This window comes from Variovorax boronicumulans (genome assembly GCF_009811375.1).
GTDB lineage: Bacteria > Pseudomonadota > Gammaproteobacteria > Burkholderiales > Burkholderiaceae_C > Variovorax > Variovorax boronicumulans.
In genome coordinates, this window is record NZ_BKDH01000002.1 from 448,640 (window position 1) to 619,551 (window position 170,912).

At 66.7% G+C, this 170,912-nt stretch carries 159 protein-coding genes, 2 tRNA genes, 1 pseudogene and 2 riboswitches (1 of these 164 cut by a window edge); of the genes and pseudogenes, 65 read left to right on the plus strand and 97 right to left on the minus strand.

The genetic code is table 11. The annotated features are described in order from the left end of the window. The 4 genes in view from VHAB30_RS21940 to VHAB30_RS21955 are tightly spaced (at most 37 nt apart) and all read left to right on the plus strand, a layout consistent with a single transcriptional unit that may run on beyond the window. Positions 1–556: the 3' portion of a Bug family tripartite tricarboxylate transporter substrate binding protein gene (locus VHAB30_RS21940; protein WP_095743556.1), read on the plus strand. Its footprint begins 443 nt before the window's first position; 556 of the gene's 999 nt are visible here — the last part of the coding sequence; its start codon lies off the left edge, out of view; its stop codon occupies positions 554–556. A gap of 37 nt (positions 557–593) precedes the next feature. Continuing rightward, on the plus strand, positions 594–1,343 hold the full coding sequence (locus tag VHAB30_RS21945) for an electron transfer flavoprotein subunit beta/FixA family protein (RefSeq protein ID WP_159278609.1): 750 nt from the start codon (positions 594–596) through the stop codon (positions 1,341–1,343). Positions 1,344–1,345: 2 nt separating this feature from the next. Continuing rightward, entirely contained in the window at positions 1,346–2,278 is a 933-nt protein-coding gene (locus VHAB30_RS21950) for an electron transfer flavoprotein subunit alpha/FixB family protein (RefSeq protein WP_159278610.1), read from the plus strand. A gap of 12 nt (positions 2,279–2,290) precedes the next feature. After that, positions 2,291–3,262 carry an NAD(P)H-dependent flavin oxidoreductase gene (locus VHAB30_RS21955; protein ID WP_159278611.1) on the plus strand — a complete coding sequence of 324 codons (972 nt, stop codon included), beginning with the start codon at positions 2,291–2,293 and terminating at the stop codon, positions 3,260–3,262. A gap of 726 nt (positions 3,263–3,988) precedes the next feature. Here VHAB30_RS21955 and VHAB30_RS21960 read toward each other — a convergent pair. Continuing rightward, positions 3,989–4,225 carry a hypothetical protein gene (locus VHAB30_RS21960; protein WP_159278612.1) on the minus strand — a complete coding sequence of 79 codons (237 nt, stop codon included), beginning with the start codon at positions 4,223–4,225 and terminating at the stop codon, positions 3,989–3,991. Positions 4,226–4,330: 105 nt separating this feature from the next. On the opposite strand from VHAB30_RS21960, the gene VHAB30_RS21965 reads away from it, so the two are divergent. The 3 genes from VHAB30_RS21965 to VHAB30_RS30980 all read left to right on the plus strand — a co-directional run bounded on the left by VHAB30_RS21965 (position 4,331) and on the right by VHAB30_RS30980 (position 5,990). Beyond that, positions 4,331–4,831 carry a hypothetical protein gene (locus tag VHAB30_RS21965; RefSeq protein WP_159278613.1) on the plus strand — a complete coding sequence of 167 codons (501 nt, stop codon included), beginning with the start codon at positions 4,331–4,333 and terminating at the stop codon, positions 4,829–4,831. Between the two features lie 421 nt (positions 4,832–5,252). Next, positions 5,253–5,762, plus strand: a complete 510-nt coding sequence (locus tag VHAB30_RS21970; RefSeq protein ID WP_062471023.1) for a DUF1993 domain-containing protein — start codon at positions 5,253–5,255, stop codon at positions 5,760–5,762. Between the two features lie 54 nt (positions 5,763–5,816). After that, on the plus strand, positions 5,817–5,990 hold the full coding sequence (locus VHAB30_RS30980) for a hypothetical protein (protein WP_235926886.1): 174 nt from the start codon (positions 5,817–5,819) through the stop codon (positions 5,988–5,990). Between the two features lie 57 nt (positions 5,991–6,047). Here the strand turns inward: VHAB30_RS30980 and VHAB30_RS21975 are convergent, their stop codons facing one another. Next, positions 6,048–6,611 (minus strand): hypothetical protein, encoded by a 564-nt coding sequence (locus VHAB30_RS21975; RefSeq protein WP_159278614.1) that lies wholly within the window; start codon positions 6,609–6,611, stop codon positions 6,048–6,050. A gap of 257 nt (positions 6,612–6,868) precedes the next feature. Between VHAB30_RS21975 and VHAB30_RS21980 the strand changes: the two genes are divergently transcribed. Then, positions 6,869–7,795: an alpha/beta hydrolase gene (locus VHAB30_RS21980; protein ID WP_159278615.1), complete on the plus strand. Its 927-nt coding sequence runs from the start codon at positions 6,869–6,871 to the stop codon at positions 7,793–7,795. A gap of 335 nt (positions 7,796–8,130) precedes the next feature. Here VHAB30_RS21980 and VHAB30_RS21985 read toward each other — a convergent pair whose 3' ends face one another. Beyond that, on the minus strand, positions 8,131–8,385 hold the full coding sequence (locus tag VHAB30_RS21985; RefSeq protein ID WP_159278616.1) for a hypothetical protein: 255 nt from the start codon (positions 8,383–8,385) through the stop codon (positions 8,131–8,133). A gap of 47 nt (positions 8,386–8,432) precedes the next feature. Beyond that, on the minus strand, positions 8,433–8,708 hold the full coding sequence (locus VHAB30_RS31195) for a glyoxalase superfamily protein (RefSeq protein WP_268894357.1): 276 nt from the start codon (positions 8,706–8,708) through the stop codon (positions 8,433–8,435). Between the two features lie 376 nt (positions 8,709–9,084). Here VHAB30_RS31195 and VHAB30_RS21990 point away from each other — a divergent pair, with 376 nt between their 5' ends. The 3 genes from VHAB30_RS21990 (at position 9,085) to VHAB30_RS22000 (ending at position 11,828) form a co-directional block, all read left to right on the plus strand. Then, a complete protein-coding gene (locus tag VHAB30_RS21990; protein ID WP_159278617.1) occupies positions 9,085–9,456 on the plus strand; it encodes a hypothetical protein in 372 nt (123 codons plus the stop codon). 108 nt (positions 9,457–9,564) lie between these two features. Further along, positions 9,565–9,912, plus strand: coding sequence for a hypothetical protein (locus VHAB30_RS21995; RefSeq protein ID WP_159278618.1), 348 nt, complete (start codon positions 9,565–9,567; stop codon positions 9,910–9,912). Positions 9,913–10,361: 449 nt separating this feature from the next. Next, the gene (locus tag VHAB30_RS22000) at positions 10,362–11,828 is read left to right on the plus strand and encodes an aminotransferase-like domain-containing protein (protein ID WP_159278619.1); all 1,467 of its coding nucleotides are present in this window, start codon (positions 10,362–10,364) and stop codon (positions 11,826–11,828) included. 79 nt (positions 11,829–11,907) lie between these two features. On the opposite strand, the gene VHAB30_RS22005 is transcribed toward VHAB30_RS22000, so the two are convergent. The 5 genes from VHAB30_RS22005 to VHAB30_RS22025 all read right to left on the minus strand — a co-directional run bounded on the left by VHAB30_RS22005 (position 11,908) and on the right by VHAB30_RS22025 (position 15,154). Next, positions 11,908–12,390: a GreA/GreB family elongation factor gene (locus VHAB30_RS22005; protein WP_159278620.1), complete on the minus strand. Its 483-nt coding sequence runs from the start codon at positions 12,388–12,390 to the stop codon at positions 11,908–11,910. 148 nt (positions 12,391–12,538) lie between these two features. Continuing rightward, a complete protein-coding gene (locus VHAB30_RS22010) occupies positions 12,539–12,862 on the minus strand; it encodes a hypothetical protein (protein ID WP_159278621.1) in 324 nt (107 codons plus the stop codon). Positions 12,863–12,905: 43 nt separating this feature from the next. Next, positions 12,906–13,349, minus strand: coding sequence for a hypothetical protein (locus VHAB30_RS22015; RefSeq protein WP_159278622.1), 444 nt, complete (start codon positions 13,347–13,349; stop codon positions 12,906–12,908). A 204-nt stretch (positions 13,350–13,553) separates the two neighbouring features. Next, on the minus strand, positions 13,554–14,129 hold the full coding sequence (locus VHAB30_RS22020; protein WP_159278623.1) for an imm11 family protein: 576 nt from the start codon (positions 14,127–14,129) through the stop codon (positions 13,554–13,556). An 878-nt stretch (positions 14,130–15,007) separates the two neighbouring features. Beyond that, on the minus strand, positions 15,008–15,154 hold the full coding sequence (locus VHAB30_RS22025; protein ID WP_159278624.1) for a hypothetical protein: 147 nt from the start codon (positions 15,152–15,154) through the stop codon (positions 15,008–15,010). A 505-nt stretch (positions 15,155–15,659) separates the two neighbouring features. On the opposite strand from VHAB30_RS22025, the gene VHAB30_RS22030 reads away from it, so the two are divergent. The 4 genes from VHAB30_RS22030 to VHAB30_RS22045 are packed head-to-tail and all read left to right on the plus strand — an operon-like array spanning position 15,660 to position 19,608. Next, positions 15,660–16,250 carry a TRAP transporter small permease gene (locus VHAB30_RS22030; protein ID WP_159278625.1) on the plus strand — a complete coding sequence of 197 codons (591 nt, stop codon included), beginning with the start codon at positions 15,660–15,662 and terminating at the stop codon, positions 16,248–16,250. Beyond that, the gene (locus VHAB30_RS22035; protein WP_062471043.1) at positions 16,247–17,545 is read left to right on the plus strand and encodes a TRAP transporter large permease; all 1,299 of its coding nucleotides are present in this window, start codon (positions 16,247–16,249) and stop codon (positions 17,543–17,545) included. The genes VHAB30_RS22030 and VHAB30_RS22035 overlap by 4 nt, the downstream gene beginning before the upstream one ends. Before the next feature lie 40 nt (positions 17,546–17,585). Further along, positions 17,586–18,623 carry a DctP family TRAP transporter solute-binding subunit gene (locus VHAB30_RS22040; RefSeq protein ID WP_062471046.1) on the plus strand — a complete coding sequence of 346 codons (1,038 nt, stop codon included), beginning with the start codon at positions 17,586–17,588 and terminating at the stop codon, positions 18,621–18,623. Between the two features lie 46 nt (positions 18,624–18,669). Then, positions 18,670–19,608 (plus strand): nucleoside hydrolase, encoded by a 939-nt coding sequence (locus VHAB30_RS22045; protein WP_159278626.1) that lies wholly within the window; start codon positions 18,670–18,672, stop codon positions 19,606–19,608. Positions 19,609–19,688: 80 nt separating this feature from the next. Here VHAB30_RS22045 and VHAB30_RS22050 read toward each other — a convergent pair whose 3' ends face one another. The 5 genes from VHAB30_RS22050 to VHAB30_RS22070 all read right to left on the minus strand — a co-directional run bounded on the left by VHAB30_RS22050 (position 19,689) and on the right by VHAB30_RS22070 (position 24,260). Then, positions 19,689–20,426 (minus strand): amino acid ABC transporter ATP-binding protein, encoded by a 738-nt coding sequence (locus VHAB30_RS22050; protein ID WP_056576214.1) that lies wholly within the window; start codon positions 20,424–20,426, stop codon positions 19,689–19,691. Positions 20,427–20,470: 44 nt separating this feature from the next. Further along, entirely contained in the window at positions 20,471–21,160 is a 690-nt protein-coding gene (locus VHAB30_RS22055) for an amino acid ABC transporter permease (RefSeq protein WP_070060204.1), read from the minus strand. Position 21,161: 1 nt separating this feature from the next. Beyond that, the gene (locus tag VHAB30_RS22060; RefSeq protein ID WP_139701450.1) at positions 21,162–21,893 is read right to left on the minus strand and encodes an amino acid ABC transporter permease; all 732 of its coding nucleotides are present in this window, start codon (positions 21,891–21,893) and stop codon (positions 21,162–21,164) included. Between the two features lie 96 nt (positions 21,894–21,989). Then, positions 21,990–22,889, minus strand: coding sequence for an amino acid ABC transporter substrate-binding protein (locus VHAB30_RS22065; RefSeq protein ID WP_062471058.1), 900 nt, complete (start codon positions 22,887–22,889; stop codon positions 21,990–21,992). A gap of 381 nt (positions 22,890–23,270) precedes the next feature. Further along, positions 23,271–24,260 (minus strand): LysR substrate-binding domain-containing protein, encoded by a 990-nt coding sequence (locus tag VHAB30_RS22070; RefSeq protein WP_159278627.1) that lies wholly within the window; start codon positions 24,258–24,260, stop codon positions 23,271–23,273. A 61-nt stretch (positions 24,261–24,321) separates the two neighbouring features. Between VHAB30_RS22070 and VHAB30_RS22075 the strand changes: the two genes are divergently transcribed. Beyond that, positions 24,322–25,764 carry an amidase gene (locus VHAB30_RS22075; RefSeq protein ID WP_159278628.1) on the plus strand — a complete coding sequence of 481 codons (1,443 nt, stop codon included), beginning with the start codon at positions 24,322–24,324 and terminating at the stop codon, positions 25,762–25,764. Positions 25,765–25,774: 10 nt separating this feature from the next. Here VHAB30_RS22075 and VHAB30_RS22080 read toward each other — a convergent pair whose 3' ends face one another. Further along, positions 25,775–26,713, minus strand: coding sequence for a 2-hydroxyacid dehydrogenase (locus VHAB30_RS22080; RefSeq protein ID WP_159278629.1), 939 nt, complete (start codon positions 26,711–26,713; stop codon positions 25,775–25,777). A 49-nt stretch (positions 26,714–26,762) separates the two neighbouring features. Continuing rightward, positions 26,763–28,598 carry an ABCB family ABC transporter ATP-binding protein/permease gene (locus VHAB30_RS22085; protein WP_159278630.1) on the minus strand — a complete coding sequence of 612 codons (1,836 nt, stop codon included), beginning with the start codon at positions 28,596–28,598 and terminating at the stop codon, positions 26,763–26,765. A gap of 42 nt (positions 28,599–28,640) precedes the next feature. On the opposite strand from VHAB30_RS22085, the gene VHAB30_RS22090 reads away from it, so the two are divergent. Further along, positions 28,641–29,075: an acyl-CoA thioesterase gene (locus tag VHAB30_RS22090; protein ID WP_159278631.1), complete on the plus strand. Its 435-nt coding sequence runs from the start codon at positions 28,641–28,643 to the stop codon at positions 29,073–29,075. A gap of 117 nt (positions 29,076–29,192) precedes the next feature. Here the strand turns inward: VHAB30_RS22090 and VHAB30_RS22095 are convergent, their stop codons facing one another. From VHAB30_RS22095 to VHAB30_RS22150, 12 genes are all read right to left on the minus strand, one after another. Continuing rightward, a complete protein-coding gene (locus VHAB30_RS22095) occupies positions 29,193–30,302 on the minus strand; it encodes an ABC transporter substrate-binding protein (RefSeq protein WP_159278688.1) in 1,110 nt (369 codons plus the stop codon). 284 nt (positions 30,303–30,586) lie between these two features. Continuing rightward, positions 30,587–31,351, minus strand: a complete 765-nt coding sequence (locus tag VHAB30_RS22100; protein ID WP_159278632.1) for an enoyl-CoA hydratase — start codon at positions 31,349–31,351, stop codon at positions 30,587–30,589. A 201-nt stretch (positions 31,352–31,552) separates the two neighbouring features. Further along, positions 31,553–32,146 (minus strand): 2-hydroxychromene-2-carboxylate isomerase, encoded by a 594-nt coding sequence (locus VHAB30_RS22105; protein WP_159278633.1) that lies wholly within the window; start codon positions 32,144–32,146, stop codon positions 31,553–31,555. 55 nt (positions 32,147–32,201) lie between these two features. Further along, a complete protein-coding gene (locus VHAB30_RS22110; RefSeq protein ID WP_095949525.1) occupies positions 32,202–32,948 on the minus strand; it encodes an SDR family oxidoreductase in 747 nt (248 codons plus the stop codon). Between the two features lie 5 nt (positions 32,949–32,953). Next, positions 32,954–33,793, minus strand: a complete 840-nt coding sequence (locus VHAB30_RS22115) for an acyl-CoA thioesterase (protein ID WP_159278634.1) — start codon at positions 33,791–33,793, stop codon at positions 32,954–32,956. Positions 33,794–33,825: 32 nt separating this feature from the next. After that, positions 33,826–34,731, minus strand: coding sequence for an alpha/beta hydrolase family protein (locus VHAB30_RS22120; RefSeq protein WP_159278635.1), 906 nt, complete (start codon positions 34,729–34,731; stop codon positions 33,826–33,828). 130 nt (positions 34,732–34,861) lie between these two features. After that, the gene (locus VHAB30_RS22125; protein WP_062471086.1) at positions 34,862–36,061 is read right to left on the minus strand and encodes an acetyl-CoA C-acyltransferase; all 1,200 of its coding nucleotides are present in this window, start codon (positions 36,059–36,061) and stop codon (positions 34,862–34,864) included. Between the two features lie 11 nt (positions 36,062–36,072). Next, positions 36,073–38,472, minus strand: coding sequence for a 3-hydroxyacyl-CoA dehydrogenase/enoyl-CoA hydratase family protein (locus tag VHAB30_RS22130; protein WP_159278636.1), 2,400 nt, complete (start codon positions 38,470–38,472; stop codon positions 36,073–36,075). A gap of 458 nt (positions 38,473–38,930) precedes the next feature. Continuing rightward, the gene (locus tag VHAB30_RS22135; protein WP_062471092.1) at positions 38,931–39,365 is read right to left on the minus strand and encodes a DUF2147 domain-containing protein; all 435 of its coding nucleotides are present in this window, start codon (positions 39,363–39,365) and stop codon (positions 38,931–38,933) included. Positions 39,366–39,408: 43 nt separating this feature from the next. Beyond that, on the minus strand, positions 39,409–41,205 hold the full coding sequence (locus VHAB30_RS22140; protein WP_070060218.1) for an acyl-CoA dehydrogenase C-terminal domain-containing protein: 1,797 nt from the start codon (positions 41,203–41,205) through the stop codon (positions 39,409–39,411). A 75-nt stretch (positions 41,206–41,280) separates the two neighbouring features. Then, positions 41,281–41,985 carry a TetR/AcrR family transcriptional regulator gene (locus VHAB30_RS22145; protein ID WP_070060219.1) on the minus strand — a complete coding sequence of 235 codons (705 nt, stop codon included), beginning with the start codon at positions 41,983–41,985 and terminating at the stop codon, positions 41,281–41,283. A 149-nt stretch (positions 41,986–42,134) separates the two neighbouring features. Next, entirely contained in the window at positions 42,135–42,893 is a 759-nt protein-coding gene (locus VHAB30_RS22150; RefSeq protein WP_159278637.1) for an SDR family oxidoreductase, read from the minus strand. 108 nt (positions 42,894–43,001) lie between these two features. On the opposite strand from VHAB30_RS22150, the gene VHAB30_RS22155 reads away from it, so the two are divergent. Further along, a complete protein-coding gene (locus tag VHAB30_RS22155) occupies positions 43,002–43,889 on the plus strand; it encodes a LysR family transcriptional regulator (RefSeq protein ID WP_159278638.1) in 888 nt (295 codons plus the stop codon). Here the strand turns inward: VHAB30_RS22155 and VHAB30_RS22160 are convergent. From VHAB30_RS22160 to VHAB30_RS22170, 3 genes are read right to left on the minus strand one after another with little or no spacing between them, the layout of a single operon-like run. After that, positions 43,879–44,727 (minus strand): fumarylacetoacetate hydrolase family protein, encoded by an 849-nt coding sequence (locus VHAB30_RS22160; RefSeq protein ID WP_159278639.1) that lies wholly within the window; start codon positions 44,725–44,727, stop codon positions 43,879–43,881. The two genes, VHAB30_RS22155 and VHAB30_RS22160, sit on opposite strands and share 11 nt — an antisense overlap. A 35-nt stretch (positions 44,728–44,762) precedes the next feature. Beyond that, positions 44,763–45,518 carry an SDR family NAD(P)-dependent oxidoreductase gene (locus VHAB30_RS22165; RefSeq protein ID WP_159278640.1) on the minus strand — a complete coding sequence of 252 codons (756 nt, stop codon included), beginning with the start codon at positions 45,516–45,518 and terminating at the stop codon, positions 44,763–44,765. After that, positions 45,515–46,249 (minus strand): SDR family oxidoreductase, encoded by a 735-nt coding sequence (locus VHAB30_RS22170; RefSeq protein WP_062471114.1) that lies wholly within the window; start codon positions 46,247–46,249, stop codon positions 45,515–45,517. The genes VHAB30_RS22165 and VHAB30_RS22170 overlap by 4 nt, the downstream gene beginning before the upstream one ends. A 165-nt stretch (positions 46,250–46,414) precedes the next feature. Between VHAB30_RS22170 and VHAB30_RS22175 the strand changes: the two genes are divergently transcribed. The 6 genes from VHAB30_RS22175 (at position 46,415) to VHAB30_RS22200 (ending at position 52,883) form a co-directional block, all read left to right on the plus strand. Continuing rightward, a complete protein-coding gene (locus VHAB30_RS22175) occupies positions 46,415–47,122 on the plus strand; it encodes a FadR/GntR family transcriptional regulator (RefSeq protein WP_159278641.1) in 708 nt (235 codons plus the stop codon). A gap of 47 nt (positions 47,123–47,169) precedes the next feature. After that, the gene (locus VHAB30_RS22180; RefSeq protein WP_070060224.1) at positions 47,170–48,180 is read left to right on the plus strand and encodes a sialic acid TRAP transporter substrate-binding protein SiaP; all 1,011 of its coding nucleotides are present in this window, start codon (positions 47,170–47,172) and stop codon (positions 48,178–48,180) included. 9 nt (positions 48,181–48,189) lie between these two features. Then, positions 48,190–48,747 (plus strand): TRAP transporter small permease, encoded by a 558-nt coding sequence (locus VHAB30_RS22185; RefSeq protein ID WP_070060225.1) that lies wholly within the window; start codon positions 48,190–48,192, stop codon positions 48,745–48,747. Between the two features lie 31 nt (positions 48,748–48,778). Beyond that, complete coding sequence (locus tag VHAB30_RS22190; RefSeq protein ID WP_159278642.1) at positions 48,779–50,173, plus strand: TRAP transporter large permease; 1,395 nt, start codon at positions 48,779–48,781, stop codon at positions 50,171–50,173. 47 nt (positions 50,174–50,220) lie between these two features. Continuing rightward, positions 50,221–51,747 (plus strand): UxaA family hydrolase, encoded by a 1,527-nt coding sequence (locus tag VHAB30_RS22195; protein ID WP_159278643.1) that lies wholly within the window; start codon positions 50,221–50,223, stop codon positions 51,745–51,747. 77 nt (positions 51,748–51,824) lie between these two features. Then, positions 51,825–52,883 (plus strand): malate/lactate/ureidoglycolate dehydrogenase, encoded by a 1,059-nt coding sequence (locus tag VHAB30_RS22200; protein ID WP_159278644.1) that lies wholly within the window; start codon positions 51,825–51,827, stop codon positions 52,881–52,883. Here the strand turns inward: VHAB30_RS22200 and VHAB30_RS22205 are convergent. The 4 genes from VHAB30_RS22205 to VHAB30_RS22220 all read right to left on the minus strand — a co-directional run bounded on the left by VHAB30_RS22205 (position 52,880) and on the right by VHAB30_RS22220 (position 56,740). Next, positions 52,880–53,764: a DMT family transporter gene (locus VHAB30_RS22205; protein ID WP_159278645.1), complete on the minus strand. Its 885-nt coding sequence runs from the start codon at positions 53,762–53,764 to the stop codon at positions 52,880–52,882. The two genes, VHAB30_RS22200 and VHAB30_RS22205, sit on opposite strands and share 4 nt — an antisense overlap. Positions 53,765–53,951: 187 nt before the next feature. Beyond that, positions 53,952–54,602 carry a nucleoid occlusion factor SlmA gene (gene slmA, locus VHAB30_RS22210; protein ID WP_062471138.1) on the minus strand — a complete coding sequence of 217 codons (651 nt, stop codon included), beginning with the start codon at positions 54,600–54,602 and terminating at the stop codon, positions 53,952–53,954. 88 nt (positions 54,603–54,690) lie between these two features. Further along, positions 54,691–55,584 (minus strand): acetylglutamate kinase, encoded by an 894-nt coding sequence (argB, locus tag VHAB30_RS22215; RefSeq protein WP_062471140.1) that lies wholly within the window; start codon positions 55,582–55,584, stop codon positions 54,691–54,693. Positions 55,585–55,648: 64 nt separating this feature from the next. Next, positions 55,649–56,740, minus strand: coding sequence for a glycosyltransferase family 4 protein (locus tag VHAB30_RS22220; RefSeq protein ID WP_062471143.1), 1,092 nt, complete (start codon positions 56,738–56,740; stop codon positions 55,649–55,651). Positions 56,741–56,785: 45 nt separating this feature from the next. Here VHAB30_RS22220 and VHAB30_RS22225 point away from each other — a divergent pair, with 45 nt between their 5' ends. Together VHAB30_RS22225 and VHAB30_RS22230 are read left to right on the plus strand one after the other, a co-directional pair. Continuing rightward, a complete protein-coding gene (locus VHAB30_RS22225) occupies positions 56,786–57,544 on the plus strand; it encodes a galactosyltransferase-related protein (RefSeq protein WP_159273768.1) in 759 nt (252 codons plus the stop codon). A gap of 84 nt (positions 57,545–57,628) precedes the next feature. Continuing rightward, a complete protein-coding gene (locus tag VHAB30_RS22230; RefSeq protein ID WP_159273767.1) occupies positions 57,629–59,647 on the plus strand; it encodes an acyltransferase family protein in 2,019 nt (672 codons plus the stop codon). Between the two features lie 40 nt (positions 59,648–59,687). Here the strand turns inward: VHAB30_RS22230 and VHAB30_RS22235 are convergent, their stop codons facing one another. Together VHAB30_RS22235 and VHAB30_RS22240 are read right to left on the minus strand one after the other, a co-directional pair. Then, positions 59,688–60,752 carry a glycosyltransferase family 2 protein gene (locus VHAB30_RS22235; protein ID WP_159273766.1) on the minus strand — a complete coding sequence of 355 codons (1,065 nt, stop codon included), beginning with the start codon at positions 60,750–60,752 and terminating at the stop codon, positions 59,688–59,690. Between the two features lie 10 nt (positions 60,753–60,762). Then, positions 60,763–61,767, minus strand: coding sequence for a glycosyltransferase family 2 protein (locus tag VHAB30_RS22240; RefSeq protein WP_159273765.1), 1,005 nt, complete (start codon positions 61,765–61,767; stop codon positions 60,763–60,765). A gap of 319 nt (positions 61,768–62,086) precedes the next feature. Here VHAB30_RS22240 and VHAB30_RS22245 point away from each other — a divergent pair, with 319 nt between their 5' ends. Both VHAB30_RS22245 and VHAB30_RS22250 read left to right on the plus strand, forming a co-directional pair. Then, entirely contained in the window at positions 62,087–62,890 is an 804-nt protein-coding gene (locus VHAB30_RS22245; protein WP_159273764.1) for an ABC transporter permease, read from the plus strand. Positions 62,891–62,893: 3 nt separating this feature from the next. Continuing rightward, positions 62,894–63,595 (plus strand): ABC transporter ATP-binding protein, encoded by a 702-nt coding sequence (locus VHAB30_RS22250; RefSeq protein ID WP_159273763.1) that lies wholly within the window; start codon positions 62,894–62,896, stop codon positions 63,593–63,595. A gap of 30 nt (positions 63,596–63,625) precedes the next feature. Here the strand turns inward: VHAB30_RS22250 and VHAB30_RS22255 are convergent, their stop codons facing one another. The 12 genes from VHAB30_RS22255 to rfbB form a co-directional block, all read right to left on the minus strand. After that, positions 63,626–64,798: a glycosyltransferase gene (locus tag VHAB30_RS22255; RefSeq protein WP_159273762.1), complete on the minus strand. Its 1,173-nt coding sequence runs from the start codon at positions 64,796–64,798 to the stop codon at positions 63,626–63,628. Next, the gene (locus tag VHAB30_RS22260) at positions 64,798–66,180 is read right to left on the minus strand and encodes a rhamnosyltransferase WsaF family glycosyltransferase (protein ID WP_235926889.1); all 1,383 of its coding nucleotides are present in this window, start codon (positions 66,178–66,180) and stop codon (positions 64,798–64,800) included. The genes VHAB30_RS22255 and VHAB30_RS22260 overlap by 1 nt, the downstream gene beginning before the upstream one ends. Before the next feature lie 148 nt (positions 66,181–66,328). Beyond that, positions 66,329–66,727: a GtrA family protein gene (locus VHAB30_RS22265; protein WP_159273761.1), complete on the minus strand. Its 399-nt coding sequence runs from the start codon at positions 66,725–66,727 to the stop codon at positions 66,329–66,331. 49 nt (positions 66,728–66,776) lie between these two features. Continuing rightward, positions 66,777–67,733 carry an NAD-dependent epimerase/dehydratase family protein gene (locus VHAB30_RS22270; RefSeq protein WP_159273760.1) on the minus strand — a complete coding sequence of 319 codons (957 nt, stop codon included), beginning with the start codon at positions 67,731–67,733 and terminating at the stop codon, positions 66,777–66,779. Further along, positions 67,730–68,701, minus strand: a complete 972-nt coding sequence (locus tag VHAB30_RS22275; RefSeq protein ID WP_159273759.1) for a glycosyltransferase — start codon at positions 68,699–68,701, stop codon at positions 67,730–67,732. The genes VHAB30_RS22270 and VHAB30_RS22275 overlap by 4 nt, the downstream gene beginning before the upstream one ends. Before the next feature lie 74 nt (positions 68,702–68,775). Next, a complete protein-coding gene (locus VHAB30_RS22280; protein WP_159278646.1) occupies positions 68,776–70,314 on the minus strand; it encodes a glucosyltransferase domain-containing protein in 1,539 nt (512 codons plus the stop codon). A gap of 43 nt (positions 70,315–70,357) precedes the next feature. Further along, complete coding sequence (locus VHAB30_RS22285; RefSeq protein ID WP_159273757.1) at positions 70,358–71,125, minus strand: glycosyltransferase family 2 protein; 768 nt, start codon at positions 71,123–71,125, stop codon at positions 70,358–70,360. Next, positions 71,118–73,082 carry a glycosyltransferase family 4 protein gene (locus tag VHAB30_RS22290; protein ID WP_159273756.1) on the minus strand — a complete coding sequence of 655 codons (1,965 nt, stop codon included), beginning with the start codon at positions 73,080–73,082 and terminating at the stop codon, positions 71,118–71,120. Before VHAB30_RS22290 ends, VHAB30_RS22285 begins: the two co-directional genes overlap by 8 nt. A 254-nt stretch (positions 73,083–73,336) precedes the next feature. Next, positions 73,337–73,885, minus strand: a complete 549-nt coding sequence (rfbC, locus tag VHAB30_RS22295; RefSeq protein WP_159278647.1) for a dTDP-4-dehydrorhamnose 3,5-epimerase — start codon at positions 73,883–73,885, stop codon at positions 73,337–73,339. After that, entirely contained in the window at positions 73,882–74,769 is an 888-nt protein-coding gene (rfbA, locus tag VHAB30_RS22300) for a glucose-1-phosphate thymidylyltransferase RfbA (RefSeq protein ID WP_159273754.1), read from the minus strand. The genes rfbC and rfbA overlap by 4 nt, the downstream gene beginning before the upstream one ends. A 39-nt stretch (positions 74,770–74,808) precedes the next feature. Next, positions 74,809–75,699, minus strand: coding sequence for a dTDP-4-dehydrorhamnose reductase (gene rfbD, locus VHAB30_RS22305; RefSeq protein ID WP_235926890.1), 891 nt, complete (start codon positions 75,697–75,699; stop codon positions 74,809–74,811). Continuing rightward, positions 75,696–76,775: a dTDP-glucose 4,6-dehydratase gene (gene rfbB, locus VHAB30_RS22310; protein WP_095743503.1), complete on the minus strand. Its 1,080-nt coding sequence runs from the start codon at positions 76,773–76,775 to the stop codon at positions 75,696–75,698. The genes rfbD and rfbB overlap by 4 nt, the downstream gene beginning before the upstream one ends. Before the next feature lie 118 nt (positions 76,776–76,893). Next, positions 76,894–76,984: riboswitch (glycine riboswitch) on the plus strand. Positions 76,985–77,028: 44 nt separating this feature from the next. Next, positions 77,029–77,135: riboswitch (glycine riboswitch) on the plus strand. Between the two features lie 91 nt (positions 77,136–77,226). On the opposite strand from rfbB, the gene VHAB30_RS22315 reads away from it, so the two are divergent. Beyond that, on the plus strand, positions 77,227–78,534 hold the full coding sequence (locus VHAB30_RS22315; protein ID WP_062471173.1) for a D-amino acid dehydrogenase: 1,308 nt from the start codon (positions 77,227–77,229) through the stop codon (positions 78,532–78,534). Between the two features lie 19 nt (positions 78,535–78,553). Here VHAB30_RS22315 and VHAB30_RS22320 read toward each other — a convergent pair whose 3' ends face one another. The 4 genes from VHAB30_RS22320 to VHAB30_RS22335 form a co-directional block, all read right to left on the minus strand. Beyond that, complete coding sequence (locus tag VHAB30_RS22320; protein ID WP_159278648.1) at positions 78,554–79,969, minus strand: RtcB family protein; 1,416 nt, start codon at positions 79,967–79,969, stop codon at positions 78,554–78,556. 214 nt (positions 79,970–80,183) lie between these two features. After that, the gene (locus tag VHAB30_RS22325) at positions 80,184–81,464 is read right to left on the minus strand and encodes an FIST signal transduction protein (RefSeq protein ID WP_070060267.1); all 1,281 of its coding nucleotides are present in this window, start codon (positions 81,462–81,464) and stop codon (positions 80,184–80,186) included. 49 nt (positions 81,465–81,513) lie between these two features. Then, the gene (locus VHAB30_RS22330) at positions 81,514–82,305 is read right to left on the minus strand and encodes a PhaM family polyhydroxyalkanoate granule multifunctional regulatory protein (RefSeq protein WP_159273751.1); all 792 of its coding nucleotides are present in this window, start codon (positions 82,303–82,305) and stop codon (positions 81,514–81,516) included. Positions 82,306–82,369: 64 nt separating this feature from the next. Continuing rightward, positions 82,370–83,791: an aminotransferase-like domain-containing protein gene (locus tag VHAB30_RS22335; protein ID WP_159273750.1), complete on the minus strand. Its 1,422-nt coding sequence runs from the start codon at positions 83,789–83,791 to the stop codon at positions 82,370–82,372. A gap of 130 nt (positions 83,792–83,921) precedes the next feature. On the opposite strand from VHAB30_RS22335, the gene VHAB30_RS22340 reads away from it, so the two are divergent. The 10 genes from VHAB30_RS22340 (at position 83,922) to VHAB30_RS22385 (ending at position 91,822) form a co-directional block, all read left to right on the plus strand. Next, positions 83,922–84,521, plus strand: a complete 600-nt coding sequence (locus tag VHAB30_RS22340) for a LysE family translocator (protein ID WP_070060269.1) — start codon at positions 83,922–83,924, stop codon at positions 84,519–84,521. Continuing rightward, positions 84,518–85,468 (plus strand): DMT family transporter, encoded by a 951-nt coding sequence (locus tag VHAB30_RS22345; RefSeq protein WP_159273749.1) that lies wholly within the window; start codon positions 84,518–84,520, stop codon positions 85,466–85,468. Before VHAB30_RS22340 ends, VHAB30_RS22345 begins: the two co-directional genes overlap by 4 nt. Positions 85,469–85,479: 11 nt before the next feature. Further along, entirely contained in the window at positions 85,480–85,887 is a 408-nt protein-coding gene (locus VHAB30_RS22350; protein ID WP_062471216.1) for a VOC family protein, read from the plus strand. 49 nt (positions 85,888–85,936) lie between these two features. Then, positions 85,937–87,124: an aminotransferase-like domain-containing protein gene (locus tag VHAB30_RS22355; protein WP_062471189.1), complete on the plus strand. Its 1,188-nt coding sequence runs from the start codon at positions 85,937–85,939 to the stop codon at positions 87,122–87,124. Between the two features lie 14 nt (positions 87,125–87,138). Next, positions 87,139–87,786: a DJ-1/PfpI family protein gene (locus VHAB30_RS22360; protein ID WP_159273748.1), complete on the plus strand. Its 648-nt coding sequence runs from the start codon at positions 87,139–87,141 to the stop codon at positions 87,784–87,786. Positions 87,787–87,791: 5 nt separating this feature from the next. Next, positions 87,792–88,433 (plus strand): glutathione S-transferase family protein, encoded by a 642-nt coding sequence (locus VHAB30_RS22365; RefSeq protein ID WP_159273747.1) that lies wholly within the window; start codon positions 87,792–87,794, stop codon positions 88,431–88,433. A 132-nt stretch (positions 88,434–88,565) separates the two neighbouring features. After that, positions 88,566–89,489, plus strand: a complete 924-nt coding sequence (locus VHAB30_RS22370) for a PhzF family phenazine biosynthesis protein (RefSeq protein ID WP_172438398.1) — start codon at positions 88,566–88,568, stop codon at positions 89,487–89,489. 13 nt (positions 89,490–89,502) lie between these two features. Continuing rightward, the gene (locus VHAB30_RS22375) at positions 89,503–90,198 is read left to right on the plus strand and encodes a VOC family protein (protein WP_159273745.1); all 696 of its coding nucleotides are present in this window, start codon (positions 89,503–89,505) and stop codon (positions 90,196–90,198) included. Between the two features lie 4 nt (positions 90,199–90,202). After that, positions 90,203–90,835 (plus strand): LysE family translocator, encoded by a 633-nt coding sequence (locus VHAB30_RS22380; RefSeq protein WP_062480600.1) that lies wholly within the window; start codon positions 90,203–90,205, stop codon positions 90,833–90,835. A gap of 18 nt (positions 90,836–90,853) precedes the next feature. Next, positions 90,854–91,822, plus strand: a complete 969-nt coding sequence (locus VHAB30_RS22385) for a threonine dehydratase (protein ID WP_159273744.1) — start codon at positions 90,854–90,856, stop codon at positions 91,820–91,822. A gap of 7 nt (positions 91,823–91,829) precedes the next feature. On the opposite strand, the gene VHAB30_RS22390 is transcribed toward VHAB30_RS22385, so the two are convergent. After that, positions 91,830–92,666, minus strand: a complete 837-nt coding sequence (locus VHAB30_RS22390) for a creatininase family protein (protein ID WP_095743493.1) — start codon at positions 92,664–92,666, stop codon at positions 91,830–91,832. A gap of 337 nt (positions 92,667–93,003) precedes the next feature. On the opposite strand from VHAB30_RS22390, the gene pgaA reads away from it, so the two are divergent. From pgaA to VHAB30_RS22415, 5 genes are all read left to right on the plus strand, one after another. Beyond that, on the plus strand, positions 93,004–95,520 hold the full coding sequence (gene pgaA / locus VHAB30_RS22395) for a poly-beta-1,6 N-acetyl-D-glucosamine export porin PgaA (protein WP_159273743.1): 2,517 nt from the start codon (positions 93,004–93,006) through the stop codon (positions 95,518–95,520). 8 nt (positions 95,521–95,528) lie between these two features. Beyond that, positions 95,529–97,595, plus strand: a complete 2,067-nt coding sequence (gene pgaB / locus VHAB30_RS22400) for a poly-beta-1,6-N-acetyl-D-glucosamine N-deacetylase PgaB (RefSeq protein WP_159273742.1) — start codon at positions 95,529–95,531, stop codon at positions 97,593–97,595. Further along, positions 97,592–98,872: a poly-beta-1,6-N-acetyl-D-glucosamine synthase gene (gene pgaC / locus VHAB30_RS22405; protein ID WP_159273741.1), complete on the plus strand. Its 1,281-nt coding sequence runs from the start codon at positions 97,592–97,594 to the stop codon at positions 98,870–98,872. Before pgaB ends, pgaC begins: the two co-directional genes overlap by 4 nt. Continuing rightward, the gene (locus VHAB30_RS22410) at positions 98,862–99,428 is read left to right on the plus strand and encodes a PgaD family protein (protein ID WP_159273740.1); all 567 of its coding nucleotides are present in this window, start codon (positions 98,862–98,864) and stop codon (positions 99,426–99,428) included. The genes pgaC and VHAB30_RS22410 overlap by 11 nt, the downstream gene beginning before the upstream one ends. A gap of 118 nt (positions 99,429–99,546) precedes the next feature. Beyond that, the gene (locus VHAB30_RS22415) at positions 99,547–100,344 is read left to right on the plus strand and encodes an SDR family oxidoreductase (RefSeq protein ID WP_159273739.1); all 798 of its coding nucleotides are present in this window, start codon (positions 99,547–99,549) and stop codon (positions 100,342–100,344) included. A 307-nt stretch (positions 100,345–100,651) separates the two neighbouring features. On the opposite strand, the gene VHAB30_RS22420 is transcribed toward VHAB30_RS22415, so the two are convergent. Beyond that, on the minus strand, positions 100,652–101,560 hold the full coding sequence (locus tag VHAB30_RS22420; RefSeq protein WP_159273738.1) for a LysR family transcriptional regulator: 909 nt from the start codon (positions 101,558–101,560) through the stop codon (positions 100,652–100,654). A gap of 89 nt (positions 101,561–101,649) precedes the next feature. Between VHAB30_RS22420 and VHAB30_RS22425 the strand changes: the two genes are divergently transcribed. Both VHAB30_RS22425 and VHAB30_RS22430 read left to right on the plus strand, forming a co-directional pair. Then, complete coding sequence (locus VHAB30_RS22425; protein ID WP_159273737.1) at positions 101,650–102,660, plus strand: zinc-binding alcohol dehydrogenase family protein; 1,011 nt, start codon at positions 101,650–101,652, stop codon at positions 102,658–102,660. Positions 102,661–102,679: 19 nt separating this feature from the next. Next, the gene (locus VHAB30_RS22430; protein WP_159273736.1) at positions 102,680–103,279 is read left to right on the plus strand and encodes a GNAT family N-acetyltransferase; all 600 of its coding nucleotides are present in this window, start codon (positions 102,680–102,682) and stop codon (positions 103,277–103,279) included. Here VHAB30_RS22430 and VHAB30_RS22435 read toward each other — a convergent pair. From VHAB30_RS22435 to VHAB30_RS22445, 3 genes are read right to left on the minus strand one after another with little or no spacing between them, the layout of a single operon-like run. Next, a complete protein-coding gene (locus VHAB30_RS22435) occupies positions 103,271–103,984 on the minus strand; it encodes a sulfite exporter TauE/SafE family protein (RefSeq protein WP_159273735.1) in 714 nt (237 codons plus the stop codon). The two genes, VHAB30_RS22430 and VHAB30_RS22435, sit on opposite strands and share 9 nt — an antisense overlap. Then, complete coding sequence (locus VHAB30_RS22440; protein ID WP_159273734.1) at positions 103,981–105,393, minus strand: amidohydrolase family protein; 1,413 nt, start codon at positions 105,391–105,393, stop codon at positions 103,981–103,983. Before VHAB30_RS22440 ends, VHAB30_RS22435 begins: the two co-directional genes overlap by 4 nt. A 38-nt stretch (positions 105,394–105,431) precedes the next feature. Next, a complete protein-coding gene (locus VHAB30_RS22445) occupies positions 105,432–106,808 on the minus strand; it encodes a uracil-xanthine permease family protein (RefSeq protein WP_159273733.1) in 1,377 nt (458 codons plus the stop codon). 147 nt (positions 106,809–106,955) lie between these two features. Between VHAB30_RS22445 and VHAB30_RS22450 the strand changes: the two genes are divergently transcribed. Next, entirely contained in the window at positions 106,956–107,996 is a 1,041-nt protein-coding gene (locus VHAB30_RS22450; protein WP_159273732.1) for a LacI family DNA-binding transcriptional regulator, read from the plus strand. Between the two features lie 7 nt (positions 107,997–108,003). Here the strand turns inward: VHAB30_RS22450 and VHAB30_RS22455 are convergent, their stop codons facing one another. Then, entirely contained in the window at positions 108,004–109,362 is a 1,359-nt protein-coding gene (locus tag VHAB30_RS22455; protein WP_159278650.1) for a PQQ-dependent sugar dehydrogenase, read from the minus strand. Positions 109,363–109,492: 130 nt separating this feature from the next. Between VHAB30_RS22455 and VHAB30_RS22460 the strand changes: the two genes are divergently transcribed. The 5 genes from VHAB30_RS22460 (at position 109,493) to VHAB30_RS22480 (ending at position 115,942) form a co-directional block, all read left to right on the plus strand. Next, positions 109,493–110,266: an alanyl-tRNA editing protein gene (locus VHAB30_RS22460; protein ID WP_159273730.1), complete on the plus strand. Its 774-nt coding sequence runs from the start codon at positions 109,493–109,495 to the stop codon at positions 110,264–110,266. A 61-nt stretch (positions 110,267–110,327) separates the two neighbouring features. Further along, on the plus strand, positions 110,328–112,556 hold the full coding sequence (locus tag VHAB30_RS22465; protein ID WP_174250268.1) for a protein-disulfide reductase DsbD family protein: 2,229 nt from the start codon (positions 110,328–110,330) through the stop codon (positions 112,554–112,556). A gap of 126 nt (positions 112,557–112,682) precedes the next feature. Beyond that, positions 112,683–113,375 (plus strand): redoxin domain-containing protein, encoded by a 693-nt coding sequence (locus VHAB30_RS22470; protein WP_174250269.1) that lies wholly within the window; start codon positions 112,683–112,685, stop codon positions 113,373–113,375. A gap of 126 nt (positions 113,376–113,501) precedes the next feature. Then, positions 113,502–114,809: an MFS transporter gene (tcuC, locus tag VHAB30_RS22475; protein ID WP_159278651.1), complete on the plus strand. Its 1,308-nt coding sequence runs from the start codon at positions 113,502–113,504 to the stop codon at positions 114,807–114,809. Between the two features lie 152 nt (positions 114,810–114,961). Further along, positions 114,962–115,942 carry an AraC-like ligand-binding domain-containing protein gene (locus tag VHAB30_RS22480; RefSeq protein ID WP_095949470.1) on the plus strand — a complete coding sequence of 327 codons (981 nt, stop codon included), beginning with the start codon at positions 114,962–114,964 and terminating at the stop codon, positions 115,940–115,942. A 10-nt stretch (positions 115,943–115,952) separates the two neighbouring features. Here VHAB30_RS22480 and VHAB30_RS22485 read toward each other — a convergent pair whose 3' ends face one another. Further along, positions 115,953–117,251, minus strand: a complete 1,299-nt coding sequence (locus tag VHAB30_RS22485) for a hypothetical protein (protein WP_159278652.1) — start codon at positions 117,249–117,251, stop codon at positions 115,953–115,955. A 5-nt stretch (positions 117,252–117,256) separates the two neighbouring features. Further along, entirely contained in the window at positions 117,257–118,246 is a 990-nt protein-coding gene (locus tag VHAB30_RS22490) for a tripartite tricarboxylate transporter substrate binding protein (RefSeq protein ID WP_159278653.1), read from the minus strand. 155 nt (positions 118,247–118,401) lie between these two features. Here VHAB30_RS22490 and VHAB30_RS22495 point away from each other — a divergent pair, with 155 nt between their 5' ends. After that, positions 118,402–119,334, plus strand: coding sequence for a LysR substrate-binding domain-containing protein (locus tag VHAB30_RS22495; protein ID WP_159278654.1), 933 nt, complete (start codon positions 118,402–118,404; stop codon positions 119,332–119,334). Here the strand turns inward: VHAB30_RS22495 and VHAB30_RS22500 are convergent. From VHAB30_RS22500 to VHAB30_RS22545, 10 genes and pseudogenes are all read right to left on the minus strand, one after another. Beyond that, on the minus strand, positions 119,331–120,038 hold the full coding sequence (locus VHAB30_RS22500) for an ABC transporter ATP-binding protein (protein WP_159273724.1): 708 nt from the start codon (positions 120,036–120,038) through the stop codon (positions 119,331–119,333). The two genes, VHAB30_RS22495 and VHAB30_RS22500, sit on opposite strands and share 4 nt — an antisense overlap. 7 nt (positions 120,039–120,045) lie before the next feature. Beyond that, the gene (locus VHAB30_RS22505; protein ID WP_159273723.1) at positions 120,046–120,753 is read right to left on the minus strand and encodes an ABC transporter ATP-binding protein; all 708 of its coding nucleotides are present in this window, start codon (positions 120,751–120,753) and stop codon (positions 120,046–120,048) included. Further along, the gene (locus VHAB30_RS22510; RefSeq protein WP_308789338.1) at positions 120,750–121,820 is read right to left on the minus strand and encodes a branched-chain amino acid ABC transporter permease; all 1,071 of its coding nucleotides are present in this window, start codon (positions 121,818–121,820) and stop codon (positions 120,750–120,752) included. Before VHAB30_RS22510 ends, VHAB30_RS22505 begins: the two co-directional genes overlap by 4 nt. Beyond that, positions 121,817–122,686: a branched-chain amino acid ABC transporter permease gene (locus VHAB30_RS22515; protein WP_159273722.1), complete on the minus strand. Its 870-nt coding sequence runs from the start codon at positions 122,684–122,686 to the stop codon at positions 121,817–121,819. Before VHAB30_RS22515 ends, VHAB30_RS22510 begins: the two co-directional genes overlap by 4 nt. A gap of 12 nt (positions 122,687–122,698) precedes the next feature. Beyond that, on the minus strand, positions 122,699–123,964 hold the full coding sequence (locus VHAB30_RS22520) for an ABC transporter substrate-binding protein (RefSeq protein WP_159273721.1): 1,266 nt from the start codon (positions 123,962–123,964) through the stop codon (positions 122,699–122,701). Positions 123,965–124,006: 42 nt separating this feature from the next. Continuing rightward, entirely contained in the window at positions 124,007–125,509 is a 1,503-nt protein-coding gene (locus VHAB30_RS22525; protein WP_159273720.1) for an aldehyde dehydrogenase family protein, read from the minus strand. A 37-nt stretch (positions 125,510–125,546) separates the two neighbouring features. Next, positions 125,547–125,939 (minus strand): nuclear transport factor 2 family protein, encoded by a 393-nt coding sequence (locus tag VHAB30_RS22530; protein ID WP_095949463.1) that lies wholly within the window; start codon positions 125,937–125,939, stop codon positions 125,547–125,549. A 26-nt stretch (positions 125,940–125,965) separates the two neighbouring features. Next, the gene (locus VHAB30_RS22535; RefSeq protein ID WP_159278655.1) at positions 125,966–126,766 is read right to left on the minus strand and encodes a MoaF C-terminal domain-containing protein; all 801 of its coding nucleotides are present in this window, start codon (positions 126,764–126,766) and stop codon (positions 125,966–125,968) included. Between the two features lie 15 nt (positions 126,767–126,781). Beyond that, complete coding sequence (locus tag VHAB30_RS22540) at positions 126,782–127,588, minus strand: SDR family NAD(P)-dependent oxidoreductase (protein WP_235926891.1); 807 nt, start codon at positions 127,586–127,588, stop codon at positions 126,782–126,784. 79 nt (positions 127,589–127,667) lie between these two features. Continuing rightward, positions 127,668–129,260: pseudogene (locus VHAB30_RS22545) on the minus strand (GMC family oxidoreductase); the annotation flags it as partial. A gap of 143 nt (positions 129,261–129,403) precedes the next feature. Between VHAB30_RS22545 and hemE the strand changes: the two are divergent. Beyond that, complete coding sequence (hemE, locus tag VHAB30_RS22550; protein WP_159273717.1) at positions 129,404–130,513, plus strand: uroporphyrinogen decarboxylase; 1,110 nt, start codon at positions 129,404–129,406, stop codon at positions 130,511–130,513. A 455-nt stretch (positions 130,514–130,968) separates the two neighbouring features. Further along, entirely contained in the window at positions 130,969–133,074 is a 2,106-nt protein-coding gene (gene priA / locus VHAB30_RS22555; protein ID WP_455342412.1) for a replication restart helicase PriA, read from the plus strand. Positions 133,075–133,112: 38 nt separating this feature from the next. Here the strand turns inward: priA and VHAB30_RS22560 are convergent, their stop codons facing one another. Together VHAB30_RS22560 and VHAB30_RS22565 are read right to left on the minus strand one after the other, a co-directional pair. Then, positions 133,113–134,756, minus strand: a complete 1,644-nt coding sequence (locus tag VHAB30_RS22560) for a S41 family peptidase (protein ID WP_159278656.1) — start codon at positions 134,754–134,756, stop codon at positions 133,113–133,115. A 106-nt stretch (positions 134,757–134,862) separates the two neighbouring features. After that, positions 134,863–135,072 (minus strand): hypothetical protein, encoded by a 210-nt coding sequence (locus VHAB30_RS22565; RefSeq protein ID WP_062476199.1) that lies wholly within the window; start codon positions 135,070–135,072, stop codon positions 134,863–134,865. 288 nt (positions 135,073–135,360) lie between these two features. Here VHAB30_RS22565 and VHAB30_RS22570 point away from each other — a divergent pair, with 288 nt between their 5' ends. Next, positions 135,361–135,999, plus strand: coding sequence for a hypothetical protein (locus tag VHAB30_RS22570; protein WP_159273715.1), 639 nt, complete (start codon positions 135,361–135,363; stop codon positions 135,997–135,999). A 9-nt stretch (positions 136,000–136,008) separates the two neighbouring features. Here the strand turns inward: VHAB30_RS22570 and VHAB30_RS22575 are convergent, their stop codons facing one another. Beyond that, complete coding sequence (locus VHAB30_RS22575; protein ID WP_159273714.1) at positions 136,009–137,028, minus strand: AEC family transporter; 1,020 nt, start codon at positions 137,026–137,028, stop codon at positions 136,009–136,011. Between the two features lie 149 nt (positions 137,029–137,177). On the opposite strand from VHAB30_RS22575, the gene VHAB30_RS22580 reads away from it, so the two are divergent. The 4 genes from VHAB30_RS22580 to nadE are packed head-to-tail and all read left to right on the plus strand — an operon-like array spanning position 137,178 to position 141,791. Next, complete coding sequence (locus VHAB30_RS22580; protein WP_159273713.1) at positions 137,178–139,274, plus strand: ATP-dependent helicase; 2,097 nt, start codon at positions 137,178–137,180, stop codon at positions 139,272–139,274. Then, positions 139,271–139,729 (plus strand): hypothetical protein, encoded by a 459-nt coding sequence (locus VHAB30_RS22585; RefSeq protein WP_159273712.1) that lies wholly within the window; start codon positions 139,271–139,273, stop codon positions 139,727–139,729. Before VHAB30_RS22580 ends, VHAB30_RS22585 begins: the two co-directional genes overlap by 4 nt. Further along, entirely contained in the window at positions 139,726–140,907 is a 1,182-nt protein-coding gene (locus VHAB30_RS22590; protein ID WP_159273711.1) for a phospholipase A, read from the plus strand. Before VHAB30_RS22585 ends, VHAB30_RS22590 begins: the two co-directional genes overlap by 4 nt. Before the next feature lie 26 nt (positions 140,908–140,933). After that, on the plus strand, positions 140,934–141,791 hold the full coding sequence (nadE, locus tag VHAB30_RS22595; RefSeq protein WP_159273710.1) for an ammonia-dependent NAD(+) synthetase: 858 nt from the start codon (positions 140,934–140,936) through the stop codon (positions 141,789–141,791). 312 nt (positions 141,792–142,103) lie between these two features. Here nadE and VHAB30_RS22600 read toward each other — a convergent pair whose 3' ends face one another. Further along, positions 142,104–142,352 (minus strand): hypothetical protein, encoded by a 249-nt coding sequence (locus VHAB30_RS22600; protein WP_159278657.1) that lies wholly within the window; start codon positions 142,350–142,352, stop codon positions 142,104–142,106. A 261-nt stretch (positions 142,353–142,613) separates the two neighbouring features. On the opposite strand from VHAB30_RS22600, the gene VHAB30_RS22605 reads away from it, so the two are divergent. Further along, complete coding sequence (locus tag VHAB30_RS22605) at positions 142,614–144,872, plus strand: hypothetical protein (RefSeq protein WP_159273708.1); 2,259 nt, start codon at positions 142,614–142,616, stop codon at positions 144,870–144,872. After that, positions 144,869–145,306, plus strand: a complete 438-nt coding sequence (locus tag VHAB30_RS22610; RefSeq protein WP_159273707.1) for a DUF1810 domain-containing protein — start codon at positions 144,869–144,871, stop codon at positions 145,304–145,306. The genes VHAB30_RS22605 and VHAB30_RS22610 overlap by 4 nt, the downstream gene beginning before the upstream one ends. A 356-nt stretch (positions 145,307–145,662) precedes the next feature. Here VHAB30_RS22610 and VHAB30_RS22620 read toward each other — a convergent pair whose 3' ends face one another. Next, positions 145,663–146,229: a ferritin-like domain-containing protein gene (locus tag VHAB30_RS22620; RefSeq protein WP_235926892.1), complete on the minus strand. Its 567-nt coding sequence runs from the start codon at positions 146,227–146,229 to the stop codon at positions 145,663–145,665. Positions 146,230–146,420: 191 nt separating this feature from the next. Between VHAB30_RS22620 and VHAB30_RS22625 the strand changes: the two genes are divergently transcribed. Both VHAB30_RS22625 and VHAB30_RS22630 read left to right on the plus strand, forming a co-directional pair. Then, on the plus strand, positions 146,421–146,849 hold the full coding sequence (locus tag VHAB30_RS22625; RefSeq protein ID WP_159273705.1) for a low affinity iron permease family protein: 429 nt from the start codon (positions 146,421–146,423) through the stop codon (positions 146,847–146,849). Positions 146,850–147,144: 295 nt separating this feature from the next. Further along, a complete protein-coding gene (locus VHAB30_RS22630; protein WP_159273704.1) occupies positions 147,145–147,639 on the plus strand; it encodes a hypothetical protein in 495 nt (164 codons plus the stop codon). 156 nt (positions 147,640–147,795) lie between these two features. Here the strand turns inward: VHAB30_RS22630 and VHAB30_RS22635 are convergent, their stop codons facing one another. Then, complete coding sequence (locus VHAB30_RS22635) at positions 147,796–149,328, minus strand: glucosyltransferase domain-containing protein (RefSeq protein WP_159273703.1); 1,533 nt, start codon at positions 149,326–149,328, stop codon at positions 147,796–147,798. A gap of 308 nt (positions 149,329–149,636) precedes the next feature. On the opposite strand from VHAB30_RS22635, the gene VHAB30_RS22640 reads away from it, so the two are divergent. Next, entirely contained in the window at positions 149,637–150,311 is a 675-nt protein-coding gene (locus tag VHAB30_RS22640; protein WP_159273702.1) for a class I SAM-dependent methyltransferase, read from the plus strand. Between the two features lie 146 nt (positions 150,312–150,457). On the opposite strand, the gene VHAB30_RS22645 is transcribed toward VHAB30_RS22640, so the two are convergent. The 20 genes from VHAB30_RS22645 to VHAB30_RS22740 all read right to left on the minus strand — a co-directional run. Next, positions 150,458–150,877 (minus strand): hypothetical protein, encoded by a 420-nt coding sequence (locus tag VHAB30_RS22645; RefSeq protein WP_159278658.1) that lies wholly within the window; start codon positions 150,875–150,877, stop codon positions 150,458–150,460. Next, complete coding sequence (locus VHAB30_RS22650; protein WP_159273700.1) at positions 150,874–151,176, minus strand: hypothetical protein; 303 nt, start codon at positions 151,174–151,176, stop codon at positions 150,874–150,876. The genes VHAB30_RS22645 and VHAB30_RS22650 overlap by 4 nt, the downstream gene beginning before the upstream one ends. 337 nt (positions 151,177–151,513) lie before the next feature. Continuing rightward, the gene (locus tag VHAB30_RS22655; RefSeq protein ID WP_159278659.1) at positions 151,514–151,864 is read right to left on the minus strand and encodes an aspartyl protease family protein; all 351 of its coding nucleotides are present in this window, start codon (positions 151,862–151,864) and stop codon (positions 151,514–151,516) included. A gap of 69 nt (positions 151,865–151,933) precedes the next feature. Continuing rightward, entirely contained in the window at positions 151,934–152,176 is a 243-nt protein-coding gene (locus VHAB30_RS22660; protein ID WP_159273698.1) for a hypothetical protein, read from the minus strand. 244 nt (positions 152,177–152,420) lie between these two features. Further along, positions 152,421–152,496, minus strand: a tRNA-Phe gene (locus tag VHAB30_RS22665). A gap of 18 nt (positions 152,497–152,514) precedes the next feature. Then, positions 152,515–153,216 (minus strand): response regulator, encoded by a 702-nt coding sequence (locus VHAB30_RS22670; RefSeq protein WP_062480363.1) that lies wholly within the window; start codon positions 153,214–153,216, stop codon positions 152,515–152,517. A gap of 77 nt (positions 153,217–153,293) precedes the next feature. Further along, positions 153,294–155,624, minus strand: a complete 2,331-nt coding sequence (locus tag VHAB30_RS22675) for a sensor histidine kinase (protein WP_159273697.1) — start codon at positions 155,622–155,624, stop codon at positions 153,294–153,296. Next, positions 155,621–156,265, minus strand: coding sequence for a DUF4390 domain-containing protein (locus VHAB30_RS22680; protein WP_159273696.1), 645 nt, complete (start codon positions 156,263–156,265; stop codon positions 155,621–155,623). Before VHAB30_RS22680 ends, VHAB30_RS22675 begins: the two co-directional genes overlap by 4 nt. Beyond that, positions 156,243–157,631, minus strand: coding sequence for a 16S rRNA (cytosine(967)-C(5))-methyltransferase RsmB (gene rsmB, locus VHAB30_RS22685; RefSeq protein WP_159273695.1), 1,389 nt, complete (start codon positions 157,629–157,631; stop codon positions 156,243–156,245). Before rsmB ends, VHAB30_RS22680 begins: the two co-directional genes overlap by 23 nt. A 94-nt stretch (positions 157,632–157,725) precedes the next feature. Further along, on the minus strand, positions 157,726–158,325 hold the full coding sequence (locus VHAB30_RS22690) for a LemA family protein (protein ID WP_159278660.1): 600 nt from the start codon (positions 158,323–158,325) through the stop codon (positions 157,726–157,728). A gap of 115 nt (positions 158,326–158,440) precedes the next feature. Next, entirely contained in the window at positions 158,441–162,676 is a 4,236-nt protein-coding gene (gene rpoC / locus VHAB30_RS22695; protein ID WP_062479330.1) for a DNA-directed RNA polymerase subunit beta', read from the minus strand. A 21-nt stretch (positions 162,677–162,697) separates the two neighbouring features. Beyond that, positions 162,698–166,822: a DNA-directed RNA polymerase subunit beta gene (gene rpoB / locus VHAB30_RS22700; protein ID WP_095743426.1), complete on the minus strand. Its 4,125-nt coding sequence runs from the start codon at positions 166,820–166,822 to the stop codon at positions 162,698–162,700. 301 nt (positions 166,823–167,123) lie between these two features. Continuing rightward, positions 167,124–167,498, minus strand: coding sequence for a 50S ribosomal protein L7/L12 (gene rplL, locus VHAB30_RS22705; RefSeq protein WP_070063901.1), 375 nt, complete (start codon positions 167,496–167,498; stop codon positions 167,124–167,126). Positions 167,499–167,541: 43 nt separating this feature from the next. After that, a complete protein-coding gene (gene rplJ, locus VHAB30_RS22710) occupies positions 167,542–168,078 on the minus strand; it encodes a 50S ribosomal protein L10 (RefSeq protein ID WP_119557819.1) in 537 nt (178 codons plus the stop codon). A gap of 246 nt (positions 168,079–168,324) precedes the next feature. After that, the gene (rplA, locus tag VHAB30_RS22715; RefSeq protein ID WP_062479319.1) at positions 168,325–169,023 is read right to left on the minus strand and encodes a 50S ribosomal protein L1; all 699 of its coding nucleotides are present in this window, start codon (positions 169,021–169,023) and stop codon (positions 168,325–168,327) included. Further along, positions 169,024–169,455, minus strand: coding sequence for a 50S ribosomal protein L11 (rplK, locus tag VHAB30_RS22720; RefSeq protein WP_056584627.1), 432 nt, complete (start codon positions 169,453–169,455; stop codon positions 169,024–169,026). Positions 169,456–169,596: 141 nt separating this feature from the next. Further along, complete coding sequence (nusG, locus tag VHAB30_RS22725; RefSeq protein WP_062479316.1) at positions 169,597–170,208, minus strand: transcription termination/antitermination protein NusG; 612 nt, start codon at positions 170,206–170,208, stop codon at positions 169,597–169,599. Continuing rightward, positions 170,208–170,591 (minus strand): preprotein translocase subunit SecE, encoded by a 384-nt coding sequence (secE, locus tag VHAB30_RS22730; protein WP_062479313.1) that lies wholly within the window; start codon positions 170,589–170,591, stop codon positions 170,208–170,210. Before secE ends, nusG begins: the two co-directional genes overlap by 1 nt. Positions 170,592–170,692: 101 nt before the next feature. Then, a tRNA-Trp gene (locus VHAB30_RS22735) sits at positions 170,693–170,768 on the minus strand. Positions 170,769–170,789: 21 nt separating this feature from the next. After that, the coding region (locus VHAB30_RS22740; RefSeq protein WP_455342413.1) for an EF-Tu C-terminal domain-related protein at positions 170,790–170,912 on the minus strand (123 nt) is incomplete at its 5' end.

Consider the following 170,912-nt stretch of genomic DNA (forward strand, 5'->3'; position numbering starts at 1 on the left):
ACTGCTGAAGTACGTGGCCGCGAACAAGGGCAAGGTGGCCTACGGCTCGTACGGCGTGGGCGCCTACCCGCACCTGGCCGGCGCGCACATGAGCCTCACGCAGCAGGCCGACATGAACCACGTCGCCTACAAGGGCGAGGCACCGATGGTGCAAGACCTGATCGGTGGCCAGATCCAGATGGCCTACGCCAGCGCGCTCGCGGCCAAGCCGCACATCGACGCCGGCAAGCTCAAGGCCGTCGGCGTGACCGGCGAGCGCCGCATGAGCACGCTGCCCAACGTGCCCACGCTGGCCGAGCAGGGCCTGAAGGACGAGGCCTACCGCGTGACCGGCTGGCTCGCCATTGCAGCGCCCGCCAAGACGCCCAAGGCCATCGTCGACCGCATCGCCGACGAAGTGCGCAAGGCCACGCAGCAGCCCGACGTGCGCGAGCGCGTGGCGGCCATGGGCTTCGAGATCAAGGACAGCTCGCCCGAGCTCTTTGCCGCAGCCTGGAAGCAGGAGCGCCCCGTGTGGGAGCGCCTGATCAAGCAGTCGGGCGCCAAGCTCGAGTAACCCCTTTTCCCATTTTTGTCATTCAAGAGGAACAGCCATGAAAGTTCTGGTGCCTGTCAAACGGGTCGTCGATTACAACGTGAAGGTGCGCGTCAAGAGCGACGGCACCGGGGTGGACATTGCCAACGTCAAGATGAGCATGAACCCCTTCGACGAGATCGCTGTCGAAGAAGCGGTGCGGCTGAAGGAAAAGGGCATCGTGACCGAAGTCATCGCCGTCTCGTGCGGTGACGCGAAGTGCCAGGAAACCCTGCGCACCGCGATGGCCATCGGTGCCGACCGCGGCATCCTGGTCGAGACGAGCGAAGAGCTGCAACCTCTCGCGGTTGCCAAGCTGCTCAAGGCGCTGGTCGACAAGGAACAGCCGTCTCTCATCATCCTCGGCAAGCAAGCCATCGACGACGACGCCAATCAAACGGGTCAGATGCTGGCTGCCTTGGCCGACCTGCCCCAAGCCACCTTCGCCTCGAAGGTCGACCTCGCTGCCGACAAGGTCACCGTCGCACGCGAAGTCGACGGCGGCATGGAAACGCTGACGCTCACGCTGCCCGCGGTCATCACGACCGACCTGCGCCTGAACGAGCCGCGCTACGTCACCTTGCCCAACATCATGAAGGCCAAGAAGAAGCAGCTGGACACCTTCAAGCCCGAAGACCTAGGTGTGGACGTCAAGCCCCGCCTGAAGACCCTGAAGGTCAGCGAGCCGCCGAAGCGCGGCGCCGGCATCAAGGTGCCTGACGTTGCAACGCTGGTGGACAAACTGAAGAACGAAGCGAAGGTGATCTGAACATGACCGCACTTGTTATTGCCGAACACGACCACGCCAGCATCAAGCCGGCCACCCTCAACACCGTAACCGCCGCGCTGGCTTGCGGTGGCGACGTCCACATCCTCGTGGCCGGTGCCAACGCAGCAGAAGCCGCCAAGGCCGCCGCGCAGATCGCCGGCGTGTCCAAGGTGATCGCTGCCGACAGCGCATCGCTGGCAGAAAACCTCGCCGAGAACGTCGCAGCCCAAGTGCTGGCGATCGCCGGCAACTACAGCCACATCCTGTTCCCCTCGACCGCCAACGGCAAGAACGTCGCACCGCGCGTGGCCGCCAAGCTGGACGTGGCGCAGATCTCCGACATCACGCAGGTCGACAGCCCGGATACGTTCGAGCGCCCGATCTACGCCGGTAACGCCATCGCCACCGTGCAGAGCACCGACGCCACCAAGGTGATCACCGTGCGCACGACCGGCTTCGACGCCGCAGCCGCCACCGGTGGCAGCGCCACCGTTGAAACCGCTGAAGGCGTGGCCGACAGCGGCAAGAGCAGCTTCGTCGGCCGTGAAGTCACGAAGAGCGACCGCCCCGAACTGACCGCCGCCAAGATCATCGTCTCCGGTGGCCGCGCGCTGGGCAGCGCCGAGAAGTTCAACGAAGTGATGACGCCGCTGGCCGACAAGCTCAACGCCGGCCTGGGTGCCAGCCGCGCCGCCGTGGATGCAGGCTACGCCCCGAACGACTGGCAAGTGGGCCAGACGGGCAAGATCGTCGCGCCGCAGCTGTACATCGCCGCGGGCATCTCGGGTGCGATCCAGCATCTGGCCGGCATGAAGGACTCGAAGGTCATCGTCGCGATCAACAAGGACGAAGAAGCCCCGATCTTCTCGGTGGCCGACTACGGCCTCGTGGCCGACCTGTTCACGGCCGTGCCGGAACTCGTGACCACGCTGTAAGCGGCTGCGACGATGAAGACCCGCATCACCGAACTGCTCGGCATCCGCTACCCCATCATCCAGGGCGGCATGCAATGGGTGGGCCGCGCCGAGCTGGCCGCGGCCGTGTCGAACGCCGGCGGCCTGGGCATTCTCACGGCGCTCACGCAGCCCACGCCCGACGACCTGCGCCAAGAAATCGAGCGCACGCGCACGATGACCGACAAGCCCTTCGGCGTGAACCTCACGATCCTGCCGGCGGTGAAGCCGCCGCCGTACACCGAGTACGTGCAGGCCATCATCGACAGCGGCGTGAAGATCGTGGAGACCGCGGGCAACAGCCCGAAGGACTTCATCGAGGCCCTGAAGCGCCACGACGTGAAGATCGTCCACAAGTGCACCTCGGTGCGCCACGCGCTCTCGGCCGAGCGCAACGGCGTCGACGCGGTGTCGGTGGACGGCTTCGAATGCGCGGGCCACCCGGGCGAGGACGACGTACCCGGCCTCGTGCTGCTGCCGGTGGCGGCGCGCAAGCTGCGCATTCCGATCATCGCGTCGGGCGGCATCGCCGACGGCCGCGGCATGGCCGCCGCGCTGGCGCTGGGCGCCGAGGGCATCAACATGGGCACGCGCTTCTGCGTGACGCAGGAAGCGCCGATCCACGACAACATCAAGCAGGCACTGGTGGCCGCGACCGAGCGCGACACCAAGCTGATGTTCCGCACGCTGCACAACACGGCGCGCGTGTTCCGCAACGCCATCTCCGAAGAAGTGGTGGCCACCGAACGCCGTCCGGGCGGCTGCGAGTTCGAGGACATCCGCCCGCTGGTGGCGGGTGCGCGCGGCCGCGCGGCGCTGGAGTCGGGCGAGGTGCACAACGGCGTGGTCTCGGCCGGCCAATGCATCGGGCTGATCGACGACATCCCGACCTGCGCGGAACTGCTGGAACGCATGGTGCGCGAGTGCCGGGAGCATCTGGACCGCGCCCGCAGCTGGATGAACTGAAGCTCTGCCGCGCTCCCGCCGACGGGGCGCCTTGCTCCGCGAATGTCCCCCGCCCTTCGGGCTCCTCCTTGATTTCGCTGCGCAAGGCACCCCATCGACGTGAGCGTTCAGAGCCGCTTCGGACTGGCGCGGCAACGGGCCCGCGAGGTCCGTGCGCGGCGCATCGCAGAAGCTGCATTTGTTGGCGCTCGCCGAGACTTCGTGCCGCATGAACCGGCCACTTCGCCGGGTTCTTCTCTAGAGTGAATGCCCCTGTCACTCGACACCCCACCAAGGGAAGAAGAAAGGCGCCACACCCCCACCACGACCGAGATGTTTGAAGGCTGCTTGCCTCGCGGCAGGTCGTCGGTGCGAAAGCAGCGATGCAGATGCGAGGTATCAAAAGGCGACGGCCGAGGTGTTACTAGCACCCCAGCCGTCTAACCAAGTTCGTGCAACACCTACGAAGGACCGCACAAAAATGGCTACCAAGACTATAGCCCGGCCAACTACGCCGGTAGCTTCCGAAGACAACGCCCAAGACCCGGCGGATCTTCTCGAAAACACCCTCTCTCAACTCGAAGCTCTTCTGTGGGTCTGCCACGGGGAAGAGATCGACTGGTGCAGCGGTGACGGGCCTCGACGACTAGACAACCTGCTTTGGCTTGCGGCTGAACTGGCTCGCAAGGCTGGAGAGTTGTTTCAGCTGAGTGAGAAGGCGCGACGTGGAGCGCTTGAGACTGGCGGTTAGCGGCTGGTCTGCGGGCTGCGTGTTTCGCGGCCCGCCCTGGTGAACAGGTTCTTTGGGGTGCAACTGCTGAAGCCCTTGTGATGGAGGGAATTCGGTTCGATTGAGGTGCTTGCGGTGCAGGCCTCGGTGGCAGCCATGCGCTCCATGCTGATCGTCGGCAGACGATGCGAGCAGCTGCTTTGCAGCGGTTTCCGACATCCCTCGCCCTCGCGCGAATGGGTACTATCGGCCATGAGCGGCCACTCCTGAGCGAGACCAAATTCCCCTCAAAGCTGACGCTCGCATCGCCTCGCCGTCAGCTGGAGTACGCGCTCTTCTAGCGATTGATCAAGGGAACCATGAACGTCGAGATCCTGTATCCATTCCTTGGGCTGCCCATAACATCTTTGGACCTCCAGGCGGCGTTCACTGCACTTGGCTTTGACTTGAGCGACGAACTTGAACTTCCCGAAGACGACTATCGCGCCTACATCGAGCGCCCTAGCGGCGGAGTCTCTTTTGCATTCACCGATGAAGCTTGGTTTCTAGGAATAGACGATCAGCCAATGGGCGTTGGGCCACTATTCTTTAACACCATATTCTTCTACTCCGATGGCGCGGATCGTTATGCCCAATACAGACATGCCTTGCCATTTGGGTTGGCATTTTCCGATGACACAGGATCGGCAAGGAAGAAGCTCGGCGAACCTGAATGGGTACGGCATACCGATGATGGACGAGTAGCCGCAGAGAGGTGGGAAGTTGACGCAAATTGCCGCCTGCATGCCACCTATGCGTTGTCTGGCCGACTTCATATTCTTATCTATAGCTGGCCAGACGCCCACTTACGAAAATCGTGAAGATTGAGACGTCCGCTTCGGAGCAAATCTCCAAGGCCACTATGAGCCCACTGACGCCGGCGGCAGAATGCGGCCCAAAGCCGACGCTGACCAGATCTGCATATCAACATCAACGCACCCTAAAGAGGACTGCTTTAGCTCGGGCTGTACAGCCGCTTCGGGCCCGAAGCGGTCCTTCGATGCGAGAGGTCGACCGACTGCTATGCAGCGATCACGGTCTGTCGTGCGTCTGCAATTGACGTCCGCTTCTTGCCAGTGAACTGCCCTTCAACGCGGCTGCTCCGACTGCCAGCGGGAAGAAGAGCTGGCCACAAAAGCCGGGGCGATTCAGTTCACCCTGTGCTGTTAGCCTTGCATGGTAGGCAGGGCCTCTGCCACGCCAACTCCGGCCATCGCGCCTTTTTTTAGAAGTGAACTCACCATGACCAGCCCGCTGTACAACGCCTCCGTTCCCGTCATGCAGCAGATGCTGCGCGCCCTGTCCGACGTGCTCAAGAAGGCCGAAGACCAGGCGACGCAGAAAAATATCGATCCCAATGCGCTGCTGCAGGCGCGGCTGTTCCCTGACATGTTTCCGCTGGTACGTCAGGTACAGATCGCCGCAGACTTCTCCAAGGGCATTGCCTCCCGCTTGGCGGGTGCCGAGGTGCCGTCCTGGCCCGACACCGAGGTCAGCTTCGCCGACCTGCAAGCGTTGATCGCCAAAGCCTTGGCCCATATCGGCTCCTTCAAGCCTGAGCAATTCGATTCCAGCGAGAGCCGCGAGATCGTATTGCGCCCCGGCACCCCCAAGGAAAAGAAGCTGACCGCAAGCGCATACCTTCTGCACTATGGACTGCCGCAGTTTTTCTTCCACGTGACCACCACCTATGCCATCTTGCGCCACAACGGTATGGAGATCGGCAAGCGCGACTACATGGGTGCCTACTGACCCAAGACAGACAGGCGTTCGGCCACTGTGGCCACTGCCGCTCGAAGTGCAAGCGTGCACGGCAAGCCCGATGTGTTGACGCGCGACATCGGCACCTCATCGCTGGCGCAGGGTTGCGCGGGGCAACGCACTGCGGTGCAGGTCGCGCGCTGCGACGGCGTGCTGCCACCGATTCGCGCCTTTGAGCCACCAACGATGGTCCTTCGAGGGGCCTTCATCACCCGATGAAGGCCCCTTGAAGGCGCCGCACCAGAGCCTGGGCCTGCCTGCACTCGAACGCGGTGTTCAACGGCCAGCGTACGGCAGCGACGAGTGATGCACGACGATGCGAAGCTTGCCGGCACCGTCCTTCACGAAAGTCCAGGTCTTGTCGACCGTGGTGACCTTGCCGTCCGGGTCAGTGAACAGCACGTTACCCAGCGTGCTGGCCACGTCGCCGTGGATGAGCACGGCAGTGTTGGCAATCTCGCATTTGGTCCAGCCCTTCAGGGCGAAGCCGGTGTCGTTGGGAAAGGCAGGGTTGCCGCCCACGAAGTACGCCAGCGCGCCGTCGCGAGCGGTGCGAAAGGTCTGCGGCGATGTCGTGAGCGTCGGCTTGAACAGCACTGCGCCCAGCTGGTAGGCGTAGGCGCTGTCGATGACCTTCTCGGCCAGCGCCCTCGCGGCCGGCTGCCCTCCGCTGGAATTCGCAGCGCTGATGTCGACCAGCGCCTTGCACCAGGCCTGCTGGGCCCCCAGGACTTCCGCTTCCGTGATGCTCCGGGCGACGACTTTCTCCTTGGCGGCGGCCGGCAAGATTGCCCCGGCGATCAGGAGGCTGGCGATGGCGCTGGGAATGAATTTTTTCATTTGGGTCTCCAATTGAAGTAGTTGGATACCGGAGCGGCCGGGTGGGTCGAGCCGAGACCCAAAGTGCATCCATACGACATGCACAAGGCATGATGCACCGGCTGATTTGCTCTGAGCAAAAGATGCAAATGAAATGAATGGTTGTGCATTCGCGAGATAGCCAGGCGTGCAGGCCTGTCTCGTGGGACAGGTGTCGAACGAAAGCCATCCTCTCGGTCTGCACCAGAATTTCCTCCGATCTGCGAAGACCTCATCACATGCAACAACGTTTTCTGAATGCCTTGCTGGTTGCCCTCATCGCCAGCTTCGGCATCTCTGGCGATCCGGCACGCGCCCAGGCCCAAACGACGCCCAAGGTGCAGCCCGGCGAGGGGCGGCCTTACGAGGTTGTCGACAGCGAGGTATGGGACGTGCCCGATCCGGTTTCAGGCCGCGGCTACCAAGTCTTCATTGCTTTGCCGCCGTCCTATGCGAAGCAGCCGCGGCAGCGCTACCCCGTGCTGTATGTGACTGACGCCGACTACGCTTTCCCGATCGTCCGGCAGTTGGGGCGCCGCCTGAACGTTGAAGGGCCTCAGATCGAGGAATTCATCCTCGTCGGCCTGTCTTACGCAAAGGGCGAGGACGGCGCGGTCAGCCGCCAGCGCGACTACACACCGACACCGAACGGCCCCAGCACCGCGCCTGCCAATGCGGTCCACGGTCAGGCGCGCGCCTATCAAGAATATCTGCGCAACCAGGTAAAGCCGTTCATCGCCGCTCGCTACCGGGCCGACCCGGCCAGAGCAATCTTTCTCGGCCACTCCTACGGCGCCCTGCTTGGGATGCAGATCCTTTTCACCGAGCCCGGCTTGTTCAACGGCTATATCCTCGGCAGCCCATCTCTCTGGTACGACAAGCGACATGCCTTGAAGCTCGAAGCGAGCTACGCCAAACAGAACCGGGACCTGACGGCGAATGTCTATCTTTATGTCGGCGCCTATGAGGCGCTGCGCAAAGGTGTTCGGCGCTACAACCAGACGGTAGACATGGTTGCCGACAACCAGGCGCTGGAGACGGCGCTACAGAGCAGAAAGTACCCAAGCTTGAAGCTGAAGTCAGCGGTCCTGAACGACGAAGACCATCTCACCGTCGCGCCGCGTGGCTTTACGCAGGGCATGAAGTATCTGCTCTCGGCGCACTGACAAATCACAGCGAACAGACAACTCGTCAACTCTTTGTGAGTGCGTATGTAGGAAGGAGTGAAACTGCAGTCTCACACCATCTTTCTGTGAATCAGCGGAAGCCCGGCTTCGGACAGAAGCAGCCATTCGGCGTCGCCACGCAGTCGCTTGCGAGTTGACCAGGAGAACTACGCCGCACTGACAGCCGGCAACGGGCTCGTCACCACCTCGACCCTTCGAGGTCCGCGGGCCATCTTCAAGCCGGAATCTCGCGCTCCAGCCGGCATAGGAAAGATCGCGCCACTTTTACACCTCGGCAACGCGCACGCAGGTCGCCAAGCGCGTAGACGACGCATTCATCGCTCAGGGCCTCTTGCACTGATCAGATCGCGCACGGCAATGGCCATCACCAAAAGCGCCAAGCCGGCGGCGGTCAGGGTTGCCGCCGCGTAGAAGCTGATCAGGGCCCAGTAAAGGACAGGCTGCTCGACGGCAAGGATGTCAGGTCCTTTGCGGTTGTTGAGCACCCCGGTGCGCACGCTTTCCACCACTTCGATCGCTCCAATAAGGCACCCCCAGCCGATCAAGGTCGCGACGGCGAGGGCTGCCATCGACTGTAGCCACGGCCGTCGGCGGTTCGGGGCATTCGGACGGCCCGTCACGTGCTCACTGCGTTGGCAAACGTCAACCGATTCCCGAAGGAATGCCGAACTGTCACCTCACGCGTGCCCCACCCCGTGTCCTCGATGCCAGGACACGCGTGGCCGTACTGCTTGGCTGCCATCCCGGCATGAAAGCCATCGATTCCGTTGCATGCAATGCGCAGGACTGCACCGCGGCAGGTGCCGCTGTGTTCGGCCAAGTACTGCACACGGCCTTCGCGCGACACCTGGAGGTACGGTGGCAGCATAGGCCCAAAGCGATGTTGCTCCACAAGCGTTGTTTCCTTTTAGTTAATCTCACGTGCGCGAACTCATCAGACGCACGTTGTGCGTCTCCGGATTATCGAAGGGCCCATATTCACAATGAAATACATGAATCGACACTGGGCCCCAGCCGAAATCCGTAGAAATTTTTGATGGTGGGACGGGGATTCACACATCCTAAATGGGCCTTTTCCATTGCCTCGGGGGGTGTGTCAATCCATTCCAGCTCCAGCTTTCATGATCGCGCGAAATTGTCGAGAGCAGCGCCCTTTGCGATGAAGGCGACCGGCCACAGTCGGCCAAGAGCGGAAGTTCGTCGGCGCCTCTCAGCTTTCCAGACGGGGCGCGCCTGCTTCCCGCCGCCTTCAATACAGTGAACCGAAAATGACGCCTGAAGAAAGCCAAGCCAATCAGTCGATTCTCGACGGCGTGGAAGCCGTCGGTGGCGGCTACGTGTGGGACGCGGAGGTCTTTGCGGTCACTCTTATGGATGTATCTTTGGCGGACGATAAGGTCATTCCGCTTTGCGGTCTGCGAGGCATCCAGCAAATTGCGCTCGACGCCTCGCGGCTCTCCATAGCGACCATCGCGGCATTGGCAGGCATCACCGGGTTGCAGTCGCTTGTGCTCGCGCGACGCACCTTCACCGAGAGTCAGCGGAACGAGCTCAGTCGATTGGGGCCTCAGATTGTTGAGGTCGATGACCAGGGCTCGTTGCGGCCACTAGCAGCCACTCGGCGGGCTCATCGAATATGAAAATCGAAGATGGCCAGATCGAGTTCCGGCGCCGCCTCAAGGCTGCTGGCAAGAAGGTAACTGGCCTGATGCCCGGCACTGACGCAGGTTGGCGCAGGAGCAGAGACGATGCAGCCGGGCGATCACTTGACATCAAGTCTGGGCGAGAACTTTGCCATCGGCGAGCTCGCCTCGCACGTCGGCATGCCAGCCAAATACCACGCCATCGTGTCGATGTCCGTCTCTGAAAAGGTCGTGCCGTTGGTCGCAACGTATCCTGGCTATCGACCGAAAAACTTCCAATCACTGCATGGTCAGGTCCAGACCCATCCAATTGCAAAATTCAAAGGTAAGGAAGAGCACGAGGAACGCAGAAGCGACGAACGCCCCGCCCACCTTGATGGATGTCAGTACCACTGCAGCGGTCTTCTGATTCTTGTCCTTCTGTCCCCGTTCGTAATGCCACTTGACGGCTAAATACATGCCCACGCTGAGCACGAGAACCTTGAAAATAACAAAAGAGATAGGGATTGAATTCATGATTGAAGGGATATCAATGGTGAAAGACGGCGAAGTGCCCGAGTGCGGCGATTAGCTCAATAGACCGATGAAGAAACGGAAATTCAATCAATCAATCAATCAATCAATCTAACGAAACGGTTGCGGTGAGCTAAATGGGCGTCCGCAAGGCGCGTCGAAAGGCACGCAAGACATGGGTCGAAAGGCGGCGCAGTCTGCCTGCACCACAGAAGCACTCTCATCGTGCTGTCGAGTGTTCATCTTCCAGGCTGATACGTACAGAACCAGATCAGCTGAAAATTTTCGTATCAGATGCAAGGAGGCCGGTAGTCGCGCCGGGGCGGGTCGACGTCTGATATGACAATCTCGGGAGCGGTCCAGAACGACCGTATCAGAATGAGATGCCCATGAACCGCTACGAGAAGCTTGCCGACAACATCGCTCAGCGTATTCGCGCGGGTAGCCTGAAGGCGAACGATCGCCTTCCCTCCGTGCGCGAACTGAAGTCGCAAATGGGCATCAGTGCGTCCACCGTGTTCTCTGCTTACTACCTGCTGGAGGCGCAAGGGCTTGTCGAAGCTCGGCAGCGGTCGGGGTACTTCGTTCGAGCGGGTGCGGAAATGCCGGCCAACGAACTCGCCGCCAGCGAGCCTGTCCTGCGGTCCATGTCGGTCGACGTCTCGTCGCTTGTCTTTCAGGTCCTTGCGCAGGCTCGCGAGCGCGATATGGTCCCGCTCGGCTCGGCCTTTCCGTCGCCAGAGCTGTTTCCCTTCGAGCAACTTGCCGCCGGCCTGACGCGAGCGCTCAAGCGGATGGATCCTTGGCAGACCGTCGAAGATTTGTCACCAGGAAACGTCCAATTGCGCCATCAGATCTCCCTGCGTTACGGCAGCGTCGGGATGGATGTTCCTGCGTCTGAACTGGTCATCACCAGCGGGGCGATGGAAGCACTCAATCTTGCGCTCGAATCGGTGACGCAGCCAGGCGACCTCGTGGCGATCGAAACGCCAACCTTTTACGGTGCGTTGCAGGCACTGGAGCGGCGCGGTCTTCGCGCGGTCGAGGTTGAGACCCACCCGCGAACAGGCGTAGATCTCGACTCTCTTGCTCGCGTGATCGACCAGCATCCGGTGAAGGCCTGCTGGTTCATGCCGACCTTCCAGAATCCAATGGGCTGCACCATGAGCGACGCAGCCAAAGAGCAACTGGTCAGCATGCTCGCCACCCGCGCCATACCGCTGATCGAAGACGACGTGTACGGCGAGCTCGCGCATGGGGCTCGGAGACCGCCACCAGCCAAGGCCTGGGACCGGGATGGCTGGGTGCTGCACTGCAGTTCTTTCTCGAAATCCCTGGCACCCGGATATCGCATCGGTTGGGTAGCGGGCGGTCGCTTTGCAGCCACTTTGGGTCGCAACAAGTTGATGAGCTCGCTGGCGACGGCACTCCCCTCGCAACTGGCGTTGCAGGAGTACCTGCAACACAAGAGTTTCGATCGTCACCTGCGCGCCCTGCGGCATTCGCTCAGCCGCCAGCAGGCTGCATGCTTGCGATTTATCGATCGATACTTTCCAACTGGAACGCGGGTCACGCGCCCCGAGGGTGGCTATTTCCTGTGGCTCGCGCTGCCAGAAGGTATCGACTCGCTCGCACTGCACCAGGACGCTCTTCGGCTCGGCATAGGCGTAGCGCCGGGCCATCTGTTTTCAGCCGACCGCCGATACACCCGGCACCTGCGCATCAACTACGGGTATCTCGGCGACCCGCGCTTGGAAGGGGCTATCAGGAGTCTTGGAGATCTCGCCAACGCGCAGCTGAAATCTACAACTGGAAATTCGGGGCCCATCTTCGAGGAACGTTCGTCGAGACCCTAGTTAGCGTCCATGCAGGTCGAGGTCCGCCGCCTTCGACTGACTCTCAACGTCACGCGTGCCGCTTCTGTCCAGTCGCGGCTTAAAGAACCCGCAGCACCTCAAACTGCTGTCGGATTGGAGCGACCTGTATCGACACCTCATCACCCTCGCATTTGCCCAGCATTGCCCTACCCAAAGGGGCTTCGCTGCTGATGACCTGAACCAGCTGAGTGCCGCTGACCAACGTCATGCTGCCCCCATCCGGGCCGAGAAAGAGCTGTTGCTGCTTGTCGTCGGAATCGACCAGGCAGACCAACGCGCCGAGCCGTATGCCTATGCTGGCGTCGTAGGGACGCGGGCGGAATTGGCGCCAATTGGCCATCGCCTGGCGTATGGCTTCGGCGCGCCGAGCTTGGCCGGTGGCCAGGTAGGCGGCTTCGAGTCCCAATGTGTCGTATTTGTTTTCGGCGATGTTCTCTTCGTGAGTCGCCGTTTCATGGGCTGCCCGCACTGCCTGTTCGACTTGCAGCAGGTCTTCGGCGAGCCGTTCCAGCACCTGCTGTTGCAGCAAGAATTTATCCATGACGAAAGGTCGGTATCTCGAATAAGCGGGGGGCAGGTTTTGATTATGAGGGGCTCCAGAAGCCTTCGACGCTTCTGTTGGCTGCAGGTTAACTTCAGCAATGGGCCCTAAGCCGAAGTTCACTCTTCTCCGAAGCAGACCTTGTTTCTTATGCGGAGATTTTGGCCAGGAGGTCCGGGCGTACCTCCTCCGGCGTGAAGGCTCTCAGAATTACTTCCTTGGGCTCGACCGCACCTTCAGCCCGTGCCAAATCCATCCTGGCAATCTGCTCTGGAGATAGAAAGTGGCTCTTCAGGGCGACGGCAACGCTCGTTATCTGAGTACGTCGAGCAAGGAAAGCATGCATCTGCGCGACGGTAAGTCCTATCGTATGACCTGCGGCGACTTCAGCTGCGACATGCACTGTGATGCCAGAACCTGCGTCCACATTAACCGCCGCATTGAACTCGGCAAAGTATTCTTCAAGGTTCATTAGGTGTCCGGTTCTGACCGATAGCGCCAGATGATTCCGGCGTTCAGATTGAGTACCAGATGTAGAGCGATTTCCCAGTGCTTTGCGCCGCTTGTGCCAAGCGTGTGAGGTCTTGCAGAATCGGCACCAGCTCATCAGCTTCATGAGGCACACCGTCGACATCTGCCCAGCCCGCGCTAAGACCGGGTATTGAACCCTGGGGAAGCTGCGCCAATCGACGTGTGAAGTCAGAAGGAAACGCCTCCAGAATGCCTTCACTTTCTTCGGTCATAGGACCTACTTGCAAACCGAACTCTGGATAGGAAAACTTCTTATCGGCTAGAAGAGCCCAAAGAGCCCCGAGTTCAATTCCGGTAAGACCTTTGTGCTCAACCCGCTCTAACGAGCGCAGGTCATCTTCAGAAGATTCATCGTCCGCAAGAAGGCGACTTTCATATGCGCCTGCATCCTCATCAGACGCGACAAAGAAGTCGGTGAGCATTCCCATGGTTGGTTCCTACCTTCGTGATGAAAGACCGTCATGGTGGTCTTTGGACATTGAATGGATAAGCGTTTTGGCCAAATTTAGCTGCCGCAGCGGCCGCCTGCTTCTGGCCGACTGTAGCCGGTCGCGCCGTGTTCCTGAACGGGCCCAAAGTGGCTGTGCGCTGCCCTCCAAAGCGGTCGTTGCAGCCGCCTCTTTGACTATGGGTTAGCTGGTGAATGCCTGCGGATCGACGAGCCGCACACCAGTAAGCTGAGCGAGATCCTTTGCTAAGTCGTCGCTTACCGCGATCTGAAGTATCTCCCGCAGATATGCCAACGGTGCGCCCGCCAAGGGGTCGTCCTTGAGCACCAGTTTCTCCACATCCTCCATCAACCCAAACTCAAAGTGCCGCTTATCGAACACCGAGCGATCGAGGTCCGCTGCGGACTTCTGGATCTTGAGGACGTTGAGGGCGAAGAACTCGCCAGGTAATTCCTTGCGCTTGTATGTGGCTTCTAGTGGCAGGTATTCGCATTTGCAGTCGTGCCGCTGCAGCACGTCAACGAACCGTCGAGACACCATGTAGAACGGAACGGTGCGCATGAAGTCTGTCAGCCCTGGCGGGCTTTCACGGTCATCAACCAGGGACACTCGGACGCGCCCCCAAAGTGATGCTTGCGATTGCCCTCGGCACAGGCCATATCCAGGATCGTCAAACAGCCGATTCAGATCTGCTTGATGTGGGCGCGCTTCAGGCCCTGGAACGGTGCTGCGCAGGTCGATGTCGAGTAGCTTGGTCATGCGTCGGTAGCGCCACGTTTGGCTCTGAATCTGCCGGTGTACGCGAACGTCAGGTTATGGCCGGCTCTAGCCGGTCGCGACTCCATCGCGGCGGGGCTCGAAGTCCTCCTTGGAAGCAGCCCCTCAATTCTTGATGAGAGGGATCATGACCCACTCATGTGCAAAGCACTTCTCCACCGCAAACCGGGCAAATGGCCACTTTTTCTGAACAATAAACGTCCACGCCGCATGTGGAGCACGAGCCACCTTGTTCAACCCAATCGTGACCTGTGTAGTGTTCTGATTCTGCCGGATAGGCGACCAAAGCCAGGAAGGCTGGTTCAGCGCGCTGTTCGCCAACGGCCCTGTAGACAAAGCACTCCGCAAGTCGAACGACTGAGCGCCCATCCGCTAAATCTCCGACCGTCCACTTTTCGGCCGCTTCCGCGACGAGCAAAGCCAATTCCGTCCGAGTGAGGGTCTTCAAGAAATTGAGGGCGGTTACACGATCCATTGCAATGTCCCACTGATTCCTGAGATTGGAGTCGCCGCAGCTTCGCTTCTGTAAGGCTTCTCGGAAAGTCAGCTTCTGGCCGACGGCGGCTGCTCAGCCGGGGCCTTCCAGCTTGGCCGGAAACCTTGGGCCGCTTCCTCGCGAATCCGTGCGAGGGACGATTCCGAACCCATCTCCGCCTCGATTTCACCGATGCAGCCCCAACAGTCCCCGCCGCAATCCAAGGACAGCGGGTCATCCTCTCGACCGAGCTCACGACCACAAATCCGGCAGTTCATTTGATGAATCGTGCCACAAGGTTGAGCGACTGGTTTTGGCCGACTGCACCGACTGCAGCCAGTCGCGCTGCCGTCGTGACCGAGTTCGCAGCGGAAAGCCGACGTGATCAGCTCCACTGTCGCTCATAGGCTGCGACGTGCTCGGAAAACAACGTCTCATAGGCCGGGTAGGAAATGCCCAAGACGTTCACCTCGATGCTATCGGGGCCATCGTCGCAGTCCATGATGCGCACGCCAGCACAGGCGAGGACCATTTGGTCTTCTGTTCGCACTGTTAGGGCAAGGTGGGCCTGATCAGCGTGATTCGAAATTGAACGCAGCCCTGTCCATGTCGACCGCATCCGGCACCAGCCCTTCGGGCTTCTGCTTCGCCAGTGCCTGTCGCTCACGAAAGCTCAGTGGTACGCCCCGCACATCCATCTGCAATCCACCGCAGCGGTCGAACCACCAACCCCACAACCGCACTCATCGTGCGCAGGGCATCGGGTGCTCCCCGCAGCGAAATCAAGGAGGAGGCCGCAGGCCGGGGGACATTCGCGGAGGGGAGTACCCGGTGACCTGTGCACGCGCCCCCGACAACAGCGCCCCGAACAAGGGCCGCAAGAGGCAGTCAACCAGCCGCCACAGCTAAGGAAACCCCCGATATATGAATGGTCATTGACCCCCTAGCATCGAGCGCTGCTCGCCTGTCAAGGTGTACGGATCGCGTCCCGGCGTCCGCCCGGTGACCTGGCGCCTGCCTCAGCTGCCCTTTCTGCGATGACAACTCCTCCCGAGTCCGGCCCCACGCTGGACGCCGCCAGTCCCCTCCCCCCCGACATCGAAGCCGCCGACGAACCCACCAAGGTTCCCCTCGCCATCGAAGACTGGCTCACGGTCCTCATCATGGGCGCGCTGGCGCTCATCACCTTCGCCAACGTCATCGTGCGCTACTTCACCGACTCGTCCTTCGCGTGGACGGAGGAGTTCTCGGTGTTCCTCATGATCATGCTGGCGCTGGTGGCCGGCTCGGCCGCCGTGGCGCGCGACCGGCACATCCGCATCGAGTACTTCTCGGAAAGCGGCTCCATGGCGCGGCGCAAGCGCCTGGCCCAGTTCGGCGCGCTGATGATCGCCATCCTGTTCGCGCTGATCGGCGCGCTCAGCATCCGCATGGTCTGGGACGACTACCGCTTCGAGGAAACCACGCCCGGCATCGGCCTGCCGGCCTGGTGGTATTCGATCTGGCTGCCCATCGTGTCGTTCGCGATCGCGGGGCGCGCCATCGGCCTGATGGTCCGCCGTGGGCGCAAGACCAACTACAAGTCTGACGACAACAGCAGCAGCAGCAAGAAGGGCGACGCCAAGTGATCGCCACCCTGCTCTTCGTCGCCTTCGTCGTGATGATGCTGGTGGGCGTGCCCATCGGCGCCGCGCTCGGCCTGGCGGGCGCGGCCTGCATCGCGCTGGCCAACGCCGACGCGCAGTGGTTCGGCCTGCTGGCCGTGCCGCAGAACTTCTATGCCGGCCTGGGCAAGTACCCGCTGCTGGCGATTCCGATGTTCGTGCTGGTCGGCTCCATCTTCGACCGCTCGGGCGTGGCGCTGCGCCTGGTCAACTTCGCCATCGCCATCGTGGGCCGCGGCCCCGGCATGCTGCCGCTGGTGGCGATTGCGGTGGCCATGTTCCTGGGCGGCATCTCGGGCTCGGGCCCGGCCAACGCCGCCGCCGTGGGCGCGGTCATGATCGCGGCCATGAGCCGCGCCGGCTATCCGGCCGCCTACTCGGCCAGCGTGGTGGGCGCCGCGGCGGCCACCGACATCCTGATTCCGCCCTCGGTCGCGTTCATCGTGTACTCGGTGCTGGTGCCCGGCGCCTCGGTGCCGGCGCTGTTCGCGGCCGGCATGATCCCCGGCGTGATGGCCGGCCTGGCGCTGATGATTCCGGCCGTGTGGCTGGCGCGCAAGCACAAGATGGGCGCGCTCGAATCGACGCTGCCGCGCCCGCCGTTCTGGAAGAGCTTTCGCGAAGCGATCTGGGGCCTGGCGGCGCCGGTGCTCATCCTGGGCGGCATGCGCGCGGGCTGGTTCACGCCGACCGAGGCGGCCGTGGTCGCCGTGTTCTACGGCCTGTTCGTGGGCATGTGCATCCACCGGACGATCAAGGTGCGCGACCTGTTCGTGATCCTGCGCGAGTCGGGCGAGCTGTCGGCGGTGATCCTGCTGGTGGTGTCGCTGGCAGGCATCTTCGCGTACTCGCTCTCGACGCTGGGCGTCATCGATCCGGTCACGCGCGCCATCGTGAATTCGGGCCTGGGCGAGTACGGCATCCTGGCATTGCTGATCCTGCTGCTGATCACCGTGGGCATGTTCCTGGACGGCGTGTCGATCTTCCTGATCTTCGTGCCGCTGCTGCTGCCCATCGTGCAGCACTACAAGTGGGACCCGGTGTGGTTCGGCGTGATCCTCACGCTGAAGGTGGCGCTGGGCCAGTTCACGCCGCCGCTGGCCGTCAACCTCATGGTCTCGTGCCGCATCGCCAAGGTGCGCATGGAAGAAACCGTGCAGTGGGTGGGCTGGATGCTGTTCTCGATGTTCGTGGTGATGGTGCTGGTGATCGCCTTCCCCGAACTCGCGCTCTGGCTGCCGCGCAAGCTGGGCTACTGATTTTTTCGATCCATCGACAGACAAAGAGGAGACCTCTCTCATGAAATTCCGCCGCACCCTGCTGGGCCTTGCCGCCGTCGCCGCCACGCTCGGCCTGTTCTCGACCGGCGCGATGGCGCAGGCCACCTACAAGCCCGAGTACAAGATGTCGCTGGTGCTGGGCCCGCCCACGCCGTGGGGCCAGGCCGGCAAGATCTGGGCCGACCTCGTGAAGGAGCGCACCCAGGGCCGCATCAACATCAAGCTGTACCCGGGCGTGTCGCTCATTCAAGGCGACCAGACGCGTGAGTTCAGCGCGCTGCGCCAGGGCGTGATCGACATGGCGGTGGGCTCGACCATCAACTGGTCGCCGCAAGTGAAGCAGCTCAACCTGTTCTCGATGCCCTTCCTGATGCCCGACTACGCGGCCATCGACGCGCTCACGCAGGGCGAGGTGGGCAAGGACATGTTCAAGACGCTCGACAAGGCCGGCGTGGTGCCGCTCGCCTGGGGCGAGAACGGCTTCCGCGAAATCACCAACTCGAAGAAGCCGATCAAGTCGCCGGCCGACATCAAGGGCATGAAGATCCGCGTGGTGGGCTCGCCCATCTACTCCGACATGCTCACCGCGCTGGGCGCCAACCCCACGCAGATGAGCTGGGCCGACGCGCAGCCCGCGCTCGCCAGCGGCGCGGTCGACGGCCAAGAGAACCCGCTGTTCCTGTTCACCGTGCTCAAGATGCACACGGTGGGCCAGAAGTTCGTCACCACCTGGGGTTACGTGGCCGACCCGCTGGTGTTCGTCGTGAACAAGGAAATCTGGGCCTCGTGGACGCCGGCCGACCAGGCCATCGTGCGCCAGGCCGCGCTCGACGCCGGCAAGCAGGAAATCGCCATCGCGCGCAAGGGCCTGGTCGAAGCCGACAAGCCCGTGCTGAAAGACATCGCGGCCATGGGCGTGACGGTGACCAACCTCACGCCGGCCGAGCGCGACGCCTTCGTGAAGGCCACGCGCCCGGTGTACGACAAGTGGAAGTCGACCGTCGGCGTCGACCTGGTGGCCAAGGCCGAGAAGGCCATCGCCGCGCGCGCGAAGTAAGCCGCGCGTTGCCGTCGGTGGATCGGGGTGGCATGACAATGTCGCCATGCACACCCTGATCATCGACACGGACCCCGGCGCGGACGACGTGATCGCGCTGCTGTTTGCCCTGGCGGCGCCCGAATCGCTGGCGATTCAGGCGCTGACCACGGTGGCGGGCAATGTTCCCCTGGCCAAGACCTCGCGCAACGCGCGCCTGGCCTGCGAATGGGCCGGACGGCCGCAGGTTCCGGTCTACGCCGGCGCCGAGCGGCCCCTGCAACGCACACCCATCTACGCCGCCAACATCCACGGCCGAGAAGGCCTCACCGGCGTGGCCGTGCACGAGCCCGCCGTGCCGCTGGCCGAGGGCAGCGCCGTCGACTACCTCGTGCGCACGCTGCGCGCCGCGCCCGAGCACAGCGTGACGCTCGCCATGCTCGGCCCGCAGACCAACCTCGCGCTGGCGCTCGAACAGGCGCCCGACATCGTGCGCGGCCTGCGCGAGCTGGTGCTCATGGCCGGCGCGCATTTCAACGGCGGCAACATCACGCCGGTGGCGGAGTTCAACGTGTTCGCCGACCCGCACGCGGCCGAGGCGGTGCTCAAAAGCGGCGTGCCGATCACGATGCTGCCGCTGGACGTGACGCACAAGATCCTCACGAGCGACGCGCGCATCGCGCGGCTGCGCCAGCTGGGCAACCGCGCCGGCGCGATCGTTGCCGACATCCTCGACGCCTACGCGCCGCAAGAGATGGCCCACTACGGCATGCCCGGCGGCCCGGTGCACGACGCCACCGTGACGGCCTACCTGCTGCGCCCCGACCTGTTCCAGGGCCGCCGCATCCACGTCGAGATCGACAGCCGCGAAGGCATGGGCTTCGGCCAGACCGTGGCCGACTGGCACAGCAGCCTGAAGCGGCCCGCGAACGTGCACTGGGTCGTCGACGGCGATGCGCAGGGCTTCTTCGACCTGCTGACGGAGCGCATCGCGCGGCTGCCCTGAGCCTCCAACCCTTCAACCAAGCCCCATGAAAAAAGCCACGCTGCGAACAGCGTGGCTTTTTGCTTGGAGCGCGCAGCGAATCAGTGCTGCAGGATCTTGTTCAGGAAGTCCTTGGTGCGCGGCTGGCGGTTTTCCGGGTGGTTGAAGAACTCGTCCTTCGGGCAGTCTTCGAGGATCTTGCCGCCCACGTCGATGAAGATCACGCGGCTCGCGACCTTGCGGGCGAAGGCCATTTCGTGCGTGACGACCATCATGGTCATGCCTTCCTTGGCCAGGCTCACCATCACGTCGAGCACTTCGCCGACCATCTCGGGGTCGAGCGCCGAGGTGGGTTCGTCGAACAGCATCACGATCGGGTCCATCGACAGCGCACGGGCGATCGCCACGCGCTGCTGCTGGCCGCCCGACAGCTGGCCCGGGAACTTGTCCTTGTGCGCCATCAGGCCCACGCGGTCGAGCATCTTCAGGCCGCGGGTCTTGGCTTCGTCGGGCGTGCGACCCAGCACCTTGATCTGCGCGATCGTGAGGTTCTCGGTCACCGACAGGTGCGGGAACAACTCGAAGTGCTGGAACACCATGCCGACCTTGGAGCGCAGCTTGGGCAGGTTGGTCTTGGGGTCGTGCAGCGGAATGCCGTTGACGGTGATCTCGCCCTTCTGGAAGGGCTCGAGCGCGTTCACGGTCTTGATGAGCGTGGACTTGCCGGAACCCGACGGGCCGCACACCACCACCACGTCGCCCTTGGAGATGTTCACCGAGCAGTCGTTAAGCACCTGCACCGGGCCGTACCACTTGGAGACGTTCTTGATTTCAATCATTTTTTCGGACATTTGTTTCTCTCCGGTTCAGTTCAGCCACTCAATCAGCGAATGATGGCGATTTTCTTGTGCAGGCGCTTCACCAGCCAGGAAAGGGCGTAGCACATGGCGAAGTACACGACCGCCGCCAGCAGGTAGGCCTCGATCGGGCGGCCGAAGTTCTTGCCGGCCGTCTCGAAGCCCTTGAGCATGTCGTAGGCACCGATGGCGTAGACCAGCGAGGTGTCCTGGAACAGGATGATGGTCTGCGTGAGCAGCACCGGCAGCATGTTGCGGAAGGCCTGCGGCAGCACCACCAGGCGCATGTTCTGGCCATAGGTCATGCCCACCGCCTGGCCCGCGTTCACCTGGCCGCGCGGGATCGACTGGATGCCCGCGCGCATGATCTCGCTGAAGTAGGCCGCTTCGAACGCCACGAAGGTGATCACCGCCGAGATTTCCGAGCGGTAGTTCGAGCCGAGCGAACCGAACAGCGAATAGAACGACGCCGGCACGAGCAGGAAGAACCACAGGATCACCATCACCAGCGGGATGCTTCGCATGCCGTTGACGTACAGGGCCGCGGGCGCATCGAGCCACTTCTTGCCCGACAGGCGCATGAGCGCCAGGATCGTGCCGAAGATCACGCCACCAATGGTGGCCACCACCGTCAGCATGATGCTGAAGTAGAAGCCCTTGATGACGAAGTTGCTGATGACGTCCCAGTTGTAGAAGGACAGGTCGAGATTCATCATGTCAGTGTCCTCCGCCGCCAGCGCTGGCCGAGACGATGAAGCCCGGCACGCGGGTCTTCTTCTCGATGAACGCCATGAGCCGGTTGATGGCCAGGGCCGACACCACGTAGCACGCCGTCACCGCCAGGTAGACCTCGATGCCGCGCGAGGTTTCTTCCTGCGCCTGCATGGCGAACATGGTGAGCTCGGTGACCGACACGGCGAACGCGACGGACGAGTTCTTGAAGATGTTCATCGTCTCGCTCGTGAGCGGCGGGATGATGATGCGATACGCCATCGGCAGGATCACGTAGCGGTAGTACTGCGGCGTGGTGAAGCCCACCGCCATGCCCGCGTAGCGCTGGCCCTTGGGCAGCGCCTGGATGCCGGAGCGCACCTGCTCGGCGATACGCGCCGAGGTGAAGAAGCCCAGTGCCAGCACCACGAGGATGAAGCTCGGCACGCCCTTCATCACGGGAACCAGCGCCGGAATCACGTGGTACCAGAGGAAGATCTGCACCAGCAGCGGGATGTTGCGAAAGAGCTCCACCCATGCATTGCCGAAGCGCACGAGCCACGGACTGTCGGGCAGCGTGCGAATGATGCCGATCAGCGAGCCCAGCACCAGCGCGACGATCAGCGCCAGCAGCGCGACCGACACGGTCCAGCCCCAGGCCGAGAGCATCCATTGCAGGTAGCTCGGATATTCCCCCCCGGGGTCTTGCAGGAAGACCTGCCAATCCCAGTTTCCCATGTGTGTTTACTCCTTCAGCTTCTTTTCGAAAAACCGTCCCTTGAAAAGAAACGCCCACCGCGAAAGGTGGGCGTCCATTCACGCAGCGACGCGCGCTTATTCCTTGGTGACGTACTCTTCGGCCGGCTTGTCGTTCGGGTTGGCCCACGCGTTCTTGGTGGCTTCGCCCAGCGGCAGGTTGATGGTCACGTTGGCCGGGGGAATCGGCTTGAGGAACCACTTGTCATACAGCTTGGCGAGTTCGCCCGACTTGGCCTGTGCCTTGATGCTGTCGTCCACGGCCTTCTTGAAGGCCGGGTCGTCCTTGCGGATCATGATGGCGATGGGTTCCACGGCCAGCACGTCGTTCAGGATCTTGTAGTCCTTGGGCGACTTCGACTTGGCAGCCAGGGCAGCCAGGATCGAGCCGTCCATCACGAAGGCGTCGGCACGGCCGGTTTCCAGCAGCAGGAAGCTGTCGGAGTGGTCCTTGCCATAGACCTCCTTGAAGGTCAGGTTCTCGGCGCGCTTTTGCTTGCGCACCGTCTGCAGCGGCGTGGTGCCGGTGGTGGTGGCGACCGTCTTGTCCTTCAGGTCGGCCAGCGAGTTGATGCCCGAGTTGGCCTTGACGACGATCTTGGTTTCTTCGACGTAGGTGGTCACGCCGAAAGCCACGTCCTTCTGGCGGGTGGCGTTGTTGGTGGTGGAGCCGCACTCGATGTCCACGGTGCCGTTCTGCACCAGGGGGATGCGGTTCTGCGAAGTCACGGGCTGGTACTTGACTTCGAGCTTCTTGCCGGCGGCCTTCTCCAGGTCCTTGATGATGTTGGCGCAGACGTCGTAGTGGAAGCCGGTGTACTGGCCATTGCCGAGCGTGTACGAAAGGCCGGAGGACTCACGCACGCCTTCGGTGATGGTGCCCGAGGCCTTGATCTTGGCCAGGGTGTCATTGGCCTGTGCAAAGGCGCCGCTGGTGGCGAGCGCTGCGACAGCCAATGCCAATACTTGTTTTTTCATACGAAAAGCTCCTGAGGGTGACTGAAACAAATAGAACGAAATTCTAGACACTCGCATTTTGCGGGATACCCGGACCAACCCGGTGCATTCCACGGGCATCGCCGCCCGCCTCGCACCGGCCGCGCCCATCGGGGCGCCAGCCTGGTGCAATCCAGACATTTCGCATTGTCCGACTTTCACTAAGCAGCCTTTGTGCCCGGCATTCGGGCGGCTGTGCGTGGCGCAAGCAGCGACCGGCGATCCCCGGCGTGCAACGGCCGAAAAAAACTGCCGCGACTGTAGTGGCGGCGCGGCCCGGCCGCCAATGCTGATTGCGGGGGGCCGTATGCGTGGTGCTTATAGATTGTGCAGTGCACAAATCTACCCGCCGTTCACGCTCGTTCAGTGCGGCGGCTGGGTCCCGACCAGGTAGGACCACAGGGCGTCGGCCGTGCGCTTGGGCTGCAGGCTTTCGGACAGCCCGGCCCGGGCCGCCGAGCGGCCGGCGCCGCCCTTCACCGGGACCGGCGCGGTGGGCCGCTCGCGGTAGGCGCGGATTTCCATCTTGGCCTCGAGGCTGTCGATCTCGGGCGGCAGCGCGCTCACCAGCTTGCGCGCCTTGATCTCCTTGCGCACCGCGCTTTGCGGCAGGAAGGCGATGCCGTGGCCTTCGAGCGCCATCACCTTCAGGCCTTCGGCCATGTCGGTCTCGTAGACGCGGTCCAGGTGGATGGCGGTGCCCGACTCTTTCAGCAACTGGTCGACCACGCGCCCGAGGTAGGCGCCCGGCGCATAGCCCAGGTAGGGCAGCGGCTGGCCCGGACGGCCCGGCAGCCGGTAGCGCGGCGCGCCCTCCGCATCGGCCTTGACCCAGGGGGCGACGGTTTCCTCGCCCAGGCTGACCATCTCGTACTTGTTGGCATCGAGCTGCAGCGGCTGTGAGGGGTGGTGGTAGGCGATCAGCAGGTCGCAGCTGCCCTCGACCAGCCGCAGCACCGCGTCATGCACGTTGAGCGCGATGAGCCGGCTCTTGATCGGTCCGAAGTGCTCGCGCAGGCTGGTGACCCACGAGGGAAAGAAGGTGAAGGCCAGCGTGTGCGGCACGGCGATCTCGATCACGTCCTGGCCGGCGGCCGAGTGGCCGCGCAGCATGGCGCGCGTGCTCTGCAGCGACTGCAGCATCTCGATGGCCTGGCTGTACAGCGTCTGGCCCGCGGGCGTGAGGCGGGTGGGGTAGGAGCTGCGGTCGACCAGGTCGGTGCCGGCCCATCCCTCGAGCGCCTGGATGCGCCGCGAGAACGCCGGCTGCGTCACGTGCCTCAACTGGGCCGAGCGGCTGAAGCTGCGGGTTTCCGCCAAGCTGATGAAGTCTTCGAGCCACTTTGTTTCCATACGCGGCGATTATGCGAGCGCCGCGCCATACTGGGCGCCCCCTCCTTTTCCCGCATGCGCCATGCCTTTCGACGACCTGCCTGAGCTCAGCGCCACCGAACTTTCGCGCAAGATCGCGGCCCGCGACGTGTCCTGCCGCGAGGTGATGCAGGCGTCGCTCGCCCGCATCGACGCGCTCAACCCGCGCTTCAACGCCATCGTCTCCCTGCGCGATGCGGCCCAACTGCTGGCCGAGGCCGACGAACGCGACGCCGAGCTGGCGCGCGGCGAACGGCGCGGCTGGATGCACGGCTTTCCGCTGGCCGTGAAGGACCTGAGCCACGCCGCCGGCCTGCCGACCTCGATGGGCTCGCCGCTGTCGCCGCGCTCGCCCGCGCGCACCGACAGCCTGCATGTGGCGCGCATGCGCGCGGCCGGCGCCATCGTCATCGGCAAGACCAACACGCCCGAGTTCGGGCTCGGCTCGCACACCTACAACACGGTGTTCGGCATCACGCGCAACGCCTACGCGCCCGATCGCAGCGCGGGCGGCAGCAGCGGCGGCGCGGCCGTGGCGCTGGCCCTGGGCATGCTGCCCGTGGCCGACGGCAGCGACATGATGGGATCGCTGCGCAACCCCGCCGCCTTCAACAACGTGATCGGCCTGCGCCCCTCGCGCGGCCGCGTGCCCGGCGACCCGGAGCAGGAACTCTTCTTCCAGCAGCTGGGCTGCGAGGGCCCGATGGGCCGCACCGTGGAAGACACGGCCCGGCTGCTGGCCGTGCAGGCGGGTTTCGACACGCGCGTGCCGCTGTCGTCGCCGCACGCCCTGCCCTCGCCCGACGACCTGCAGCTGGACGGCGACGGCCGCGGCCTGCGCATCGGCTGGCTCGGCAGCCTCTGGCCGGAGTTGCCGCTGGCGCCGGGCGTGCGCGAACTCGGCGAGCAGGCGCTCGACACCTTCCGCACCATCGGCTGCGAGGTCGAGCCCTGCACGCTCGACGTGCCGCGCGAGCACAACTGGAGCGCCTGGCTGCGATTGAGGCAACTGCTGGTGGGCGGCAAGCTCGGCGCCTACCTGAGCGACCCGAAGCTGTTCGCGCAGCTCAAGCCCGAGGCGCAATGGGAGATCGAGCAGAGCCGGCACCTGGACGCCGCCTCGCTGTACCAGGCCTCGCACTACCGATCGAATGTGTACCGCGCGTTCCTGAAGCTCTTCGAGCGCTTCGACTTCGTGGTCGCGCCGACGGCGCAGGTGTTCCCGTTCGACGCCGAGCTGCACTGGCCGGCCGAGGTGAACGGCGTGAAGAGCGACACCTACCACCGCTGGATGGAGATCGTCACGCCCTTCACGCTGGCGGGCCTGCCCACGCTGAACGTGCGCGCGGGCTTCGGCGACGGCGGGCTGCCGATGGGCCTGCAGCTGGCCGGGCCGATCCACGCCGACCTCGAGGTGCTGCGGCTGGGCCATGCCTACGACCAGGCCTGCGGCTGGGCGGCGCGGCGCCCGCCGGCCTTGTCCTGATCCGATCGGATCAGATCGGCGTGAGCACGCCGCGCCCCGCGAAGTGCCCTTGGGCGTTCGCGAGGAAGTGGTCCACCGACTTCTGCGTGGCCTCGGGCGACCAGCCCGCCATGTGCGGCGTGAGCAGCACGTTGTCCAGGCCGATGAGCGGCTCGGGGCGCTTGGGTTCGCTCTCGTACACGTCCAGGCCCGCGCCCGCGATGCGGCGCTCGCGCAGCGCCTTCGCCAGCGCCTCGGTGTCGACCACGCTGCCGCGGCCGATGCTCACGAGATAGCCCTGCGGCCCCAGCGCGTCGAGCACTTCGGCGTTGACCAGGTGCTTGGTCGCCGGCCCGCCCGGCGCGGCCAGGATCAGGAAGTCGGCCCAGGTGGCGAGCGACTTCAGGTCGTCGAAGTAGCGGTGCGTGGCGCCTTCGCGCGGCTTGCGGTTGTGATAGCCGATGGCCATGTCGAAGGCCGCCGCGCGCTTGGCGATCTTCTGGCCGATGGTGCCCAGCCCCAGGATGCCGAGCTTCTTGCCCGACACGTTCGGCGGCTGCGGAATCGCCTCGCGCCACACGCCTTCGCGGCACAGCCGGTCGAGCGTGCGGAACTCGCGCACGATGCTGATCAGCAGGCCGAAGGCATGGTCGGCCACGCAGTCGTCATTGGTGCCGGCGCCGTTGGCGGTGGCGATGCCGCGTGCGCGCGTGACCTCGAGCGGCACACCTTCGTAGCCCGCGCCCATGCAGCAGACCAGCTCGAGCGCCGGCATGGCGTCGATCTCGGCGGGCGTGAGGCCGATGACGCCGATGGTCAGCACCGCGCGGAACTTGGCGCCGTGCTCGGCGATGGCGGCGGCGCGCTGCGCGTCGCCGAAGGCGTAGGTCATGTCGTAGACCTCGGCAATCTGGGCCTGGTGGGCGCTCGAGAGGCTGTTGAGCACCAGCAGGGGAATCTTGGTCGACACGTCTGAACTCCTGGGGTCGGTGAAAAGAAAGAAGGGGTGAATGATCGGGCTAGAGCATCGGCACTGCTTCGCTCTTCTGCAAAGCCCACATCTGGGCGTAGCGCCCCTGCTGCGCGAGCAGATCGGCGTGCGTGCCGCGCTCGACGATCACGCCCGATTCGAGCACCAGGATCTCGTGCGCCTCGACCACGGTCGAGAGGCGGTGCGCGATGACCAGCGTGGTCTTGCCCTGCGCGGCGCTGCGCAGCTCGGACTGGATCGCGCGTTCGTTGGCCGAATCGAGCGCCGAGGTGGCCTCGTCGAAGATCACGATCGGCGGGTTCTTCAAGAGCGTGCGCGCGATGGCCACGCGCTGCTTCTCGCCGCCCGACAGCTTCAGGCCGCGCTCGCCCACCGTCGTCTCGTAGCCCTTGGGCGTGGCGGCGATGAAGTCGTGGATGCGCGCGGCGCGCGCCGCCCCTTCGACCTCGTCGCGCGTGGCGCCGGGGCGGCCGTAGGCAATGTTGTATTCGACCGTGTCGTTGAACAGCACCGTGTCCTGCGGCACGATACCGATGGCGCGGCGCACGCTGGCCTGCTGCACGGCGCGGATGTCTTCGCCGCCGATGGTGATGCGGCCTTGCTGCACGTCGTAGAAGCGGTACAGGAGGCGCGCCAGCGTCGACTTGCCCGAGCCCGAGGGGCCGACCACGGCCACGGTCTTGCCGGCCGGGATCTCGAAGCTCACGTGCTTGAGGATCGGGCGATCGGGCTCGTAGGCGAAGCTCACATCTTCGAAGCGGATGGTCGAGTCGGTGCCCGCCAGCGGCTGCGCGCCGGGCGCATCGCGCACCTCGCGCTCCTTCTCCATCAGCACGAACATCTTGTCCAGGTCGGTCAGGCTCTGCTTGATCTCGCGGTAGATCACGCCCAGGAAGTTGAGCGGAATGTAGAGCTGAATCATGAAGGCGTTGACCATCACCAGGTCGCCCAGCGTCATGCGCCCTTCGACCACGCCCGAGGTGGCGCGCCACAGCATCAGCACCAGGCTCACGGCAATCAGCAGCTGCTGGCCGGTGTTGAGCATGCTCAGCGTGCGCTGGCTCTTGATGGCGGCCTTGCGGTAGCGGTCGAGGCTGGCGTCGTAGCGCTTCGCCTCGAAGTCTTCGTTGTTGAAGTACTTGACGGTCTCGTAGTTCAGCAGCGAATCGACCGCGCGGCTCTGGGCCATGGAGTCGAGCTCGTTCATGGTGCGGCGGAACTGGGTGCGCCACTCGGTCACGGTGACCGTGAAGACGATGTACAGCACCAGCGCCGCGCCCGTGATCCACACGAACAGCGCGTCGAACTTCACGCCCAGGATGGTCAGCACCAGCGTCAGCTCGATGATGGTGGGCACGATGCTGTACAGCGACATCGAAATGAGCGAATGCACGCCGCGCGTGCCGCGCTCGATGTCACGCGTCATGCCGCCGGTCTGGCGCTCCAGGTGAAAGCGCAGGCTCAGCGCATGCAGGTGGCCGAACACCTGCAGCGCGATGCTGCGCGCCGCGCCCTCGGTGGCCTTGGCGAAGATCAACTCGCGCAGCTCGTTGAACAGCGAGGTCGAAAAGCGCAGCAGCCCGTAGGCCACCAGCAGCGCCATCGGCACGACGAGCAGCGCCTGCGCCATGTCGGGCTTGGGCGTCATCGTGTCGACCAGGTTCTTGAGCAGCACCGGCACGCCCACGTTCGCCACCTTGGCCGCGATCATGAAGCCGAGCGCGGCGATCACCCGCCACTTGTACTGCCAGAGGTAGGGAAACAAGCGACGCAGGGTCGCCCAGTCGGAACGGTCGGAGCGCGCGGGCGGGTGGCCGCCGGGCGCATGGGGAGAGGAGGAAAGGGCTTCGCCGCTTCGGCGCATGGGGGACAATCGTGGGTGTTGTTGTTGCTTCAGATTGTGCCCATGTCCTCCCCTTCCAGTGCCGCTTCCGCCGCAGCGGCGGCCGCCGCCACCCTCAAGAGCCTGCCCACCGACATGGAGCTGGTGCTCAAGGTCATCCCGATGCCGGCCGACTGCAACGCCAACGGCGACATCTTCGGCGGCTGGGTCATGGCGCAGTGCGACCTGGCCGGCTCGGTGATCCCGGCGCGCTACGCCAAGGGCCGCCAGGCCACCGTGGCGGTCAACGAGTTCATCTTCAAGCAGCCGGTGCGGCTGGGCGACATCCTCTCGTTCTATTCGAAGCTGGTGCGCGTGGGCCGCACCTCGATCACGGTGACGGTCGAGGTGTTCGCCGAGCGCTTCCGCGCCCAGGGCGAGTACATCAAGGTGACGCAGGCCACCTTCACCTACGTGGCCATCGACGACAACGGCCGCCCGCGCCCCATTGAAAAGTAATCCCCCAGGCTTCGCGCACTTCGTGTCGCTTCGCCAACCCCCTTGCCGGGGGCAACACCAGCGGCCCGGCAAAGCCGGTTCCGCGGTGTTTCCGGCGAAGACAGTCCCCTTCCCCCGTCAGACACCCGCGTCGCGCACGCGCTCGAAGCACTCGAACTCGCGGTTGATCCAGCGCGCGTCGCGCCGCTCCACGCGGCGGATGTAGACCGACTGCACCACGTCGCGCGTGTGGGCGTCGATCTCGACCGGCCCGCGCGGGCTGTCCAGCCGCAGGCCGCGGAACGCATCCACCAGCCGCTCGGTGCCCGCCTTGCCGCCGCGCGCGCCCGGCGCGCTCAGCGCGGCGTCGATGGCCGCGAGCCCGTCGTGCGCCGCCACGGCGAAGTAGCCCGGGCGCAGGTGGCTGCCGTACTCGGTCTCGAAGGCGCCCGCGAAACGCCGGTTGGCCGGCGACTCGTGGGCGAAGGAATAGTGGTGGCTGGTGACCAGCCCCTCGGCCAGTTCGCCGATGCCGTCCAGGTAGTGGTCGTCGGTGGCGTCGCCCGTCGCGAGCAGGCGGATGCCGGTGTCGGCCATGCCGCGGTCGCGCCAGAACTTCAGGAAGATGGCCGGCATCTGGCCCGAGGGCAGGAAGAAGAACACGGCCTGCGGCTTCAGCTCGCGCAGGCGCAGCATGTAGGCCGAGTAGTCGAGCGTGTTCAGCGGCACGCGCAGCATCGCGCCCACACGCCCGCCGCCCGCGGTGATGCCGGAGACGAAGGCGCTTTCGGCGTCCACGCCCGAGGCGTAGTCGGCCACCACGGTGCACACGTCGCGCAGCCCCTGCTGCAGCGCCCAGCGCGCCAGCGGCGCCGTGACCTGCGCGATGGTGAACGACACCCGCACCATGAACGGCGAGCGCCCGGGGATGCCCGAGGAGGCGGCGTTCATGATCACGGTCGGCACGCGCGCCTGCGTGGCGACGGTGCCGACGGCGTAGGCGTTGGAGCTGAAGTCCAGCCCCGTGAGCAGGTCGACGCGCTCGCTCTCGATGAGGTCCTGCGCCTGGCGCCGTGCCTGTTCGGGCGCGCTGCCGGGCACGTCGCGGCGCAGCAGCTCGACCGGCCGGCCCGCGATCTGCTGCTTGTGGTCGGCCAGCCAGACCGCCATGCCGGCGTCGAACTGGCGCCCGCCGCCCGCATAGGGCCCCGACCATGAGCCGATGACCCCGATGCGCAACGGCCGCACGCGCGCCAGCACCAGCGAGGGCGCCGCGAGCGTGCCCGCGAGTAAGCCCAAAGCATGCCGGCGCGTCGACCCGAATGCTACTTTTTCAGTAGCACGCATCGCCCGCGTGGCGGGCGCTGTGGGCGGGTTGACGTCTGGAGCAGGCACGAGGAACAGTGTACGCAGGCACCGTCCGCAGGCAAGTCCACGGAAGGCTTAGACCTTCGAGAAATCGGGCTTGCGCTTCTGGCGAAAGCTGCTTCGCGCCGCTTGCGCGGCTACGCCTCTGTTCGAGGCGTCGGATTTCAGCACTTGCTGAAATCCGGCTTGCGCTTTTCCATGAACGCACCGAACGCTTCCTTGGCAGCCGGCTCGCGCAGCATGCGGCCGAAGCTCGCGCCTTCTTCGCCCATGCGTTCGAGCACGGCGGGCATCTGCGCCTTCTTCAGCAGGCGCTTGGTCTCGATCAGCGCGCTCAGCGGCTTGGCCGCGAGCTTGCGCGCCTGCGTCTGCGCGATGCCGTTGGCTTCGGTCGGCGGCACCACGCGGTTGACCAGGCCCACTTCGAGCGCGGCCTCGGCCATGAAGGGCTCGCCCAGCAGCAGGGCTTCGGCGGCGCGGTGGTAGCCCAGCATCTGCGGCACCAGCAGGCTCGACGCGGCCTCGGGGCACAGGCCCAGGTTGACGAAAGGCATCGAGAAGGCCGCGTTGTCGCCCGCGTAGACGAGGTCGCAGTGGAACAGCATCGTGGTGCCGATGCCCACGGCCGGGCCGCACACGGCGGCGACGATGGGCTTGGGGAAGGTGGCGATGCCGCGCAGGAAGCGGAACACCGGCGATTCGGTGTTGGCGGGCGGCGCGTTGAGGAAGTCGCCGATGTCGTTGCCGGCGCTGAAGATCGTCGGGTCGCCCTGGATCAGCACGCAGCGCACGGCCGCTTCGCTCTCGGCCGTGGCGAGCGCGTCGGCCAGCGCGGCGTACATGCTGCTGGTGATCGAGTTCTTCTTGTCGACGCGGTTGAAGGTGATGGTCATCACGCCGGCTTCGGTGTGGACGAGGATGTCGCTCATGGAAAGATCCTTGGGTAGGTAAAACGGGGGGCGACGCGCTCAGAAGGTGTGAATGAATCCGGCGTGGCCGAGCAGCCCGCCCAGGCGCGGCCCCTCAAGGCGCAAAGCGCAGCCATAGCTCGGGCTATGGCGAGCATTTGCAACGCCGAGGGGGCGTGTCTGGGCGGGATGAGCGGACATGGCGGGTTCGTTCACACTTTCTCAAGCTTCGAGCGATTCGCGGACGAAATCGAGGCGGTCCTGGCCCCAGTACATCTGGTCGCCGACGAACATGGTGGGGGCGCCGAACACGCCGCGCTCCACCGCCTCCTGCGTGACCGCCTTGAGGCGGTCTTTCACTTCCTGCGCGCCGGCCAACGCGAGCAGGCCCGCGGCGTCGAAGCCTGCATTTTGCAAGACGGCGCCGACGGTCGCGGGGTCGTTCAGGTTCTTCGGCTCGACCCACATGGCATGGAACACCGCGTCGATGTAGGCACCGAAGCGTTCGGGCATCTTCATCTGCACGCCGGTGGCGCCGCGCATCAGCAGCAGCGTGTTGATCGGGAAGTGCGGGTTGTGCACGAAGGGCACGCCGTAGCGCTTCGCGAAGCGCTGCAGGTCGGTCGTGAGGTACGGGCCCTTGGCCTTGATCTCGGCGGGCGAATGGTTGCCCGTGGCCTGGAACACGCCGCCCAGCAGCATGGGCTTCCAGACCAGTTCGGCGCCGGTGTCGGCGCACACGTGCGGCAGCTGCGTGGCGGCCAGGTAGGCGGCGGGGCTGCCGACGTCGAAATAGAACGCGACGGATTTCGTCATGGGTGTCGTCTCCTTGGGGCTGTGCGCCGCGATGCGATGCGTAGCGCGGCGCCGGTCAGAACTTCTCGGACCAGGGGCGCAGGTCCAGCTCGTGCGTCCACGCATCGCGCGGCTGCGCATGCAGCATCCAGTAGCTGTCGGCGATGTGGTCCGGGTTCAGGATGCCGTCGCTGTCCTTCAGCGCATAGCGCTCGGGGAAGTTGCTGCGGATGAACTCGGTGTCGATGGCGCCGTCGACCACGACGTGCGCGACGTGGATGCCCTGCGGCCCCAGCTCGCGCGCCATCGATTGGGCCAACGCGCGCAGGGCCATCTTGGCGCCCGAGAAGGCGCCGAAGTTGGCCGCGCCGCGCAGCGAGGCCGTCGCACCTGTGAAGATGATCGTGCCGCGGTGGCCGCCGGCGGGCATCTCGCGCGCCACCATGCGCTTGGCCACTTCGCGGCCGTTGAGGAAGCCCGAGAAGCAGGCCATCTCCCACACCTTGAAGTACTTGCGCGCGGTTTCGGTGAGGATGCTCTCGGGCACGTTCGCGCCGATGTTGAACACCATCACCTCGATCGGCCCGACGGTCGATTCGATCTGCTCGATGAGCGCCACCACTTCTTCTTCCTTGCGTGCGTCGCAGGCGAAGGCGTGGGCCCGGCCGCCGTCGGCCTCGATCTGCGCCACCAGCGGCTGCAGCTTGTCGAGGCTGCGCCGCGTGACGCAGGTGGCGTAGCCCTCGCGCGCGAAGCGGCGGGCGATGGCGCCGCCGGTGGCGTCGCCCGCGCCGACGATCAATGCAGCCTTGGTGAGCGCCATGACGTTCATTCCTTGTAGTAGACGATCTGGTTCGACGTGGCCAGCAACGCCCCCTTCTCGCTCCACAGCTGCGCCTTCTGGTCGAAGAAGCCGTTGAAGAACTGCTGCCCCGCCGCGCAGCCCAGCAGGTAGCCCGTGCCGACCTCGGCCAACTCGGCGGCTCCGACATGGAAGTAGGTGGTGATCGACACCGTGCCCGCGGGCACGTGCGTGGCACGGCGCAGCCACACGCGCGGGTAGAACACGTCGCTCAACGCGGCGAGCGAGGCGAAGTCGAGCGGGCGGGCCTGCGCGTCGCGCACCCACAGGCGCGTTTCGCTGTGCTGCAGGCTGCCGTCCCACTTGGCGGGAATGCCGCCGCTGAAGGGGCGCATCTCGTACTGCTCGAGCCAGGCCACGCCCGACGGGCCGATGCGGATGCGATCGACGGCTTCGGGCTTCGGCGCCTCGGGCATCGTGAGGTCGGCCTGGCTCCAGGTGTCGCGGCGCGCGGCCGTGACCAAGGTGGCGGTGGTCGTCATGTTCGCCGTGCCATCGGCGCCGGGCTGCGTGATCGTCACCGTCCAGTGCTGCGTTGAGCGGTTGGTGCGCACGGCGGTGGCCTGGATGTCGAACGCGCCCTCGCCGAGCGCGGCCGCGTAGTTGACGGTCAGCGCGATGGGCGCGCCGAGCAGGTCGGGGTGCTTGAGCACCGCCTGCAGCGCGAGCGCCGCGGTGGTGCCGCCGAACGGGCCGACCATGTTCCAGTAGTCGGGACTCGTGGTGCCCGTGAAGTGCCCCACGCGGATGTCGCTGTGGTGCAGGGCCAGGGCTTTGTCGAGGGGGTGTGGGGTCGTGCTGCTCATGGTGATCGCCAGTGTGCCTGCGGAGGATGACGTCACGCAGTCGTGTGCGGGACGTTGGCGTGCTGCACTGCCGCAGGCGCGGTCAGCGCGGCAAGCCGATGCAGCTTGTCGAGCGTGCTCGGCCACAGGCTCTGGCTGAATTGCTCGCGGAAGAAACCGAAGTGGCCGATGCGCCGCGCCTGCACGTCGGCCGGCGCGATGCGCTCGACCGCGCTCGGCGCGCCCGCGTAGAAGCTCACGAGGCTGCGCGTGCCGGCGTGCGTCATCAGTTCGTCGTCGGTCATCGAGAGCGCGAGCACCGGGAAGCGCACGCGTGCATAGCTTTGCAGCGCGGGCTCGCCTTCGGCGCCCACGCTGTAGCGCGGGTTCAGGCACCAGCGGCGCCATTGCAGGATCACGCCGCGCGGCAGGTCGCCGACCTTCTTCAGCTTGCGGCCCGGGAAGTAGCCCCACAGGCGCGTGGCCAGCGGCACCAGCACGAACCAGAAATACAGGATGCTGCGCCGCAGCTTCGGCGCGTTCTCGCGCCAGTAGCCGCTGCCGGCCGCGATGCTCACGAGGCCATCGACCTGCCCGGGCCGCTGCAGGAAGCCCGGCAGCTGCGCGCCGAGGCTGTGGCCCAGCAGGTACAGCGGCTCGTCGGGCAGCGCGGCCTTCGCGGCGTCGATCACCGCCTCGTAGTCGCGCGCCCAGTCGAACAGGTCGGCCTGGAAACCACGCAGCGGCGCATCGCCGAGCGAGTCGCCGCTGCCGCGGTAGTCGAAGGTCCAGACCCGCAGGCCCTGCCCCGCGAGCCAGTGCGCGAAGGGCTCGTAGAACGACTGGCGCACGCCCATCGCACCGCCGATGACGATGCTGGCGCGCGGTGCGCCGGCGGGGTCGTAGCGGCGCACCGCCACGTGGGCGCCGGCGTCGACCGGCAGAACCTGCTGTTGCATGCCCTTCTCCTCAAAACAGACACGGTCCCTTCGCGAGACACCGCGGAACCGGCTTTGCCGGGCCGCTGGTGTCGCCCCCTGCAAGGGGGTTGGCGAAGCGACACGAAGTGCGCGAAGACTGGGGGTTAGCTCAAACCCTTTCAAAAATTCCTGCAGCGCCCTGGCCCATGCCCACGCACATCGTGACCATGCCGTACTTCAGCTTCTCGCGGCGCAGCGCGTGCACCACGGTGGCTGCGCGGATCGCGCCGGTCGCGCCCAGCGGGTGGCCCAGTGCAATCGCGCCGCCCATCGGGTTGACCTTCGACGGATCGAGCCCCAGCGTGTTCATCACCGCGAGCGATTGCGCGGCGAAGGCTTCGTTGAGTTCGAACCAGTCGATGTCCTCGTGCTTCAGGCCCGCATAGCGCAGCGCAGCCGGAATCGCCTCGATCGGGCCGATGCCCATGATGTGCGGCGGCACGCCCTTGCTGGCGAAGCTCACGAAGCGTGCGAGCGGCGTGAGGCCGTACTGCTTGATGGCCTTCTCGCTCGCCAGGATCAGCGCGCCCGCGCCGTCCGAGGTCTGCGAGCTGTTGCCGGCCGTCACCGTGCCGCGCGCGGCGAACACGGTGCGCAGCTTGGCCAGGCCTTCGATGCTGGTGTCGGGGCGCGCGCCTTCGTCCAGGCTCACGGTGCGGGTCTTGGCGATCGACTCGCCGGTTTCCAGGTTCGGCGTGCGGTCGGTCACTTCGATCGGTGTGATCTCGTCGGCGAACTTTCCGGCGGCCTGCGCGGCCAGTGCCTTCTGGTGCGAGGCGAGCGCGAACGCGTCCTGCGCCTCGCGGCTCACCTTCCACTGCTGCGCGACCTTCTCGGCCGTGAGGCCCATGCCGTAGGCGATGCCCACGTCGCCTTCGCGCTCGAAGATGGAGGGCGACAGCGAGGGCGAGTTGCCCATCATCGGCACCATGCTCATGCTCTCGACGCCGGCTGCGATCATCACGTCGGCCTCGCCGACGCGGATGCGGTCCGCCGCCATCTGCACGGCCGACAGGCCCGAGGCGCAGAAGCGGTTGACGGTGATGCCGCCGATGCTGGTCGGCAGGCCGGCCAGCACTGCCCCGATGCGCGCGACGTTCAGGCCCTGCTGCGATTCGGGAATCGCGCAGCCGCAGATGATGTCTTCGATGGCCTTGGGGTCGAGGCCGGGAACTGCCGCGAGTGCTGCCTTCAGCGTGGTCGCGAGCAGGTCATCGGGACGGTAGTTGCGGAAGTAGCCGCGGTGCGACTTGCCGATGGGCGTGCGGGTGGCGGAGACGATGTAGGCGTCTTGTACTTGCTTGCTCATGAAATCTGTCCTTAGTTGCGCACGGGCTTGCCGGTGCTGAGCATCCCCATGATTCGCTCTTGCGTCTTGGGGTGCACGATGAGCGAGCAGAACGCCTTGCGTTCCAGCGTCATCAGGTATTCCTCGGTCACGAGCGAGCCCGCGTCCACGTCGCCGCCGGTGACCACGTTCGCGATCAGGCTGGCAATGTGGAAGTCGTGCGCACTGATGAAGCCGCCGTCGCGCATGTTCACGAGCTGGCCCTTGATCGTCGCGGCGCCGCTGCGGCCCGCCACGCGGAAGGTGCGGCGAAGCGGCGGGCGGTAGCCGGCGTCGGCCATGGCCTTGGCCTGCTGCAGTGCCACGTAGAGCAGCTCGTCCTTGTTCGGCACGATCACGTCGCTGTCGAGCAGGTAGCCCAGCTTCTTCGAATCGAGCGCGCCGGTGCCGACCTTGGCCATCGCCGCGGCGGTGAAGCCTTCGGTGAGGAAGGGCAGCAGGTCGGTGCCCGTCGAAGCCGATGCGTTCTCGGCGGCACGGCGTGCGATGTAGGTCAGGCCGCCCGCGCCGGGGATCAGGCCCACGCCGACTTCGACCAGGCCGATGTAGCTTTCCATCGCGACGACGCGCTTGGCCGAGTGGATGGCCAGCTCGCAGCCGCCGCCCAGCGCCATGCCGCGCACGGCGGAGATCACCGGCACGTTGGCGTAGCGGATCTTGAGCATGACGTTCTGCAGCTCTTCTTCCGCGCCTTCGACCGCGCCGATGCCCGCGACCACGAAGGCCGGCAGCATCGCCTGCAGGTCGGCGCCGACCGAGAACACCTCGTCGGGCGACCAGATCACCAGGCCCTTGTATTCGGCTTCGGCCAGGTCGACCGCGGCGCCCAGGGCCTCGGCCACGTCGGGGCTGATGGCGTGCATCTTCGACTGGATGCTCGCGATGAGCACTTCACCGTCGAGCGTCCACACGCGCACATCGCCTTCGTCGCTGATCGTGGTGCCGGCGGTGTTGGCATCGGCCGCGTTCGCGCCGAGCACGCTCTCGGGGAACAGCTGGCGGTCGTGCACGGGCAGCTTGCGCTGCGGCACGAACTTGTTCTGCGACGCGCTCCACGAGCCTTCAGGCGTGTGCACGCCGCCGGCTTGCGCGACCGGGCCTTCGAACACCCACTTGGGCAGCGGCGCCGTGCTCAGCGCCTTGCCCGCGTCGATGTCTTCCTGCACCCACTTGGCGACCTGCGCCCAGCCGGCTTCCTGCCAGAGTTCGAACGGGCCCTGCTTCATGCCGAAGCCCCAGCGCATCGCGAAGTCGATGTCGCGCGCGCTCTCGGCGATGTCGGCCAGGTGCACGGCGGCGTAGTGGAAACCGTCGCGCAGGATGGCCCAGAGGAACTGGCCCTGCGGTCCTTCGCTCTCGCGAAGCAGCTTCAGGCGTTCGCCCGCGGGCTTCTTGAGCATGCGGCCGTACACCTCGTCGGCCTTCGCGCCGGCGGGCACGTACTCGCCGCTCTTCAGGTCGAAGCGCAGGATGTCGCGGCCGGCCTTCTTGAAGAAACCGGCCTTGGTCTTCTGGCCCAGGTTGCCCAGCTCCAGCAGCTTGGCGAGCACCGGCGGCGTCGCGAAGTTGGCGTAGAACGGATCGGTCTCGGCGTTCAGGTTGTCCTGCAGCGTCTTCACGACGTGGGCCATGGTGTCCAGGCCCACCACGTCGGCGGTGCGGAAGGTGCCCGAGCTCGCGCGGCCCAGCTTCTTGCCGGTGAGGTCGTCCACCACGTCGGGCGTGAGGCCGAACTTCTCGACTTCCTTCAGCGTGGCCAGCATGCCGGCGATGCCGACGCGGTTGGCGATGAAGTTGGGCGTGTCGTGCGCGCGCACCACGCCCTTGCCGAGCGTGCTGGTGACGAAGGCCTCGAGGTCGTCGAGCACCTGGGGTTGCGTGGTGGGCGTGTTGATCAGCTCCACCAGGAACATGTAGCGCGGCGGGTTGAAGAAGTGAATGCCGCAAAAGCGCGGCTTCAGAGCTTCAGGCAGCGCTTCGCTGAGCTTGGTGATCGACAGGCCCGAGGTGTTCGAGGCCAGGATCGAATGCTTGGCCACGTGCGGCGCGATCTTCTTGTAGAGATCGAGCTTCCAGTCCATGCGCTCTGCGATGGCCTCGATGATGAGGTCGCACTCGCCGAGCTTGGCGAGGTCGTCTTCGTAGTTGGCCTGCTCGATCAGGCCTGCGTCGGCCACGTCGCCCAGGGGCGCGGGCTTGAGCTTCTTGAGGTTGTCGATGGCGCGCGTGACGATGCCGTTCTTCGGGCCTTCTTTTGCGGCCAGGTCGAACAGCACGACGGGCACGCGCACGTTGACGAGGTGGGCGGCAATCTGCGCGCCCATCACGCCGGCGCCGAGCACGGCGACCTTCTTCACTTGAAATCGGGACATGGCTGAGTTTCGAAGTTATGAATCAGTTCGGGGAACACCGCGGAACCGGTTTGGCCGGACCGCTGGTGTTGCCCCTTGAGGGGAGGCTGCTACACGAAGTGAGCAGCACGGGAGTGGGTCAAGCTATCAAGAACAAAAGGGAATCTCCGCTGCATCGATGACGCGCTATGCCGAGTCCGATTCGGCACCTGATGTCGGTGGCGATTCGTCTGCTGCCAGTGAGTTCGCAAGGAGAACCAGTCCTCCCAAACCAAACAGACCGCAGATCGCCCAACCGAAACCGACCCACCACGGGAATGTCGCCGAGGCGCCTCTGTACCCGGTAGCAATGGGGACAGTTGCGAATATCCCAAGAAAGAAGATGACAGCGGCCGCACCAGCAGCAACCGCCACGAGGGCAAGGCCACCGATCAACTTTCCAGATGAGACGCTCATGTCACATGGCCTCCGTTGCGCACTTACTGCACACGGTTCCAGGTTTGGGTGCGCCAGAAGGGGCCGAGGTAGCCGCGCACTTCCAGCTTCTTGCCGCCGTCGATCGGCGTGAAGCTCGCGCGGTATTCCTTGCCGTTCTCGGGGTCGAGGATCTTCCCGCCTTCCCAGACGTCCTTGCCCTCGGCCTTCTTGCCGCCGCGGATGATCTCCAGGCCCGCGATGGGCTTGCCCTTGCGGTCGTCGGCGCATTCGTCGCAGGTGGCGTCGGGCTTGGTGTCCTTCTTCAACGACTTCTCGATGCGACCGAGCAGCGCGCCGTTGGCGTCGGCGATGCGGATCTCGGCCTTGGCCTCGCCGGTCTTGTCGTCGACGTTGCGCCACAGGCCCACCGGCGTGCTCTGGGCCATGGCCGAGACGGCGGTGACGGTGAACAAGACGGCTGCAAGCGTTGCTTTCATGAGCGGGCTCCCGGTGGGTCGATGAAGAAAGGCTGTGTGTCGCTTAAGCGAGTGCTGCGTCGGTGTCCATCAGCACCTTGCTGCCGGCGCGCGCGGTGCGCATCAGCATCACGGTCTCGGGGAACAGCTTGGCGAAGTAGAAGCGTGCGGTCTGCAGCTTGGCGACGTAGAACGGATCGTTGTTGCCGGCGGCGATTTCGCGCAGGGCCACTTGCGCCATGCGGGCGAACAGGTAGCCGAACACGAAGTGGCCGGCCACGCGCAGGTAGTCGACGGCGGCGGCGCCCACTTCGTCGGGGTTCTGGAAGCCCTTGAAGCCGATCTCGGTGGTGAACTTGGTGAGCTGGTCGCCCAGCATCGCGATCGGGTTGATGAACTCGGCCATCTTCTCGTTCACGCCTTCTTCTTCCACCAGCTTGGCGACGAGCTTGCCGAACTTCTTCAGCGAGGCGCCGTTGTTGCCCAGGATCTTGCGGCCCAGCAGGTCCAGCGACTGGATGGTGTTGGTGCCTTCATAGATCATGTTGATGCGGTTGTCGCGCACGAACTGCTCCATGCCCCATTCCTTGATGAAGCCGTGGCCGCCGAAGACCTGCATGCACGAGTTCGTCGCGATGTGGCCGTTGTCGGTGATGAAGGCCTTGACGATGGGCGTGAGCAGCGCGACCAGCTCGCCGCTGTCCTTGCGCACCTTCTCGTCGGGGTGGTTGTGTTCCTTGTCCAGCAGCAGCGTGCAGAAGATCTGCAGCGCGCGACCGCCTTCGGCATACGCCTTGGCCGTGAGCAGCATCTTGCGCACGTCGGGGTGCACGATGATGGGGTCGGCTTCCTTGTCCTTGGCCTTCACGCCCGACAGCGAGCGCATCTGGATGCGGTCCTTGGCGTAGGCCAGGGCGTTCTGGTAGGCCACTTCGGTCAGGCCGAGCGACTGGTTGCCCACGCCCAGGCGGGCGGCGTTCATCATCACGAACATCGCGGCCAGGCCCTTGTTGGGCTCGCCCACCAGCGTGCCGGTGGCGCCTTCGATCACGATCTGCGCGGTGGCGTTGCCGTGAATGCCCATCTTGTGCTCCAGGCCGGCGCAGAAGATCGGGTTGCGCTCGCCCAGCGAGCCGTCGGCCTTGACGTGGAACTTCGGCACCACGAACAGGCTGATGCCCTTGCTGCCCTTGGGCGCGTCCGGCAGGCGGGCCAACACCAGATGAATGATGTTGCTCGTCATGTCGTGCTCGCCGGCCGAGATGAAGATCTTGCTGCCGGTGATGCGGTAGGTGCCGTCCGCCTGCGGCTCGGCCTTGGTGCGCAGCAGGCCCAGGTCGGTGCCGCAATGGGGTTCGGTCAGGCACATGGTGCCGGTCCACTCGCCGCTCGTGAGCTTGGGCAGGTAGGTCTTCTTCTGGTCGTCGGTGCCGTGCGCGGCCAGTGCCTCGTAGGCGCCGTGCGACAGGCCCGGGTACATGGTCCAGGCCTGGTTGGCGCTGTTGAGCATTTCGAACAGGCACTGGTTCACCACGAAGGGCAGGCCCTGGCCGCCGAAGGCCGGGTCGCACGACAGCGCGGGCCAGCCGCCTTCGACGTACTTGGCGTAGGCGTCCTTGAAGCCGGTGGGCGTCTTCACTTCGTGCGTGGCCTTGTCGAGCACGCAGCCTTCTTCGTCGCCGCTGATGTTCAGCGGGAAGGTGACTTCGGCGGCGAACTTGCCGGCCTCTTCGATCACGGCGTTGATGGTGTCGGCATCGGTCTCGGCGTGGGCCGGCAGTGCCTTGAGTTCCTCGGCGACGTTGAGCACTTCGTGCAGCACGAACTGCATGTCACGCACGGGGGGGTTGTAGGTAGGCATCCGGGACTCTCCTGGTCGAAGCTAGATAGATTGGAAAAAACGAAAACGGAAAAACGAAGCGGGCCGCCGTGGCGCTCAGCGCACGGTCTTGAGGCGGCGCGTGCCGCGCGCAGCGGGCGCGGACTCGGCGGCATTGGAGGCAGGCGGCGCGTCCGGCGTGGCGGCGCGCGCAAGGATGTTGTCGAAGCCGACGTTGGCGCGGCCGATGGAGCCGGGCACCTGCAGGAAGCGGGCTTCGTAGTGCAGCGCGAGGATCAGGCCGTGGATCTCGAAGCCGACCTGGCGCTCGTCGGCGTCGGCGCGCAGGTGGCCTTCGGTCTTGGACTGCACGATGGCGCGCAGCACGGCGGCCTGCCAGATGCTGACCGACTCGACCAGCGCGTCGCGCACCGGGCCCGGGCGGTCGTCGAACTCGGAAGCGCCGCTGATGTAGATGCAGCCCGAGTCGATCTCGGTCGAGGTGCGCTTCATCCAGTTGGCGAACATGGCGCGCAGGCGCGGCAGGCCGCGGGGCGCCTGCAGGGCGGGGAAGAACACCTCCTGCTCGAAGCGGGCGTGGTATTCGCGCACCACCGAAATCTGCAGTTCCTCGCGCGAGCCGAAGTGGGCGAACACGCCCGACTTGCTCATCTTGGTGATCTCGGCCACGGCGCCGATCGACAGGCCCTCGAGCCCGATCTGTGCGGCCAGCGCCAGTGCGGCGTCGACGATGATGGCCTTGGTCTGCTGGCCCTTGGGGGCGGCGCGGGCCGGCTTGGCGGGAACGGCGGTGGCAGACATCGTGAAAGCTCCGAATAAAACGAACGGTCGTTCTATTTTGCAGGGGCTTTGCACTTTTGACCGCAAATGACCTTGGGCCGCGGTGGGTTAATAAAGGTTAGCCAAAGCAAGGGGCGGCCGCCAGGGGGCCGCACCCTTGCCCGGCGGGATCAGAACTCCTGCGACACGGGCCGCAGCACGACCTCGTTGATGTCCACGTTCGCCGGCTGCTCCACCGCGTAGACGATGGCGCGCGCCACCGAGTCGGCCGGAATCTGGTTGGCGTCGTAGAAGGCCTTCACGCCGGCGGCGCTCTCGACGTCGCTGCTGCCGAACTTCAGTTCCGAATCCACGGCGCCGGGCGACACGATGGTCACGCGCACGCCGCTGTTGCCCACCTCCACGCGCAGGCCTTCGGAGATGGCGCGCACCGCGTGCTTGGTCGCGCTGTAGACGGTGCCGATGGGCGTGAACACCTTCAGCCCGGCGATCGACGCGACGTTCACGATGTGGCCGCTGCCCTGCGCCTGCATGCGCGGCAGCACGGCGGCGATGCCGTAGAGCACGCCCTTGATGTTGACGTCGATGGTGCGGTCCCACTCGTCGACCTTGAGCTTGTCCAGCGGCGACAGCGGCATCACGCCCGCGTTGTTGACCAGCACGTCGATGCGACCGAAGGCCTCGACGGTGGCGGCAGCGAGCTTTTCCAGATCGGCACGCTTGGCTACGTCGGTGGCCACGGCGATGGCGTCGCCGCCGGCCTCGCGGATCTCGGCGACGACCTGGTCGAGCCGGTCGGTGCGGCGGGCCGCGAGCACCACCTTGGCGCCGCGCGCGGCCAGGTGGCGCGCCGTCGATTCGCCCAGGCCGCTGCTGGCGCCGGTGACGATGGCGACCTTGCCCTGGATGTTGTCTTGAATGGAGGTCATGGGAATTTCCTTGGGGTGTGTTGAAGAAGTGCATGCAGTGTGGAAAATCCACGCGTTCCAGTAAATGAAACTCTGGCGACTTCAGAATTCCCAAAAAAGGAACACTCCATGTCCAACCGCCTCGAAGCCCTGCGCGTGTTCTTCACCGCTGCCGATGCCGCCAACTTCCGCGAGGCGGCCGTGCGCCTGTCGGTGTCGCCGCAGGTGGTAACGCGCGCCGTGCGCGAGCTCGAGGAAGAACTGGGCGAGCCGCTCTTTCACCGCAGCACACGCGGCGTGCAGCTCACCGATTTCGGGCGCCAGCTGGCCGAGCGCGCCCGCGTGGCCGTGGGCGGCGTGGACGAACTTTTTCACCGCATCGACCGGCGCGCGCTGTCGCAGCACACGGGCACGGTGCGGGTCACGGCGCCGCATGTGTACGCCCGGCTGATTCCGCAGGCGCTGGCGCCGCTGCTGGCGCAGCATCCCGGGCTGGTGCTCGACCTGCGGCTGTCGGAGCAGCATGCCGACGTGGTCGACCAGCAGATCGACCTCGGCGTGCGCGTCGGCCCGATGCGCGACGCGCGCTTCGTGGCCCGGGGTGTGGGAAAGATGTCGCTGTGCGTGGTGGCATCACCTGCACTCATCGAGCGGGTCGGTGCGCCGCGCACCGTCGATGCGCTGTCCGGGCTGCCGGTGACGGCGCTGATCGACCACAGCTCGGGCCGGCCCTGGCCGTGGGCGTTCAGCAAGAAGCGGGTGTTCACCGTGTCGTCGCCCGCGTTCGTGACGGACAACATCGACGCCGAATGCGCCGCGGTGCTGGCGGGCATCGGCTTCGGCCAGCTCATCGGGCCGCTGGCGCAGCCGTGGCTGCAATCGGGCGCACTGGTGGAGGTGCTGGCGGCCGAGGCGCCGGAGCCCTGGCCGATCCACGTCTACCGCCCGCAGCGCGCGCCGGTGCCGGCGCGCGTGCGGCTGGTGTACGACGAGCTGGTGCGCGTGCTCAGAGCTTGAAGGGCACCACGTCCTGGCGCTGCTCGCCCAGGCCTTCGATGCCCAGCGTCATCACGTCGCCCTTCTTCAGGAACAGCGGCGGCTTCATGCCCATGCCGACGCCGGGCGGCGTGCCGGTGGTGATCACGTCGCCGGGCATCAGCGTCATGAACTGGCTCACGTAGCTCACGAGCTTGGCCACGCTGAAGATCATGGTCTTGGTGCTGCCGGTCTGCACGCGCTGGCCGTTGAGGTCGAGCCACATCGCGAGCTTCTGCGGGTTCTCGATCTCGTCGCGGGTGACGAGCCAGGGGCCGATGGGGCCGAAAGTGTCGCAGCCCTTGCCCTTGTCCCAGGTGCCGCCGCGCTCGATCTGGTATTCGCGCTCGCTCACGTCGTTGATGGTGCAGTAGCCGGCCACGTAGTCGAGTGCGCTCTTTTGCGACACATAACGCGCCTTCGTGCCGATGACCACGCCGAGCTCGACTTCCCAGTCGGACTTGACCGAGCCCTTGGGCAGCATCACCGGGTCGTTCGGGCCCTGGATGCAGCTGGTGGCCTTCATGAAGACGATGGGTTCCTTGGGCACCGGCAGGCCCGACTCGGCCGCGTGGTCGGCGTAGTTCAGGCCGATGGCGATGAACTTGCCGACGTTGGCCACGGGGCTGCCGAAGCGTGGCTTGCCCTTGACCAGCGGCAGCTTGTCGACCTTGGTCTTGCGCAGCTTGGCAAGGGCGGCATCGCCGAGCTGGTCGGGACCGATGTCCTTGACGACGGCGCTCAGGTCGCGCAGCTTGCCTTCGTTGTCGATGAGGCCGGGCTTCTCTTTGCCGGGGTTGCCGTAGCGGACGAGTTTCATGCGTTCCTTTCAGTGCATTGAAATAGGGAATGGGGTCAGTAGGTGGAGCGGCCACCGGAGAGGTCGAAGACCGCGCCGGTGGAAAACGAACAATCGTCGGTGCACAGCCAGCCGACCATCGCCGCCACCTCTTCCACGGTGCCGAAGCGGCCCATGGGAATCTTCGAGAGCATGAAGGCGATGTGGTCGGGGGTCATCTGGTCGAAGATGGCGGTCTTCACCGCCGCGGGCGTCACGCAGTTCACGCGGATGCCGGTGTCGGCCAGCTCCTTGCCGAGCGACTTGGTGAGCCCGATGACGGCGGCCTTGCTCGCACTGTACGCGCTGGCGTTGGGGTTGCCGTCCTTGCCCGCCACCGAGGCGATGTTGACGATGCGGCCCTCGCCCTTCGCGCCCTGCCTGCGCATCTGCGCCACCACCTCGCGACAGCACAGGAACACGCCGTTGACGTTGACCTCCATCACCTGGCGCCAGTCGTCCACCGGGTAGTCCCACAGCTTGACGTTGGGCCCGGTGATACCGGCGCTGTTGACCAATGCGTCGATGCGCGGCGCGTGCGCGAGCGTGGCGGCCACGGCCTTCGCGACCGAGGGCTGCTGCGTCACGTCGACCTTCAGTGCGAAGGCCTTGGCGCCCAGCGCTTCGGCCGCGCGCCCGGCGGCGGCCTCGTCGCGGTCCCACAGCGTGACGCTGCCGCCCGAGGCGACGAGCCGCTGCGCGATGCCGAAGCCCAGCCCCGTGGCACCGCCGGTGACCACGGCGTGGCGGCCTTCGAAATCGAGCCGGTTCATATCGTGATGCCGCCGTCGACCGTGAAGTACTGGCCGGTGGCGAAGATGGATTCGTCGCTGGCCAGGAACACCACCACCGGCGCGATCTCCTCGGCCTGCGCGAGCCGGCCCATGGGCTGGCGCGCCACGAAGGCCTTGCGCGCGGCCTCGGGGTCGGCGTTGGCGTTGATGCGATCGCCCAGCGAGGGCGTGTCGACCGTGCCCGGGCACACGGCATTGCAGCGGATGCCACGCGCCACGTAGTCGGCCGCCACGCTCTTGGTGAGGCCGAGCACCGCCGCCTTGGTGGTGCCGTAGACGAAGCGGTTGGGCAGGCCCTTCATGCTGGAGCACACGCTGGCCATGTTGATGATGCTGCCGCGCCCGGCCGCGAGCATGCCGGGCAGCACGGCCTGGATGGTCCACATCTGGGCGCGCACGTTGAGGCGGAAGGCAAAGTCGAGGTCGTCGTCACCGGCCTGCTCGATGGTGCCGTTGTGCACCACGCCCGCGCAGTTGAACAGCACGTCCAGCGTGGGCAGCTGCGCCACGACCGCGCCGATGGCGGCCTTGTCGAGCACGTCGAGCTTCAGGGCCGTGACGTTCGCCACGCCGGCATAGGCCGACAGCAGCTGCTCGTTGACGTCGGTGGCCCACACATGGGCGCCCTCGGCCGCGAGCGCCAGCACGCTGGCGCGGCCGATGCCCTGGCCGGCGGCGGTGACGAGCACGGTCTTTCCCTTCAATCTCATGGTCGGTGTCTCCTGGGGTGTTCTGCGGATGCGGGGTGGGTTCGGGTTAGGCCCGATGGGTGACATCTGTGAATCGCCGTATTCTGAATTGGCCTTACCACTTGTCCAATTCAGGACAACCCTTAAGCCGATCCACCGCCTCGCCCGCACCCACACCCTGCTCCCGTGCCGCTCCAGACCGTCGAACCCCAACGCCTCTATCGCCAGATTGCCGACCAGCTCCGGGGGCTGATCGCCAAGGGCGAGTTCGACGTGGGCGCGCGCCTGCCCGCCGAGCGCGACCTGGCCAAGCAGCTCGGCGTGAGCCGGCCCTCGGTGCGCGAGGCGCTCATCGCGCTGGAGGTCGAGGGCTGGGTCGAGGTGCGCACCGGCTCCGGCGTGTACGTGCTCGACCGCTCGCACCGCGCCAGCGCGCCGGTGGCGCCCACCGAGTGGGGGCCGCTGGAGCTGATCCGCGCGCGCCGCGTGATCGAGGGCGAGACCGCCGCCATCGCCGCCCTCTCGGGCAAGCGCAAGGACGTGGACGCGATGACGCGCGCCATCGCGTCCATGCGCGAGATGGCCGACCGAAACGTCATGCCGCTGGACGGCGACCGCGCCTTTCACCTGGCCATCGTCGGCGCCAGCGGCAACGTGGTGCTGGTCGAGACGGTGCAGGGCTTCTGGGATTCGCGCCGCGGCCCGATCTTCACGCGGCTGGGCGGCTACTTCGAGACCGTGACCTCGTGGCGCGCCGCCATCACCGAGCACGAGGCGATCCGCGACGCCATTGCCGCGCGCGACGCCGACGCCGCGCGCAGCGCGATGCACACGCACATGGACAACTCGCACCACCGTTTCAGCGCGAGCTGGCGCCGCGCCAAGCCCGCCTGATTTCTCGCCAGCCTTCCTGCCAGTTCACTACAACGGAGACACACCCCATGATCAGCAGCAGCAAGAACAGCAAACGCACCGCCCTCAAGGCCCTGGCCGCCTGCGCCCTCGCGGCCGGCGCGCTGGGCGTATCGGGCATCGCCTCGGCGCAGACCAAGCTCAAGTGGGCGCACGTCTACGAGACCTCGGAGCCCTTCCACAAGTACTCGGTGTGGGCGGCCGAAGAGATCAAGAAGCGCAGCAACGGCAAGTACGACATCCAGGTGTTCCCGGCCTCCAGCCTGGGCAAGGAAGCCGACATCAACCAGGGCCTGACGCTGGGCACGGTCGACATCGTGCTGACCGGCGCGAGCTTCGCGGGCAACAGCTACAAGCCGCTGGCCATCACCTACTTTCCGTTCATCTTCCGCGACGCGGAGCACCAGCTGAAGTACGCCAGGAGCGACGTGTTCAAGGAGCTCGCCAAGGGCTACGACGACAAGACCGGCAACCACATCACGGCGCTCAACTACTACGGCGCGCGCCACGTCACCTCGAGCGCGGCCAAGCCGGTGAGCAAGCCCGAGGACATGAAGGGCCTGAAGATCCGCGTGCCCGACGCGCCCGCCTACCTGGCCTTCCCCAAGTCGCTGGGCGCCAACGCCACGCCGATCGCCTTCGCCGAGGTCTACCTGGCTCTGCAAAGCGGCACCGTGGATGCGCAGGAGAACCCGCTGCCCACCATCGAGGCCAAGAAGTTCTACGAGGTGCAGAAGAACATCTCGCTGACCGGCCACATCGTCGACTCGCTGCTCACCGTGGTCTCGGGCCAGCTGTGGGCCAAGCTCAGCGCCGACGAGAAGAAGATGTTCAACGACGTGATGCAGGAAGCCGCCGAAAAAACCGGCCGCGAGATCATCGCCTCCGAGACCCGGCTGGTGGAGGAGTTCAAGAAGAAGGGCAACAACGTGATCACGGTCGACAAGGGCGCGTTCCGCGAGGCCGTGCTCAAGAACACCAAGCCCACCGACCACGGCTACCGCCAGCAGGACTACGACCGCATCATCGCGATCAAGTAAGGCCACACGATGAGCGACGACAAGCTGCTGGGCGACGACGGCGAGTTCCACGCCAAGGACGAGGCCGTCGACCTGTCCGGCACCACCGTGGAGGCCTGGGCCGCCCTGGGCATCTTCTGGGTGCTGGGCCTCACGGTGCTCTACCAGTTCGTGACGCGCTACGTGCTGAACGACTCGGCCTCCTGGACCGAGGAGATCGCGCGCTACCTGCTGGTGGGCACGGTGTTCGTGGGCGCGTCGATCGGCGTGGCGCGCAACAACCACATCCAGGTCGACTTCTTCTACCGCCACATGCCGCCGGCCATGGGCCGCGCGCTGGGCCTGCTGGTCGACGTGCTGCGCACGGCGTTCTTCGCGGCGGCCGTGGTCATGACGGTGCAGATGATGCTCAAGATCGGCAACAACGCGAGCATGACCATCGTCGACCTGCCGATGAACATCGTCTACGGCGTGTGCCTGCTGGGCTTCGTCGCCATGTGCGTGCGCTCGGTGCAGGTGAGCGTGGTGCACTGGCGCCGCGGCTACTGCGTGCTGGAGCGGCCCGAATCCACGATCGACGACCGCTGAGGTCGCAACCCCACTCCATCACGACAACAACATGCTGAAGATCGCCTTCCTGCTCTTCATGAGCGCCGGCATCCCGGTCGCCGTGGCCATGGCCGGTGCCTCGCTGGTCTACATCCTCTGGAGCGGCAACCTGCCGGGCTTCGTCGTCATTCACCGCATGGTGAGCGGCGTCGACAGCTTTCCGCTGCTGGCCGTTCCCTTCTTCATCCTCGCCGGCAACCTGATGAACAACGCCGGCATCACCAACCGCATCTACAACTTCGCGCTCGCATTGGTGGGCTGGCTCAAGGGCGGCCTGGGGCACGTGAACATCCTGGGCTCGGTGATCTTCTCGGGCATGAGCGGCACCGCCATCGCGGACGCGGCGGGCCTGGGCACGATCGAGATCAAGGCGATGAAGGAACACGGCTACTCGACCGAATTCGCGGTCGGCGTGACCGCGGCCTCGGCCACGCTGGGCCCGATCATTCCGCCGAGCCTGCCCTTCGTGATCTACGGGATGATGGCCAACGTGTCGGTGGGTGCGCTGTTCATCGCGGGACTGATGCCGGGGCTGATCATGACGCTGCTCATGATGCTCACGGTGGCCTACTACGCGCACAAGAACGGCTGGGGCGCGGACGTGAAGTTCCAGTGGCCGCGCCTCATGAAGGCGCTGGTCGAGCTGCTGGTGGTGTGCCTGTGGCCCACGCTGCTGTGGTTCGCGGTCGACAAGTTCGGCGCGCCGGCCCAACCGGCGGTGGCCATTGCGCTGGTGGTTCTTTTCGCGGCCGACAAGGTCTTCAAGTTCGAGGCGGTGCTGCCGATCATGACGCCGGTGCTGCTCATCGGCGGCATGGCGACGGGCCTGTTCACCGCCACCGAAGGCGCCATTGCCGCCTGCGTGTGGGCGATGGTGCTGGGCTTCTTCTGGTACCGCACGCTGCAGTGGAAGATGTTCGTCAAGGTCTGCCTGGAGACGGTGGAGTCGACCTCGACGGTGCTCTTCATCGTGGCGGCCGCCTCGATCTTCGGCTGGATGCTGACGGCCACCGGCGTCACGGCCGACATCGCGAGCTGGGTGCTCAACTTCACCAAGGAAGCCTGGGTGTTCCTGCTGCTCGCGAACCTGCTGATGCTGTTCGTGGGCTGCTTCCTGGAGACCACCGCGGCCATCACGATCCTGGTGCCGATCCTCTTGCCGATTTCGAACCAGCTGGGCATCGACCCGGTGCACTTCGGCGTGGTGATGGTGCTCAACCTCATGATCGGCGTGCTGCATCCGCCGATGGGCATGGTGCTGTTCGTGCTGGCACGCATCGCCAACCTCAGCATCGAGCGCACGACGATGGCGATCCTGCCCTGGCTGGTGCCGTTGCTGTTGAGCCTGGGCATCATCACCTACTGGCCTGCCACCGTGCTGTGGCTGCCGAAGATCATGCAGTAACGACCACCGCCGGCGCACCCGCGCCGGCTCCGAGAACGATACCCACGATGACCCCCTACATCCGACTCCATCCCGCCGACGACGTCGTCATCGCGCGCTCGCAACTGCTGGGCGGCACGCTCGTCGAGAACGTGGCCGTGCGCGGCCTGATCCCGCCGGGCCACAAGGTCGCCATGCGCGCCATCGCGCAGGGCGAACCGGTGCGCCGCTACAACCAGATCATCGGCTTCGCGAGCAAGCCCATCGCCGCCGGCGAGCACGTGCACACGCAGAACCTGGACATGGGCCCCGACAAGGGCGACTTCGAACGCGACTACGCCTTCGGCGCCGACGTGAAGCCCGCGCCCGCGAAGCGCGAGGCCACCTTCATGGGCATCCGCCGCGCCGACGGCCGCGTGGCCACGCGCAACTACATCGGCGTGCTGACCAGCGTGAACTGCTCGGCCACGGCCGCGCGCGCCATTGCCGACCACTTCTCGCGCAAGACCAATCCGCAGGCGCTCGCCGCGTTTCCGAATGTCGACGGCGTGGTCGCGCTCACGCACGGCACGGGCTGCGGCATGGACACGCAGGGCATGGGCATGCAGATCCTGGAACGCACGCTCACGGGCTACGCCACGCATCCGAACTTCGCGGGCGTGCTCGTCGTCGGGCTGGGCTGCGAGGCGAACCAGATCAACGCCTGGCTCGCGACCGGCCACCTGGCCGAGGGCGAGAACTTCCGCACCTTCAACATCCAGGACACGGGCGGCACGCGCAAGACGGTCGAGAAAGGCGTGGCGCTCATCAATGAAATGCTGCCGCGCGCCAACGCCGTGAAGCGCGAGCCGTGCAGCGCGGCGCACATCACCATCGGGCTGCAGTGCGGCGGCTCCGACGGCTACTCGGGCATCAGCGCGAACCCGGCGTTGGGCGCGGCGGTCGACCTGCTGGTGGCGCACGGCGGCACGGCCATCCTCAGCGAGACGCCCGAGGTGTACGGCGCCGAGCATCTGCTGACGCGCCGCGCGGTGAAGCGCGAGGTGGGCCAGAAGCTGGTGGACCGCATCAAGTGGTGGGAGCACTACACCGAGATCAACGAAGGCGAGATGAACAACAACCCCTCGCCGGGCAACAAGGCGGGCGGGCTCACGACCATCCTCGAGAAGTCGCTGGGCGCGGTCGCCAAGGGCGGCACCAGCAACCTCGAAGCGGTGTACGAATACGCGGAGCCCGTCACCGCGCACGGCTTCGTCTACATGGACACGCCGGGCTACGACCCGGTGAGCGCCACGGGCCAGGTGGCCGGCGGCGCGAACCTGATCTGCTTCACGACCGGTCGCGGCTCGGCCTATGGCTGCGCGCCCTCGCCTTCGCTCAAGCTGGCGACCAACTCGGCGCTGTGGCAGCGGCAGGAAGAAGACATGGACATCAACTGCGGCGAGATCGTCGACGGCACGGCCTCGATCCAGGAGATGGGCCAGCGCATCTTCGAGCTGGTGCTGGCCACGGCCTCGGGCGCGCACTCGAAGAGCGAACAGCACGGCTACGGGCAGAACGAGTTCGTGCCGTGGCAAGTCGGCGCGGTGATGTGAGGCCCACGCAGCCCCTGCCCGCCCGCCCCTTCGGCCACCGCCACGCCATCACCTTGAACGCAAGAGGAGCCTGATCCATGTCCAGAACCCTGCCGGCCGACGGCCTGCAAGCCAACGTCGCCCGCATCCTCGAAGCGGCGGGCAGCACGGCCGCCGAAGCACAGCAGGTGGCCGCCAACCTCGTGCTGGCCAACCTCAGCGGGCACGACTCGCACGGCGTGGGCATGCTGCCGCGCTACATCGATGCGGTGGCCGAGGGCGGGCTCGTGCCCAACGCCGCCGTGAAGGTCAACCTCGACATCGGCACGCTGATGGGCCTGGACGGCCAGCACGGCTACGGGCAGATCGTCGGCGTGCAGGCGATGGAGCTCGGCATCGCGCGCGCGAAGCAGCACGGCAGCTGCATCTTCACGCTCGCCAACGCGCACCACCTGGGGCGCATCGGGCATTTCGCCGAGATGGCGACGGCGCAGGGGCTGGTGGCGATGCACTTCGTCAACGTGCTCTCGCGGCCCGTGGTGGCGCCCTGGGGCGGCGGCGACGGGCGCTTCGGCACCAACCCGTGCTGCATCGGCATTCCGCTGGCGGGCGCCGAGCCCTTCGTGCTCGACTACGCGACCAGCCGCGTGGCGCAGGGCAAGATGCGCGTGGCCCACAACAAGGGCGAGCAGGTGCCCGACGGCTACCTCATCGACGAGCGCGGCGCGCCCACCAACGACCCGGGCGTGGTCGTGGTGCCGCAGGGCAACGGCCTGTTCGGCGCACTCATGACCTTCGGCGAGCACAAGGGCTACGGCATGGCCGTGGCCTGCGAGCTGCTGGGCGGCGCGCTCACGGGCGGCGGCACCTGGCACCGGCCCGCGGACACGGCGCGCACGGTGCTCAACGGCATGCTGACGGTGCTGATCGACCCCGTGAAGCTCGGCACGCAGAAGGCCTTCGACGAGGAGGCGCGCGAGTTCATCGGCTGGCTGCGGCAAAGCCCGCCGGGCCAGGGCTTCGAGGCCGTGCAGATCGCGGGCGAGCCGGAGCGCCGGGCGCGCGCGGCACGCCGGCGCGACGGGGTGTGGGTCGATGACGCGACCTGGGGCGAGATCGTCGCCGCCGGCGCCAAGGTGGGCGTGGCCGTCGCCTAGCGCCGCGCCGCCTGGCGCGACTTCTGGCTCAGCACCAGCGCGATGCCGCCAAGGATCGCCACCGAGGCGAGCGCCAGCCGCGGCGTGATCGCTTCCGACAGGAACAGCACGCCGCCGAACGCCGCCAGCAGCGGCACCGACAGTTGCACCGTGGCCGCCTGCAAGGCCGACAGCCGGCCCAGTGCCGCGTACCAGACCACGTACCCGAGCCCCGAGGTCAGCGCACCGGAGGCCACGGCCAACGCGACGCCGCGCACATCGGCATGCGCGCGCGTGGCGAACACCAGGCTCAAAGCCAGGGCCAGCGGCACGGCGCGCAGGAAGTTGCGAGCGGTCGCGGCCAGCGGGTCGGCCACGCCCCGTCCGCGCAGCGAATACACGCCCCACGCCACGCCCGCCACCGCCATCAGCACGGCGCCCAGCAGCGGCGGCGCGGCAACGCCCGGCGACACGAGGTAGACGAGGCCGGCCGCCGCAAGGACAAAGCCGCACCACGCCAGCACCCCGAAGCGCTCGCCGCCGCCCAGGCCCGCGCCCAGCATCGTGAGCTGCACCGCGCCGAAGAGGATCAGCGCGCCCGTGCCCGCCGGGAGGCTGAGGTACGCGAAGGAGAAGAACGCGACGTACGCGAACAGCATGACGGCCGGGAGCCAGCCGGTGCGCCCGAGCGCCGACGGCTGCGCCCGGAAGCGCACGACGAGCGCCAGCGTGATCGCCCCCGACGCGAGCCGGATGCTGCCGAAGCTGGCGGGGTCGATGCCGCCGTGCTGCAGCGCGAGCCGGCACAGCAGCGAGTTGGCCGCGAACGCGACCATGGCGACGGCGGTGAGCGCGGCAACGTGCAGGAAAAGGGCCGGGCGGGCAGCGGCGGCATCAGGCATGGCGCGCCCCGGAAAGCCAGCGGCGGCGGGAAGGACAAGCACTCATGCGAGCCTCCGATCCAGAGGTCATGCGAAACGGGCTTGTCACCGCGGCACCGCGTGGCGGCAAGGGAGGAAATTGATCGTACGCGCCGCCAGGGGCCGCGTCGAGTTCAGCGGTGCGGTGCCGGACCTGCCGGCCTCGCCTTCAGACGATCAGGGCGATCGTGGCTTCCAGGTGTTCCGACGGTGCCCGGCGGAAACCCGAGCGCGCAAAGCGCTGCAGCTGACCGACCACGAAGGCCGTGAGCGCCGCGGCGCGCACCTGGGCGTCGACGCTGGGCGTGGCCGAGCCGTCGGCGGCGGCCGCGCCGCGCAGCACCTGGCGCAGCGTGGCTTCGATCTTGTCGAAGAACTGGTTCATGCGCTGCTGCAGGCGTTCGTTCTCGAACACCAGCGCGTCACCGACCATCACGCGCGTCATGCCGGGGTTGCGCTCGGCGAACTGCACCAGCAGCACGAGGATGCGGGCCGCCTGCTGGCTGCCGGTGGCGCCTTCGCGCTCGAGGATCTGGTTGACCAGCGTGAAGACGCTCTGCTCGATGAAATCGATGAGGCCCTCGAACATCTGGGCCTTGCTCGCGAAGTGGCGGTACAGGGCCGCCTCGCTCACCTCGAGCCGCGCGGCCAGCGCGGCGGTGGTGACCCGCTCGGCACCGGGCTGCTCCAGCATGGCGGCCAGCGCCTGCAGGATCTGCACGCGCCGTTCGCCCGGCTTGGGGCGCTTGCGCGTCGGTGCGGCGGCGGGCGTGTCGGCCGGGGTCTCTACGCCGGGGGCAGCTGTCTCTTCGTTCTGCATGGGAGCGCGTGCAAAGATGTAATCAATTGATTCTCGCACAGCGCAGTGAGCGCGCGCCTTCCGCCGACGGAAGGCACGCGGAGGGCGCTCAACGCGCCCGGATCATCGTGCCGTAGGCCTGGTCGGTCAGTATCTCGAGCAGCATCGCATGCGGCACGCGGCCGTCGATGATGTGCACCGCGTTCACGCCGCTCTTGGCCGCGTCGAGCGCGCCTTCGATCTTGGGCAGCATGCCGCCCGAGATGGTGCCGTCGGCGAACAGGTCGTCGATTTCGCGCGCGCTCAGGTTGGTGAGCAGGTTGCCGTTCTTGTCGAGCACGCCGGGCGTGTTCGTCAGCAGCATGAGCTTCTCGGCCTTGAGCACCGTGGCCAGCTTGCCGGCGACGACGTCGGCGTTGATGTTGTAGCTCTCGTTCTCCTCGCCGAAACCGATGGGGCTCACGACGGGAATGAAGGCGTCGTCCTGCAGCGCCTTGACCACGCTGGGGTCGATGGAGACGATGTCGCCGACCTGGCCCACGTCGTGGTGCACGTTCGGGTCGGTGCGGTCGGCCAGCTTGAGCTTCTGCGCGCGAATGAGGCCGCCGTCGCGTCCCGTGAGGCCCACGGCCTTGCCGCCGGCCTGGTTGATCAGGCCCACGATGTCCTGCTGCACCTCGCCGGCCAGCACCCATTCGACGACTTCCATGGTCTCGGCGTCGGTCACGCGCATGCCCTGCACGAAGCTGCCCTTCTTGCCCAGCTTGTTCAGCGCGGCCTCGATCTGCGGGCCGCCGCCGTGCACCACCACCGGGTTCATGCCGACCAGCTTGAGCAGCACCACGTCTTCGGCGAAGTCGGCCTGCAGCGCGGGGTCGGTCATGGCGTTGCCGCCGTACTTGATGACGATGGTCTTGCCGTGGAACTTGCGGATGTACGGCAGCGCCTGGGCCAGGATCTCGGCCTTGTCGCGCGGAGGGATGTTGAGGACGGGGTCGGTCATGGGCGGTCAGGCTCCAAAGCGGTGGACGATGGGAAGAATTCTCGCAACAAGGCGGTGCCGGCGGTCAGGGCCGCAGCCAGCGCGGGACCTTGAAGCGCACGATCATCAGGTACGCCCCGACGTAGGTCGTGACGAACAGAAGGCAGAACAGCATCAGCACGAAGGTGTTGTTCCAGAACAGCACCGCAGGCACCACCGACAGCGCGGCGAACATCCACAGGTACGGCGAAGTGCGGTTGTTGCGCGCCAGCAGCTGGCGCGCCTCGTCGTCCGCGAAGGCCACGCGCACGATGCGCCGGAAGATCAGCTGGTGGAAGTGCAGCGCGTCGGCCGTGCCCGGCGACTGGCCCCGGGCCAGCTTGCGGTAGATGGAGAACAGCGTCTCCCACACCGGGTAGATCAAGAGCAGCATCGGGAACCACGGCGACACCACGCGGTGGCGCTGCACCAGCGTCACGCAGGCCACGGCGATCACCATGCCCCAGACGTAGGCGCCGCCGTCGCCGGCGAAGATCTTGCCGCGCGGGTAGTTCCAGACCAGGAAGCCGAAGGTGGCGCCGACCAGGCAGATCACCATCGCGGCCAGCTGCCGGTCGCCCAGCTGCAGCGCGACGTGCGAGATCGCCAGGCACACGAGCACGGCCACGGTGCCGGCCAGCCCGTTGTAGCCGTCGATGATGTTGAAGGCATGCGGCAGGCCGCCGATCGCCAGGGCCGCGAAGACCAGTGAGGCATAGGGCAGCAGCGCCAGCCAGCCGTCGAGCGTCTCGAAGCCGGTGCGCGCCACGCCCAGCCCCTGCACCCAGCACACCAGCAGCGCCGAGCCGATGGTCAGGCCCAGCCGGTAGCGCACCTTGACCTGCTGGGTCACGTCTTCGACGATGCCGCCGAGCACGGCGGGCAGGATGCACACCAGCGTGAGCATCGAGGACTTGAGCGGCCAGGCGATGTTCAGCGGCTCGATCAGGCCGGCGCCCAACCAGGCCGCGCTCATGCCGAGCATGATGCCGGCCCCGCCCAGGCGCGGCACGTGGCCCTTGTGGAAACGCTGGGGCATGTCGGCGCCATAGCGGCGCGCGTGTCTGCGCGCGCGGCGCATGAACAGCTGCACCGCGATGGCGGAGACGAAGAAACTGAGGATGATCAGGGCAATCATGTGTGGGGTTGGGGGAACCCTAGAATTCCCGAGCGAAATTAGACCATGCCCACGCCCCCTTCTTCACCCCACGCCCCGGTCACCCTGTCGATCGTGAGCCACGGCCAGCTCGCGCTGGTGCTGCCGCTGCTCGAGCAGCTCGACCGGCACAGCCGGGACGCGATCGCCAAGGTCGTGCTCACGCTGAACATTCCCGAGGCCGACCTGCTTGCAGGACGACAGTGGGGTTTCGCCATCGAGCGGATCGAGAACGTGGCGCCCCTGGGCTTCGGCGCCAACCACAACCAGGCCTTCGCGCGCTGCGACACGCCCTGGTTCCTGGTGCTCAACCCCGACATCCGCTTCGACGCCGACGTGCTCGCCCCGATGCTCGCCCAGGCCGCGCCCGACGCCGGCCTGATGACGCCGCGCATCCTGGAGTCGGGCCGGCCCGAGCCCGAGCCGCACCGCGCGCTGCTGACCCCCTTCGAGATCCTGGGCCGCAAGAAGCCCGGCTACCAGCCGCCGGCCGTGCCGGCCTGGATTCCGGGCCTGTTCATGCTGTTCCGCAGCGAGGCCTACCGCCGCATCGGCGGCTTCGACGAACGCTTCTTCATGTACGGGGAAGACTTCGACATCTGCGCCCGCACCCGGCTGGCCGGCTGGAAGCTCCAGGTGACCGAAGACCTGCGCGCGCGCCACGACGCCCAGCGCGCCAGCCACCGCAGCAAGAAGTACCTGTACTGGCACGTGACCAGCCTGCTCAAGGTGTGGCTATCGGGCGCTTTCTGGCGCTACTGGCGGCTGCAGCGCGCCGCCGCCTGAAAAAGGCACGCCGGCGTTTGCGAGGACAATCGGGGCCGAAAAGCCCGCACGAAAAGCCCGCTAGCGCCGCTTTCAGCACCGACGATGACGACCACGAGCAGCCCGACCTCCCTCCCCGAACACGCCCACCTGGTTCACCCGAAATACCGCCCGGACATCGACGGGCTGCGCGCCGTCGCGGTGCTCTCGGTGCTCGGCTACCACGCGTTCCCGCAGTGGATCAAGGGCGGCTTCATCGGCGTCGACATCTTCTTCGTCATCTCGGGCTTCCTGATCACCACCATCATCCTGGGCAGCTTCCAGGGCGACGGCTTCAGCTACCGCGAGTTCTATGCGCGCCGCGTGAAGCGCATCTTCCCGGCGCTGGCGCTGGTGCTGCTGGCCACCATGGCCTTCGGCTGGTTCGCCCTGCTGCCGCACGAATGGGAACAGCTGGGCAAGCACGTGGCCGCGGGCGCAGGCTTCGTCTCGAACTTCGCCTTCTGGAGCGAGGCCGGCTATTTCGACAACGCCGCCGAGACCAAACCGCTGCTGCACCTGTGGTCGCTGGCCATCGAAGAGCAGTTCTACATCTTCTGGCCCGTGCTGCTGGGCCTGGCCTGGAAGCGCAAGTGGCGCATGCTCGCGGTGCTCGGCACGGTGGCGGCAATGTCGTTCCTGCTCAACGTGACGACCATCCACAGCCACCGCACGGCCGCGTTCTATTCGCCGCTGTCGCGCTTCTGGGAACTGATGATCGGCGGCATGCTGGCCTATGCGCGGCTGCACCGCCCGCCGCCGAAGGCGGGCTGGAGCCGCCACGCGCAGTCGATTGCCGGCCTCGTACTGATCGTGCTGGGGCTGTGCTACATCCGCGGCGGCAAGGCCTTCCCGGGGTTCTGGGCCATCCTGCCGTCGGTGGGCGCCTTCTTCTGCATCGCCGCCGGGCCGACCGGCGTGCTCAACCGCTATGTGCTCGCGTCCAAGCCGATGGTGTGGGTCGGCCTGATCAGCTACCCGCTGTACCTGTGGCACTGGCCACTGCTGGCCTATGCGCGCATCCTCGAGGGCAAGCTGCCGTCGGACGGCATCCGCGCGCTGATGCTGGTGGCGTCGTTCGTGCTGGCGTGGCTGACCTACCGGTTCGTCGAGCGCTACACGCGCCGCAGCGAGAACCCGACGGTGACGGCGGGGCTGGTGGCCGTGATGATCGGCTTCGTCGTGCTCGGCCTGCTGGCGACCACGCGCTACTACGTGGGCCGCCACAGCGATCCGTACTTCAACAAGACCGCCGCGGCCGCCAAGGACTGGGCCTACCCGGATGGCCTGAGCCCGATCAAGGTCGACGGCGAGGTGCTGCAGCAGATCGGGCAGGGCAAGCGACGGGTGCTGTTCTTCGGGGACAGCCACGTCGAGCAGTACGGGCCGCGCGCCGTCGAGCTCTCCAAGACCTCGCCGGGCACCCTCGATTCGCTCTCTTTCGTGACGTGGGGCGCCTGCCCGCCGATTCCCAACGTGGTCGACGAGCAGAACAACCTCTGCGGCGAACGCCGCGACGGCGGCATGCGGCTGGCCATGAGCGACCGGTTCGACGCCGTCGTCTTCGGTGGCTGCTGGAACTGCTATTTCTCCGAGACCGGCAAGCCCAACGCCGAGAACGCAGCGGCCGACCGCTACTACTTCTTCGACGGCAAGGACAAGCGGCGCTTCATGGGCGGCGGCGGCGTGGACTTCTCGCTCAACATGCTCGAGACCGTGCTGACCACCTTGGCCAAGCACAAGCAGGTCTACCTGCTGCTGGACAACCCGGTCGGCGAGGGCTTCGGCCCCGAGGAGTTCATCAAGGGTGGCCGACTGGGCGACATGCAAGTGGGCAAGATGTCGCCCACCGCCCCCTGGGACCCGCGGCAGAAGGCGCTGCACGAGCGCATGCGGCAGATCGCGCAGCGCAGCGGCGCCATCGTGATCGACCCGATCCCGACCCTGTGCCAGAAGGACTGGTGCACCCGCGCCGATGCCGACGCCACGCCGATCTACAAGGACGCAGGCCACCTGCGCGCCGAGTACGTGCGCTCGCACGCCACCTACATGGACCCGGCGATGACGTCGGCGCCGGCCCGCTGAGGACCAGGCTGCGGCGGCCTGCGGGCCGCCGCGGCGCGCATCAGGACTTGTAGACCTTGCGCAGGCTGCGGATGCCCGGCAGCTTCGTCAGCGCGCCAATGAAGCGCACCATGCCCGGCGTGCTCCGGCGCAGCAGGAACAGCGTGATCCACAACCGCAGCTTCTTCTTGCGGCCCACATACGGGTTCGCGAAGACGATGGCCGCGTAGTCATCGAGCACCGCCGTCATCTCGCCGCGGTACTGGTCGTCCTTCTTGATGGCCTCGATCGCCTCGTTCACGAAGAACAGCTGGAAGCGCGGCATCAGGTATTCGCGCAGGTAGTAGCGACCGCGCTGGTGCTCGTCGGGGAACATCTGCAGCAGCTTCTTGAAGTACTTGAAGCGGCTGCGCACCATGCGGATACCGAACGAGGTGCTGGCCGTGTGGATGCACCAGACCGTCACCGCCTTGTCCACGAAGTGATTGCTGTAGCCCTTGCGGAAGATGCGCAGGAACAGGTCGTCGTCCTCGTAGCCCATAAACTGCGAGTCGAAGCCGCCCACCGCGTCGAAGGCCTTGCGGCTCACCAGCGCGGCCGAGGGCAGCACGAACATGTCGTAGCGCAGCAGGTCGAAGATGCTGCGCTTCGGGTGCTGCGCGTGGTCCTTGATGACGCCGGTGCGGATCACGTTGCCGTCGCCGTCCGCTTCGTACAGGTCGGCGTAGATGTAGCCGAACAGGCGGTCGTCCCACGGGATCGACGACACCAGCGTCTCGATGTGGTTCGGCAGGTAGAAGTCGTCCTGGTCCAGGAAGCAGATGTACTCGGAGGTCGACGCCGCCACGCCCGCATTGCGCGCCGAGCCCTGGCCGCCGTTCTCCTTGTCGAGGATGCGAAACGGATAGCGGGCCGCCAGCCCGTCGAGCGCGGCGCGCTCTTCCGGGCGCGAGCCGTCGTTGACCACGATCACCTCATGTGCCGGCACCGACTGCTCGAACACGCTCTTCACCGAGCGCTCGATGAAATCGGCGCCGTTGTAGAACGGGATGATGACCACGACGTTCGGCCAGGCCATCGGCTCGCCGGGCGGGGAAGGGTTCGCGGGGACGTTGGTTGGGTTCATTGTTGTTGTGTCAGACGGATTCGAAAAGATCGCGGACCACGCCGCGCACCCCGCGGCCGAACTTGTCGTAGCGACCGGTCATGGCCTCGCGCAGGATCGGCACGCACCGGGCCAAGCGCGAGGCCGGCAAGGCGGCGCGGAAGCGCTGGTGCACGATCTTGCTGCGCACCTTGTCGATGATCTCGGGGGGCACGCGATCGCCCAGTTGGAGCAAGCGCTCCAGCAACAACTCGGCCTTGATCGCGCGCTCGACGTGCGTGTTGCCCCGCGAGGCGAGCGCCTTGCGCACCTTTTCCTTGAAGGTGTCGCGGCGGGCACCGATCTGGTTGGATTCGTGCTGGCGGTATTCGATGAGGGACTCTTCCAGCAGGTCGACCCGCGACGTCGTCGACGCGATGATGGCCAGCCATTCGTCGTGCACCCACTCCACCGGCAACGGCAAGGCATCGGCGAGCAGCGAGCGACGGAAAACCGTGGTGGCGCCGGTCACGAGGTTGCGGCGCAGGAACACGTCGAAGGCCCGGCCGGTGTGAATTCGCTCGATCTCGGACGGCGTGACCTCCAGCGCGTGGAACAGCGTGTTGCCCAGGTCGCGGCCTTGGGAATCCACCAGGCGCGCATCGGTGTGCAGCAGCCAGAGGTTGTCGTCCTGCACGAAGGGCGCCACCATCCGCTCGAGCCGGTCGGGCACCCACACGTCGTCCTGGTCGCTCAGCGCGATCAGGTCGCCGGTGCAGGCCGAGATGGCCTGTTCGAAATTCTTCACGACCCTCAGGGCCACCGGGTTCTCGAAGACCCGCAGGGCGATGGGCGGCCCGGGGCGCTCCGCCGCGCACTCGGCCACCGTGGCGCGCACGACATCGACCGAGCCGTCGCGCGAGGCATCGTCGGACAGCACGATCTCGATCGGCGGCCGGGTCTGCAGGCAGATGCTGCGCACCTGCTCGCGCAGGAAGCGGGCGCCGTTGTAGGTGCACAGGGCGACGGAGACTTCGAGGGGACGGGAGTTACGCATGGGTGGATCGTTTTTTCTGTCGGGCATGCTGCCGATGGCAGCCGCAGCCCGTCCGATCGGGGGAGCGGGGGGCTCTTCCATGGTTACGAATTGCAGGGGAACCGGAGCCGGTAAAATTATCTCTCAGTTGATACTCTGAATAAAATGCGCGGGCTCGCACGAGCACCGTCCCGGCCCATCCGGCCATAGCCCTCCAAGAAATCCCGCTTGACCCCCTCGGCCACGAAGCGCTTTTGCTCATCGCCGTTTCACGCGGCGGTGGGAACCTGACCCTGCACATCAGCATCCGCATGGCAGACAAAGACACTGACGCACACGCATGAGCCAAGTTCATTCCAATCTCCACCGAAGCGCCCTGGCCGACTGGTGGGAAGGCACCCGCCGCACCGATATCTGGTGGACGCTGGCATGGTTCGACGTGGTGCTGCGTTATCGCCGCTCCATGCTGGGCCCCCTGTGGCTCACACTGAGCATGGGCGTCATGATCGGCGGCATGGGGCCACTGTATGCCTCGCTCTTCGGCACCCACCTGGACAAGTTCTTCCCGCACCTGGCACTCGGCGTGATCTTCTGGGGGTTCTTCTCCGCCGTAGTCACCGATGCCTGCAACGCCTTCGTCGGCGCCTCCAACTACCTGAAGCAGGGCTACTTTCCCATCAGCCTCTTCGTGTGGCGGGCCTTGGGGCGCAACCTGATCCAGTTCGCCCACCAGATCGTGCTGTACATCCCTGTCGCCATCTGGGCCGGCGTCTCGCTGTCGTGGTCGGCGCTCATGGTCATTCCGGCCTTCCTGATCCTCGTCGTCAACGCCCATGCGCTCGGCCTGCTGCTGGGCCTCATCTGCACCCGCTATCGCGACGTGACGCAGATCATCACCAGCATCATGCAGATGCTGATGTTCCTTACCCCTGTTTTCTGGCTTCCCGAGAACCTCCCGGGCCGCGCCAAATACGTGCTGTGGAATCCCTTTGCGCAGATGCTCGACCTGTTGCGCACCCCGCTGATGGGCGGCGAAGCCCACCTCCACAGCTGGATCGGTATCGGCGTGTGGACCGTGTTGTGCCTGACCGCCGCGAGCGTGATGTTCGTCAAATACCGTCGCCGCGTCGTTTACTGGCTCTGATCCATGGCATCCATTTCACTCAAGAACGTTTCGGTCAGCTTCCCCATCTACGGGGCAGGCTCGGTGTCACTCAAGAAGACGCTGGCGGCCTCCGTCACCGGCGGGCGCTTCGGCAAGGAAACCGGCGTCACCGTGGTGCAGGCGCTCAGCGGCCTCAACCTCGAACTCAAGAGCGGCGACCGGCTGGGGCTGATCGGCCACAACGGCGCGGGCAAGTCCACGCTGCTGCGCACGCTGGCGGGCGTCTATGAACCGTCGTCGGGCGAGTTCACGCGCCAGGGCTCCGTGGCCAGCCTGATCGACCCCGCACTGGGCATCGAGATGGACGCCACCGGCATCGAGAACATCATGCTGCGCGGCCTCGTAATGGGCATGAGCAAGAAAGAAGTCGACCGACTCACGCCGGACATCTGCGAATTCAGCGGCCTGGGCGAGTACGTCAACATGCCTGTTCGCACCTACTCGACCGGCATGATGATGCGACTGGCGTTCTCCATCTCGACCAGCGTCGAAGCCGACATCCTGCTGATGGACGAATGGCTGTCGGTGGGCGACGCCGCCTTCACCGAGAAGGCAGAGAAGCGGATGCGCGATGTGGTGTCGAAGTCGGGCATTCTGGTCCTGGCCTCCCACTCACCGGAGCTGATTGCCAAGGAGTGCAATCGCGTGATCCATATGGAACACGGGCGGATCGTCGAACGCTGAAGAAGCGCGCCCCGGGAAGCGCCCGGCCGGTCAGGCGATCTGCAATGCGTTGAGGATCGCTTCGGTCTGGTGCTGCCAGCCGAACTTCTGCAGCGCATCGCGCCGGGCCTCGGTCGCCATCACCTCATAGCTCTCGGCACTGCGGTCCACCGCCTGCAGGATCGCCGAGGCCCACTCATGGGCTTTCGCGATATAGCCGTTTTCGCCGTGACGAATGGCGCGGCGATAGGTGAAGCTCGGCGAAGCGATGCTCAAGGTGCCCACGCTCGCCGCCTCGAAGTACTTCAGTTCGGACTTGCAGTCGGTGAAAGCATTCGATTGCAGCGGCATGAGATTGAACTCGACCGTTCCGAGCAGCCGCTGCAGGTTCACGTAGTCATGGAACGGCTGCCGACTGACGCGATTCGAGAAGGCGCGCATCGCGGGCCCGTGGTCGATGTAGCCGACCACCATCACCTCGATATTCGGCCGCATCGCCAGCACCTCCGCCAGCGCCGGCTCCACGATGGCGTAGTCCAGGCGGTGCGAAGGCGAACCGCTGAAATAGCCCAGGGTGACCTTGCCGTCACCCGAGAAGCGCATGCGTTGCTTCTCGGCAAAGACCTTCTCCGCAAGCCCTAGCTGCTCCTTGTTCATGAAGTTCGGCACCACGGACACGGGAAGGCCCGAATAGTCCGCCAGTTTCCGAGCCAGGAAGTCATTGGTCGTGATGGCTCCGTCACACAGTCTCAACGTCTGCCCCATGCGGGAGATCATGGCGAACCAGTCGTCCCACAGCCCTTTCTGCGTGACATCGAGGCCCAGGGTTGCAACCACCAGGTGGGCATAGTCCGTGTCGAACACCAGGTCGTCGACGTCGAACAGCACACGCTTGCGGCGCGCGCGGAACTTGGTGATCAGGCCGTTGACCTGGTGGCAATAGCGCGAGCGGCAGATGACCAGCACATCCGCGGCATCGGCGATCTCGTCGAAACGCGCACTGTCGGACAAGAAGAAGTAGCTGGCTGAAACATGGCTGCCCGCATCGAGTTCGTTGAGCACCTGGGCCATGTTGTAGGCCCGGTAGCGGAACGTGCTGTTGTTGGGCTCCTCATAGAAGTACGCCACACGCACCGAACGCCTATGCAACATGGCCAGGCGTGCGGAAACCGGCAGAAGCCAAGGGTCCGCATAGGGAACGCCGGGTGTGTTCAGCGCAAACATCAGCGTGCCGCCGTGAGCGCTCGAAGGACCGCTTCGAACGCCTGCGCCCAATCCGTGCCCAACCCGTTCGCGGCGTAGTTGCGACTGCGCGTTTGCGCGTCTCCTGCCAGTGCGACCCCTTCCCGTAGAGCCTCGAGCAAGGCCTCCACGTCCAGATCCGCGCAAAGAATGTTCGGCGAATAGCTTGAAAGATCCTGCTTGTTGGCGAACCTGTTCGTCACCACCACCGCACCGCTGGCTGCGAGATCGAATGGCGGATAGCTCGGATGCGGCGTGTACATCAGGCTGAGCCCCAGATCGATGGTGCCCACGAGATCGGCATAGGCCTTCCAACCGAGCCCCTCGCATCGCTGAGGCCTGCTGCCATCGGCAAACGCCACGTTCGGAATGTCCTTCCCAACGAGGAACACATCCCACTGCTCGAGGTCGAGAATGCCTTCATTGACTGCGCGATCGAGGAGCGTCAGGCCGACATGGAAGAGGTTGCGCGGATTGTTGGGGCGGGCGTAGAAGAAGAAGCGCTTCTTGCCTCCCGGCTCACGATCACGCACATGGAACAGCGACTTCGGAAACGCCGGCTCGAACCAGCACCCCGTGCGGCTCAGGTGCGTGAGGCCGGAGGCAATCAGATGGTCGTAGAGCAACTGCGTATTGACGACGAAGCGGATGTCCTCGGTGCGCAAGACCTGCTCGCAATGCACTCGCTCCTCGCCAAACGGATAGAACATGCGCTCATCCTCCTGGAGGAGATAGATGATCGATGCATGCGGAACACTCGGCAACGCGGCGGCCGTCGTCCACCAGGAGGTCGTGATGAAAGTTTCGTCCGAGTGGATGTCCAAACCGGGCGAAGCCGTTTCGCCCTGTCGGCTTGCATCCGGATTCATGTCCGAGAGCGGTGCGAAAGCGAACTGGATTTCGTGCTGGAGTTCGACGCCGTACGCATTCAGGATCTGCCAGGCATTGCCGGGAATGGGGGCTTCGGTCCGGGTCACGACCCGCAACGTTGCGTTCATGCGATTGGCCAACTGGGCCGAGAACAGCAAGGCCGTACCCACGCCCCCGAACAGGCTGTCCGAGCCGATGCTGTCCGTCACCAGGCTGACGCGCGGCAGCGAAGGCTGCGGAATGACATAGGTTTGCAGGGGCTGCTGCGAAATAAAGCGCTGCCCGCAGATTTGCGGCACCGTCCCGCCGCGCTCGACGATGGCCGGCGCGACTTCCACCTTCGTGAACACCGCACGGCCGGCGATGACGTCCCCTAGCTTTTCGCGAATCAATCTTGCAGCCGCTCGGGTTCCGTGCTCTCTCCAGAACTCCACGAAGCGTCGACCTCGCATACTCATTTTTGTTTCCTGTTTTTCTTTATCAAACTCCGACACGAGAGATCGTCGGAATATGCAACATCGCGAGAGAGAAAATCAAATCGACCCTACCTTTTGGCGGAGTAGCCAGGGCTTATCGACCTAAACCGAACCTCTACAAATAAACACTCAGCTTTCCGTTTCACACACCACGAAGACATGGTGTTTATTCTATTTTCAAACGAAACACCAAGTACTTACTTATCAGGTATGCCACAACCGTATAGACCGGCATGCCAAGCGCCTGAGCCAGATAGGTATTTATACCAAACCCATCGATTGCCGTCATGACTGTCAACAGATTGGCTGCATATGCCACCGCTGTGGCTAAAAAGAACTTCACTGCCGCGGGGACCATGAGGCCGCTGTATGCAAATGTCCATCGGCTGTTCAAGATAAAACTCACGCAGATTCCAACCCCGTAGCCAATGGCATTGGCGGCGACATCGCCGGCTTTGAAAAAATACTTGGCAGAATAGATTATCGACAAGCCAACCAATGTATTGACAACACCAACCACGAGAAATCGAACGAATTGAAAGGAAAAAATTTCACCCCTCTTCATACCAATTTCTGCCTACAAATCCGAAAAGCACTCAAAAATTGAAAATCCGTCATCGGAGGAGTCTCTCCGGATTGGCATGTGCGGCCCGCTCGGCACTGAGGATCTGATGTATTCCAACTCCCAGGCTGCGTATCTGCGACAACCGCCTTCCATTTCCGACAACAGACCGGAATTGAATTTTTCTTTGATAGAGGCTGGAAACCTTGCTGGCACCCGTCGTGATCTTGGGCGGCTTTCTGGAAATTCTCTTGAAAATGGAAATGATCTCAGCGATCGTTGTCGGCCGTCCCGATGCGACGATCTTCAGCAGCACGCCCGGCCAGAAACCCGGTTCGCGCAGGGTGCCAATGATCTCGGATGCCGCATCGTCCACCGAGATGTAGTCGCGGATGGTGTCGATCGGAACATAGATACCGACCGGGCGATTGCGCACGATGCTGCGGGCCATGTGCGTCAGAAGCCCTTGCGCCTTGCCAATGGCCTGCCCCGCGCCGTAGAGAGTCGATATCCGGGCCAGCAACACGCAGATCTGCGGGTGTGCAACTCCGAAATCGCGCAGCAGGTCTTCCTGGCGCAGCTTTGCTCGCGCGTAGGCGCTATTGGGCGCCGGTACGGAGTTCTCGGTGATGACCTCGTCCTTGGACGACGCGTAGATGGCTCCGGCAGAGCTCGAAAGCACCAGCGCACCCGGCATCGCCAACAGCGCGTCGTTCGACTCGATCAGCCGAACGAGCAACGCGAGCGCCCGCACCTCAGGCTCAAGTGATTCCTCGGCACTGCCCATCGTTCCGATACCGGCGGCCCAGTAGATCTCCCACCTGGATGCTTGACGCGCGTGGGACGAAAAAGCGTCGACTGCGGCCTCGATCTGCAACGCGAGCCGTGCTTCATCCCCCCAGCTGAAATGCTCAGCAGGAACGAATGTCTCTGACCCATCGAGTCGCAGGGCACGACAAAAAGCGGAGCCCAGCAAACCGCGGCTACCGAGGACCCACGTCAAGGTCATGGGCGATTCGACCGGGTCGGCTTCGAGCTCACCACATAGAGCGGCTTGCCCATGGCAATGCCCATCGTCACCGCCAGGTACTCCGCGATCACACCAAGCGCCGTCAGGATGACGCCAGAGAAAAATGCCACCACGACAGCGAGCGATGTCCACCCTTCGACCGGGACCTGCCCTGTGTACTTTTCGTAGATGGCGTAGATCGCAAATCCCATCGCCAACAGAATCGAGAAGAATCCCATGATGGTGATGAGACGCAGCGGTCGGGTGCCGGTCGTGAGCACCAGGCTCCAGAAATGCCTGACCAGTGACAAGAAAGAATAACCCGAGGGGCGGCCCAGTTCTTCCCTGAGGCGCAATGGGCAGTGCCCCACACGGCCCGTGATCCAGAACAGCCCGACATCCAGATAAACACCATTGCCGCAATAGGCGGACAACGTCCTGGCAATTTCGCCATCGATGAACCGGAAGCTGTTGAAGCGGCCGATGGTCTTGTTGCCGAGAAGACGCGTGCTGATGCCTTTGGCCGTCCGGCTCATCAGGTTGCGCAACCAGCCATGCGGCGGCGGATTCGTGGGTTGTGCGTAGACGAGCTGGAGCGAAGCATTCAAGGCCAGGTCAAGCATCGCGCCGATGCTTGTGGGGTCCTGCTGGCCGTCTTCGTCCATGGTCACGACCCAGTCCCCCGTAGCGCTGGCCATGCCGGCCATGGTGGCGGCGTGCTGTCCATAGTTCCGGGACAGCCATACCGGTTGAACGAATGCATGGCTCTCCGCGAGCGCGGTCATGGTGAGGTCCGACCGATCCGGGCCGCAATCGTGGACCAGCACGACTTCGCTGACAACAAACGAGTTGCCGCCCGCTGTGACTTGCGGGTGTGTCAGTTTCTCGATTTCGGCCACGAGAATTGGCAACGTTTCTTCCCCCGAATAAACCGGGATCACTATGGAAATTCGTTCTAACCTGTTCATTTTAATAATTCTAACAGTTTAATTTTTTGCCATTGAAATAGAACGCAAGCCCGGAATTTCCTTCAAAACAAAATTCACTTCTTCAAGCAAACAATGGCCAGATTTTCAACAATAGAGATTGACCCTCTATCTGGCCACGGCTTGGATTTTTCGCAAAACTTTTCACCAATCATATTTTGATCAGCAGAGGATTTTTTGAAGGCATAGCCGGAAACCTCAACAAGCAATGGCACTCTTGAATATTCTGGAGAAAACGCTGAAATATTCATATCCCCCTGAATCGTATTCAACCGAGAAGAGCGATGCCAACTCCCGCTGCTTACAAAAACATACTCAACTCTCGAAAATTTCTCTTCTTGCTCAAGACGAGCAATCACTCGATTCGCCTCGGCCCTGTCCCACGAATTCACCCTCTTTTGGTCCGCAAATATTTGATTGCTTATGAGAACAAAAGACACCAATAAGAGAGTTAAAAATCCCGAAAAAATACTCCCCGGTATTTTTCCAAAAAAGCCTCGCACCACCGAATAGCCGACAAGCAACAGCAATCCGACAATCAATGCAACCTGGGGAAGCACCCTCGGCACGGGATGCCAGTCCTTGAATGGAGCGATCACGCCCACCGTCACTGGAATCAGCAAGAGCAAACTCAGTGCAATGCCCAGAGAATCAAAAAACTTCTTTGAATCTCTTTCCTGAGACCAGAAAATTCTTGCCGTCAAAATCACAGCGATAGAAATCATCGCGGCAACAAAAACCTTCAACCACCGAGGGGATACCGGCTCACCCAACCAGTAGATCTGAAGCAGAAGATCCTTGATCTGCCCAATTCTCTCCACAAGGAACCCGCGTTCAATGAGGTTCGCTCGTCCCGTCAACTCGATCCACCCCAGGCTCTTCGATGCGCTAAGAATGACCAGGAAGATAAACGCAGAGGCAAGGCAGACGAGCATCAATGCCGCCGCGCGTCGTTTGAGATCCTGTCCGTCGGCCACGTCAAAGCCGATTCGTTTCCAGGAAATCGCTCCGAACAGGTACGTAAAAATGATGGCTACGGAAAAATAGTTCAGAAACCCTTGGTAGATGAACAACATGCCGACCGTGGCACCCAGTGAAATCACGATGTTCGGCCACCTCAACGGCCCTCGCAAGATCATCTCCAACGACACGATGGAAAATGCCGCCGCTACACAATACCCGGGCAACACCATGCGAAAGGTCAGTATCTCCGCCAGATAGGGGTGGACCACCATGACCGCGCCCACCAACGCCGCCCCCCGCGCATTCGCGACACCTACGAATCGCAAGATGGAAACGACCAGCGCGGCCTGAAGGAGCAGCGCGCAGACGCCGAGCGATATGTACAAGTCATTGATGTTCACCCCGAGGGAGTCGATGAAGCTGTCAATGCCCCCAAGCAGGAACCGGCCCTGTGTCAGGAATACGCTCAGCTCGCCCTTTGTAAATCCCTGCCCGAACGCATAGTCATCGACGGCAAAGCCGCGCGCCAGAACCCCGCCTTTTGCAATCAGTGCTGCACCAAATACGATCAGCAGCAACTTGACATGAGTGTTCTCCCATCCGTCAAGAATTTTGAATTTTGTTTTTTCCATCACACATTGAAGCCAAATTAAGAAGCTTCTCGGGAAGCGCGAACTAAACTGCGATGCGAAGCTTCGAATCAGGCCTCCTTGCCTGGTTTTTCAGGACCTTCTTGAAAATATCACTGGGCGCTGCGATGCAACCTGCCGAACTCGTTTGACGAACCAAAGAAATTCTCTTCATCCGGATGGCATGCCCGGTTCCTGGAACGCATTTGTGCACGGCGCCCGCAGACATCACCTTGAGATTCCAAGCCCAATCTTCGTAACCTATTTGTGCTGCCAGATCTGTTTCCGGATAGGGATTTTCCACAAGGAATTCCCTGCGCACAAAACAAAGTGACGTCCAGTAGTTCACCAACGCAAGCGCGGCCGTGTCGAAATTCTTGCTTTCGGCATCGATATGCACAAAAACATGAGGGTCGTGCCCGAAATAGACATTCACCTCCGGGTGAAGCACGAGCTCCCGCTCGTCCGCACTCGCCATGGCATAGGCGTCCGAAAGCCAGGTAGGGCCCCAAAGATCGTCGCCGTCGAGAAACGCCACGTACTCGCCCTCGGCCATCAATGCCGCCTGGTTTCGAGCATGCCCGACATCACCATGGTTCATGGGAACCACGCGCACATGAGGAAACCTTGCGACGCTGTCGCTGACGATCTCGACAGAAAGTGCGTCCGCGCGGTCCATCGCAACGAGCAGCTCGGTGGTCAAACCCTGTTCTCGGGCCACCTCGAAGCAGGCCCAGACACTGTCCAATGCCGGCTTGAGCCACAAGCCTTCCTTGTGCCCATTGACGATCGCCGTGACGTGAAACTTAGACATGCTCGGCCTCGCTGGAGGATATGGATGAGAAAGGGAGTCCTGCCTTGAATGCGGACCAGGAACGCTCGATGCCCAGTTTTTTCCTCATGGCCTGCAGGCGACGCTGCACCTCTTCCGGGTTGTCGAGAATTTCCTGGATGGCCGCGCAGTAGGCGCGCTCGTCGTCCAGGGCATCGATCAGCCATCCGGTTTCGTTGGTCACCAGTTCGCAGACGCCTCCGACATTGCTCGCGATGATGGGGATGCCTGCGGCGGCGGCATTGATCAGGACCGTCGGCATGCCCTCGAAACGCGACGTGAAGAGGAAGGCGGCATACCGCTCCAGGGGAAGCTTGCTGAACGAGGCGAACATCCCCAGCAGACGCAGCTTGGGCTGCGTTTCTGCGAGCGCCGCCAGTTCGGCTTCGCGCTGAGGCTCACCGCCGCCGTAGACATCCAGTGCGACCTCCGGCAGAGACCGGATGATCCGCCCCAACAACTCCGTATTTTTCTGATGGCAGAACCGGCCCGCCCAGAAGATGGCCGGTCGCTGTTCGTCGGCTTGGGCTTTCTTCGCAATCTCTCGCAAATCGTCCAATGCAGGCTGAGGCAGGAACTGGAGCTTCTGCGTCAATGCAGGTGTAAATCCATACCTCGCCACCACTTCTTCAAGGAAGACGTTGGTATCGAAATAGATCTTGTCGACGTTATGGATCGCAGCCCGAAGGTGCGTATCCGCATACCCCGCCCCGCGGCCATCTTCCGTGAAGTCGCGGCAGAACAGCGTCGTGTAGACCTTGCATATCGACTGAAAAGCCTTGCCCTTTTCGACCAGGGCGGCCCAGCACGCCAAGCTGTTTACGTTCGTGATCGACTCGGGCTGAAGCGCGAATATGAGCGCCTCGACAATGCGTTGTCTGTTCTGCTGATTGAGATCGGCGTCGTAATCGGACAAAACCAGCACCTGTGACCCCGAGGGGAGCCAGTCGAAGGCGTCAACCTTGTCATGATCGGTCAAGACGAGCAGCGTGGCAGAAACGCCAACCGCCTCCTGGGCCGCGCGCAGGATGTTGACCCCAGCGAGATCCGCCCCGCCCTTGACAAGCCACGGCATGAAAACGACGTGCCGGATTCCAGCAGGCAAATCATGAAAAATTTCAGTCCACGCTGCACCGAGTTCATCGGTCGGGATGCTGAAATTCGGGCGCAGCCTCAAGTGCTTGCCGTGCAACGGGTGGCACGATTCGATTTCGGGGTCGAGCGTCATCAGGTCTGCAACGGTCCGTTTGACGACCGATGCGATCTTGGGCGGCATGCCCTTGAAGCGACCTTCCTTCATGCCGTGCTTCAGGTAGTGCAGCAGTGGGTGCACGCCGTGCAAGACGACATCCGGATAGATGTCGCAATACCACTCGCAATCGAAGTTCTCACTGGCCTTCAATCCTTCGAAGCCGCCATGCCGCAGGAAATGAAGGTAAGGGTCCTGATTCTTCAGATGCGGGTAATTTTCGAGGTACCACTCGGCATCGAAGAGGTCCGTTTCATGGAGCAATTCGAGATCGCGAATCTCCTGCTCTGTCACGAGCAACGTGCCATTTCTTGAATAGCGACTGAGATCAATGGCTGGCGCCGAACGTCGCTTCTCGGAGAGGGGCACGCGCATCGGTGGGCGGGCAACTGCAACCTTCCGACCCTCCTCTTTGCCCCACTTGAGGTAGTGCACCAAAGGATTGAGGCCCCTGTACGCCACGTCCTTGTTGGCCTTCAGATACCCTGCCGCATCGAATTTTTCGCTCGGTGCACGCCCTTCCCTGCCGCCGAACCGAAGAAAATGCCGAATCTCAGCGCCTTCCGGAACATCCGGATTGCGCTCCCGATACCATTCTTTATCGAACAGATCCGACTGCCGGAGCAGACCGGCATCGCGATACTCGTTCACAAGCTGAGCGCTGCGCTTCAATAGCTTTTTGAAATTCATTCCGGGTTTCATGAAAATTGATGCGCTTCCTCGCGTTCACACGCTCAGGCCTTTGTCCGTCGATCGAATGCGCATGAGGCCGGAGCCGTTCGGCTCACTCCATCAGAAGCAACTCACATTCACGGGCAGCGGGAATATTTCAAATACAGCAAGAAGACAAGAATCTCACTCTTGGCATTCGTTCATTGACGTGCGATCAAAAAACGGCGCCTCGAATTCGGCAGGCACTCAGGCGCCTCGTCCAAAAAATCTGATTACTCGAAGACGTCCGCCGCTTGAAGCGATTTGCCTTCGGCGTCCTTCTTGGACAACTGCGGCGCCATGCCGATGTCCGGCCACGCGATCTGCAGGCTCGAGTCGTTCCAGGCAATGCATCGCTCGTGCTCCGGCGCGTAGTAGTTCGTCGTCTTGTACAGAAAATCCGCAGAGTCGGTGAGAACGAAGAATCCGTGCGCGAAGCCCGCCGGAACCCACAACTGTCGGTGATTGCCTTCGCTCAACTCCGTGCCCACCCAACGCCCGAACGTGGGCGAAGAGCGCCGGATATCGACAGCCACATCAAAGACCGCCCCGCGCACCACACGCACCAGCTTTCCTTGCGCTTGCTGGACCTGATAGTGCAACCCCCGAAGCACGCCCTTGGACGACCTTGAATGGTTGTCTTGCACGAAGTCGACCTTCGACCCGACGGCATCTTCGAACGCGCGCTGATTGAAGCTCTCGTAGAAAAACCCTCTGGCATCGCCGAAGACCTTCGGCTCGATGATCAAAACGTCGGGGATCTCGGTTTGGATGACATTCACGAACGCACCTCTTCGGTCAGCAGGTGCTTCAGGTACTTTCCGTACCCGTTCTTCTGCAGCGGTGCGGCCAGCTTTTCGAGTTGGGCGCTGTCGATGAAGCCATTGCGCCACGCAATTTCTTCAGGGCAGGCGATCTTCAGCCCCTGCCGATGCTCCAGCGTCGCGATGAACTGGCCGGCTTCGAGCAGGCTCTCGTGCGTGCCCGTATCGAGCCACGCATAGCCGCGCTGCATGATCTGCACGTTGAGCTGGTCCAGGTCCAGGTACGCCTGGTTGACCGCCGTGATCTCCAGTTCGCCGCGCGCGCTCGGCTTCACGGCCTTGGCGATGTCGACGACCTGGTTGTCGTAGAAATACAGGCCAGTCACGGCGTAGCTGCTCTTGGGCTTGACAGGCTTTTCTTCGATGCTGCTGGCCTTGCCGTTGGCATCGAAGGCCACCACACCATAACGCTCCGGGTCGTGCACGTGGTACGCGAACACGGTCGCACCGCTTTGCTTCGCATCAGCGTCCGACAGCAGATGGGCAAAGTCATGCCCATAGAAAATGTTGTCCCCCAACACCAGCGCGCTCGGCGAGTTGCCCACGAACTTGTCGCCGATGATGAAAGCCTGCGCGAGGCCATCGGGACTCGGCTGCACCGCGTACTGCAGGTTGAGGCCCCACTGGCTGCCATCACCCAGCAGTTGCTGGAAGCGCGGCGTGTCCTGAGGCGTGCTGATGATCAGGATGTCGCGCATGCCGCCGAGCATCAGCGTGCTCAACGGGTAATAGATCATAGGCTTGTCGTACACCGGCAGCAGCTGCTTACTCATGGCGAGCGTGGCCGGGTGCAGGCGGGTGCCGGAGCCGCCGGCGAGGATGATGCCTTTGCGTTGCGTCATGGGGGTCTTCTTCTGTGAGGGGCAGGAAAAATCAGTCGGTCAGAGCGTCTCGCGCAGCATGCGTGCCACGCCTTCCTGCCAGGGCGGCAGGCGCAGGCCGAAGGTGGTCTGCAGCTTGGTGGTGTCGAGCCGCGAGTTGTGCGGGCGCTTCGCGGGCGTTGGAAAGGCGCTGGTGGGCACGGCCTCCACGGCCTGCGGGCCAGCCTTGAGTTCGACGCCGGCCTGCTGCGCCATCTCGAGCACGAAGCGCGCGTAGCCGTGCCACGTGGTCTCGCCGCCGGCGATGGCGTGGTACAGCCCGGCCTTGGCCGGGTCTTGCAAGGTGGCGCGAATCGCGTGCGCGGTGATGTCGGCCAGCAACTCGGCACCGGTGGGGGCGCCGAACTGGTCGTCGATGACCGTGAGCTTGTCGCGCTCCTTGGCCAGGCGCAGCATGGTCTTGGCGAAATTGCCGCCGCGTGCGGCGTACACCCAGCTGGTACGAAAGATCAGGTGCTTCGCGCAATGGCGCGCCACCAGTTGCTCGCCTTCGAGCTTGGTCTGGCCGTACACGCTGAGCGGGCCGGTCGCGTCGTCTTCCTTCCAGGGCTTGGTGCCGCTGCCGTCGAAGACGTAGTCGGTGGAGTAATGCACCATCAGCGCGCCGATCTGCTGCGCCGCCTCGGCCACCACGCCGGGCGAGGTGGCGTTGAGCTTGCGAGCGAAGTCGGGCTCACTCTCGGCCTTGTCGACGGCAGTGTGCGCGGCGGCATTGACGATGACGTCGGGGCGCACCGCCAGCACGGTTGCGGCCAACTGCTCGGGACGGCTGAAGTCGGCGTGGAACTCGGTGCTGTCGAAATCGAGTGCGACCACTTCGCCGAGCGGCGCGAGGCTGCGCTGCAGCTCCCAGCCGACCTGTCCACCTTTGCCGAGCAGCAGCAACTTCATGCGGAAGCCTTTGCAGGCGCAGCGTCGTACTGCTTCTCGACCCATTCGCGGTACGCGCCGCTTTGCACGTTGCGCACCCACTCGCCGTTGGCGAGGTACCACTGGACGGTCTTGCGGATGCCGGTATCGAAGGTCTCGGCGGGCTTCCAGCCAAGCTCGGCCTCGAGCTTGCGTGCATCGATGGCGTAGCGACGGTCGTGGCCCGGGCGGTCCGTGACGTAGGTGATCTGCTCCTTGTACGGCTTGCCGTCGGCGCGGGGGCTCAGCTCGTCGAGCAGCGCGCACACGGTGTTGACGATCTCGATGTTGGGCTTCTCGTTCCAGCCGCCGACGTTGTAGGTCTCGCCGAGCTTGCCGGCTTCGAGCACGCGGCGGATGGCGCTGCAGTGGTCCTTCACGTAGAGCCAGTCGCGCACCTGCATGCCGTCGCCGTACACGGGCAGGTTCTTGCCGGCCAGTGCGTTGACGATCATCAGCGGGATCAGCTTCTCGGGGAAGTGGAACGGGCCGTAGTTGTTCGAGCAGTTGGTGGTGACCACCGGCAGGCCGTAGGTGTGGTGCCAGGCGCGCACGAGGTGGTCGCTGGCGGCCTTGCTGGCCGAGTACGGGCTGTTGGGCTCGTACTTGTTTTCTTCGGTGAAGGCCGGGTCGGTCTTGGAGAGCGAGCCGTAGACCTCGTCGGTCGACACGTGCAGGAAGCGGAAGGCGGCCTTCTGGTCGGCCGGCAGGGCGTTCCAGTAGCCGCGCACCGATTCGAGCAGGCGGAAGGTGCCGAGCACATTGGTCTGCACGAAGTCTTCCGGGCCGTGGATCGAACGATCCACATGCGATTCCGCGGCAAAGTTCACGACGGCACGGGGTTTGTGCTCGGCCAGCAGGCGATCGAGCAGCGCGCTGTCGCCGATGTCGCCCTGCACGAAGACGTGGTTCGCGTTGCCCTTGAGCGACGCGAGGGTCTCGAGGTTGCCTGCGTAGGTCAGCTTGTCGAGGTTCACGACGGGCTCGTTGCCCTGCGCGATCCAGTCGAGCACGAAATTGGCGCCAATGAAGCCTGCGCCGCCGGTAACCAGGATCATGGAGTCCCCTGCATGTAGAAAAAAGTTTGCTTTACCAAAAATCAACATTCAATTATCCCATCGGTGTGAAGTGCCGATGTACAGGGCTTGGCCGGCTTGCGGGGCCCGCCTACAATCGCCAACAATTGCAGGAGAGCGGGCCTCCACGGAGGCCCTACCGAAGGCGCAAACTCCCATAAACGCTCAGGTCGGCCCGACGAAATTCCAGGCAACGCCACGGAACTTCGGCAAGGGGTCAGTACTGCACTCATCGATACAGCCGTCTGGAGAGCCGCCACGCCATGTGGCGCACCGAAGGAGCAAACCCGCTGCGGGTGCAGCAGGGTGAATCTCTCAGGTACCGAGGACAGGGGGAGCGGCAACTTGGACATCGGTCGTCTGGTTGCTTGCTATTTTTTCAATAGCACTCCACGCCCGCCGTTCAAGCGCTGCAAACTCAAAGGTACTTGCAATGCGTGTGATCGTTCTTGGCGCCGGCCTGCTCGGCGTGACTTCGGCCTACTACCTCCAGCAACTCGGCCACGAGGTGACCGTGATCGACCGGCAGGCCACCCCGGCCGCCGAAACCAGCTTCGCCAACGGCGGCCAAATCTCGGTCAGCCATGCCGAACCCTGGGCCAATCCGAGCGCACCGCTGAAGGTGCTGCAATGGCTCGGCAAGGAAGATGCGCCGCTGCTCTTTCGCATCCGCGCCGACATGCGCCAGTGGCTCTGGGGCCTGCAGTTCTTGCGCGAATGCACCCCCGCGCGCACCCGCCACAACATCGAACAGATCGTGCGTCTCGGTACATACAGCCGGGAAATGTTGCAGCAATTGCGTCGAGACACCGGCCTGAACTATGACCAGCGCACGCAAGGCATCCTGCACTTCTACACGACGCAAAAAGAATTCGATGGCGCCCTCGCGCCCGCCGAGCAGATGCGCGCCCTGGGCTGCGAGCGGCTGGTCATCTCGGCCGACGAGGCCATCAAGATCGAACCCGCCCTCGCCCACATTCGCCCCCAACTCGCCGGCGCCACCTACACCGCCGAAGACGAATCGGGCGACGCCAACCGCTTCGCGCGCGAGCTGGTGAAGCTGGCCGAGGCGGCCGGCGTGAAGTTCCTCATGAGCCACACCGTGACCGCGCTGCGCGAAGCCGGCGGCAGCATTGACCACGTCGAGGCGACCGACAACGAAGGCCGCTTCCAGCGCATCCGCGGCGATGCCTTCGTGCTTGCGATGGGTTCGCTGAGCCCCCTGTACGCCGCGCCGCTGGGCATCCGCCTGCCGATCTACCCGGCCAAGGGCTACTCGGTGACGCTGCCCGTGAAGGACGCGTCGAAGGCGCACCAGGTCTCGCTCACAGACGACGAATACAAGCTGGTGTTCTCGCGCTACACCTCCGAATCGGGCGACCGCCTGCGCATCGCCGGCACGGCCGAGCTCAACGGCTACGACCGCGACCTGAACCGCGTGCGTTGCGAAGCCATCGTGCGGCGCGTCGAAGAGCTCTTCCCTGGCGCCGGCGACACCGAGCGCGCGCAGTTCTGGACCGGCCTGCGCCCGGCCACGCCGAGCAACGTGCCGCTGATCGGCAAGACCAAACTGCCGAACCTGTTCCTCAACACCGGCCACGGCACGCTCGGCTGGACGCACGCCTGCGGCTCGGGCAAGTCGATCGCGCGCATCGTGAGCGGGCTGGCGCCCGAGGTCGACTTCGCGTTCGCCGGCATGCCGGCGCCCGCGCCACGCGCCGTGCAGCCCGCACTGGGCTGACACGACACGCGCCCTCGGGTCACGCCTTGAACGTGACCCAGGGCTTGAGCCGCACGGCGCAGCGGATGAGCCCCGCGCTTTCCTGCGCCTCGATCACCGCGCCGATCGGCTTGTAGGCCTGCGGCGCCTCTTCGATGCGGCGCTCTTCGCGCAGCGTCACGCATTGCCAGCTGGCATCGGCGTCGTCGGGTGCGGGCCGCATCGCGCGCACTTCCTGCCGACGCATGCGCCGGCCGGCACCATGGCTGCACGACCACAGCCAGTCCTCATGCCCCAGCCCGGTCGCGAGGTACGAGTGATCGCCCATCGACCCGGGAATCAGCGCCAGGTCGCCCGCGTGCGCCGGCGTCGCGCCCTTGCGATGGATGTTCATGCCGTGCTCGCGCAGCACGACGTTGTGCGGCACGTCGACCACCAGCGTCGACGCCGTGGCGCCCAGCAGCTCGGCGAAGTCCTTGCGCACCAGCTCGGCCAGCACGACGCGGTTGGCCCACGCATAGCGCGCGGCCACGCCCATGGCTTCGAGGTACTCCTGCGCCAGCGGCCCGGCCAGGCCGTACAACCCGCTCTTCGGATGGCGCAGGCCCTGCGGCCACTCGGCCCGCGCGCGGTCCATCCAGCGGCCGCCGACATGGAACCCGATGTCGCGCGAGCCGCTGTGGATCATCACGACGACCTCGCCCGCCTTGAGGCCCGCGCGGTACGCCGCGTGCCGGTCCATCACCTGGTCGACCACCTGCAACTCGACGAAGTGGTTGCCACTGCCCGGCGTGCCCAGGCACGGGTCGCGGAACACCTCGTGGCGCGCGCCGGTGTAGGCCAGCGGTGCGTGCCGCGACTGCCCGCCGAAGCTCGCCAGGCCGATGCACGCGCCGATCTCGGCCTGCAGCCGGTCGCGGTCGCAGGCCGCCCAGAGCCCGTCGTTGCGCACAGCATCCAGGAACGCGGCCGGCCCGTCGTCGAACAGCGCACGAAACGCCGCCGTGTGAACCGGCACGTCGCGCCCGTTGTCGAGCAAGCCGCGCGTGAGCCGCGCGAGCAGCTGCGTCTTGTGCGGCGCCACCTGGTCCAGCGTGAGGCCGGTGGTCAGCAGGCGCATGCCGCAGTTGATGTCCGTGCCGACCGCGGCGGGGATCACGAAGTCGCCATCGGTGGCGACGACGCTGCCCACCGGCGCGACCGAGCCCGGATGAAGGTCCGGCGTCGCGCAAGCCTTGCACACGCGGTGCGCGCCGTCGGGCGAGCGCACGCTGGCGAAGGCCAGCAGCTGGTTCACGGCTTTTTCTTCCAGCGGCAGGCTCTGCGGCAGAAGCACGGTCGCCTGCGCGGCTTCGTTGCGCAGGTGATAGATACCGTCGCGGTAATCGACGGCGATGTGGGCGCGCGAAAAGGCGCGCTGGAGTCTCGAAAAATGACTATTGGTGGGGCTGCCCATGGCTGCAATTCCATTCGGGGAAACCGTGTCGGTTTCCGGGCCCCGTCACATCGCGTGGCGGGGCGAAAGAGATCGACCGCGTGCCTCGGGGCGCGCGGATCACTCTTTCTTGCAGCAGCAGAGATTCAAGAAAGCGGGCGGATTCTAGCGACGCGAAGCGCCTGCGAACACAGTGCGCAGGCGCGCGCGTCGTTTTTCCCCGTCAGTCAGCCAGTCAGTCCGGCGCGGTGAACACCGTCAGCACGCCGGTGTAGCCGTACAGGTGATGGCGCGCGATCTCGCCGGCGGCGAAGAAGCCGACCAATGGCACATCGCCCAGCGCATGCCGCACGATCTGCAGCTCGGCACCCGGTGCGCCGAAGTGCGGGCCGCCGCGTCCCGAGCAGCTCACGTACACCGCGCCCGCGATGCGCCGCGCCGGATGCGGCGCGGCCTCAGCCTCGCCGGCTGCCACGGCGCGCGCCGTGGCCAGCGTCTGTTCTTCGGGCTCGAGTTCTTCGCGGATCTCGGCGCAGATGCGCATCAGGTCGGCACGCGCCGCCTGCGCGTTGCGGCGGCAGAAACTCAGCCGCATGCCGGCCTCGGCGTTGTCGGCAATGGCGATGCCGCGCCGCGTCGGGTCGAGGCCGATGATGTGGCGCACCAGCACGTCGGCGCCCAGGTCGCCGGTGCGGCGGATGCCGTCGCTGCCCGCGTCGGCCAGGCCGACCAGCGTGTTGCGCACGGCGTCGATGGCTTCCTGCGGCCGGTCCAGCGACACCTGCAGGTCGGCCAGCAGCACGTCGAGCGCCGGCTCGCCGTCGAGCGACAGCAGCAGGTTGCCGTCGGCCTCGGTGATCTCGCGCTCGCGCGCGCCGCCGGTGCGCAGCGGCTGGCAGCCTTGCGTGACGCGCGACACCAGTCGCACGCCCTCGCCGAACACCACGCCCGACAAGCCGCCCGAGAACACGCCGCCCGCCGCGCCGTGACCGCGGATGTTGCCGTTGCCGCCGACCGCGAACTGCAGCGCCCCGCCGCGGCCGGACGAGAGCCCGCCGAACAGGTAACCAGTGTCGGTGCGCCCCGCCATCTCGCCGATCAGCTCGCCCAGGTCGGGCGTGGCCGGGTCGGCGTGCACGAGCGCGGTGTGCGCCTCGAAGCCGCTCATTTCGGAACTGCCCAGCGGCGCCACGCCGGAGAACACGCGGTACTGGTCACTGGGCAGCGCGCACAGCATCAGGCTCAGGCCGGGCTCGTCGAAGTACTCGGCGTTGTTGGCCGACACGCCGATGCCGACCGTGCCCGACCAGTCGGTGACCTCGGGCAGTTCGGCACTCAGGTGATCGAGGATCTCCTGCGCCTCGGCCGCGTAGTGGTCGGTGATGTAGAGCAGCCCGAGCGTCGGGTTTGACGCGTAGTCGGGCAGCGCCATCTGCGCGCGCAACTGGGCCAGCACGAGGCCGGCGGCCATGCGCCATTGCGGGTGGGTGGCATGGCCGGTGGGAAACAGTTTCATGGTGCGTACCGACCCGTGCGTCGTCGTCTGGAAAGGTGTCTGTAAGACGTCAGCGCCGGCCGGAGGCTCGCTTGCGCGCGGCGGTGGACGTGGTTTTCTTGCGCGCGGCGGGTGCCGGCGCGGCTTTTTTGGCGGCAGCTTTCTTCGGGGCAGCCTTGGGGGCCGGCTTGCGCGCCGCCGTTGCCTTGCCGATGACCTGCCCCACGGCATCGGCCAGCGGCTGCGCCATGGCCGGCACCTTGAGCTGCGCCGCGTCCTGCAGCGCCGTGCTCGCGATCTGCTGGAACTGCTCGGTGAGCGAGCCCCACCATTGCATCGGGTCGACCACGCCGGCGGCGCCGTTGGACAAGGCGGGCTTGGCACGCGAGGTCTTCTTCGGCGCCGGGGCTTCCTCTTCTTCCGCTTCCTCCTCGGCCTCGTCGAACTCTTCTTCCTCTTCCTCTTCCTCGACGGGCTCCGGTTCGGGCCGGGGGGCGGGCGCCGGGGCGGGAGCCGGTGCAGGCGCCATCGCCGCGGCCTGCTTGGTGAACGCGCTGGCGATGTCTTCCATCCGCACGTTCATGCCGCGCAGGGTCGACAGCGTCATCTTCTGCACTTCGAGCGCCTGGATGGTCGCCTTGAGCGCGTGGCCGTTCTGTTCGAGCCAGTACTGGACGGTCTTGAGTTCCTGGATGCGCTTGTCGACCTCTTCGACGCTCATGGTGGGCGCGACCCAACTCGCCAGGCTGGGAATGCCGGGCACCGAGCCGGAGCCCGCGGCGGCACCGCCGGCGAGGTTCTTCAGGAAGTCGAATCCGGGGACGAACTGGCTGAAGTCGAAGGGTTTGCTGGCGTTGCTCATGCGGGAGGTCTCCTGGCTGGGTTTTCTTGTGCTGCCAGCTTACTCCAAGCCCTTTGCAAGCGAATCAGAGCTCGTCCCTGACCCGGCTGAAAACCTTCCAGAAATTCGCGTCCTGCGAGGTCGCGAAGTTGATCCGCATCATCGTGCTCGGCGGGCGGCGCGCATGGAACAGCGAGCCCGGCGCCAGCAGGTAGCCCTGGTCGAGCATGCGTTGCGTGAGCGCGTCGGTGTCCACGCCCGTGTCGACCCAGCCGAACAGCCCGGCCGGCTCCGAGGCGAAGGTGCAGCCGTGCGACATGGCCAGCTTCACCGCGCGGCCGCGCGCGCCGTCCAGGCGGATGCGCACGCGCTCCGAATGGCGGCGCAGCTGGCCCTGGTCGATGCACCACGACAGCGCCCGCTCGAACAGCGTGGGCGAGGTCAGCGTGGCCAGCAGCTTGGTCTCCAGAAGCCGCTCCTTCAGCGCGGGCGAGGCGGCCAGGAAGCCGATGCGCCAGTTGGGCGCCAGGATCTTCGCGAAGCCGCTGACGTAGATGGTGCGCTGCAGCCCGTCGAGCGCACTCAGGCGCGTGGCGTGCTCGGGCGCGAGGTGGCTGTAGGTGTCGTCCTCGACGATGTGGAAGTCGTGCTCGTTGGCCAGCTTGAGCACGCGGTGCGCGCTGCCCGGCGTGAGGCTGTAGCCGGTCGGGTTGTGCAGCACGCTCACGCTGACGAAGAGCTTGGGGCTGTGCAGCTTGCAGTACTGCGCCATCACGTCGAGGTCGGGCCCGTCGGCGCGGCGCGGCACGGGCAGGATGCGCATGCCCAGCGCCTCGAGCCGCGCGAACTCCAGCGCCCAGCCGGGCTCCTCGACCATCACCGGATCGCCCGCGCGCAGCAGCGTGCGGCTCACGATGTCCAACGCGTGCGTGGCGCCGATGGTAGTGACGATCTGGTCGGGCCCGGCCGGCACGTTGATGCGCACCAGCTTCTGCGACAGGCTGCGGCGCAGCGCGAGGTCGCCCGAAGGCTCGCCGTACTGCAGCGACAGCTCCTGCAGCGCCGACGTGGTCGTCACGCGGCGCACCGCGGTCGCCAGGAAGGTCGAGGCCATCCAGTCGGGCGGGAACACGCCCATGCCCGGCTGCGGCTTGTCGCTCGGGCGGTGGAACATGCTGCGGATCAGCGAACTGGCGTCGGCCGGCACGCGCGAGGCCATCATCGGCGGGACCACGGGCACGGCATGCGCCGGGTTGCGCGAGCTCTCGGACGCCGGCGCCGCGTCGCGCACATAGAAGCCGCGCTGGCGGCGCGCCTCGACCAGGCCCTGCGCGAGCAACTGGTCGTAGGCGGCGACCACGGTGTACGGGCTCACGCCCTGCTGGCGCGCGCACTCGCGCACCGAGGGCAGGCGTGCGCCAGGGGCCAGCAGCCGGTTGCGGATGCGCTCGGCGAGGCGGTCGGCCAGCTGCCCGGTCAGGGACTGGGTGGAGGTTCGGGTCAGCATCGGATCGGGCTGCATCGCACAGAGAGTAAGAAAAGGGCGGCGTGTGTCGAAGGAATGACCAATACAGATTTCAGATTTGTTCGGTCATCTGTACTGGAACTGTAATGGTCCAAAGTTTAGAGTCTGTGACATGAACTGGCAAGAATTCACCGCGCTGCTGGTGCTGGCCACGGCGATGAGCTTCTCGCCCGGCCCCAACACCACGCTCTCCACCGCCCTGGCGGCCAACGGCGGCCTGCCGCGCGCCATGCGCTTCGTGGTCGCGGTGCCGGTCGGCTGGACCTTGCTGCTCGCCATCTGCGCGGCCGGCCTCGGCGCGCTGGTGGTGGCCATGCCACCGCTGCGCCTGGCGATCAAGGGCCTGGGCATCGCCTACCTGCTGTGGCTGGCCTACAAGCTCAGCGGCAGCGCCCAGCTCGGCAAGGCCGACAGCGCCCGCCTCTCGGTCGGCTTCGGGCAGGGCGTGATGCTGCAGTTCGTGAACATCAAGGCCTGGCTGCTGGCGCTCACGCTGGTGGCGGGCTGGATCGCCGGCCAACCCGACGCGCTCGCGCGCTTCGCCATCGTCGCGCCGGTGATGCTCACCTACGCCTTCACCAGCAACTTCGCCTATGCGCTGGTCGGCGCACTGCTGCGCGAGTGGCTGGCCAAGGGCCGGCGCCTGCTCTGGTTCAACCGCGCGATGGGCCTCATTCTGGTCCTGACGGCCTGGTGGATGGTGGGCGTATGAAGCTCGCCATCAAGGACGAAACGCTGGGCATGTGGCTCGGGGTGGTCGGCGTGGCGCTGTTCGCCATCACGCTGCCGATGACGCGGCTGGCCACGGGCACGCAAGAGGCGCCGCAGCTGTCGCCGTGGTTCGTCACGCTCGGGCGCGCGGCGCTGGCGGGCGTGCTGTCGGCCGTCTTTTTGCTGGTCACGCGCTCGCCGCGCCCGGCGGCGCACCAGTGGAAGCCGCTGGGCATGGCGGTGCTGGGCAACTGCATCGGCTTTCCGCTGCTGCTGGCCTTTGCGCTGCGCGTGGTCACGGCCAGCCACGCGGCGGTGGTGACCGCGCTGCTGCCGCTGGTCACGGCCGCGGTCGCGGCCTGGGTGCTGCACCAGCGCGCGCGGTTGGGCTTCTGGCTCTGCGCCATCGCGGGCAGCCTGCTGGTGGTGGTGTTCTCGGTGCTGCGCGCGCAGCAGAGCGGCCACGGCTTCGGTTTCGAATGGGCCGACCTGCTGCTGGTCGGCGCGGTCGTCGCAGCCTCGGTCGGCTACATCTACGGCGCGCAGGTCACGCCGTCGCTGGGCGCCGAGCGCGTGATCTGCTGGGTCTGCGTGATGGCGCTGCCCGTGACGCTGCCCGCCACGATCGCCCTGTGGCCGCAGCAGCCCGTGGCCGCCTCGGCCTGGGTCGGCTTCACCTACGTGGGCATGTTCTCGATGTGGATCGGCTTCTTCGCCTGGTACCGCGGCCTGGCCCTGGGCGGCGCGCTGCGCGTGAGCCAGACGCAGCTGCTGCAGCCCTTCCTGTCGATCCTCGCGTCGATCCCGCTGCTGGGCGAGCCGCTCGACCTGGTGACGCTGGGCTTCGCCGCCGCCGTGGTCGCCACGGTGGTCGCGGGCAAGCGGCTGTCGCAACCGGCAGCGCCTGCCGCTGTTCCACGCGGCGCCGAGCCGCAGGCCAGGAGCTGACCACCATGACGCTGTTCAGCCATGTCACCGTCGGCTGCACCGACCTGCCGCGCGCCGCCGCCTTCTACGACGCGGTGCTGGCGCCGCTCGGCCTGATCCGCCGCCCCGTGACGCCCGACGGCGGCCCCGACGCCGCCTGCTGGATCGCGCCGGGCCAGACGCTGCCGCGTTTTTACGTGTACATCCCGCTGGACGGCGAACCCGCCAGCGCCGGCAACGGCAGCATGGTCGCGTTCTGCGCGCCCTCGCCGCAGGCCGTTCATGCCGCCCACGAGGCGGCCCTGCGCCACGGTGGCCGCGACGAAGGCGCGCCCGGGCCCCGCCCCCGTTACGGGCAGGGCTATTACGGCGCCTACCTGCGCGACCCGGACGGCAACAAAATCCATGTCGTGCACCGTGGCGACATCCCGCCATCCTGACGACACACTCAGACTCACCTCTCATTCGCCAGAAAGAAGAAAGCCTCCCATGAACTGGAAACTCGCCGCCCGCGCCGCCAAGATGAATCCTTCGGTGCTGCGTGAAATCCTCAAGGTCACCGAGCGCCCCGGCATCATCAGCCTGGCCGGCGGCCTGCCCTCGCCCAAGACCTTCCCGATCCAGGAATTCGCCGACGCCTGCGCCGAAGTGCTGCACAACGACGGCCAGGCCGCGCTGCAGTACGCCGCCAGCGAAGGCTATGCGCCGCTGCGCCAGGCCGTGGCCGACATGCTGCCCTGGGACGTCGACGCCTCGCAGGTGCTCATCACCACCGGCTCGCAGCAGGGCCTCGATCTCGTGGCCAAGGTGCTGATCGACCCGGGCAGCAAGGTGCTGGTCGAGACGCCCACCTACCTGGGCGCGCTGCAGGCCTTCGGCCCGATGGAGCCGCACCCCGTGGGCGTGGCCAGCGACGACGAGGGCGTGATCGTCGACGACCTCGTGAGCAAGGCGGCCGACGCGCGCTTCGTCTACCTGCTGCCCAACTTCCAGAACCCCACCGGCCGCACCATGACCGAGGCGCGCCGCGCCGCTGTCTCCGCTGCCGCAGCCGCCGCGAACCTGCCGATCGTCGAGGACAACCCCTACGGCGAGCTCTGGTTCGACGAAGCCCCGCCGCTGCCGCTGGCCGCGCGCAACCCCGAGGGCGTGATCTACCTGGGCTCGTTCTCCAAGGTGCTGGCCCCGGGCCTGCGCCTGGGTTTCCTGGTGGCGCCGAAGGCCATCTTCCCCAAGCTGCTGCAGGCCAAGCAGGCGGTCGACCTGCACACGCCGATCTTCACGCAGCGCATGGTCTCGGCCGTGATGAAGGACGGCTTCCTGGATCGCCACGTGCCCACCATCCGCGCGCTGTACAAGCGCCAGCGCGACGCGATGATCGCCGCGCTGCACCGCGAGATGGCCGGCCTGGACGTGAAGTTCAACGCCCCCAAGGGCGGCATGTTCCTGTGGGCGCGCCTGCCCGAGGGCATCGACACCGTGACCCTGCTGCCCAAGGCCGTGGAGCGCAACGTGGCCTTCGTGCCCGGCGCGCCGTTCTACGCCGGCGAAGGCGATCCGCGCACGCTGCGCCTGTCGTTCGTGACCGCCAGCGTCGAAGAGATCGACACCGCCATCGCCGCGCTCGCCGTCACGCTGCGCGAAGAGCTGGCGCTGCTGGCCCCCGCCCACGCCTGACGGGGCCGACGACGATGCACATCGCGATCCTCACCTTCGATGGCTTCAACGAGCTCGACTCGCTGGTCGCGCTCGGCGTGCTCAACCGCGTGAAGAAGCCCGGCTGGCGCGTGACGCTGGCCTCGCCCAGCGCCACCGTGACCTCGATGAACGGTGTCACGGTGCATGCCACCGCGACGCTCGAAGCGGCCTGCGAGGCGGGCGCGGTGATCGTCGGCAGCGGCATCCGCACGCGAGAGATCGCCGCCGACGCGGGCCTGATGGGCGTGCTGCGCGGGCTCGACCCATCGCGCCAGCTCATCGGCGCGCAGTGCTCGGGCACGCTGCTGCTGGCCAAGCTCGGCCTGCTGGGCACGGTGCCGGCCTGCACTGACCTCACGACCAAGCCCTGGGTGCAGGAGGCCGGCGTCGAGGTGCTCAACCAGCCTTTCTTCGCGCAGGGCAACGTGGCCACCGCGGGCGGCTGCTTCTCGGCGCCCTACCTCGCGGCCTGGCTCATCGCGCGCACCGAAGGCCTCGAGGCCGCGAAGAGCGCGCTGCACTACGTCGCGCCGGTCGGCGAGAAAGACGACTACGTGGCGCGCGCGATGCGCAACATCGAACCGTACCTGCAGACGCAGCCATCGGCCACGGCCGACGCCCTCTGCGCACAAGGACACTGAACACCATGCTCAACATCTGGGGCCGCATCAGTTCGATCAACGTGCGCAAGGTCGTGTGGTGCGCGCAGGAGCTCGGGCTCGACTTCCAGCGCACCGAGGCCGGCGGCAAGTTCGGCGTGGTGCAGACGCCCGAATACCGCGCGCTCAACCCGAACGCCATGGTGCCCACCATCGACGACGGCGAAGGCGCCGAGCGCGTCACGCTATGGGAGTCGAACGTCATCGTGCGCTACCTGTGCGCCCGCTACTCGCACGGCACGCTCTACCCGAGCGAGCTGCCCGCGCGCTTCGACGCCGAGCGCTGGATGGACTGGCAGCAGACCACGCTCAACCGCGCCAGCCGCGACGCCTTCGTGCAATGGGTGCGCACGCCGCCTTCGGAGCGCCAGCCCGCGCTGATCGCCGCGTCGGTGCGCGAGAGCGAGGCGCTGTTCGCCATGCTCGACGCGCACCTCGCGCAGCGCCCCTACATGGCCGGCGAGCGCTTCACCATGGCCGACATCCCGATCGGCTGCGAGGCGCACCGCTGGTTCGGCCTGCCCGGCGCCGAGTACCGCCGGCCCGTCTGGCCCAACGTCGAGCGCTGGTACGCCGACCTGCTTTCCCGCCCGGGCACGCGCGGCGTGCTCGACCTGGCTTTGGAATGACCCCCAGGCTACGCGCACTTCGTGTCGCTTCGCCAACCCCCTTCCAGGGGGCGACACCAGTGGCCCGGCAAAGCCGGTTCCACGGTGTCCCCTCGACTGACATTGCCCGCTGATCCGAACCGTTTGAATCCGATGAAATCCCGCCCCTTCAAGCAAGTCGACGTCTTCACCGCCACCGCCTACTACGGCAACCCGCTCGCGGTGGTGATCGACGGCCAGGACCTGGACGACGCCGCCATGCAGCGCTTCGCGCAGTGGACCAACCTGTCGGAGACCACCTTCCTGCTGCCGCCGACCGACCCGGGCGCCGACTACCGCGTGCGCATCTTCACGCCCGGCGGCGAGCTGCCCTTTGCCGGCCACCCGACCATCGGCAGCTGCCATGCCTGGCTGCAGGCCGGCGGCAAACCCAAGGTGGCGGGCCGCGTGGTGCAGCAGTGCGGTGCGGGCCTCGTGCCGCTGCGGCGCGACGGCGAGCGCCTGGCCTTTGCCGCGCCGCCGCTCAAGCGCAGCGCCCCGAGCCCCGCGCTGCTGGCCAAGGTGGCCGGCGCGCTGGGCCTGAAGGCGCAGCAGGTCATCGCGGCGCAGGTGCTCGACAACGGCCCGGTCTGGTTCGGCCTGTTGCTGAACGACGCCGACGCCGTGCTGGCGCTGCAGCCCGACCACCGCGCGCTGAAGGAACTGGGCGTGAAGGCCGGCGTGGCGGGCGTGCCCTCGGCGCACGACACCTCGCTGCTCATCGGCCGTTCGAACCGCGAGGCGCGCGCCTTCGGCAACCGCCCCGCCACGCCGAACGACGACGGCGCGAAGATCGACCTCGAGGTGCGCGCCTTCGCCGAGCCCATCGGCGTGCAGGAAGACCCGGTCACCGGCAGCCTCAACGCCAGTCTGGCCGAATGGCTGATCGCCGACGGCCACATGCCCGAGCGCTACCTGGCCGCGCAAGGCCAGTGCCTGGGCCGCGCGGGCCGCGTGCACATCGAGCGCGACAGCGACGGCACGATCTGGGTCGGCGGCGATGCCGTGACCTGCGTCGACGGCCACGTCACCCTCTGAACAAAGGCACGCCATGGCCCCCGCCGAAATCGACCACCTGGTGATCGCCGCCGCCTCGCTGGCCGAGGGCGTGGCATGGTGCGAGGCCACGCTCGGCGTCACGCCCGCGCCCGGCGGCGTGCACCCGCTGATGGGCACGCACAACCGGCTGCTGAACATCGCGAGCGCCGCGTTCCCGCGCGCCTATGCCGAGATCATCTCCATCGAGCCCGGCAAGGCGCCGTCGCGGCCGAAGACGCACCGCTGGTTCGACCTGGACGACGCCGCGCTGCAGGCCGCGCTCGCGCAGCGCGGCCCGCACCTGATCCACTTCGTGGCGCGCGTGCCCGACGCGCACGCCGCCACGCAGGCGCTCGCGCGAGAGGAGCATGCGCACATCGACCGCGGCCACCTGCTCGAAGCCTCGCGCGACACGCCGGCCGGCCGACTCGAGTGGCAGATCACCGTGCGCGACGACGGCCAACGCCTGTTCTACGGCGCGCTGCCCACACTGATCCAGTGGGGCGCGGTGCACCCCACCGACGCCATGCCCGCCTCGGGCCTGGCACTGCGTTCGCTGCGCGTGGCGCATCCGCGCGCGCCGGCACTGTCGGCCGCGCTCACGGCCATCGGCATGGGCGGACTGCCGGTCGATGCCGGCCCGCCCAACCTCGTCGCCGTGCTCGACACGCCGCGCGGCCCCGTCACCCTCGAATCGCAAGGACTCTGACCCCATGCTCACCCTGACCGAAATCGCCTGGTTCGCCCTCGCCTCGCTGCTGCTGGCGCTCACGCCGGGGCCGAACATGATCTATTGCGTGTCGCGCACGCTGATCCAGGGCCGCCGCGCGGGGCTCATCTCGCTGGGCGGCGTGCTGATGGCGTTCCTGGTGCACCTGTTCGCCGCGGCGCTGGGCCTCACGGCGCTGCTGCTGGCGGTGCCGGTCGCGTTCGACGCGATCCGTTTCGCCGGCGCGGCCTATCTGATGTGGCTCGCGTGGCAGGCGGTCAAGCCCGGCGGCAACGCGCCCTTCGAGGCCCGCGCGCTGCCGGCCGATCCGCCGGCCAAGCTGTTTCGCATGGGCTTTCTCACGAACCTGCTGAACCCGAAGGTGGCGATGTTCTACCTGTCGTTCTTCCCGCAGTTCATCCATCCCGAGCGCGGCTCGGTGCTGCTGCAGAGCCTGCAGCTGGGCATGGCGCAGATGGCGAGCAGCGCGCTGGTCAACACCGTGATGATCGTCGGCGCCGCGAGCATCACGGCCGTGCTGTCGCAAAGCGCCGGCTGGCTGCGCGCACAGCGCTACATCATGGGCAGCGTGCTGGCCGCGCTGGCCGTGCGCGTGGCGCTCACCGAACGCAAGTAAGCAACCCGAAGGACGTCGATGCGATTCACCCGCGAAGAGATCGAAGCCGCGCAGCGCACCGTGCATGCGGCCATGCCGCCCACGCCCCAGTACACCTGGCCACAGCTGTCGCAGCGCCTGGGCGCCACGGTCTGGGCCAAGCACGAGAACCACACGCCGGTCGGCGCCTTCAAGATCCGCGGCGGCCTGACCTACTTCGAGACCCTCGCGCGCGAGCAGCCCGCCGTGCGCCACGTGATCAGCGCCACGCGCGGCAACCACGGCCAGTCGGTCGGCTTCGCTTCGCAGCGGCACGGGCTGGCCGCGACCATCGTGGTGCCGCACGGCAATTCGCGCGAGAAGAACGCGGCGATGCGCGCGCTCGGCGTGACGCTGGTCGAGCATGGCGACGACTTTCAAGCGGCCGCCGAACATGCGTCGGTGCTGGCCGAGCGCGATGCGCTGCACCGCGTGCCCTCGTTCCATCGCGAACTAGTGCGCGGCGTGTCGACCGCGTATGTCGAGTTCTTCAGTGCATTGAAAGCTTCACCGCCCGACGTGCTGTTCGTGCCCATCGGCCTGGGCTCCGGCTTCGCCGGCGCGGCGGCGGCGCGCGCGCATTGCGGCGTGTCGACGAAGCTCATCGGCGTGGTGTCGGCGCATGCCACGGCCTACCGCGATTCGTTCCGCGCGCGCCATGCGGTCGAGTCGCCCGCCACCACGCGGCTGGCGGACGGCATGGCCTGCCGCACGCCGGTGCCGGAGTCGCTGGAGGTGATCCTGCGCGAAGCCGATGACGTGATCACCGTGACCGACGACGAGGTGGCCGAAGCCATGCGCGTGCTCTTCAGCGACACGCACAACGTGGCCGAAGGTGCGGGCGCGGCTGCGTTGGCGGGCGCGCTTCAGCAGAAGGAACGCTGGCGCGGGCAGACGGTGGGCGTTGCGCTGAGCGGCGGCAATGTCGACGCGGACATGTTCGCCGGGGTGCTGGGACGCAGCGCCTGATCCGCGCTCAGGGCAGCGGCCCGGTGTTCGCCGTGCTCAGCGGCAGCTGGGACACCTCGGCCAGCAGCAGCGCCAACTGCTGCGCGGCCGCATCGATCACCGCCTGACCCTTCGCTGCCGTGGCCGCTGCGGCGTTACCGGCAGCGCCCTGCGCGTTGTAGTCCTCCATCGCCCAGCCGAGCTTGGCGCTCTTGCCGTTGCCGAGGATCGCGCAGTCGGCCGCGCGCTGCTCCGAGGTGGAGCTGAAATCCTTCGCCTCGCCCATGCGCACCAGCGCGGGCGTCAGCGCCAGCATCATCGAGGTCTCGACCTCGCCCGCGTGCACGCCGAAGCGGTGCTCACGGGCGCTGAACTGCGCGTTCGCATCGCCCAGCGGCAGGTTGAACCAGCTCACGCTGTAGACGATCAGGCCGTGCGCGGCGCGCAGCTCGCGCGCCACGATGTCCATCGCGCCCACATGGCCGCCGTGGGCGTTGAACAGCACCAGCTTCTTCACGCCGGCGCGCGCCACGCCCGCGCCGATCTCGTTCCACATGCGGATCAGCGTCTCGGCCGAGAAGGTGAGCGTGCCCGCGAAGCGCGCGTGCTCGGGGCTCAGGCCGATCTGCTGGGTCGGCAGGAACAGCGCCGGCAGTTCCGGCGGCAGCAGCGGCAGCGCGGCGGCCACGATGCCGTCGGCCAGCACGGTGTCCACGCCCAGCGGCAGGTGCGGGCCGTGCTGCTCGGTCGCGCCCAGCGGCAGCACCGCCACCGTGGTCGCCGCGTCGAGCGCGGCGAAGTCGCGCGTCGTCAACTGGGACCAGAAACGGGGCCAACGGGGCGAAGAGACCGGAAGTGCGTTCATGCCGCGATCTTAGGACGGGGCCACGGGCGGCGCATGGGGCAACACTTGCATACAACTTGCCAACATCGGATGAATTGATCGCGAATCTGTTCACGATTAGTTCTCATCTTTCCCGATGTTCGGTCCTATTGTTTACAAATTGGCCTAGAGTCCCTTTTCACGAACTTTCCGCCACGGCTTGTCACGGCCCAGGAGAGTTCACGCAAAAGGGAGTAGCGTGTCCATCCATCCACAAAAAAATGGAGGCACCGTCGTTGCCGGGCGCAAAGTCGCGCCCTTCAAGGCATTGCCTCACCATCTCGCACGAGCCGTGCGGGGTTTGCCGCCGATCGTGTGCGTGCTGGTCTTCGGAAGCAGCACCGCGTACGCGGAATCCACTGTCGCGCCCTCGCCGGCCGCCCCCCTGGGCAGCGCGCTGGCGTATGACGCTTCGCAGCACGACGCCCTCATCGTCGCGCGCCGTGCCGGTCGCATCACGCCGGCCCAAGCCCTGCAACAGCTGCGCCAATGGCTGGAGGCGCCCCTGGCCGACGACCAACGCCGGCGCGTGGCGTCCGACGCCATCGCGATCGCGGTGGCCGACGGCCGCTTCGCCGACGCGGTGGCCGTGGGCCGCCAGGTGCCGCCCGGCGAGCTGGGCGACTACGCGCTCGGCCCGCTGGCCGGCGCCGCGCGGCGCACAGGCGACATCGCCCTGCAAGGCGACACCGTCAAGGTCTGGCGCGCGCGCCAGCCGGCCGCCCGCGAACCGCGCATCCACGAAGCCTTCTGGCGACTGGCCAGCGGCGACACGGCGGGCGCGCAAACCCTCTACCGCGCACTCGCACAGCCCGCGCCCACCGAGGTCACCGACCGCGTCGCGCTGCTCGACCTGCGCGCCGCGCTGGCGCGTGCCCAGGGCCAGCCCTTCCAGGCGCTCACGGCCTACGGCGAGATCTCCGCGCTGCAGCCCCAGCGCCGCGATGCACAGCGAGACGCCGACTTCCTGCTGGCCGAGTACGGCGGCGCCACGGCCGCGTTCGAGGACGCGCAGGCGGCCGAACGCAAGCAGCCCGGCAGCCTCGCGCCGCTGACGCTCGCACTGCTCGAACAGCAGGCGCTGGCGCAGCAACTGCGCTGGGCCGTGAAGGCGCGCGACCAGCGCCTGGGCGCAGCGCGCGTCACCGACCTCGACAAGGTGCTGGCCGCCCAGAGTGCCGCGCTGGCCCGCGTCGACGCCGCGCTCGCGCAGCCCGCCCCGCCAGACGCCGACACCTGGCGCACGCTGCGCATGCGGCTGCAGTCCGACCGCATGATGGCGCTGCTGGAGCGCGGCCGTCCCGCCGACACCATCGCGCTGTACGACAGCCTGCGTGCCGACGGCACCGCCTTGCCGCCCTACGCGCTGGGCACCGCCGCCCGCGCGCTGGCGCAGGAGCGCCGCTCGGCCGATGCCGTGCCGCTGTTCGAGAAAGCGGTCGTCGACCTGCCGATGCCCGACAGCCTGCACTTCGGCCTGGTCTACGCCTACCTGGACACCGGCCGCTTCGACGAGGCCGAGGCGCTGCTCCAGCGCATCGAAAGCGCCACGCCCGTGCTGATGCGGCTGGCGCCGGAAGCCGGCCGCCCCAACGACCAGTTCTCCGAGGTGAGCGGCCTGAGCGCGCTGCTGCAGCTCTACGGCGACCGCCCGAAGATCGCGCAGCCGCGCTTCAACACGCTCACGCAGGAAGCCCCGCTCAATGCGGGCTACGCCTACGGCGCCGCGCTCACCGAGCGGCTGCGCGAGCACCCCGAGGCGGCCGTGGCGCGCTTCGAGGCGCTGAGCGCCGACCACCCCGACGACCTGAGCGTGCGCACCGGCCATGTCGAGGCGCTGCTCGACGCCGACGAATTCCGCGCGGCCCGCATCCGTGCCGAGTCGCTCGAGGCCGATGCGCCCGACGCCGCCGAAGTGCGCGAGATGGCGCGCAAGCGCCGCTCGCTGGTCGGCCCGCAGCTCGAGATCGATGCCGAAGGTTCGCGCGGCGGCGGCACGCTGGCCAGCCGCGAATGGCGCGTCGACAGCCGGCTCAGCTCCGGCCTCATCGGCGACGCATGGCGCGTGTTCTACGCGCAGACGCTGGGCCGCGGCTACACCTCCGAGGGCACGGCCCAATGGGCGCGCGGCGGCCTCGGCGCGAGCTGGCAACAAGGCCGCTGGCTGGCCGAAGGCGTGCTGCAGCATGCGAACAGCGGCCGCTACCGCAACAGCGTGGCCGGCCGCGTCGACTACCGCGCCAGCGATGCCTGGCGCCTGTCGGCCACCTACGACGGCGACAGCAAGGAGCTGCCCTGGAAAGCCCGCGCCGTGCCCTTCGGCGCGCAGGCCATCGGCGCGCGCGAGTTCGGCGCCAGCGCGGCCTACGTCGTCAACGAATCGCGCCGCTTCGACCTGCAATGGCGCCGCCTCGACTTCAGCGACGGCAACCTGCGCGACGGCCTCGACTTCGGCTGGCGCGAGCGCTGGGTCAGCACGCCGCGCTTCCAGATCGAGACGCGGCTGGGCGTCGATGCCAGCCGCAGCCGCCTGCAGGACGTGCGCTACTTCAGCCCCTCGCGCGATGCCAGCGCGCAGCTGTCGGTGCGCGGCCAGTGGCTCACCTGGAAAAGCGACGACCGCCAGTTCTTCCAGGTGCTGGAGCTCGGCGGCGGCAGCTACCAGCAGGCCGGCTTCGGCAGCGGCCCGCTGTGGAACGTGCGCTACGAGCACCGCTGGGCCCTGGGCCAGAAGCTCACGCTGCGCTATGGCCTGACCTACGGCAGCCATCCCTACGACGGCGTGCGCGAAAAACAGCGCGGCGTGTTCCTGAACCTTTCGATGCCCCTGCAGTGATGTCCGTGATGCAAGCCCCCACCTTCTTCCTCCGGCTGCGCGCGGCCCTGCTCGGGCTGCTGCTGGCGACGGCGTTGCCTGCACTGGCCGCGCCAGTGCTGCCCGCCGACCCCGACAACGGCGTCGACTTCCGCGTGATCTCGTTCCACGACGTGCGCCCCAACGTGCGCGCCAGCTTCGAGACCTCGCCCGACGAAACCGCCATCGACGAGCGCACGCTCGCCGAAGTGTTCGCCTGGCTGCGCCACAGCGGCTACCACCCGGTCAGCCTGCAGCAGATCATCGATGCGCGCGGCGGCGGCAAGCCGCTGCCCTCGCAGCCCGTGCTGCTGACCTTCGACGACGGCTACCGCAGTGCCTACACGCACGTGTTCCCGCTGCTCCAGCGCTTCAACTACCCCGCGCTGTTCGCGCTCGTGACGAGCTGGCTCGAGGTGCCCGAAGGCCAGCCCGTGCACTGGGGCGACAAGCCCGCACCGCGCGAGAACTTCCTGCTGTGGCGCGAGGCCGCCGAGATGGCGCGCTCGCCGCTGGTCGAGTTCGCCAGCCACACCGACGCGATGCACACCGGCATCCAGGCCAACCCGCAAGGCAACATGCTGCCCGCCGCGGCCACGCACCGCTACGACCCGAAGACCGGCCGATACGAGGACGACGCCGCCTACCTGCGCCGCATCGAGACCGACCTGCGCCGCAGCCGCGAGCTGATCGAGAAGCGCACCGGCGCCAAGGTGCGCGCCACCGTGTGGCCCTACGGCGCCTACAACACGCCCGCGCTGGAAGCCTCGGCGCGCGTGGGCATGCCGATCACCTTCACGCTCGACGACGGCGCGAACACGAAGGAGATTCCGCTCAGCCGCATCCGCCGCGCGCTGGCCGCCTACGACAACGAGGCGCCCGACTACGTGCAGATGCTGCGCAGCCCGGTGGGCGGCGAGGTGCGCCCGATCAACCGCGTGATGCACGTCGACCTGGACTACGTGTACGACGCCGACCCGGCCCAGCAGGAGCGCAACCTCTCGGCGCTGATCGAGCGCGTGGCCGCCGTGCGCCCGCGCTCGGTGTTCCTGCAGGCCTATGCCGACCCCGACGGCGACGGCGTGGCCGACGCGCTGTACTTTCCCAACCGCCACCTGCCGATGCGCGCCGACCTGTTCGCCCGGGCCGCCTGGCAGCTGCGCAGCCGCACGGGCGTGAAGGTCTATGCGTGGATGCCCGTCACCGCCTACCGGCTGCCGGCGTCGAACCCGCTGGCCACGCACACGGTGCGCACGCTCAAGGGCGACGCGCCGGCCGACCGCTACCACCGGCTCTCGCCCTTCGACCCGGCCGTGCGCACGCTGGTCGGCGACCTGTACGAAGACCTGGGCCGCCACACCTTCTTCGAAGGCCTGCTGTTCCACGACGACGCCATGCTCTCGGACGACGAGGACGCCAGCCCCGCCGCGCTCGACACCTACCGCCGCTGGGGCCTGCCGGCCGACGTGGCCGCGCTGCGCGCCGACCCCGCGCTCATGGCCCGCTGGACCACCGCGAAGACCCGCTACCTGATCGACTTCACGCACGAACTCGCGGCGCGCGTGGGGACCTGGCGCCCCGCGCTGGAGACGGCGCGCAACCTCTACGCGCGGCCGGTGCTCGAACCCGCAGCCGAGCAATGGTTTGCCCAAAACTATGAAGCCTCGCTTGCCGCCTACGACTACGTCGGCCTGATGGCCATGCCGCGCATGGAGCAGGAGGCCCGCACCCCAGCCGACAGCGACGCCTGGCTGGGCCGCCTGGCGCAGCGCGCGGCCGCCACGCCGCACGGCCTGGACCGCACCGTGTTCGAGCTGCAGGCACGCGACTGGCGCACCGGGAAACCCGTGGCCGACGCCGAGCTCACGCGCCAGTGGACGCTGCTGCAGCGCGCCGGCGTGCGCCACCTGGGCTACTACCCCGACGACTTCCTGAACAACCAGCCCTCGCTGGAGACCGTGCGCCGCGCGATCTCGGTGCGCTCGCTGCTGTCGCGCGCACCCCGGCGCAACCACGACGCCGCCACGCTGCCGCCTGAAGGAGGGAAGCCCCGATGAACACGCTCCAGATGCTGGTGGACCTGATTCCGCCGGTGCTCTTCGGCTTCGTCTTCTACTACCCGTTCTTCATGGCGTGGGTGTGGATCGCGGGCGGCCTCTCGCACGCGTGGTCGTTCGAGCGCAAGCGCGACGTCGAGGTCGACCCGCTGCCGCTGCTGCCCTCGCAGCCGCTCGTGACCGTGGTGGTGCCCTGCTTCAACGAGGCGCCGCACCTGCGCGAAGTGATCGAGCAGCTCATGCGCACGCGCTACCCGAACTACGAGGTGATCGCCGTCAACGACGGCAGCACCGACGGCACCGGCGAGCTGCTCGACGAGATGACGCTCGAGTTCAGCCGCCTGCGCGTGATCCACAACGCCAGCAACCAGGGCAAGGCCGTGGGCCTGAACACCGCCTGCCAGCTGGCGCGCGGCGAGTACATCCTGGGCATCGACGGCGACGCGCTGGTCGACCCCAACGCCATCGCCTGGATGCTCAAGCGCATGCTGGCCTCGGATCGCATCGGCGCCGTCACCGGCAACCCGCGCATCCGCACGCGCACCACGCTGCTGGGGCGCATGCAGGTGGGCGAGTTCTCGTCGATCATCGGCCTCATCAAGCGCTCGCAGCAGCTCATCGGCACGCTGTTCACGGTGTCGGGCGTGCTGGCCATGTTCCGCCGCCGCGCCGTGCTCGAGGTGGGCTTCTGGAGCCCCGACGTGCTCACCGAGGACATCGACATGAGCTGGAAGCTCCAGCTCGCCGGCTGGCGCCTGCGCTTCGAGCCGCGCGCGCTGTGCTGGATCCTCATGCCCGAAACCCTGCGCGGCCTGTGGAAGCAGCGCCTGCGCTGGGCCGTCGGCGGCATCCAGACCATGCTGCGCATCACGCCGTCCATCCTGCGCCTGCGCAGCTGGCGCCTGTGGCTCATCTACAGCGAGTACATGGTGAGCGTGGTGTGGGCCTATGCGATGGCGCTGGTGCTGGTGATCAGCTTCATCCGTCCCTTTCTGCCGCACGAGTCGGCCTGGCATTCGGCGCTGCTGCCGCACTGGCAGGGCACGCTGCTGGCCATGACCTGCATCCTGCAGATGCTGCTGAGCCTGTGGATCGACCGTCGCTACGACCGCGACCTCATGCGCTATTTCGCCGGAACGATCTGGTACCCGATCGCGTTCTGGACGATCACGATGGCCACCACGGTGGTCGCCCTTCCCAACGCTCTGATGCGTCGTCGCGGCAAGCGCGCGGTGTGGACGAGCCCTGACCGAGGAGTTTCTTCCGATGCATCCTGAGAACCCGCTCTCTTCGCCGGCGCTGCACGAAGCCCCGCCGCCCCGCACCCGTTCGTGGGGCCAACCCGCGGTGGACGAACCCATCATCGACGCCGCGCGCATTCCATTGCACGCCTTCGGCAACGGCCGTTCGCCGGCGCGCACCCTGGCCATGTACCTGTGGCTGCGCGTGCTGCGTCCCGCGATCACCGTCGCGATCTGGTTCTGCGCCATCTGGTACGCCTGGCCCTACGTGATGGGCGCGCGCTCCCAGCCCGAGGTGCTTCAACTGCTGGGCCTGTACGCCATCGTCATCGGCGTGATCCTCGCCTCGATGCTGATCATGGGCCCGCTGCGCCGCCGCCAGCACCGCAGCGAGACGCCGCCGGAGAAGGAGCAGTCGTCGCTGTTCGCGCTGGCGTCGTACATCGAAGTCGCGCCCGCGCGCCTGTCGACCTGGCAACGCACGCGCCAGCTGCTGGCGCACCACGATCACCACGGCCAGCTGCGCGACGCCACCGACACCGCGCCGGCCGCGCTGGAAGAAGAAACGCCAGCGAAGCGCCGCAAGGCCTGACGCGCAGAGGCAACCGACGCGGCCTTTCGGCCGCGTCGCTGCAGGGGTTTCGGGGCGGTGATTCAATCGCGCGGCGGCAGCGCCGCAGACAGATTCACCTTCTTCCAAGGACCCCGACATGGACCTCCAGCTCCAGGACCAGCACGTTCTCATCACCGGCGGCAGCAAGGGCATCGGCCTGGCCTGCGCGCTGGGTTTCCTGCGCGAAGGCGCGCGCGTGAGCCTGGTCTCGCGCGACCTGCAGAACCTGCAGCAGGGCCAGCAGTCGCTGCTCGCCGCGTTCCCGCAAGCCGAAGGCCGCATCAGCCTGCACGCCGCCGACCTCAAGAACCCCGCCGGCGCTGTGGCCGCTCTCGACGCCGCCGAGCAGGCCTTCGGCCCTGTCGACGTGCTCGTCAATTCGGCAGGCGCCGCGCGCCGCACCCCGCCCGACGAGCTCACGCCCGCTGCGTGGCACGACGCGATGGACGCCAAGTACTTCACCTACATCCACATGATCGACCCGATCGTGAAGCGCATGGGCACGCGCGGCCGCGGCGCGATCGTCAACGTGATCGGCCAGGGCGGCAAGGTTGCGAGCCCCGTCCACATGGCCGGCGGTGCGGCCAATGCGGCGCTGATGCTGGTGAGTGCGGGCATGGCTGCGGCCTATGCAGCGAAGGGCGTGCGCGTGAACGCCGTGAATCCGGGGCTCACGCTGACTGCGCGGCTGCAGGAAGGGATGAAGGCGGATGCGAAGCTGCAGGGGATCGGCACCGATGAAGCGCTGGAGCGCGCGACTGCGCGCCTGCCGCTGGGGCGCATTGCGACGCCGGAGGAAGTCGCCAACACCGTGCTCTTCCTGGCGTCGTCGAAGGCAAGCTATGTGACCGGCGCGATCGTGGCGATGGATGGCGCCGTGACCCCGATGATCTGACGAGGGACAACAGGGGGAGCGAACGCAGTGATGCGATCCCCCCAAGGCCGAGCGCAGCGACGGCCCGACCATTCCCCCCCCTCTGGCCGCGCCGAGGAGCGCAGCGTTTCGCGGATCAGGGCTCGCCCTTGTTTGAGCGAAGCGAGTTTGGGCGAGACCCCGCGAAACGCGAGCACCGCAGGTTGCCCGCAGCGAAGCGGAGGGACGCGGACAGTGGGGTCGCCTTTTCTTTGCTTACTTTCTTTTGGCGAAGCAAAAGAAAGTGAGTCGCCCGCCGGGGCGAGACCCGCCCCCCGAAACCAAACCCTCAGCCCAAAGCCAACAACCCCTCGAACTTCAAAGCCAGGAAATCCACAACCCCCCGAACCCGAGCCGGCACAAACCGCCCACTAGGCAACAGCGCATGCAACGGATAAGGCTCCGTCTCCCAGTCAGGCAGCAGCCGCACAAGACGCCCTTCCCGAATGTCATTACGGACATCCAAAGCAGACTTCAGCGAAATCCCATACCCCGCCACAGTCCACTCCCGCGCCAGCGAAGCATCATCCACACTCCGATCCCCATTCACCCGCACCTCCGTCCACTGCCCCAACTGCGCAAACCGCCACACCCGGTGCCGTCGCCCACTCCGGTTGAACGTCAGGCAGTTGTGCTGCAGCAGATCCTGCGGAACCCGAGGCAAGGGATGCCGACGCAGATAGTCCGGTGAAGCCGTCAGCACCGGATTCGTCAGCGCAAACGCCCGCGCCACCAGCCGCGAATCGGCCAGCGCCCCGTAGCGCAGCGCCACGTCCACCTCGTCGCGCATCACGTCCAAGGGCCGGTCCCCGACGGAGAGCGACAACTGCACCCCCGGATGCAGCGCCAGGAACTCGTCGAACCAAGGCAGCAAGGTGCTGCGCGTCAGGTCCGACGGCGAGGCCACGCGCAAGGTGCCGACGAGTTCGCCGCGATCCGCAGTGACCAACGACTCCCCCTCGTCCAGCAGCTCAAAAGCACGCACCGCATAGTCGAGCAGCGTCTGCCCCTGCGGCGTCAGGCGCATCGCCCGCGTCGACCGCTCGAACAGCCGCGCCCCCAACTGCGCCTCCAGCCGCTTCAACGTCGCACTCGCCGCGGCAGGCGTGATCCCCAGCGCATGCCCCGCCGCCGTCAACGTGCCGCCACGCGCCGTCTGCACGAGCACCTGCAGGTCCGATATATTTTCAATCTTCATTTGAAAGTGTTGGTGATTCAGGCCACCTTATCAAACAGACGTTGTCATCCTACAGTCCAGCCATCGTTCCAGAAAGAAGGTCTCTTCCCATGAAAGCCGTCGGCTACCACCAGCCCCTCCCCATCGACAACCCCGAATCGCTGCAGGACATCGAGCTCCCCGCCCCGGTGCCCGGCGCGCGCGACCTGCTGGTGCGCGTGAAGGCCGTGTCGGTCAACCCGGTCGACACCAAGGTCCGCAAGAACGCCGCCCCCGAAGCCGGCCAGGCCAAGGTGCTGGGCTGGGACGCGGTCGGCACTGTCGAGGCCATCGGCAGCGACGTGACCGGCTTCAAGGTCGGCGACCGCGTGTACTACGCCGGCTCCATCATTCGCCCCGGCGCCAATTCGGAGCTGCACGCGGTCGACGAGCGCATCGCCGCCCTCGCCCCGAAGAGCCTCGACGACGCGCAAGCCGCCGCCTTGCCGCTGACCACCATCACCGCCTACGAACTGCTCTTCGACCGCCTCCAGGTGCCCAAGGACGGCGGCGAAGGCCAGACGCTGCTGATCACCGGCGGCGCGGGCGGCGTGGGCTCCATCCTCATCCAGCTCGCACGCCAGCTCACGAAGCTGCGCGTGGTCGCCACCGCCTCGCGCGCCGAAACGCGTGAGTGGTGCCTGGCGCTGGGCGCGCACGTCGTCATCGACCACTCGAAGCCGCTGGCCGCCGAACTGAAGGCCGCCGGCATCGATGAAGTCGACATGGTCGCCAGCCTCACGCAGACCGACCAGCACTACGCGCAGCTCATCGAGAGCCTCAAGCCCCAGGGCCAGCTCGCGGTGATCGACGACATGAAGGTGCTTGACGCGATGCCGCTGAAGACCAAGTGCATCTCGCTGCACTGGGAAATGATGTTCACGCGCTCGCGCTTCACCACGCCCGACATCGCCGAGCAAGGCAAGCTGCTGGCCGAAGTGGCCGCGCTGGTCGACGCGGGCCGCATCCGCACCACGGCGAATGCGAGCTTCGGCACCATCAACGCCGCGAACCTGCGCAAGGCGCATGCGCTCATCGAGAGCGGCAAGGCGCAGGGCAAGGTGGTGCTGGCCGGGTTCTGATCTGCGCACAATCGGTCGCATGACCGACGAAAGCACACCCACCCCGCCCCACCTCATCGAATTCGACACCCCGCGCCTGCGGGTGCGCCAATGGCGCGAGAGCGATCTCGCGCCATTTTTCGCGCTGGCCTGCGACCCGCAGGTGATGGAGTTCCTGCTCCCCTTGCCCACGCGCGCCGAGAGCGACGCAGCGGCCCACCGTGCCCGCGCGCTCATCGCGCAGAAGGGCTGGGGCTTCTGGGCCGTCGAGCGCAAGGACACGGGCGAGTTCATCGGCTTCACCGGCCTGAACGTGCCGATGGCCACGCTGCCTTTCTCGCCCTGCGTGGAGATCGGCTGGCGCCTGTCGCGCGCCAGCTGGGGCCAGGGCTTCGCGACCGAGGCCGCGCGCGGCGCGCTGCAGGTCGGCTTCGAACGGCTCGGGCTCGAAGAAATCGTGGCGTTCACGGCCAACGGCAACCTGCGCTCGGCCGCCGTGATGGCACGCCTGGGCATGCACGAGGACGTGGCCGGCGCCTTCGAGCATCCGGCGGTGCCCGAAGGCGATGCGCTGCGCGGCCACCGGCTGTTTCGCATCGACCGCGCGGCATGGCAGGCCGCGCAGCGCGCCTCAGAATGAATGCAGCAGCAGGGCGGCGCCCGACACGATCGCGAAGACCTGCACGAAGATGCGCAGCACGCGGCCGTTGATGCGGCGATGCACCACGCGGCTGAGCACCGCGCCCACGACCAGCGCGGGCAACAGCAAGGCCGCCGCGTAGAGCTGTGAGCCGTCGATGCGCCCCGCCGCCATCAGCGTGGCCAGCGACACCAGTTCGCCGACCAGGAAGCACAGCGCAATGGTCGAGCGCATGGTGGGCGCCGGCTGGTGCTGGTAGACCAGCGCCAGCGGCGGCCCGCCGATGCCGGTCGCGGTTTCGGTGACGCCGGTGACGAGCCCCGCCGCCACGAACGCGGTGCGGCCCGGCGAGAAGGCCGGCATCATCAGCGTGAACAGGGCCGCCGCGATGGTCGAGGCACCGACGAACAGCGACAGGTGGCTCGCGCTCAGCGCCGCCAGCACCCACAGGCCACCGACGGTGCCGAGCAGGCGCCCGCCGGTGATCCAGCTGGCGCCGGTGCGGTCGATGGCGCCGCGCTCGCGCCACATCACGTAGAAGTTCAGCGGCAGCATCAGCACCAGCACGCACACGGGCAGCAGGTCGGGGCGCACGATGCCGATCACCGGCGCGGCGATGAGCGCAAAGCCGACGCCGGTCGCGCCCTGCACGAAGGCGGCGAACAGCACGGCGAGCGAGACGAGGACGAGGTGTTGCGCGCTCACTGCGAGTGCCGCTCCGAGGCCAGGCGGCGGTGCGCGGCAGCCGGCGGATGCAGGCGCACGATGGGCGCGCGGTCCATGGCCGCGTGGGCGACGCGCGCCAGCTGGCGCTGCAGCGCGCGCGCATCCCAGTCGGGCGGCCAGCCTTCCCACAGGCGCAGGCGTCCGTCGACGAACACGGCGACGATCTGGTCGCGGTTGCCCAGGCGCACGAGGTCCCACGTGAGGTCGACCGACGTGCACATCTCGGGCGTGTCGACATCGACGATGAGGAAGTCGGCCGCCTTGCCCACGGCGATCTCGCCCGTGAGGTGGCCCAGGCCGACGGCGCGCGCGCCTTCGTGCGTCGCGTGGTCGAACCAGGTCCAGCCGCCGCCACTCGATGCATCGCCGATGGCCATGCCGAAGGCCAGCTTCTGCGCGGCTTCGGCGGCGTCCATCAGGCGGAAGGCGTCGCTGCGCGTGGCGTCGGTGCCCAGGCCGAAGCGGATGCCCAGCGCGGCCATCAGGTTCGCGGGCGCCACGGCGTTGCCCTTCCACTGGCTGGCAACGGGGTTGTAGCTCACGGCGGTGTCGGTGTCGCGCAGCACCATGAGTTCGGAGGGCGTAACCAGCGTGCCGTGCGCAATGAGCACCTGCGGGCCGAGCGCGCCCAGGTGCGCCAGCAGCTCCAGCGGCCGCCTGCCGCGCTGCACGACCGAGCGCTCGACCGAGGCGAGGTGTTCGTTGACGTGCGTCTGGAACACCGTGCGCGCCTCGGCGCACAGGGCCGACACGGCGACCAGCATCTCGTCGGACGCCGCTTCGGGCACCGAGATGGCAAGCGAGGGATGCACCAGCGGCGCACCCGACCACTGCTGCAGGAACTGCGCGGCGTGCGCCTGGATGGCCTGCCGGTCGGCGGCGCTGCTGTCGTTGCCACCGTCGTTGCAGATCAGGCCCAGCACGCAGCGCAGCCCGGCCTCCTGCACGGCGGCGGCCACGGCGCCGATGTCGCCCGGCGCGCGCGTGCCCGCGTCGCACACGGTGGTGAAGCCACCGCGCAGCGATTCGAGCGCCGCGAGCTTGGAGGCCATGTAGACGAACTCGTCGTCCAGGCTCGACTCGAGCGGCACCCACACGCGGCGGAAGATCTCGGACGGCTCGCCATAGGCCAGCGACTTGCCGAAGGACTGCGTGAGGTGGTGGTGCGCGTCGATCATGCCGGGCATCAGCAGCTTGCCGGGCAGGTGCAGCGGCGTGAGCTGCGGGTGGCGGGCGATGAGCGCGTCGGCGGGGCCGACCTCGCGGAAACGCCCACCTGCGATGCGCACGGCATGGCCGGTGGCAGGGCCGTCGCGCAGCATCAGGTGGTCGGGAACGAGCAGCAGCTCGTCGGCCGCGAAGTGCGCGGCATCGAGTTCAGGAGACATGGTGAAAGGAGAGAACGGGAAAGGAAATGGAGAGGCGCTCATTGCGGCGCCGGTGCGATGGCCGGGCTGTCGGCCTGCACGCGGTTGAACACCAGGTTGAGCACCACCGCCGTGAGCGAGCCCATGGCCAGGCCGTTGCCCAGCACCAGCTGCAGCGTGTCGGGAAAGCGGCTGTACAGGCCCGGCACGACGATGGGCAGCAGGCCCATGGTCAGCGCGCCGGCCAGCACGAACATGTTGCCGCGCTCGTGCAGGTCGACCTTGCGCAGCATGTCGATGCCCATGGTGCCGATGATCGCGAACACCACCATCGCGGTGCCGCCGACCACGGCCGACGGAATGGCGCTGGCCAGCCGGCCCAGCGGCGCCGACAGCGCGATGAGGATCAGGATCACGCCGGCGGCGGCCGTCACGTAGCGCGAGCGCACGTTGGTGGCGCGCACGATGCCGATGTTCTCGCCGCTGGTGATGATCATCGAGGTGCCGAAGAGGCCGCCCGCCAGCGACACCAGCGCGTCGCCGCGGATGGTGCGCGGCACCACGTCGCGCGGATCGATCTTGCGGCCCACCACCTCGGCCACCGCCACCGTCTGCCCCGTGGCCTCGACCATCGAGATGATGCTGAAGATCAGGAGCGGCACGGCCGCCACCAGGTCGAAGCGCGGCATGCCGAAGGGCAGCAGCGTCGGCGCGCTCCAGAAGGGCCCGGCCGCCACGCTGCTGAAGTCCATCAGCCCGCAGGCCGCGGCCAGCACCGTGCCGGCCAGCAGGCCCAGCAGCACCGCGAGCTGGCCGAGCGTGCCCTTGAACACGCGCGCGAACAGCACCGTGAAGCCGATGGTTGCCAGCGCCAGCCCGATGTTCACCGGGTCGGCAAAGGTGGACGTGCCGGCCTTGCCCGCGATGATGCCGCCGTACACCTTCACGAGGTTGATCGACACCAGCAGCAGCAAGGTGCCGATGACGATCTTCGGAAAGTAGCGCAGGCAGCGCGCGAACACCGGCAGCACCAGGAAGTAGAAGAGCGCCGTGAGGATCACCGCGCCCGAGGCCGTCTGCAGGTCGCGCTGCTGGGCGATGGTCACGAACATCACGATCGGCGCGCCGCCCGGCACCATCACGAAGGGCAGCCGCGCGCCGAACTTCCACGGCCCGAACGACTGCAGCAGGGTGCCCACGCCGCACAGCAGGAAGGTGGCGCTGATCAGGTTGACCGTGAGCGCGGACTCCAGCCCCAGCGCCTTGGCCACGAGGAACACCGACGTGATCGGCACGGCCGCCATCACCAGCACGTGCTGCAGGCCGAACAGCAGCAGTTGCGACAGGGGCAGCACCGCATCGACCGGGGCGATGGCGGAAGGCGCGCCGACAGGCACGACCGGGGGCACAGCAGAGGCATCGGGCACACGGGACATCATGGAATCCTTGAACCGGGACCGCGCCCAAATCGATTTGGGCGCACTGGCAAAAAAAGCCGCCGAAGCGGGTGAAGTACATTCCGTGGCATGGCGCCCCAAAACGATTTGGGAATTGAATCACCGCTTTTCGAAAAGGTCAACGGGATGAGCACCAACCCATCGCCGCGGGCAAACATCAAGGATGTGGCGCGCGAAGCGGGCGTGTCGCCGACCACCGTCTCGCACGCGCTCAACGCCCGGGGCCAGGTCGATGCGGAAACGCGCGCGCGCGTCGAGCAGGCGGCGCTGAAGCTGGGCTACCGGCCCAACCGCAATGCGCAGCGGCTGCGCACGGGCGAGGCGCACATGATCGTGCTGCTGTCGTCGATGCCCTTCGCGGTGGCCGGTGGCCCGTCGCGCCTGGGCTTCCTGATGGAGGTGGCGGCCGTGGCGGCCGCGGCGGCGCTGGACCGCCGCCTGGCGCTGGTGCTGGCGCCGCCGATGGAAACCGGGCGCGTGCCCATGGAGCTGCTCGACGTGGACGGCGCGCTGGTCATCGAGCCTTCGGCGGGCGACCTCAACCTGGCGTACCTGCTGCGGCGCGGCCTGCCGGTGGTGGCCATCGGCAAGCCGGCCGAGGAAACGGCCGACGGGCCGGCGATGCCGCCCTATGTCGACATCCATTCGGGCCAGACCACGTGCCTGCTGCTCGAGCACCTGCACGACCAGGGCGCGCGCAAGGTCGCGATGATCCTCGGCTCGGCCGCGCGCAACTCCTATGTGGAAGGCCAGGCGGCCTACCAGGCCTTCGCCGCCGCGCGCGGGCAGGCACCGCTGCTGTCGCTGGTCGACGAGGCCGAGGGCGAGAACGGCGGGCGGCAGGCCGCGCTGGCGCTGCTGGCGGCGCACCCCGACATCGACGCCTTCTGCGTGCCGGTCGACGCGTTCGCCTCCGGCACGGTGACGGCCGTGCGCGAATCGGGCCGGCGCATTCCCGAAGACGTGATGGTCGCCACGCGCTACGACGGCCTGCGCGCGCGCACCTGCGTGCCGCCGCTCACGGCCGTCGACCTGCACCTGGACGAGGTGGCACAGCAGGCGATTGCGCTGCTGTTCGACCACCTGCGCGGCGACACCAGCCGGCGCCGCGTCGACGGGCCGGCGGCGCAGCTGGTGCCGCGCCTGTCGTCGGCACGCCGGGGCTGATCGCGCGTCAGTTGGGTTTGCTGCGCGACACGCGCCACACCGCATTGCCCACGTCGTCCGCCACCAGCAACGCGCCGCCCTTGTCCAGCGCCACGCCGACCGGCCGGCCGTGGGCCTTTTCGGCGGCGCTCAGAAAGCCCGTGAGGACGTCGACCGGCGGTCCGCTCGGCTTGCCGCCGATGAAGGGCACGAACACCACCTTGTAGCCCGACTTGGGCTTGCGGTTCCACGAGCCGTGCTCGCCGATGAAAGCGCCGTTCGCGAACTCGGGCGGCATGCCGCGCGCGTGCGAGAACACCAGGCCCAGCGGCGCGACGTGCGCGCCCAGCGCATAGTCGGGCGCCAGCGCCTTGGCCACGCGCTCGGGCTGTTGCGGCGTGACGCGCGCATCGACCACGCCGCCCCAGTAGCTCCAGGGCCAGCCGTAGAAGGCGCCCTCTTTCACCGAGGTGAGGTAGTCGGGCACGAGGTCGCTGCCGATCTCGTCGCGCTCGTTCACCACGGTCCACAGCACGTTCGTCTCGGGCTCCCAGCCCAGGCCGTTGGGGTTGCGCAGGCCGCTGGCGAACAGGCGTTTCTCGCCGCTCTTTGCATCGACCTCCCAGATCGCGGCGCGGCCCTCTTCGGCTGCCATGCCGTTCTCGCCGATGTTGCTGTTGGAGCCGACCGTGACGTACAGCTTGCTGCCGTCGGCGCTGGCGATGACGTTCTTGGTCCAGTGGTGGTTCAGGCCGGCGGGCAGCGCCGTCACCACGGTGGGCGTGGCGCTGACCGAGGTCTGCCCCTCGGTGTAAGGCACCTTCACGAGCGCGTCGGCGTTGGCGATGAAGAGCTCGTTGCCGACCAGCGCCATGCCGTAGGGCGAGCTGAGGTTCGCCAGGAACACCTGCTTCACCTCGGCCAGGCCGTCGCCGTCGGCGTCGCGCAGCAGGGTGATGCGGTTGGCGCTGGGCACGCCCGCGCCCGCACGGCCCATGACCTTGCCCATGACCCAGTTGCGCACCTTGGCGACCGGGCCGCCGGCGCCGCTGCCCTCGGGCTTGGGCGGCTTGTTGCTCTCGGCCACCAGCACGTCGCCGTTGGGCAGCGTGTAGACCCAGCGCGGGTGGTCCAGCCCGCGCGCCAGCGCCGTCACGCGCAGGCCCTCGGCGGGGGTGGGCGCGGCGGTGTCGGTCCAGCCGACGGCGGGCGCCACGTTGACGGTGGGAATCAGCGTCTTGTTCGGATCGGCCAGCTGAGGCCGAGGGCCGGTCGTGAGCTCGGGCGCGAGCTTGGCGGTCTCGCCGCAGCCGGCGACGAGCAGCACGGCGGCCACGACCGCTGCGGACAGGGCGAGGCGGACGGGAAGGTGCGGCGATGCGTTCATGCGGATTCCTTGCGCGGCGGGCGGCCGCAGACCGCCGGATCATGCGCAATCGCACGGCGCGGGCGTGTCGGTCGTGGGCGCTTTCCGGCGTGCGCGCACCTCCTTCGCGCATCGTCGCTACCATCGCCGCATGACCGACGACCTGTTCCGCGCCGACGCTTACCTGCGCACCTGTGAAGCCCGCATCCTGCGCATCGACGACACCGGCATCGTGCTGGACCGCACCGTGTTCTATCCGCTGGGCGGCGGGCAGGCCGGCGATGCCGGCGTGCTGGTGCTCGCCGACGGCCGCGAAATCGCCATCGCCGACACCCGCAAGGCCAAGGACGCCGAGGGCCAGCCGACCGCCGAGTTCGTCCACGTGCCCGCGCCCGACCAGGCCGATCTGCTGGCCGCGCTGGCGCTCGGCGACACCGTCACCGCCCGCCTCGACTGGGAGCGCCGCCACCGGCTGATGCGCTTTCACACCGCCAGCCACCTGCTGTGCCACCTCGTGCCGGTGCCGGTGAACGGCTGCTCGATCACGCCCGAGTACGCGCGCATCGACTTCCACATCATCGACCCGCTCGACAAGGAAACGCTCACCGCGGGCCTCGCCAGGCTGGTCGAGGCCGCCCACCCGCTGACCGTGGGCGCCATCACCGACGCCGAGCTCGACGCCAACCCCGCGCTGGTCAAGAGCATGAGCGTGCAGCCGCCGCGCGGCACGGGCACGGTGCGCACCATCCGCATCGGCGGCACGGGCGAAGACGGCGGCGCGCCGTCGATCGACTTCCAGCCCTGCGGCGGCACGCACGTGGCCAACACGGCGGAAATCGGCGCCATGGTCGTCACCAAGATCGAGAAGAAGAGCGCGACCACCCGGCGCGTGGTCCTGGGCTGGCCCGCGGCCTCCGCAGCCTGAGCCTCGGGAAAGACCCGGCCCTCAGGAACTTCGCCCCGCCCTCTGGCTCCGACTGACCGGCATGACCTTTTCGCGCATCTCTTTCGCTACTTTTCTGATAGCTACCGCCGCAGCCTGCATGCCGGCTGCGGCCCAGCTGGCCCCGAAGACCGGGGCCGTGGTCACCACCCCCCACGTGCGCGCCGAACTGGTCGCCCATGCGCCCCAGGGCGTGGCGCCCGGCGCGCCGGTCTGGGTCGGGCTGCAGATCACCCACCAGCCCGAGTGGCACACCTACTGGAAGAACGCCGGCGATTCGGGCCTTCCGACGGAACTGAAGTGGACGCTGCCCGCCGGCGTCTCGACCGGCGAGATCGCCTGGCCGGTGCCCAAGAAGATCCCGGTCGGCACGCTGGCCAACTACGGCTACGAGAACACCGTGCTGCTGCCGGTGCCGCTCGAGGTCTCGACGCTCTACAAGCCCGACGTGGCGCTCACCGGCGGCTCGCCGGCCATGGACATCAAGCTGCAGGCCTCCTGGCTGGTCTGCCGCAAGGAATGCATTCCTGAAGAGGGCGAGTTCACGCTCTCGCTGCCCACGCGCGGCTCGACCGCGCTGAACAAGGCAGCCTTCGACACCGCGCAGGCCGCGCAGCCGCAGCCGCTGGGCGCGCCCGGCACCATCGCCGTCGAGGGCCAGCAGCTGAAGGTGCGCCTCGAAGGCCTGCCCGCCGCCGTGCGCGGCAAGACGCTCGAGTTCTTCCCCGAAACGCCCGAGGTGATCCGCACCGCCGCCGTCTCCGGCAAGGACTGGACGCAGGCCTGGGACGGTGCGACCTGGACCGCCACCGTGCCGCTGGCCGACCAGCGCAGCGAAAGCCCCACCGCCATGCCGGTGGTGGTGGCGCTGGCCGAAGCCGACCGCCAGGCCGGCCAACCCGTGGCGTGGCGCGCCGAGGCGCCGGTGTCGGGCACCTGGCCCGCCGCCACCGCCGCACCGCGCGCCGCCGAGGTGTCGCCCGCGCTGCAGGCGGCGCTGGCCGCCAACGCGGCCCAGGCGGCGGCCCCTGCTGCCGCTGCGCAGGCCCAGCCCGCCGGCACCTTCATCGTCGCCCTGCTCGGCGCGCTGCTCGGCGGCCTGCTGCTCAACCTCATGCCCTGCGTGTTCCCGATCCTCGCGATCAAGGTGCTGGGCTTCGCGCGCCAGGCGGGCAACGCTAGCGCGCACCGCAAGGCGGGCCTGGCCTACACGGGCGGCGTGATGCTGTCGTTCCTCGCGCTGGGCGGCGCCATGCTGGCGCTGCGCGCGGCCGGCGCGCAGCTCGGCTGGGGCTTCCAGCTGCAGTCGCCCGGCGTGGTGGCGGCGCTGGCGGCGCTCTTCACCCTGCTCGGGCTGAACCTGGCCGGCGTGTTCGAGTTCGGCCGCGCGGCGCCGCAGTCGGTGTGCAGCGCGCAGGCCAAGCATCCGCTGGCCAACGACTTCCTTTCCGGCGTGCTCGCCGTGGTGATCGCCTCGCCCTGCACCGCGCCGTTCATGGGCGCCTCGCTGGGCTTTGCCATCGGCCTGCCGGCGGCCCAGGCGCTGCTGCTGTTCGCCGCGCTGGGCCTGGGCCTGGCGCTGCCCTACCTGGTGGCGGGCTTCGTGCCGGCCGTGGCGCGCCTGCTGCCCAAGCCGGGCCCGTGGATGCACACGCTGCGCCGCCTGCTCGCCTTCCCGATGTTCGCGACCGTGGCCTGGCTGGTCTGGGTGCTGGGCCAGCAAAGCGGCATCGACGGCGCGGGCACGCTGCTCGCGCTGCTGGTGTGCCTGGCCGCCGTGGTCTGGGCGCTCACGCTGACCGGACGCACGCGCGTCGTCATCGCCACCGTGATGATCGCCTTCACCGCCGTGCTGGCCGGCACCATCGGCCGCAACATCGTGCAGGTGCCTGAACCGACTGCGAAGCTGGCCTCGGCAGCACCGAACGACGGCGAACGCTGGCAGCCGTGGTCGGCCCAGCGTGTGAGCGACATGGCGGCCGCGGGCCGGCCGGTGTTCATCGACTTCACCGCCGCCTGGTGCGTGACCTGCCAGTACAACAAGAAGAGCACGCTGGCCGACGCCGAAGTGCTCGCCGACTTCGACACGAAGCAGGTCGCCATGCTGCGCGCCGACTGGACCCGGCGCGACCCCGCCATCACCGCCGCGCTCACCGCGCTGGGCCGCAGCGGCGTGCCCGTGTACGTGCTGCAGGCACCGGGCAAGGCGCCCGTCGTGCTGACCGAAATCCTCAGCAAAGACGAGGTGCGCGCCGCGTTGGCAGCGCTTTGAGCGCCGATGCGGTGAATTGAAACGAGATGACAACGCCGCTGTCATGGGTTGTCACACGCACTTGAAGAAACCGTTCTAAGCTGCAGTTGTTGTTTGGAATTTTGTTTTTTGGAGTTCAAGCTGGCCATGACGCTCTCGCCCACTGTCGACTCACGCTCCCTTCGCGCCGCGCGCCAGGCACGCGCCGCCCTCAGCCGCGCTTCCCGCCGCGCCGTCGTGGCCGCAGCCGTCGCGCTGGGCGCTACCTTCCTCATGGGCACCAACGCCTTCGCCGCGCCCGCCGTGGGCCAGCAGGCGCCCGACTTCGTGGCCGTCGACACCACCGGCGCCAAGCACAAGCTGTCCGACTTCGCAGGCAAGTTCGTGGTGCTCGAATGGACCAACCCCGGCTGCCCCTTCGTGCGCAAGCACTACGGCAGCGGCAACATGCCGGCCACGCAGAAGGCGGCCACCGACAAGGGCGTGGTCTGGCTCGCCATCAACTCCACCGAACGCGCCGCCAGCGACTACCTGAAGGCCGACGCACTCGACGCCTGGATGAAGTCGCAAAAAGCCGCGCCCACCGCCGTGCTGATGGACGAAGACGGCGTGATCGGCCAGGTCTACGGCGCGCGCACCACGCCCCACATCTTCATCATCGATCCCAAGGGCACGCTGGTGTATGCCGGCGGCATCGACAGCATCGCCTCGGCCCGCGTGGACGACATCAAGACCGCCACCAACTACGTGAACCAGGCGCTGGGCGAAGTGACCGGCGGAAAACCGGTGTCGATGGCGAGCACGCGGCCGTACGGGTGTTCGATCAAGTACAAGAGTTGATGCGTGTACACGCGCCGCCCACTGTGCGGCGCGCCGCATTGACAGCTACCTGACTCCCCCCGTCAGGTCCCGGTCGGGAACCCCGACCTACCCTGGGGCCCACAACACCGCCCCAGGGGACACACCATGATTTCCGCGCCTGCCAACGCGCATTCCTCCTCGAAATTCGCCACCGTCCTGCGCGTGACCGGCGGCAACTTCATGGAGATGTTCGACTTCTTCCTGTTCGGCTTCTACGCCACGCAGATCTCGAAGGCCTTCTTCCCCGCGGGCAACGAGTTCGCGTCGCTGATGCTGACCTTCATGACCTTCGGCGCGGGCTTCCTGATGCGGCCGCTGGGCGCGATCTTTCTCGGTGCGTACGTCGACCGCGTGGGCCGCCGCCAGGGGCTGATCGTCACGCTCGCGCTGATGGCCGTCGGCACGCTGCTCATCGCCTGCGTGCCGAGCTACGCGACCATCGGCGTGATCGCGCCGCTGCTGGTGCTGGTCGGCCGGCTGCTGCAGGGCTTCTCGGCCGGCGTGGAGTTGGGCGGCGTGTCGGTGTACCTGTCGGAAATGGCCACGCCGGGGCGCAAGGGCTTCTACGTGAGCTGGCAGTCGGCCAGCCAGCAAGTCGCCATCGTTGTCGCCGCCGCGCTCGGCTACTGGCTCAACGTGACCTTCACGCCCCAGGAGATCGGCGACTTCTACTGGCGCATTCCCTTCTTCGTCGGCTGCCTGATCGTACCGGTGCTGTTCATCATCCGCCGCTCGCGGCAGGAGACCGAGGAGTTCATGGCGCGCAAGCACCGCCCCAACGCGCGCGAGATCTTCCGCTCGATGGTGGCCAACTGGGGCCTCGTGGTCGCCGGGATGATGCTGGTGTCGATGACCACCGTGTCGTTCTACCTGATCACAGTCTACACGCCCACCTTCGGCAAGGCCGTGCTGCACCTGAGCACGACCGACGCGCTGATCGTCACGCTGTGCGTGGCCATTTCCAACTTCTTCTGGCTGCCGGTCATGGGCTCGCTGTCGGACCGCGTGGGGCGCAAGCCGCTGCTCGTGCTGTTCACCGTGCTGACCATCCTCACGGCCTACCCGTCGCTCAAGTGGCTGGTCGGCGCGCCGAGCTTCGCGCGCATGCTCGAGGTGGAGCTGTGGCTGTCGTTCCTGTACGCCAGCTACAACGGCGCGATGGTGGTGGCGCTCACCGAGGTGATGCCGGTCAGCGTGCGCACCGCGGGCTTCTCGCTGGCCTACAGCCTCGCCACGGCGCTGTTCGGCGGCTTCACGCCGGCGATTGCCACGGGCCTGATCGAAATGACCGGCGACAAGGGCGCGCCCGGCCTGTGGATGACGGCCGCCGCGGCCTGCGGGCTGATCGCGACGCTCGTGCTGTACCGCCGCAACGTCGACCCGGCCGACGCGAGCCGCGTGCCCGCCGTCTGAGAAGGAGAGAACCGCGGGCATTGACCCAGCGCGCACCTGCCGTTGACCGGGAGCGCACCGCCCCTGCCGCCCCGGGTGGAAGTACCGATGATGGCGCGCGCCGACCTGCCTATCCTGCACCAGCGCTTCCGGCGCCCCCAGGGAACCACGGCATGAACGCACACCACTTCAGCACCCGGCTCGAACACCCGGCCGACCGGCAGGCCTGCTGGGGCCGCATCAACGAGTCGTACTTCGGCGCGCTGCGCGTGCAGTGCCTCGACCCCGGCCCGTTCGACGCGCGCATGGACGCCTACGAGCTCGGGCCGCTGGGCATGTTCATGATCGAGGCGCCTTCGCACCGCGTGGCGCGGCCCGACACGCACCGCGAGATCGCGCTCGACGAGCACTACAAGCTGGTGCTGCAGCTGGAAGGCCACGGCCACATCTCGCAGCGCGACCGCGAGTTCCACCTGCACCCGGGCGACTGGAGCCTGTACGACCCGCGCGTGCCCTACGCCATCACCAACCCCGAGCGCTCGCGCCTCTTGGCCATCACGATCCCGCGCCAGCAGTTCAAGGGCATGAAGATGCCCGACCTGCACACCTGCGAGGCCCACACGCCGGCCATGCAGGGGCTGTACGCGGTGCTCGGTTCGTTCCTCACCTCGCTGGCCGACCAGCTGCCGTCGCTGCCCAACGCCGTCGGCCGCTCGGTCAGCGACACCGTGCTGGGCCTGCTGGCCTCCACGCTCGCCACGCACGCCGACGAGCAGTTCGGCGCGCAGCCGCTGCCCGGCGTGCTGAAGGCGCGCGTGAAGCAGTTCGTGCACGCGCACCTGGCCGACCCGGCCCTGTCGCTCGACCTCATCGCGCAGCAGCTGCGCTGCTCCAAGCGCTACCTGCACCGCGTGTTCGAGGACGAAGACCAGACGCTCGACCGCTTCATCTGGCAGATGCGCCTGGAGCGCTGCAGCGAGGCGCTGCGCCAGGCCGCGGGCGGCCGCGCCTCGGTGTCCGAGATCGCCTTCGCCTGGGGCTTCAACAGCAGCGCGCATTTCTGCCGCGTGTTCAAGGCGCAGTACGGCGTGTCGCCGCGCGAGTTCCAGCGGCGCGAGGCGCAGCGGGCGGCGTCGCCGGCGCTGACGCACTAGGCGCCCCCCTTCAGGGGCTGCCCACGATCCCCGACACGTCGACGATGTACATCTGCCGCTGCGATTCGTGCACCGAGTCGATGCACACCTGCAGCCCGTCGCGGCGCCAGCGCGGGTGCAGGTCGCACCGGTTCTCCTTGCTCAGCGCCGGCGAGGCGTAGAAGCTGCCCAGGTCGTGGCGCCGGCCGGTGGCCATGTCGAACAGGAACAGCACGCGCTCGTGCGTGCGTGCGTCGGGGTAGGTGTCGCTCAGCAGCCAGCGCGTGTTGACCGGCGAGAAGGTCATGTGGCCGTTCTCCACCAGCACGCCGTCGCCGATCACGCGGACCTCGCCGCCCTCCCGGTCGTGGTACAGGTGATAGTGGATCTTCCCGGCGTGCGGGCCCCACACGATGATGTGCTCGTCGTCCTGCCACAGCGGGTGCGAGATCTGGTACTCCGACTTCTCGTAGTCGAAGGTGCCCACGGCCGTCGGGTCGAAGTCGTCCGCCAGCTGCGGCAGCGGGTGGTCGGAGCACTCCAGCAGGCGCAGGTCGGAGCCGTCCGGGTTCATCGTGAGCAGGCGGTGCAGGAAGCAGGTCTCGTCCTCGACGCGCTCGGTCCAGCGGTGCAGGAAGAGCACGCGCGACGACGACGGGTTGACCTCGATGTGGCTCACCCAGTGGATCGCCTTGTCCATCGACGCGCGCGGATGAAACCGACGCAGGTCCTGGTAGCTCAGCAGCAGGCGCGCCGTGCCGGTGGCCAGGTCGGTCGCGTGGATGCCGTCGTCGGCCGGTGCCAGCGGCAGCTCGAACGGCCCGCCGGCTTCGCTGTAGCCGATGGTGCGGTGCGTGATGTACAGGCGCCGGTAGTCCACGCTCAAGGCCCAGCGGCTGTCGGGCGCCACCACGTAGATCGGCAACGGCAGCAGGCGCTTGGCGCCGGTGTCGACGTCGAGCACCGTGGCGCCGAAGCCGGGGTAGAACGCATCGGCATCGCCGGTGCGGCTGTTGTAGACCAGCTGGCGGCCCGGCGCGCCGTCGAGCCACTGTAGCTGGCTGCCCATCTGCCAGTTCCATGCGGTGGTGTCGCCCACCGCATGGAAGCGGTCGTTGTCCTGCAGGTCGAAGTAGCCGATGCGGGCGGCGGCCGTCGGTGTGAGTTCGGCGTCCATCCAGGGCACCTGCTGCGCCAGCAGATAGCGCCCGCTGCGGTCCCAGGCGCTCTTGTTGTAGTAACCGAAGAAATGGTGCTGCGCGCCATCGCCCACGCGGCGGCAGGGCACGGGCGCGAGACGGGGTTGTTCAAGAAGTGGGTTCGACGACATGGGGCTCACTCCGCGGCAATGCGGCCTTGCTGGATCACCTTGTCCCAGCGCAGCTTCTCGGCGGCGATGAAGCGCGTCGCGGCGTCGCGCGTGTTGGCCACCGGAGTCATGCCCTGCTCCGACAGGCCCTGGCGGAACTCCGGCGCGGCGACGATCTTGCGGATGTCGGCATTGAGCTTGTCGGCAATGGCGTCGGGCACCTTGGCGCTCACCGCCACCGTGGTCCACGAGGTGGCCTCGAAGGCCGGGAAGCCCGACTCGATCGCGGTCGGCACCTCGGGCAGCGCCGGCAGGCGGGCCTTGCCGGTCACGGCCAGCGCCTTGAGCTTGCCGCCGCGGATGTGGGCCAGCGTGGTCGGCGGGTTCTCGAACATCAGCTGGATCTGCCCGGCCAGCAGGTCGTTCAGCGCGGCCGTGCTGCCCTTGTAGGGCACGTGCACGATCGGCGCGTTGGCCGTGAGCTTGAACAGCTCCCCGATCATGTGCACGGACGACCCCACGCCGGCCGAGCCGAAGTTGATCGTGTCCGGCTGCTTGCGCGCCAGCGCCACCAGCTGCTTCAGGTCGTTGGCGGGCAGCGCGGGGTGGGCCACCACGACGTGCGGCATCTCGGCCAGCACCGTGACCACCTTCAGGTCGGTCGCGGGGTCGTAGCTCAGCTTCTTGAACACGCCGTAGGTCGCGTGCAGCCCGATCGAGCCGAGCAGCAGCGTGTAGCCGTCGGCCGGTGCATCGGCCACGAACTTGCCGCCGATGTGCCCGCCCGCGCCGGGCTTGTTGTCGACCACCACCGACTGCTTGTACAGCTTGCCCAGCCGGTCGGCCAGCATGCGGGCCTGCACGTCGGAGCTGCCGCCGGCGGTGAAGGGCACGACGAGCCGGATCATCCGGTCGGGATAGGCCTGCGGCTGCGATGCCTGCGACGTCGAAGCGACGCCCAGGGCCAGTGCGAGAAGGCCGAGGCCGGCGGCCCTGCGGGGCCATTGCTGTGTCATGCGTCTTCCTTGCGGTGCGCCGCGACGGCGCGATGGAGAGAGGTGGATAGGGCGCAGTCTAGGAACGCAGCATCATTCTGAAAAATTCATTTTCATTCACAGGCTATGCAGAAAAGATATGCCATGCTTTCCGCCGTACAGCCCAGGAGCCCCGCATGTCGCGCCCGTTGAACTTCCGCCAGATCGAGGCCTTTCGCGCCGTGATGCAGACCGGCACCACCACCGCCGCGGCGGCGCTGCTGCACACCACGCAGCCGTCCGTGAGCCGCCTGCTCTCGCAGATCCAGCATGCCACCGGGCTCAAGCTGTTCGACATCCACAAGGGGCGGCTGCGCCCCACGCACGAGGCGCGCCAGCTGTTCGACACGGTGCAGCGCCACTTCCTGGGCCTGGACCGCATCGAGCAGAGCGTGGCGGTGCTGCGCAAGTCGGGCGCGGGCTCGCTGCGCGTGGGCTGCACGCCGGCGCTCGGGCTCGGCGTCATGCCGCAGGTGATCCATGCCTTCTCGCGGCTGCACCCCGAGGTGCACGTCAACCTGCAGACCGTCGGCACGCACGCCTTGCGCGAAGGCCTGCTCTACGGCCTGTACGACGTCGCGCTCAGCACCGCCGCCTTCCACGACCCGCAGCTCGACGCGGTCAGCCTGCACAAGGCCAGCGCGGTGTGCGTCGTGCATCCCGGGCATGCGCTGGCGCACCGCGACGCCATCCACGTGCGCGACCTGAAGCAGCAGGTGCTGCTCACGCTGAATGCCGACGACGAGATCCACCAGCAGTTCCAGCGCACGCTGCAGCAGTACCGCATCGAATGCGCTGCCACGGTCGAGACGACCTACTCGGTCACCATCTGCATGATGGCGGCGCAGGGCACCGGCGTCGGCATCGTCAACCCCTACGTGGCCTCCGTGTTCGCGCGCGACCTGAAGATCCTGCCGCTGTCGCCGCGCTGCCCGGTGGAGGTGTCGATGGCCTTCTCGCCGCAGTCGGCGCCGTCGGCCATCGCCGAGGAGTTCACCGCGCGGCTGCGCGACTACTTCCAGGCCTTCGTGATGCCCACCGCACGGAAGGCGCAGAAGGAGCGCGCCTAGGCCGCCGCGAGATAGCTGCTGTGCAGGATCTCCGGCCGGCTGCGCAGTTCTTCCGACGAGCCCGCAAAGGCCATGCGCCCGCGCTCCAGCACATAGGCGCGGCTCGACACGGCCAGCGCCACGGTCGTGAACTGCTCGATCAGCAGCACGCCCACGCCCTCGCGCGCGACCTGCTGCACCACCTCGACCAGCCGCTTGACCACCGCAGGGGCGAGCCCCAGCGAGAGTTCGTCGATGGCCAGGTAGCGCGGCTTGCCGATGAGCGCCTGCGCGATGCAGACCATCTGCTTCTGTCCGCCCGACAGCGAACGCGCGGGGAGCGCGAGCTTCACGCGCAGTTCGGGGAACACGCCGAGCACGCGCTCGACCGCATCGGCCACGCCGGCCGCAGGCAGTGCGGTGGCGGCGGCGCGCAGGTTGTCGAGCACCGACAGCTCGCCGAGCACGCGATGCCCTTCCGGCACCACCGCCACGCCCAGCGCGCGCACGCGCTCGGGCCGCTGGCCGTGCAGTGCATGGCCCTCGACCTCGATGCGCCCGCCCGCGAGCGGCAGCACGCCGCCGATGGCCATCACGGTGCTCGACTTGCCCGCGCCGTTGGCGCCCAGCAGCGCCGTCACCTCGCCCGGCGGCACCTGCAGTTCGATGCCGTGCAGCACGGCCTTGCCGCCGCGCTGCAGGCGCAGATCGGTCACGTTCAGCATGGGGTGGTCACTCCGTTCCCAGGTAGGCCTTGCGCACGGCCGGGTCGTCGAGCACCTCGCGCGTCGAGCCGAGCGCGAGGCGGCGGCCGAAGTCGAGCACCAGGGTCTGCGTGCAGGTTGCGGCGATCAGGTCGACGTCGTGGTCGATGAGCAGCACCTGCGCGCCGCAGAACGCATGCACCGCGCCGATCGTGCGGCGCAGCACGCCGGCCTCCTGCTCGGTGAGGCCGGCGCCAGGCTCGTCGAGCAACAGCAGCTTGGGCGCGCCGACCAGCGACTTCGCGAGCTCCAGCATGCGGCGCTGGAACAGGTTGAGGCGGTGCCCCATGACAGTCGCCACGTCGAGCAGGCCGGTGTGCGACAGCGCACGCGCCACCTGCGACGCGGCCTCGCCGCGCGCGTGCGGCACGTGGTCGAGCAGCGCGCGCACGTTGTCCCACACGCTGAGGTCTTCCACCACCTGTTCGGTCTGGAACGAGCGGCGCAGGCCGAAGCGCACGCGCACGATGGGCTTCAGGTCCAGCAGGTCGGCGCCGTCCACCGCCACGCGGCCGGCGCTGGGCGACACGAGGCCGCTGAGCACATTGACCAGCGTGGTCTTGCCCGCGCCGTTCGGCCCGATCAGGCCGCACACGGGCGCATCGAGCTGCGCCGTGAGCGCGTCGATGGCCTTGACGCCGCCGAAGGCGACGGTGAGATCGTCGATGCGGATCATGGCGCGGCGTCCTTGTCCTTCGGTGCGGCGAAGCGTTGGCGCACCGCATCGAACACGCCCATCAGCTGCCCCGCGATGCCGCTCGGCGCGGTGATGAGCGCATGCAGCAGTGCCACGCCGAAGAAGATCATCGCGAGGTAGCCGTTGACGCCGAAGTCGGTCAGCAGCGCCGGCACCGCGCGCAGCAGCAAGCCCGCGATGAGCGCGCCGGCCCAGTGGTACACGCCGCCCACCACCGTGAGCGCGAACAGCATCACCGATTCGCCGGCCGCGAAGGCGCGCCCGTCGAGCTGCCCCACGCCGCCCGCGAGCAGCGCACCGGCCACGCCGGCGCAGAAGCCCGCGAGCCCGAAGGCCCAGGTCTGGTAGCGCAGGATGTTCACGCCGGCCGCCACGGCCGCCGCCTCGCCGCGCCGGATCAGCGCCCACGAGCGGCCCGCGCGCGTGCGCCGGTGCAGCTCGATCAGCGCCAGCACCGCCGCCAGCCACACGGCGACGTAGCGGAAGTACGCGGCGTCCGACAGCGCCAGCGCGGGCCTGGGCATCATCAGCCGCTCGCTGCCGAACACGCGGCCCAGCCAGCCGGCACCGCCGTCGGGGAAGCCCGTCACGTTGACGACCACCTGGAAGCCGCCCGCCATCATCATCGTGACGAGCGCGAGGTACAGGCCCTTGAGCCGCAGCGCCGGCAGGCCCGCGAGCATGCCCACGACGCAGGACAGCAGCCCGCCCGCGAGCACCGACAGCTCGAAGGGCCAGCCCAGCCCGTGCCCCGCACGCAGTGCGACCCAGCCGCCCGCGCCGAGCAGCGCGTACTGGCACAGCGACACCAGCCCGAGCTGGCCATAGAGCAACGCCACGCCCGCCGCCGCGACCGACAGCGCGAGCGACGACGTGAGCGTCTTGATCCAGTACGCGTTCGCGAACCACGGCACGGCCCAGCCGATCAGCAGCACGCAGGCCACCATGAGCACGAGCGAGCGGCGGGCGCGGCGCGCGGCCTGCGCCAGCGCGGCGGGTGCGGCGTCGGACACGGGCATGGCGCCTTCGAGGATCGACGCGTTCATGCCGACCGCGTCCCCGCGCGGTAGAACACGATCATCGCCAGCGCGATGAGGAACGGCGTCGCCGTGCGAAAGGCCGCGAAGCCCGGCACCGTGATCGCCAGCGCCTCCAGCACGCCGATGGCGATGCCGCCCGCCACGGTCGCCGGCAGCGAATGCAGGCGGCCGATGATGGCGGCGGCGAACGCCGGAATCACGAGAAAGGTCAGCAGCGTGGCCTGCAGCCGCACGATGTTGGCCAGCAGCAGCCCGCACACGCCCGCGAAGGCGCCGCTCAATATCCACGCCACGGTGTCGACGCCGAACACGCGGATGCCGAGCAGCGCGCTCAGGTCGCGGTCGTTGGCCAGCGCACGCATCTTCAGGCCCACGCGCGTCTTCGACAGCAGCAGGCCGACGCCGCCCATCATCAGCACCGCCAGCGCCAGGCCGAGTGCGCGCGTGTGGGTGAGCCGCACCTCGACCTCGCCCAGCACGAATTCGAGCGCGCCGCCGTCGGTCGGCAGCACGAGACGGCGCGGCTGCTCGCCCCAGGTCCACTCGGTGAAGCCCACCACCACGAGCGCGAAGCCCAGCGTGGCGATGCTGCGGATGGTCGGGTCGCGGTGCGACAGGCGCGGTGCCAGCAGGCGTCCGTAGGCCAGCGACAGCGCCATGGCCGCGAGCACCGCCGCGCACCACGCCAGGCCTTGCGGCCAGTCGGCTTCGAGCAGCGTCCAGGCCACATACGCGCCGAGCGCGCCGATGGCCCCGAAGGCGAAGTTCAGCACGCCCGACGAGCGATAGAGCACCACCAGCCCCACGCCCGAGAGCGCGTACACCGCGCCCAGGCCCAGGCCCGAGATGACGAAAGGCAGGTAGTCCTCCATGGCCCGGCGCGCTTACTTCAGGCCCATCTTCTGCTCGTCGGCACGGATGTCGACCAGCTCCGGGTCGTCCGCCGTGAGGCAGCCGCCGGGCGCGAAGCGCCAGCCGTTGCCGTCGGGGCTGGCCATGGGCCCGCTGTTGTTGGCGTTGTGGCGGTTGCCGCTGCCCACGTAGAAGGGCTTGCACAGGATGTCGCTGCGGAAGTCGCTCACCTTGCGCAGCGCATCGGTCACGCCGGCGCGGTCGATCTTCTTCGGGTCCATCTTCAGCATCGCCTGCGTGGCCAGGCGCGCGGCCAGGTAGCCGGCCTGCGAGAAGGTGTCGCGCGGGTCGCCCTTGGCGCCGTGCTTGTCCATCACGGCCAGCCAGTTCTTGTTGTCGGGCCCGGCCGATTCGAGCGGGTTGAACTCGAGGTTGACGTCGAAGTTGCCCTTCCAGTACGGCCCGATGGCCTTGGGCACGTCGACGTTGTAGGCCGGCGCGGCCGACACGAAGTGGATCTTCTTGCCCAGGTTCTGCTGCTCGGCCGCGGCCAGCATCGGCACCAGGATGCCTTTGGGCACGTTCATGATGATGGTGTCGGGCTTCTTCGCGGCGGCCTGCAGCATGGTCGAGGTGGCGTCGGCCGAGCCGGGGTCGATGGTGAGGGTCTCGACCGTCACGCCGTTCTTCCTGCCCCATTCCTTCGGCCCCTCGCAGGCCCAGTTGCCCAGGCTCGGGATGTTCGGAATGATGCAGACCATCTTCTTCGCCTTGTACTTCTGCGCGGCGTACATCGCGGCGATGGTGGCCGACACGCGCGGCCCCGCGTTCACCGGCACGTAGTTGCGCGCGTTGAAGCATTCGCGCGGCACGCCGGTGCCGGCGATGACCATCACGCCCTCGTCGGCGTACATCTTGGCGTTGGCGCCGCACTCCACGAAGCTGGTGCTGCCCACGAGCGCGACCACCTTGCGGTCCTTCACGAGCTTGGAGGCGACCTGCGCGGCGGTCTCGGGGTTCCATTGGTCGTCGAGCACGAGGTAGTCGACCGGGCGGCCGTGGATGCCGCCGTTGGCGTTGACGCACTTGAAGTACGCGGCCGCCGCCTGGCCCGAGGCGCTGAAGTCGTCGGGGCCCGTCTTGCCGACCACGGCGCCGATGGGAATGGGCTCGCCCGTGGCGGGCTTGCCGGTGTTGAGGCCGCAGTCAGGGCCCGCCTGCGCCCAGGCGCCGCTGAAACCGGCCAGGCCCAGCGCGCCAGCAATGGCCGACAGCGCGATTCGTCTTTTGCTTTGCATGAGGTGTCTCCTTCTTTTGGGGTGATCGAAACCGGGGCGGGGCTACACCGCCATGCACACGCTCTTGAGTTCGGTGAAGCTCTCCACCGCCGCGCGCCCCAGGTCGCGCCCGCTGCCCGACTGCTTCACGCCGCCCAGCGGCAGCGCGTTGTCGAGCACGTTGTGCGCGTTGACCCAGACCACGCCTGCCTGCAGGCGCGGCACGATGCGGTGCACAGAGGAGAGATCGTTCGACCAGACGCTGGCCGCCAGGCCGTAGGCGCTGTCGTTGGCCAGGCGCACTGCCTCATCGACATCGTCGAAGGGCACCACGGTTGCGACCGGGCCGAACACTTCCTCGCGCGCGATGCGCATCGACGGCTGCGCATCGACGAACACGGTGGGCTGCACGAAGCAGCCGCCGTCGAAGGCCTGACGCCCGCCGGTGACCAGCGTGGCGCCCTCGGCCACGGCACCGTCGATGTGCGCCATCACGCGCGCCAGGTGGCGCTTGGACACCAGCGGCCCGAACTGCGCCTTCGGGTCGAAGCCCGAGCCGATGTGCAGGCCCTCGGCGGCATGCGCGAGCCGGCGCACCACCTCGTCGAACAGGTTGCGCTGCACGTACACGCGCGAACCCGCGGTGCACACCTGGCCCTGGTGAAAGAAGATGCCGTTGGCCGCACCCTGCGCCGCCGCCGCCGGGTCGGCGTCGCCGAGCACGATGAGCGGCGACTTGCCGCCCAGCTCCAGCGTGAAGCGCGCCATGCTGTCGACGGCCGCGTGGCCGATGTGCCGGCCCACCGCTGTCGAGCCCGTGAAGCTGATCTTGCGGATGTCCGGGTGCGCGGCCAGCGCTGCGCCGGCCGTGGCGCCGCGCCCGCACACCACGTTGAGCGCGCCCGGCGGAAAGCCCGCCTCCAGCGCCAGCTCGGCCAGCCGCAGCGCGGTGAGCGGTGTTTCTTCCGACGGCTTGAGCACCACGGTGCAGCCGGCCGCGAGCGCGGGCGCCACCTTCCACAGCGCGATGGCGAGCGGAAAGTTCCACGGCACGATGGCCGCGACCACGCCCACCGGCTCGCGCCGCGTGTACGTGACCCACTGCGCGCCGGGGATGCCGATGGAGTTGTCGAGCGTCTGGCCTTCGAGCTTGGTGGCCCAGCCCGCCATGTAGCGCACGAACTCCGCGCCCGCCCCCACGTCGACCATGCGCGCGATGCCGCGCAGCTTGCCGCTTTGCAGGGTTTCGAGCGCGCTGAGTTCGTCGGCGTGCGATTCGATGAGCGTCGAGAGCGTGTAGAGCATGCGCTCGCGGTCGGCCGGTCGCAGCGACTTCCAGGCGGCGCTCTCGAAGGTGCGGCGCGCGCCGGCGACAGCCGCGTGCACGTCGTCCGCGCCGCTGTCGGGCGCCTCGGCCACGGTCATCTCGGTGGCCGGATCGACGACCGGCAGGTACAGCCCGTTGCGGGGCACGACCTCGTGGCCGTCGATGTGGTTGCCGCGGCGGCGCTGCGCCTGCAGGCCCACCTGGCCGAGGTGTTCGATCGACAGGTCGCGCAGATTCATGGGCGGGCTCCGGGAAGGGATGCGAAAGAAAGAGGCGTCACGGCTGCATGGCGCGCGCGACGAGCAGCGTGTCGGTGAACTGCTCGAAGCGCCGCACCTTTCCGCCCTGCACCTGCCACACATGCGTGACGCGGGCCTGCATCGGCTTGCCGGTGGTGCGGTGGCGCGCGTGGTAGTCGCCGATGCCGACCACGGTGTCGCCGCCGTCGACCAGCCGCTCGAGCACGAAGCGGTAGCCCTCCCATTCGGCGCCGAGCACCTGGAAGACCTTCTCGACCACCTGCGCGGGGCCGACGTGCGTGCCGGCGCAGGGAAAGCCGGCCATCTCTGTCCACTGAACGTCGTTGGCCACGTCGGCGAACATCGCGGCGAGGTCGTGGCGGTCGGAGGCGGCGTAGTGGTCGGCCACGATCTGGTAAGGGGTGCGCATGAAAAAGCTCCTGGACAACGATGAGGTCAGACGGGCCCGAACTCGGGCGGGTAGAAGGTCTGCGAGGCCTTGCGCATGAAAGCGCCGGCGGGGTTGTTGGCGATCGCGCCGGTGCCGGTGAGCCCGAGGAACTTGCCGGTCGAGCGGCCGTTCGCGAAGTCGAAGAAGAACACCGACGCGACCGGAATCAGGAACTCGCGGAAGGTGAAGACGTACTGGTCGTCGTCGAACTTCCAGTAGCTCGCGAGGTCGACGTCGCCGTGGCCGCGCTGCACGCCCACGAGGCACTGCCACGCGTAGCGCTCGGCGCTCAGGTAGGTGTGCTCGTAGGTGTGGTTGGGGCTGTAGGTCTGCCAGGTGCGCAGGCCGATGAGGTCGCGCGTGGCGTGCGGTGCGCTCCCCGTTGCAGTGCCGCCTTCGAGCGTGCCGGGCCAGAAGTCCTGCGGCACGCGCGGCTGGCCCGCGGCCTCGTCGGCGCCGACGATGCGGCAGCGGATCGCGAGCACGCGGCGCGTGCGCGTGTTGACGACGACGGTCAGCGCCTCGCTGGGTCGGCTGGCCTGCGTGATGTCGAGGAAGAAGGTGTCGGGCGCGACCTCGATGGCCTCGTACCAGTCGCCCTGGCCTTGCCCGCCGCGTGCGCCGTCTTCGTGCCAGTCGAGCGTGTGCTGCGTGCCCGGCTGCAGCGTGAGCTGGAAGTCGGGCAGCGCGAGCCTCAGCGTCTGACCGGCGAGTGCGTCGGTGGCGGGCAGGCGGTTGGTTGCGATGCCGAGGGCGAACTGGTCGTAGGTCTTCCAGTCAGCGGGCTTGGTGGTGTCGGTGCTCATGGCGTCTTTCCTTCTTCAGGCGTCGTGCGCGAAGGCGATGGTGGGCAGGTCGACCGCGGACGCGCCGCCATCGACCATCAGCGAACTGCCGCTGACCATCGCGGCCAGCGGCGAGGCGAGGAACAGCACGGCGTTCGCCACGTCGTCGGGACTCGCGGCGCGGCCCATGGGCACGTCGCGCGTGACGAGGGCGTAGGCCGCGTCGGCATCGGGCAGGCGGTATTTGTCGACGAGCACCTGCATCTGCTCGTCGGCCATCTCGGTGCGCACCCAGCCGGGGCACACGGCGTTCACGCGCACGCCCTGCTGTCCATAGTCGCGCGCCAGCGAACGCACGAGGCCGATGAGCGCGTGCTTCATGGTCACGTAGCCGACCACGCCCGGCCCCGCGAAGTGGCCCGCGAGCGACGAGAGCACGACGATGTTGCCGCGCCGCGCGATGAGCTCGGGCAGCAGCTCGCGTGCGCAGACGAAAGCGGTGTCGAGGTTCAGGCGCGTGGACAGCGCCCACGAGGCGTCGTCGGTGGCAAGTGCGTCGCCCACGCCGTGGCCGCCCGCGTTGGCGACCAGCACGTCGACGCCGCCGAAGCGTTCGCGTGCGGCGGCCAGGGCGCGCTGCACATCGGCAGTGTTCGCTGCGTCGCCCGCCACCGCGAGCCCGCCGAGCTTCGACGCCACCGCTTCGAGTTGCGCGAGGCGGCGCCCCATCAGCACCACGCGGCCGCCCGCCGCGACGAACTGCGCGGCCACCGCCGCACCGATGCCGGTGCCGCCGCCGGTGATGAAGGCGACCTTGCCGGCCATGGAATCTGTAGCACTCATTCGCTCTGTCTCCTTGTGGGAATCGACTCTAGGTTTCAGTGCGCTTCGGCGATTGACCGACCGTGCAATCTCAGTTGCCTGACAGCGCGAAGTCCGCGCAGCGCTCGGCCAGCATCACGGTCGGCGCGTTGGTGTTGCCGCTGACGAGCGAAGGCATCACCGAGGCGTCGCACACGCGCAGCTTCGCCACGCCATGCACGCGCATGCGCGCATCGACCACGGCCATGGGGTCGCGGCCCATGCGGCAGGTGCCACTCGGGTGGTAGACGGTCTTGGCGCGCTCGCGCACGTAGGCCTCGAGGGCCTCGTCGGACATGTCGTCGGCGGCTGACGGCGCCAGCTCTTCGGACACCACCTCGCGCAGCGCCGGCGCGCGCAGGATGCGGCGCGCCAGCTTCACGCCGCGCACCAGCGTGTCGACGTCGGCCTGCGCCTGCAGGTAGCCGCCGTCGAACAGGATCGGCGCCATCGGATCAGCGCTGCGCAGCGCCACGCGCCCGCGCGACTGCGGGCGCAGGAAGCAGGGGTTGATCGACAGGCCGTGGCCGGCCAGCGGTTCGCGGTCGACATCGCCCACGAGCACGGGCAGCACGTGGAACTGCAGGTCGGGCCGGCCCTCGCCGGTGGTGTCGACGAAGCCGCCGCTCTCGACCACGTTCGAGGTGAGCAGGCCGGAGCCGAACAGCATCCATTGCAGGCCGTGCTTCAGCGCCGCCAGGCCGCGGTCGTTGCCCAGCAGGCTCACGGGCTCGCGCGTGCGGCCGTAGACCGACACCTCCAGGTGGTCCTGGAAGTTCTCGCCCACGCCGGGCAGGTCTTTCACCACCGGCAGGCCCAGCGCCTGCAACTGCGCGCCGGGACCGATGCCCGACAGCAGCAGCAGCTTGGGCGAGGCGAGCGCGCCGGCCGAGAGGATCACTTCGTCGCGCGCGGTCGCGATCACCTCTTCGCCGCCGCCGTTGCGGCCCGTGCGGTAGACCACGCCGGTGGCCGCGCCGTCCAGCGTGAGCACGCGCAGCACGTGCGCGCCGGTCACCACGGTGAGCTTCGGGTCGTCGCGCACGGCCGCGAGGTAGGTGGCGGCGGTGCTCGCGCGTCGGCCTTCGAAAGTCGTGGTCTGGTAGAAGCCCACGCCGGCCTGGGCGGCGCCGTTGAAGTCGTCGTTGTAGGCCAGGCCGCTTTGCTGCGCGGCGCGCAGGAAGGCCAGGCTCAGCGGATGGCGAAAGCGCGTGTCGCTCACCTTCAGCGGCCCGCTCGTGCCGTGCAGCTCGCAAGCGAAGCGCGCGTTGCCCTCGGCCTTGCGGAACCACGGCAGCACGTCGCGCCAGCCCCAGCCTTCGCAGCCCTGCGCCTCCCAGCCGTCGTAGTCGGCGGGCGTGCCGCGCACGTAGACCATGGCGTTGACCGAGCTGCCGCCGCCCAGCGTGCGGCCCTGCGGCACGAACATCTTGCGGCCGGCGGCGGCGGGCTGCGGCTCGCTCTCGTAGGCCCAGGTGCGCTCGGTGCCGATCACGCGCACGAAGGTGGCGGGCATGTGGATGAAGCGGTCGTCGTCGGGCGGGCCCGCCTCCAGCAGCAGCACGCGGCGCCCGGCGCGCACCAGCCGGTGCGCCAGCACGCAGCCGGCCGAGCCGGCGCCCACCACCACCACATCGAAAACCTGCTGCGCCATGTCTGTTCCAGACCGAAGTTGTTGTCGGGAACGGATGCTCGCGGCTGGCGCGCGCCCTGGCGCATCGGGGCGGGTTGATGCAACGCAAAGTGCGCTGTCGGTCAACTGACGGCGAACGCGGGGGGCCCTGCGACAATCGGGCCATGCCTTTCGCCCCTTTGCAAAACGACACCTTCCTGCGGGCCTGCTGGCGCCAGGCCACCGATCACACGCCCGTCTGGCTCATGCGCCAGGCCGGCCGCTACCTCCCTGAATACGTTGCCACGCGCGCCAAGGCCGGCAGCTTCATGGGGCTGGCCACCAACACCGACTACGCCACCGAGGTCACGCTGCAGCCGCTGGCGCGCTACCCGCTCGACGCGGCCATCCTCTTTTCGGACATCCTCACCGTGCCCGACGCGATGGGCCTGGGCCTGTCGTTCGAGGCCGGCGAAGGCCCGCGCTTTGCGCGCCCGGTGCGCGACGAAGCGGCCGTGGCCGCGCTCGAAGTGCCCGACATGGACAAGCTGCGCTACGTGTTCGACGCCGTGGGCTCGATCCGCAAGGCACTCGACGGCCGCGTGCCGCTCATCGGCTTCTCGGGCAGCCCGTGGACGCTGGCCTGCTACATGGTCGAGGGCGCGGGCTCGAGCGACTACCGCCTCGTGAAGAGCATGCTGTACGGCCGCCCCGACCTGATGCACCGCGTGCTCGCGGTCAATGCCGATTCGGTGGCCGCCTACCTCAATGCGCAGATCGACGCCGGCGCGCAGGCCGTGATGATCTTCGACAGCTGGGGCGGCGTGCTGGCCGACGGCGCGTTCCACGAATTCAGCCTGGCCTACACCGCGCGCGTGCTCGCCGGCCTGAAGCGCCACGGCCCCGACGGCCAGCCGGTGCCGCGCATCGTCTTCACCAAGGGCGGCGGCCTGTGGCTGGGCGCCATGCGCGCGCTCGACTGCGAAGTGCTCGGCGTCGACTGGACCGTGAACCTCGCCGCCGCGCGCCGCCTCGTGGCCGAAGGCACCGAGGACAAGGCCAAGGCGATCCAGGGCAACATCGACCCGAACGTGCTGTTCGCCCCGCCCGCGGCCATCGAGGCCGAAGTCGGCAAGGTGCTGCAGGCCTTCGGCAAGCCCCACACCGACCGCACCACGGCAGGCCCGACGCACATCTTCAACCTGGGCCACGGCATCAGCCAGTTCACGCCGCCCGACCACGTCGCGGCGCTGGTCCAGGCGGTGCACGATCAGTCGCGCGCGCTGCGCACTTGAGCTAACAAATGTGAACTGCCGACCGCCCGGTTGGCAGACTCAGCGCCCCCTGAAAGCCAGTCGCCCGGCGTTTGTCAAGCCCTAAAACGGCCCCGGACGCCCGACTTATGCACAAAACGCGTGTTGCACTGCGCAAGATTATCTGAGGGGGCATTGGTTCTGCTCCTAAACCAATAGCGACGCTAAGTGGTTGATTTATATAGGTTTTGATTTTTGCTTTTTTTACAGGCATTCCAGCGGAAGCCTTGAAAATCAAGGCTTCGGCGACTATCCAGCCGTCTTGTCAACAAAGTTATCCACAGAAACTCTGGATGACCGCCAAAGCGCAGTGAAATCAACAACTTAAGCGGTCTTGCTCCAAAACGCATTAACAAACCTTGCCAAAAAGGACGCCCAGCCTCTCCACCGAATCGCCGTCCGAAGCCGGCGCGCCGACGGTCACATCCGCCACAAACATCTCCTGCCCCTGGCGACTCGACGTCGCGGTGCAGACGCCCGCGCATGCCGCGCTGGGTGACCTGCTGAGCTACGCCGGCGCCGAGCCGCTGGTGCCGGGCACGCTGGTGCGGGTGCCGCTGGGCAAGCGCGAGGTGCTGGGCGTGGTCTGGAACGAGCCGACCTCGCTGGAGGGCGCCGAGCCCGACATGGCGCTCAAACCCGTGGGCGCGGCGCTCGACGCGCTGGCGCCGCTGGGCGAGGCATGGCGCGACCTGGTGGCGTTTGCCGGGCGCTACTACCAGCGCTCGATCGGCGAGATCGCGCTGGCCGCCCTGCCGCCGCAGCTGCGCGACCTGAGCACGACGCAGCTGGCGCGCCGCCTCAAGCGCAAGACCACCGCCGGGCCGGTGGCCGAGACGGCCGAATCCGCGAACCTGATCGCCCTCTCCGAAGAACAGTCGGCCGCGCTGGCCCGCATCGAGGCCGGCACCGGCACCTTCCTGCTGGTGGGCAGCACCGGCAGCGGCAAGACCGAGGTCTACCTGCGCTGCGTGGCCGACCTGCTGGCGCGCGACCCCGAAGCGCAGGCGCTGGTGATGGTGCCCGAGATCAACCTCACGCCGCAGCTCGAGGCCCGCTTCAAGGCGCGCTTCGGCGACGAGGCCGTGGTGTCGCTGCACAGCGGCATGACGAATCCGCAGCGGCTGGCGAGCTGGCTGGCGGCACACAGCGGCGCCGCGCGCATCGTGCTGGGCACGCGCATGGCGGTGTTCGCGTCGATCCCGGGGCTGAAGCTCATCGTGGTCGACGAGGAGCACGACCCCAGCTACAAGCAGCAGGAAGGCGCGCGCTACTCGGCGCGCGACCTCGCCGTGTGGCGCGGCCAGCGCGAAAAGGCCAAGGTGATCCTGGGCTCGGCCACGCCCTCGCTCGAGAGCTGGCACCAGAGCCGACCGCCCGAAGGCGACGACCCGGGCGGGCGCTACGTGCGGCTGGCCATGCCTTCACGCATCGGCGCGGGCGCGCTACCGGCCGTGCGGCTCGTGGACATGAACCTGCAGCCGCCGAAGACGGTGATCTCGGGCGCGCTGCTCGACGCCATCGGCCAGCGCATCGCGCGCGGCGAGCAGAGCATGATCTTCCTGAACCGGCGCGGCTATGCGCCGGTGCTGGCCTGCGGCGACTGCGGCTGGAAGAGCGAATGCCCGCACTGCAGCGCCTACCGCGTGTTCCACAAGATCGACCGCACGCTGCGCTGCCACCACTGCGGTTTCACCGAGCGCGTGCCGCGCGCCTGCCCGGCCTGCGGCAACCCCGACATCGCGCCCGTGGGCCGCGGCACCGAGCGGCTCGAAGAGCACCTGGCCGAGCTGTTCGCCGGCGTGAAGCATGCGGACGGCAGCGCGGTGCGCATCGCGCGCATCGACGCCGACAGCACCAAGAAACAGGGCGCGCTCGAATCGCAACTGGCCGCCGTGCACGCAGGCGAGGTCGACGTGCTCGTGGGCACGCAGATGATCGCCAAGGGCCACGACTTCCGCCGCATCACGCTGGTGGCCGCCGTGAACCCCGACGGCGCCCTGTTCTCCAGCGACTTCCGCGCGCCCGAGCGCTTGTTCAGCCTTTTGATGCAGTCGGCCGGCCGCGCGGGCCGCGACGCCGCCTACCTTGCGGCGCAAGGCGCCAAGGCCGAGATGTGGATCCAGACGCACCACGCGCCGCACCCGCTGTTTGCGGCGCTGCGCCGGCACGACTACGAGGCCTTCGCCAAGCAGCAGCTCGAAGAACGCCAGGCCGCGGCCATGCCGCCCTTCGCGTTCCAGGCGCTGGTGCGCGCCGACGCGCGCGAGCAGGCGGTGGCGCAGGGCTTCCTCAACCTCGCGGCCGACCAGGCCGAGGCGCTGCCCGGCGCCGACCTGGTCACGCGCTACCCGGCGGTGCCGCTGGCGATCCAGCGCGTGGCGAACGTGGAGCGCGCGCAGATGCTCATCGAAAGCCCCTCACGCGCCGCGCTGCAGCGCCTGCTGGCCGCCTGGCAGCCGCTGCTGCACGAACTGCGGCGCACGCCCGAGGGCAAGGGCGTGATCCGCTGGCTGGTGGACGTGGACCCGCACAGCATCTGAGCGCGGCGCGCGTACCTGCGCCTGCGCCTGCGCCTGCTTCAGCGCGGACGCAGGATGCGGTTGCGCAGGCCTTCGGGCTTGTGCAGCAAGGGCGCGGCGGGGCCGGCGACGGCACGCTTGGCGAGGCGCCCGGCCGGTGCGGCGGGGCAGGCCCCCGAGACCTGGTGCGCCAGTGCGGCGGCCAGGCGCGCCTCCTGCGGATCGCCGAGCGCACGGCTGAAATCGTCGGGCACGAAGCAGGTAGGCACGATGCCGTCCGGGTAGTCGCCGAAGCCCTTGGCGTTCACGCCCTGGAACTGCACGCTGAAGTAGGTGGTGCCGCAGTTGTCCTCGGGATAGAAGCCGTAGGGCTTGCCGCAGGTGGTGTCGCCGATCTGGACCACGTCGATGTCGATGCCGCGCAGGCCGTTGATGAACGCCTCGCTGGCAGAGCAGGTGTCGGGGCCCGTGAGCACATAGACGCGCCGCAGGTCGAGGCTCGGCAGCGGAAGGGGCGGGTCGATGGGAGAAAGAAAGCCCAGGGTGGTGGCCCAGAACGGCGTGGGCGCGAGCGTGTTGCCAGTCACCGGATCGCGCTCGGTGTGCTTGTTGTTGAACCGCACGGTCTCGAAGGTCTTGCCACGCGTCTGCGTCTCGCCGGCGACCATGAAGCCCAGTTGGCTGGCCAGGTCCAGATAGCCGCCGCCGTTGTAGCGCAGGTCGACGACCAGCTCGGTGGCCCGCTGCGCGCGCAGCCACTCCATGGCGGCCTTCAGTTGCAGTTCCGCCGTGCCGATGTGGTCGTTGAATTGCAGGTAGCCAACCGTGCGGCCCGCGTTCGGGAGCGTCTTGACGTTCTGGACGGGGGTCGAGATCACCGGCGCCGCCGTCAGCGTGATGTCGCGCGGGGTGTTGCTGCCCGCGTCGACGACGGTGAACCGCGTGGACGTCCCCGGTGCAGCGCCAAAGAGCGCCGCGTTGATGACATCGACGCCTTCCTGCGTGGGGTCGTTCACGAAATCGACGCCGTTGACCCCGAGCACCCGGGCGCCGCGCGGCAGGCCGGCGCCCGTCGTGGCCGCGGGAGAGCCGGGCTCCACGTACGCCACGCGCAGATCGCGCGGCGGGGAGAGGGCAAAGAAAGCCCACTGCGCGCCGTATCCGACGGACGAGCCGGCGCCCGAGAGCGCATTCCACTCCTCGGTGGTGTAGGTGAAATGGAACTGGTCCTTGTCCCTGCCCGACGGCGTCACGGCGTGGGTCTTGAGCAGGTCGAAATAGTCGGCCGTGGCGTACAGCGCCGGGTCCAGGTCCGGCACCTCGTCGTACCAGAGGTAGGTGTCGTTGGTCCACGACCGCAGCCAGTTGTTCTCGTCGAGCGTGCGGCCGGTCTTGTCGACGAAGGGCTTGCCGTCGGGGTCGGTGCCGGTGCGCGGTGCTACGCACCGGTCCTTGTAGAGGCTCGCGGTCCGGAACACGCCCTCGACCCAGGGCGCGTTGCGCAAGGCATCGCCGTCGTCGGGCACGTCGGGCGGCGTCGCGGGTGGGGTGGTGGCAGGCGGCGTGGTGCCCGTGCCGCTGTTCGGCAGGAAGCCGACGCCAGAGCCACCGTCCCCCCCGCCGCCGCAGGCGACGAGCACGGCCGTCGGAACAGCCAGCAGCAGAAGACGGGCGAAACGAAAACGCAGAGGGAAAAGAGACACGGCGAGATTCCTGGAGGGCGGTAAGGCGCCGCCATCCTAGGAAGCTCTGCGTCGTTGCGCATTGGACCAAAGTCCTAGGCGCGGCCCGAACGCGCCGCGTCGGTCGTCAGTGGTAGCCGGTGGGCTCCTTGCCCATGTCGACGTAGCGCAGCTCGTTGTGCCGTCGCCGCGCAATGCTGTTCGGCCAGGCGAACACGACGAGGCTCAGCGCGGCCAGCGCGAGCGCGGCGCCCGTGCCGATCGTGCCGGCATGCCAGAACCAGCCCACCGCAGCGAGCCAGGCCAACCACATCAGGATGCGAACCAGTATTGCCATCGCGCGCCCCACTTGGACCCTTCACACCTTGGACTCGGAACCACTGTAGCAGTGCAACTGCATACGCAAGCATTCATCTGAAGAGATAACGCACGGTATGCCTTTAGACATGCCCTGGGATTACCCCGAAATAATCTGCAAAAAGAGTTGACGGTACCCCCGCCCTTGCACAAGCTGTGCCTGTGCGGTTCCATCGCTGGGTCCGCGTTGTTTCGTGCCCGCTCGCTTGATGCAAAGGTCGCCGTGAAATCGTCGTCTCTTCTGGCTGGGGTTGCTGTGGCTGTCGCCGTGTCGCTTTCGTACCTTGCCGCTGCAGGGTCCGCGGGCGCGGCGGAGCTCGAACTGCAGGGTCGGCGGCTGGTGGTGTCGGGCACGCTCGACGGCAGCAAGGTCAAGGCCTTCACCGAACTCCTGAGCAATGGCACGGTGCGCACCGTGGTCTTCGAAGACTCGTTCGGCGGCACCGCCGAAGCGGCCGGCGCGTACGCCGACGCGATCCGCGAGAGCGGCGTGCAGACCGAGGTGCGCGGCCATTGCATGGCGGCCTGCGCCTACGCCTTCCTGGCCGGCAAGACGCACCGCTTCGGGCACGGCCTGCAGGTTAACGGCATCCTGGTGCCGGTGGCGACCCGCCCCACGGCGGCCGAGCTGGCGGTGCGCTGGCGCGGCGAGGAAGCCCGCAAGACGCTGGCCGATTTCACGCCCGCCCCCGGCACCACCGACGCGGCCCGCCCGATGGAAGCCACCGCGCCCGCGCCCAAGGACAACTGGCAGCCCGACCACGGCGTGCTCTTCACGGCCAGCCCGACGCTGTTCGGCCGCATCTACAACACCTACTACTGCGACGGCACGCAGGGCCGCGACTTCTCGAAGTGCGAGCGGCTCTCCGACGCCGATCCGTACAAGCTCGGCGTGCTGACCGAGTGACGCCTCCGGTCAGCGCAGCGCGCCGACCGCCACCGGGAAGGTGAAGAACGCCGCCACCGTCGTCCACAGGATGATGCGTGCGATGCGGCCGTTGTCGGCGCCGAAGCGCTCGGCCAGCATCGACACGTTGCTCGCACTCGGCAGCGCCGCGACCAGCACGATCACGGCCAGCGCCGAGGGTGCGAGCGGTAGCCCCAGCGCGATGGCACCACGCCCCAGCGCCCAGACCGCCAGCGGATGCAGCACCAGCTTCACCAGCACCACGGGCAGCACGTCGGCCAGCGGCGCTTTCGGCGCGGGCCCGGCGCCGGTGCCCATCGCCGCCGCCACCATGGCGCTAGCGCCGTGCTCGCGCGCCAGCAGCGCCGAGCGTGCCAGCACCGCGCCGATGGTGAAGAGCGCCACCGGCGAGGCCGCGTCGGCCAGCATGGCGATGGTGCGCTCGACCGGCCCGGGCAACTGCCAGCGCACCGCCGACAGCAGCACGCCCAGCAGGATCGACCACGGCATCGGGTTCACGAGGATGCCGCGCAATGCCTTGCGCGCGGCCAGCGTGGCGCCGTGCCGGCCCGCGCTGCCGGCACCGTCGAGCCTTGACAGCGCGATGCACAGCGACGAGGTCACGACCAGGTCGAACGCGATGGTGATGATGATCGGCCCGGCCGCCTGCGCGCCCAGCAGCGCCACCAGCAGCGGCACGCCCATGAAGCCGGTGTTCGGAAAGGCCGCTACCAGCGCGCCGAAGGCCGCGTCGTTCCAGCCGATGCGCGCATTGCGCGTGAACAGCACCACGCCCGCCACCACGGCCAGCGCGCAGATGCCCCAAATCAGTGCAACGCTGCCGTCCAGCAGCTGCGCGATGGGCGTACCGGCGCCGAAGCGCAACAGCATGCAGGGCAGCGCGAAATACAGCACGAAGGTGTTGAGCCCCGGGATCGCATCCAGCGGCAGGATGCGGGTGCGGGCGGCGGCGTAGCCGGCCGCGATCAGGGCGAAGAAAGGAAAAGTAACAAGGAAAACAGGCAGCACGCCGGCATTGTCGTCCTCCTTCGCGGCGCGATGCCCGCTGACACGGGCGGCCGCAGCCGGGCCCGTATCATTGCCCGCTTTGCGACGGCCGCGCCCTGCGGCCCCTCCTGCCTTTTTCGCGTTCCCGCTTTCCCGGTTCCCCCTCCCCCATGTCCCACGGTCTCAATCTCGCCCAGCAAGAAGCGGTCAACTACATGCACGGTCCCTGTCTGGTGCTCGCAGGTGCGGGCTCGGGCAAGACGCGCGTGATCACGCACAAGATCGGCCGGCTGATCCAGTCGGGCCTGAAGCCCGAGCGCATCGCGGCCATCACCTTCACGAACAAGGCCGCCGCCGAAATGCGCGAGCGCGCCAAGGACCTGATCGGGCGCGATGCGCGCAAGGTGGTGGTGTGCACCTTCCACGCGCTGGGCGTGCGCATGATGCGCGAGGACGGCCACGTGCTGGGCCTGAAGAAGGCCTTCAGCATCCTGGACGCCGACGACGTCACCAAGATATTGAAAGACTGCGGCGGCACCGTCGACGTCGCCACCGCCCGCATCTGGCAGTGGACGATCAGCAAGTGGAAGAACATGGGCCTGAACGCTGCGCAGGCCGCGGCCGCCGCGGTGGACGACAACGAGCGCATCACGGCCGAGATCATGGTCCAGTACGAAGAGCGGCTGCAGGCCTACCAGAGCGTGGACTTCGACGACCTCATCGGCATGCCGCTGAAGCTGCTGTACGAGTTCCCCGAGGTGCGCGCGAAGTGGCAGGCCATGCTGGGCCACATCCTGGTCGACGAATACCAGGACACCAACGCCACGCAGTACGAAGTGCTCAAGGCGCTGGCCGGCGAGCGCGGCCAGTTCACGGCGGTGGGCGACGACGACCAGTCGATCTACGGCTGGCGCGGCGCCACGCTGGACAACCTGAAGAAGCTGCCGGTCGACTACCCGACGCTCAAGGTCATCAAGCTGGAGCAGAACTACCGCTCCACCAGCGCCATTCTTCGCGCAGCCAACAACGTGATCGGCCCCAACCCCAAGCTGTTTCCGAAGACGCTGTTCTCGGAGCTCGGCGAAGGCGAGCCGGTGCGCATCGTCGATGCCGACACCGAGCTGCATGAGGCCGAGCGCACGGTGGCGCGCATCATCAGCCTGCGCGCGGGCGACACGGTGTCGCAGGGCAAGCAGTACAAGGAGTTCCGCGACTTCGCGATCCTGTACCGCGCCAACCACCAGGCCCGCATCTTCGAACAGGCGCTGCGCAAGGCCCAGATTCCCTACAAGGTGTCGGGCGGCCAGAGCTTCTTCGACCGCGCCGAGATCAAGGACCTGTGCGGCTGGTTCCGCCTGTGGGTCAACAACGACGACGACCCGGCGTTCCTGCGCGCCATCACCACGCCCAAGCGCGGCATCGGCCACACCACGCTGGCCAGCCTGGGCAGCTTCGCGAGCCAGTACAAGCTGAGCCTGTTCGCGGCGCTGTTCAGCCCGTCGCTGCCGAGCGTGATCCCCAAGCGCACGCTCGATGGCGTGCACGAGTTCGGCCGCTACATCAACGACCTGGAGTACCGCGCGCGCCGCACCATGGGCGCCGAAGCCTCGCGCGCCTTCATGCTCGAGTGGCTCAAGGAGATCGACTACGAGCGCCATCTGTACGAAGGCGAAGACAGCGAGGCCGCGGCCGCCACGCGCTGGACCAACGTGCTGGAGTTCGTCGACTGGATGTCGCAACGCGCCGGCGGTTCACTCGACGACGCCTCGGGCGCCGACGACACGAACCCGAACGAGCACAAGAGCCTGCTCGAAGTGGCGCAGACCATCTCGCTGCTGTCGACCATCAGCGAGCGCGAGCAGGACCAGAACGTGGTCACGCTCTCCACGCTGCATGCGTCCAAGGGCCTGGAGTGGCCGCACGTGATGCTCATCGGCGTGACCGAGGGCCTGCTGCCCTTCAAGCTCGACGACGACAACGGCCGCCAGAAGGTGGTGAGCGACGAGACCACGCAGCGCCTGCAGGAAGAGCGCCGCCTCATGTACGTGGGCATCACGCGCGCGCAGCGCAGCCTGGCCGTGAGCTGGACCAAGAAGCGCAAGCAGGGCCGCGACATGGTGCCCTGCATGCCGAGCCGATTCATCGCCGAGATGGGCCTGGACAAGGCCACGACCAAGGAAGACCCGCGCGAGAAACTGAAGGCGCTGCGCGCCGAGTTCGCACGCAAGGCGCTGGAGAGCGCGGCCAAGGCCGCCGCCACGCCATGAGGACGACGGCGACGGTCGCAGTCGCGCTGCTTGCCGCTGCACTCGCGGCCGGTTGCGCAACGCCCCACGACCCCAACTGCCCCGCCAACGCGCGCGAGCTGCCGCTGCAGGCGCTGTACGGCCAGTGGGACGCCCGCTTCGACGACCTGCCCGGCGCGGCCGTCGTGCAGCTGGGCAAGCACCCCGAGTACGCCGGCGTGCGCGGCACCATCACGCGCCGCGCCGATGCCTCAACGAAGACGACCGTCGCGCAGCTCGCGGGCGATGTCGACGACGAGGGCGCGCTGTCCATCGACGAATCGCTGGACGGCCGCGCCATCAGCGGCGTCTGGTCGGGCACCTTGCAGCCCGGCGCCTGCGGCCGCGAGTTCCGCGGCACGTGGCGCGATGCCGCGACCGAGCGCACGCACCCGTTCGTGCTGCGCAAGACCGTCGCACAGGAAGGAAAGCCATGAAGACGACACGACGACACCCTGCTTCTTTGTTCGATCTGCGCACCGTCGCCGCCGTGGCCGCATGCCTCGGCGCCGCATCTGTCGCACAAGCACAAGCCGTCGACAAGCCCGCCAGTCCGCTGGCCGATGCACAACTCACCTGGCAGCAATGCGCCGCGCTCGGCGCGAACAACGAGGCACGCCTGGCCTGCTACGACCGCTGGTCGCAACAACAGACGCTGCCCTCGGTGTCGGTGCCCGTGGCGCCGCCGGTGCTCGCGAGCACGCAGCCGCCGGTGGACGGCGCGATTCCGGCCACGCGCGTGGTCTCGGTCGCCACCACCGAAGGCTGCCGCGACCGCCAGTACTCGACGCTGTCGCGCTTCTGGGAACTCGAGAACGCCACCGACTGCGGCACCTTCGGCTTCCGCGGCTACCGCCCGCTCACGGTGTCGGCATCGGCCGCCACCGACAAGCCCCAGCCGCCGACCTCGCCGTCGGCCGGCCACACGGCCGAGCCCGTGGCCTACCAGGCGAACGAGATGCGCATCGGCCTGTCGGTGCGCACCAAGCTCGCGCAGGGCATGCTCACGCAGAACGACCCGATCAAGAAGGACTCGCTGTGGTTCGCCTACTCGCAGCAGTCGACCTGGCAGCTGTTCAACGGCTCGATCTCGCGGCCCTTCCGCACCACCGACCACGAACCCGAGCTGATGTATGTCTACCCGACCGACGTCCACCTGCCCGGCGGCTGGCGCTGGCGCTATGCGGGCGTGGGCATCGTGCACCAGTCGAACGGCCAGAGCCTGCCGCTGTCGCGCAGCTGGAACCGCGTGTACCTGATGGGCGGCGCCGAGCTCGACGACCGCTTCACCGTCACGGGTCGCGTCTGGCAGCGCATGTCCGAAAGCGCCGCGAAGGACGACAACCCCGACATCGCCGACTACATTGGCCGCGCCGAAGTCACGGGCCGCTGGAACCTCAACCGCGACAACCAGCTGGGCATCACGGTGCGCAACAACCTGCGCGACAGCGGCCGCGGCTCGGTGCGCCTCGAATGGCTGAAGGCCATCGGCGATCCGACCAAGAGCAACCTGCGTTTCCATACGCAGCTGTTCCATGGCTACGGCGACACGCTGGTGGACTACAACCGCAAGCGCACGGTGCTGAGCATCGGCCTCAGCCTCGTCGATTTCTGATCTTCCTCACTTCCCGAGCCCCACAGATGAGTGCAGACCTCACCCCCGTCGATGCCACGCAGCGCGAGATCATCGCGGCCCTGCACGTGGCGCCCGTCTTCGATGCCGCCGCCGAACTCGCGCGGCGCACCGACTTCCTCGCCGACTACCTGCGCAGCACCGGCCTGAAGACGCTGGTGCTGGGCATCAGCGGCGGCGTCGATTCGCTGACCGCCGGTTGCCTCGCGCAGCGTGCGGTCGAGAAGCTGCGCGCCGAAGGCCGCGACGCCACCTTCATCGCGATGCGCCTGCCCTACGGCGTGCAGCGCGACGAGGCCGAGGCGCAGGCCGGGCTGGCGGTGATCCGCCCCGACCGCCTGCTGACGGTGGACATCCGCCCCGCCGCCGATGCGATGCTGGCCGCGCTGCGCGCCGGCGGGCAGGCCTTTCGCGACGCGGCGCACGAGGACTTCGTGCTCGGCAACATCAAGGCGCGCCAGCGCATGATTGCGCAGTTCGCGGTGGCCGGCGCGCACGACGGCCTCGTGATCGGCACCGACCACGCGGCCGAAGCCCTCATGGGTTTCTTCACCAAGTTCGGCGACGGCGCGGCCGACATCACGCCGCTCACCGGCCTCAACAAGCGCCGCGTGCGCGCCGTGGCGCAGCTGCTGGGCGCGCCCGATGCGCTGGTCTACAAGGTGCCCACCGCCGACCTCGAGTCGCTGGTGCCGGGCAAGCCCGACGAAGACGCCTTCGGCGTGAGCTACGAGCAGATCGACGATTTCCTCGAAGGCAAGCCGGTGTCGGCTGCAGCGCGCGCGGTGATTCTTTCGACGCATCGCAAGAGCGCCCACAAGCGGGCGCTGCCCGTCGAACCGTTGGCGCCCACCGCATCACACTGACATGTCGCGCCAACGGCGAAAATGCACTGAACTAGTGTGCATGTGAACTAGCGACGGCAAAGATCTCTCCAGAAAAGCTGTCACTGCAGCGCGAAAACGGGTACGTGCTGCGCGCGGTCTACGGGCAGGACTACCAGCTGGTGCCTGTCTCCTCGCCGGCGCCGTCGTATCGCATGTGAGATCCGGGGTGCGACGGCACCCTCGCGCATCAAGAGAAAAAAAGCGATCGCTTCGGACGGTCGCTTTTCTTTTTTGGGGGTGTGGCTTCTTGCGGGTCCGAGGGCTGCGCAGAAGTTCGCAAGACCACCAAGCTCAGGGCCGCGGCGTCCGCCCCTCGCGCTGCCGCATGCGCCACTCCCCGACGAAGTAGTCGGCGCGAAACTTCAACCGTTCGATCACGGCCTCGCGGGTCGGCTGCTGTGCAATCACCAGCACGCATCGAGGCTCGTTGCCCTCGCGAAGTTCCGCCTTGCCCGAACAGGCGCCTTCGGCGGATTGCTGCAGTTCGAGCCAGCAACTCCACCCGTCGGGCAGATCGAGATCGATGCGTGTGGCGGCCATGGCGACCGGAGGATAAGTCGGTGCGGCGCAACCGCTCAATCCCCCAACATTGACCCTCCTCGCCGTGGGTGGGATGCCGCGGTCGCCGGGCGCAATGTCGGCGTCGACCGACATCGCCGCGCGCCGTCTGTCCTCATGACCGCCACGTCGCGCGATCTACGCTGATGCCCACGAATGGAAGGCGCCGCGCCGTGCACGACGCATGCAGCCCACGCCGTTTCCACTCCCGCCCCCCACAACCACCCCAAGGACATCAGCCCGTTGACGACCGCCACCGCCCCCGTTCCCGCCGGCCTTCCCGGCACCCACACGCCAGGCCCGACGCCGCACCGCTGGCAGTTCATCCGTGCGGGCGGCGTAGACCAGATGGTGTTCCGCAACGGCGAGGACATCGCACGCATCGCCGAGCTCGACCAGAAACTGTGGGTCGCACTCGCCTGCCCCACGCGCGGCATCGACTTCGATGCGCGCACGCTCGACCTCATCGATACCGACGGCGACGGCCGCGTGCGACCGCCCGAGGTCATCGCGGCCTGCCAGTGGGCCTGCGAGCGGCTGCGCAGCGCCGACGTGCTCCTCGCGGGCGGCGGCACGCTGTCGCTGGACGACCTCGACGACACGCGCGCACCGGGCGCCGACCTCGCGAAGGAAGGCCGACGCATCCTCGACCTGCTCGGCAAGCAGGACACGCACACGCTGACCCTCGCCGACATCGCCGATCGCGGCGAATGGCTGGCCGCGATGCGCTTCAACGGCGACGGCGTGGTCACGCCGGCCACGGCCGGCACCGACGACGCGCTGCGCGCCACCATCGAGGACGCGATGCGCACCCACGGCAGCACGCCCGACCGGCACGAACAGACGCCCGGCCTGGATCGCGCACGCGCCGAGGCCTTCATGGCCGAGGCACAGGCGGTCCGCGACTGGCATGCGCAGGGCAACGCAGAGGCCCTGCTGCCGCTGGGCGCGCGCACGCTGGCTGCGGCCGAGGCCTTGCGCGCGGTCACGGCGAAGGTCGACGACTTCTTCGCGCGCTGCCGCGTGGCCGCCTACGACGTGCAGGCGGTGGCGGCGCTCAACCCCTCGCCCGAGGCCTACGACGCGCTCACGGGGCACACCTTCGATGCGAGCGTGCAGCCGGTGGCCGAGTTGCCGCTGGCGCCAGTGACGCCCCATCGCTCGTTGCCGCTGGGCGGTGCGAGCCTCAATCCCGCCTGGGCCGAGGCCATGGCCGCGTTCGCGCGTGATGCGGTGGCGCCGTTGCTCGGCGAACGCGACACACTCGAAGAAGCCCAGTGGCAAGCGCTGCGTGAGCGGCTCGCACCTTGCGACGCGTGGATCGCCGCGCGCCCTGACAACGCGCTCGCGGGCCTGCCGCGCGAACGCCTCGACGCCTTGCTCGCGACACGCGATGCGTTGTTCGCGCTCATTGCCGAAGACGAGGCCGCCGAGCACCACAACCGGCTGCTGACCGATCTCGAGAAGCTGCTGCGGCTGCAGCGCGACCTGCGCGTGCTGCTGCACAACTTCGTGTCGTTCAAGGCGTTCTACCGGCGCGAGGGCGCGATCTTCCAGGCGGGCACGCTCTACCTCGACGGGCGCAGCTGCGAGCTCACGGTGCAGGTGCAGGACACCGCGCGCCACGCCGCGCTGGCCGGCCTAGCGAAGACCTGCCTCGCGTACTGCGACTGCACGCGCCAGGGAGAGAAGATGAGCATCGTCGCCGCCTTCACGGCCGGCGACGTCGACTTCCTTTTCGCCGGACGCAACGGCGTGTTCTACGACCGCCAGGGCCGCGACTGGGACGCCACCGTCACCAAGCTGATCGAGAACCCCACGAGCGTCGCGCAGGCCTTCTTCGCGCCCTACAAGAAGTTCGTGCGGCTGATCGAGGAGCAGGTCGCGAAGCACGCGGCGGCCAGCGAAGCCGGCTCGCAGAGCGCGTTGCAGACGCTGGCCGGACGCGTCGCCACCGCCGACCAACCGACCGACGCGGCGGCCTCGTCGACGAAGACGCCGGCCAAGCCGGGACCGATCCTGCCCACCGCCAGCCGCATCGACGTTGGCACCGTGGCCGCCATCGGCGTGGCGCTGGGCAGCATCAGTGCGGTGCTGGTCGGCATCTTCGGCAAGTTCGTCGACCTGGGGCAATGGATACCGGTGGCGCTCGTCGGCATCGTGATCGCGATCTCGGGACCGAGCATGCTGATCGCGTGGCTCAAGCTGCGCCAGCGCAGCCTGGGTCCGATCCTCGATGCGAGCGGATGGGCCATCAATGGCCGCATGAAGGTCAATGTGCGCCTGGGCGGCATGCTGTCTCAGACGGCACGCGTGCCACCGGGCGCCCAGCGCATCGCGCCCGATCCGTACCGCCAGCGGCACGGCCTCGCGGGCGCGCTGGCCGTCACCTGCGTGGTCGGCGCGGTGTTGCTGCTGGCGTGGCGCATGGACTGGCTCGATCCTCGGTTGCCGCCGCGGCTGCAGCATGATCGGGCGACCGCAACCACACCGGGCGCATGACACACATGACCATCGACTGGTACCTCGAACGCTTCGTGGCGGCGCAAGAGCCCGTCTACGCACAGGTCTGCGCGGAACTCGCGGCGGGACGCAAGCGCACGCACTGGATGTGGTTCGTGTTTCCGCAACTGAAGGCGCTGGGCCGCAGCGCGACCGCGCAGTTCTTCGGCCTCGACGGTATCGCTGAGGCGGCGGCGTACTGGCAGCACGCCGTGCTCGGTGAGCGACTGCGCCACTGCGCGGAGCTGGTCCGCGCCCTGCCCGGCAGCGATGCGCACCAGGTCTTCGGCTCGCCGGACGACCTCAAGCTGCGCTCCTGCATGACGCTGTTCGAGATCGTGGCGCCTGAAGCCCCCGTGTTCGGCGACGTGCTGGTGCAGTACTTCAATGGCACGCGGGACGACGCGACGATCGCACTCGTCCGAGCTGTGTGATCAGAGCCGGCCCTGGCCGTCGCCCGTGCGGTCATGCGCCCAGCGAATGGCTTGCTGCTCGGCGTGGCGCAGCGCCTCGGCCTCGCTGCCGTACGCGACGTTGTCCGTGTCAGGCGGCAAGCGCTGTCCGCGCCTTCGACGTCACCGCCCCCAGAGGCGCGGCAGAAGACCACGGGCCTGAAGGTCTGACCGTCCACTCGCTGCGCGGCTCACGAAAACCACTAGCCGAGGTAGCTGAAAGTGAGAAAGCGCTCGCCGACGCCGTCCGCAACTTCCGCCGCGGACGGCGCAGGGGGCATGGCGGGCGCGTGGCTGTCACCGGTCATGGAGGAAGGCATCCCGAAGGTGCCGGCCGGTCAGCCCTTGGCACTGCGAAATTGATCGCGCAGGCCCTTGATCTGATCGTGGTTGGCCTGCGCGCCGTCGGCCTGGCGCTGCACCAGCATGCGCACCTCGGCCGGCAGGTCGGCCTTGAGGGCCTTGCGGTAGCGCGCGAGTGCCGCGTCCTCGCCGCGCTCGCATTCCTCGAGCATCGACAGCGCGCTGTTCGCGCCGACCGCTCCCTTCACATGCACCCAGCCGCGATGCACCGCACCGCTGACCGTGCCGCCATCGTCGGGTTTGCCGCCGAGCTGGCGGATGAGCGCGACGAGTTCGGATGCCGCACTGGCGCATTGCGAAGCGCGGCTTTCGAACACCGGCTTCAGTTGCGCCGAGTCGACTTCCTTCGCGCAGGCGCGAAAGCCGTACTCGCCGTCGCGCGTGTTCTCCAGAAGGTCGTTCAGAACGTCGATCACCTGATCGTTGGACACCGCGTCCGCGGTGGTTGCCTGGATATCGTTGGCCATGGGTGGTTGCTCCTTGAAGGCCGGTCGCCGAAGCGAGGGCCGGGTTGAGAAAGAAAGACTGCAATGAGCCTTCATGGTCGACACGGTGCGGGAAGCGCCCTGTCGTCTCGACCCGACGACGCGTGTAAGCCGTGTCCGAGGCCACGGCCGCGTACCGTCATGCGCCGACAGCCTCAGGGGAATTGCGATGCCATGCGAGGCGGGCCTCGGCTGACGCGCTCGCGCGCACCGCCGCGGCAGCATCGCCCCAACTGGAGGACACGCGCATGGAGCGACTCTTTGATTCCTTCGCCAACACCGTCGCACGCTGGACGGGCAACCCGGCGGCCTTCCTGGTCTGCGTGGTCGTCGTCGTGGCCTGGGCGGTCGCGGGGCCGTTCTTCGGCTTCTCGGAAACGTGGCAGCTGGTGATCAACACCGGTACCACCATCGTCACCTTCCTCATGGTGTTCCTGATCCAGAACACGCAGAACCGCGACAGCGTCGCCCTGCAGACCAAGCTCGACGAACTGATCCGCACCTCCGACGCGGAGGACGACTTCATCGGCATCGAGCGGCTCACGGACAAGGAGCTGATCGCGCTGCACGCGCGCTGCGAGGCGGCGGCCAAGCAGAGCCAGGCGACGCTGGCGAAGACGCGGACCGAACGCAGGCGCCGCGGGCATGACGACATCAACGGGGATCGGGCCGGATAGCGGGAACGTGATTCCCCAAACACGGCGCCAGAATGCAAAAAGCCCAACCTAGGAAGGTCGGGCTTTTTGACTGAATTTGGTGGCCTGGGACGGAATCGAACCACCGACACGCGGATTTTCAATCCACACCGCAAGCCAGCAACCACGCGGCCTCCGGCCTTGTTCGCGGGAATATTCGACGTTTTTGGGCGGCCTGTTCATGCGGGCTCAGGCCCGGACGTTCCCGCCACTTTTGAGGCCTTGCCTCCCCCGATTACTGTATATTTATACAGTATAAAACCAGATACTGTACGAGGTGTTCCGCGCCCGATTCGAAGGCGAAAAACTGCCATCGGCAGAGGCGGCTAAGCACACGCGCGCGGTCGGGGATCTGGTCTACATGGAGCGCGTCCCCGGGCCGGCGCCAGGGCGCGGCATCTGGGCAGCCATGCTTCTGCGCGACGACGGCGAGACATACATCATCCCCGTGCTTGACCGTGCGCACCTCCGAAGGACTCGTGGCGGCATCTTGATCAGCGGCATGGAAGTCGTCCCGCGCGGCCGGGGCATGAAGAACATCAAGTCCGACGACTACCCGCAAACCTGGTGGTGCCGGCCGGTCGCCGTCACGAACAGCGGCTTCGAACACGATTTTCCGCAGGCCTCGCCCGCCGAGTCCCGCCGCCAGGCCAGAGAGTTCGAGCACTCGATGGAGGCGGAGCGCATCGCGGAGTCAATCAACCGGAGGCCGATGCGCAGGATGCCCTACGACCCGGCCACGGCTTCAGGCCACTACCTGGGGCATTTCTGAGCTGCGGTAGACGCGGCGCTCTCGACCAAATACCACCCACAGGCAGTAAACGCCCAATACCACCCTGAGGTGGTATTGGGCGACGAGTATCTGTTTACGTGGCGGCCGATGTGGGACTGTGGAAGTGCAACACGCGCCGCATTTGTCAGACTTCCTCTAGTTGCCCAAACAAACAATCGCAAGACTTCCAATCACCGTGACAGATTCAGCACTTGGCCAAGGGGCGACCTGCTTGCAAATCTGCTCCCCCTCAGTCTTTTGCTCGCCGGCTGCAGGCTTGAAGTTGTACCCCGAAACTTCGATAAAAAGCGGTAGTTTTGTGTAGCCTGGGTAGAGCGCCGAGATGTTTAAGTCACCTTGAATGGTACTAAGGCGTGCTGGATAGGCCCATTTACCGCCGCTGATGAATACGGTTTTTACTTGGTCAAATGCTGGATTCTTTTCAAGGCGATCGACGATGCGATTGACCTTCATTGCGTCCCAAGAGTTCAAACGCTGCTGGTCCGCGAAGATTTGATTATTCTTGAAAATAAAAGAGACGGTGAGGACAAGCACAGGGACCGTGAAAAATGCGGAAGGCATGCGAGGAAATCGCTCTCGCAAGAGAGACCAGCCTAGAAGAACGACGAAGCCGATGATCAACGAAGCTTGCACCAAAACCCTTGGCACAGGCCACCAGTCTCTGAACAGCAGGATGACTCCTGCTGTGAGTGGCATCAGCGCAACCAGCGCTCCCAGCAAGATCACCTTCCTACGAAGCGAGCTAGGCGCACGAATCCCTTCTATGAAAATGACAACGATGGATACCGCCATCATGCACGCGATGAGGAGCTTGGGCCACTGAGCGGCCACCGGCTCTGCACGCCAATAGACCTTAAAAAGTAATTCGCGAAACTGAAGAATGCGCTCGGGAATTTCATTGAACTGGACAAGTTTTGCGCGCCCTGTTAACTCAATCACGTCAAAGTGCTTAAGTCCTGTCATGATTGTCAGGAAACCAAAGGCAGAAGCAATACAGACCAGCAGCAATTCAACTGCGCGCTGCTGCCCAGCAGTTAGGGTGCGTGCGGTAGTCGCTGCAGCGTCCTTGGACAGACTGTCGTGCAGAAGAGCGAACACCAGCGCTACGGCCAGATAATTCAAGAACCCTTGATAAATAAATAGCATCGCCACTGTTGCGATGACGGAAATTATGAACCTTGCATATCTTCCCGCGCGCGGATTTTGCAGTACCTCCATCGCAATGATGGTAAGCAGCGCGGCAAGGCAATAGCCAGGAAGAACCATGCGAAAGGTCAGTATTTCCGCAAGATAGGGATGCGCCACCATAAGCGCCGCTGCCAACCCTACCCCAGTTCTATTGATAATCCCTGCAAAACGAAGAACAGACATAACCAAGGCTACTTGCAGGGCCAATGAAACGCCAGCGAGCGACCAATAGATGTCGTTAAGGTTTACGCCTAGAGAATCGATGGCAGAAGCGAGCGCCACCAATAGGAAGCGGCCTTGAGTTTGAATCAACTCCCGATCAAAATCTGAAAACCCCCGCCCGTATGAATAATCATCGACTGCAAAACCACGAAGAAACATTCCACCACGCGCAAGCAGTGCAACCCCAAACAAAACAAAAAACAGTCTTATCTGTTGGTCTTCGAAACAGTTCCGAATTCTCTGAGGCAGTGTTTTCATCTAAGGGAGTTTTATAAGCAGGCAATCGGGCTGCTAGGATGTTATTTGCTAGCGACAGGGCGAGGCGCATTCTACTTGTAGGGTTACTTTTTGTTGGCAGTTCGCTCTCGACCGACACCCCGCTAGCCTGGACGGCAACTGATCGACGGCAGGGTTCCTCTAGGGTCAGGGGCGTACTGCCCTGCACTCCGTGTCGCCTCTGCCCTCGCCCTCTGCTTGAAGCAGAGGGACCAGCACTTGATATGCCATGCTGGTTGGTGGGGCAGCTTTTCAACATGTACCATGCCCCACCCTGAAGGAGCGGATCAATGGAAAAAGTCAACTTCGACGCGCACGCGGATAACTACAACGAATTACTTCGTGAAAGCGTTGGATTCTTTTCCTCTGACGAAGCGTATTTCGCACGCTACAAAGTAGCGCTTGTGCGCGGCGCCACCAATCTCGAGCCGAAGCGAATTCTGGAATATGGATGCGGCATTGGCAGGAACCTTCCGTTTTTGAAGGAGGCTTTTCCCTCTTCCGTCATTGAAGGTTCAGATGTAGCGCCTAAGAGCTTGGAAATTGCTCGCAAGGAAAATCCAGACATCTCGTTTTTCCTTGAAGATGGTGCGTCCATGCAGAGCACCTTTGACATCATCTTCGTGGCGAGTGTTTATCACCACATCCCTCCTCCGCAGCGCGAGGCAGTTACAGCCACGCTCGCATCTCGACTTAATCCGGGCGGAGAGCTATATATTTTTGAGCACAACCCGTACAACCCTGTGACGCGCCGCATTGTCAACAACTGCCCATACGATGCTGATGCTGTACTCCTGAAGCCCAGTGAAACCAAAGCGCTCGTGAGCAGTGCTTCCATGAGCGTGACCGCGGCCTCCTACTGCTTGTTCATCCCTCCTAGGCTCTCGGCTTTGTCATGGATGGAACGTGGATTGGGTTGGCTGCCGCTTGGTGGTCAGTACTGGGTTCGGGGCACTCGCCACTAAATCAGCGCCCAAACGACAAAATCCCCGCTCCAGCCGGAGCCAGAGCGGGGGACGTGGTGGGCGCGGGAAGTCAGCGCGGCCAGCTGTCGATCAGGGCTTGGACGTCGGAGGCGTGGTCGTCAGCTGCTCGGACCAGCTCTTGAACTTCAGCCGTGCACTGGCCGAATACGTCTGCGAGGGGATCGGCCGGCTGAGCTTGGGCGGTGGCGACGGTGCTGGGCAAGCGATTGCGACGGGTGGCGACACAGACGGCGGAGCAGCCTGTCGCGATCAAGGCGCAGATCGTCAGCAACGCGAGCTGCCAGGGTTTCACGGGAGCGTGCGGCATTGATGGCCTCCAGTTGTCGAGCGTGGTTATCCGCCGCCTTGCGGTCGTTGGCCGCCTGCAGGATGCGGGAGGTCTCTGAGACCGAGAGCTTGTAGTTGGCGAGATCCTTCCGCGCCGTGGCGGCATCGGCGCGGGCGCCCGCCGCGCGCGTACGCTCGATGCCGGCCGTGGCCAGCGCGGCTACGAGCCCCAGGCCGAGCACCCAGAGCAGCGGGGTCTTGAGGTCGGGGAAGATCACGTCAGCCCCAGCGCCGCGCGCGCGGCCTTGTGAAGCGCAAGGCGGTCGGCCCACCCGTTCGAGTTCCCGTCGGCCTGAGTCTTGCGCCCTCGATTGATCAGGTCGCAGACCCCATCGAAGTCGCCTCGATCCGCCCAGGCGTTGAGCTCGCGCATGTCCCAGTAGTCGCACGCCGACAGGCAGGCCCACTGCGGCTCGGCCAGCAAATCCGGTTCGCGCTCGAAATCCGGCACGCCGGTGAAGCGCACGCGAAGTCGATCTCGCACAGCGGCGTGGTTCCAGCGGCCGGTGGTCTGCAACAGGCCGTGCCCACGAAACCGGAAGCCATCTCCGGGCTGGGTGTTCCCGAGGTCCGCGCGCCCTTCGTATTGGCGAAGCTGTATTGCGCGTACCTACCAGGCGCCAAGAGTCCACCGTCCGGCTCGATAGGCCAGCCCAGTGCCCTGAAGTCCCACTGCTCAATGACGTTGGCGATGTTCGGGTCATCCCCAGACGCTTCACCTTCCACGATCTGCGGGCCTACTACACCACCCAGCACAAGGCGCAGTTTGGAGGGCTGCCGGACCTGCACGCAGACAGCAAAACGACTGCTAGGGTTTACGACCGCTCTCGCGTGTCGGAGCGCAAAGGGCTAGGCTAGTAGTCGATTCGAAATCGGCCGCGCCCAATCGTGAGCTGCATTTGGTCGAGCACATCACGACCGATGAGGCCCTCAATGGAAACGTTGAAGAACGGACGCGCGAGCACTTCCAGCGCAGGGTAGATTCGCGGCGGGTCTCCATGCGTGCGAATTTCAAACTGTACGTCATATGCAGAGCACGTCGTCGGGTCGATGTGAGTTGTCGATCCGACAATCTGGCGCGCGCCGCGTTCGGGAATGCCGAGCAGCCGCATGGCTTGCTCGCTCACCATGGTGGTGTCGGCGCCTGTGTCGATGAGGAATGGAAGACGATGCGGCTGCGGCACCTGTAAACCGCGAGCCAGCATGACGCGCGCGCGGTGCGCTCACGCCGACCCACACGTCAAGGATTGGACCGCTGGAACTGTATGTACCGCTTAGATGCGGCACGGCCCAAGATCGCGGGTGAAATGCGCCACGTCTTGATCCTCCGCCACCTTTTTGACAAAGAAGTGGTCCAGCCCGAACGTGTTGTACGCCCAATTCAGAGCGTCTTCATACGTGGGCGAGAAGTGGACTGTCAACGTGTCCTTGATGACCACGTATTCGCCGTCGTGCCGGTTCAGCATCGACGGAAGGTGCTCGGTATAGGTTTGGAGTTCGGCGCGAAGGTCAACCATCGCAACGCACCCGAAGGGAAGATTGCATCGATGTCACCTCATATGTAATTGTTAACCGGCTGCCCACAGACTTATCCACAGCCGCTAGCCAATGAATTTACCCGCAGGTCACGCTCGAATCAATAAGAATATTTCTCATTGAGACGTGTTCTTGTTTAGCTGTGGCTAAATCGACGAATTCCCATGGTGGGAATAAAAAGCAAAAGGCGCTACAACCTTGATAGCTGTAGCGCCTTGCGAAATATGGTGGCCTGGGGCGGAATCGAACCACCGACACGCGGATTTTCAATCCGCTGCTCTACCAACTGAGCTACCGGGCCATTGTGTGCAGCCTTAAATTATACAGCGCTTCTGCGGCCTCGGGAAAGATCCACACCCAATTGTTTGAGTTTTCTGTACAGGTGGGTGCGCTCGAGGCCGGTTTTCTCGGCCACGCGGGTCATCGAACCGTTCTCCATCGCCAGATGGAACTCGAAGTAGGCCTTCTCGAAACCGTCGCGCGCATCGCGCAGCGGGCGATCGAGGTCGAAGCTCTGGGTCGACTGCGGACCCGCGTCGGCCACCGGCACGGCCGCCAGCGACGCCATCAGCAGGCTGTCGCCCGTGGTCGTGATGGCGGCGGCCTGGTGGGCGCCCGTGGGCGGCGGCACCACGCCGGCGGCGGTGCGGCGGGCGCTCTCGCGCGCCAGCCCCTGCTCCACCGCCTTGAGCAGCTTCTGCAGCGTGATGGGTTTTTCGAGGAACGCGAAGGCGCCGATGCGCGTGGCATCGACCGCGGTGTCGATGGTGGCGTGGCCGCTCATCATGATGACCGGCATGCTCAGCAGGCCCGCGGTGGACCACTCCTTGAGCAAGGTGACGCCGTCAGTGTCCGGCATCCAGATGTCGAGCAGCACGAGATCGGGCCGGGCGCGTTGTCGGGCCGCGCGGGCTTCGGCGGCGTTTTCCGCGAGCTCCACGTTGTGGCCTTCGTCATTGAGAATTTCGAAGAGCAGGTCCCTGATGCCCAGCTCGTCATCGACCACGAGAATGTTTGCCATGAGTGCTGCTTGTTGTATGCGCTGGTGTGTATTGATCCGCTCCCGATCCAGCCCCTATGCGCTGGATTCGCCGGTACTCAGGCGGACGAAGATTTCGAATCTTCGGTGTGAGCGACCGCTGCCCGCGGTTCGCCTGCCAGCGCGAATGATAGCGAGACTTGCGCCCCCGCCACAGCCCCGTCGACGACACGGTTGGAAAGCTCGATGCGCGCGCCGTGTTCGTCGGCGATCTTCTTGACGACGGCCAGGCCCAAACCGGTACCTTTTGTTTTCGTGGTGACGTAGGGCTCGAAGGCGCGCTTGAGGATGTTTTCGGCAAAGCCGGGCCCGCTGTCCTGCACGGTGAGGCGCACGCGCTGGCCCGAATCGCCCAGCCGGGTGCGGATGACGACCTCGCCCACCCGGCCCGTGCCGCTGGCGGCGGCCTCGGCGGCGTCCTGGGCGTTCTGCAACAGGTTGTGCACGACCTGGCGGATCTGCTGCTCATCGCCGCGCACGGGCGGGCAACGCTCGTCGAGCTCCGAGCGCAGCGTGATCGGCAGGTTCTCGGCGTGATACAGCTGCAGCACGTCGGCCAGCAGCGCATTGAGGTCGACCGGCTTGAGGTCGGCCGCGGGCAGTCGCGCGTAGTCGCGGAATTCGTTCACCAGCCGCTTCATTGCATCGACCTGGTCGACGATGGTCTTGACCGACTTCACCAGGATGGCCTGCTCGGGCGGCTCGACCTTGCCCGAGAGCTTCATCTCGAGCCGCTCGGCCGACAGCTGGATCGGCGTGAGCGGGTTCTTGATCTCGTGCGCGAGGCGGCGCGCCACCTCGCCCCAGGCCTGCGCGCGCTGGGCCGAGACGATTTCGGAAATGTCGTCGAACACCAGCAGCCGCGCATCGCCCGGCAGCTCGGCGCCGCGCGCGACGATGTTGATGGCGTCGTCCTGCTGCGGCAGGTCGTTGCCGGTGGCGTGCAGTTCGAAGGCGTGCTGCCAGTGATCGAGGCCGTGCTGCATGCGCTCGACCAGGAACTCGTCGAACTGCTGCTGCACCTTGGCACCGAAATCGGCCAGCCCCGGCACATCGACCAGCGCCTTGCCTTCATAGGCGGCGAGCGGCGCGCGCAGCACGCGGGTGGCGCCCGGGTTGGTGGACAGCACGGTGCCCTTGGCGTCGAGCACGATCACGCCCGAGGTCAGGTTGTCGAGGATGGTCTGCAGGTTGCCGCGGGCGGCGTCCAGCTGGTCCATCGTCTTCTCGACCGCGCCGCGGGCGTCGGCCAGCTGCTGGGTCATGACGGCGAACGAGCGCGTGAGGCCACCCAGCTCGTCCTTGCCCTGCAGCACGGCGGTGGGCCGCAGGTCGCCGGCGGCCACCTGGCGCACGCCGTCGGCCAGCACGAGCAGCGGCCGTGCGAGCTGGTTGCCGAACAGCACGGCCAGCAGCACCGCGCCGAACACGGCGAGGAACAGGCTCAGCGTGAGCGTGCCGATGTACATGCGCCGCAGGCCCTCGCGCGCGAGGGCCCGCTCCTGGTACTCGCGGTTGGCTTCCTGCACGGCCAGCGCGTTGGCGACCACGGCCGGCGGCAGCGGCCGCGTGACCTGCAGGTAGCGCGGCGCGGTGTCGAAATCGAAGCCCGGGCGCTGCACCATGGCCAGTGCGCGCACGCTGGCGTTCGACGGCGTGGCGCTGGGCAAGGCGGTTTCCTCCAGGCCCTCGACGTGCGCGACGGCGCGGTCGGGCCGCACCTGGCGGAACTGCTGCGCCGTCGGCCGCTCGGGGTTGAGCTGGAAGCGCGACGCGCCCGCGCTGGCCACCAGCTGGCCCGAACCGGTCCAGAGGATCACGTCACTGGCTTCGAGCTGGTCGCGGATGCGCTCCAGCAGCAGCCCCGCGCTCGCGTCGGGCACCTGCGACAGCTGGGCGCTGGCGGTGCGGGTCTTGGCGGCGAGGTCGTCGGACAGCGAATCGAGCGTGGCCCGGCCCAGGTTCAGGCCGGCATCGAGCGCGCCCTCGACCTTGACGTCGAACCAGCTCTCGATCGAGCGCGCGACGAACTGGTAGGACACCACGTAGACCAGCGCCCCGGGCACCACCCCCACGAGCGCGAAGATGGCCGCGAGCTTGATCAGCAGTCGGCTGCCGAACTTGCCCTGGCGCAGCCGCCGCAGCAGCCGGAACGCGACCCAGCCGATCACCAGCACCAGCAGCACGGCCACCACCACGTTGATGCCGAACAGGCGCACGTAGTAGCGCTCGTACAGCGCGCGGTTGTTGGTGGCCTGGGCCAGCAGGAACATCAGCACCAGGCCGATGGCCGTGACCATCGCGGCGCCGACGCCCACGGCCCAGCGCAGCGCGCGCGAGCGGCGGGCGGCAGGCGTGGCCGCGGCGCCGCTGCGCGGCTTAGCGCTCACCGCTGCTTCTCCAGCGGCAGCCGGGCGGTGCGCTCGGCGGCGATGTTCCACTCGGCCTGCCCGACCATGCCGATCTGGAAAGGACGCGGCAGCTGCGAGGTGTCGAGCCGGAAGCGGAAGGTGACCTGGTGCAGCGGCTCGTCGCCGATCTCGGCGGCGTCGCCCAGCCGCAGCCGGCCGATGCGCTTGATGGCCTCGAGCGCGTCGCCGAGGCTGTCGAAGTTCTGGTTCAGCGAGATGCCGAAGCCAGCGGCGCCGGTGATCGGCACCGGCGACACATTCAGCCGCCAGCGGCGCGTGAGAGGCTGGTAGGCCAGCCGCATGTGGCGCGCCACCTGGGCGACCTTGCGGTCGGTCCAGTACCAGCGCTCCTGGAAGACCTCGGCCTCGGCCACGAAATAGATGGCGATGCCCTTGTCGAGCACGTCTTCCACCAGCGTGGGCAGCTCGAACTGCACGGCGGCACTCAGGTAGACGCCGTCGTCGGCCTGCTCCAGGCGCATCTGGGTGATGGTGGCGCCGCCGGGCCTGCTCTGGGCGGTGGCGACGGCCGGGAACAGGGCCATCCACAGGGCCCAGGCCAGCCACAGGCCGGCCAGCAGGATCGACCGGCGGCCGTCAGTGCGGCGCGGGTTTTTCAAGCAGGGCGTAGAAGAAGCCGTCGTGGTCACCAGAGGGATTGTCCGGGACGCCACGGGCATTCGCCCCACTTTGGGGTAGCAAGTGTCCCGGGGACGGCAGCAAACGGGCGTCGGTGTTGCGTACAAGAAACGCATCAATTTGTTGCGAGCCTTCTTCGCGGAACACGGAACAGGTGCAATAAAGCAACCGGCCGCCGGGCCGTACGAGCGGCCACAGCGCGGCCAGCAGCATCGCCTGCTGGGTCGCCAGCTGGGCCGTGTCGCTCTCGCGGCGCAGCCAGCGCACATCGGGATGGCGCCGCACGATGCCCGAAGCGGTGCACGGGGCGTCCAACAGGATGGCGTCGAACAGGGCGCCGTCCCACCAGTCGGCGGGGCGGCCGGCGTCGGCCACCACGACCTTGGCCTTCAGGCCGAGGCGCGCGAGCGTCTCGTCGATGCGGCGGCTGCGCACGGCGTCGACCTCCAGCGCGGTCACCTCGACGGCGCCGGGGCCGGCCCGTTCGATCAGGTGCGCGGTCTTGCCGCCGGGGGCGGCGCAGGCGTCCAGCACGCGCAGCGGCGCGGCGCCGGGCTTGGCCGGCAGCAGGCCGTCGAGCAGCAAGGGGGCCGCGAGCTGCGCGGCGGCGTCCTGCACCGAGCAGGCGCCGTCGGCGAAACCGGGCAGCTGCTGCACCGGGCGGGCGCGCGCGAGCTGCAGGCCGTCAGCGCCGACGCGCGTGGCCGCGAGGCCCACCGCTTCCAGTTCCAGCAGGTAGGCGGCCGGCGTCGATTGCAGCGCGTTGACGCGCAAGGTCATCGGCGCCTGGGCGTTGTCGGCCGACAGCACGCGCTGCCAGTCGCGCGGGTGGTCGCGCTTGAGGCGTTCGATCCACCAGCGCGGGTGGTTCCACTGCGCGACCGGTTCGGTGTCGGTGGCGGCCACGAGCTCGTCGCGCTCGCGCAGGAAGCGGCGCAGGCAGGCGTTGATGAAGCTGGCCTGCGCCCGCGTCGCCGGGTTGCGCTTGGCGGCTTCCACGGCCTGATCGACCAGCGTGAAGGGTTCGTAGGGAGCGTGGTCGCTGTGCCAGGCCAGCGCGAGCGCCGTGCACAGCAAGGCGTCGGGCAGCGGCGGCGGCGTGCGCTTGGCCAGGTGGCGGCGCAGCGCCTCGGCGCGGCCGAGCCAGCGCAGCACCTGGAAGCCGAGCGCCTGCACGCCGGGGCGCAGCGCGGGCTCGATGGCCTCGAACGCGACGGTGCCCGAGGTGCCGGCGCGAATCGACGCCAGCGCCCCTGCGGTCAGTTGCAGTTGGCGCCAGAGCGGCGGTTGTTGCGGCGCCGAGGTGGCGCTGCCCGAAGAGGGGTCGGAGGAAAGATCTGCTGGCAAGTTGGGGCCGATGGTAACGGGCGAGAAAGACAGCACGCCGCGCGGTGGGAATGGAAACGAAGGCGTTACCCGCCTGTCGTCGGGTCGAGGCCGGTCAGAGCAAGGGCGCCGCCGGCCGCAGTCGCACGATCCAGGCCACCAGCAGCGCCGGGAACTGGGCGATGCCGGCGTTGTACTGCGCCACGGCCAGGTTGAACTGGCCGCGTGCGATTTCCGCCGCCGCCGACGGCTCGGGCCAGGCGATGGGCGCAGCCGGATCGGACGCGCCGCCCAGGCCGGGCATCAGCGGCGCGGGCCGCGAGAGCGTGCCGTCCGCATCGAACACCGTGACCGCGCCCGGGTACTGGCGCCGCCATGCGGCGATGAGCACCTGCAGCGCGGTGGCCAGCGCCGCCATGCTGCCCGGGTCGAGCGGGCGCACCCGCGTCGCGCCGAGCAGGGTCGCGAGCTGCGTCGTGGCGGCCTGCAGCGGCGCCACGGTGGGCGCGCCTTCGGGCGGCGACTCGGGCCGGGGCGCGGCGGTGATGCTGGCCTGGACGAAATCGAGCTGCTTGCGCAGCGCCACGTCGAGCACGGCGTAGGCCTGCAGCACGGCCGCGCGCAGACGCACCAGCCGGTTGTAGGCGCCCACGAACCAGAACAGCAGCAGCGCGACAACGAGCCAGCCGGCCAGCGAATCGGGCAGGACGCTCATCGGAAACAGAACCTCTTGGTCATCGGTCGGACCCCTGCGAACACAAAGAAAAACGCCCCCCGACCGGAGCGGTCGGAGGGCGTGGGCAACCGGTCATGCCGGTGATGCTAACCAGTTATTCGGTCGCGGCGCCTTCGTTGGCGTCGACCGTGCTGGTCGCTGCATCGCTGTCGCCGGAGCCGGCCAGTTCAGCGGCTTCCGACTCGGCGATGGCGCGGCGCTCGGCCTCGTCCATGGCGTCCTTGACCTTGCGGGCCTGGTGGTAGGCCATGCCGGTGCCTGCGGGAATCAGGCGACCGACGATGACGTTTTCCTTCAGACCGCGCAGCTCGTCGCGCTTGCCCATGATCGCGGCTTCGGTCAGCACGCGCGTCGTTTCCTGGAACGAAGCGGCCGAGATGAACGAGTCGGTCGACAGCGACGCCTTCGTGATACCCAGCAGCAAGTTGGTGAACGTCGCGGGGATCTTGCCTTCGGCGCGCAGGGCGTCGTTGGTGTTGAGCATTTCGCTGCGTTCGACCTGTTCGCCCGAGATGTAGCTCGTGTCGCCGATGTTGTCGACCACGACGCGGCGCAGCATCTGGCGAACGATCACCTCGATGTGCTTGTCGTTGATCTTCACACCCTGCAAACGGTACACGTCCTGCACTTCGTCCACGATGTAGCGCGCGAGTTCTTCCGAACCCAGCAGGCGCAGGATGTCCTGCGGGTCCGCCGGACCGTCGACCACGCTTTCGCCCTTGTTCACCACCTGGCCTTCGTGCACCAGGATGTTCTTTTCCTTCGGCACGAGGTCTTCGTAGACGCCGCCTTCGGGATCGGTGATCTGCAGGCGGATCTTGCCCTTGGTCTCTTTACCGAACGACACGGTACCGGTCATTTCGGCCAGCATGCCCTTGTCCTTCGGCGAACGGGCTTCGAACAGCTCGGCCACGCGCGGCAGACCGCCGGTGATGTCTCGGGTCTTCTGACCTTCGACCGGGATGCGTGCCAGCACTTCGCCGGGGCCCACGTCCTGGCCGTCGCGGATCTGCACCAGGGCGCCGATCGGGAAGCCGATCGTCACCGAGTGGTCGGTGCCGGGGATCTTCACTTCTAGGCCTTGGGCGTCGATCAGCTTGACCTGCGGACGCACGACCTTGGCAGCGCCGCGGCGCTTCGGGTCGATCACGACCAGGGTCGACAGACCGGTCACTTCGTCCACCTGCTTGGCGACCGTCAGGCCTTCCTCGACGTTCTCGAACTGCGCCTTGCCGGCGAACTCGGTAATGATCGGGCGGGTCAGCGGGTCCCAGTTGGCGAGCACGTGGCCGGCCTTGATCTGCTGGTCGGCCTTGACCGTCAGCGTGGCGCCGTACGGCACCTTGTGACGCTCGCGCTCACGGCCGTGCTCGTCATGGATGACGATCTCGCCCGAACGCGAAATCACGACCAGCTCGCCCTTGCTGTTGGTCACGTAGCGCATCGTGGCGTTGAAGCCGATCGAGCCGTTCGACTTGGCTTCCACGCTCGAGGCGATGGCAGCGCGCGAAGCGGCACCACCGATGTGGAAGGTACGCATCGTCAGCTGCGTGCCGGGTTCGCCGATGGACTGGGCAGCGATCACACCGACGGCTTCGCCGATGTTGATCAGGCCGCCACGGCCCAGGTCGCGGCCGTAGCAGGTCGCGCAGATGCCGAAACGCGTTTCGCAGGTCAGCGCGGTGCGGACCTTGACTTCGTCGACGCCCTGGGCTTCCAGTGCTTCGATGTTGTCTTCGTCGAACATCTCGCCGGCCTTGAGCAGCACCGAACGGTTTTCCGGGTGCAGCACGTCGTCCGCCGCCGAGCGGCCGAGGATTCGGTCGCGCAGCGACTCGATCACTTCACCGCCTTCGACGATGGCGCGCATCAGGTAACCGCCGTGCGTGCCGCAATCCTGCTCGGTGACCACCAAGTCTTGCGTCACGTCGACCAGACGACGGGTCAGGTAACCCGAGTTCGCCGTCTTCAGCGCCGTGTCGGCCAGACCCTTACGGGCACCGTGGGTGGAGATGAAGTACTCCAACACGTTCAGGCCTTCGCGGAAGTTCGCGGTAATGGGCGTCTCGATGATCGAGCCGTCCGGCTTGGCCATCAGGCCCCGCATACCGGCCACCTGGCGAATCTGCGCTGCGGAACCGCGGGCGCCGGAGTCGGCCATCATGTAGATGGAGTTGAACGACTCCTGCTCGACTTCCTTGCCGTGGCGGTCGATGACCTTCTGCTTCGAGAGCTTGGCCATCATGACCTTCGACACCTCGTCGCCGGCCTTGCCCCAGATGTCCACCACCTTGTTGTAGCGCTCGCCGGAGGTCACGAGACCGGAGACGTACTGCTGTTCGATCTCCTTCACTTCCTTGGCCGAGCGCTCGATGATGCCGTGCTTCTCAGCGGGCACCAGCATGTCGTCGATCGCGATCGAGATGCCGGCCTTGGTCGCCAGACGGAAGCCGTTTTGCAGCAGCTTGTCGGCGAACACGACGGTCTCTTTCAGACCGCACTTGCGGAACGAGACGTTGATGAGCTTGGAGATTTCCTTCTTCTTCAGCGCCTTGTTGATGTTCGAGAACGGCAGGCCCTTCGGCAGGATCTCGGACAGCAGGGCACGGCCCACGGTGGTGTCCACGAGCGAGGTCGACGGCGTGAACACGCCGGTTTCCTTGTCCTTGGTGTACTCCGTGATACGCACCGCGACCTTGGCGGTGAGCTCGACTTCGTTGGCGTCCAGCGCGCGCTGCACTTCACCGATGTCGGAGAAGATCAGGCCCTCGCCCTTGCCGTTGATGCGGTCGCGGGTCGTGTAGTACAGACCCAGCACCACGTCCTGCGAAGGAACGATCGACGGTTCGCCCGAAGCCGGGAACAGCACGTTGTTGGAGGCCAGCATCAGCGTGCGGGCTTCCATCTGCGCTTCCACCGACAGCGGCACGTGGACAGCCATCTGGTCGCCGTCGAAGTCGGCGTTGAAGGCCGCGCAAACGAGCGGGTGCAGCTGGATGGCCTTGCCTTCGATCAGGATCGGCTCGAACGCCTGGATGCCCAAACGGTGCAGCGTAGGCGCACGGTTCAGCATGACCGGGTGCTCTTTGATGACTTCTTCCAGGATGTCCCAGACCACCGGCGTGCCCGATTCGACTTCCTTCTTGGCAGCCTTGATCGTCGTCGCGATGCCCATGGCTTCGAGGCGCGAGAAGATGAAGGGCTTGAACAGCTCGAGCGCCATCAGCTTGGGCAGGCCGCACTGGTGCAGCTTGAGCGTCGGGCCCACCACGATGACCGAACGGCCCGAGTAGTCCACGCGCTTGCCCAGCAGGTTCTGGCGGAAACGACCGCTCTTGCCCTTGATCATGTCGGCCAGCGACTTGAGCGCGCGCTTGTTGGCGCCCGTCATGGCCTTGCCGCGACGGCCGTTGTCCAGCAGCGAGTCGACCGCTTCTTGCAGCATCCGCTTTTCGTTGCGCGCGATGATTTCCGGAGCCTTCAGCTCCAGCAGGCGGCGCAGACGCGAGTTGCGGTTGATGACGCGGCGGTACAGGTCGTTCAGGTCGGAGGTCGCGAAGCGGCCGCCGTCCAGCGGCACCAGCGGACGCAGGTCCGGCGGCAGCACGGGCAGCACTTCGAGCACCATCCACTGGGGCTTGATGCCCGACTTGCGGAAGGCCTCGAGCACCTTCAGGCGCTTGGAGTTCTTCTTGACCTTGACTTCGGAGCCGGTCAGGTCGCCACGCAGGCGTTCGATCTCGCTGTCGAGTTCGATGCCTTCGAGCAGGTCCTTGATGCCTTCGGCGCCCATCTTGGCGATGAACTCGTCACCGTATTCCTTGCGCTTGGCGTCGTAGTCGTCCTCGGACATGATGCCGAACTTCTTCAGCGGGGTCATGCCGGGGTCGGTGATCACGTACGCTTCGAAGTACAGCACGCGTTCGATGTCGCGCAGCGTCATGTCGAGCACGAGGCCCAGACGCGACGGCAGCGACTTCAGGAACCAGATGTGGGCGCAGGGCGCGGCCAGGTCGATGTGACCCATGCGTTCGCGACGCACCTTCGTCTGCGTGACTTCAACGCCGCACTTCTCGCAGATCACGCCGCGGTGCTTCAGGCGCTTGTACTTGCCGCACAGGCACTCGTAGTCCTTGATGGGGCCGAAGATCTTGGCGCAGAACAGACCGTCGCGCTCGGGCTTGAACGTGCGGTAGTTGATCGTCTCAGGCTTCTTCACCTCGCCGAAAGACCACGAACGGATCTTCTCGGGCGAAGCCATGCCGATCTTGATGGCATCGAAATGCTCATCGGGCGTGAATTGCTTGAACAGGTCGAGTAGCGATTTCATAAGACTCTTTCCCTTTTCAACTTAGGAACGCTCGAGCTCGATGTCGAGACCCAGCGAACGAATTTCCTTGACCAGCACGTTGAACGATTCCGGCATGCCGGCTTCGATCGAGTGCTCGCCCTTGACGATGCTTTCGTACACCTTGGTACGGCCTTGCACGTCGTCGGACTTCACGGTCAGCATTTCCTGCAGGACGTAGGCGGCGCCGTAAGCTTCCAGCGCCCACACTTCCATTTCACCGAAACGCTGGCCGCCGAACTGCGCCTTGCCGCCCAGCGGTTGCTGCGTGACGAGCGAGTACGGGCCGGTCGAACGGGCGTGCATCTTGTCGTCCACCAGGTGGTGCAGCTTCAAGAAGTGCATGTAGCCGACGGTGACGGGACGCTCGAACTGGTCGCCGGTGCGGCCGTCGTACAGGTAAGCCTGCGTGCGCGTCTCGGTCAGGCCCTTGAGCTTGGCGATGTCGTCCGGGTAGGCGAGCTTGAGCATGCCGCGGATTTCTTCTTCCGAGGCGCCGTCGAACACCGGCGTCGCGAAGGTCGCGCCGCTTTGCAGGTTGGCCGCCATGGCGAGCAGCTCGGTGTCGCTCAGCTGGTCGAGCTCTTCCTTACGGCCCGAACCGTTGTACAGCTGCTCCATGAACTTGCGCAGCTCGGCCACCTTGGCCTCTTGCTGCAGCAGGTCACCGATGCGCTGGCCGATGCCCTTGCCGGCCCAGCCCAGATGCACTTCGAGCACCTGGCCCACGTTCATCCGCGAAGGCACGCCCAGCGGGTTCAGGCAGATGTCGCACGGCGTGCCGTCGGCCATGTGGGGCATGTCTTCGACCGGAACGATCTTGGAAACCACACCCTTGTTGCCGTGACGGCCGGCCATCTTGTCGCCGGGTTGCAGGCGGCGCTTGACGGCCAGGTAGACCTTGACCATCTTGAGCACGCCCGCGGGCAGCTCGTCGCCCTGCGTGAGCTTCTTGCGCTTTTCTTCGAATGCGAGGTCGAAGCTGTGGCGCGTCTGCTCCAGCGAGTTCTTGATCGACTCGAGCTGCGAGGCCACGTCGTCTTCCGCCGGGCGGATGTCGAACCAGTGGAACTTCTCGACCGACGACAGGTAGGCCTTGTCGAGCTTGGTGCCCTTGGCCAGCTTGTTCGGACCGCCGTTGGCAACCTTGCCGGTCAAGAGCTTCTCGATACGGTCGAACGCGTCGGCTTCGACGATGCGCAGCTGGTCGTTCAGGTCGAGGCGGAAGCGCTTGAGTTCATCGTCGATGATCTGCTGGGCGCGCTTGTCGCGCTGGATGCCTTCGCGGGTGAACACCTGCACGTCGATCACGGTGCCTTGCGAGCCCTGGTCCACGCGCAGCGAGGTGTCCTTCACGTCGGAAGCCTTCTCGCCGAAGATGGCGCGAAGCAGCTTCTCTTCCGGCGTCAGCGTGGTCTCGCCCTTCGGCGTGACCTTGCCCACCAGCGTGTCGCCCGGCTGCACTTCGGCGCCGACATAAATGATGCCGGATTCGTCGAGGCGGTTGAGCTGCTGCTCGGCCAGGTTCGGGATGTCGCGCGTAATTTCCTCGGCGCCCAGCTTCGTGTCGCGAGCCATGACCACCAGTTCCTCGATGTGGATCGAGGTGTAGCGGTCTTCGGCGACGACGCGTTCCGAGATCAGGATCGAGTCTTCGAAGTTGTAGCCGTTCCAGGGCATGAACGCGATCAGCATGTTCTGGCCGAGGGCCAGTTCGCCGAGGTCGGTCGATGCGCCGTCGGCCACCACGTCGCCCTTGGCGATCTTGTCGCCGCGCTTGACGATGGGACGCTGGTGGATGTTGGTGTTCTGGTTCGAACGCTGATACTTGATCAGGTTGTAGATGTCCACACCGACTTCACCGGCAGCCGCTTCGGCGTCGTTCACGCGCACCACGACACGGGTCGCATCGACGTAGTCGACGATACCGCCGCGGGTGGCCGTGACCACGGTGCCCGAGTCGACCGCGGAAACGCGCTCGATGCCGGTACCGACCATCGGCTTTTCGGGACGCAGCACAGGCACGGCCTGACGCTGCATGTTGGCGCCCATCAACGCGCGGTTCGCATCGTCGTGCTCCAGGAACGGCACGAGCGAGGCGGCCACCGACACGATCTGCGCGGGCGACACGTCCATGTACTGGATGCGCTCGGCACCGACCAGGATCGATTCGCCGGCTTCACGCGCCGAGACCAGGTCGCCGGTCAGCTTGCCGTCCTTGTCCAGGACCGCGTTGGCCTGGGCGATGACGTACTTGCCTTCTTCGATGGCCGACAGGTAGTCGATGTCCATCGTGACCTTGCTGTCGACCACGCGGCGGTACGGCGTCTCGATGAAGCCGTATTCGTTCAGGCGGGCGTACAGGGCCAGCGAGTTGATCAGACCGATGTTCGGGCCTTCAGGCGTTTCGATCGGGCACACGCGGCCGTAGTGGGTCACGTGCACGTCGCGCACTTCGAAGCCTGCACGTTCACGCGTCAGACCACCCGGGCCAAGGGCCGACACGCGGCGCTTGTGGGTGATTTCGGACAGCGGGTTCGTCTGGTCCATGAACTGCGACAGCTGCGACGCACCGAAGAATTCCTTCAGCGCGGCCGAGATCGGCTTGCTGTTGATCAGGTCGTGCGGCATCAGCGGCTCTTGCTCGGCCTGACCCAGACGTTCCTTCACGGCCTTCTCGATACGTGCCAGACCGGTGCGGTACTGGTTTTCGGCCAGTTCGCCGACGCAACGCACGCGGCGGTTGCCCAGGTGGTCGATGTCGTCGACTTCGCCGTTGCCGTTGCGCAGGTCCACGAGGATCTTGACCACGGCCAGGATGTCTTCGTTGGTCAGCACCATCGGGCCGGTCGATTCGTCGCGGCCGACCTTGGCGTTGAACTTCATGCGGCCCACGCGCGACAGGTCGTACGTGTCCGGGTTGTAGAACAGGCGCTGGAACAGGGCCTGCACCGCGTCTTCCGTCGGCGGCTCGCCGGGGCGCATCATGCGGTAGATCGCCACGCGGGCAGCGAACTCGTCCACCGTTTCGTCGATGCGCAGCGTCTGCGAGATGTACGCGCCCTGGTCCAGTTCGTTCGTGTAGATGACCTGGATGTCCTGCACGCCGGCCGTGCGCAGCTTCTTGAGCAGCGCTTCGGTCAGTTCGTCGTTGGCCTTGGCCAGGATTTCGCCGGAGTCGGCGTCGACGATGTTGCGGGCGATGACGCGGCCGACCAGGAAGTCTTCCGGCACGCTGATGTGCGTGGTGCCGCCCTGCTCGAGTTCACGCGTGTGACGCGCCGTGACGCGCTTGTCCTTGGCGACCACGACCTTGCCCGACTTGTCTGTGATGTCGAAGCGCGCGACTTCGCCGCGCAGGCGCTCGGAGACGAACTCCATCTGCGCGCCGCTGTCCATCAGGCGGAAGTTGTCGTTCACGAAGAAGTTCGCGAGGATCGATTCCGGGTTCAGGCCGATGGCCTTCAGCAGGATCGTGACCGGCATCTTGCGGCGACGGTCCACGCGGAAGTACAGCATGTCCTTCGGGTCGAACTCGAAGTCGAGCCACGAACCGCGGTAGGGAATCACGCGGGCCGAGAACAGCAGCTTGCCCGAGCTGTGCGTCTTGCCCTTGTCGTGTTCGAAGAACACGCCGGGCGAACGGTGCAGCTGCGAGACGATCACGCGCTCGGTGCCGTTGATGATGAACGAACCCTTGTCGGTCATGAGCGGCACTTCGCCCATGTAGACCTCTTGTTCCTTCACTTCCTTGACCACCTTCGACTGCGAGGTCGACGACTCACGGTCATAGATGATGAGCTGCACCTTGGCGCGCACGGCCGAGGCGAAGGTCAGACCACGGGTCTGGCACTCACGCACATCGAACGCCGGCTTCGCCAGGTTGTACTCGAGGAACTTCATCTCGACAAAACCGTTGTGCGAGACGATCGGGAAGGCAGCGTCGAACGCGGCCTGCAGGCCTTCGACGGTGCGGTGCTTGGGGGCAATGCCGGCTTGCAGGAACGCGGTGTACGCGTCTTTCTGCATCTGCAGCAGGTAGGGGATTTCGACGACGCTGTCGCGGTTACCGAAACTTTTTCGGATGCGCTTGCGTTCGGTGTAACTGTACGCGGACGATTGGGCCATGAGAGCTCCGGTGCTTGAGATCTTCAGCGACTTGTCAGCAGTGCCGGGCGAACGGCACCACTGCTTGGCGGCTGGCCACTACCAGCCGTTGGCGGACGGCGATGCATTGCACATCGCCCGAACCAAGGGGTCTTCTGCAGTCGGGTTCAGAAGACACTCAAAAATCGTCTTGGCTTTTGCTTTTCCGGCGGCCTTCGGGCCTTCGAGAAAACCGGCGCCAAGCCGGCTTTTGGGTGCGCTCTGAAAGCGGCAAAGGCTGGAGGGCCTTTTCAGGCACCTCCAGCCCTCCAGGGGGTCTGAATTACTTCAGTTCCACCTTGGCGCCGGCATCTTCCAGCTTCTTCTTGGCGGCTTCAGCGTCAGCCTTCGACAGGCCTTCCTTGACAGCCTTGGGAGCAGCTTCCACCAGGTCCTTGGCTTCCTTGAGGCCCAGGCCGGTGATTTCGCGCACGGCCTTGATCGCCGACACCTTGTTCGCGCCAGCATCCATCAGCATGACGTTGAATTCGGTTTGCTCTTCAGCGACTGCAGCAGCAGCGCCACCGCCGGCAGCGGGTGCCGACATGGCTGCGGCGCTCACGCCGAACTTCTCTTCGATGGCCTTCACCAGGTCGTTGAGTTCCAAGACCGTCATTGCGTCGAGCGCGGTCAGAAATGCGTCTTTATCGAATGCCATTTTTGTTTCCTAACAATTGGGTTGAATATTTCAAACGCGAGGCTCAAGCGGCCTGCGCTTCTGCCGGTGCATCGGCGACGGGTGCAGCTTCGCCACCACCGCGCTTCTCGGCCAGCGCCGCGAGCACGCGGGCGGTACGAGAAATCGGGGATTGCATCAAGCCCAGCAGTTGCGCCAGCAGCACTTCCTTGGAAGGGATGTTGGCCAGTTGCTTCACGCCTTCGACGTCCAGGGCCTTGCCACCGAATGCGCCACCGCGAATCACCAACTTGTCGTTGGTCTTCGCGAAATTGGCCACCACCTTAGCGGCAGCCACAGCGTCTTCGGAGAAGCCATAGATCAGCGGACCGGTCATCTGGTCGCCGACGATCTCAAACGGGCTGCCAGCGACAGCACGGCGAGCCAGCGTGTTCTTCAGAACACTCAGGGTCACACCGTTGCTGCGCGCTTCGCTGCGCAGTTTGGTCATATCGGCCACCGTGATGCCACGGTATTCCGCCATCACGAGCGTTTGAGCTTTTGCGGCGAGGCTGGTCACATCACTGATGACCGCTTCTTTCTCACTGCGATTCAGACTCAAGGTCTACTCCTTTTAATGCGACCTTCGGCCGGGGCCTCGGATCGCGCTTCATGCAGCGACCAACTGTTTCGGAACAAAAATCAAATTCCTTGCAGTGGGGTCGCCATCTGCGCTGGATACCGGAAGGATCGATCCGGCCATTAAGTGCAGCGCCCTGCACACCAGCGGTCTTGGATGGCTCGCGGCAACCGAAGCTGCCGCGACCCACCACATCTGCCCTCTCCTTGCGGGATCGGGCAAATCTCTTTAGCTCGCCGAGATGGTTTGCGTGTCCACACGGACACCCAGACCCATCGTCGACGACACAGCCACCTTGCGCAGGTACACGCCCTTGCTGGTCGCCGGCTTGGCCTTGACCAGAGCGTCGATCAGCGCAGCGAGGTTGCCTTGCAGCTTGTCGTTGTCGAACGAGCGACGGCCGATCGTGCCGTGGATGATGCCGGCCTTGTCGACGCGGAACTGGACCTGGCCAGCCTTGGCGTTCTTGACAGCGGTGGCGACGTCAGGCGTCACGGTGCCAACCTTGGGGTTGGGCATCAGGCCACGCGGGCCGAGGATCTGACCGAGCGTACCGACGACGCGCATGGCGTCAGGGGCAGCGATCACGACGTCGAAAGGCATGTCGCCAGCCTTGACCATCGCAGCCAGGTCGTCCATGCCGACGATGTCGGCGCCGGCGGCCTTGGCTTCTTCAGCCTTGGCGCCTTGGGCGAACACGGCGACGCGCTTGGTCTTGCCGGTGCCGTTCGGCAGCACGACAGCACCGCGAACCACCTGGTCCGACTTCTTCGCGTCGATGCCCAGCTGCACGGCCACGTCGATCGATTCGTCGAACTTGGCGGTGGCGGCATCCTTGACGATGACGATGGCGTCAGCCAGGGGGTACAGCTTGTTGCTGTCGACCTTGCCTTGCAGCGACTTTTGCTTCTTGGTGATCTTGGACATTTACACGCCCTCCACATTCACGCCCATCGAGCGGGCCGAGCCGGCGATCGTGCGAACTGCTGCGTCGAGGTCGGCGGCAGTCAGGTCCTTCATCTTGGCCTTGGCGATTTCTTCGAGCTGAGCGCGCGTGATCTTGCCGACCTTGTCGGTGTGCGGACGGGCCGAGCCCTTGTCCAGCTTGATGGCCTTCTTGATCAAGGTGATCGCCGGGGGCGTCTTGATGATGAAGGTGAAGCTCTTGTCAGCGAACGCGGTGATGACCACCGGCAGCGGCAGACCCGGCTCGACGCCTTGGGTTTGCGCGTTGAACGCCTTGCAGAACTCCATGATGTTCAGACCGCGCTGACCCAGTGCGGGACCGATCGGCGGGGACGGGTTGGCCTTACCAGCTGGCACTTGCAGCTTGATGAAGCCGACGATTTTTTTCGCCATGCTTTGCTCCTTGCGGGTGATATCGCCTTGGCTCTCGCCGCGGCTCCCCGGGGTTAAACGACTCTTCGATCAAGGCCGCGCGCCGAGTCGGACAACGCGCAGCCGGAAACTGGCAGGCCCGCCCGAAGGCAGGCCGTGGGATCAGGTCTTCTCGACCTGACCGAATTCGAGCTCCACAGGGGTGGCGCGGCCGAAAATCATGACCGACACGCTGACCTTGCTCTTCTCGTAGTTGACGTCTTCCACCGTGCCGTTGAAGTCGGTGAACGGGCCTTCCTTGACGCGCACGAACTCACCCACGGTGAACTCCACCTTGTGGCGCGGCTTCTCGGTGCCCTGCTGCATCTGGTTGACGATGTCCTCGACCTCTTTCTGCGAGATCGGGGCCGGACGGTTCTTGGCGCCGCCCACGAAACCCGTCACCTTGTTGGTGTGCTTCACCAGGTGCCAGCTCTCGTCGTCCATGATCATTTCGACCAGCACGTAGCCCGGGAAGAAACGGCGCTCGGTGGTGCGCTTCTGGCCGTTCTTGATCTCGACCACTTCTTCGGTCGGAACCAGGATGCGGCCGAACTTGTCCTGCATGCCGGCGCGGGTGATGCGCTCGGTGATGTTGCGCTCGACGGCCTTTTCCATGCCCGAGTAGGCATGCACCACGTACCAACGCAGATCAGGATTGGCAGCGGGGGTCAGGAGAGGGTTCTGCTCCTCTTCCGGCGTGCTCTGCGTGGTTTCAACTGCGTCGTCGGTCATTATTTTCTCCAGCCCAGAATGAGGTCAAAGAACACCCATTCGAGCGTCTTGTCGGTGAGCCAGAGGAAGACGGACATGATCGCCACGAAGGCGAACACATAGGCCGTCATCTGCATCGATTCCTTGCGGGTCGGCCACACGACCTTCTTGACCTCGCGCCACGAGTCACGACCGAAAGCCCACAGCTGACGGCCATTCTCGGAGCTGCCGAAGGCGCCCACGGCCGCAGCCAGGCCGACCAGCAGCGCAGCCCATTGCACCAGCGAGCCTTGGCGCGACAGCAGGTAGAACGCCACGATGGCGCCCACTGCCAGCACCACCGCCGCAGCCAGCTTGGCTTTGTCGGCACCCGTGCTCACGGTTTCGATTTGAGAAGTGGCCATGTCGGCTGATTTCCTGTGGCCTCGCGGCCTTCAATTCAATGCGTCTCTTGAGACGCCGAAGCCCATCGGATCGCGATGGGCTTGTCGGGGTGCCACCTAGGTGGCAGGGGCAGTAGGAATCGAACCTACAACCTTCGGTTTTGGAGACCGACGCTCTGCCAATTGAGCTATACCCCTCCGGTACTCTTTACGCTCGGCTTAGATGTCGAGGATCTTGGCCACGACGCCCGAACCCACGGTACGGCCGCCTTCACGGATGGCGAAGCGCAGGCCTTCTTCCATCGCGATCGGGTTGATCAGCTTCACGGTGATGCTGACGTT

What these genes read in the sequence shown, in the direction of transcription:
- VHAB30_RS22390 (WP_095743493.1), bottom strand. Translation starts at nt 92,666, where the DNA reads ATGAACGCACTTCCGGTCTCTTCGCCCCGTTGGCCCCGTTTCTGGTCC.
- VHAB30_RS22525 (WP_159273720.1), bottom strand. Translation starts at nt 125,509, where the DNA reads ATGAATCTGCGCGACCTGTCGATCGAACACCTCGGCCAGGTGGGCCTG.
- VHAB30_RS22460 (WP_159273730.1), top strand. Translation starts at nt 109,493, where the DNA reads ATGACCGACGACCTGTTCCGCGCCGACGCTTACCTGCGCACCTGTGAA.
- VHAB30_RS22455 (WP_159278650.1), bottom strand. Translation starts at nt 109,362, where the DNA reads ATGAACGCATCGCCGCACCTTCCCGTCCGCCTCGCCCTGTCCGCAGCG.
- VHAB30_RS22590 (WP_159273711.1), top strand. Translation starts at nt 139,726, where the DNA reads ATGAAGACGACACGACGACACCCTGCTTCTTTGTTCGATCTGCGCACC.
- VHAB30_RS22085 (WP_159278630.1), bottom strand. Translation starts at nt 28,598, where the DNA reads ATGCGCCGAAGCGGCGAAGCCCTTTCCTCCTCTCCCCATGCGCCCGGC.
- rfbD (WP_235926890.1), bottom strand. Translation starts at nt 75,699, where the DNA reads ATGAAGTTGCTGCTGCTCGGCAAAGGTGGACAGGTCGGCTGGGAGCTG.
- nadE (WP_159273710.1), top strand. Translation starts at nt 140,934, where the DNA reads ATGAGTGCAGACCTCACCCCCGTCGATGCCACGCAGCGCGAGATCATC.
- VHAB30_RS22000 (WP_159278619.1), top strand. Translation starts at nt 10,362, where the DNA reads ATGAACCGCTACGAGAAGCTTGCCGACAACATCGCTCAGCGTATTCGC.
- VHAB30_RS22220 (WP_062471143.1), bottom strand. Translation starts at nt 56,740, where the DNA reads ATGATTGCCCTGATCATCCTCAGTTTCTTCGTCTCCGCCATCGCGGTG.
- VHAB30_RS22635 (WP_159273703.1), bottom strand. Translation starts at nt 149,328, where the DNA reads ATGAAAACACTGCCTCAGAGAATTCGGAACTGTTTCGAAGACCAACAG.
- VHAB30_RS22315 (WP_062471173.1), top strand. Translation starts at nt 77,227, where the DNA reads ATGCGTGTGATCGTTCTTGGCGCCGGCCTGCTCGGCGTGACTTCGGCC.
- VHAB30_RS22180 (WP_070060224.1), top strand. Translation starts at nt 47,170, where the DNA reads ATGATCAGCAGCAGCAAGAACAGCAAACGCACCGCCCTCAAGGCCCTG.
- VHAB30_RS22360 (WP_159273748.1), top strand. Translation starts at nt 87,139, where the DNA reads ATGCACATCGCGATCCTCACCTTCGATGGCTTCAACGAGCTCGACTCG.
- VHAB30_RS22380 (WP_062480600.1), top strand. Translation starts at nt 90,203, where the DNA reads ATGCTCACCCTGACCGAAATCGCCTGGTTCGCCCTCGCCTCGCTGCTG.
- VHAB30_RS22515 (WP_159273722.1), bottom strand. Translation starts at nt 122,686, where the DNA reads ATGGAGGACTACCTGCCTTTCGTCATCTCGGGCCTGGGCCTGGGCGCG.
- VHAB30_RS22420 (WP_159273738.1), bottom strand. Translation starts at nt 101,560, where the DNA reads ATGAAGATTGAAAATATATCGGACCTGCAGGTGCTCGTGCAGACGGCG.
- VHAB30_RS22320 (WP_159278648.1), bottom strand. Translation starts at nt 79,969, where the DNA reads ATGGGCAGCCCCACCAATAGTCATTTTTCGAGACTCCAGCGCGCCTTT.
- argB (WP_062471140.1), bottom strand. Translation starts at nt 55,584, where the DNA reads ATGACCGACCCCGTCCTCAACATCCCTCCGCGCGACAAGGCCGAGATC.
- VHAB30_RS22135 (WP_062471092.1), bottom strand. Translation starts at nt 39,365, where the DNA reads ATGAAAGCAACGCTTGCAGCCGTCTTGTTCACCGTCACCGCCGTCTCG.
- rpoB (WP_095743426.1), bottom strand. Translation starts at nt 166,822, where the DNA reads ATGGCCCAATCGTCCGCGTACAGTTACACCGAACGCAAGCGCATCCGA.
- VHAB30_RS22235 (WP_159273766.1), bottom strand. Translation starts at nt 60,752, where the DNA reads ATGAACCCAACCAACGTCCCCGCGAACCCTTCCCCGCCCGGCGAGCCG.
- VHAB30_RS22540 (WP_235926891.1), bottom strand. Translation starts at nt 127,588, where the DNA reads ATGAGTGCTACAGATTCCATGGCCGGCAAGGTCGCCTTCATCACCGGC.
- VHAB30_RS22385 (WP_159273744.1), top strand. Translation starts at nt 90,854, where the DNA reads ATGCGATTCACCCGCGAAGAGATCGAAGCCGCGCAGCGCACCGTGCAT.
- VHAB30_RS22410 (WP_159273740.1), top strand. Translation starts at nt 98,862, where the DNA reads ATGCATCCTGAGAACCCGCTCTCTTCGCCGGCGCTGCACGAAGCCCCG.
- VHAB30_RS22660 (WP_159273698.1), bottom strand. Translation starts at nt 152,176, where the DNA reads ATGGTTGACCTTCGCGCCGAACTCCAAACCTATACCGAGCACCTTCCG.
- VHAB30_RS22090 (WP_159278631.1), top strand. Translation starts at nt 28,641, where the DNA reads ATGTCCTCCCCTTCCAGTGCCGCTTCCGCCGCAGCGGCGGCCGCCGCC.
- VHAB30_RS22640 (WP_159273702.1), top strand. Translation starts at nt 149,637, where the DNA reads ATGGAAAAAGTCAACTTCGACGCGCACGCGGATAACTACAACGAATTA.
- pgaC (WP_159273741.1), top strand. Translation starts at nt 97,592, where the DNA reads ATGAACACGCTCCAGATGCTGGTGGACCTGATTCCGCCGGTGCTCTTC.
- VHAB30_RS21975 (WP_159278614.1), bottom strand. Translation starts at nt 6,611, where the DNA reads ATGAAAAAATTCATTCCCAGCGCCATCGCCAGCCTCCTGATCGCCGGG.
- VHAB30_RS22190 (WP_159278642.1), top strand. Translation starts at nt 48,779, where the DNA reads ATGCTGAAGATCGCCTTCCTGCTCTTCATGAGCGCCGGCATCCCGGTC.
- rpoC (WP_062479330.1), bottom strand. Translation starts at nt 162,676, where the DNA reads ATGAAATCGCTACTCGACCTGTTCAAGCAATTCACGCCCGATGAGCAT.
- VHAB30_RS22255 (WP_159273762.1), bottom strand. Translation starts at nt 64,798, where the DNA reads ATGTTTGCGCTGAACACACCCGGCGTTCCCTATGCGGACCCTTGGCTT.
- VHAB30_RS22055 (WP_070060204.1), bottom strand. Translation starts at nt 21,160, where the DNA reads ATGATGAATCTCGACCTGTCCTTCTACAACTGGGACGTCATCAGCAAC.
- VHAB30_RS22130 (WP_159278636.1), bottom strand. Translation starts at nt 38,472, where the DNA reads ATGTCCCGATTTCAAGTGAAGAAGGTCGCCGTGCTCGGCGCCGGCGTG.
- VHAB30_RS22340 (WP_070060269.1), top strand. Translation starts at nt 83,922, where the DNA reads ATGAACTGGCAAGAATTCACCGCGCTGCTGGTGCTGGCCACGGCGATG.
- VHAB30_RS22670 (WP_062480363.1), bottom strand. Translation starts at nt 153,216, where the DNA reads ATGGCAAACATTCTCGTGGTCGATGACGAGCTGGGCATCAGGGACCTG.
- VHAB30_RS22015 (WP_159278622.1), bottom strand. Translation starts at nt 13,349, where the DNA reads ATGGGAATGCTCACCGACTTCTTTGTCGCGTCTGATGAGGATGCAGGC.
- VHAB30_RS22565 (WP_062476199.1), bottom strand. Translation starts at nt 135,072, where the DNA reads ATGGCAATACTGGTTCGCATCCTGATGTGGTTGGCCTGGCTCGCTGCG.
- rplA (WP_062479319.1), bottom strand. Translation starts at nt 169,023, where the DNA reads ATGTCCAAGATCACCAAGAAGCAAAAGTCGCTGCAAGGCAAGGTCGAC.
- VHAB30_RS22425 (WP_159273737.1), top strand. Translation starts at nt 101,650, where the DNA reads ATGAAAGCCGTCGGCTACCACCAGCCCCTCCCCATCGACAACCCCGAA.
- VHAB30_RS22620 (WP_235926892.1), bottom strand. Translation starts at nt 146,229, where the DNA reads ATGAAGGCTCATTGCAGTCTTTCTTTCTCAACCCGGCCCTCGCTTCGG.
- VHAB30_RS22060 (WP_139701450.1), bottom strand. Translation starts at nt 21,893, where the DNA reads ATGGGAAACTGGGATTGGCAGGTCTTCCTGCAAGACCCCGGGGGGGAA.
- rplK (WP_056584627.1), bottom strand. Translation starts at nt 169,455, where the DNA reads ATGGCGAAAAAAATCGTCGGCTTCATCAAGCTGCAAGTGCCAGCTGGT.
- VHAB30_RS22495 (WP_159278654.1), top strand. Translation starts at nt 118,402, where the DNA reads ATGTCGCGCCCGTTGAACTTCCGCCAGATCGAGGCCTTTCGCGCCGTG.
- VHAB30_RS22225 (WP_159273768.1), top strand. Translation starts at nt 56,786, where the DNA reads ATGCCCACGCCCCCTTCTTCACCCCACGCCCCGGTCACCCTGTCGATC.
- VHAB30_RS21955 (WP_159278611.1), top strand. Translation starts at nt 2,291, where the DNA reads ATGAAGACCCGCATCACCGAACTGCTCGGCATCCGCTACCCCATCATC.
- VHAB30_RS22430 (WP_159273736.1), top strand. Translation starts at nt 102,680, where the DNA reads ATGACCGACGAAAGCACACCCACCCCGCCCCACCTCATCGAATTCGAC.
- VHAB30_RS22625 (WP_159273705.1), top strand. Translation starts at nt 146,421, where the DNA reads ATGGAGCGACTCTTTGATTCCTTCGCCAACACCGTCGCACGCTGGACG.
- VHAB30_RS22585 (WP_159273712.1), top strand. Translation starts at nt 139,271, where the DNA reads ATGAGGACGACGGCGACGGTCGCAGTCGCGCTGCTTGCCGCTGCACTC.
- VHAB30_RS21965 (WP_159278613.1), top strand. Translation starts at nt 4,331, where the DNA reads ATGAACGTCGAGATCCTGTATCCATTCCTTGGGCTGCCCATAACATCT.
- VHAB30_RS22490 (WP_159278653.1), bottom strand. Translation starts at nt 118,246, where the DNA reads ATGACACAGCAATGGCCCCGCAGGGCCGCCGGCCTCGGCCTTCTCGCA.
- VHAB30_RS22155 (WP_159278638.1), top strand. Translation starts at nt 43,002, where the DNA reads ATGTCCAACCGCCTCGAAGCCCTGCGCGTGTTCTTCACCGCTGCCGAT.
- VHAB30_RS22500 (WP_159273724.1), bottom strand. Translation starts at nt 120,038, where the DNA reads ATGCTGAACGTGACCGATCTGCGCCTGCAGCGCGGCGGCAAGGCCGTG.
- slmA (WP_062471138.1), bottom strand. Translation starts at nt 54,602, where the DNA reads ATGCAGAACGAAGAGACAGCTGCCCCCGGCGTAGAGACCCCGGCCGAC.
- VHAB30_RS22195 (WP_159278643.1), top strand. Translation starts at nt 50,221, where the DNA reads ATGACCCCCTACATCCGACTCCATCCCGCCGACGACGTCGTCATCGCG.
- VHAB30_RS22025 (WP_159278624.1), bottom strand. Translation starts at nt 15,154, where the DNA reads ATGGTCCTCGCCTGTGCTGGCGTGCGCATCATGGACTGCGACGATGGC.
- VHAB30_RS22440 (WP_159273734.1), bottom strand. Translation starts at nt 105,393, where the DNA reads ATGTCTCCTGAACTCGATGCCGCGCACTTCGCGGCCGACGAGCTGCTG.
- VHAB30_RS22240 (WP_159273765.1), bottom strand. Translation starts at nt 61,767, where the DNA reads ATGCGTAACTCCCGTCCCCTCGAAGTCTCCGTCGCCCTGTGCACCTAC.
- VHAB30_RS21985 (WP_159278616.1), bottom strand. Translation starts at nt 8,385, where the DNA reads ATGGCAGCCCTCGCCGTCGCGACCTTGATCGGCTGGGGGTGCCTTATT.
- VHAB30_RS21990 (WP_159278617.1), top strand. Translation starts at nt 9,085, where the DNA reads ATGACGCCTGAAGAAAGCCAAGCCAATCAGTCGATTCTCGACGGCGTG.
- VHAB30_RS22170 (WP_062471114.1), bottom strand. Translation starts at nt 46,249, where the DNA reads ATGAGATTGAAGGGAAAGACCGTGCTCGTCACCGCCGCCGGCCAGGGC.
- VHAB30_RS22530 (WP_095949463.1), bottom strand. Translation starts at nt 125,939, where the DNA reads ATGCGCACCCCTTACCAGATCGTGGCCGACCACTACGCCGCCTCCGAC.
- VHAB30_RS22200 (WP_159278644.1), top strand. Translation starts at nt 51,825, where the DNA reads ATGTCCAGAACCCTGCCGGCCGACGGCCTGCAAGCCAACGTCGCCCGC.
- VHAB30_RS22690 (WP_159278660.1), bottom strand. Translation starts at nt 158,325, where the DNA reads ATGAGCGTCCTGCCCGATTCGCTGGCCGGCTGGCTCGTTGTCGCGCTG.
- VHAB30_RS22115 (WP_159278634.1), bottom strand. Translation starts at nt 33,793, where the DNA reads ATGAGCAGCACGACCCCACACCCCCTCGACAAAGCCCTGGCCCTGCAC.
- hemE (WP_159273717.1), top strand. Translation starts at nt 129,404, where the DNA reads ATGCCTTTCGCCCCTTTGCAAAACGACACCTTCCTGCGGGCCTGCTGG.
- VHAB30_RS22150 (WP_159278637.1), bottom strand. Translation starts at nt 42,893, where the DNA reads ATGACCTCCATTCAAGACAACATCCAGGGCAAGGTCGCCATCGTCACC.
- VHAB30_RS22165 (WP_159278640.1), bottom strand. Translation starts at nt 45,518, where the DNA reads ATGAACCGGCTCGATTTCGAAGGCCGCCACGCCGTGGTCACCGGCGGT.
- VHAB30_RS22450 (WP_159273732.1), top strand. Translation starts at nt 106,956, where the DNA reads ATGAGCACCAACCCATCGCCGCGGGCAAACATCAAGGATGTGGCGCGC.
- VHAB30_RS22275 (WP_159273759.1), bottom strand. Translation starts at nt 68,701, where the DNA reads ATGAACAGGTTAGAACGAATTTCCATAGTGATCCCGGTTTATTCGGGG.
- VHAB30_RS22125 (WP_062471086.1), bottom strand. Translation starts at nt 36,061, where the DNA reads ATGAGCAAGCAAGTACAAGACGCCTACATCGTCTCCGCCACCCGCACG.
- VHAB30_RS22445 (WP_159273733.1), bottom strand. Translation starts at nt 106,808, where the DNA reads ATGTCCCGTGTGCCCGATGCCTCTGCTGTGCCCCCGGTCGTGCCTGTC.
- VHAB30_RS22230 (WP_159273767.1), top strand. Translation starts at nt 57,629, where the DNA reads ATGACGACCACGAGCAGCCCGACCTCCCTCCCCGAACACGCCCACCTG.
- VHAB30_RS22040 (WP_062471046.1), top strand. Translation starts at nt 17,586, where the DNA reads ATGAAATTCCGCCGCACCCTGCTGGGCCTTGCCGCCGTCGCCGCCACG.
- nusG (WP_062479316.1), bottom strand. Translation starts at nt 170,208, where the DNA reads ATGACCGACGACGCAGTTGAAACCACGCAGAGCACGCCGGAAGAGGAG.
- VHAB30_RS21970 (WP_062471023.1), top strand. Translation starts at nt 5,253, where the DNA reads ATGACCAGCCCGCTGTACAACGCCTCCGTTCCCGTCATGCAGCAGATG.
- VHAB30_RS22145 (WP_070060219.1), bottom strand. Translation starts at nt 41,985, where the DNA reads ATGTCTGCCACCGCCGTTCCCGCCAAGCCGGCCCGCGCCGCCCCCAAG.
- VHAB30_RS22325 (WP_070060267.1), bottom strand. Translation starts at nt 81,464, where the DNA reads ATGAAACTGTTTCCCACCGGCCATGCCACCCACCCGCAATGGCGCATG.
- VHAB30_RS22185 (WP_070060225.1), top strand. Translation starts at nt 48,190, where the DNA reads ATGAGCGACGACAAGCTGCTGGGCGACGACGGCGAGTTCCACGCCAAG.
- VHAB30_RS22270 (WP_159273760.1), bottom strand. Translation starts at nt 67,733, where the DNA reads ATGACCTTGACGTGGGTCCTCGGTAGCCGCGGTTTGCTGGGCTCCGCT.
- rfbB (WP_095743503.1), bottom strand. Translation starts at nt 76,775, where the DNA reads ATGATCCTGGTTACCGGCGGCGCAGGCTTCATTGGCGCCAATTTCGTG.
- VHAB30_RS22070 (WP_159278627.1), bottom strand. Translation starts at nt 24,260, where the DNA reads ATGGAAACAAAGTGGCTCGAAGACTTCATCAGCTTGGCGGAAACCCGC.
- VHAB30_RS22610 (WP_159273707.1), top strand. Translation starts at nt 144,869, where the DNA reads ATGACACACATGACCATCGACTGGTACCTCGAACGCTTCGTGGCGGCG.
- VHAB30_RS22535 (WP_159278655.1), bottom strand. Translation starts at nt 126,766, where the DNA reads ATGAGCACCGACACCACCAAGCCCGCTGACTGGAAGACCTACGACCAG.
- VHAB30_RS22290 (WP_159273756.1), bottom strand. Translation starts at nt 73,082, where the DNA reads ATGAATTTCAAAAAGCTATTGAAGCGCAGCGCTCAGCTTGTGAACGAG.
- pgaB (WP_159273742.1), top strand. Translation starts at nt 95,529, where the DNA reads ATGCAAGCCCCCACCTTCTTCCTCCGGCTGCGCGCGGCCCTGCTCGGG.
- VHAB30_RS22375 (WP_159273745.1), top strand. Translation starts at nt 89,503, where the DNA reads ATGGCCCCCGCCGAAATCGACCACCTGGTGATCGCCGCCGCCTCGCTG.
- VHAB30_RS21945 (WP_159278609.1), top strand. Translation starts at nt 594, where the DNA reads ATGAAAGTTCTGGTGCCTGTCAAACGGGTCGTCGATTACAACGTGAAG.
- VHAB30_RS22140 (WP_070060218.1), bottom strand. Translation starts at nt 41,205, where the DNA reads ATGCCTACCTACAACCCCCCCGTGCGTGACATGCAGTTCGTGCTGCAC.
- VHAB30_RS22160 (WP_159278639.1), bottom strand. Translation starts at nt 44,727, where the DNA reads ATGAAACTCGTCCGCTACGGCAACCCCGGCAAAGAGAAGCCCGGCCTC.
- VHAB30_RS22655 (WP_159278659.1), bottom strand. Translation starts at nt 151,864, where the DNA reads ATGCTGGCTCGCGGTTTACAGGTGCCGCAGCCGCATCGTCTTCCATTC.
- VHAB30_RS22110 (WP_095949525.1), bottom strand. Translation starts at nt 32,948, where the DNA reads ATGGCGCTCACCAAGGCTGCATTGATCGTCGGCGCGGGCGACGCCACC.
- VHAB30_RS22485 (WP_159278652.1), bottom strand. Translation starts at nt 117,251, where the DNA reads ATGTCGTCGAACCCACTTCTTGAACAACCCCGTCTCGCGCCCGTGCCC.
- VHAB30_RS22280 (WP_159278646.1), bottom strand. Translation starts at nt 70,314, where the DNA reads ATGGAAAAAACAAAATTCAAAATTCTTGACGGATGGGAGAACACTCAT.
- VHAB30_RS22250 (WP_159273763.1), top strand. Translation starts at nt 62,894, where the DNA reads ATGGCATCCATTTCACTCAAGAACGTTTCGGTCAGCTTCCCCATCTAC.
- VHAB30_RS22470 (WP_174250269.1), top strand. Translation starts at nt 112,683, where the DNA reads ATGACGCTCTCGCCCACTGTCGACTCACGCTCCCTTCGCGCCGCGCGC.
- VHAB30_RS22355 (WP_062471189.1), top strand. Translation starts at nt 85,937, where the DNA reads ATGAACTGGAAACTCGCCGCCCGCGCCGCCAAGATGAATCCTTCGGTG.
- VHAB30_RS21960 (WP_159278612.1), bottom strand. Translation starts at nt 4,225, where the DNA reads ATGGCCGATAGTACCCATTCGCGCGAGGGCGAGGGATGTCGGAAACCG.
- VHAB30_RS22245 (WP_159273764.1), top strand. Translation starts at nt 62,087, where the DNA reads ATGAGCCAAGTTCATTCCAATCTCCACCGAAGCGCCCTGGCCGACTGG.
- VHAB30_RS22120 (WP_159278635.1), bottom strand. Translation starts at nt 34,731, where the DNA reads ATGCAACAGCAGGTTCTGCCGGTCGACGCCGGCGCCCACGTGGCGGTG.
- VHAB30_RS22065 (WP_062471058.1), bottom strand. Translation starts at nt 22,889, where the DNA reads ATGAAAAAACAAGTATTGGCATTGGCTGTCGCAGCGCTCGCCACCAGC.
- VHAB30_RS22415 (WP_159273739.1), top strand. Translation starts at nt 99,547, where the DNA reads ATGGACCTCCAGCTCCAGGACCAGCACGTTCTCATCACCGGCGGCAGC.
- VHAB30_RS22335 (WP_159273750.1), bottom strand. Translation starts at nt 83,791, where the DNA reads ATGCTGACCCGAACCTCCACCCAGTCCCTGACCGGGCAGCTGGCCGAC.
- tcuC (WP_159278651.1), top strand. Translation starts at nt 113,502, where the DNA reads ATGATTTCCGCGCCTGCCAACGCGCATTCCTCCTCGAAATTCGCCACC.
- rplL (WP_070063901.1), bottom strand. Translation starts at nt 167,498, where the DNA reads ATGGCATTCGATAAAGACGCATTTCTGACCGCGCTCGACGCAATGACG.
- VHAB30_RS22510 (WP_308789338.1), bottom strand. Translation starts at nt 121,820, where the DNA reads ATGAACGCGTCGATCCTCGAAGGCGCCATGCCCGTGTCCGACGCCGCA.
- VHAB30_RS21995 (WP_159278618.1), top strand. Translation starts at nt 9,565, where the DNA reads ATGCAGCCGGGCGATCACTTGACATCAAGTCTGGGCGAGAACTTTGCC.
- secE (WP_062479313.1), bottom strand. Translation starts at nt 170,591, where the DNA reads ATGGCCACTTCTCAAATCGAAACCGTGAGCACGGGTGCCGACAAAGCC.
- VHAB30_RS22365 (WP_159273747.1), top strand. Translation starts at nt 87,792, where the DNA reads ATGCTCAACATCTGGGGCCGCATCAGTTCGATCAACGTGCGCAAGGTC.
- VHAB30_RS21950 (WP_159278610.1), top strand. Translation starts at nt 1,346, where the DNA reads ATGACCGCACTTGTTATTGCCGAACACGACCACGCCAGCATCAAGCCG.
- VHAB30_RS22030 (WP_159278625.1), top strand. Translation starts at nt 15,660, where the DNA reads ATGACAACTCCTCCCGAGTCCGGCCCCACGCTGGACGCCGCCAGTCCC.
- VHAB30_RS22580 (WP_159273713.1), top strand. Translation starts at nt 137,178, where the DNA reads ATGTCCCACGGTCTCAATCTCGCCCAGCAAGAAGCGGTCAACTACATG.
- VHAB30_RS22265 (WP_159273761.1), bottom strand. Translation starts at nt 66,727, where the DNA reads ATGAAGAGGGGTGAAATTTTTTCCTTTCAATTCGTTCGATTTCTCGTG.
- VHAB30_RS22465 (WP_174250268.1), top strand. Translation starts at nt 110,328, where the DNA reads ATGACCTTTTCGCGCATCTCTTTCGCTACTTTTCTGATAGCTACCGCC.
- VHAB30_RS22005 (WP_159278620.1), bottom strand. Translation starts at nt 12,390, where the DNA reads ATGGATAAATTCTTGCTGCAACAGCAGGTGCTGGAACGGCTCGCCGAA.
- VHAB30_RS21980 (WP_159278615.1), top strand. Translation starts at nt 6,869, where the DNA reads ATGCAACAACGTTTTCTGAATGCCTTGCTGGTTGCCCTCATCGCCAGC.
- rfbA (WP_159273754.1), bottom strand. Translation starts at nt 74,769, where the DNA reads ATGACGCAACGCAAAGGCATCATCCTCGCCGGCGGCTCCGGCACCCGC.
- VHAB30_RS22520 (WP_159273721.1), bottom strand. Translation starts at nt 123,964, where the DNA reads ATGCAAAGCAAAAGACGAATCGCGCTGTCGGCCATTGCTGGCGCGCTG.
- VHAB30_RS22205 (WP_159278645.1), bottom strand. Translation starts at nt 53,764, where the DNA reads ATGCCTGATGCCGCCGCTGCCCGCCCGGCCCTTTTCCTGCACGTTGCC.
- VHAB30_RS22010 (WP_159278621.1), bottom strand. Translation starts at nt 12,862, where the DNA reads ATGAACCTTGAAGAATACTTTGCCGAGTTCAATGCGGCGGTTAATGTG.
- VHAB30_RS22330 (WP_159273751.1), bottom strand. Translation starts at nt 82,305, where the DNA reads ATGAGCAACGCCAGCAAACCCTTCGACTTCAGCCAGTTCGTCCCCGGA.
- VHAB30_RS22105 (WP_159278633.1), bottom strand. Translation starts at nt 32,146, where the DNA reads ATGACGAAATCCGTCGCGTTCTATTTCGACGTCGGCAGCCCCGCCGCC.
- VHAB30_RS22045 (WP_159278626.1), top strand. Translation starts at nt 18,670, where the DNA reads ATGCACACCCTGATCATCGACACGGACCCCGGCGCGGACGACGTGATC.
- VHAB30_RS22050 (WP_056576214.1), bottom strand. Translation starts at nt 20,426, where the DNA reads ATGATTGAAATCAAGAACGTCTCCAAGTGGTACGGCCCGGTGCAGGTG.
- VHAB30_RS22285 (WP_159273757.1), bottom strand. Translation starts at nt 71,125, where the DNA reads ATGTCTAAGTTTCACGTCACGGCGATCGTCAATGGGCACAAGGAAGGC.
- VHAB30_RS22345 (WP_159273749.1), top strand. Translation starts at nt 84,518, where the DNA reads ATGAAGCTCGCCATCAAGGACGAAACGCTGGGCATGTGGCTCGGGGTG.
- VHAB30_RS22075 (WP_159278628.1), top strand. Translation starts at nt 24,322, where the DNA reads ATGCCTTTCGACGACCTGCCTGAGCTCAGCGCCACCGAACTTTCGCGC.
- VHAB30_RS22370 (WP_172438398.1), top strand. Translation starts at nt 88,566, where the DNA reads ATGAAATCCCGCCCCTTCAAGCAAGTCGACGTCTTCACCGCCACCGCC.
- VHAB30_RS22480 (WP_095949470.1), top strand. Translation starts at nt 114,962, where the DNA reads ATGAACGCACACCACTTCAGCACCCGGCTCGAACACCCGGCCGACCGG.
- VHAB30_RS22020 (WP_159278623.1), bottom strand. Translation starts at nt 14,129, where the DNA reads ATGACCAAGCTACTCGACATCGACCTGCGCAGCACCGTTCCAGGGCCT.
- VHAB30_RS22100 (WP_159278632.1), bottom strand. Translation starts at nt 31,351, where the DNA reads ATGAGCGACATCCTCGTCCACACCGAAGCCGGCGTGATGACCATCACC.
- VHAB30_RS22505 (WP_159273723.1), bottom strand. Translation starts at nt 120,753, where the DNA reads ATGATCCGCATCGACGATCTCACCGTCGCCTTCGGCGGCGTCAAGGCC.
- VHAB30_RS22600 (WP_159278657.1), bottom strand. Translation starts at nt 142,352, where the DNA reads ATGGCCGCCACACGCATCGATCTCGATCTGCCCGACGGGTGGAGTTGC.